Raw genomic sequence first — 230,686 nt, 5'->3', positions numbered from 1 at the left:
TAATCCATCAAATTCACCAGAATCAAATAATATCCCATCACAAATCATTGCTTGCGTTTGAATTATAACTCTTGGTTCAATTGCACTTAGATTTTTTATAACAGGTTTTATCGGTAAATTATATTTACGAGCAAATTCCCAATCTTGTTGATTATGAGCTGGAACCGATATAGCTGCTCCTACTCCATCATGTTCCACAGGTATTACAAAATTAGTAACCCAAATTGGCAATTTACTATTAGTAATAGGATGTATCGCGTAAACATTAGTAGGCACTCCTTTTTTTTCACAATAAAAAATATGTTTTGTGTTTAATTTAGCACAATCATTATTTTTTTGAATAAAATCCGCTACATTTAAATCAATTTTTGCAGCCTCTAATGTTATTGGATGATCTATAGATATAACCAAATAAGTAATGCCCATAAAAATATCTAATCGGGTCAAATATATTATCAATATATCTTTAGAATTTTCAATTTTAAAAGTGACATTTACACCCTCTGAACGTCCAATCCAATTTCGTTGCATAACTTTTACTTGTTCAGGCCAATGTATTAATTGATCTAATCCATGTAACAATTGCTCCGCATAACTAGTAATTCTTATAAACCATTGCGAAATTCTTTTATATTTTATACGAGTATGACAACGCCAACAGCAATTATTAATAACTTGCTCATTAGCCAAAACCGTTTTATGATATGAACACCAGTTTACTGATGCAGTTTTTTTATATGCTAGACCTTTTTTATATAATACAGTAAAAAACCACTGCTCCCATCGATAATATTCTGGATGACAAGTTATAAGTTCTCTACCCCAATCATACGCAAAACCTAATGATTGCAACTGACTTTTCATATAACTAATATTAGAATATGTCCAATTCGATGGATCTGTATTATTTATAATTGCAGCATGTTCTGCAGGCAATCCAAAAGCATCCCAACCTATAGGTTGTAATACATTTTTTCCAAGCATCCGTTGATATCGAGAGATTACATCGCCAATTGTGTAATTACGTACATGTCCCATATGTAAGTTTCCCGATGGATAAGGAATCATAGATAAGCAATAATATTTTTCTTTATTACTGTCTTCTATTACTGAAAAAGTCTTATTTTTATACCAATGTTTTTGCACAACACTTTCAATATCGCTTGGAGAATACGATTTACGCATAATAAATATCACAATCAATAAAAAAATTTGTTAATTTAATTAATAATTTCCAAACTAATTAGAAATATTAATACTTACTGAATGAAAATTGTTTTTATCCAATAAAAAAATAACGATCACATACAATATATACATCATTAATAATATTTAGTCCAATTTTATTGATATTTTATAAAAATATTCATTTCATACTTAATAAAAATACAACATATAATTATTTAAGATCTCTATGTAATTCGACATTAAGCATTTTGAATTTTTAATAATATTTTTTAAAAATTAAAAAAATATATATAACAATTCCCAAAAAAAACCAAGATCCAAATTTTGCATATGGTGTCCAACCTGTGGTGGGAATAACCTGATCGCTAAGCACACCGGAAATAAACTGAGGAAGTTGTGCTTGCAGAGAGCCATCTGCATTGACAATCGCAGTAATTCCATTATTTGTGCTACATAATAAAGGCCTTCCCAGCTCTAAAGCACGCATACGAGCCATTTGGAAATATTGCCATGGTCCAATAGAATTACCAAACCATGCGTTATTTGCAACAGTCAATAAAAAATCAGTATCAGATTTAAAATTATCACGTATTTGTTTACCAAAAATTATTTCATAACAAATAACAGTAGTCATCTTTATACACGACACACTCAATGGGGGTTGAAAATAACAACCTTTTTGCATGAAAGGTACAGGTATATTAAAAAAATTTAGCAGTGGTTTAAAAAACCTTTGAAATGGAAATCTCTCGGAACATAATACTAAATGATGTTTATCATACCGATTACAATTTGGGTATTTGTAGGATTCAGATTCTCCTAATACTATAACGCTATTATAATAATGATAATAGTTTTTGGAATAACGTATTCCAATAATCCCAGTAATTAAATTCGTTTGGGATTGTCTAAGTTTATGATCTAATAATGTCAAAACTATATTATGCTCAATTTCATTTCCTGGAATAGCTGATTCTGGCCAAATAATTATTTTCGTTTTTCCAAGTAAAGGTAAGGTATGGCCTATATATGTCTTCAGTATTTTTTCTACATAATTCGAATTCCATTTTATACGTTGATCAATATTGCCTTGTATCAAAGAAACATGAACAGCACGTTGTGGTTGTAAATGATACCATTGTATTCGTGTTAAGGGCCATGACAATAATAATATTGCCAAAGATACGATAGTCGATGATAATTGCGCTCTTTTGATAGAAACAGCTAATAATCCACTGATTAAAATAAGAATAAATGTAATACCTTCCACACCAAAAATAGGGGCAATACCTTTGAGAGGTCCATCAATTTGAGTATATCCAAATTGCAACCATGGAAATCCGGTAAACACATATCCCCTAATATATTCAACAATTGACCATATCACAGGAGCAGCACTTACCGTATGCCATATCGTTGCGTATGATTGCATCAACGACAATAAAACAGAAAATAATATAGGAAATAATATCAGATATAACACCAACAAAATAATTAATAAAATATTGATACAACTATACATATTACTAAACTGGTCTATACTGATATAGATCCATTTTAATCCGCTACCAAAGAATCCAACACCCCAAAAAAAAGTATACCATGCAGCTCGTCTCCACGTAGAATCTAAAATTATTTTTAATAAAACAGTTAAAGAAATGATACTAGCTGGCCAAAAATTATATGGAGAAAAACCCAAAATACCAAATGCTCCGAATAACAACACAATGAAAGACCAAAGATATTGTTTATATTTATAATATGTAGTAACAACAACAATCATGTCTACAAATTATCTTCTTTAGGTATATATGATGAGTTTTTGGGGATTTGTACAAGCAATTGCACAATACGATGACTATCTGTGAGAGTAACTTTAAACTTATAACCTAAAATATTAATAGATTCTCCATTTGAAGGTAAATGCCCAAAAGATTGCATGATAAACCCCCCAATAGTATCTATTTCTTCATTATGAAAACAGGTGTTAAACATCTTATTAAAATCTGTAACAGGGGTTAATGCGTTAATAATAAAAGTATGTTGATTTACTTGGCAAATATTAAAACTATCTTTGTTATCGTATTCATCTTCAATCTCACCAACAATTAATTCTAATATATCTTCGATAGTAATTAACCCAGACATTCCTCCAAATTCATCTATTACAATAGCCATATGACAACGTTGTAAACGAAATTCTTGTAACATCCTATCTACTCCTTTATGCTCTGGCACTACCATCGCTGGACGTACAATTTTATCAATACTACATGATTGTGATTTTTTTAATATAAATGGTAATAAATCTTTAGCAATCAACACACCTTTAATTTTATCCTGATTACCATATAAAACTGGGAATCTAGAGTGAGCAGATTCTATGATAATATTGAGTTGTTCATCCCAAGACTGAGTATTTTTTAAAAAAATAATTTGCGCCCTAGGCACCATAACATCTCTAACTTTTTGATCAACAATATCCATAACTCCTTCTAACATATCTCGAGTATCTGAATTTATCAAAGAATTTTGTTCAAAATCACGTATTAAGTTTAATAAATCATTGCGATTTTTAGGGCTACTATGAAAGAGATGATGTAATATAAAAGTGAAAAAACTTTTTTTACGAATAGAATTAACGTTCTCCTCTAAATTACTATTATTCATAATATTATTTGCTTATATCTTATAAAAAATTTAATTATCTATGCGCGACATAACAACACGTTCGATATCCACATTGTTGAAGTATACTTTTTTCTAATCGTTGCATTAATATAGCTTCTTCATCAACAATATGATCATACCCTAATAAATGTAATGATCCATGAATTATCATATGCGCCCAATGTGATCTATCATCAGGTATATTTCTTTTTTTAGATTCATATTCTATAACTTGGCGGCAAAGTACTATATCTCCAATTAGTGATGACTCAATTCCCAACGGCGGCGTAAAAGGAAAGGATAAAACATTAGTGGGATAATTTTTTTTTAAATAATACCAATTTAAATAACGCATCTCTTTTATATCCACTATACGTACAGTTAATTCTATTTTCTTTTTATGTACAGAAAATATAACAGATGCCCACGATTGCAACATTTTCCTATCAGGTAATCTATGTAAATTTTTACATGCCAACTGCAAATCGATAATCACTTTATTATTTTCCATCTATTATAATCCTTTATTATTATAATAATTCTTATCACTACTATTTATTTTATTTATAATTTAATTCATAATCATTCTTGTATGTATCTTATTATGTTGATATATATTCAAAATTCTTCTTGTTATCCCATGCTTCGTAGGCATCTATTATGCGACTTACTATTGCATGACGTACCGAATCGTCTTTAGTAAAAAAATTAAAACTAATATCTTTAATCATGGTCAAAACTTTAATGGCATGTGTTAGACCTGATGACTGATTAGGGGGTAAATCAATTTGGGTAATATCTCCTGTAATAATTACTGTAGAATGAAATCCAATACGGGTTAAAAACATCTTCATTTGAGTAATAGTCGTATTCTGACTTTCATCAAGAATAATGACAGAATCGTTTAATGTACGTCCACGCATATAAGCTAATGGAGCTACTTCTATTATATTTTTTTGTATCAATTGCTCTACTCTTTCATGTCCAAGTATATTAAATAAAGCATCATATAATGGGCGTACATAAGGATCAGATTTTTGATTAAGATCACCCGGCAAAAAACCTAATTTCTCTCCAGCTTCAATAGCAGGGCGAGTTAAAATAATATGTTTATTTATTTTACGTTCTAATAAATCTACTGCAGCAGCAATAGCCAAATATGTTTTCCCCGTTCCTGCAGGTCCTATTCCAAAAGTGATATCATGATTAAAAATATTATAAATATATTGTGTTTGGTTTTTTGTACGAGGCTTTATGATTCCATATTTTGTTGCGATGTGTATCCGATTATTACTAATTGATTTAGTGTATTTATATTGAGTTTGTAATACCTGGATTTGTTTAATAGTCAAATATACTTGCTTCGGATCTATGTCATGAATCATACCGCATTTGGTTTCTGTATCCGAATATAAAGACACCAAAACATTAGTAGCAGTATCAACTGATACTGATGTTCCTATTAATCTAAAAAAATTATCACGCCGATTGATAGTAATATTTAATTGATGTTCTAATTGCTTCAAATTATCATCAAAAGGCCCACATAGACTTATCAAACGTTTATTATTTGCTGGTTGTAACCTGATTTCTTTAGTTTTTAAATTCAAACATTACTCCTAAATTAATTGGAATAAAAACAATTGATAATAATATTTAGATTACATCAAGATGTTAAAGATAACATTGGGGAACATTATTTTTAGAAACAAAAAATCTACCATTTATAACGATAAAAACTTCTTAATATTTTCACTTTTAAATGCAACTTTTAAATTTCAAAAAATGGAAATAAACATGCCCCAAAACATTAAAAATCAATAACTTAATAAAATAACCAATATATTAATGTAATATATATAATACATATATATTTGAGGGTAAAACAATTACAATCATAAGTCAAGGACATATGATTGTAATTAAATCTGCAGATTTAAAAATATTTATTTAATTTAAAATGACTATATGTTATATATATCTGTTATCCTGAGTAGGTTGATATTTTATTACATAAAATTTAAATATCACATTAAAATACGCATATATACAGATGAACCTTTGTATTAGATCATAAAATATTATGAATAAACTATTCTGTGATGTCTTGATATTCGGAGCTGGTATCATAGGTGCATCATTAGCATTGCGTCTTTCTAAATACGGTATCAAAGTAATTATAGTAGATCATAAACATCCTGTTCCAATAAAAAAAAACCCGAATATTCGAGTTGCTGCCATTAATCACGCTTCAATAAAATTCTTGCAACAAATTAATATATGGAAAAAAATTCCTTCTAATTTTTGTACACCATACCACTGCCTAGAAGCGTGGGAATGCCCATCATCAAAAGTAATTTTTCATTCCATGTCTGTAGGAATATCTACAATGGGATGTATCGTTGAAAATAACCGTTTACAATCAGCACTTTGGAGAAGCTTCATGAACTTCAAAACAATAACATTGTATTGCCCATCCATATTATTATCTACACATTATGACGGGTTTTGTTGGAAATCTATTCTTGATAATGGTATTATAGTTGTGAGTCGTTTATTAATAGGAGCTGACGGAATTTATTCTCAAATTCGAAAAATATTAGGAATTGGAGTAATTGGTTGGAAATATCGTCAACTTTGTATGTTACTCAGCATTAAAACAGACAAACACAAAAAGGGAACAATTTGGCAAATATTTACTCCTTATGGTCCTATAGGGTTCTTACCTTTATATAATCATTGGGGATCATTAATGTGGTACAACACTCCCGAGCGTATTCATAAATTACAACAATTGCCTATATCAATATTAGAAAAAGAAATCGAAAATAATTTTCGAAAACAACTAGGTCGCATTAGGTTACACAACATGACTGTAGTTCCATTGATTCGTCAGTGTGCACACAACTACATAACTCCAGGAGGAGCATTAGTTGGAGATGCTGCGCATTCTTTACACCCTTTAGCAGGACAAGCAATAAATTTAGGACTTCGTGATGTCATGAGTTTATCACAATTATTAATTGATTCACGTGTGTTTGACGAATATTCAAGTATTGCAGAAGTATTAACATCCTATCAAAATAGTCGTAAATACGATTCTTTCCTCATGCAATCATTCATAGATTGGTTATATATTATTTTTCATAATAATTATTTACCACTAAAAATAGCCAGAAATCTTGCATTTATGACAATTGAACGTTCTTTATATCTAAAAAAACAAATATTGAAATATGCTGTAGGCATATAGTATATGCACTAATTTTACACTAGCATCATACTATAGTGAATCTTTATAGCTGTATACTACTATAAAGATTCTCATTGAATTATTAAAAATTTAATTATTTAAATTAAAATTTATATTTATATTTTTTCCATATACACATGTATGTGTACAATACTGTTTGCTTAAGTATATTTTGAATATTCATATTGAATAATCTATTCAAACAATAAATGATTTGAACTGTAAAAATACAACAAAACATTTCGAATGTATTATATTGTTTATTAAGAAGCATAACGATTAACATAATCCAACCCCACTGGGGCACCAGGATTCGAACCTGGGAATGACGGGATCAAAACCCGTTGCCTTACCGTTTGGCTATGCCCCAATCATCCATTTAACATATCTACCTTATGTTTTGCATACTGATATTTGATTTATATTATATATGCATATTTTTTATGCTTATTCAAATAAACAAATACGGGAGACGAGACTTGAACTCGCATACTTCTCAGTATCAGATCCTAATTCTGACGCGTCTACCTATTTCGCCACTCCCGCTTGTACTGATCTGATATATAAATAGCTACGACGGGACTTGAACCTGTGACCTCAGCATTATGAGTGCTGCGCTCTGACCCACTGAGCTACGTAGCCAATATCTCTGCATATTTTTTCATCGATAACCCAATTACCAACCAAAACACAAACTCATAATATCATTATTATGCAACAACTATAAAATATCCGTCAACTTTCTTTTTATATACATATATAGGTATATTTTTAATTATTATGTAAACTTATCATTTTATTATAAAAATTATAAAATTATGTGATTTACCTGACAATCACGCTCATATAAAAAATGACAATGTCATTGATTCAAAGCAAAAAAAATAAAAGTCATCGTTTAAATAAACACTTACTATGAAAATTATTTCACATAATAACTCAATGTTATTTGTGTATTATACAATAACGTATAACTTACAGTGATTACAATTTAAAAATTGCTAATCTAACACCAAAAATTTAATCAATACAACAAACATTCCATCATGAATAGCATTTATTAAAACATATATGTCCATATGTAAGTAAATTTATAACAATGATGTATTCACTATTTTCCCATTAACAATAGTTTTTTTTATTTGATAGTCTGTATTAAAAACAGTTAAATTAGCAATCTTATTTATTTCTAAGCTACCTAAACAATGATCCATTCCAATAACTTTAGCTGGATATAAAGTAGCCATACGCACAGCTTCATCTAATGGTATTCCAGCGTATTCAACGCTATTTTTAATTGCTTGAATCATTGTTAAAGTTGATCCACTGAGTACGCCTTTACTATCCACACATCTATTATTACTATGATATATAGTTTTGTTAGAAAAAAGAAAACAAGATTTCCCCTTATTCAATCCCGCAGGACTAGTAGCATCAGTTACTAAAATTAAATGATCTCCTTTAATTTTTTTAGCATATCTAATGTTAGCCCAATGAACATGCAAACCATCTGCTATAACACTGCAATATATTTCTGGTGCATCAAAAATAGCTCCGATAACACCAGGTTCACGAGCAGTTAACGGAGGCATAGCATTAAACAAATGAGTCCCAAAACTAACACCATATGAAAAACTAAATCGGGTTTGTGTATAGGTAGCATTAGAATGTCCAATTGCAATACAAATACCTGATTTTTGTAACTTTTTAATACATGTCATGTCCAATAATTGTTCAGGAGCAAGAGTTATCTTTCTGATAACATCACTATTCTCACACAAATAATTTATCATCTCTTCTGTTGGCACACGAATCAATGTTGAGTTATGTATCCCTTTTTTTGTAGAGTTCAAAAATGGACCTTCCAAATGTAATCCTAAAGCCTGGTTGTTGTTTTGAGATAAAAAAGTACGCATGACATTAACAGCTCGTTGCATCAAAACATCATTACTAGTAATTAACGTTGGAAGAAAACTAGTACAACCCGAAAATTGGTTAGTTATTTGCATTGTTTTGAGTGTACACATTGATATTGCATTGATATGATCATTGAATTGCACACCGCCACACCCATTAACTTGTAAATCTATAAATCCAGGTGTCAACAAAAACCCTGATAAATCATGTACCTCCATGTGTTTAGGTAACTCGCTCTTCAAACAAATAGCTTTAATAAAATTATCAGAAACAATAAGCGCATGATTGTCAAGAATTTTTTTACCAGTGTATATTGTACTATTAATTAAAGCATACATATTTTAATAAACTATATTATGATCGTCTGATTATTTATTTCTAATTCTTGAAAATACTTGACTGTTTTTATTTTTAATTCCTCGGTTGATGATTCATCGCATACTAATACCGATTTAGGATGCAATTGTAAACAACTGATAGTCCACATATGATTAACGCTACCTTCAATTGCCGCTTGTACTGCTATCGCTTTATCTGCTCCAGTTGCTATTATTATTATTTCTCGTGATTCCATTAATGTAGCAATTCCAATAGTTAATGCAAATTTAGGAACAGAATCAATATTATTTTTGAAAAACTTAGCATTTGATATACGAGTTTCTTTACTCAAGTTTTTAAGTCTAGTACGTGACGCTAAAGAAGAACCAGGCTCATTAAAAGCAAGATGCCCATCACTACCAACTCCTCCTATCAGCAAATGCATACCTCCATATAATTTTATTTTTTCTTCATATCGTTTGCATTCATCCTCAATATTGTTAGTATTTCCATTTAAAACGTATACATTTTTTTTAGGGATATCAATATAATTAATAAAATTTGTATGTATAAACGTATAATAACTGTTTGAATCTGTACAAGATAAACCAAGATATTCATCCATAGTAAATATCACTACATATTTAAAACTTACTTGATTAGATCGATACATTGTTATAATATTCTCGTAAGTCTTTATTGGAGTTCTTCCTGTTGGTAAACCTAATACAAACGGATTGTCGAAGGTAGGATGAAAAGCATTAATACGATTAACAACATAATGCGCAACCCATTGAGCAACGTGATCAGAGGTACCTAAAAATACAACTCTCATGTAAGAATCCTTATTTAATTGGGTTGATAATGAAATCATCCTATATTTTATTGTTAAAACTAATACAAATACTACAAATTCTACGCATCTGCATTAGTAGTAAATATGATGTGATATCTTGTAAGTATAAAGATCAGAATTTTATTGATGCAATACTGAAAATAATAAAAAACCATGAAAATTAACATATCTCACTGCGTAGCTGATTCAATATCAATATACCAATAATTATTGAGTAATAATATGACCAACACGCGATGATTCCTCGATTATTTTAATACTTCAATATATGTGTTTATTTCTATTTATACAAACGTTCCATTCATTTATTCTAATGAAATGAGCATTCCTACTTGCTATAATCATCTTTAAATCAATATCCACTCTCAATTCACTTCAACAACATCATTGCACTTATTCTAAAACTGTCATGAATATATTATATTGCATATAGATATAGAAAAATTACAACATCAAAATAACGTTTGAATTATTCTCAATTTATGTACAAACAAATATCTACAGCATTACAATTTTTCTTACTTTATAACAAAATAATCTTAAAGACCATAGTATCTCTATAAAAATATGTAAATACAAATTATGTTTATTTCCATATGTAAATCATACATTATTAATATAAAAAATAAAATCCATTATTACATAATTTATATCGCAATTATTTCACACAATATATCTACATTTAAATAACAATTACAACAACGAAATATTTTAAATTCTAATTTATGTGTTTATTAACACATTACACAAGCGCATGTTATAATTTTATAAAAAAATTATATTCTTTAATAATTTTTATATTTTCCATATAATAATCTTAATTCAATATCATCACCGATAATAATAAAGATATTTTTCCTACGGATTAACACAATAATTATATATTTACAAAAAGGATAAAAATGAAGACTCTCATGAATTATCGACCTAATTTTATCAACCATATTATTGATAAAGATTTAAAATTAAAAAAACATTTTAACGTACGCACACGATTTCCTCCAGATCCTAATGGACATTTACATATCGGACATGCTAAAGCTATTTGTCTTAATTTTGGTATTGCCCAATATTATCACGGTCAATGCAATTTACGGTTCGATGATACCAATCCAGAGACAGAACACGAAAAATATATTGAAGGTATAAAATATGACATTCAATGGCTTGGCTTTATGTGGCATGGAGATGTACATTATTCATCTGATTATATTGAAGAATTACATAATTATGCTATTAAATTAATTAAAAAAGGATTAGCATATGTAGATGAATTATCTACGGACGAAATTAGAAAATACCGAGGAACATTAACACGTTCTGGTAAAAATAGCCCATACCGATCTCGTAGTATTAAAGAAAATTTAATGTATTTTTCTAAAATGCGTCATGGAGATTTTCTAGAAGGCGGAGCGTGTTTGCGCGCTAAAATTAATATGGCCTCTTCTTCTATGGTGATGCGAGATCCAGTATTATATCGTATTAAATACACTCCACATCATCGTATTGGAAAAAAATGGTGTATTTATCCAACATACGATTTTAGTCATTGCATTTCAGATGCAATAGAAGGTATCACTCATTCTTTGTGTACTTTAGAATTCCAAGAGAATCGCATTTTATATAACTGGATATTAAATAATGTTGATATAGATATACACCCTGATCAACATGAATTTTCTCGTCTTAATTTAAAATATATAATCACATCTAAACGTAAACTTAATATATTAGTTACAAAAAACATAGTTAATGGATGGGATGATCCTCGAATGCCTACTATTTCTGGATTACGACGTAGAGGATATACAGCCAGATCAATTCGAGAATTTTGTCATCGCATCGGTATCAGTAAACAAGAAAGTCAAATAGAATTATCACTTTTAGAATCATGTATTCGTGCAGATTTAAACAAACATGCGCCACGACTAATGGCGGTGATCAACCCAATAAAAATTATCATCAACAATCTTCCTACAGGATATGAGGAAATAATAGAAATGCCGAATCATCCTAATAACTCTAATATGGGAGTTCGTCATGTCGTTTTTAGTCAAGAAATTTTTATTGATCATTTTGATTTTAGTGAAATATTAAATAATAATGATAAATGTTATAAATTAACTTTGGGACAAGAAATACGATTAAGATATGCTTATGTCATAAAAGCAGAGGACATCAAAAAAGACAAAAACGGGAATATTATTTGTATTTATTGCAGTTACGACCCACTTACTTTAAACAAAAATCCAACAGATGGTAGAAAAATTACTGGAGTAATACATTGGGTATCGGCGACCAGGAACATATCAGCTGAATTTCGTCTATACGACAAATTATTTACTCATCCCAATCCTTCTATCGCAACCAATTGGATTACCAATATCAATCCTAAATCTTTAATAATTTCTCGAGGAGTTGTTGAAGAAAATATAATTTACTCCTATAGTCCTGGTCCGTATCAAATTGAACGAGAAGGGTATTTCATTATAGACCGCCACTACTCTAAAGCATCTCATCTAGTATTAAATAGAACCGTAACCTTAAAAGAATCTAAACATTACTAAATAAATAAATTCAAAACTATTATACAATCATGTCTGGACAATCTTCTATGCACTAATAATACTGCCTTCAATCACAATTCCCAACTAGCTCCCAAAAACCCATTACATCCCAGGGTACATAAAACCCCAAAGAGAGTAACCTGTAATCATTCTAATTGTATACACAAAATTATCAATGCAATTATTTTTATTTGTTGTAAATATTCATTTCATTCCGAATTTGATTCACCCAATGTTGTACACGAATCTCTGTCATTTCAGGTTGACGATCTTCATCAATAGCTAATCCTACAAACTTATCTGTACCAATTAAACTTTTTGAAGTATCAAAATGATAACCAGATGAAGACCATAATCCTGTAACAATAGCTCCGTTTTTCAAAATAATATCATATAAAATACTCATTGCATCACAAAAATATTCCGAATAATCTTCTTGATCTCCGCATCCAAAAATTGCTACTTTTTTTCCAGAAAAATCAATATTTCTTAGCACAGGTAAAAAAGCATCCCAATCACATTGCGGTTCTCCGTAATACCAAGTGGGGATTCCAAATAATAAATTATCATAATTTTCTATGTCTTCTTTAGAACTCATAGCTATATCAAAAACATCTGCAATACTTTTTCCTAACTGTGTCCGAATCATTTTAGCAAGTTTTTCAGTATTACCCGTATCACTACTAAAAAAAATACCTACTAACGCTGATTTCATAATATTTCAACCTTATATATTGTATAGTATAAATCACATTTTTATCATCAATCAAAACGCATACAATTTCATTCAATATCGCATCAAAATATCAATACAATTCACATGTTTATATAATCATTTATGATGACACATAATCAATTGTAATAGATCGTTAACATCTTTTATTTTTGAATTACATAAATTTTTGAAAAATAATATATAAAATATACCATATATTTTAAAAATTAATGCATAATAAATTCACTAATCGCACTTAACACATCCACGGGATTATCCCAATGCACCCAATGCCCTGCATTAGGTATCATACAAATGCGCGCCTTCGGAAATTGATGGTAAATATCATTTAAAAAACGATTATCGAGGTACGCAGATAATGCACCTCTAATAAATAATGCTGGACCCCACCAAGTTTGGTATGTATTCCAACCACTAATATGAATATAATTATTTCTAATGGATGAAAAATTAAAAATCCAAGATCCCTGACGAAAAGATTTCAATAAAAAAAATATTAATGATTGATCGAGACAATACTGCCGCATAAGAAGCGCAGCTTCATTTCTATTTTTTACTCCAAAGATATTAACACGCTCAATTGCATGAAAAATATTATCGTGACTATGTATATCGTATTTTATTGGAGCTATATCAATAATCACGACTTTGGTTATGCGGTGAGGAGCCAACATACACAATTTCATTGCAACTTTACCGCCCATTGAATGGCCAATAATTATGCATTTATCTATTAACAACCGATCTAGCAAATCTAAAATATCTTGCGCCATTACCGAATAATTCATAAATCGTTCATGAGGAGAACGACCATGATTACGTAAATCAACTTGCACGACACAACAATACCGAGCTACTCCTTCTGCAATAATCCCAAGATTATTAAGATCACCAAAAAGCCCATGAAGCATTATGACTGGAGTTTTTGTTAATGCAGAGTTAAGCATTTGCAATCGATAATTAAGCTGCATATAGTATAATACTTATTATTAATAACACTGTAATATTTGTTTATCATTACCTAAACAATATTATATATTTAGTACGACGTATCAGGATACCTAATGAAATGATACAAGCTTACATTTTTTCATAAACTTTTATATCATTAATTCACAAGTATGAATGTAATATTTTTAAAATTAACCTAACATAGTTATCAAAACATGTTTTAATATTCCTGTACATTAAAGACTAGAAATACCAATGCATCTAATAAACCTAATGATAATATATCACAATATTTTTAAAATTTCAAAAACAATCAATATAGGAGATTTTCACATGAAAAACCATATCCGTTCTGGACAACTAGCGTCACATAATGAAATTATTAATACGTCTCAATTAATAACACAGTATTACACTTTATCTCCAGATCCAAATAATGACGCTCATAATGTTCTATTTGGTACTTCAGGTCATAGGGGTAGTTCTCAGCGATACAGTTTCAACGAAGCACACGTATTAGCAATTAGCCAATCAATCGCACAAGTACGTGCACAACAAGGTATAACAGGACCATGTTACATTGGAAAAGATACGCACGCTCTTTCTGAACCAGCGTTCATATCTGTAATTGAAGTATTAGCAGCTAATTTTGTTGATGTTATTATTCAAAAAAATAATGGTTACACTCCAACCCCTGTTATTTCACATGCTATCACTCAATATAATAAAAATCATCGCAATGATCATTCGAAAAAAGCTGATGGCATCATCATCACTGCTTCTCATAATCCACCTGAAGATGGGGGTATAAAATATAACTCAATATACGGGGGGCCAGCTTCTAGCGATATAACTCGCTCAATTGAACAAATCGCTAATAAATTTTTAATAAATAATTTACAACACGTGCATCGTATGACATTGCATAATGCTTGGAAAAGCGGTTATATACACACACAAGATTTCATTCAAAATTATGTAAAAAAACTATCTACAATAATTAACATGCAAGCTATAAAAGCATCCGGTTTAAAATTAAGAGTACATCCATTAGGTGGGTCAAGTATAGATTATTGGCAAAATATTGCCCAATATTATCAATTAGATTTAAATTTAATCAGTGAAAAAATTGATAAAACTTTTAGTTTTATGCATCTTGACTATGATGGCTGCATCCGAGTAGACTGTTCTTCTGAATTCGCCATGGCTGGAGTATTAATAAAACCACATGATAACTTTGATTTGATTTTAGTTAATGATCCAGACTGCGATAGACATGGAATTATTACTCCTCTTGGTTTGATAAAACCCAATCATTATCTTATTATTGCAGCACATTACCTTTTCAACAATCGCCCATTATGGCATAATCATCCACTGTTCATAGGAAAAACTTATGTATCTAGTATTATGATGAACCGCGTAGCATGTAATCTATCTCGTCCACTGATAGAAGTGCCAGTAGGTTTTAAGTGGTTTGTACAAGGATTATTTAATAGTTTCTTCGGTTTTGTAGGCGAAGAAAGCGCAGGAGCATCTTTCTTAGATTTTTATTGTTCTCCCTGGTCCACAGATAAAGATGGGTTAATTATGTGTCTATTAGCAGCTGAAATGATTGCTATCAACGATAAATCCTTCCACGAGTATTATGACCGATTAGTTCAAAATTTTGAAATATCTAATTATAATCGTATTCAATTACCTATTAATTACGCACAAAAATCCCTTATCTCCAAGACATTATTTAATCAAATTAATATGACAGAACTAGCAGATGATCCTATTATTCAGATCATCAATATAAGTTCATCAAAAAATCAAATATCCATGGATGGCGTAAAAATCATCACCCACAATGGTTGGGTGGCGTGTCGATTGTCAGGCACCGAACCAGTATACAAAATTTATTGTGAAAGTTTTTTAAGTGTTTCTCATAAAAAAAAGATTGAAAAAGAAATAATAAGCGTCATCAACAATATCATTAACTAACCCTAAAATAGAAGATACACGATACTATATTCGATACAGCAGTTACTACTATATAATTACAGATTATTAAACTTTTAATTGTTATTTAACAAAAACCTCATAATCAATAATACGAAATAGACATAAATAAAAAAATTATATATACATATATATACGTTATTGCTGTGAACACTTAGGATTTCACAGAGAAGTTTATGTGTTCGTTATTCTTGAACTAAAAAACATAGACACGCACGATCCTGATCAATGTTATTGATTACTATATTGTTTGTTTAAAATATTATAAAACATAATACTATACTCATAGACATAAAGCATTCATGTTTTTAAAACGATCCTTAAATAGGACATACGCTTTAAACTAAAACTGTATTCAAACAAAATATGAATCATGCAAAGAACATTGTTAATGTAACAGTTTTTTAATTAATTTACATGAAATATGTGACCTAATTATTACTTACAATATATTTGATACACTACCAACATAAAACATAATTGGAGTATGTGGTTATCCAGTTTATCCTTACATATGGTTATATATGTTTGTCCCTATTTTTTCCAGATCTATATATATATGCTATATCAACGATACTTTATATATATGAATCAGTTGGTAAACTTACATGAAAATGATCATATATATATCTAAACCATTATTCGAAGAATCGATTACATATTCTTCAAAATTAAAAATAATACACTCTTTCTCATTACGAGAAAACATATATGGATATCAACATACAAATTTATTGCTAACCTTAAAATTAAGAGCATAAACAATAATACATTGTATAAAAACCAAAAACTATACATACTATGCTCAATACAAAACAACTTATTTATATTTTAATGTTTTTATTTTGAAACACGGCTAGCACATTATTGAACAATTAAAAAATCAACATTATTAACTCAATTGGGATATTTGTTATTTTGACAACTATTTTTTTTTGCAATAAAAATAAATTTTATTAGACCGTCTAAACGGTCGCACACAACATCAATAATCACAAATAATATATCCACAATTTCTTAGTTCTTTATCTTTTATGAAATAAGACAAATCAATATTCAATAACACCAAAACAACACAATTTTTTTTTTGCAACAAGAATATTTTCAAAATACAACATCATTATCATGTGAACTCTATGTTTCTTCTGATCACATGTTATCATTAATGATATCTTCAGATATTATCATATATAATTCAACTCATAAATATTTGGTACATTCAATAATATATTGAATATCAAGATGCTACAAACATTTTAAATACTAAAACTCAATACTTTAGTAAATCAATTATCATATTTTAAATCTATTATTTTTTAGTTATTTTCTGAGTAAGGTAAAAACAAAATTCATGATCTATCTCACTTTCGTTATTACATACACGTACCCTTTTGAAAATTAAAAATCGAATTTTATTCCAAATTTTATAATATTATTAAATTGTTAATAATATACAAGATATGATATTATCCATAATCTAATCATTTGTTATGACAGCAAATCGATTAGTACAACATACAGATATCAAAATAAAAAATAATATATATATATTATATATTCAAAAAATAATTACACTGTATAAGATGTAATTGTAATAACATCTATCTTTGTACTATTAATTATCTATATTTTGTGACATTTTAACTATATAAAGTATGTCGCTGCAAAAAATATGCAATACTATTATATATTTGAGAGTATTTATATGATCAAAAAAAATCAAAGACCAATATATCTAAATATTAGAACTATACGATTTCCTATCACTGCTATTGCTTCTATTTTACACAGAATCTCGGGAATTCTATTATTCATAACAATTGGACCAATGCTTTGGATATTAAAATTGTCTTTATCTTCTAATAATGATTTTTGCAAAATTCATCAGTTTCTATTGATGAATCATTATATTTCTCAGTTTTTATTTTGGATAGTTATGATCCTACTAAGTTATCATGTATTTGCTGGTATTCGTCAGATATTAATGGATTTCGGATGTTTACACCAAACATTACTAATGGGTAAAATGAGTGCAAAAATTATATTTATTTTGACTATTTTGTTGTCTATTTTCATTGGAATCTTAATATGGTGTCCATTAAATCAATCTTGAAATGTCATGGAGTACACGAATGGTTGCTGGTACGAATGTCTGCCATATGGATATTGCTATACATTATATATATTTCTATTTTTATTATTTTTTCTAACAACTTATCTTACGATCAGTGGTATGATTTCTTCAGCAAGAAGACCACTAAAATATTTAGCATCATAACTTTATTGTCTGCCCTAAGTCATGCTTGGATTGGTATGCGCCACATATTAGAAGACTATATAACATTGCCAGTATTAAGACAATTAGGAATATGGGTAACCGGTTCTATATTGTGCGTATACTTATTTTTTGGAATTATTATCATTTGGAGTATATAGATGCATCAAATACCAGTTAAAGAATTTTTTTCTGTTGTTATAGGAGCTGGCGGAGCAGGTATGCGCGTTGCATTACAGGTTTCTAAAATGGGGTTTTCTTGCGCCTTAATATCCAAAGTTTTCCCTATACGTTCACATACAGTATCTGCTCAAGGAGGAATTACAGTTGCTCTTGGCAATAATCACGAAGATGATTGGCAATGGCATATGTACGATACTGTGAAAGGATCTGATTACATAGGAGACCAGAATGCTATTGAATATATGTGTAAAACAGGACCTAAAGCGGTATTAGAGTTAGAGCATATGGGGTTACCATTCTCTAGACTACAAAATGGTCGTATTTACCAACGTCCATTTGGAGGACAAACTTTATATTACGGAAAAAAACAAGCAGCACGTACTGCCGCAGCTGCTGATCGTACCGGACATGCACTATTACATACCTTATATCAACAAAATTTAAAAAACAAAACAACTATATTTTCAGAATGGTACGCGTTAGATTTAGTAAAAAATCAAGATGGAAGAATACTTGGTTGTATTGCTTTTTCTATTGAAACAGGAGAATTAGTATATTTTAAAGCACGTGCTACAGTGCTTGCAACTGGAGGGGGGGGACGCATTTATCAATCTACCACCAATGCTCATATCAATACAGGAGATGGAATGGGCATGGCGTTACGAGCAGGTATTCCTGCTCAAGATATGGAAATGTGGCAATTTCATCCCACTGGAATAGCTGGTGTCGGAATCTTAGTAAGCGAAGGATGCCGTGGTGAAGGAGGATATCTTTTAAATATTGAAGGAGAAAGATTTATGGAACGATATGCTCCCAACGTAAAAGATTTAGCTGGACGAGATGTGGTAGCTCGAGCAATCATGCTGGAAATTCAAGAAGGACGAGGTTATTCAGGTTCATGCGGCCCTCATGTTAAATTAAAGATAGACCATTTGGGAAAAGAATTATTAGAATTACGATTACCTGGTATTTTGGAATTAGTACGTACTTTTTCTTATATAGATCCCGTAAAAGAGTTAATTCCAGTATTTCCTACCTGCCATTATATGATGGGTGGCATTCCTACGACAGTACACGGAGAAGTAATTACTATAAATAATGCGGGTGAAGATACGATAGTTCCAGGTTTATTTGCGGTTGGAGAGACTGCTTGTGTATCAGTACACGGAGCTAATCGACTAGGTGGAAATTCTTTATTAGATTTAATCGTATTTGGACATGCTACAGGAAAATGTATACAAACATATTTATCAGAAGAAGAATGGCCTACTCGTGGTCCTACTAATTCTGATATAGAAAAATCGTTAGCTCGTTACACTCGTTGGAATAGCAACAAATCGAGCGTAACAGAAAATCCAGTAACAATACGTCAAAATTTGCAATCATGCATGCAAAGCAATTTCTCCGTCTTCAGAGAAGAACAAAACATGCTGAAAGGATTGGAAGAACTAAAAGAAATACGTACCCGATTAAATTGTGCAATTTTATCAGATAAATCTTATACATTCAACACACAACGTGTTGAATGTTTAGAATTAGACAATTTATTAGAAACTGCTTATGTAACTGCTATGGCTGCTATTTTTAGAACCGAGAGCAGAGGAGCTCATAGCCGTTATGATTTTCCCATGCGTGATGACAAAAATTGGTTGTGTCATACATTATATTTACCAAAAAAAGATATTATGACTCGTCGTAATGTGAATATGCAACCAAAATTTCGCCCTCCTTTTCCCCCGAAAACCCGTGTTTATTAAAAAAATGGAGTTTAAATATGCAAATTAAATTTTCCATTTATCGTTACAATCCTGAAATGAGTAAAAATGCCTACATGAAACATTATACACTTAATTTATTATACGTGAAAAATATGACGTTATTAGATGCCTTAATTAAATTGAAAGAACAAGATTCAACTCTAACATTTCGTCGTTCTTGTAGAGAAGGGGTATGCGGTTCAGATGGCATGAATATAAATGGTGTAAACAACCTAGCATGTATTACTTCATTAAAAAGATTATATGATAGTAATCATCAGAATGCAATTGTAATACGTCCATTATCTGGATTTCCAATAATTCGTGATTTAGTAGTAGACATGAGTCAATTCTTTCTTCAATATGAAAGAATACAACCGTTTTTAATTAATAACCACTCTGACCAACAATCTCAGTTACTTCATGAACATTTACAATCTCCAGAAGAACGCTCTAAATTAGATGGATCTTATGAATGTATATTATGTGCATGTTGCTCCAGTTCTTGCCCTTCCTTTTGGTGGAATCCAGATAAATTTATTGGTCCCGCTGGATTATTGACTTTATATCGTTTTTTAATGGATAGTCGTGATACTAATGATAAAGAACGATTACAACTCTTAAAAGATTCTTTTAGTATTTTTCGTTGTCATAATATTATGAATTGCGTTAATGTATGTCCTAAAAAACTAAATCCAGCTAAAGCTATAGGTCATATTAAACGAATATTAGCAAAAAACTTAATTGGTATACATAACATTTAAGAGAACGACAATCATTATTTGATCGTACTTTACAATAAATAATGCGCAATAACACTTCAAACGAAGTGCTATATATATCTATGTATGATTACAGTATCTGATAAAATCAAAAATCAATTACTTATAATATAGTAAAATACTTTATTAAACTAATTACTTAACATTAAGTATTAAAAAATAAATGTAATAAATAAAATACAAGGATTTTAATATGTATAATGACACACTGAAAAATTGGTTAAATTCTTCTTATTTATCAAAAAATAATCAATCTTACATAGAACAAATTTATAAGGATTTTTTAAAAAATCCTGATTCCATAGATTCTAGTTGGATTAAAGTTTTTAAACAATTATCTATTGAAAAAAATTATGAAGATCAATCTTCTGATAATCTAAAAAACAACACATATTCTCAATTAAAACACAACATTGCACCTCTTGATACAGACGTACATATCAAGATCTGCGATAATATTACTTATATACGAATATTGCAATTAATAAATTCTTTCAGAATATATGGGCACCAATGCGCTACATTAGATCCTTTACAATTACGAAAAAATGAATACAAAAACTATCTGTTAGACTTAGAGAGTTATAATGCTGTTTTACAAAATATTCATAAAAAATTCGATATGACCCATTTCGGAATAAATAAAGAATCAATGACCTTGTCAGAAATATATGAATTTCTTAAACAAACTTATTGCGGGCCCATAGGTATTGAATACATGCATATTCTTGATATAAATACAACGCGGTGGATTCAGAATTACTTTGAATCTACAGCGGGAGTATTTAACTTTCATTCCGAAGAGAAAAAACAATTCCTTGAAGAAATTATTGCGGCAGAAGGAATAGAACGTTATTTAGGAACAAAATTTCCAGGAGTTAAAAGATTTTCATTAGAAGGGGGCGATGTTTTAATCCCTATGCTAAAAGAAATTATACGTCATTCCGTTTGCCATCATAACATCAAAGAAATATTCTTAGGAATGGCTCACCGTGGCCGTTTAAACGTATTAATTAATATTTTAGGTAAAAATCCTCAAGATCTATTTAACGAATTTTCTAATAAACACCATACTATTCGCGGTAGTGGCGACGTCAAATATCATCAAGGGTTTTATTCAGATATTACAATTAATGGAGAAGTCGTACATTTATCTTTATCATGCAATCCTTCTCATCTGGAGATTGTGAGCCCAGTAGTCATGGGATGCGCTCGAGCTCGGATTGATCAATTGATTCTTGAAGCAACTGATCACGATAAAAAAGACCATAATATAGTACTTCCAGTCACAATACATGGAGACGCAGCAATTAGCGCTCAAGGTATTGTTCAAGAAACTTTTAACATGTCTAAAACTCATGCTTATGATGTAGGAGGTGCACTGCATATCATTATTAATAATCAAATAGGATTTACAACATCAAATATCCATGACATTCGTTCTACTCAACATTGCACAGATATCGCAAAAATGATACAAGCTCCTATATTCCATGTTAACGCAGATAATGTAGATGCAGTCGTTTATGTTACTCGCGCCGCATTAAGTTTTCGCAATACATTTAAACGCGATGTAATAATTGATTTAGTATGTTACCGTAGACACGGACACAATGAAGCTGACGAACCAAGTGTGACTCAACCTATTATGTATAAAAAAATTCGTAATCATCCAACGGTACTAAATATTTATTCTGATTTTTTAAACAAAAATGGAATTATTAGTGCAAATGAAAGTTCTAAAATGATTAATACATATCGTGAAAAATTAGAAAAAGAACATTGTGTTCTGCATCAATGGATGCCAGTGCATATTCGTACTTCTTTACATACAAATAGATTACATAATAACAAAAATATTCTGAATTCTAATAAAATAAACACCCAATACTTAAAAAATTTAGCCTATCGTATCAACGATATTCCATCAAGTATCGCTATGCATTCTAGAGTAAAAAAAATTTATGATGAAAGAATAGAGATGGCTTTAGGTAATAGATTGTTTGATTGGGGATCAGCAGAAGTTCTAGCATACGCTACTTTGCTAGATCAAGGAATTTCTATTCGTTTATCTGGAGAAGACGCCGCTCGAGGAACTTTTTTTCATAGACATTCTGTAATACATGATCAAAATGATGGTACAAAATACATCCCTTTAACACACTTGATTAATACAGACAATAAAAAAGGGTCTTTTTTTATATGGAATTCAGTATTATCCGAAGAAGCATCTTTAGCTTTTGAATACGGTTATTCCAGTTTAGCACATAATATGTTAGTCATTTGGGAAGCACAATTTGGAGATTTTTCTAACGGAGCGCAAATTGTTATCGATCAATTCATTAGTTCTGGTGAACAAAAATGGGGGCAATTATGCGGTTTAGTGATGCTTTTACCTCACGGATATGAAGGACAAGGCCCGGAACATTCTTCTGCTCGTATAGAACGATATTTACAATTGTGTGCTGAATATAATCTACACATCTGTATACCTTCCACCCCAGACCAAATGTACCATATATTACTTCAACACGCAACATGCGATATTAATTTAAAAAAACCACTGATTATTATATCCCCAAAATCTCTACTGAGACATCCCATGGTAACTACTTCATTAAAAAATTTAGTATATGGATCATTTAAAACGGTCTTTAACGAAATTGATAATAATATCATTTCAAATAAAATCAATCGTGTGATAATATGCTCTGGAAAAGTATATTATGACCTATTGAGTCAACGACGTAAAAATAAACAATATAATATAGCCATTATTCGCATTGAACAACTATATCCTTTTCCTTATACAAATATACAGGCTATTTTCGATTCTTATTTGAATGTACAAGATTTTGCTTGGTGTCAAGAAGAACCTAAAAATCAAGGGGCTTGGTATTACATACAAGATTGTCTACATAACATAATGCCTTCAAATATTACATTAAATTATATAGGACGTCCTGATTCCGCTGCACCTGCAGTAGGATATTTTTCAGTGCATCAACAACAACAAAAAAAATTAATTGATGATGCATTAAATCTAAATTAATTTTTTTTAAAAAGGATAAAAAATGAGTAATATTGACATTTTGGTTCCCAATTTACCCGAATCAGTTGCAGACGCTACTGTTGCTGTTTGGCATAAAAAACCAGGAGATACAGTTCAACAAGATGATATTTTGTTGGAAATTGAAACAGATAAAATTATGCTAGAAGTTCCTGCTCCAAATACAGGAGTATTAGAATCAATTTTAGAACAAGAAGGATCAACAGTAACATCCGGACAAATTTTAGGACGTTTAAATATCGATCATCTTTTTTTTCAAAAAGATACAAAAAAAATATTTCAAGATCAAAAATCTACTACTTCCGTTACATTTCAGGAAGATATTATAGCTCAAAACAACGAAAATCATAACATTTTAACTCCGTCGATTCGAAAACTAATAGCAGAACATAATTTACATCCAAAAAATATTCAAGGCACTGGAATCAAAGGACGTCTAACTCGTCAAGATATAGAAGCACATATTCGTTCCGAAAAAAAAATACATTATACTGACCAAAAAAATAATAAAAATATTACGCATGATTATGATTATGATGACATAAAAAATACGCACAACGATCGCAAAGAAACACGTATTTTAATGAATCGCTTACGAAAAAAAATATCAGAACGCTTACTATCTGTAACTAATACTACAGCTATGTTAACTACTTTTAATGAAGTGAACATGCAACCTATCATAAAATTGAGAAAGAAATATGGAGAATTATTTGAAAAACGTTATGGCATTAAATTAGGCATCATGTCTTTTTATGTAAAAGCAGTTTTAGAGGGATTGAAACATTTTCCCGAAATTAATGCATCCATTGATGGAGAAGAAATAGTATATTATCACTATTTTGATATAAGCATTGCAGTATCTACAGTACGTGGTTTAATTACCCCAGTACTACGAGATATTGATACATTAAGCATGTCCGATATAGAGAAAAATATCAAATATTTAGCTGAAAAAGGAAGGGACGGAAAACTAACAATTGAAGAATTAAGTGGAGGTAATTTTACCATTACTAATGGCGGAGTTTTTGGGTCATTAATGTCTACTCCTATTATCAACCCTCCCCAAAGTGCAATTCTTGGTATGCATGCAATAAAAGACCGACCCATAGCTCAAGATGGACAAGTAGCAATATTGCCTATGATGTATTTAGCCTTATCATACGATCATAGATTGATAGATGGAAAAGATTCGATAAAATTTCTAGTATACATCAAAGAGTTATTAGAAGATCCAACGCGCTTATTTTTAGAAATATAATAATATTATACATAAATACATTTTATATTCTTATATTTTGTAATCAATTAGCACCATTACTATTAACTAAATTATTATTTTAATTTAAACATCACAATACATACGATCACATACTATGAACTTATATGAATATCAAGCAAAAAAACTAATGGTAAAATACAATTTACCTATTTTAAAAGGTTTTGTATATGGTACCATAAATGATATAGAGCATGCTATTGTAGCAAATAGCATAGGTAGTGGCCCATGGGTAGTAAAATGTCAAATACAAGCAGGAGGACGCGGGAAATCAGGTGGAGTGTGTATCGTACACTCCTCAAAAAAATTATTATCATTTTCTAATAAATGGATTGGAAATAGATTGGTAACATATCAAACTGACGATATCGGAGAATTAGTGTGTTCTGTTTTAATAGAACCAGCTGTGAAGATTATTCATGAACTTTATTTAAGCGTATCAATTGATAGAGATGCATCCCAAATAATATGCATGGCTTCTACGCAAGGTGGAGTAAACGTTGAAATGACAGAAAAAACAACATCTAATCTCATTCACAAAATTATCATAAATCCTTCAGTTGGAATATATCCTTATCAAGGACGAATATTAGCATGTAAATTAGGATTATCTGGATCCAAAATAAATCAATTCTCCAGAATTATTGTCAGCACAACAAATATGCTTATTGAAAATGACCTAACGTTAATTGAAATTAATCCGTTAGCTATTACTGATGATGATCATTTTTGTTGTTTAGATGCTAAAGTAATTATAGATCAAAATGCTATATTCAGACAATCAAATTTATTAAACACATGCACGATCAATAAACCAGATAATACACTGAATTTTAATTATATTCCCTTAGAGGGAAATATTGGGTGTATGGTCAATGGTGCTGGATTAGCGATGGCTACTATGGATGTAATCAAATCAATGGGTGGGATTCCTGCCAACTTTTTAGATATTGGAGGAGGTGCTAATAAAGAATGCATAATATCAGCTTTTAATATGATTTTAAAAAATACTAAAGTATTAGCGATACTTGTAAATATTTTTGGAGGAATTGTATGTTGTGACCTAGTTGCTGAATGTATCTTAACTGCATTATCTAAACATACTTCAAAATACATCCCTATCATAGCTCGATTGGAAGGAAATAATTCTACATTAGGTTCTAATCGATTAATCAATAGCAAACTCAATATTTTTGTTACGAATAATTTAATTCATGCAATTCAAAAAATTGTAACCGCGGTGAACTTAAAAAATGTCCATTTTAATTAACAAAGATACAAAAATAATTTGTCAAGGATTTACTGGTAAGCACGCCAGTTTTCATTGTCAACAAGCATTAAACTATGGTACTAAAATAATAGGCGGAGTTACTCCAGGGAAAGGAGGCAACATCCATCTTGGATTACCCATATTTAACACTGTTGATCAGGCAATAAATAACACTAACGCAACAACCTCTATTATTTATGTACCCGCTCCTTTCTGTAAGGATGCAATTTTAGAATCAATTGATGCTGGTATTAAACTAATTGTTTGTATTACCGAAGGAATTCCAATATTGGACATGTTATTAATAAAACAACAATTAAAAAAATATAACACATGTACGATGATTGGACCAAATTGTCCAGGAATTATTACTCCAGGCCAATGTAAACTTGGCATCATGCCAAGTGACATCCATAACCCAGGATGCATAGGAATTGTATCTAGATCAGGTACTTTAACATATGAAGTAGTAAAACAAATCACTGATCTTGGATTAGGTCAGTCTACGTGTGTCGGTATTGGTGGCGATCCAATACTTGGATCTGATTTTATTGATATATTATCATTATTTGAACAAGACCCTCAAACATCATTAATGGTAATGATTGGTGAAATAGGAGGTAGATCTGAAGAAAAAGCAGCAACATATATTAATAAATATATTAAAAAACCAGTGGTTGCATATATTGCTGGTACCACGGCTCCTAAAGGGAAACGTATGGGGCATGCAGGAGCCATTATTTCTGGAATTGGCAGCACTGCTTATGAAAAATACGAAATACTGTCTAAATCAGGAGTACATATTGTAGATAACTTTATTAAAATTGGTCAATTCATTAAATCCATTAATAAACAACAATAAACATTACATATCAAAACACATATACACAGGTATACTATACTATAATATTGATAACTACAATAACCTACATCATAATAATAACAAGGTCCAACATGATTAATGTTGTTGTATTGTGTTCAAACTGATAATATGATCATTTTTATTTTTGTCTTATTTCATTTTTAGATAAAATTAAGTAACATTATTATTATAATATATTTTTTAAAACTACATATTATTTTAAATAAACTATTTTTGTAAGAATCACTGTACAACTATTATCTCTATACAATTAGATTAATCTTAAGAATTACATTGTTTTTGTAATATAAATATTATTTATCGTGACTACATTATACACTTTATATATAAAGTATAACTTAAACTAATTAATATGAATATTTTTGACTTACTTTCAGACACCAATATTTTAGTGCAAATTAGTATATTCGTATTAATTGGATTTTCCGTTTTATCTTGGAGTATTATCTTTCATCGTATCTTCGTATTAAATTCAGCACGGAGAAAATTAAAAGTATTTGAAAACGAATTTTGGTCTGGAATAGATTTATCTAGTTTATATCAAAAATCCGTAGCTCGTCGTAATAAATTAAATGGAATTGAACAAGTTTTTTACGTAGGTTTTAAAGAATTTTCTAAGTTATATCAAACAAAACATTGTGTACCTGAAACAATAATATCTAGAACACTGGATAACATGCATACTGCAACAAATATAGAACTAAAATCATTAGAAGATTATATTCCATTAATAGGTACAATCGGGTCTATCAGCCCATATCTTGGTTTATTTGGAACCGTATTAGGAATTATACACGTTTTTATAGAATTAGGTAAAACAACGACTAACAATGTTGCTACTCAGATGATTCATATACAAATGATTGCGCCAGGTATTGCTGAATCATTAATTTCTACAGCAATTGGCTTGTTCGTAGCTATTCCATCGGTTATGGCATTTAATTATTTAACCACACAAATAAACAATATGGATCAAGACTATAACAATTTTATAGAAGAATTTATTACGATTCTATATCATCAGATTTTTTTTAATATTGATTCTGTACTCAGCAAGGAAAATCAATATGAAGAGAAGACGTATAAGAAACACGATCAAATCTGATATTAATATCATACCATTTTTAGATATATTACTAGTCCTTTTAATGATCTTTATGTTAATACCGTCTAAATTGATACAAAGTTTTGAAGTAAATCTTCCAAATAGTGAAGTAATATCAAATATTATTAATGATGAAAAACTTATAATTACTATTGAAATTTTAGGTATGGGATTTTATAATCTTTCCATTAGCAACAAACATGTAGGAAAAATGAGTTTAGATCAGATTGCATCAAAAATAAGTCACCAAACACACACCATTCCTAATATAACATGTTTGATAGCTGCTTCTAAAACTGTAGAATACAATGAAATAATTAAAGTATTAAATTTATTAAATCACATCGGTATACATTCAATTGGAATGATAACAAATCCTTCTATTTAAATGCATACGACACTCTTACATAATTTGGATGATAATTATTAAATTTGTTTAATAGATATTACAAAAAATTTAGATTCGCAGTTATGATATCAATCATTGTACATGTGATCGTTTCTTTATTGCTATATAAACACATAATAAAAAAACAACAACAATACATTAATAAAATAACTGATAACAAACATTCGATTAATGCCTTTATTCAAAACTCTAATCCCAAAAAAGAAAATAACAATAATATACAAGATCAAACAGATCGATTCAAAATAACAGAAACACAGCGTCCATTAGCAGGGACGACATTGTCCAACCCCCCTGCTAAAAAGAAAAACCAAAATACTATAGAAAAAAAATTATTAATACATGACGAATTAAATTATCATCCATCTCATGAGTCTAATGAACTCGATAACCTACTAAATGCATTAATTAACCAAGAAAAATCTACAAAAAAAAATAACAAAACATCCACATTAAACATAACAACAAAAAAAAACAATAACGAAAATAACATTTCACATGAGATTATTAAAAATAATGAAATTAATACATATAAATGTATGATCAGCGAATCAATACAAAAAAAATTTTATAACTCCTCTCATTATACTGGTAAACAATGCAACCTACATATCCAATTAGCACCTGACGGCACGTTATTATCAGTCACCGCTATATCTGGAGATTACGAGTTATGCCAAGCTGCAATTATTGCTGCTAAATTAGCAAAAATTCCTAAACCCCCAAATCTAGGTATTTACGAAATATTTAAAAATACAATATTAAATTTTTCTCCTCAATAAACAAAATATTTACACATTTATAAAATAATAATAATATATATGGTCTTTTAAATAACCTATGTTTAATTATAAAATTTCCATGTATTTAATAACTAAGAAGACTCATAAACTATCAAATTGGCTACAAAAAATATCCTTATCAATAATGTTAATCACATTTGTATGGAAACCTTCACTTCTTGCAGATATGCATATTGAAATTACATGCGGAGTAAATACAGCGCACCCCATTGCTGTAATACCATTTACATATATTAATAATCAATATCATAAATCAATGTCAATTGAAAATATAGCATCGATAATAGCAGCTGATTTACGCAATAGTAGCAAATTCAATACCATTCCCGTAGAATATTTACCACATAAACCTACCAAAGTATCTGATGTGATCCCAACCTTTTGGGAAAAATTAGGAATCAATATAATTGTATTAGGAACAGTACATATAAACTATGATGAAAACTATATTATTTCATATCATTTAGTAGATACTTCTAGTAACCCTGCGTTAATAATATTAGAAAATCAATATTCAGTAGAAAAAAAATGGCTACGCTATGTAGCTCACGCTATCAGCAATGAAATTTTTGAAAAGTTAACCGGTATAAAAGGTGTGTTTTGTACACGTATTGCTTATATTTTACGTATTTATAATGATAAATATCCCTATGAGTTATATGTTTCTGATTACGATGGTCATAATCCAATTTCAATCTGTCGGTCCACAGAACCATTAATGTCTCCAGCTTGGTCTCCAGATGGAAAAAAAATTGCTTATGTTACTTTTTCATCCGGCCATTCAGAGCTTGTTGTTCAAGCATTAAACACCGGTTTAGTTAATAGTATTATTAGTTTTCCAAATCATAATGGCGCCCCTTCTTTTTCTCCCGATAGCAAAAAAATAGCTTTTTCTTTGTCTAAAACAGGCAGTTTAAATTTATACATTATGGATTTAGAATCCGGAGAAGTTAAACAATTAACCAAGAATAGAAATAATAATACTGAACCTAGTTGGTTTCCAGATAATCAAAATATAGCTTATACTTCGGATCAAGGAGGTAAACCACAAATATACAAAATTAATATTAAAACTACTGAAATTCAAAGATTATCTTGGCTACATACTAGTAATCAAAATCCAAGTGTTAGTTCAGATGGAACATTTTTAATAATGGTTAATAGACATCAAGGCAAACAAAATATTGCTAAATTGAATTTATTAACTGGACAAGAAGAAATACTAACAGATACACTGTTGGCTGACACTCCTAGTATTGCTCCCAACAATACCATGGTAGTATACAGTAATATTAATAAAGATCTAACAATAACAACATCTCATTTAGAATTAATCTCTGTTGATGGGCATTTTAAAGCTCATATACAAAAAAATCAAGGAGATATAAGATTTCCAACTTGGTCCCCATTACATTTAGAATAAGATACATAACTAATTTTCATTGCAGTCAACATTTAAAATAATAAATAAATGGATATATAAATGAAATCGAACATTTTTTTTAAACAACTAATATTTGGACTAAGCATGAGCATACTGATGATTGCATGTTCTTCATTATCATCTAAATACGACGATACTACTACTATTCATAATCAAGAAAAAATTGAATTGAATCGTTTTAAACATGCTAATGCGCAAAATAATAAAGCGATTGATGATCAAATACAGTTAAAAAACCAAGAATTAAAGTCCAACAATGTTATTTATTTTCCTTTAGATCAATATGATATTCCTTCTCAGTTTTTTTACTCGTTAAATATCCATGCTAATTTTTTATATAATAATCCATTACAGTATATGACAATTGAAGGTCATGCCGATGAACGTGGTACTCCAGAGTACAATATTGCATTAGGTGAACGTCGAGCTAACTCTGTCAAATCATACCTACAAAGTAAAGGTGTATTATCTGAGCAAATGTTAACTGTATCTTATGGTAAAGAAAAACCAGCTGTATTAGGACAAAACGAAGAAGCTTACTCTAAAAATAGACGTGCTGTATTAAAATATAAATAATATTCATATGTTTAAATTGATACTATTGCTACATAAATTATATATATTCATTATGATAATCATATATTGCAATATCGCAAATAATAATATCGTATACGCTAAAGATATAAATAATAAGATAGATACTAATCAACGCATTAATCAATTACACCAGATATACGATGCACACAGCCAATGCTTAATTCAGATGCAACAACAGTTATCTGAAAATCAACGAGATATTGATATTCTACGTGGGAATATTCAAGATATACAGCATCATATATTAGAAATTATAAATAATCAACCAAAAGCATCATCTCAACACACCAGTAATATTTCAAATAAACACAACAATACATCATACTATTCTAATACCAATACTTCTGGTAAATTATCCAGTAACTCAAACATTCAAAAAACCCAAAAAATAGATAATGCAATAATAATAGATATAGAAACTGCATATAAACAAGCAGTATCATTAGTATTGGAAAAAAAACAATACAATAAAGCAATAGAGGCTTTCCAAAATTTTATAAAAAGTCATCCAGATTCAATTTATCAATCAAATTCACATTATTGGTTAGGACAGCTTTATTATAATAAAGGTAACAAAAATGATGCTGCTCATCATTTTGCTTTAGTCGTAAAAAATTATCCTAAATCATTGAAAGCATCAGATGCATTATTAAAATGTGGTATTATCATGCAAGAAACAGAACAAAAAGAAAAAGCTAAGACAATATATAAACAAGTAGGAAAATTATATCCTAATAGCAACGCAGCAAAACAAGCTCAAAAACGTTTGATGCACTTATCATTATAGTAATAAGTAACAAATTATTGTTTAAAATCAATTTTTACCTTTCACGCATGAAAAAATATAAGATAATTTAAATCTACTTTAATGTTAATGCTGATCAACACACAATTTTGATCTCCAAAATAATAAAAGTAAAAAGCTTATAAACTACGATACCAATGATGTAAATCAAAATACCGCTATTTAATTAAATATCGTAATGATAATGATCGTTAATTTTATTTATTCTTAATGCATGTCTTACCTTATATTATTTTAGATAAAAGTTAAAAATATATAGCAACTAAAAATCTATCTTCAATAGAAGATATAATCTAAATGTAATTTTATCTACGTTTAGTATTCAAAAAATTTAACTAATCCATATTGCAGATAAAAACATATATTTATGGGGTACGAGTAAACTCATGTTTCCATAATAAAATGAAAAAATGAATTAAAATAAATAAATGCTCTTTTTTAAAAAAAATATCCGCACATTTAAGAAGATTCGTCAAAAATTGTAGATTTAATTACTCAAAATGAATATTTCCGATAATCATATAATTAAAAATAACCACAAGTAATTATAACGATTTTTATAAAAAAATCTATCTTACATTATTTGTCTTTATCACTATAAGACACTTTACTTGAAAAACAAATATATTATAAATTTTTTCAGATTATTAGCTAAACAACTGACAACATAAACATAAGAAAAACAAGAAGAAACAAATCTTATAATTATTACTACTATGAATAATAATACAGAAAAATCAAAAATTTATTATTTTAATTTTTATAATGATAATTTGTGCTGTCTTCTTAACACAAATGATATCAATACACAGATGCATTCATACAAATTACTACTTAATCTATGTACGTAAAAATTATATTTATAAAAATTGTCCTCATACAAACATCACTGTATAAAAAAGATACATAATATTATTATATATACTTATTCACAATGCAATGTCACAACATTAACCCACATAGGACCTTGTCCTGATGAATAACGAGATAACGTAGTTAATTTTCCATTGTATAAATCAATATTGTATAAAGAGATATAATTTGATTTTTGACCTGCAGCCACCAAAAACTTTCCTTGACAATCGATGGCGAAACCACGCGGCTGTTCCTCAGTTCGTTGGTAACCAACAAATTTTATTTTTTTTGTATTTTTAGATATCTTCAGACAACTAATAATATTAACAGCTCTATCAGAACAATACAACCAACGTCCATCAGGAGTAATATGTATATCAGATGCCCAACACCGATTAATGCTAATATTTTTAGGAATTATATTTAATGTTTGAATAATTGTTGGAGTGTTGTGAACATTATCATATTTGATAACATCAACAGTACTTGCTAATTCATTAATGACATATGCGTAACAATCAAAACTATAAAACGTCATATGACGCGGACCACAACCAATATTAGTTTTAATAGTACACGGATCATATGGCGTTAACATTCCACATGAATTTATGCTAAATAATCTAATAGCGTGCTCCTGTAAACAAGGTACCCAAAGTAATTTTTTGAATTTATCTATATTTGAAGAATGACAACCTAATAAACCTCCTACAATTTGTACAGGACAACTCAGCATTCCTGACATACTTATAGGGATCACGCTTACCGTATGATCCCTATAAGATGTGCAATACAAACATGTACCCGTGTTGTCTGTAACCAAATGAGTGGGGCTACTGAAGATCTCTATGGTTCCATATTCCGTTAACAACCCCATCTGATTTATACGATAAATAATAATTCCAAAATTAGGACGTATGCCAACATATAAAAATCGTTTATTAGGATGCACAGCCATAGGCTGCACGCGCCCAGGAGTATACATTACCTGCATTAATTCTAATACCCCACGAATATTATCTAATTTCCAAACATAAATTTGTTGACTTTCCGGGCTAGCCACATAAACGATTTGCATCGTACGCTTATTCATTTTATAATAGTGCTAAATACAAGTTAAAAAAAATCATACCGTATATGGCCCTCCAGTATGAGACTATAAATCTATATTAATTTTTAAATAATTCATAAAATTATCACTTTTAAATTACATTAGAACAAAAATATTATTTATAATATGCATATATTAACAAATTTCATTTTATTTCAATATTGTATATTACATAATTAAATAGCTAATCTAAAACAAGCAGTATATAATGTATTCTGTATGTTCGTAAATAAAATTAAGGAACAAATTATGAATATAACTAAACTAGTCTTAATAAGACATGGAGAAAGTCAATGGAATAAAGAAAATCGATTTACTGGCTGGGTTGATGTAGACTTATCAGATAAAGGACGTGCCGAAGCGCAATACGCTGGTAAAATTTTAGAAAAAAACAGATTTTTTTTTAATTACGGGTATACTTCAGTATTAAAACGAGCCATTCATACTTTATGGATTATACTAGATCAATTAAATCAAGCATGGCTACCAATAGAGAAATCTTGGCGACTAAATGAACGTCATTATGGGGCACTGCAGGGATTAAATAAAGATGAAGCTATAAAGAAACATGGTTACGAAACCATTCAAAAATGGCGACGCAGTTTTCATATCGTTCCTCCAAGGATTTGTGAAAATAGCCAATTCATTGCAACAAATGACCATCGTTATGCTAACCTCAGCGCTGATGAACTACCCAGCAGCGAAAGTTTAGAACTAACCCTACAGAGAGTAATCCCTTTTTGGGATCAATCTATAATACCTTATATTAAACAAAAAAAAAACATTATTATCGTTGCCCATGGCAATTCTATACGAGCTATAATAAAATTTCTTAATCACTTAAATGAATCGGAAATATTTCAAATTAATATACCAACAGGTGTTCCTTTAATATATGAATTCGACAAGGACGCATATCCCATTCAACATTATTATTTAAAATAATATTCAAATAATAAATAATATTGTTTAGTTAACACTTTGATAAATCAAATGCATGATTATGTTATGCTTATTTTGAATTTTACACTTATTCTAAAAATGATGTTATGAAACATTTTGTTGATCACATGATTTGCTTACGATATAATGCAAAAAAGTTTTCTTATTTCAACTATTTTTTAAGGTGATGAGTATGGATCGATTTCCCCGTTTTCAAAACGCAGTATCAGAACGAGTTAATAACGCAATACAACCATATATATTACAAGTGTTCGGGTGGATGTCTTGTGGATTATTGTTAACAGCCTTTGTTGCTTGGTATGCTTCTCGAACTCCAGCAATACTTCAATTGTTATTTTCTAATCAAATAATGTTTTTTAGCTTGATTATCGGTCAACTAGCGTTAGTATTTGTTTTATCTGGTATGGTAACGCGATTAAGCGGTTCTTTAGCGACTACCTTATTTATGTTGTATTCAATGTTAACAGGGTTAACCTTATCCAGTGTATTTATATTATATACTACATCCTCCATATCTAGCGCATTTGTTGTAACATCCGGTATGTTCGGCGCAATGACATTATATGGGTATACCACTAAACGAGATTTAAGCAGTTTTGGCAATTTATTATTTATGGCTCTAATTGGTATAGTACTAGCTTCAATAGTTAATGTATGGTTGAAAAATACAGCTTTAATGTGGCTTGTTACATATGTTGGTGTTATTATATTCGTTGGTTTAACTGCTTATGACACTCAAAAACTAAAATCTATAGGAGCATCTTTATCTATAGATAATCAAGATCAATTTCGCAAATACTCGATTATAGGAGCGCTAACTTTATATTTAGATTTCATCAATCTATTTTTAATGATAGTTCGCATTTTTGGAAATCGCCGTTAACAATAAACAGCTAACAGTTACAGAAGATAAATGGCTCGGCCTATTGTTTTCTGTAGAAAAAACAATAGGCCGAGCCATTTATCTTCTGTAACTGTTAGCTGTTTATTGTTAACACTGTCATTAAATATGACAACACAACAATACACAATGCACACTAAATTTTAAACAAAAATTCCAATATATCCCCATCCTCCACACAATAGTCTTTACCTGAATAATATATTTTACCAACTTTCTTGACACCTAATTCCCCATTATAAAAAATAAAATCATTGAACTTAATAATTTTAACACGAATAAAACCCTTTTTAAAATCACTATGTACTTTGTTAGCTGCTTCTAATGCAGTCATTCCAATCATATATATCCAAGCACATGTCATATGTAAATTAATAGTAAAAAAAGTACGTAAATTTAATACAGAAAAAATAGCACTAACTGTATCATACAATATGTCTGTTTGCTGTTTTCTAATTGTTGTAACACAATCATCTCTATTTTTTAATAAAGATAACATTGAACGACATGAAATTAATGGCATTGCATCATGAGATGTAAGTGCAATCAATTGATTTAAATAAATATTATTCGTAACAGATTTTTCATCAATATTAGCAAAATAAACAATTGGTTTAATAGTTAAAAAATTAAATTTTTCAACATTCGTTCTTTCTACCTTAGAAAAACATACTTTCCTCAAAAGAACCCCGTCATACAAATAATCCAAACATTTTTTCAATACAAACAACTGTTGTTCAACATCTGCATTAATAAATTTATATTTTTTTTGTAATGTACAAATACTTTTTTCGCATTGCATAATATCAAATAATATAAGCTCGGTATTAACAATACCCACATCTCTATGAGGATCTATATCATTAAAAACATGAACAATTTGATTGTCATCAAAACAACGTACCACATGACACAATACTTTTGCCGAGCGAACATAATTTAAAATTTTGCTACCCATCCCAATGCCTTGAGCAGCCCCTTTTATTAAACCAGCAATGTCTACAAATTTAATCTTACCATGTACTGTTTCATTTGATGAAACAATATCCATCAATTGATATATACGCGAATCAGGTATCTGCACCACAGATATATTGGGATGAATAGTACAAAAAGGGAAATTAGCTATTTTAGCTGGCGCATTAGTCAATATCCTGAATAAAGTAGACTTACCTACATTCGGTAATCCGATAATACCACAATCAATTTGCATAAAATTTTAAACAATCAAAATATGTATCAAAATTCAATTTTATAAGCATATTTTTATAATTAAATTTAATATTTTTAATTAATATTTCCTTAAGACATTAGACTTATAAGTATGTAGTTGATTCATAACTTTAACAAATTTTTTATTAACTATATCTTCGGTATGTAATATCGCTTCATTAATTACATAGTTAATCCTACGTTTCTCATAAACAGTTGGTTTATTTAACACAAAATCAATGACTTCACTTTTGTCACCAGGATGACCTATGCCAATGCGTAAACGATAAAAATCATATTTATTATGAAGTTTAACAATAACATCCTGTAAACCACGATGACTGTTATTAATATTTTTACCTAATTTAATACGCATTACACCAGGCGGTAGATTCAGATCATCATGTGCAACCAAAATTTCTTGTGGACATAACTGATAAAAATCAACACATTTAGATACTGAAAATCCATTATTATTCATATACGAATCTGGTATTAATAAATTTACAATGTTGGTTTCTAATTTTAACTGCCCAATATATCCACACAACGTAGTATTCTTACTTAATATTACTTTATATCTGTTCGCCAAAGATTGAACATATCTGGAACCAAAATTGTGCCTAGTATTAAAATAACTCGTTTCAAAATTTCCTAATCCAGCAATAAGCTTAATAGTCATTATTATACACACCATCATACAATTTTATGAATTTCAAATTTAATTAACACTAATTTTGATGTTACAAATATATTTTTATTGTTACCTAACACACACTAAAAACCATTTAGTATTTTCAACATACATACCTTAATACTATATACTAAACATTCTAATTATTAGAATGATCATAAACGATTGACATGAAGAAAAATATAATATTTTCATATATATTAACATTTTTAAATATACAAATATGATCCTATTAATGCTCAAACATAGCAGAAATTGATTCCTCATTGCTAATACGTCGAATCGTCTCAGCAAGCATACCAGATAAAGTTAACACACGTACATTAGGTAAAGATTTTATTTTTGGTTTTAATGGAATAGTATCACACACTATGATTTCATCAATCATAGAATGTTGAATATTCTCGTAAGCGTCTCCAGAAAAAATTGGATGAGTAATGTATGCAAACACTCGGTGAGCTCCTCTTTCTTTTAAAACATCTGCAGCTTTACATAAAGTTCCTCCAGTATCGATCATATCATCTACTAATATACAGTCTCTATTACATACATCTCCAATAATATGCATAACTTGAGAAATATTAGCACGAGATCTTCGTTTATCTATAATCGCCATATCAGTATCATTAAGTAATTTTGCAATAGCACGAGCACGTATTACCCCCCCAATATCCGGGGATACTACAATAGGATTATTAAAATTTTGCCGCATCATATCTTCCAACAAAATTGGACTCCCGAAAACATTATCTACTGGGACATCAAAAAAACCTTGTATTTGTTCAGCATGCAAATCTACCGTTAAAATACGATCTACTCCTACATTAGACAAAAAATTTGCTACAACTCTAGAAGTAATAGGTACTCTGGCAGATCGCACTCTTCGATCTTGACGAGCGTACCCAAAATAAGGAATTACAGCAGTAATTCTAGCGGCTGATGCTCGTTTTAATGCATCAACCATAACAATCAATTCCATTAAGTTATCATTTGTTGGAGCACAAGTTGATTGAATAATAAATACATCTCCTCCACGCACATTCTCATTAATTTGAACACTTACTTCACCATCACTAAAACGACCAACAGAGGCCTTACCGAGATTAATGTATAATCTATTAGCAATACGTTGAGCTAATTCTGGAATAGCATTTCCAGTAAAAAGTTTCATATTTTAAAAAATCTCATAATTTTATATTTGCTAATACTATTAAACATTTACATAGATAATAATGATGACGCTGATAAGAATTTATTAAAATAAAAAATTGTTAATACTATAATATAGTATGTTTCAATAATTCTTTATGTAATGGAGATAGATTTATTCCTCGTGTTACAATACTATTAATCCATGATGGCAAATAACTTTGAACTTGATAAGCAAGATATTCGGTCCTAAATTCAGAAAAAATACAAGAACCTGTTCCTGTAAGTTGTGCCGATGCAAATTGCGATAAATACTTAAAACACGTTTTTATTTCAGGAAATATTTTTTTTATAATTTCCTCAAAATCATTATGAAACGAAATAGATAATAATTCTCTCATTGATCGATATGGAGAATAACGATGATGCTCCAATTCATACATTTGAAAACCCCACGAAGTACTAATGCGAACCGACGGTACGATAATGAGGTACCATTTTCTAGGCACAAAAATTGGAGTTAATATATTACCAATACCTTCAGCAAATGCAGAATACCCACATAAAAAAACTGGCACATCAGCTCCTAGTATCAAACCTAAATGCATTAAATCATTTTTGTTCAAATAACAGTGCCATTGTTGATTAAGTACCAACAATACAGTTGCCGCATTAGAAGAAGCGCCTCCTAAACCAGAGCCAACAGGCAATACTTTATCAATAAAAATATCTGCTCCAAATACTGGTTTTTTATCTGGCCAACAATAATTTTGTAATAATTTTGCCGCTCGTATAATTAAATTATCACGAAATATTACATTATCCATAATTCCAAATAATCTAATTCTACCATCATTTGTCACAATTATTTTGATCGTATCACCATACTCAATGAATTGAAATAATGTCTGTAAGTAATGATAACCATCTATGCGACGTCCAGTTACATATAAAAACAAATTAAGTTTTCCTGGAGAAGACCATTGATAATTCATCGTATATTCCAGTGATTAATTACTAACTTAATATGATGTTGATCATAACATGCTTCCAAAACTTTAGGCAAAGTTGGTATATTATTAGAATAATAATTACGATAATATATAGATATATTTTTATCATCATGACAACAATTTATATAAGACAGACAACCGGTAGAATTCAACTTATATTCCACATTATTACCGGGCAATCCAAGAATCCATTGTTGCGATTGTTTCAAAAAATAACTGAAATCTACAATCCATTTATAGATTTCATTTTTAAAATCAGCGTTTTGATAAACTATACCATTTAAAATATAAACAACCCCATTTTCTATAGATATAGAAATTATAGTTAATCCAAAAATATTAAATAATTTCATGCAACAATTATTATTATTGTAAATCCAAGTAAACCTAACATGCACCTTCTTTTTGTGATTAACTGTATAAATAATAGTACCTTGTATTTGATAATGAAATATCCGGGATATTGATTTTTTATGATTGTTCCACATGCACACTAATTTATCTTCATACAAACCAAAATTATGATGATAAACACAAGAAACACAAATAAACATCATTATACCAAACAATCGAAAACACCTATATTGATACATTTAAATATTAAAATTAAAAATCATTATTCAAAATATAAATGTCACTTATTCTACTCACTTTACAATTTATATCTTAAATACAATTATCTATCTGATAGTTAAGATAAATAATATTTGACTCATCTAAATATTTATTAAATTTAATATTTAACATCTTTAGATAAAAAAATACAATTTTTTCTACTTAATTTTTTTAAATTTCAATATTTTCATTTTTACTATTTATTCGAAATATCTATATACATATTAATTTATTACACAAATAATCATTACAGTTAAGTATTTATTAAATTAGTAACAAAATTAAATTTTTTAAATAATTTTAGTTGTATGCACAACTATATCCTTTAATAACTATTAAAAATTTTATTCGATGATAAACATTCATCACTTATAAGTTTATATGTTAAAAAAATAAAAATTAAATTGTTGTATGAATACAAAATATATGATATCATAATCCAGGTGTTAGTGTTTCAATTATATTTATAAACAAACATATATGGTTCTTTTTACTTTTGCATGTAAAAATAGTTAAAATATAATTTATGTCGTACAAAAAAATCAACAATATCATGCAACAGAGTAATATATGTTTAAATTATACCGGTGAATTATTAACCTTATCAATTATTTTCTAAACAATAAAAATCTACTTTTCCTTAAGAAAAATATATATGAATCCTGTTATTGTCAATAAACTAATAGCCTTACAGGAACGTTTTAATATATTAGAAAAATTACTCAATAAACCTAATATTATTAATGACAAAAAACATTTTCGTACCTTATCTAAGGAACATGCTCGACTATCTGAAATAGTTATTCATTTTAAACGTTGGTTGAATATAAAACAAGAAATAACTAATACAAAAAAAATGCTTGACGATATAGATATGCATGATATTGCACAAGACGAACTCAAAACATTCTATTTGAATCAGTATAATCTTGAACAAAACTTAAAAATACTATTATTACCCATCGATCCTAATGATCAGCTAGGTTGTTTTATTGAACTAAGAGCTGGAACCGGTGGAAAAGAAGCAGCAATTTTTGCAGGAGAACTATTTCGAATGTATGCTCGTTATGCAGAAGTGCATCGATGGAAAATGGAAATTATTAATGTTGCTTATGGAGAATGCGGTGGTTACAAAGAAATCATTGCTAAAATTCCTTACAAAGGCGCATATAGTTTCTTAAAATTTGAATCTGGAGGACATCGCGTACAACGAGTACCACATACTGAATCTCAAGGTCGAATTCATACTTCTACCTGCACAATCGCTGTAATTCCAGAAATACCAGATATTGAATTACCGAGTATTGATCCTCATGATTTAAGAATTGATACCTTTCGATCATCAGGTGCAGGAGGACAACATGTAAACACTACAGATTCAGCAATCCGTATTACCCATATACCAAGTGGATTGGTTGTAGAATGCCAGGATGAACGTTCACAACATAAAAACAAAGCCAAAGCCTTATCGGTACTAGGTTCTCGATTACATGCTATTGAAATGAAACGTCGACAACAAGAAGTATCCTGCACCCGACGTAATCTACTAGGTACTGGAGATCGATCTGATCGTATTCGTACATATAATTTTCAACAAGGCCGAATTACTGATCATCGTATTTCTTTTACATCATATAAATTAAATGACATAATGAACGGAGAATTAAATATCTTAATACAACCTATTATCAATCAATATCAATCCGATCAACTTAATAAGTTATTAGAGCTCAAATAATGACATGGGATCAATGGTTACATTGGGCTCATTTAAAACTAAAAAAATCTATAAGCCCAAAAAGAGATGCAGAAATTATTTTAAGTCAAATCACCAAAAAATCTCGTACTCAATTATTAGCATTTGGAGAATCATTACTAAAATATGAGACTATTATTCAGTTAAGATCTTTAATCTATAGAAGAAGCAAAGGAGAACCTATAGCTTACCTTGTTGGTTCAAAAGAATTTTGGTCCTTAAATCTTAAAGTTGCCCCAGGTACATTTATTCCTAGGCCAGATACAGAATGCTTAGTAAGACATGTATTTGATTTATTAAAAGTATCTCACTTAAATGTTTTAGATTTAGGCACTGGAGTAGGCACAATAGCTTTAGCACTTGCATCAGAACGACCCAACTGGAAAATTACAGGAGTAGATTGTCAAAAACAAGCATTATTTCTTGCCCATAGCAATAAACTTTTACTCGATTTTAAAAATGTAAAATTTATATATGGAAATTGGTTTAAATATTTAATAGGGAAAAAATTTAACCTAATTGTTAGTAATCCACCATATATCGACAAAAATGATCCATGTTTACAATCTATCGATATGATTTTTGAACCTCAAAACACATTAGTATCGCAACAAAAAGGCTTAAAAGACTTAACAGTGATTTGCAAATATTCCACTCAACATTTACGCCAAAATGGATGGTTAGTCTTAGAACATGGATGGAATCAAGGAAATTATATACGTACTTTATTTTTAAAATATGGATTTACTCATATTCATACGATACGCGATTATCATCATTATGAGCGCGTCACATACGGAAAATGGAAATCCTATTAACAATATTATATTTTATATTTTAACAAATTGCATATTTAACTGATAAATAATACAAGCTAAATAAATAAATTCAAAAACCAATAAGGATACACCGCAACTTAAATAACCATACAACAGTATTTAAGTATACACAAACCCACAAACTATATTTATACTATAAAAATATTAAATTTATCCAATCTTTTATATTATAATATATTTATTTAACTAAATCATAGCTGAGCAATGTTCATTACGAGGCTGATGTACTATGGTTATCTTTTAATGAATATCAGCACTAATCAGTGATTAAAAAATTTTACAGTTTTATGTTCTTAAAACTCAAAATGTTGGAAAATACAATACATGCAACAATTAATAGTCGATATCTCCAATATAAAAGTATCCAATAATTTACCATTCGTGTTATTTGGCGGGATGAACGTTTTGGAGTCACGAGATATAGTCATAAAAGTTTGCGAGCATTATGTCAACATAACTCATAAGCTAAATATACCTCATGTATTTAAAGCATCTTTCGACAAAGCAAATCGTTCATCAATTGATTCATATCGTGGGCCAGGATTAGAAGAAGGTTTACGTTTACTACAAGAATTGCGGGAAATGTTTGGAGTCAAACTTATGACTGACGTACATGAAATTTACCAAGTAAAAACTGTATCAGAAGTAGTAGATGTACTACAAATTCCCGCGTTTTTAGCCCGACAAACTGATTTAATTGCATCTATTGCGCAGACTGGTATGCCAATTAATATAAAAAAACCACAATATATGAGCCCTACTCAAATCATACACATTGTTAAGAAGTGTCATTCATTTAGCAATAAAAAAATTATTTTATGTGAACGTGGCACTGTATTTGGCTATAATAACTTAATAGTAGATATGCTAGGATTGAACATAATGAATCACGTTTCTAAAGGCTGCCCGATAATAGTAGATGTCACGCATTCTTTACAAACACGTAATCCATTAAGTCCCATTTCTGGAGGAAGAAATACACAAATTTATGATATCGCTAGAGCGAGTATTGCAGTAGGGATAGCTGGATTATTTCTGGAAGCACATCCTAACCCTCGTTGCGCTAAATGTGATGGATTCTCTGCATTACCTCTAAATCAATTAGAAAATTTCTTAAAGCAGATGAAAGCTATTGATGAATTAGTTAAATCTTTTTAAAATTACACATCAAAATATTGAATTAATAATAAAAAACAAAATTTTCTAATTCAAATTATTTTTTAATAGCAATGTATCTAAAATTTAATATTGCATATAAATATTTTAAATTTATTTAATTTTTTTCATGTAATCAAAAATATTACAACTTTAAAACATTACTATGACCATAGTAACATCCATTCGAAATTTTTTCATCATAAAATAAATATACTTCTGTTAAAAATATAACATCATATACACTTTATAATAAAAATTGTCATACATTCAGAATAGGCCAAATCAACCAATTTAATATGTTTAACAGTTAAATTTTATTAATCCCAGTACCAATGATCAATCACAACATCACCTTAAACATAATTTATAATTTAAAATTAAATAAAAATCATAAAAAAAATAACATTTGCTGTTTTTTAAAAACAGTGTCGTATATCTATCATTTTATTATCGTTTATTAATTTTATTATTATATATAGATTTGAATTCTTATTAATATTCATTTAATATTATTATACCCGTGACGATTATTAATGAATTATATGTATTATATTACATATAATAACTTATTATGATCGGTTACGTTTACTTATACAAAAACTCATGCTAATAATTTCCAAATCTTACATTCATGGAATGCATCCAAAAAATTTGATGATAAGATATCACTATGTAAATAAAAAATAAATACAATAAAGTATATAAATATTATGCAGGTAGTACCTATACCTTTGTGTAATAAATTAAAATACATGCGTACCAGTTACCTATAATGATTCGTTTTTATTTATAAATTTTCGTGTATGTTTTGTTTAAAATACACTTGAATTATCTGATTTTTGTTATTATTTTAATGTATTTTCATTAAAAAAATTAATAAGTAATTAATCTCTGTCAGTAACAAAATTTATAAATAATTAATTAAAAAATATTTTTTATTTTAAAGAATTAATCTTGATACACTCAAGATAACAAAAATTATAAATTTATAAAAAATATTAATTAAACACTTAATATAATATAACTACTAATTACAAATTCTAATATTTGGTAGAACATCAAAAATATATCCTCTAAACAAACATAAAGATCTATATACTTCTTATGCAGAAATATATATGCATTAATAAAAAATTATATTATTATCAATCAATTTTCAATATCAATTGAATTTAAATACGATTTTTAGAATTTTATATTCTTCACACATAACAATATTATGATAGAATGACAAAAATGTTACTGGTGTGAGGAAAATATTTTATAAGCATCAATAAATTGAAAGTATCTACGAGTATTCTATTATTTCTTCATAATAAGTTAATATGTTTAACATATGCTGCAGGATGGTATTTCATCCAATGAAAATGGCAGAATAAACCTAAACAAATTAAACCTTATTACATAACAAATAACATATAAAAATATTAGAATATAAATACCATCGTTAATGCTTTTAATAACTTTAAAAAACAAAAATCAATAAAATTATACTCCATCTCCTCTATAAGTTTAGAGAGGAGATGGATCTAAATTTATATAAAAAATTATTTATCTGAACAGACACCTATTAAGGTTACTGATATTTTCAATTTAACACATTAAAATTTAAATATTACAGTTATCATACAAAATATAGAACGGAATTACATATAATCACTTTAACTGTGCATATTTACTAAAACAACATGCAATGAGAAAATCAGCCCATTATAACACAACCAAAATAGCATTATAATCCAATAATAAACATAGGATTTTATTATGACATAGATCTTTATATTATCTCAAAAAATAATCTAATAATTATGTCAAACTCAGGTAATACTTGATAAAATAAAAACGCATATTTATTACAACCAACATTATCTAAAAAAATTACAGAAGAGTTATCTATGCACATGGTGAAGAATATATACAATATCCATTGTATATAACAAATATTTTACCTTATTAAACAACCGAGTTGTATTATCATGAACATATATCAATATATATATATATTTTGGATCACATATACCCAACATAAATTTTTATCAAAATCTCAAATTATCTAAAATTTATGGACCTTACTAGAATAAAAACAGTAAAATAAAAAATTATTGTATTTTTCATCTTTTCTAAAAATAAAAAAATAATAATATATAACTTACAAAATATGTCACAAGCACTTAAAAAATATGATCATCGCAATCTTGCGAAACAATTACACCTATACCACACACAAAAAGATGCCCCTGGTATGATATTTTGGCATCAAAACGGATGGATCTTATTACAAGAACTAAAAAAAATTATACGAATACAACTCAAAATATATGAATATCAAGAAGTAAAAAGTCCTGTTATGATTAATCATGCATTATGGAAAAAAACAGGTCACTGGGATAATTATCATGAACATATATTTACTACCGCTTCAGAAAATAATGAGTATTGTATTAAACCAATGAATTGTCCAGGACACATTCAAATTTTTAATCAAGGTATTAAGTCTTATAAAGATTTACCTTATCGCATAGCTGAATTTGGAAATTGTTATAGAAATGAACCATCTGGATCTTTACATGGGCTCATGAGAACACGAGAATTTACCCAAGATGATGGTCATATTTTTTGTACAAAAACACAAATATTCGACGAATTAAATCACTGCATTAAAATGATGTACGATGTATATAATACGTTTGGTTTTAAAACAATCTTAGTAAAATTATCTACCCGCCCTGAAAAAAGAATTGGTACTGATTCAATATGGGATATGGCAGAACAGCATTTATCTATTGCACTTCAACATAATAATATTACATTTCAATATCAACCTAATGATGGCGCATTTTATGGCCCTAAAATAGAATTTACTTTACTCGATTCTCTAGGTAGAACCTGGCAATGTGGTACAATACAATTAGATTTTTCTTTACCAAATCTATTAAACACATATTATATCGATCATCATAATAATCGCGTTGTTCCCGTAATGATTCACAGAGCAATCCTTGGGTCCATGGAACGTTTTATTGGTTTAATAACAGAAGAATATGCAGGATTTTTCCCAACGTGGCTAGCCCCAACACAAGTTGTACTCATAAACGTCACTGATCAACAATCCGAATACATTTCTGCTATAGAAAAAAAGCTAACAAATAAAAAAATAAGAACAAAAGTAGACTTGAGAAATGAGAAAATAGGATTTAAAATTCGCTATTATACCTTACAACGCATACCTTATATGTTAATTTGCGGAAACAAAGAAATGAATCAAAATACAGTAGCTATACGTACATATCGAGGTCAAACATTAAAAAACTGTAATATTGATATATTTATAAAAAAATTACTACACGAAATTAAAAGTTACAGTGTTTATCAAATGGAGGAATAACATATTATTAAATTCGTAAAAAAAATACAATCAATACGATTAAATCGTATTAACAGAGAAATCAGCGCTAAAAACGTCCGTCTAACTGGAGTAGACGGAAAACAAATCGGTGTGGTTAGTTTACATGAAGCGCTTAAGCAATCTGAAGACATTGGTCTTGATTTAGTTGAAGTTAGTCCTAATTCCGATCCACCTGTATGTAGAATTATGAACTACGGTAAATTTCTATACGAAAAGAGCAAATCCACAAAAGAACAAAAGAAAAAACAAAAGGTGATTCACGTTAAAGAAATAAAATTCAGACCAAGTACTGATGAAGGAGACTACCAAGTTAAATTACGTAATTTAATTAAATTTCTCAACGAAGGAGATAAGGTCAAGATAACCTTACGTTTTAGAGGAGGAGAATTAGTACACCACCAACTTGGTACAAAAATGTTATACCGAATACGTAATGAGTTGCATGAATTAACGACAGTAGAATTTTTTTCTAATAAAATTGAAGGGCGCCAAATGACTATGATTTTGGCTCCAAAAAAGAAATAACAATATCTACTATTTAAATGTATATAAATAGCAATTTCATTATCTAGATCTTGGCGTTAAAACACATAATAAAAAATTATAGAGATCAGTATATGCCTAAAATTAAAACACTTCAATCGGCCAAAAAACGATTTAAAATAACAGCTTTAGGAAATTACAAACATAAACATGCTTATATGCGACATATTTTAACAAAAAAATCTACAAAACATAAACGCCATTTACGTCAGAAATCTATACTTCCTACAATTTATGTGACTACAATTATGAAATGTTTACCATACATATAAATCAATGGTATTTGAATTACTGAAGAAAATCTATATATACCATCGTTTAAATTATTAGGAGCGCAATACGTATGACACGCGTAAAAAACAGTGTAGTAGCACATGCTCGTCATAAAAAAATTTTAAAACAAGCAGCAGGTTACTATGGAGCAAGATCACGTACTTATCGTGTTGCTTATCAATCAGTTATAAAATCTGGACAATACTCTTATCGAGACCGTCGTCAGAAGAAACGCTTATTCCGTCGATTATGGATTTATCGTATCAATGCCGCATCACATAAATATGGAATGTCTTATAATAATTTAATAAATGGATTACATAAATCTAATATATATATCAACAGAAAAATGATTGCTGATATAGCCATTTTCGATAAAAAAACCTTCTCTAAATTAGTCGACAAAGCAAAAAAATTAATTGTAGACATACATAAATCTACTCAATAAGAAATACATATTCATGTAATATAAAATTCATAATAATAATGCAACTACAACTAGTATTAGTAATATTAAATAATTAGCACAGTTAATTAAATTAAAATATCATATAATTGTTCTTTACATATATATTATATCAAAAAAACAACCTTGTATTGCTATATTAGTTATAGCGGAGTGTTCATGTCATTAGATCGTATAAACGACTTAGTTATACTAGCGAAATCAAACATAATGCAATCTAACAATATAGATGAATTAGAAGTAGTACGCATTAAATTTTTAGGTAAAAAAGGACACCTGAACCAACAAATCAAAAATCTTAATGATAGTCCATCAGATGTTAAGCCTAAATTGGGAGCAGCTATTAATCAAGCCAAAAAAGATATATACACATTATTTATTAAACATAAAAACTTCTTACAATCAAAAAATATAAAAAATACCTTAATCACCGACACATTAGACGTTACTTTACCAGGACGTTTATCAGATACCGGTACACATCATCCAATAACGAGTACTATAAAACGTATGAAGGTTTTTTTTAATTCTTTAGGCTTCTCCATAATACATGGCCCAGAAATTGAAAATGATTACTTCAATTTCGATGCCTTAAACATTTCTAAGTATCATCCTTCCCGAGATGAACATGATACCTTTTGGTTTGATGAAAAACGTTTACTTCGTACACACACATCCGGCGTTCAAATACGTTTCATGAAAAATAACCCCCCCCCCATTCGTATCATTTCTTTTGGACGAGTATATCGCAAAGACTATGATCAAAACCATACACCTATGTTTCATCAAATGGAAGGATTAATGGTAGATTCTAACGTTAACTTCAGTCATCTAAAAACAATATTATATGATTTTTTATATAATTTTTTCGGAAAAAATACCACTTTACGTTTTAGACCATCTTATTTTCCATTTACAGAACCATCTGCAGAAATAGACGTAATGAAACAAGACACTAAAAATTGGTTAGAACTTTTAGGATGTGGTATGGTGCATCCCCAAATATTACATCATTTTGATATTGACACAGAAAAATTTTCGGGATATGCCTTTGGCATAGGAATAGAACGACTAACAATGTTACAATACAATATTGATGATATACGCGTTTTCTTTAAAAATGATTTACAATTTCTTGATCAATTTAAATAATACAAGGACATTTAAATGAAATTTAGTGAAATGTGGATACGCGAATGGATAAATCCACCAATTAGTAGCATTGAATTAGTTGATCAATTAACCATGGCTGGATTTAAAGTTAATGAATTAAAACCTGTTATCAATATTTTTTATGGAGTAATTATTGGTGAAATTGTAGAATGCAAAATGCATCCTAATGTTAATAACATGTGGATAATAAAAGTAAATAAAGGTAATAATGAATTATTAAATATTGTTTGCGCCGCCTCCAATTGTCGTAAAAATATTCGAGTAGTTGTTGCTAAAGTAGGAGCAGTATTACCAAATGGACGTAAAATTAAAACAAAAACAATACACGGTAAAGAATCAGAAGGCATATTATGTACTTTTTCAACATTCGGAATCATTAACCACACAGTAGATATAATAGAATTACCTACAAATGCACCTATCGGAGAAAACTTTTATAACTATTTACGTTTTAATGATAACATTATTGAAATCAACGTTACTCCTAATAGAGGAGATTGTCTGAGTATCATCGGAATCTCTAGAGAAATAGCAGCTATAAATCATTTAAAATTAAAAAAAATAAAAATAGAACCAACTATTCCAACAATCAACGATACCATCCCTATATCTGTCGAAATTCCAGATGCATGTCCACAATACTTGGGAAGAATTATAAAAAACATTCATATTACAGCTCCTACGCCTTTATGGATAACAGAGAAATTACGTCGCTGCGGCATCTGTTCAGTTAATATAGTTGTAGACATTATTAATTATGTATTGCTAGAGTTAGGACAACCGATTCATGTTTTTGATTATACAAAAATTGATGGCAACATAATACGTATACGTTTTTCTGAAATCGGAGAAATTCTAACATTATCCAATCACAATAATTTAAAATTATCGCAAAATACCATCATCATATCTGATCGTAAAAAACCATTATCAATTGCTGGAGCAATCATTCCAAATAAATATTCTGTTTGTTCTGAAACTCGTCATATAATGTTACAATCTGCTGTTTTTACTCCGTCTACTATCGCGAGTCAATCCATATTACATCCCATTCACGATCTGTATTCCTTCCGTTATGTGCGAGGCATCGACCCCAGCATATCTCAATTAGCTTTGGATCGTGTCACCTCATTATTACTAAAAAACTGCGGTGGTTGTCCTGGTCCAATAGTAAATATAACTAACAAAAATATACTGCCAAAACCAATCAATATCATATTAAATCGCACTAAATTAGACAAAATTATTGGATTTCATATCATAGATTCAGAAATTACACATATTTTAAGACGCTTTGGTTTTCAAATAAAATTTTCAGATAACATCTGGAAAGTACTTCCACCAACTTGGCGTTTTGATATCTCTATAGAAGAAAACTTGATATCAGAAATAACACGTATTTATGGATATAACAATATCCCTCGCGTTTCTATTTGTACAAACTTAATAACAGATCGTACCCATTCATCAACTATACCGTTATCAAGAATAAAAAATTTATTAGTAGATCGTGGTTATCAGGAAATAATAACATATAGTTTCGTAAGTTCTGGTATGCAAAAACTATTACACCCGAAAAAAATTCCATTAATTCTAAAAAATCCAATTACATTAGAAATGTCTACTATGAGGCTATCTTTATGGTCTGGATTAATCAAAACAGTAATATATAATCAAAATAGACAACAAAAACAAATTAAATTATTTGAAAGCGGTATATGTTTTATTCCTCAAAAAAATTTTGAAAATCAAGTGTATCAAGATTTTATGATAGCTGGGATACGATCTGGACTTAGATTTAATGAACACTGGGATTTAAAAAAAATACATCCAGTAGATTTTTACGATATAAAAGGAGATGTAGAAGCTTTATTAAACCTAACTAACAAGTTACATTGTATTAGATTTAAAAAATACACACATCCAGCATTACATTCTGGTCAAAGTGCAGCAATTTATTTGGAAAATATATGTATTGGATACATTGGTATGATTCATCCTTCTATACAAATGACACTAAATTTACGTTCACAAACACTAGTTTTTGAGTTATCGTGGAATATGATTTCTCAATTTATATTATCTAAAGTTACTTCCATTTCTAAATTTCCTAAAAATTTTCGTGATATTTCTATAATAGTACCAAACAAAGTATCCGCAGAATCTATCATTGCTGAATGCAAAAAAATTGATAACAAAGATCAATTAGTTGACATCAAGTTATCTGATGTTTATAAAAGTAAAAACATTGAAAAAGGTTTTAAAAGTTTTACTATTAAATTATATTTACAAAGCAAAACTCATACTTTAAAAGAAGAAGAAATTTCTGATATTGTTAACAAATGTTCGATGATTTTAAAAAAACGTTTCAATGGAACATTAAGATAATAATACTCGTATCGTTACTATTATCATATTTAAATGTTAATTTATATACTATTTAAAAAATAATTAAAAATGAATTTTTATATAATATATATATTATATATCCTTTTTTTAATCACTTAATCTTTCAAAACAAAAAAACACACCCGCACAATAAGTATACATTTTATATAATAAACACCGAATATAATTAGATAATATTAATTATGTAAACCAACAATCTTCATATCTTGTACTAAAATTTAGTAAACAAAATTTAAAACTTATTTCAATAAGAATATTTAACTGTTTTATATATAAAAAATATCTGTATCTCAATTAGAAATTAAAAAATATATTATAATAATATTTAAACAATGATGAAACTTATATTCACCTCCCAGTAATTTGATTTATTTGTATTAATTGTAATATAATTGTAAATTAAAAACACAGATCAAATTTATTTCCAATACTGATAATTTAATAAAAAATAATTTAAAGTTATTATTATTAATGATAGTATATTTCCATATGGCATATAAGATTCACGCTTTAATTAAATATCAAAAAAAGGGGAGCTATGCGTTCTTTTCGATTATTATTATCTAACTCTTATGATCCATGGTTTAATTTATCACTTGAAGAATATATATTTAAAAACATACCTAAAAAACAATCTATACTATTTTTATGGAGAAATCAAAATACAGTAGTGATAGGACGCGCTCAAAACGCATGGAAAGAATGCAACACTCGCCGAATGGAACGAGATGGCATTAAATTAGCTAGAAGAAGTAGTGGCGGTGGCGCTGTGTTTCATGATTTAGGTAATACTTGTTTTACCTTCATTTCTACTCAAGAAAATTATGACAAATATGTATCCTCTAATATAGTTTTGAATGGATTGCGTCACATTGGGATTAAAGCCATCATTTCTGGACGCAATGATATTGTCATACATACAGCAAATGGAGAACGTAAAATTAGCGGTTCTGCATATCGTGAAACATCTGGGCGTAAATTTCATCACGGCACACTACTTTTACACGTTGATATTAATAAACTCGCTTATTATCTTAATCCAGATTCTAAAAAACTAGAAACTAAAGGGATTACCTCTATTCGGTCAAGAGTTGCTAACTTAAATGAATTAAAACCTGGAATTAATCACCAAGAAGTATGTCAAGGATTAACAGAAGCGTTTTTCCAATATCATGGAGTGAGAGTACAGCCAGAAATATTATCTATAGATAATTTTTATAATATCCCAGAGTTTTTAAAGCAATTCAATAAACAACGTGATTGGAACTGGAATTTCGGAAGCGCTCCTGCATTCACACATCAATTAGATACCCGTTTTGATTGGGGCAGTGTGACGTTACATTTCGATATAGAACGTGGTATTATTCATCGTACCCATATTTTCACTGACAGTTTAGAACCAGATCCTTTAGAAACACTGGCAAAAAAATTAGTAGGCATTCCATATAATAATAAAAGCATTCTCTCTTGTTGTCAAGAATGGATGAAAATATGGCCTCAACACAAAAAAGAATTATCAGAAGTTTCTAGTTGGTTAATCAAAACAACATCTTAATTCATTGTTAATTTTTAATAAGCTTTAATTTCAATTAAATTTTAAAAATTTTCAACGTAACTACATATATGTAGTTATACATCTTAATTATAAGAAGATTCATATGAAATATTTTCTACTAATCAAAAAAAATAAACCAATTAGCATACACTTTTAATATATGTTATTCTGAAAGAAGTTGCCATATCAGTTACATTTCACATCGTTTGAAATAAAAAATTAATTTTAGAAGAATACTACAACAATCTATCTTTAATACACTATTTTTATTAAATAGATACTGTACTAAATTTCAACATTCGTTGAATTTAAATGAAAATTTATAAAAATTAACATATGATTAGAAACTATAATTTCTAATACAATTAGATATGTAGAACCATTTTCTATTTGCATATTTTTACTTTCATAAATATTTAATGCAATGAAAAATAATTGAGTGTTTAGTATGGTAAAATATTATGTAACAAATTTAAAGGAATTTATCATGAAAAATAATATCAAAAAAAATATACACTGCATATCCAAAAAACATGTTTCTTGGAATGGTCTAACACTGACTGAAGCGGCAGCACAACAAATTCTTCACTTAAAAAACAAAGATCCTAATATATTAGGATTGAAAGTAACCATAAAAAAATCAGGATGCGCAGGATTTTCATATCTTATGGATAAAGTTACATCACTAGATGATGATCACTTAATATACGAACGTAACGGAGCTAAATTATTCATACCATTGCACGTCATGCCATTTGTTGATGGAACCGAATTAGATTATGCACGAGAAGGATTAAATCATATGTTTAAATTTAATAATCCTCAAGCTCAACATTCTTGTGGATGCGGTGAAAGTTTTAGCATTTAAAAAAAGGTATTATTATTATGATACATAATAACTCTAACATATATGACATTAATAAAAATTTATATACACATGATAATTCATATTATAAGGAAGGTTTTTTTACCAAATTAAATAATGAAGAACTCAAACAGGGTATTAATGAAGATATAATACACACTATTTCAAAAAAAAGATCAGAACCAAAATGGATGCTAGAATTTAGACTTTCAGGTTATCACGCTTGGCGTAATATGGAAGAACCACATTGGTTAAAAGGAAATTATCAAAAAATCAATTATAATTCCTATAGCTATTTTTCTGCTCCAGCATCTGTAACTAAACAAAAAACCCACGAAACACAAAAAAATACAAACACTTTTTTAAATAAATCAAAATACTTAACCACAGAAGTAGAACAAACCTTTAATAAACTAGGTATCCCAGTATATGAAGAAGGAAACGTGGCAGTTGATGCTATATTTGATTCGGTTTCCGTGTCTACTACGTTCCGACATACCTTATTAAAAGAAGGTATCATTTTTTGTTCATTTCACGACGCTATTCGAGATTACCCAGATTTAGTACGTCAATATTTAGGAACTGTAGTGTCTTTTAAAGATAATTTTTTCGCTGCACTTAATGCTGCAGTTGTATCTGATGGTACGTTTGTATACATTCCTAAAAATGTACGCTGTCCTATGGAGCTCTCAACTTATTTCCGAATGAATTCTAAAAAAACCGGACAATTTGAACGGACCATTTTAATTGCAGATACAGGTAGTTATGTAAGTTATATTGAAGGATGTTCAGCTCCAACACATAATAACTATCAACTGCATGCAGCAGTTGTAGAAGTTATTGTTCTAAAAGATGCTCAAGTAAAATATTCAACAGTACAAAATTGGTTTTCTGGCAACCAAAATTCTCAAAGTGGGATTTTAAACTTCGTTACTAAACGAGCACTATGTTCTGGAGAAAATGCTAAGATGTCTTGGACTCAATCTGAGTCCGGATCCGCTATTACTTGGAAATATCCAAGTGTAATTTTAAAAGGAAAAAACTCTATTGGAGAATTTTTTTCAGTCGCCATTACTAATGGCATACAACAAGCAGATACTGGAACAAAAATGATTCATATAGGAGAAAATACACGCTCCACTATTATTTCAAAAGGTATTGCACTTGGAAGCAGTCAAAATACTTATCGAGGATTAGTTAAAATGATGAAATCTGCTTCAAATTCACGTAATTTTACACAATGTGACTCCATGCTGATAGGAAAACAATGTAGTTCTCATACCTTTCCTATCATTGAATCACATAGTAATAATTCACAATTAGAACATGAAGCTACAACTTCGCGTATTAGCGATAATCAACTGTTTTATTGTCGACAACGTGGAATTAATGAAGATGATGCTATTTCTATGATTGTAAATGGATTCTGCAAAGATATATTTTCTAAATTACCTTTAGAATTTTCTGCAGAAGCACAAAAATTACTAGAAATTACTTTAGAACACAGCGTTGGATAAAATCCCATAATATAAGTACTTTCATAAATCATAGTCATTTAAAAAGGAGAAGTGCTGATGTTATCAATAAAAAATTTAGATGTCAGCGTAAAAAATATATCTATTCTAAAAAAATTAAATTTAGAAATTAATCCTGGTGAAATACACATAATTATGGGGCCTAATGGATCAGGAAAAAGTACATTATCTGCTACATTATCTGGTCAAAAAGATTATGTTGTTACTGACGGAGAGATATTGTTTAAAAACAAAAATTTATTACTTCTGAAGCCAGAAGAACGCGCAGGGGAAGGAATCTTTGTAGCATTTCAGCATCCAATAGATATTCCAGGGATCAGTAACCAACTATTTTTACACAGCGCTGTTAACGCTATACGTAAATACAGGCACCAATCTCTTATGGAGAAGTTTGATTTTACCCAGCTGATTCAAAAAAAAATGACATTGTTAAAAATGCCTAATGACTTGTTGAGTCGATCAGTAAACGTTGGATTTTCTGGAGGAGAAAAAAAACGTAATGATATTCTTCAAATGATGATGTTAGAACCATTACTATGTATTCTTGATGAAACAGATTCTGGTTTAGATATTGATGCAGTAAAAATCGTTTATAATGGTATTAATATATTAAACAATAAAATACGTTCATTTGTCATTATCACTCATTACCAAAGAATTTTAGAATATATTAAACCTGATTATGTGCACGTATTACATCAGGGTCATATCGTAAAATCTGGTGATATCTCTTTAGTCAAAAAGATCGAGGAAAAAGGTTATGGTTGGTTATGCGGACAATAAAGATAGAGTATTGAACGAATGGTATGGATTGTTTAAACAAAAAAATAATATTAATTCGGATTTGGTGCATAAATATTGGGAACGTATTAAAATACTTGGATTACCTAATTTTAACAAGGATAATTGGAAACATACGGCATTTAAAGAATTTTTAACATATAATTTTGAATTCTCTAAAAATTTTAAATTAAATGCGCCGCAATATGAAAAATTAAGTTTTCCTATAGATGCTTATTGCTTAACATTTGTTAACGGTCTATTAGCACCTGAATTAAGTGATAAAAATATTGATCCATGGATAATGAAAATCAATCGAGATCCCAATCGCCATGAAATAACTCATCCCATTCAACCAGAGATGTTTTTATATTTAACTGAATACTTAAGTGATGCAACAATACATATAAGTTTACCTACAAAAAAAATAACAAAAAAACCATTATATTTACTATATATTAATGAAGGATCTAACGTAAAAAACAAATTAGTTACATCTCATTATCATCACCATCTTCACATTGGCAATGATTCCAACACATGCGTTATAGAACATTTTATTAGCATCAATAAAAACAACAGTCACTTCAGCGGCGCACGTATGTCTATTACAACAGGAAACCGATCCAAATTAGACCACTTTAAACTAATATTCGAGAATAATGCAAGTTATCATATAGCACACAACGATATTAATATAGGGCAATATTCAAATGTACACAGTAATATCTTTGTAATTCTCGGTCCTAAATTTACATCTCATCAAACCAGCGCCAAAATTAATCACTCGGGATCATCCTTATCATTAAATAGTTTAATTTTGTTATCCAAACAAGATATTGGAAATATATGCACTTATTTAGAACATAACAACCAAGAATATGCATCAAGTACGCAATTACATAAAATAATAGCATGTAATCACAGTACCGGTGTGTTTAATGGTCTGATAAAAGTAAATCCAAATTCTATAAAAACTGATGGAATAATGATAAACAATAATTTACTATTAAACCAAGATGCAACTATTTATAGTGTACCTAAACTTGAAATTTACTCAGACGATGTAAAATGCAGTCATGGAGCAACAATAGGGCACATTGATGCTGATCATCTATTTTATCTAAGTACACGCGGTATTCCCAAAAAAGATGCTTTAAAAATGCTTATTTATGCTTTTACTATTGAAATTACAGGATTAATTAAACATGCTATGTTACAAGATATTATATTGAAAAAAATCAATAAAGCTTTAATAAGGATCAAAATATGACAATTTATCCCATAGAAAAAATTAGATCAGATTTTCCTATATTAAACCGAATAATAAATCAACACCCTCTTACTTATCTTGATAATGCTGCATCTGCTCAAAAACCTAATATTGTCATAGACTCACAAACTCATTACTATCGTAATAAATACGCTGCTGTACATCGAGGTATTCACACATTGAGTACAGAATCAACTGATCACATGGAAACAGTACGCTTACATATAGCTAATTTTATTAACGCATCTAGAGAAGAAATTGTTTTTGTAAAAAGCACTACTGAAGCTATCAACCTCATCGCCAACAGTTGGGGACATAATTTTATAAATTATGGAGATAACATTATTATCAGTGAAATGGAACACCACGCCAATATTATTCCATGGCAAATATTGTCAAAAAATAAAAAAATTGCGTTACATTATATACCATTAACTCCTAATGGCACATTAAATATATCCAGCTTATCCAAAATTATAAATAATCGCACTCGACTCTTATCGGTATCACACATGTCTAATGTTTTAGGAACAATTAATCCGTTAACAGAAATAACGAATATAGCTCGAAAAAAAAGTAATGCTCTAATTTTAATAGATGGCGCTCAAGGCATCGTACATCAATCAGTAGACGTACAAAAACTAGATTGTGATTTTTATGTATTTTCCGGGCATAAACTATATGGGCCATCTGGTACTGGCATTATGTATGGAAAAAGAAAATTACTTCAAAAAATGCCCCCATGGATAGTAGGAGGTGGAATAGTTCAAGATGTAAGTTTAACTCACAATACAACATTTATAGACTCTCCCTGGAAATTTGAGTCAGGATCTCCCAATATCAGTGGTATTATAGGACTAGGAAGTGCTATTGAATATATCAATACCATAGGTATTGATAAAATTTATAATCATGAAGATCAATTAATACGGTATGCTGTAGACACATTACAAAACATTCCAAATCTAATATTATATGGACCAAGTACACGAGTTGGGATTATTGCTTTTAATTTAGGGATACATCACTCATATGATATTGGAATGTTATTGAACCAATACGGAATTGCTATACGAACAGGACACCATTGCGCAATACCTACTATGAATTATTTTAAAGTACCAGGTATGTGTCGTGCATCTTTAGCTATGTACACCAACAAAGAAGATATTGATCGATTAGCATATGGACTCATGCAGGCGCAACATTTACTAAACTAATAAACAATTATTATTTTAACAACAATGATGAAATTTCCTACAAAAAATCAATTATTACAAAATTTCTTAAGTTGCATTAATTGGGAAGAGAAATATATATATATAATTAGTCTCGGAAAATTACTACCTGAATTTCCAGAAAATATGCGTACACACAAATATTTAATTCCTGGATGCCAAAGTCAAACATGGATTGCTTTGACTACTTCTTCTATAACGCCCCATAACAGTTTGATTAAACTATACGGACATAGTGATTCTTCTATCGTTAAAGGAATTATATCTATAATATTTAGTTTATACCAAGGATTAAATTTAAAAGAAGCCGCTAATATTGATATTAAACCCTTTCTGATAAATCAATTACAATTGAAACAAAACTTAACTATATCTCGATCTCAAGGGATACATCTGATACTTGACTCTATACAGAGTCAAGTTAACCGTTCTCTATAAACTATAACTTTATTCCAAATTAAAATATTTATACAATAATTATTTATAATTATAATCAAATGTTTTATCATTTTTTATTTTTAAAGAATCCTTATGTACACATACTTTTCTCGACATCTTTTTTAAATTACTTATGAAAAGAAGTAATTTGATTATCAATACGTTGATTAGCTCGTGTCGCCTCATTTTTTGTTTTCTCTATCTCAGGACGCAAAACATCAATATCACTGCTTATTTGATCAATTCTTTCGCTTAAATCACGCATTTCAGAAGATAATTCTTTTATTTTAGTTGTACTCGCGCAATTAGCCAACACAAAAGAACTCAAAATGATTACAGAACAACACATGAATCTATTAGGTTTCATCTTTAAATACTCTCCTATATTAGAATTACTTTAGTAATTGGACTTATATAAAAATATAATTAGTAAAGAATCATTTATTAATTTTTTTAAAAACACTCTACTATCGTATCATTTTAATTATGTTAAAATAATTAATTACCCTATCATTTAAAAATGAAAATCAATTTTATTGATACAACATTTAGATAATAATCTAACCTTCTTTCTTATTTTTTGAGCTGTATACACAAAGAAAAATACCTTATTATCATCTTAAACCAAATAATTTATTACAATAATAACTAATGCGTTCTAATGGACTTGAACCATCGACCTCTACCATGTCAAGATAGCGCTCTAACCAACTGAGCTAAGAACGCACAACAATAAAACAATGCTTAATTACTCATTATCCCCACATAATGTGTTACTAACACATTATTGATTTCTTACCGTATTGAAAAGATTCATAGATAGTTTACTAAAAAAACAATACCTATGCACAACAAAATACATGTAATTATATCATACGTCAAATGTTTTAAGAATATCTTATATTAAGAAAATATGTTTCTATCAAAAACGAACTTAAATCATTTTAAAGTTATATTTAACACAAAAAAAGTATATGCTATAATAAATATAATTTATAATAATATTAAATAGTATTTGAAAAATATGTTTTCAGGTATTATACAGGCTGTCGTTCCAATTCATACGATCTATGAATCAACCAATTTTAAAACGTATACAATTATATTACCCACGCATCTACTATCAAATTTAAAAATTGGTTACTCTATATCAAATAATGGATGTTGTTTAACTGTTATTGCCATGCAACACAATCTAGTTAGTTTTAACTTAATACATGAAACATTAAAATTAACTAATATGGGTATGCTAAAATCAGGAGATTTAATTAATATAGAAAGATCACTAAGTTTTCATTCTGAAATTGGTGGGCATTTAATGAGTGGTCATGTTGATTGCACTGGGAAAATTATAAAAATAATTACTTCAGAAAACAACAAAATAATATGGTTCAATATAAAAAAAAAATATCTTAAAAAATATATTTTACACCAAGGATCCATTGGGGTAGATGGAGTAAGCCTTACGGTAAGTAGAATATTCAATGATTATATACGTATTTGTTTAACCCCATATACTGCAATACAAACAACGCTTGGAAGCAAAAAAATAGGTAATGTAGTAAATATTGAAGTTGACATTATTATAAAATCTGTTATAAACAGCTTTGAAAGAACGCTATCTATTGTTAATTTGAAAAAATAACAACAAGTATTCATTAATACATATATAAATTTGCATATAAATTTAATATACGAAAAATTTGAAAGATTTGCTTTAAATATCACATTCTTCATCTGTATTGAGATAAATACAAATATTTTAAAATGCTTGCTTATTTTATTTATTAAGAAATATAATTTTAATTTTTAACACAAATATAATATGGACAACACAATAAAAAAAATCAAAAATCAAATAGAAACAAATCCTATTGTTTTATACATGAAAGGTACCCCGAGTGCTCCTAAATGTGGCTTTTCATCAAAAGCTGCTCAAATATTATCCACTCATGTTCAATCTTTTTTTTACATTGATGTATTGATCCATATAGATATTAGAAATGCTTTACCAACATTTTCTAATTGGCCTACTTTTCCTCAATTATGGATAGAAGGGAAATTAATAGGTGGATCTGACATCATGATTAATATGAGTCGCAACGGAAAACTACACACTCTGATTAATCAGGTTAAATTACGATATAATTTAAATTAAAAATTTTTATTTTCCCTTTACAAGAGAACTAAATATATAAATAATTATTACGCGGATATATAAAATCTACATAAGTAGAATAAAATATATTTTATATTCAAATTTTAAAACCTCCCTAGTGTCATCAAAACACACACAACTATAATAATAATACCAATGTCTTAATGACGCACATTAAGAATCAGCACAATAAGGGGTTAATGGCCAACCACCAAGTCTTTTCCATTTGTTTACCAATTCACAAAACAACATTGCGGTTCGCTCAGTATCATATAACGCAGAATGTGCTTTTTTTTTATCAAAACAAATACCTGCTCGCGCACATGCCTTAGCTAATACAGTTTGACCAAATACTAATCCACTTAAAGTAGCTGTATCGAACATAACAAAAGGATGAAATGGATTATTTTCTGAAAAACTTACACGTTCTACTGCCGCCATTAAAAAACTATGATCAAAAAACGCATTGTGTGCTACGATAATAGCACGACTGCATTCTTGAGTTTCAATACCCTGATGTACCATTTCAAAAATTTTTTGTAATGCCTCTTGCTCTGTTACTGCAGCTCTTAAAGGACTATTTAAATCAATTCCATTAAACGCTAATGCTTCCGGTTGAATAATAGCTCCAGGAAATGATTTAATATGAAAATTAAGAGAATCATCTACACATAACCAACCATACCCATCCATTTTAAGTGTAACAACAGCAATTTCTAACAAAGCATCAGTATTCGCGTTAAGACCCGCTGTCTCTACATCAACTACAACCGGGTAAAACCCACGAAATCTGGTTCGAAGAGTATTGTGATCATCTTTATAAATCATTTTTATTTATAAAATATATTACATTACATAAACAATTAATGTTATCATAAATTTTAATACATTTTTATATTTATTGTGTAACAATGATTCTTCGGATATTCTATGAAAAATGGTAAATAACTATTTTTTTTAAAACATATATTTTTATTTAAAAATACAATTTATATCAATATACCTGAAATTAAATATTTTTTTAATTTTAAAAATGGTTACATATATTGATACCTATTATTAAATCACCAAAAATACTAAAATATATAATAACTACCACTTATTTATATAATAACAGATACTTTAATAAATATATTTATAACTCATTATAAAATCATGAATAACACCGATTTTTTTTATCCAACACACTTCTTTTGAATAAACTAATTTGTTTAAAATCAACTTCTGAGGATGATATTGTAACACAAATCACTAAACAAACCATTCTGAAACAGAATTCTAACTATAATTAGAATTTCACTCATTTTACATAAATACATTTCATTCAATGAATTATTTTCAACACAAGTCTTAAAAATAATTTACATACAATAATAAATGTATGTTACACTTTAATGAATTAAATTATACATAATAACGTATCTAATTGATAAACTGGGATAGCAATCACTTTACAATAATTTTATTAAATTATATTAAGCGTAATATCATAGACACGATTATGCCATAATTACATATTCATATATTGAATATCTACTTATTTAAAATAGACAAAATATCTAAAATAAAATAAATTCAATTATAAGGAAAGAAAAAATTGGAATCGCCATTAGGATCAGATTTGGCACGCCTTGTAAGAATATGGCGTGCTTTAATTGATCATCGTTTAAAACCTTTAAAACTCACACAAACACATTGGATTACATTGCATAATATTTGTCAATTACCTCCAGATCAATCTCAAATACAATTAGCAAAAGCTATAGGAATTGAACAACCATCTTTAGTACGAACACTTGATCAACTTGAAGAAAAATCATTAATTATAAGACATACTTGTGTTAATGATCGACGAGCTAAACGAATCAAATTAACTGATAATGCTAGACCTATTATTAATGAAGTAAATCGTGTTATTTCTATCACTAGAAACGAAATTTTTAGTGGCATTAGCCATGAAGAAACAATTTTTCTAAGCAAAATTATTTTTAAATTAGAAAAAAACATTATAAATTTACACAATAAAAATTAGAAAATTTCATATAACTAAGAACGTATGTACCTTTAAATAACACAAACACATTTATATTGTTTATTTTAAAGAAATTATACAAGTATATTGTACTAAAAATTCTAAATATATCATAATTCATAAAATATATAATATAACACGATTCTTTGTTGACTGTATATAATTACACACTTAAATATTTATCGATTACTTAACATTTTTTGTACATAACTTAAAATCAATGAAATTATTATTCTAGTATTGTGCCATATTTTATGTTAATAAATAAAAATAACATTTCCAACATCAGACGAGAATATACGTCCGGACAGCTACGACACAAAGATATAACTAATCAACCTATTCAGTTATTTTCAATATGGTTGCATCAAGCATATTATTCAAAAATACCTGATCCTACCGCAATGTGTTTAGCTACGGTAGATCACACCGGTCAACCTTATCAACGTATGGTGTTATTGAAGAATTTTACTAATAAAACAATGATATTCTATACCAATCTTAACAGTCGCAAGGCCATTCATTTAGCCAATAACCCCAAAGTTAGTTTATGTTTTCTTTGGAATGAAATAGATAAACAGGTAATAATAACAGGAAATGTCGATAAACTTTCAGAAAAAGAAGTATTAAAACATTTTTATACACGCCCAAAAAACAATCAAATTAGCACATGGGTGTCGAACCAATCTAAAATTATTTCTTCCAAAGATTTACTGGAAAACAAATTTTTAGAATTCAAAAACAATCATCTCCACAAAAAAGTACCATTTCCTGAATTTTGGGGTGGATATAAAATTAATATAAATAGCATGGAGTTCTGGCAAGGCGGAACATACCGATTACATGATCGATTTATATATCAACGATATAAGCATTCATGGAGTGTTTACCGTTTGTCTCCGTAATTACAATTACAATTTTAATGAATATAATATATAAAAATACAAATCAACTCAATAAAACAATATTGACTTAATACATTATAAATATACATTTGAACTCTTCATTCTTCATTACATACTGAAACGATATTTGTATGAATAATAAAAATATTGATATAATAAAGTTTTTATACGAACGTGATTTAATAGCACAAATTACAAACCAAAAAACATTAATTAAAATATTACAATCAAAATCCATTACTTTGTACTGCGGATTTGATCCAACATCCGATAGTTTACATATAGGACACTTAGTCCCATTGTTATGTTTAAGACAATTTCAAGCATTTGGGCATCGTCCTATAATTTTACTAGGAGGAGGCACTGGGCTCATCGGAGATCCAAGTTTCAAGGACTCGGAACGAAAACTCAATGTAACTGAAACAGTGCAAAAATGGACAGAAAAAATCAAACACCAAGTGTCTTTATTTGTAGACTTCTCTTACAGTCAACATTCACAAGCCTGTATAGTGAATAATTACGACTGGTTATCTTCTATATCGCTCTTAACATTTTTAAGAGATATCGGTAAATTTTTTTCTATAAATAAAATGATCAATAAAGATGCCATAAAAAAACGGTTACAAAAAAATAATTATGGCATATCTTATACTGAATTTTCCTATAATTTATTACAAAGTTATGATTTTACCTATTTATATAAAAATTATGATGCAATACTCCAAATTGGAGGTTCTGATCAATGGGGCAATATTGTATCAGGCATTGATTTGATACGGCGTACATATAAAAGAACTGTTTACGGACTCACTATGCCTTTACTTACCAAAGCTGATAATATTAAATTTGGAAAGACAGAACAACACACGATATGGCTAGATGCAAAAAAAACCAGTCCCTATACATTTTATCAATATTGGATCAATTCTTCTGATAAAGAAGTATATCGTTTTCTTAAAATTTTTACCAACATTGACGTAGATACAATCAACCTTTTAAAAAAAGAGGATAGCATAAAAAATACAAAACCACAAGCTCAAATTATATTAGCAGAAGAAATTACCCGATTAGTCCATGGAAAAGAAGGATTAAAAACAGCGCAAAAAATTACTAGCAATCTCTTTACAGGACAAATACATAAACTCACCTTAGATGATTTTAAACAACTATGTCAAGATGGCGTCCCAACCGTACCACTGAAAGCCGGTATTACATTACAACAGGCGTTAGTAGATTCTAAATTAGTAACATCTCGATCGAAAGCACGCGAATTAATTTCATCTAATAGCATTACTATAAACTCAAAAAAACAATTAAAAAAAGAATATATTTTTTCTTCCATCGACAGATTACATGGTCGTTTTACATTATTAAAACGTGGAAAAAAACACTATTGCTTAATCAAATGGGAATAATCTAAATGTAACTAAATGCATTATTGTAGATTTCAAATATATATACTTTTAAAATACAAACACAATCTCACAGTCTACCTTATTACACTATCTAAATATTTTAATTATATAACTTTCTACTATGATATAGACTATTTTTTTCTTTAAATTCACACAAATCTTGAATCACACAGACACGGCAACGGGGCTGTTTAGCCCGACAAATATTCTTACCATGTAGTACTAACCACTGATGACAGTTTCTCTTAAATTCTTTTGGTACTACCGATAATAATTTCTTTTCTACAGACCAAACATTATTTCCTAGCGCAAAACGACTACGATTGCAAAACCTAAATACATGTGTATCTACCGCAATTGTAGCCCAACCAAAAACTACATTTAAAATAATATTAGCAGTTTTACGTCCAACGCCGGGTAAAGATTCTAAACCAATACGATCTGACGGTAACATACCGTTATGATTTTCTATCAACAAACGACAAGTTTCAATAATATTTTTAGATTTATTATTTGATAAACCGATAGATTTAATATAATTTCTAACGCCATCTACTCCCAAACGTAACATATCTTTTGGTATATTAGCTACTTTAAATAAGTTCTTTGTTACTTTATTAACTTGTATATCACTTGTTTGAGCCGACAATAACACCGCAATCAACAACTCAAATTCTGACCGATAAGCCAATCCAATAACTGGATGAATATTGTTATCTCGTAATTTACATAAAATCTGATACCGTTTAACGCGATTCATCGATAGCACTGCATGAATTATCTTATAATGTTTATTGTTATTGAAAATACTTATAATATCTATCGTTGTTTAACATAATTGAATTATTAATTTCTGATATAATTAACATGATTCTCAAGAATTAATCATATTTTCAGGGCAAACCCACTCGTCAAATTGCTGGTCATTTACGTAACCCAATTGCAACGCAGCTTCCTTTAAAGTTAATCCTTCTAAATGTGCCTTTTTAGCAATTTCTGCCGACTTATCATACCCAAGATACGGACTCAACGCAGTTACCAACATCAATGAACTATTGAGTAATTCTTTAATTCTTTGATACTTAGGTTGAATTCCTATAATACAATATTTATGAAAACTTTCTATACCGTCTGCCAGCAACTGTACTGTTTGCAAGAAATTATATATAATCAATGGCCTATATACATTTAATTCAAAATGACCAGATGCACCCCCAATATTTATGCTCACATCATTTCCCATAATTTGAGCACACAACATAGTCATAGCTTCACACTGCGTTGGATTAACTTTTCCGGGCATCATTGAACTACCTGGTTCATTTTCAGGAATACTTAATTCACCTATACCACATCTAGGACCGGAAGATAATAAACGCACATCATTAGCAATTTTCATCATAGAAACCGCTAAACCCTTCAAAGATCCATGACTATGCACCAATGCATCACATGTCGATAACGACTCAAATTTATTTGATGCGCTAACAAAATTATGTTTAGTAAGAAACGATAATGCATCAGCAACACGGTCAGCATATTCCGGATGAGAATTTAAACCTGTACCCACTGCTGTTCCTCCTAACGCTAATTCACATAAATGAGGTATTGTAACTTCTATATGGTCTATATTATGCTGTAACATAGATACCCAAGCAGAAATCTCTTGCCCCAAAGTTAATGGAGTAGCATCCTGAAGATGAGTACGCCCAATTTTAATAATATTATTAAATTCAACAGATTTATCAAACAAAGCCTTTTGTAACATCTTAACTTTAGGTATTAATTGTTCATTTAAATTAACTACCGCTGCAATATGCATTGCGCTAGGGAAAACATCGTTGGAACTTTGACTTTTATTAACATGATCGTTTGGGTGCACAAATTTCCTATTTTCGCTTACTTCACTGCTTAACAATTCATTAGCTCTATTAGCTAAAACTTCATTCATATTCATATTGCTTTGAGTCCCAGATCCAGTTTGCCAAACTGATATTGGGAATTCATCTTTATGTATGCCAGATAATACTTCATCTGCCGCTTGAATAATTGCTTGAGCCCGTTTACAATCTATTAGTTTTAGATCGCAATTTACTTGCGCTACTACAAGTTTAATTTGAGCCAACGCTTTAATTAACGAAAAAGGAATTTTCTCATCAGAAATATTAAAATATTTTAATGCTCGTTGTGTCTGCGCTCCCCATAATCGATCATTCGGTACTAAGATTGTCCCCATAGTGTCTTTTTCGAAACGCATCGTCATAATAATTACCACCTCTAATTATAAAAAATGTTCATTGATTTTATTAATTATATAAATATAATCGTTATATATCATATACTCAAAATCAGTGATTTTATTTCCAAATTAAATTTCTATTTAAAATAAAAATTATTTGACTTATAATTTTGTATATATTAATTATTTGTCTATAATAACAAAACAATAACGTAAATATACTGCACACATACAATACAAAATATACTAATTAAAATTTCAACATGACGATATTAATTATATTGGGAATAGTATTGCAAATATTTGCATATAACGAAATTGCCTGGTGTAGTACGCTCAAAGAGCGCGCTACACCAAATATCAACAACAACACATTCCACCAAGATGGATTCTATCAACAAGAGATGAAGTTATACACTCACGACCATATACATCATACTCTTAATTTTCATCCTGATACAACGAATAAACTACGTGCCCATGCATATAATTATCTATCTCCATTTTCTTCTACTTACAAATCTAAAATACAACTACAAAACGATTCAATCAATATGTTTCATGCATTTCATACACAACACAACAAATATAAAAAAAACCTATCCTTTATGCAATTAGGGATACATAATCTTTTATCAGAACAAATTTTTAATTTTGGAGGAGGAAAAAGATATCTAACTAATAAGAAATACGCTATTGGATATAATGCTTTTTATCACTGTCCTATTTCTAACAAAATCCATCAACCATACTCAATGAATGTTGGTATAGAATATTGGTTTTATAATACTTTATTCATGTTAAATAATTATTATAATTTAGACAACATTTTTGATCCTGAAACATCATTACAAAAATTTAACACATATTATCCAAAAAGAGGACATCAACTATATATACAAACTAAATTTCCACACTTTTTTGAATTTACTGGAAAAATAAAATTGGAACAATTTATTTATAACAAAAAATACAAAAAAATTTTCAACAAAAAAAATAATGACTATTATTTATCGTTAGATTTGAATTATCAACCGATTCCCATACTAGGTTTTAGTATCAATAATATTTTTTTAAATAAGCAATACAATAGTACCATTTGTAAAATATTAATAGATTACCAATTCGGTATTCCTATTATGGAACAAATTAATTATATGCATAAAAAAAATACATCAATACAAAATAATATTGATACTATAATACAACCATTTATACCTACGATCATTCAATGTCAATACCACCACGATGATATTTCAATGAATGACCATCATCACATTCCACCCTTGCGCTACACTCACAAAATAATAGGGCATCCTGGAGAAATTAAAATAATTCAAATCGAGGACAATAATGATAAATTTGCGCGATGGGATTTTGAATCATTATCAAATCTAGGAGGTAATATTGTTGCAATAACAAATAACACTTATGCGCTCTATCTCCCTAAGTATCCTATTAAACAAGAAGATAATATTTTCATTTCATACATTAATGATAATGTAACACAAGTTCCTCATAAACAAACAAAACAAAATATACGTATTGTAGTAAAAGATTTTTCACAACAAACATTATTAAATATAAATACACAAAACAATGACGCTTCTGTTGTTAAAATTAATAATGATTCCGGAGTTAACGTCACAGAAAGTATAACTGAACATACATTCATTTGTCATGACGATAATCAGCGTAATGTAATGAACAATGCAAATGTGGCTGCGCCACAGAATAATATCGTATGTAATACTCCATCAGAAAATGATCAGAATACTATAAAAAAATCCGACGATTGCACTTTTTTAACTCCTCCTCCGCCTCCTCCGATGATTCCTTTTTCTTTTTTAGAAAAAGATTCATCGGCATGTATCGCAGCATCATCAACGCTGAATGATATACTTCCATTATCTAGACCCATGTCTCCTAATGAAGGTCAACAAACCTATTCTGGAAACAACACAAATTACAATAAAGAAACTCGTAATCCTTCTTATTATCCTGAGGATTCTAAAATTGTTGAATTAAATCAAAATGATGACTTATCGTATCGGTTATTCACACACAGGCAATCTAAGTTTGCGTCAATAGGTACTACTGAACATATGAATAAACTTGAAAATACTATAAGAGAACGAAGAAATACTAAACACTTAAGTGATATGGAACAAATGTTTGCCAAACTAAATCTTGCGCAATCTTCATCGTCCATCAGCGAAGATTGCGCAACAGACGATAGCAGTGATAGCTTTAAACTCTGATTCCACAAATACGGAAAATATATCACTAGTTTCAGATAGATATATCGAAAAAACTGTTAAACTATTGAGTTAAATTATTTCAAAAAATTACAAAAATCTAATCATTAGTGTATATATACAATATGTATTGATATAGGTAATCAAATGATTTTCAATTTAATTTTATAGTACTATCGTGAGTTCGATGCCGTATGCCTAACCAAGTAGAAGAAACATTATTAGTATCAATGCCAAATAGGTTGAGAGCTCTTGTCACAGTGTAACAAATAATGTCATCTATAGTTTTTGGGTGCGTGTAATACGCGGGAACAGGCGGCATAATTACTGCTCCAAATTCTGTTAATTTAACCATTGTGCGTAAATGTCCCAAATGCAATGGAGTTTCCCTAATCATTAACACCAGTTTACGTTTTTCCTTCAACATTACATCTGCAACACGACCAATCAATGACGATGTCATTCCTGAACTAATTTCCGACATAGTTCTAATAGAACATGGAGCAATTAACATACCTATAGTTGGATAAGATCCACTAGCAACTGATGCGCCGATATCTTGAGGAAGATGCACAACATCTGCTAACTCATATACAGATTGCTTGCTCATATTGAGTTCTTGTTGTAATGTAACCAAAGCATTTCTAGTAACAATAAGATGAGATTCTACATTCATAGAGCATTTTTTTAAAATAGTCAACGCTCGGATCCCGTAAATCCCTCCTGAAGCCCCTGATATTCCCACCACTAGACGTAATCGTTGCTGCATAATTTTATTTTTTTGTACCCCACGTTAGTTAACCAACATAAACAAAATATATGTATCATTGTTTAATGATAATCATACTATATGCAATGCTCACGTTTACTAAAAACATTTCTCAAAATGTCACTCATTAAAAAATTATAAATATATTTCAACCTTATAATCTTCATATTATAAGGAGATATAATAACACTACAATTAATATAATAATCAAAACAACCCTTCAATCCCACATCAATGATATGCGCTTAATTATAAACAATAAAAAATTAATCAAAATCCCCTATATAATTACTTTTGAAAAATTAATTAATTTACATTATTAATATAATAACAACTTTATTTCACATAACCATAATCAACTATATAATCAATATATTTATTTTTGAAATACAGAATTAACATGCATCAATGATTCTGGAGTATTCACACTAATACTCAATACATCATCAATCACAGAAACATGTATTGTTTCTCCGTGCCATAGCACTCGAAGCTGTTCAAGACGTTCAAGTTGTTCCAATGGACTTTTAGTCCATTCAATATACCGACTCAGAAATTTAGTTCGATATGAATAAATACCAATATGACGTAATAACATCTTAGATAATTCACTATCTAAATAATTTTTAAAATCTCCTGTATTCCATGGAATCATAGAGCGAGAAAAATAAAGAGCATTACTATTCGCATTTACAACAACTTTAACGATATTATCGTCACATGCTTCTTCGAAAGAACGCAATGGCGTCGCCAAAGTAACCATAGCAGTAGCACTACTCATTGAATACAAAATACTTGCTACTTGACGAATCATGATAGATGAAATCAAAGGTTCGTCTCCTTGAAGGTGTACGATAATTTGATCATCTGAAAATTTATAATTGACAGCTACCTCTGAAAGACGTTCAGTACCTGACTGATGATTAGATCGTGTTAAGCATACCTCACTTTCAGATCGCTCCGATTGAATAACTCTTGCTATACGAGAACTATCTGTAGCAACAATTACTTTATCGGCTCCAGAATCTAAAGCATTTTCCATAACACGAATAATCATAGGTTTTCCATTAATGTCTGCTAAAGCTTTTCCTGGAAAACGCGTCGAAAAAAATCGGACAGGTATAATTACTACAAAATTCATAGTTTACCTTTTTATAATATAAAATTACGAGCATCTTTTTTTAAAAGAACCGGGATTCCTTTTCTTATTGGAAAAGCTAAATTATCAACATCACAAATTAATTCTTTTTTTTCTAAATCAAAAGATAATTTCGAATAACATATAGGACACACAATAATCTTTAATAACCGATATCTCATCATAATACTACTAAACCGATAAATTTTAACTTATATATATTGTACACAAAAAACTATTCTATATGTATTCTATAATTCAAAAAATAATAATTTTTATCATTTAAGTAATGTACTTTACTATATCAACACTTTCATATGCATGAAATCACAGAACACTTTTAAATGTTATTTAATCTTTCTTTATATCATTATCTATCATCAAATGTTGTAAAAAATTTAATTATTACATATTACATTTTAAATCCTTATAATGCCTGATTTTATCCTCCACCGTGCACAATAGGTTATGCGTATCTATCTTATTGATCTTCACTTCTGTATACACATACCACCAATTATCATGAGCAAAATCTATACACTTAACTGCATCTTTTTCAGTCATTAATAATATCTCATCTTTTTTTGTAAGGGATGTTAACATTTTTTCAGAATACACATGATGATCAGAAAACGAAATTGAGCGAATAGGAATAATGCCGTAACTGCGTAAAGTATCAAAAAATTGTGTAGGATACCCGATCCCTGCTATAGCCACAACATTATTTAAAAAATAATAAAGAGGTCTACGTTCTCCTGTTAATATATTGATGACAGCGCTAGGACATAACTGCATTAATATTTCTCCAGATTGTATTTCTACCTCTAATCCATTTACAATAATTGCTTCTACCGTATGCAGTCTGCTAATACGTTCGCGCATAGGACCTGCTGGTAACCAACAACCATTTCCAAATCGGAGCGAACTATTAACTATTACCCATTCTATATCTCTAAAAAGCGCATAATGTTGTAATCCATCATCACTTATTATGATATCCAGTTCTTGCGTGCTCAATAACGCAGCAACTGCATCAGCACGTTTTGGAGCAACAGCAACTGATACTCCGGTTCGTTTCCAAATTAACATAGGCTCATCGCCACATTCCTCACTATGACTATTTGTATCAATAATTATTGGATAACTATTTGATTTACCTTTGTACCCTCTAGAAATTACTCCGACCTTCCAACCACGACGTTTTAACTGTTCTACCAACCACAATACCATTGGAGTTTTTCCATTTCCTCCGATCGTTAAATTACCAATAATTATTATTGGTACCGAAAATCGATATACTTTACGCCATCCACACTGATAACTAATACGATTAAGCGTACTGATTAAACCGTATAACCAAGAAAATGGCAATAAAAATAAATAAAAAAACGATGATTTAAACCAAATACGAACAAACATCAAGAAGAAAATTGTAATTTATATAATTGAGCATACATTCCTTGGCTACGTATTAAGACCTTATGCACACCACGTTCCATAATATAACCATTTTCAATTACCAATATTTCATCTGCATTTTCAACGGTGGATAAACGATGAGCGATAATCAATGATGTTTTATTTTTTTTTAATGTATCCAGAGATTTATGAATAATATACTCTGACTCAGAATCTAAAGAAGAAGTGGCTTCATCGAAAATTAAAATAGGACAATCCCGTAACAAAGCGCGTGCAATAGCAATACGTTGACGTTGACCACTAGATAATAGTATCCCATTTTCCCCTATAATAGTATCTAATCCATTTTTCATTTTAGAAATAAAATCCATAGCACATGCCATACGGGCTGCAGTTTCGATAGATTCTCTAGAATAGAAATTTCTGCGAGCATACGCGATATTATTTGCAACAGTATCATTAAACAAATGAACGTTTTGTGATACCACAGCTATTTGATTACGTAAAGAAGAAAGTTTATAATCATTTAAATTAAAACCATCAAGCAATATGCGTCCTTTATCTATATCATAAAAACGAGTTAATAAGTTTACAATAGTAGATTTTCCAGAACCAGACCGACCTACTAAAGCAACAGTTTTTCCTGATTCAATGGAAAAATTAATTTTAGAAAGCGATGGTGTGTTTTTTTCAGGATAAAAAAAAGTAACATTATCAAAAACAATATGTCCCTGTACTCTTGCAATATCAAGTATACCTTGATCTTTTTCTGTTTCTAAATCTAATATGGAAAACAAAGTTTGACAAGCTGCCATTCCACGTTGAAATTGAGCGCTGACATTAGTCAAAGACTTTAATGGTTTCATTAAAACTATCATAGATGAAAAAATAACAGTAATAGTTCCAGCAGTAAGCATCTCCATAACACTTGGAATGCTAGCTGCATATAGCACGAATGCTAATGCCAAAGATGCAACAAATTGAATCAACGGATCAAAAATAGACGAAGTTTGCACCATCTTCATACTTTGTTGCCTCATACGATTACTGACGCAATTAAACCTATCTTTTTCTGTGTGTTGCCCTCCAAATATTAATACTTCTTTATGTCCTTGCAGCATTTGCTCAGCACTACTAGTTAATTGACCCATAGCACTCTGCATCTTCTTACTAATTGCTCTAAATCTATAAGAGACAAGCTTAATAGTGATGGACACTATAGGTGCAATTAACACTAAAATCAATGACAATTGCCAACTATAATAAAACATCATGATACATAAACCAATAATAGACGCTCCTTCTCGAATCACAGTCACTAAGGCTCCAGAAGAAGAAGAAGCAACTTGATCAGAATCATAAGTAATTCTAGATACTAATGTACCAGTGGATTGTTTTACAAAAAAAGAAACCGGCATATTCATAATATGTTTAAATAATGCACGTCTCATTTGCATCACTACTTGTCCAGATACCCAAGATATACAATAAGTCGAAGCAAAACCACTAAAACCTCGAATACCCATTAATCCCACTAAAGCCAATGGCATCCACACAAATACATCTCTATTAGCTTTTCCAAAACCATCATCAAGTAACGGTTTTAATAAAGCTAACATTAAAGCATCACTTGTTGCATTCAAAATCAAAGTGATAGAAGCAATAACTAATCCTACTCTAAAAGGAAAAATTATTGGCCAAAGACGACGAAAAGTTTGCCAAGTAGAAGAATGGTTTTTATTGTACTGCAACATTTATGTTCCTGCAGTCATAACTTATTTCATACTAAATATTCGAATAAATTGTAATCAACACACCACATAATATGGAATACTTCAAATATATACACCAAGGTTCGTAAAAAATCTTATAAAATAAATATGTATAAAAATAAAAAATACTACACTTGTATACCAAAATTATTTTGGATATACATCAATATATTTCTGATCTTTAGTATATAATAGTCTGTGTAATTAAATGTGATTTTCACGATTCAAAAGAATTTAATGCTTATGCTTACTTATATTTTAACTATTGCTGACTGTAAAAACCGTACTATTTAACCATCAACTATATAAAACACTAATTTAATTTAATATAACTTAAATAAATAAATAGAATTTACTATGCTCATAATATTGTATTGTTAATATCAACCAATTTTTATCACCTTTAGTAATAAAAATCAAAGCAACTTACTAAAAATGAAACAAATACACGGCATACAACAATTATAATCCTTATTATCTATTAAGAAAACGAACCTCATCCTATCTAATATAATATCCTAAACCATCATCCAATTAATTTGATTACCATGTACATTCACATTAAAATTGAATATATGCATCGTGTATACATTAAAATATTTATCCACTTATTTTCTACTTCTTTTTTCTATAAAACGACTTATTTTAACATATTAATAAATTTAATACACAAAAAATTATTTAATAAAATAATTAATCATTTTTAGTCGCTGCTTTAAATGCTTCCGCCATAACACCAGAGAAATTTTTATCTTTCTCTTTGATTTGATTATCAACAATGTTGACTTCTGATTTTTGAATTGGATTGCATATATTACAAGAAGATAAATTGACGATTCTATTTTTACGATCTACCCCATCTAGTGTTGCAAATATATCATTTCCTACACGCAATGACATATACGTTGTTTTTTTATGAATAGATTTATTGTTCGATACAGAAGGAATAGATAAATAACCAATTACAGCATTATCACCCAACGTTACGGTAGCTCCTCCTTTTTCATCTATGGAAACAATCTTACCGGATACCATACTTCCTTTTTTATGAGCAGACAAATACACATTTAAAGGATCTTCCGTTAATTGTTTTATACCCAAAGAAATACGTTCACGTTCTGCATCGACTTGAAGAACTACAGCAATTATTTCGTCACCCTTTTTATACTTATTCACAGCTTCTTCATTAGATAAATACCAAGAAATATCAGAAAGATGCACCAAACCGTCAATCCCTCCTTCTAATCCTATAAAAATACCAAAATCAGTAATCGATTTTATTCTTCCTATAACCCGATCACCTCGATTATACATATCTTCAAACTTCTTCCATGGATTAATTTTACATTGTTTTAATCCTAAAGAAATTCTTCTACGCTCCTCGTCGATATCTAGCACCATTACTTCAACAGATTCTCCAACTGTCACTACTTTGGAAGGATGGATATTTTTATTAGTCCAATCCATCTCAGATACATGTACTAATCCTTCTACTCCATCCTCAATTTCAATAAAACATCCATAATCAGTTAAATTAGTTACTGTGCCTATTAATTTACTTCCTTCTTGATGGCGTTGAACAATAACCGCCCATGGATCTTCACCTAATTGCTTTAAACCTAAAGATACACGAGTACGATCTCGGTCAAATCTTAATACTTTCACAACAATTTCATCTCCAACATTTACTATATCACTAGGATGTTTGACACGTTTCCATGCCATATCAGTAATATGTAATAAACCATCTACACCTCCTAAGTCGATAAAAGCACCATAATCAGTTAAATTTTTGACCACCCCTTTAATTGAGATTCCTTCATGTAATTGATTTAATAATTGATCACGTTCAACACTATGTTCAGATTCAATCACGGCACGACGCGAAACTACAACATTATTACGTTTATGATCTAATTTGATCACTTTAAACTCAAATACCTGCCCTTCTAGAAATGAAGTATCACGTACTGGCTTAACATCCACTAAGGAACCAGGTAAAAAAGCACGTACCCCATTTAATTCAACAGTAAATCCTCCTTTTACTTTTCCATTGATAATACCTGTAACAGTAGTCATATCTTGATATGCCTGTTCTAATAATACCCAAGATTCATAACGTTTAGCTTTTTCACGTGATAACACAGTTTCTCCAAACCCATCTTCTATCGCATCCAATGTAACATCAACATAATCACCAATTGAAATCTCTAATTCTCCCTGAGAATTATAAAACTGCTCAATAGGAATAGAAGATTCTGATTTTAATCCTGCGTCGACCAACACAATATCCTTAAAAATAGACACAACAACTCCACGAACAATAGATCCAGGACAAGTTTCTATTTTTTTTAAAGATTCCTCAAATAGCTGAGCAAACGATTCTGTCATTTCTATAATCTTCAATTTTCAATTAACGTCCACCACATTCCATTTTTCGATGGAGTTATAAAAAAATATAATCATAATTATCCTTGATTATGCGTAGTATTATATAGTACTCTCGGAAAGAATACTAGACTCTCTCTAATATACACAAGTACCTTAGATTTTACTTCTTCTTCAGATAAATGAGTAGAATCTAATATTAATGAATCAATTGCAGGAGTCAATGGCGCTAATTTTCGATTATAATCACGCTCGTCTCGTTCTTTTATTTGTGATAATAAAAACTTTAAATTAACATTAAAATTTTTTTTCCGCAATTGATGTAATCTACGACGTTTTCTTTCATCAAAAGAAGCATAAACAAAAATTTTTAATTCCGCATTAGGAAACACTACTGTCCCCATATCCCGTCCATCAGCAATAAGTCCTGGACATTGACGAAATGTACGTTGATATGCCAATAAATTTTGACGCACCTGTGGAAAAGCGGCAATCTTAGATGCATAATTTCCTATAGTTTCTGTATAAATATCTTCTTTAATTTCTTTACCATTGCATAATACAAAAAAACTATTTTTTCTATTTGTAAAACTTATCTGTATCTTTTCAGCAAGTGCTGCTACTTTTTCTTCGCGATGAATATTAATTTTATTTTTTAAAGCTACTAACGCTAATACTCGGTAAATAACCCCCGAATCTAATAGATTCCACCCAAGAATTTTTGATAATGTCCTAGACAAAGTCCCTTTTCCTGCTCCACTTGGACCATCAATAGTAATAACTGGAAATATATTGCCCACAATTTTCCTCTTGTAGCACGCAATCTTCACTATATAATAATTATTTTAATATTTAAAAATTACTCATCATAACTCTCATATATACGACTCAAATTATATATGAACACCATGACACATCAAATCCTTAATCATATACACTAATACTAGATAATTGTGTAAAAAAATCTGGAAAAGTTTTATCAATACATTTAGGATTGTTAATTATCATAGAAACGTCCGACAATGCCGTCAAAGAAAAACACATCGCTATGCGATGATCGTCGTAAGTATCAATATAAGCCGATTTTATTTTAACTGGAGGAATAATTTGTAAATAATCATACCCTTCTACGACCTCCGCTCCTATTTTACGTAATTCGGTAGCCATTGCAGCTATTCGATCGCTTTCTTTAATTCTCCAATTATAAATATTGCGTAATACTGTAGGACCGTTAATAGAAAACAATGCAACGATAGCAAGAGTCATTGCTGCATCTGGAATATCATTAACATCTAAATCAACAGCACTCAGATCAGATCCACGACTACACTCTATATAATTATCACTCCATTTAATCTTTGCTCCCATCCTTTCTAATATATTCGCAAAATAAATATCTCCTTGCTTACTGTTCCGACCGACTCCTATAACTCGAACAGTGCCTCCTCGAATAGCTGATGCTGCTAAAAAATAAGAAGCACTTGAAGCATCTCCTTCCACTAAATAATGACCAGGCGATTGATATGCCGCATTTCCTTTACAATAAAAAACACGATAATTTTCATGTTGAATATCGATTCCAAAAATTTTCATAAGAGATAAAGTCATATCAATATATGGTCTAGACACTAATACTCCATCTACTTTAATAAGAGTATCTCGAGAAGCTAACGGCGCCATCATAAGCATAGATGACAAAAATTGACTAGAAATACTCCCTTTAATAAAAATTTCGCCTCCACAATATCCTCCATGCAATCGTATAGGAGGATAGCCATTACGCTCCATATACTCAATATGTGCTCCTCCTTGTCTTAAAGCATTTACTAAATGTTCAATCGGTCTATTTTTCATACGAGGATAGCCAGTAAGCACAATATTTTGATTCTTTACAGATAAAGCTGCAATAAGAGGTCGCATAACAGTCCCAGCATTTCTTAAATACAAAATTAATTTACCGTTATTTCTTGATTGAATCAGACCTCCAACGCCATTAATTTCACAAGTTGTTCTATCATTTGAAAGACAATACGATACTCCTAAATCTCGTAAGGCGTCTAGCATACAATGTACATCATCACTATTCAACAAATTAGTCAGCTGAGTAGTGCCTATAGATTGTGCTGCTAACAATAATGCTCGGTTTGATATACTTTTAGAGCCAGGAAGATGAATGGTGCCATGTACTTTTCTTATAGGATCTAATTTGATAAAATTATTCACTTTTCACCAACTTTTTATATAAAAATATCTAATCTTTAAAAATTAATAACCTATAATATACCACTTACTATAATAATATTGTGATTGTATTTAAAAATTTAACACATAGCTACAACATAGCAATTGAATCTAATTAACAATATTTTTCAGAAAATAGTTTCATAAATCCAACTAATTTTTGCACACCTTCTAATGTCATGGCATTATATAAAGATGCTCGCATACCCCCAACTACTTTATGTCCCTTTAAACCATATAACCCGAAACATATTGATTCTTTTAAAAAAAGATCATTTAATCTATCGTCTTTTAAAAAAAAAGGAACATTCATATACGAACGATTAAGTAAACTAACATTATTATAATAAAAATTACTAGAATCAATTGTATTATATAACAGAGTCGATTTTTCTTGATTACATTTGTCAATTTCCTCTAAGCCTCCTTGTGCTTTAAACCATTTAAACATTAAACTAGCAACGTACCAAGACATAGTCACAGGCGTATTAAACATTGAACAATTATCAGATAAAACCTTATAATTTAAAATGGACGGGATTGCTCGATGAGGTTCTTTCAATAGATCTTTTCTAATAATTATTACAGTCAAACCAGATATACCAATATTTTTTTGAGCTGTAGCATAAATTATACCAAAACGGTTTACATTAATCGGGCGCGAAAATAAAGTCGAAGAACAATCTGCCACTACTATTTTATCAGAAAAGTTTGGGGTTTCATATACAGCTATTCCATCAATGGTTTCATTAGGACAATAATGAACATAAAGACTATTTTCAGAAACATCCCATTTAGATATAGACTGAATATTATGTAATCCATTTTTTTTATCGACCACATTAATCATACGCGGATCACAATATTTTTTTGCTTCTATTGCTGCATTGTATGCCCAGTACCCAGTGATTACATAATCAACTCTTGATGAAAATGTTTTTAATAAATTCATAGGAATCGCAGAAAATTGTGCACGTGCTCCACCATGACAAAATAAAACTTCATAAGTTTCTGGAATATCAAGAAGATCACGCATATCTTGTTTCGCATCTTGCATTAATTGAAAAAATTCTTTACTACGATGACTGATTTCCATTACGGACATCCCCATATTATTCCAACTATATAATTCTTCTTTAATTTGACTTAACACTTGGTGTGGCAGCATTGCTGGACCCGCGCTAAAATTAAATACTTTATTCATATAATGATCGATCATTTAAATAATTAAATTAATTAAAATAATGTTCTTCAAAATGGATTACTTATCAAAACAATAGTTAAAAGCATAAAACAATGTTTAATAACATATTACTATAGTGAAAAAATTAAGATCCTAATCAATATGTGTTATACCATTCATATAAGGATACAACGCCGAAGGAATAGCCACTCGTCCGTCTTCTAATTGATAATTTTCAAGCACCGCTGCCAACGTCCGACCTATTGCTACTCCAGAAGCATTTAAAGTATGTAACAATCTTGTTTTTCTATTCATTTTTTCTTTATAACGCGCCTTTATGCGACGCGCTTGAAAATCCCCAACATTTGAACAAGAAGAAACCTCGCAATAAGTATTATACGCTGGAAGCCATACTTCTAAATCATATGTCTTGCACGAAGAAAATCCAATATTTCCTGTACACAATAATATTTTCCTATATGGTAATTTAAGTAATTGCAATACTTGTTCTGCATGAGTTGTTATTTCTTCTAATATCTGCATAGATTTATCTGGATGTACTACTTGAACCATTTCAACTTTATCAAATTGATGCGTCCTAATCAACCCACGAGTATAGTGACCATATGATCCAGCTTCATAACGAAAACATGGGGTATGAGCGACCATCTTAATAGGTAATTCTTCTTCTTCAAGAATTACATCACGAACTAAATTTATTAGTGGCACTTCAGCAGTCGGTATTAATGTGTATGGATTAGTTTCGGATTGTAAATGTTGAATATGAAATAAATCTTCATAAAATTTTGGTAATTGACCTGCACCATACAAAGATTCTTGATTCACTAAATATGGTAGATAATATTCTTCATATCCATGACATCTAACGTGTAAATCTATCATAAATTGAGACAAAGCACGATGCAAATGCGCTATTTGTCCTTTCATTACGATAAAACGTGATCCAGTTAATTTTGCCGCATGAGAAAAATTTAAACCATCAGTTAATGCACCCAATTCTACATGATCCCGTATTGGAAAATTATATTGAACTGGCTTACCCCAACGCATAATTTCTAAATTATCTTGATCTCTAAATCCATAAGGCACTTGATCATCTGGAATATTTGGTAAAGATAGCTCATATTCTTTAATTCTATTTTGTAAAGCCTTATTTTCAATTTTAAGAGAAGTTAATTTTTTTCCTAAAATATATGCTTCTTGACATAAAAATTCTACGTTTTCTCCACGAGACTTAGCTATTCCTATAATTTTAGCCTTAGCTTTACGCTCAGTCTGTAAACTTTCAGTTTTTTTTTGTAAAATTTTTCGCAAACTTTCTTGCTGACGAAACTTATTAACATTTAGTATAAACTTTCTGCGCGCGAGCTTTTTAGCGACTAAATCAAGATTACTGCGTAACAAATTAGGATCAATCATTTCTAACCTATACTCTCATGCATCATGCATCAATTTTCACAATAATATATTTTTAAAAACTACAACAAATTTACATTATTATAAATAATAATCTATTTATATTTGCATTAATTACAATCCACAATGTCATATAATTCAGTATGCAAATATAGAATACCGCTATTTATTATGTTAAATGATGTTTCAAGTACATATATATGCTTGCCTAATACATATTCAATTTGATTCTTTAAAAATATTTAAAAATCAATGAGTGTATTTAAGATGCATGTGTACAAATCACTACGCAGTAACACTATATAGCATTTTTAATTCTTTTAACAAACACAATACCTCTTTTCGTATATCAACATGCCTACATAATAAAATGAAATAACTTGAAAACAATTTAAATGACTTCACTCTTCTTTAATAAGAGCACGAAATATATAACATATATATCCACAATAGTACTCCCTGTTGCCCTTCAGTAACACAAAACGTACTCTTGTGTAATATTTTTATAACATAAAAACTGTTGTGCATGCGCACAACAGTTGGATAATCAAATACAGCGCATTACTAAAGAATGTCAAACTGTAATATTTTTTTAAATTTCTTTTATTATATAGATATCATGATATACGTCAAACTCCCAACAATATATCAACAAAAATTAACTCAACACGATTTATATAATTTTATGTGTATATGCATGCATATCAAATATAATAATTTCCTTGTGTATTTAACTCAATATCCAATTAATTATCTAATAAACATTATTTTCTTTGATCGTCTAATTGAATATCTTCTGAAGGAATGAAATCAAACTTACTTATATCAATACTATTATTACTCTTTTTATTTAATAAATAATAATCTACACGTTGTCCTTTTTCTTCGAAAATACTAAATCTCTCAATTGAGCCACAAGCAGTGATCTCAATTCTACATTCTTTTAAATCAAAATTATTACCCACTGGTATTAAAGAAAAAAAATCTCCTTGTTGAGATACAACATATTCATTCCATGAATATACATTATCACTAAAAAACAACATAAAAAAAATATTATCAGAAAAGTCGTGTAACCAATACGCAGTCGCTTGTTTGATAGAAGGAATATAAAACCAAAGTGTTTTCCCATCAGATATTAAAAAATTTTCTTCAGGAGATATCATATGCCAATTAAATAAATTAGGACGTTTTACCCATAATTCCCCGTGAGATTCTAATATCGTATTGTTATCAGAATTAACAACTTTTTGAACAAAATGTACATAAAAATTACTTATTTTTTTAAGGCGATTTTGTAATATAAAAACAGATGTATCATCAGCTACTGCTGTAATAATTATCATTATAACGCTTAAAAATCCAGCATATATTATCTGTTTCATCATTCTTAGTTAATTATCTCTATAATCGTTAAAATATTGTTAAAATAAATAATTAACTTTAAATATCCGGCTATGCACATCTTCATGTTCACCATAATAATTTTTAATGACTCATAAAGAATCATACGCTAATCATTTTATTTTTCCAAAAATTAGTTACTGCATGTATTTCTTGGTCTTCTATGAATGCTCCATGCACCCGAGTAGATATGGAAGAATTAGGTCCTAAATATAACATATCGCCCATACCTAATAAAGATTCCGCTCCAGATTGATCCAGAATAGTACGAGAATCTATCTTACTCGATACAGTAAAAGCTATACGCGATGGAATATTTGCTTTAATTACTCCAGTAATTACATTAACTGACGGTCTCTGAGTTGCTAATATTACATGAATCCCAGCAGCGCGGGCCTTTTGTGTTAAACGAATAACCAATTCTTCCACTTTTTTTGTTGTGGTCATCATCAAATCTGAAAATTCATCTACAATAATTACAATATAAGGTAATTTTTTTAATTTATCAGAATAAGATACAATCTTATCGTTCATGTATTTACCGATAATATTATTTGTTACACATTTGTTAGAATAAAATTGGGTGACATGGTTGTTATAATTTTCTAAATTTCGAACGCCAAGTATAGCCATCAGTTTATAACGACGCTCCATCTCCTTTATACACCATTGTAATACTTCATAAACTTCTTGTGTATTAGTAATAATTTTTTTTAAAAGATGAGGAATACCTGAATATACTGATAATTCTAAAATTTTAGGATCAATCATAATAAAACGTACTTCTTCGGGCGTAGCCTTATATAAAAGACCAATAATCATAGCATTAATCCCCACAGATTTACCTGAACCAGTAGTTCCCGCAATTAATAAATGGGGCATAGATTTAAGATCTACAACTAACGGTTTTCCAGATATATCTTTTCCTAAAACTAACGCCAATGGAGTACTGATATTTCTGAACTGTTCTGAACTGATTATGTCTCCCAAATATACTGTTTTTCGTTTTTTATTAGGAATTTCTAATCCAATATATGGAGTACCAGGAATTATATCCACTACTTTAACAGAATTTGTGTATAAAACACGAGCTAAATCACGCGATAAATTAGAAATTCTTGACGATTTTATACCTGGTGACAAACTCAATTCAAATCGAGTAATGACCGGTCCAGGAACAATATTAACCACCTTTGCTGTAATGTGATATTCTAGTAATTTCGATTCTAGTAATTGAGCATGTTCTTTTAACTCCAAGAAATCTATCATTGTTTTTTCTGAAGAAGATGTAGTCAATAAATTTATATCTGGAAAAGTAACACTAGTTTTGTCATAAAAAAAATCATAATGATGTCTTATAGGCATATTTTTATCTTTAAAAAAAGGCACATTTCGTTTTATGCTCTTGTTAATAACAATGGGAATTTTTTGATCAATATTATTTCTATCAGTACATATTACATTTAAATCTTGTGTCCATGACGCATTATGTTTTTGTTCTCTTTTATCAAAACGATACATATCGTTATTACTACAAATTTTTTCGTCATATTTATTAATGTTTACAGAACATTTTTCTTCTTTATAACTAACATTAGTCACATTTTTTTTTTGATAATCATCATAACCTGATTGTCTTATGAATAATTTGAAGTGGGATACTAAGTACTCAATACAATTGAGACCTTGACGAAATATCTTGATCTCTGAAATACATTTCATTTTCAGAGAATTATTTCTTAAGGTAGGGCTACATTGTTTAGTAGATTTGATAATATTTTTAGATATATCAGGGACGATGTGTATGTTTAATAAATCATTTCTTGAAATTTTTAAAAAATTAAGATCCTGTGGAAAAGAAACCAATGGATACATAAATCGCTGAGTGCATGATTTTCGATGAATAAATCGATATCTATATTTTTTGTAACAAAAAAATAATGTACTTAAATAGGATAAATAATTACATAATTGATTCTTGATAGTTTTCAACACCATCCAAAAAAAACTATTAAAAAACACTATAATATCAATAATCCCAATCAAAAAAAACAAAATTATACTGATATGATGAGTTATTTGTGTATACGATGAAATAAAATGGTACGATATACTTCCTAGCATACCACCAGAAGAAAAATAAAAAAAATCATCCATCATTATATGGGCTAATCCACAGCATGCGAATAATAGTATTAATATACCTATTAATTTAAATATAAAAATAAGAATAGTAATACGCATACCCTGTACACAAATCCTCCAAAGATAAAAAAATATAAACAACGGAATTATATAAACTGGAATACCAAAAGTAAAAAACAAGAAATCAGAAATTTTCGCTCCAAACATACCTCCCAAGTTATGAATAGATCCATGCCACATGGTCTGTAACCATCCAGGATCTGCAGGATTAAAACTAATTAATGCGACAATTAAATATAATAAAGTTATGCTTATACCAATGAATATAAAATTAATCACTAAAAATATCTCTTACTTCACTTAAGGATTAATAAAAATTTTATTAAATAGTTATTTTATTTATTTCAAGTATTGCGTTTAATTTTTAAATACTAATACTGTTAATTGATATGAATAATTATTCACAATACAATTGTGACATATATTCAATATACATAACATGTGAATGTGCATATACTAATTTACAAAACCATAATAATATGATATTTCAAATATATTATCTCAATACTATATATGTATCTTTAACAAAGATCGCATTCTAATACAGTTTAGAACACTTTTAATCTTCTACAAAGCGCGATTGATGCATATTGCAAATATATCTCGTAAATACATTCAATTTTTTATGTGAGTTAGTGTTAATTACAGTATTATATATTACAAGTGATAGACTTATAGTATTCACTATAATCCTTAAAAAAATATTCATGCTTACCTCAAATGATTGAGATAACATACAAGGAGATACAATCATCATGACAATAAAAAAACATTGCAAGCTACTCATATTAGGAACAGGCCCCGCTGGATATACTGCAGCTATTTATGCGGCACGAGCTAATTTAAATCCTGTATTAGTTACTGGGTTAGAAATAGGAGGACAACTGAACACCACTACAGATATAGAAAATTGGCCTGGAGATCCAAAAAATCTCACTGGACCTATGCTAATGAATCGTATGCATGCACACGCTACTTGTTTACATACAGAAATTGTTTCTGATCACATCTTGAAAGTAAATTTCAAACAATACCCGTTCCATTTATATGGTAATACATACGAATATATGTGTGACGCTTTAATCATAAGTACAGGAGGATATGCTCGCACTCTTGGCATACTTTCTGAAGAAAAATATAAAGGAAAGGGAGTATCTTCATGTGCTACTTGTGATGGATTTTTTTTTAATAAACAAATTGTTGCAGTTGTTGGGGGCGGCAATACAGCAGTAGAGGAAAGTTTATATTTATCTAATATTGCTTCGAAGGTTCATCTTATTCACCGTCGTTCCAAATTTAGCGCAGAAAAAATATTAATCAATAGACTCATGAATAAAGTAGAAAACGGAAATATTGTTTTACATACTCATCATATTGTTAAAGAAATTTTAGGTAATGGTACAGAAGTTACCGGTTTATGTGTAACAGACTTAACACAAGATAAGGAACACATAATCAATCTTCAAGGTATATTTATCGCTATTGGATATAATCCAAATACTTCTATATTCAATGATCAACTTGTATTAAACAATGGATATATTTGCGTACAATCCGGTATGAATGGCAACGTAACAGCTACTTCTGTTCCAGGCATATTTGCAGCAGGAGACGTTATAGATCACAGCTATCGTCAAGCAATTACTGCAGCTGGATCAGGCTGTATGGCTGCAATAGACGCTGAACATTACTTATCTGCTATCTATTTTAATACAACAAACAAATAAAAGCACATTCTAATAATTATTTATTAATTTATAAATAAAATTTGTAATTATCTATATTTATAAAATACAAAAATCCACATTAATATTTAACAAATATAACTAATACCTGCATGCTACTTAATATACACAGTAACAACGTTTAAATAAATATATAAATTTGACTATACAATATATATATAAGTATATTGTAACTTGAATATATGCAATACAACATAAAAATAAGATTCGTACTTTAAAACAAAAATACACACATCTAAAAATAAACACAATAAATAACTAACTTTTAACAATATAGACCCTATTATGCTCTATTATAGTTGTTTGTTATTTATAACTATATTTGAAAAATAAACTCCTGAATTTATTAAATTTAAATATTTAAATTATCGTATGCACGATAATCAACACTTGATTATATTTTAATCTTATGAGAGAATTTTAGACCAATTTTTAATTTTTTAGAGATCATAATGACAAAAGAAGATAATTTCGAAATGCACGGTATCATATTAGATACCTTACCTAATACGATGTTTCGTGTAAAATTAGAAAATGGACACGTCATTATAGCACATATTTCTGGTAAAATTAGAAAAAACTATATTCGAATATTAACAGGAGATAAAGTAACTGTTGAACTAACACCATACGATTTAAGTAAAGGAAGAATTATTTTTCGTAGTCGATAATAAAAAGCTCCACAATATAGTTTCAAACTTTTATATATATATGCACCTTACAAAGGAATTACGGATACTAATCTGTATATCTTGATTTATTACACTATTTTTTATCTTTCATTGTTTATAATTCCATCCCTAATTTAATCCACCAAGTGCGCCCTGGTTCATAAATCAAAGTACCATCAGAATATCCAAATCGTTTATGGACACACGAATTCAGATATTCTCTATAATTATGATTTAATAAATTATCTACACCGACACTAAATTTATAAAACTGAGAACCTTTCCATGTCAAATGCATGGATAATATTCCAAATCCTGAAGCAGGATGACAATCTACACCCGTATAAGACAACATATTTTTAGGAACAACAGACTTCGATTTCGACAGCATCAACGAATTATTAACAGATTGTGCTAATGCCAACCTCCATTTTGCAGCTATACTACAACTCCCTTGTATCCATTGACATATAATCCTACCTTCTAATGGAGGATTTCTAAATAAAATACAGCCATCATCAATATTCATACCCCAAGCCCACGATATATTTGTTTCAGTGCGCCAATGATCATTAAATTGATAATTCAATCCGGCTTCAGTACCACATATTTTAGCATAGATGTTTTCCGCGTAATTAATACTACTATCTCGCATAGTATCATCATTAGGATGATTACATAAAATAAAATCTTTAACATATCCAGCATAAGATGATATCCATCCATTCATTTGTAGATATTGAAAACACGTTCCTATGTCTATTTGAACAGCTTTTTCAGGTTTTAATTGAAAAATATCGTCTATATTAATGTCGTTACCGGATTTAGTATAAAACAATTCCCAAAAATCAGGAAAACGCAAACTCGTTCCTACACCAACATAATACGACAACAACGGACTAATCTCATCCTCATAACGTATAAACCCAGAAGGATATACCATACCGTTTCGCTTATATTTAGAACAATTATTAAAATTAATTACACTGTATTCTAGTCGCGTACCTCCAATCAATCTCCTGTTTGATAATGAATTCACAGTCAATTCAGTAAATATACCAGCATCTCTAGAGAGAATATCCGATTTCCAATCAGAATCATATTCCAAATATGCTCTATGTGTATTAATTTGAACATCTGCACCACTACAACATTTGATGTTGTCCCACTGAGATACAGCAATACCTCGTACACCCCATATTAAACGATCAACATTATTATTAACATTGCCATTAAACCCGCAACATTTTTTGGTAGTGGACAATCCTGTACTATGAGATACAGTATCAGCCATAATATGGCTAACATAATTACGCCAAGCTTGCAATTCAATTTTATCCAACACTTTACTGATATCTGTGGTTTCCATTTTCAGTCCATAACTTTCTCTAGCAAAACATAATCCATCCATGGGTCGAGCAGCATAATTTGCAGCGCCATTTCCTTGTCCCAAACTAACTTCTAGATATGTATCTGTACTTAGATTACATGATAAAATCGCATCAGCGTTCCATTTATACCACGCAGAATGTACCTGCCCTTTATTGCCATCATGATAATCGTCTGAACGAGAAATATTGCCTATTAATCTAATATAGCCATGTTTATTCCCCATAATACTATCTATATTTTTATCTATTTTATTATTTGCACCGATTGTTATATTACTTCGCAATTGAATTTTTGGCTTATCAAAACGAGGGTGATATCGTTCAAATTGTAATGTACCCGCAGATGTTGCAGGGCCCCATAGTACTGTCTGCGGACCTTTAATAATATTCAAAATATCAAAAGTCTCTGGAAAAATATAAGCACTAACAGGATCCATATGAGAAAAACACGCACCAAGTATTTCCCCACTATCCATTAAAATGCGTATTCGAGATCCAAACATTCCCCTAAACACTGGTTCATTATTTACTCCTCCATTACGAATCACAGAAAATCCCGCAATACTTTTCAAATAATCAGAAGCATCCACTACATACAACGATTGCAAAGATATTGAAGGAGAATCGCTAACAATCAGTGGAGAATTTTTTGGTAAAATAATAGTTATGACATCATCATTCATTTTTTCTTGAAATAATATGGGTAATTTTTGTATACCACTAGATATTGATATCGAAGTATCTTGAGGTTTATGCATAACGGATACATTATTTGAATAAGCTTGAGAACCATTAAAAATAAATATGATTACTACAAAACATACCAAAGATGACATCACATGGATTAACTGTTTAAAAGTATAAAAAAGTTTTCCATATACCATATATATTCTCGTAACTATTACATACTTCTTACAAAATTAAACAATCATCCACACAATATATATTAAAAACTCAATTTCTTCTAATATAAAATTAGATAAATCAACAATATCAACAATCTCAATTGAAAACCGATCATTGCTAATTACACGTGAAATATTTATACTCTTTACAAATATCATAATCCTTAAAAAAATTACAACCTACGCGATATTAAACTTTTTAAATATTATATTAACACTGATACAACTAAAATAGTTACTATACTGCATACTCAAACTACAGTTTCATCAACATAATTTATTTAATTTATTAAAAGAACTAACTAAACAAATCAATTATTAAAATAATATTCATTTTCCTAACACATATTTTAATAAACTAGATTTTTATAAAATATTGTTATACTATCAATAAATAAACTGTAAATACATCTGCAATCTAAGCAACATAAATTACAATCATGTTAATGCATTTTCATGATGAAATATTTTTTATAGTATTTATTATATATTTTAGTCAAAAAAAATTATATTATTTGAACCTTATTTAAACAATGGTGTAAATGTTGATTCACCCATGCACAGTTCATATAGAGTAATTAAATGAAATATGTCATTCAATCAACTATAATATTTGATACTACAGAATATACTCTGACATTATTAACTGATTCCAGAACATCAGTAAAAATGTCTAATTCTGCTGGAAGGGTATTAGAAGAACTGATTAAACACCGCAATATTGATATTTGCGCACCAGTCACTCGAGAACACTTATTTTCAACCGTTTGGAGATCTTATGGACTTGAACCATCTAACGGAAACTTAAATCAACAAATTAGTTTAATACGAAAAACTTTCACTTCTTTCGGATTAGATTCTTCATCCATCATAACTATTCCCAAACGAGGACTAAAGCTAAACAATCAATTGATCATAGAAAAAATACACGAAGATCGCCCATATGTGTCTCCTCTCCCATATAAAACCACAGATCAAAACAATAATTCATTATCATCTTCTATTTTGCTAAATATAAAAGCTCATATAAAATATATGATTACTCTGACGATAATGGTCGCAATATTAATTAGTATTGGTTTCGTATATTTATATACTAAAAAAGATCATATTAAATTATATTGTTGTAAAGAAATAAACTCATGCAATATTTGTACTTTTCATTCAGAATTGGGATTTGAATGTAACGACTGCACTACGCAGTGCACTGAAATTACATAGAATAGTCAAATAGCTTATTTAATTAAAACTCATATCGCATTACATCTTGATAGATACTCTAAACGTGTTAATTATCATTTAATAATTACCAGTAACATATTAACAATATGTATACATTTCTTTATATATTCCTTCAATCTATAACTTACTTCTTTAATTAAAGCAACTATTTATAAATTTAATCAAATAAATTAACCAAATTAAAAGCACCTTCTTTTTTTACTACAATTTAACGAACATTATGATATATCTATTAATCTATTTGTTTAACACACAATGTCATATTGTCAACAACGTTCACTATATTACTCATCATTGTTTAATCTTTACTAAAAAATTACATTATAAACAATAATAATCACAAAAATTAAAAAAATTATTGTTTTCTAATTCATTGTCTGATAAAATAATACAAATAAAAATCATATTATATCTAAATCATGCAGATAAACTGATATGCGTACTGTGCACAACAATAATTAAATGCATATCATCAGATATATATAAATATCTATATTATCCATCAAAATTTTATACATAGATTATGCGCTAAATAAAATGCTTGTTAATCGTTTAGTTTTAAAAAGTATTTTTTTTATATTTATAATATCGTTATAAACACCTTAACTTAATTAGAACAACAATTCATTATCGTCCAAAAGTCTATCGACATCTATATTCATTCATTTCGATACCGACTAAAACTAAATATATCCATTTACTTATTTAAATTATAAATATCCAACTTAATTGAATAAATTATTCCAATAATATGTTTCGTCAAAAATCACAATTATCATTGACATACATCTCACAAAACTTATCAAAAATAAAATTTTTAGTATAAATCACTTACTATTATCATTAATTTTTTGCAACATAAATAGAATTAACTTTAGACAAATAACGTTGTGCTTGTTTAGATGGATGATGAGACTGTATATATTGGTAAAATTGTTCCGGATCAAGTTTGTTTATTTTTTCAATAGCACAATTACGATCAATAGAAAATGTTTTCAACAACGCACCTAACCCATTCACATAAGCGACAATTATAGCGTAACGTCTAGTTTTTGCATCAATAATTCCTTCCAATTGTTTTTGCAATATAGATAAATAAGCAGTGCCGAGATCAATATTAATAGCAGCATTTTTCAATTCATGAACACTAGGCTCTCCTCTCCACCCTTTTAAACGATAAGCATCTCTTCCTGCAGTATCCGCTTTAAGTTGCATTAATCCAACAGCATTAGATTTACTGATCACGGTCGGATTATAATTAGATTCTACTTGAATAATAGCTTTCACTAAAGACGCATCTACTCCATAACTCATAGCACAATAATGAATATAATCATTATACATAGATGGTGTCATACGTTTAGGAAGATAAATTGCATTGTATTTTGAATTAGTATATAATGTCCATGTAGCATTTTTTTCAATATTTTTTTGAGCACAAGTTGTGAATAGAAAAATTACAACTAAATATATTATACATATCTTCATAATTTCATGATTTTATAATCAAAATATAAACTTTTTCATAAAATCATTATATAAAAGTGATGTTTTCATATTTTAAAAATTAGTTTTCCATAAAATTAACAATTAAAATATGTAGGAACATTTATTTATATATATACATTTATATATAAATACATCATGATTCATGTTACCTTTTTATCATGTAAATAATTATATTTAAAGTATATACTAAAAATATCAAAACATTGATGATTTTACATATAACAAAATATTTTGTTGAATAAATAACAATAACATAAGTTTCATACGTTTATTTTATTCAAACGAAATAATAACCTCTTAAATAAATTTAAACAAAAAATTATTAAAATAAAAACCCAAATAAAAACATCTATAACACCATTGTAGGTTACAAAATGATTTATAATACAGAATATTTAAACTTATTGCTTCTTATATATATCTATGTAAAGTAAATAGATAATCATCTATTGAAGCGCTCAGAAAATTGAAAAAACGCTAACAATGTTTCATTGCTGACATGATGTTCCATTCCTTCTGCATCTCTTTGCGCAATTTTCTTGTTAACACCTAAATCTATTAAAAAAGTTTTTACAATTTTATGTCGTATATGATTTTCATTAGCCAATTGTCTCCCTTGCTCTGTCAACGACACTCCACAATAACGTTTTTGCTTAATCAAAGAGGAAGCAAGTAACTTTTTTAACATTTTCGCTACTGTTGGTTGCCTTACTCCAAGTCTTAATGCTAAATCTACTTGACGAGCTTCCCCACGCTCTTGAATTAAATCTGCAATTAATTCAATATAATCATCAATACGCTCACGTCGATGTGCTGCTCGAACCTGGATAAATCCTTGTAAATTATCTGTTTTTTTTATAAAACATGCTAAATTATTGGACAATATTTCTATATTATTTTTAGTCATAAAAAAATCTCATTCTACATAATTACAAATCAACAATACTTTCTTATCGATTACACAAGGAGATATTGTGTTTTAATGAATAACATCGTTATATACTTGTTTGTATATATAAATATAACAATTAAGAATCTACATTCTATGCTCACATATCAGTAAATACTGATATATCAACTAATGTATATAAATAAAAAAAATAACAAATATTACATTTATACTAATAAAAAAATAGAAATAAATTAAATGTATTGCTCTAATACTGACTCATTAAATAAAAAACAACTATCTACAATATTTAGATTCACTTCTTTAATTATATCTTTCAAAGATTAATCACATAAAAAATATCTTGATCTATCATGATTTATCCATATATTGAATGTATTATGGCGATAATCACAACATGTTTGGATAAAATAATAATTGATTGATAGCATATTGACTAAAACACATATAATATATTTTATGTTACTTTAAATGACGATGATATCATTGGATATATTATATCATTTATATTTATAGCTTAAACAAATATCTTTTGATTACGGTATTCTATATGAATCAAAAGATATTTGTTTTTCCAAAATACATATTTTACAAATTTAAACATTATAAAACATACAAATGATTCGATATACTATTACTATCCGTATATATTTGCATAAATAAATATTATAAAACACAAAATCCTTATATTACATATTTCATAAATCATTTATACCTTTAATATTATTATAAATTATGTCATACAATCACGCAAAAAAAGTAATTGTTGGTATGTCGGGCGGTGTAGATTCTTCTGTATCTGCATGGTTGTTACAACAACAAGGATATAAAGTAGAAGGTTTATTTATGAAAAATTGGGAAGATGACGATACCTCAGAATATTGCTCATCAGCATCTGATTTATTAGATACTCATTCTGTGTGCGATAATTTAGGCATATACCTGCACACTATAAACTTCTCTAAAGAATATTGGGAAAATGTATTTCAGGTATTTTTAGAAGAATACAGAATGGGTCGCACTCCTAACCCGGATATACTCTGTAATAAAGAGATTAAATTTAAGAATTTTTTAGAATTTGCACTAAAAGATCTAGGAGCAGATCTCATTGCCACCGGACATTATGCCCGCCGTCTTGATGTAAATCAAGAAACTTATCTAATACGTGGTACAGATGAAAATAAAGATCAAAGTTATTTTTTATATACACTCAGCTACAAACAACTTAAACAATGTTTATTTCCTGTAGGAATATTAAATAAATCTCAAGTTAGAAATATCGCTAAAAAATTAAACTTAATCACAGCAAACAAAAAAGACTCAACTGGTATCTGTTTTATTGGAAAACGTAAATTCAAAGATTTTATTAGCAATTATATACCAATACGACCAGGGGTTATAATTGATATAAATGGAGATATAATTGGAACACACCAAGGAGTATCGTTTTATACCTTAGGACAAAGAAAAGGCCTAAAAATAGGTGGAATAAAACAAGGAAATGGACAACCATGGTATGTGGTAGATAAAGATATATCAAGCAATATATTAATTGCAGCACAAGGCCGCAATCATCCACGGCTGATGTCTATCGCGTTCATTACCGAACAAACCCAGTGGGTAAAACGACACACACTTACATCGCCTTTATATTGCACAGTTAAAACCAGATATAGACATCCCGATATACAATGTCAGGTATACCCTCTTTTAAACAATAATCTTAAAGTTATTTTAAAAATTCCGGTTTTGGCAATTACGCCAGGGCAATCAGCAGTATTTTACTTAAAAGAACGTTGTTTGGGCGGAGGAATTATTACAAAAACATACCCTTTCTAAATTCCAAAACACCAGAATAATTGGTCTAAAAAATATCAATAATATCAATATTAAAATCAAATATAACTAATCGTTATTACATTAATTTACACTTTCATCATAGATGAATAAATGTTACAATTCTATAAATCTAGTTACAACTAAATTCTATAAATAAATATGAATTTAATCAATCATTCAATATTCTTCAAAATAATTTCTGTCATTATGATACGTTGTTATTGATTATAATCATCCCGTATATTTTGATACAATAGTGCCAATGTTATTCGTAGTCACCTACATTTGCAAAATGAAAATTTCGTATAAAAATTAAAAGATTTTAAGATACACATATTATTATCTTAAATAAACTTTTAATATTTAAATATAATAAAAATATAAATATCCCATTACAATTATAAAGAGGAGAAAAAATGTGATAGCATTATCCCCCCTAACTGTTATATCTCCTATTGATGGCCGTTATTACAAACAAACTGATCCCTTACGTAATATTTTTAGTGAATTCAGTTTACTAAAATTCCGCGTTCAAATAGAGATTCATTGGTTCAAAAAAATAGCCAACACAATTTCTATTAAAGAAATACCACCTTTTACAGAAATTGAATGTGATTTCTTAAATAAACTAGTAATCAATTTTAATATTAAAGACGCAGAACATATTAAAGAAATAGAAAAAATTACTAATCATGATCTCAAGGCAATAGAATATTTTTTAAAATCAAAAATTAGCATATTACCTAATCTAAAAAAAGTCAGTGAATTTATTCATTTCGCTTGTACTTCAGACGATATTAACAATCTTGCATATGGATTAATGCTGACTAATACTAGAAAAACTGTTTTTTTGCCCATTTGGAAAAAAATCATTAATGAAATAAAAAAAATGAGTCTGCATTATAAAAATATTCCTATGTTATCTAGAACTCATGGACAACCCGCTACTCCTTCCACTATCGGGAAAGAAATGGCTAATTTTGCATACCGTTTGATGCGTCAATACTATCAATTAAGATCAATAAAAATTTTAGGAAAAATTAATGGTGCTGTAGGAAACTACAACGCTCATGTTATAGCATATCCAGAAATAAATTGGAGAAAATTCAGTGAAGAATTTGTTGTCTCTTTAGGTATGGAATGGAATCCTTATACAACACAAATAGAACCACATGATTATATTGCCGAACTATCCGACTGTATTGCAAGGTTCAATACCATCTTAATAAATTTTAATAGAGACATATGGGGTTATATTGCTCTCAACTATTTTAAACAAAATCATAACACTACTACAGTTGGATCCTCTACCATGCCATATAAAGTAAATCCTATAGACTTTGAAAATTCTGAAGGAAATTTAGGATTGGCAAACGCCATGTTGAATCATTTTTCTGCTAAATTACCAATATCACGTTGGCAGCGTGATTTAAGCGATTCTACTGTTCTAAGAAATCTAGGAATGGCAATGGGGTATTCCTTAATTGCCTATCATAGCGCATTAAAAGGAATAAAAACACTGAAAGTTAACAAACAATACGTGTTAACTGAACTAAATAAAAACTGGATAATATTAAGCGAAGCTATTCAAACAGTAATGCGACGACACAATATACACAAATCTTATGAATGTACAAAAAAATTCGTCAGTAACTCAGAAATTAATCCGGAAAAAATAAAAATTTTTATTGAATCATTGCCATTACCAACAACAGAAAAAAAAAGATTACAAAAAATTACCCCACTTGATTACACAGGTTTAGCAGAAGACATCACAAATGACATCACTGATATAATATAATAAAATAATTAATCAATTCATACGTAATTCAATCATCATTACGATACAACAATCGTAACATATAGCTAATGTTTGCTATTTAATTTAATGCATAAAAACCAAAATACTCGCATTATAATAATATAATGTATAATAAACCATATATACAGCATCATATTATTATATTTATTATTAAATTTAATTTTTTATTGATAATGCGATTATATAGCCTAATCATATTACTTACTTATTTAAAAAACTATCAATGATACTCTAACAAAAAATCATAATATATACCTATTATTTTAATATTTTAGACAAATTAACCCGTCTTGTTTTTGATGCTGCATACCAACTAGTTAATGAACCCAGTAATAATGTGATACTTAATATCAATAATATGTCCCACTCACTTAACTTAACAGGTAAAAAATTAACAAAATAAGCTCCTTCTGATAAAATTTTATTACCTAATAGCCCATTAAATGTTGTAATAAAATTCGTTAAATTAAAAGTTATAAAGACACCCACTCCAGTACCTACAATACCAGAAATCGTGTAAATAATTAACCCGTACAAAAAAAATACACGTTGAATTAAAATACTTTTAGCTCCTAACGCACGCATTATCGCAATATCATAATTTTTATCTTTTATTGACAAAATCAATGCAGCAATTACATTAAAACAAGAAATACCTATAATTAAAATCATTGATAAATATATAATTATGCGAACCATTTGAATATCTTTATAAATATATCCATAAGTTTCCATCCAACTACACACATAAACCTGATGGTTAAGCATACTTTTAATTTTATATAGTATTCTATTAACAGAAAAAATATTATTAATTTTAATAGCTATTCCTGAAACATCTGATGTTTTATCATAATAATATTGTATGTCTGATAAAGACATTATAGCAATATTATAATCTAATTGACTATTTGAACTTAATATCCCAGCTACTTGTAAACGAATTTTTTTAGATGACAATAGTTTATTATTCGAACGAAAATCATTAGTAGTTAAAACAGTAACCCAATCACCTGCTTTAATTCCTAAACTTTCTGATATGCCTTTCCCTACAATAATTTGTCCTATATTTTCACAAAAATATTTCCAAGAATCTTTTTCTATAAAATTAAGCAATGTACTGTCATATAAATTTTGCTTTAAATCTATACTTCTAATATAAACCACATTCCATTTATTGTTAAATTCAACAACTCCATAAAAATTAATATAAGGCGTTGCATGAATAATATCTGGTATCTGACGAATACATCTCAAAGCTGTTTTCCAATCAATGAATGGTGCTATTATTGGTTCGATTTCTCCATGAGGAATAACTGCCAAAATACGATTATTTAATTCATATTCAAAACCATTCATTGTGCTTAATGCAATTATAGATATTATTATTCCTATAGTAATACTAATAACGGAAATCAAAGACATTGAAGATAATAAAACATTACTACTCGAACCTCGATAAAATTTTAATGCAATTTGAAAAGATAACATCATCTATAAATAACTACCTAAACGAATCATGCTGCATCAGTTTTATTTTACCATTAGATATCATTAATATCTTATGACACTGCTTAGCCAAATTCAAATCATGAGTTGCTATTATAAATGTTGTGCCATAACATGTATTCAGATCTTTTAATAATTGAAAAATATTATCTGAATTTTTTTGATCTAAATTACCGGTTGGTTCATCAGCTAATATTAAAACTGGATTATTTACGATAGCTCGAGCTATACTAACTCGTTGACTTTCTCCTCCAGATAATTCATGAGGAAAAGAATGAATTCGATTTATTAATCCAACTGATTCTAATACGCATTGCGCTTTATTTTTTGATTGATTAAACTCAAGACCTCCAATCAACAAGGGCATTGCTACATTTTCTAAAACATTAAAATCTGACAATAAATGATGAAATTGATAAACAAACCCTATACGTTTATTACGTATCATAGCGCGTTCATTGTCAGTTAATTGATGTAACCCATGGCCCTCAAAAAATACCTTCCCCTCAGTTGGTTTATCTAATCCTCCAAGCAAATGTAACAATGTACTCTTACCAGAGCCAGATGTCCCTACTACAGCAACAATTTCATTAGTTTGAATAGTCAAAGTAATACAATTCAACACTTTAATTAAAAAATCAGCACGTTGATAATATTTTGTTAACCGAACACAATACAACAATGGGATATCAGTCATAACGTAAAATTTTTGCAGGATGAAAAGAAGCTGCACGCCACGAAGGATATAATGTAGCTAATAAGATTATACTAAACGTAATGAACATTATACTTAATATTTGAGAATATTTTATTTCTATAGGTAGAAATATAGTATTGGGAAGTATTTTAAAAAACAATAATATTTGATTTAATTTATGAGATAATAATACCCCTGATACTGTTCCTAACACAATTCCAAAAAAACCATTAGTAATTCCTTGAATCATAAAAATAAAGACAATCTGTCGGCGAGTAAAACCATATGTTTTAAGTATTGCAATGTCTGTTCTTTTTTCTAATATTAATAACACTAAAAAAGAAACAATATTAAAACCTGCTGCTATTATAATTAAACTTAACAATAAAGACATTACATTTTTTTCTATTTTCATCGCTTGAAATAAAGATCCCTGATATTCTCTCCAATCTTTCCAAACCCAGTCTTTATACAATCGCACTTTTTGAATGTAGTTAGCGAGTAAACAAGGTTCATGTAGCCATAAACGCCATCCAGTAACACATTCTGATGGATAATGCATTAACGCAGAAGCATCTGATTGATGAACTAATACTTGATAAGAATCAACTGCACTATTAGTAATATAAATATCTAACACTGTAAACAAACGTTGACTGGGAATATAGCCAATAGGAGTCTTCTGCATAACTGAAGGAATAATTAAACGAACTTGATCATTAATACGTACTTTAAGTTGTTTTGCTAATGTTGAACCAATAATTACGTAATATTTTCCTAAAATTAATTGATTTTCATGTTTATTTACTAAATAATTACATAATGGTTCAAAAAAGTTTGGATCAATCCCTAACATAACTCCAAACGATATTTTCTTAGCACTTTGTAGTATCACATTGGATACTACCAACGGTTGATTACGTATGATATTGTGTAACTGATCTAATACTGAGTTTGGTTCATCTTTAACATGTACGTATCCTTTGGGAGTCGTAAGTAATGCATGAGGTATGAAATTAAGAAGATTCTGTTTAAACTCACGCTCAAAACCATTCATGACCGATAATACAGTTATCATAGCCATCACACCTATCATAATTGCAACGCTAGAAACCCAATAAATATACCGACCAAATTGATCTATCGATTTTCCCAAAATATAACGTATCGCAATAAATAATATAGTTGATCGATGCATCAATATTTGTTTGGATCACCCCATAAATATAAAAACAATTATATATTTTATATTATATGAAATATATAATGAAATGCACATCTGCATATAGACGCAATATTTATAAAAAAATACATATAATTATGTAATCAAATTTTAATCACTGAATTATTTCTCAGTATTGCATTTTCAATACATCAAAAGAATCTTTACATTCCCAGTATATCCATACTCTTAAACAACTATTTATATCCTACAGAACTATTAACAATACGTAAAATCTCACCAGTTTTAACTGATATCAATTGCAATTCTAAATTTGGTTGTACTGAATCTCCAGAAGCAATGCTATACAAAATATAATTCGCTTTTAAGTAATTTGCTATTTTAATAGAAAAATTATAAGAATTTCTATTATCTTCTGGAAACACCCCCCATTCTCTATACACAGAATACAATACTTTCATATCGACAACATTATACTTTTGGGTATTATCTGCAATATAACGAATTAAAATATCCGTAATTTTACTAGCCTGCAAAATACCATTAGTTTTATTATTTACTATGTTTACTAATAACACGCTATCACGTTCAATATTATCAAAAAAAAATACACTTTGTAACATTTTTAATAACACCGGTTGCCAATTAATTAAATTAATTTTTGATGGTGTTAATAAAGTAGGTTTGGTCGTCAAAATAGGTACATTATTGTTACATACCCCAACATGGTCATCTAAAACAATCATACTAAGAAATAGATATATTATTTGTTTATTCACAATTATATATAAGATGTTGTTGATAACAATAAAATAAATATTATTACAAAAAATTTTTATTTAATAACATGAATTTCATTCAACAAGCGACGCACATTATTGTTCACATATCGTACATATATATAAACAAGTACACCTTCTTATTTAAGAAAATACACAAAACTGATGATGATGAACAATTTATTTTTAATTAAACTTGTTATTATCTTGTTGTAACAAAGGACCTAAAGGTTTCCCACCTAACAAATGCATATGGAGATGATAAATTTCTTGACCGGCATGATTATTACAATTCACTATTAAACGATAACCTGACACATGTATATTCTTTTGTTCAGCAATTTTTGCTGCCACTATAAATAACCTACCCAACATTATTTCATCATGAATTGTTGCCTGATTAACAGTAGGAATCAAAATATTAGGAACAATCAATACATGAACCGGCGCCTTAGGATGTAAATCATAAAAAGCAGTAACTAACTCATCTTGATATAAGATATCAGTTTTGACTTTTTTTTGAATAATATTTATAAAAATATTGTCTTTTTTCATAACTTATCCCATTTCTACAAATAATAGAAATCCTACAATGATTTTTTTAAACGCATTAACCAATATTACACTCCTAACATAACAACATATAGACTACAACTATATTTATTTTTATATACTATTTCTATATTTTTCCCCTATTATTACTATAGAGATGAATCTTACACTTACTGACACATAATACATTCAGTATAATTATCACATCCTAAAAATTAATAAAAATACGAAAAATAATCTATTCATACATACCATGTGTATCACATACATACTACCTATAATTTTATTTCAAATGAAACAAGGTACGAAAATTAGATGTAGTGATAACTGCTAATTCATCCATATCCATATTTTTTATAAATGCTACATATTTAGCAATTTCATATATGCGAGCAGGTTGATTCTCTTGTCCTCTATAAGGAACTGGAGTTAAATAAGGAGAATCAGTTTCTAATAAAATACGATCAAAAGGTACATATTTAATTACTTCTTTCATCATATAAGATTTAGTAAACGTTATCATTCCAGAAAAAGATATATAAAAATTGAGATCTAACAACAATCTTGCAGCATCTATACCTTCGCTAAAACAATGTAATATACCCCCGCACTCTTCTGCCGATTCTGAGCGTAAAAGAGTGATAGTATCTTTACAGGAATCACGGCTATGTACAATAATTGGCTTTTTTGCTGCTTTAGCAACCCGAATATGTTCTCGAAATGCATTTTGTTGTTTTTTTTTACTATCTGATTCTAATTTATGATAATAATCTAATCCAGTTTCACCGATAGCTACTACATTCCTTTTAGAAGACAAAATATACAATTTTTCACTATCAACATTCTTAACATTATATACATATGTAGGATGTACTCCGCAAGAAAACACAACATCACTTCTATATCCAATTAATTTCACCATATCATCATAATCCGACATAGTGAGGCTCACCGACAAAACCAACTGAACTCCCTTGGTTTTAGCTTTATTCAAAACATCTGATACATTTTTATGAATATTTGGATAACTTAATTGATTTAGATGACAATGAGAATCCACTAAAAACATAGCATTATATACCCCATTAATGCCAACAAGATTCAACAGTACCTTGTTGCCAATTTAATAATCGATAAGTTAATAATAATTCGCGATCAACATTATTAAATTCTTGAAAATAACGTGACAACACCAACCATTGTTGTAACTGACGACTTAAAGACACAATGTCCCAATGCACTGTAACAACAGTAATTAGTTCGAATTGATCTAAATTTATTATAAATCTTTTTTTTATCCCTTGCTTCCATTTTAATGCATCGACAAGTACAGTTATCAACCAATACAAATACATATCATTTTTACAAGTACTTAAAAATGGAACAAGTTTTAAAAAATCCCTGTTTGTAATTACATAATGTATACATTTGCATAAATCTAATCGTTGTTTCCATAAACCTAATTTAAACATTTCTTCAGCTTCTATAGGGGACCCATCACATAAACGTAATGCACATTGCGCCAACAAAATATTATTTATCCCTTCTCGATTTTTCATTAACCACTGCAATCCGATCGATTCCTTCGGAGATATAATAGACCATCGCATACATCTACTTAACAACGTCAGTGACATTCTCATACAATCTCGAGTTTTTAAAAAAAAATAAGTATTTGTTGGAGGATCATCAAGTGTTTTTAATAATACGTTAATAGCCTGATCAGTTAAATATTCCACATGTTTTTTTACATAGATTATTTTTACTTTATTTTGGTGTGCATGGTTGTATATAGAATTAATGCACACCCGAATAGTATCTACACCTATAGTTTGAGTATTATTCTCAGGACTGATTTCATAATAATCTGGATGATGCCCTACATTCATTAATCTACAATCATAACAAATATTGCAGTATTGATTCTCGTTAGGACGAGAACAAATCAACCAACGCGCAATAGCATAAATCAAAGTATTTTCACCATTGTTTCGTTTACTATTCAAAAGTAATGCATGATGTCCTCTATCTTTTCGATAAGCATTTAATATTTGATTATAAATAATATTTAACCAAGGATACCGTATCATTATAACTTATTCCCATGAGTGTAAGAACCACCAATCTAAATGTCTATAAATCGAAACAGAAACTTCTTCTAAATTTTGAGTAGCATCAATCGTGATAATATTTTTTTTTTCAGAAGCTAATTTTTTATAACAAGAGCGTACACGATTAAAAAAACTCAGTGGTTCTTGTTCAATACGATCCAATTTCTTTCTATGATTTACACGAGACATGCTTAATTCCGGAGAAATATCAAGATAAAATGTCAAATCTGGAGATAAGTTATTCGTAATCTTATTTGATAAAGTATGCAATAAAAATGTATCAATGCCTCTCCCACCTCCTTGATATGCCTGAGAAGATAAATCAAATCTATCCCCAATTACCCAATAACCTTTAGATAAAGCTGGCTTAATAACATTTTCTACTAATTGCAATCGTGCAGCGTATATCATCAATAATTCTGATATACTATCAATAGGCTCACTCATAGGACCACCGTATTTAATTAATACACGTAACAAATCCGAAACCGGAGTTCCTCCGGGTTCATGAGTGGTCAAAATATTAGTGATACCATATTGATTTAAGTATTTACTTATTCTATAAGCAATAGTAGTTTTTCCAGAACCATCTAACCCTTCAATTGTTATAAACCTATTTTCCATAACATCCTGATATAAGATTGTGTGATCATTGTTATTTAATTACTTATTAAAATCACATCAAATTTCACATATTTATAAAAATAAACAGCAATTAAAGTATAATTCTTATATACCCTCTAATCGTATCTTTTCAACTATATAACCACAAAATCAAAAACAATAAAATCTAATTAATTCTAAAAATACAACAATAATGATTTACACCACACGAATTCAAATATCATTGTTCACACTACATGATGATATCATCGTTAATAACAATTATTATTAAAATCATTAGTTACTCTCGAATACATTGACACAACATATAATGCTACCAACAAATATCAGAAATATTTTTTGCATGTTATTTAATGACATTAAAAATATTTAAATTTTATTATGTATAATGTGAGAACGTAGCAAACAAAATAATGTTCTATCTGAATATAAACAATCATCAATTGAATTAACTGACGCTAATGGTAACAAAGAATTTGTAATAAAAACCTCATTTGCACTTTTCAAATGTTCAGGTCCAACCGTTACTTCCCGTATACAGTATCCTAATTTTGGCAACAATTTTAATACCAATTGACGCATAGTTCCATTAACACCAGCATGATATAAAGATGGAGTAAATACTTGGTATTTATATCTCCAAAAAATATTAGCACTGCAACATTCTATAACATTTCCATCAGTGTCCAAAACTAAAGCTTCATCAGTTGCTTTATTTTTACTTAACCAAATGGAAATCATAACTTGTTCTAATCTATTGAGATGTTTAATCCCTGCTAAAAAAGAGTTACGTGCTAAACGCACAACACTCGTTCTCAAACGAATTCCATAATGAATCCAGCGCATATAATATTTTGGTAATCGACTAACATGAATGATACGTAATGGCTCAATATCATTGTTGCATTGATATCCATATAATCCGTAACTATTATTTCTACTTATTATTACTTTAATAACACTATACATATCGTTATATGCAGCTGCCTGCTGCATTTCTTTATGAAGAAGATTGAAATTAAAATTATTAAACATTAACCTTCTCGCTGAACAGACCAATCTATCCATATGCCAATCTAAAAAATCTATTTTTCCATTCTGTAATCTAGCAGTCGTGAAAAATCCATCTCCAAAATGTAAAGCACGATTATTTAACAATATTGTTTTTTTTGAAATTCCATTCACCCAATACATTTTAATCTCAATTAATCAACCTTTAATAATGATGAATAAATTTATTCGTATAACCAAATGCTACAATTTCTGAATGAGCATACATAAAAAAGACAAACATTATTTTTTATTTATATACACTGCACGTTGTCACATCAACACAAATACAAATATAAATATATATTAACACATACAATATCAACGCATATATAATAAATTCCCGCCACTTTATATCTCTACGCGTACAAATTTTTTATTTTAATCTCATTGTCATGCAACACTTATAATATCTTCCATTTTATAATCAAAAAACGTTGATATTCATATAAACAATGTGCACTATAAAAGTGCATTACTATATTTAAATATTCATATATTATTACTAGTATTGCATACTAGTATTCGATTTTATTTATTAAAATAATTCAGTGAATCACTAATCAATAATATATACTTAAAGTGAAGTGCTATACCAATATAATTTTACTAAATTATATAAAAAAAATTCTACATGCACATTAAATTAATTACATACGTCTCAAGAACTATCTCCAATAGAATTCAATTCCATATCAACGAATTAAAAATATAATTTACCAAACATCATTTATATCTTACTTAATACAACAAAATAAATATATCATTTTATAATTCATTGCTTTTATTTCGTTGATGATGACTGGTAATAAAATCTATTGCTGCCTGAACAGTTGTAATTTTTTCGGCTTCTTCATCTGGAATTTCAGTATCAAACTCTTCCTCTAACGCCATAACCAACTCAACAGTATCCAGAGAATCCGCACCAAGGTCATCAACAAATGAAGCATGATTTACCACTTCCTCTTGTTTCACCCCTAATTGTTCAGAAATAATTGTTTTTACTTTTTCTTCTATAGTGCTCATATTTTTATTTTCCTATCAAAATGTGCTTATACGAGAGTATTCAATAACATAAAACACACCGCATTGCATAACGAGGAATAAAAATTACATTTTATTTTCTTAGATTTGTATTTCCAACAAATCACACAAAATAAATTAACCCATATACATTCCTCCATTAATATGCATCGTCTGCCCAGTGATATAATTTGAATGATCAGAAGCAAAAAATATTACCGCATAGGCCACATCTTTTGGATCTCCAAAACGATTAACCGGTATCTGCAATAAAATATCATTTTTTTGTTTATCAGTTAATTTTTTAACCATATCTGTACAAATAAATCCTGGTGTTACCAAATTAACCGTAATGCCTCTAGAAGCAACTTCACGAGCTAAAGACTTAGTAAACCCAATCAATCCTGATTTAGCAGCCGAATAATTTGATTGCCCAGCATTACCCATAAGACCAACTACAGAGCCAATATTAATAATTCTACCATAATGTTTTTTAATCATCGATTTTATTACCGCTTTAGACATACGGTATACAGCAGTTAAATTGACATCAATAACAGATTGCCATGCATCATCTTTCATATATAACAAAATGTTATCTTGAACGATACCAGCGTTATTTACTAATATATCAACATTACCAAATTCTTGGCGTATTTTTTCAAAAAAAAGATCAATAGAACATTTATCTGTAACATTTAATTGCATTCCTTTTCCTTGATTTCTTAAATATCTATTAATATCTTTAACACCTAATTCACTAGTTGCAGTCCCTATGACAGTAGCCCCATACATTGCAAACGTTTCGACAATAGCACGACCAATACCGCGACGAGCACCAGTTACTAAAACAATTTTTTCATTAAAATTCATCCTACATGTACTCCTCTTATACAAATATATTAATTCTCATTAATTCTAATTGCGTCTAATAAAGAAATAGGATCATTTACTGACAAACTAAATGCATCACTAATAGTGCTATGTATCAATCTAGTTAATATTTTTCCAGGTCCCATTTCTACAAATCTCTTAATTTTTCGATGAACACAATATTGCACGATTGCATTCCAACGCACTGGAGTATATAATTGTCGTATTAATGCACTACGAATATCATTCGGTTCCCACTCAATGCACACATCAACATTATTTATTACTGGTATTCTAGGAGTAATGACCGTGACTTTTTCTAATTCTTCTCTGAATCTTTCAACCACCGGTTTCATTAGTGAGCAATGTGACGGAACACTAATCGGTAGCATAAATGCATGTTTTGCTCCTGCATTTTTGCAACACAAGTTGACACGATTTACTGCTTCTTTATGTCCGGAAATAACTACATGTCCAGGCGCATTAAAACTAGCGGGAGAAACAATTTGATCTTGTTGCGCTGCTTTACATAATTCACAAACAATGTCATCACTTAACCCAATAATTGCAGACATTGCTCCGATTCCATCCGGTATTACTTCTTGCATTAACATACCACGTATCATAACCAATTTAGCTGCAGAACATAAATCCATGCTTCCCGAGCATACTAAAGCAGAATATTCTCCTAAGCTATGACCAGCCATTATCTTTGGTATGCAACCTCCCTTCTGTTTCCATATTCTCCAAACAGCCACTGAAGCTGTTAGAATAGCCGGCTGTGCTCGATAAGTTTTATTTAATTCTGTAGCAGGTCCGCTCTGTACTAATTTCCATATATCATAACCTAATACCCCCGATACTTCAGAAAAAGTCTCTTCTACCAACGGGTAATGTTCTGCAAGAGTGCTTAACATTCCTACTTTTTGAGCTGCCTGTCCCGGAAATATCATAGCTAATGTACTCATAATCATTAATATTCCTATTGTAATTTTTTATTATTTTTAAAACCTCAATAACGCTGAACCCCATGTAAATCCAGCCCCAAACGCTTCTAGTAATACTAATTGACCTGACTTAATACGACCATCACGTACAGCTTCATCTAACGCTAAAGGAACAGAAGCTGCAGATGTATTCCCATGTCTATCAAGTGTAATTACTACTTTTCTCATATCCATATCTAAACGTTTAGCAGTAGCAGAAATAATTCTCAAATTAGCCTGATGAGGTACCAACCAATCCAACTCATCTTGACGTAAATTATTGACATTTAAAGTTTCATCAATAACGCGTGCTAAAACAGAAACAGCTATTTTAAATACTTTATTGCCAGACATAGTCAAATAATTAGATATAGCAGGACTCTTCCTATTGCAATTGGGAAGAGTCAATAAATCCCCGCGATCTCCATCTGCATGTAAATGAATAGAAATAATACCTGGTGTTTTTGATCTTCCCAGTACTACCGCTCCTGCTCCATCTCCAAATAAAATCAATGTTCCACGATCTCTAGGATTTAGAGCATGACTTAAAGTATCTGAACCTATAACTAAAGCATAATCTACACTGCCATTTTTAACATATTGATCTGCTACACCCAGTGCATAAACAAATCCAGAACAAGCTGCCGATAAGTCGAAAGCAATAGTGTCTCGTATATGTAAATCGCGTTGAATTTGACATGCTGAACTAGGAAACGCATGACTAGAAGATGTAGTCGCGACAATAATAATCCCTACTTTATCAGCATGCACACAAGACATATCTAAAGCTCGTTTAGCAGCAAAAAAACCCATTTTGGCAACAGTTTCATCAGGACTTGAAATACGACGTTCTTGAATACCAGTACGTGCGACAATCCACTCATGTGATGTATTTACCATTTTTTCTAAAACAATATTAGATCTAATATGTTGAGGTAAATAACTCCCTGTTCCAAGAATTCTAGTAAACATGTATATTTAATGATTATTTTTAGATAATACTACACTTAATTGATGAGAAATTTTTTCAGGAACCTCCCGTTCCACAGAGTGCATTGCCTGCGCGATAGCCGCAATAAATGCGCGTTGATTAGCTGCGCCATGACTTTTTATTACCGTGTTGCGTAGGCCTACTAAATGAGCGCCATTATAGCAATCAGGGTTAAATTGACTAAATTGATTAAATAAATACTTTTTGATCCAAAAATTAATAATTTTCATATACCAGTTTAGCTTATTTTTTTTTCCTGACGATTGTAATGTTGATAAAATCACTCTTATAACTCCTTCCATAGTCTTTAAAGTAATATTACCGATAAATCCATCACAAACCAAAACATCTGTTTTCCCCATTAATAAATCATTTGCCTCAATATAACCAACATAATGAATTGATGAAATAGTATGCAATACCTTTGAAGCGTGACGAATATTATCTAATCCTTTAGTTTCTTCTGATCCGATATTTAATAATGCTACTCTTGGATTACTTACTCCTAAAATTTGCTCTGATAATACTGCACCCATAATCGCAAACTGTACTAACATTGAGCCATCACATGAAATATTGGCTCCTAAATCCAAAATAACAGTTTTTCCTTGTTTTTGGTGTGGCAGCAACGTTGTTAAAGCAGGACGTTCAATACCATGTACAGATTTAAGCACCAATTTAGATAAACCCATGAGAGCCCCTGTATTTCCTGCGCTAACACAAGCTTGAGCGTGACCTGACTTGATAAGCTCTAAAGCTACACGCATCGAGGTATCTTTGCTTACCCTGATTGCCTGTGCAGGTCTTACATCTCCTCTTATTACCGATTTTGATGGAATAACAGTTAATCTATCAAGACCTATAGATTTTGATGCTTCCAATATAGGCACAATCGCATCAGGATTTCCGACAAGTAATAACCTGAGTTTTGGATATAAAGATAACGCTTGTAAAGAAGCAGGTACCGTCACAACAGGACCAAAATCGCCACCCATTGCATCTAATGCAACAACTAAATTTTGTAATTGTATATCGTTTTTCAAAAATTACTTCTCAATCATTTTTCGGCCTCGATAAAATCCATTAAAAGTAATACAATGACGTCGATGTATTTCTCCAGATATCCGATCTACTGATATAGTAACTGATCGCAACGCATTATGAGAGCGACGCATCCCTCTTTTAGAACGAGTAGATTTATTTTGTTGTACGGCCATGCTATACTCTCCTTTTGATATGTTTCAATATTATTGATTACTTAAAGACTGCATCTAATATTAATGAAATCAACTAAATGATTAAAATATACATTTATTTAATCACATAATTATAATTTTTTCAGATAGAAATATTGTTTATTTTCAATATATACACAATTACTCACCAGAGTAATATATTATTGATTAATTATCTATCGTTCCGCAAATATAATTTTTTATTCATTAAAACTACTTCTTTGCATTATCACAAAACATTCTTCTAAACTGTTCAAAAAATAATCACATATAATCACTAAATTCACACATATACTCATATATTTATACATTTAAAATATATAACAATGATCTAATACAAGAAGAAAACAATATATTATAGTACTGTATTTTACTGTCTTCATTTTACGAATTTACTAACTTTTAAAAAACAAGCACACATCATTTTAAGATATATTAAAAAATCCTTTAATATCAATCACTCAATACATGAATTCAATTAATAAAATTTCACGATATTTTTAATTAACAAAATTCCATGCACTAATATATATATATATAATTTTAATGAATTATATTAGATGACTCATTATAACTATAAGATCTTTATTCATCATTAATATATATACGCACTTTATAACTCATCACAACAATCAATTAACTTTTTATTTTTTAACATCAAATGATTTGAATATTTGAAAATAATATTAACTGCATAGAACAATTGAATTGTACGGTACTTCAAAAGATTCATTGTTTCCTAAAATGTTTTTTATTAAAAAAGCAATAACGTTAATGTTCATTTAATTATTTTTTTATTTAAAACAAATAGAATTTAATTATTTCAAAATAAAATTGCGCATATCATGCTTTTTAACAGAAATTAACAATAAAAAAATTTAATTATTTCATATTACCTATATTTCTATTAATATTTTCCAGTGGACAATCATAACTATTTACAACTAAATTTCTTAAAAAAAATAAGCAATTGTGAAATAATTGGTCATATGGCGCATATATATAGACTTTTTTTTTTGTATTTGGATGTATAAAACGCAATATAGAAGCATGTAGAAATAATCGATTAAATCCAAATCGTTTAAATCGAGCATTAGATTGACAATTACCATACCGTCTATCTCCCACAATAGGGTGACTAGTATATTGAGTATGCACTCTAATCTGATGTGTACGCCCAGTAATAGGTTTAATTATCATCAAAGTCGCTACGTTATTAAAATATTCTTTAATTTTAAAATGAGTCGTAGAAGATTTTCCATTTTCTGAATCTATGCAAACAACTTTGTTACTATTAAGTAAAGTATTTTTTTTTAACAATGGAACGGATACTATTTGTAGATTTACATCCCATCTTCCATGTACCAACGCTAAATATTCCTTTTTCATATTTTGTAAACGTAACTGTTCATGTAAATACACTAAAGCAGTGCGTTTTTTCGCCACTAATAATACACCAGAAGTTTCTCGATCTAAACGATGAACTAATTCTAAAAACTGTGCTTTAGGACGCAACGCTCGCAATCCCTCAATAACACCAAATTTAAGACCACTTCCTCCATGCGCAGCAATACCAGTAGGCTTGTTCAGTGCTAATAAATAATCATCTTCATAAATTATGATATTCTGTAAAAATGCCACTTCCTTCATATATTTCGTATTAAATCTATTTATTTTCATTCCTTGTAAAGGAGGAACTCTTAATAAATCTCCTACTTTTAATTTATACTGAAATTTAATTCTTTTCTTGTTAACGCGTATTGCACCAGTGCGTATAATTCTATAAATCATAGATTTAGGTGCTACTTTTAAATAAGTATACAAAAAATTATCAATTCTTTGACCAGAAACATTTGAAGAAATTCTAATAAAATGTACCTGAATATCATGTTCTTTCATAAGAAACCATGGTAATTACATAATTGTTTTAATATAATGATAATAAAAGATAATGGAAAAATTACAATTTTAGCAATCTAATTCAAACTGTATGACTAAATACTTTAAAACTGATATAATTATATATATGACTAATAATTTTCAATTAAAAAAATTTAATTCATACATATATATTTTTATAATGTTATTTTTAATCCAATATCAAGTACAATTATTAGTTCATTGATTACAGTAGAATTACTTATAACTGATATATTCTACAAAATAAATAATCATTCATAATGATGCTATATACAATACAATAAGTCTATCGATAACTCATATAATATGATTTACATAAATATGTGGTGATTAACAATTCCAGGAACCTTCTAGACAAAAATAATTATACATTTAAATATGTAAATATAAATCTATTAAACATCAAACTTAAAAATACTAAAAAATAATTAGATATTTAAATCAAAATATCTACATTTCAATATATCAACATTGAGCAAAAATTATAATGAAAAGAATGTTAATTAACGCTACTCAAAAAGAAGAATTACGAGTAGCATTAGTAGATGGACAACGATTATATGATCTAGATATTGAAACAATAGGTCATGAACAGAAAAAATCAAACATTTATAAAGGAAAAATTATCCGAATTGAACCTAGTTTAGAGGCAGTATTTGTAGATTATGGAGTCGAACGACACGGATTTCTTCCTATAAAAGAAATCTCGCACGAATATTTCCTTCCTTCCTCATCTTCCTATAATAAATCTAATATTAAAGAAATTTTATGTGAAGGACAAGAACTAATTGTACAAATAGATAAAGAAGAAAGAGGAAACAAAGGCGCTGCGTTAACTACTTTTATTAGTTTAGCAGGTAGCTACTTAGTACTTATGCCAAATAACCCCAAATCTAGTGGTATATCAAGAAGAATTGAGGGCAACGATCGTATTGAATTAAAAGAAATTCTATCTACTTTAGAATTACCTGAAGGAATGAGCTTAATTATCCGTACTGCTGGTTTGGGGAAATCTGTCGAATCATTAGAATGGGATTTAACTTCTCTCTTACAACATTGGAAAACTATTAAAAATACTGCAGAAAAACAATTAGCTCCTTTTTTAATTCATCAGGATAGTAATGTTATTGTACGTGCATTTCGAGATTATTTACGCCCAGATATAGGAGAAATTTTAGTTGATAATCCCAAAATTCTGAATGTAGCCAAAGAACATATAACTTCTTTAGGGCGTCCAGATTTTGCTAAAAAAATAAAATTTTATAACGGAGATATTCCGTTATTTAGTCACTACCAGATAGAATCCCAAATAGAATCAGCGTTCCAACGAGAAGTAAGATTGCCGTCTGGAGGGTCCATTGTCATAGACACTACTGAAGCTTTAACAGCAATCGATATCAATTCTGCTCGCTCTACTAAAGGAGCAGATATTGAAGATACAGCTTTTCATACCAATTTAGAAGCAACTGATGAAATAGCACGTCAGTTACGTCTTCGTGATGTAGGTGGATTAATTGTTATAGATTTCATAGACATGACTCCAATTCGACATCAACGAGAAATTGAGAACAGCTTTAAAATAGCGGTTCATCAGGATCGCGCTAGGATTCAAATGGGACATATTTCTAAATTTGGGCTATTAGAACTATCTAGACAACGGTTAAGCACATCGCTCGGAGAATTAAGTCATTACATTTGCCCGCGTTGCAGCGGCACAGGAAGCATTCGTGACAATGAATCCCTTTCTTTATCTATTTTACGTTTAATTGAAGAAGAAGCTCTGAAGGATAATACTTATGAAGTACATGCGATAGTTCCTGTAGCTATCGCCTCATATTTACTGAATGAAAAACGAAAAGCTATCAGTGATATAGAACAACGGCAAAAAGGAGTGCGCGCTATCATAGTACCTTATGAACAAATGAAAACTCCAAATTATGAAGTACGGCGCATACGTAAAGGAGAAACAAACAATAAACCAAGCTATTTATTAGCAACACATCAAGATTACGAAACAACCCAATCCTCAACAACACCAGGAGAAATAATTGCTTCAAATTATAATGATACTTTAAAAAACCCACAGTCAACGATAAATACCTCATTAAATTTAATACCTACCTACAATAAAAATTTTTATTATGCACATTGCAATTTGCAATCTAAATCAAACAAAGAAATATCATGGTTTGATAAAATCAAAAATCATTACCATAAAATACTCGGTGTTTTTATCACAAGCTATAATAATTTGAAACAAATATTATCACAAACAATCACTAAAAACAATAATCGGGTATACACTAAAAAAATATACCAACATAGACTATCTCGGGACGTAAATCATTATGTTCGGTCATATCAAAATTTTCATTATAAATATAGCAATATTAAGAAAAAAAATCATATCCATCACACAAAAAACAAAACTGAATTAAATAATCATAAAAAAATAATAAATTATTTTAATAACGATAATCACACTGATCTTCTATCGAAATATATTGATAATGTTGATAAATCTGCAGCTACCCCTTGTTACACCAATCCGACACAACTTATCAAAAAAATAACGCAAAAACCACCTATACAAGAATATAAAAAAAGACATAAACACAATATTACACATAAGTACTTAAACAAGATGCATCATACAAAACATTGGATATGGCTAAAACATCAGCAATCTGAACACCCTTTACGCATGAAGATACATAAAGAACCACTAGTACCCACAAATATTGATACTCATAGAATATATAATACAAAAGATCCCCATGTTTTTGAAAAAAAAACCACCGTTACCGAGGTACACTCTAATACTTTTGATAATTCTAAAAATATGCATGCCTCTTATTTAGAATTAAATACTCTACATATGCCAAAAAATATCAATAATACTAGTCGTATTAATTATAACACTGTTCAGTATAGCGACAACAACATATCCCAGAAAAATAACAATAACCGTATACAACTGACTCACCGTTTACGTCGATCTTCTCGTCATTTTCGTATAAATTTTAAATACCGATTACAACAACGTCGAGAAAAAATTACCTTAAAGAAAATACAATAAAATTATTAAATAAACATAACATAACTTCTGCAATAACCTGTAAAAATTCTATACGTACAAATATCTGTTGAATTTTTAAAATATAATCTTAAATGAAAAAATTATTTCTTTAATTTTTAACAAAATAAATTTTTAATGATACTAAAACTTTCATTTTTAAATCCTCTAGAGCATCATTAATTAACAGAAATATATTTTCTATATACATAAATGTATATCATCTAATTTTAAAAATTTTATTCATTAAAAAATTATATAAATAATTTCAAACATGTGTATGTGCATTTTGTAGCAATAGATTCTCTATTTAAGAATCATTGTAACAATTTAATATTATAAGTATGTAATGAATACATTTGTATGATATCATTGACTATATATGAAGAAACTTCCGGTCTTTAATTATTCTTTCTTGTGTCCACGATTTTGGTTAATCTGGTTAGGAATAGGAATATTATATATATTGGTACTACTCCCTTATCCTATCATACACTACCTTGGCACCAGAATTGGTCGTATTGCAAAATATTTTATGATCAATCGTATGCGTATCATTCGTAGAAACTTAGAACTCTGTTTTCCTAATCTACCAAGTCAAGAACAACAAGATTTGTTCAAAAAAAATTGTGAATCAATAGGTATGGGGATATTTGAAACCGGTATGGCTTGGTTTTGGTCAGAGCACAGAATTAAACGCTGGTTTAAAATTAATGGACTAGACAGTATAACCCAGGCACGAAAAAAAAATAAAGGCATATTGTTGATTGGAATGCATTTTTTCACTTTGGAATTAGGTGCTCGAATTTTAGGAATGCTACATCCAGGCATTGGTGTCTACCGCCCTAATAATAATCCATTACTAAACTGGTTGCAAACTAAGGGACGACTCAGATCAAATAAAACAATGTTGGATCGCACTAATATTAAAGGTATGATTAAAGCTTTACAACACGGAGAAATTGTTTGGTATGCGCCAGATCATGATTATGGATATAAAAACAGCGTATTCGTCCCTTTATTCGCAGTGTCAAATGCAGCAAGTACCATCGGTACTTATATATTAACAAAAATAGCTAAGCCTGCAATTGTTCCTTTTGTGGCGCGAAGATTACCTAATGTTCTTGGGTATGAACTACTAATTCTGCCAAACAAACAAGATGAAATACCTTTAGATACAAATATCGACATGATTAAACATATTAATAAAGTGATAGAACAAGTAATTTTGTTAGCCCCTGACCAATATATGTGGTTACATCGTCGATTTAAAACCCGTCCTCCGGGAGAATCTTCTTTATACTGATCAAAAAAATAAAATAACTTATTATAAACTAATAAAAATCAAATCATTTTACATACATTGTTACTAATACAATAAACATTCAGATACAAAAATATGCAAAGCTCATTTATATCGTTCCATAATTAAATGTTATTAATCACATTATATTCAAAATATTTCTACTTTAACCTATAAATCATTTTTTGAAATTAATTAACAGTTAAACTATTATATACTACTGTAGTTTCATTACAATTTTTGGTATAATTTAGAGTTATATCAATTAACTACAAATGAAAATTAACATTTCAAATTTTTTTTCAATCATTCTTACACACGATTAATCACATGCAAGAATAAAAATATAAATGTTTAAATAATGTAAATAAATATGAATACAAAAATATATTTTTATAATATAATATTTTTTATTGTCGGTTTATATCATCATTTTGCTTATGCTACTGTTTATACATTACCTGATAACAATAACAGACTAATAGGACAGAATATAGAAATTCTCACACCCAAGAATAATAAATACTCTCTGGAACATTTTTCTGCACAATTTCAAGTAGGCATAAGTAACATGTTAGAAGCCAATCCCAACGTTGATGTATATCTCCCCGATTCAGAAAAACGACTAATAATTCCACATCAATTAATTTTACCAAATACACCCCATTCAGGTATTGTTATTAACAACGCTGAAATGCGATTATATTATTATCCTGAAAAAAAAAATACTGTAATTGTGTTACCGATAGCTATCGGAACCATTGAACATGCAACACCATCACATTGGACAACTTCAATAACACATAAAAAAAAACCCAACTTGGGTTCCTACTAAAACCATGCGCGATGAATACATTAAACATGGAGAAATCCTACCTACCATAGTTCCAGCAGGAACTAATAACCCAATGGGGATGTATGCTTTATATCTAGAAAAAAATTATGCAATCCACGGCACCAATAGCAACTTTGGGATTGGCCTTAGAATAACTCGAGGTTGTATAAGATTACGTCCCGAAGACATCGAATACTTATTCAACATAGTTCCCATCGGTACTAAAGTACGATTTATAAATGAGCCTGTGAAGAGCACTGTTGAAGAAAATGGTATGCGGTATTTAGAAATTCATAATCCATTATCCTGTGGAAAAGAAAAAAACCAATCAGAATCATCGATTATAGCGCATTTAAAACAACAAATACAATCCATATTAATAGATGAGAATGATTCCAACGTAGACTATGAAATAATTAACAAAGAATTAAAAGCCCGTTCTGGAATACCGATCAACATTACGAACAAATTTGCCAACAATAAAAACAAATAATCATTAACAACCCATCTCTATCGAGATCAAACATATTGGTGCATGCTCACAGCGGCATACACCACATATGTTTGAATGAATTTATTTTTAAATAAAAATCATTTTTAATATTTAAAATAATTTTTGTCGTATCGTACATAATAATATTATAAACTACCCGGGACGAGATTTGAACTCGTACAGCTAAAGCTGAGGGATTTTAAGTCCCTTGTGTCTACCAATTCCACCACCCGGGCTGTACTACTGAAACAAAAGACGCGTCTCGGAATTGAACCGAGATATACGGATTTGCAATCCGCCGCATAAACCACTCTGCCAACGCGCCTCGTAAACAATATTAATCAGCTATACAAAATACAAACACAATCTCTACTATCCAATCAATATAACCATATATATATATATATTCTTTGGTAACAATTTTAAATTATTATTAATTAACTTAACAAAATAACAGATTGCTAATAATCACAATTTACCTTTTTATTTCAAAAGATAATCTATTATATGAGTTATATATCTGACTACTAATATAATATTAGTTGAACAAAATCAGTTATAAAATTTAAAAATTATATTTTGTCTTTAAATCAATACACTTATACTATATAAGTAGTCTCTCGCATTCATACCTATACATTCATACAACATTTATCAACTTTTTTTCAATAAATAAAATTAAATTTTACCTGAAATTTACAATCTATATAAATAAAAATCAATAATTAAACAAATCATAACGCACAATATATAAATAGATGCACATAGACCAAAATGTTAATAACACTGAAATATACAACGCAACAATACCTACAATTACTATCCATTCATCAGAGTTCCATAATAATGCAGTTAAAGCTAACATTTGTATAAATGTTTTAATTTTACTAATCCATAAAACCCCAATCCCATTGCGACCACCCATTACAGCTACCCATTCACGTAATGCTAACATGATCATTTCACGAATAATTATAATGGATGCTGGTAATGTGACCCACCACTCATGAAAATGATCAGCTACTAAAACAAGCACTGAGACTATCATAACTTTATCCGCTACTGGATCTAAAAACTTACCAAAACTAGTAGTTTGTTTCCAACGACGAGCTAAAAATCCGTCAAACCAATCTGTGATAGCCCCAACAAAAAACATAACGGTGCATATCATTGGCGCCCACTTTACAGGTAGATAAAAAATTATAGTAAAAAACGGCACCATGATAACACGAAATAAAGTAAGATATGTTGGTATATTGATACAATCCATAATCACAAAAACAATTATCTAAAAAAATTAGATATTATCTCTCAAAAAAACACCATATCTTTGAAAATACATGCATACCCTCTCTTATATTCATAAATAAACTTTCACATAATAGCATTATTAATTATTAACATAAGCACAATTCTTAATTAAATATTATACAAAATACTCATGTAACCTATAACCAATTTCTCTATTAAAGAAAATATTAAAACCACAACAATTCACTACTGTAGATACAGTATCTATGCATATAAACAATTAATAAACTCTTTTTTTTAATCATTCAAAAGCAGCTACACATAACATCATAATAATATATAAATAATAAATAATCAAAATTCAATTTAGTTGCTAATATGGTATTTTACCCTTACAATATTATAATTGGGTCGTTAGCTCAATACGGCAGAGCAGTTGACTCTTAATCAATTGGCTGTAGGTTCAAATCCTACACGACCCAATCAATTAGATACTGCAATACCTACTAAAATTTTCAGTAAACCAGATTAAAGAAGTCTTTAAAAAATTTTACATAAACACACATCTATATAAAAAATCATCAGAATATCGAAATAAAATTCCGACAATCACTTCTGAATACATACCCGTAAATAACAAGCGTGAAATCATGCATCTATTAGTATCAAAATAACTACCTGTAAGGACTACTTTGTTTTATAATTTTTAAAAAAATAATAAAAACATTTAGTTATATTGCATTTAGTTGATACTCAAAAATAATCACTAATTATATACAGTAAAATCCTCGGAGGAGTAGAGATTCGAACTCTAGAATGCTTGACATTACCGATTTTCAAGACCGGCGCCTTAAACCACTCGGCCACTCCTCCTTCAACAGATTGGAAACAATAAAATTATTTTACCATTTTCAATACATATAATAAATATACTATACTTCCGTACACAATAAAAAATTAACAATTGTTAAATTGTTTTAATTTATACTGAAAACCAATGCTTAATATAAAAAAACAAATCCTATAAATAAAACAAACCATATTTAGTTATATTATTGTTAAACTATATTAAATATATATTATATATCTATAATTATGCATTTAGTGATAAACTGATGTACATTGATTATTTATCAATCACATAACATACTCATAATTAATATCATTTTAATTGTATTTAGATTTATTAGACATTATTTTGATTCTCCACATTTTTATTAAAATAATAAATTTATTAAGTAATCAAGGATTATATTATGAAATGTAATCAAATAAATGATAATATTGATTCACAAGGATATCTGATTCATCTTGAGGATTGGAATGAAGAAATTGCAATTAAAATCGCTACATTGGAAGGCATTGCATTAAGCCCAATACATTGGGATATCATATATTTTGCACGAAAATTCTATATGGAATTTAACTCACTACCAAAAACTAGAATATTAATTAATGCTATAGCACTAAAATATGGTAAAGAAAAAGGAAATAGTCAATACCTTGCTAGGTTATTTCCAAAAGGATCCGCAGCTCAAAAAATTGCAAAAATTTCTGGCCTTCCTAAACCTATCAAATGTTTATAATATAACAAACACAATTTAAAAAATTGTGAGTAAATTGTTCAGTTATATCATATTTACTTAATCAAACAATTTACCCTTGATTTTATTATCTTATCCCATATCTACTTTATTATTTTCAGAAAATCGTGATTAACGAGGTATTTATGATAGCTAGCAAATTTGGAATAGGACAACAAGTACGGCACAAATTATTAGGATACTTAGGAGTAATAATAGATATAGATCCAGAATATTCCCTCGAAAAACCTATATTAGATGAAATTACAAAAAACGACACTCTACGAAAATCTCCGTGGTATCATGTTGTTATGGAGGACGAAGAAGGAAAACCTATGCATACTTATTTAGCAGAAGCACAATTAGGTTACGAAAACATTCGTACACACCCAGAACAAACAACTTTAGATGAACTTTCTGAATCCATTCGTTTACAACTTCAAACACCAAGACTAAGAAATTAATCTTCATTGCTACAAAACTTACATAGATATAAAAAAATCTATTGATTTTTTTTATATCCCATAACAATGGGATTATTCCAACTCCCTTGTCATGGTTATATTGTTAAAAAAATATAACTATTTAATTCAATAACATTTTAAATTCTATAAATATCTATTATTTAATATCAAATTTAAACAAAAATTTAATCGTAGTAATTACTTACCATACTTACGTAAAAATATAAATTTTTTATTTCATAGCCCATAAAATAGACTCGAACATATTTCTTGATACTTCAATCATTAAAACACTATACTATCCTATACTACAATCAATATTAATTGACATTATTTTTTGTCATAATTTACATTTTAATTCATTCATTCAAAACTAATTTTTTTTATAAAACATATATTTATGAAATTACATACTATCAAGTCACATATGACTGCACGAAGCAACCACATTATTGTACAGACAATACATATTCAATGTAATTACACATACTGGCATAAAGTTATATATATAACCAACATATAATATTAAGAATACAAAACACAACAAAATAATCCATTAAAATGAATATACAAATTCAAACCTTATTAAAACATAACAATTTAAACTTTTCATTAAAAAAAATTTAATCATTTGATTAAAACAATCAAATGTATATAACACAATCAATCATTTTCCATCATCGTATGTACATACGAAATACAATCGTATTTAATAGTTGTTATATTTTATATGGACACGAAATGAATAAATGTACTCATAAGATGAGATGTACTATGCTGAATAAACGTGAATACTATACCAAAGAAGATCTATTAGCTTCCAGTAGGGGTGAATTATTTGGAAAAAACGGACCAACATTACCCGCTCCTAACATGCTGATGATGGATCGAATAATAAAAATGACTAAAAATGGAGGCAATTATAATAAAGGATTTATAGAAGCAGAATTAGATATTCGATCAGATATGTGGTTTTTCAATTGTCATTTTATAAAAGACCCTGTTATGCCAGGATGTTTAGGATTGGATGCTATGTGGCAGTTAGTAGGGTTTTATCTTGGTTGGATCGGAGGAAAAGGTAAAGGACGTGCTTTAGGGGTAAAAGAGGTTAAATTTACTGGTCAAATTTTACCTACATCTAAAAAAGTCACTTATTTTATTCACTTTCGAAGAATCATCAACAGAAAGTTAATCATGGGCATGGCTGATGGTGAAGTATTGTGTGATGGGAAAATAATTTATACTGCAACTGATTTAAAAGTTGGATTATTTAAGAGTTCTACAGTATTTTAAAATATTTTGGCATAAAGCGAAATATTTTACGTATTAACTTAGGCTATATTGAGTAACTTCGTATAAATTTGGATGATTTCATACAAAATGATGCAAACATCATATATTATTGTAACTAATAACATATAGTTACAATAATAATCATATCCTTGACTAATCATGTATTAAGTTATCGCAGTCATCTATATCTGAATCATAAATACTTAAAGAAATAAAAACCATCAGCTACAATAATACAATTAAAAATAAATATAATTAGTTGAAAAAATTAGGAGACTATAGATGAATACAGTATCAATAGTGGATATACTACACGGTCATATATCAGAAAATACTGAAATTACCATACACGGTTGGATTCGTACCCGACGAGATTCTAAATCTAAAATTTCTTTTCTAGATCTATACGATGGTTCATGTATCACCCCATTACAAATAATCGCTTATGATAACTTACACAACTATAAAAACGAAATATTACGTTTAACTAGCGGTTGTTCAGTTATAATCATGGGAATAATAACTAAATCTATTGGCACGAAACAGCATGTTGAAGTAATCGCAAAAAACATTAAAATATTAGGGTGGATAGAAGATCCCAGTACTTACCCAATAACTGCTAAAAAACACACTATGAAATATTTACGTGAAGTTTCTCATCTTAGACCACGTACTAATATAATTGGTGCAGTTGCCCGTATCAGAGATACGTTATCGCAAGCTATTCATAACTTTATGCATAAACAAGGATTTATATGGATCCCGACTCCTATCATTACCGCATGTGACACTGAAGGAAGCAGTGAAATGTTTTGCGTGTCTACTTCAGAAACTCAACAAATGTTAAATAATCCGAACGAAAAATTGAATCGTACTCATGATACCTATGATTTTTTCGGTAAAAAAGCTTTTTTAACAGTATCAGGTCAATTAAACGCAGAAGCTTACGCTTGCGCATTATCGAAAGTATATACGTTTGGTCCAACTTTTAGAGCAGAATATTCCAATACTAATCGCCATTTAGCTGAATTTTGGATGATAGAACCAGAAGCTGCATTTATGACCTTAGATGATATTATTATTTTGGCAGAGTCTTTACTCAAAAACATTATCAGAACACTTCTGCAGCAACGTTCTGACGATATGAAATACTTGGTTGATAAAACAAATGAAAATATTATTGCTCTTCTGGAGAATTTCGTTGATGTTACATTCAATCACATAGAATATACTGAAGCAATCAAATTATTAAAAAGATGTAATAAAAAATTCAATAATTCAATACACTGGGGAACAGATTTATTCTCTGAACATGAAAAATATCTTTCAGAAGAATATTTTAAATCCCCAGTAATAATAAAAAACTACCCAAAAAACATCAAAGCCTTCTACATGCGTTTAAACGATGATAATAAAACTGTAGCATCTATGGACATTTTAGTACCCGGAATTGGTGAAATGATTGGCGGATCACAGAGAGAAGAAAGATTATCAAAATTAGATCAAAGATTACAAGAACACCATCTAACGCAAGAAAATTATTGGTGGTATCGTGATCTACGACGCTACGGAACAGTACCTCATTCAGGATTTGGATTAGGTTTTGAAAGATTAATGATATATGTAACAGGAATAAAAAATATTAGAGATGTCATTCCTTTTCCTAGATCCTCTAAAAACATTAATTTTTAATGAAAACTATGCGCATATAAATAAAATATTGAAAATAAATCTAATTGTAATTTTTCAAAAATGATCCATATACACATCATTATATACATGATTATATATTTAATATCCTTATATTATTAAAATTGAAAATTTCAATATAAATAATTGGAAAAACATAATAATTTTTGATATAAATAAGATATTCTGCACATTACAATACATACGGATACATATTATGTTTCAATCTATTCAAATGGCACCTGACGATCCAATTCTTGGTTTATCAGAAATTTATGATGCCGATGAACGAAAAAATAAAATTAATCTCGGAATAGGAGTATATATCGATAAAACAAAAAATACTCCTGTTTTAACTAGCGTCAAGCAAGCTGAAGAATGGTTGTTAAAACATGAAATTAGCAAAAATTACCTCAATATAGAAGGTCTACATTCTTTCAATACTGCGACTCAAAATTTACTATTTGGCAGCAATGCTAATTCTATTGTTTCGGAAAAACGCATGCGAACTGTTCAAACTCCAGGAGGTACTGGAGCGTTACGTATTGCAGCAGAATTTATAGTAAAAAATACTAAATCTAAACGCATATGGATTAGCTCTCCTACTTGGATCAATCATAGAAATATTTTCCTGGCTGCAGGATTATCAGTATATACTTATCCTTATTATAATAATATAAATCATTCACTAAATTTTGATGAATTATATTCAAGTTTGCAAGACGTTCAACCTAATGATGTCGTATTGTTTCATTGTTGCTGCCATAATCCTACAGGTATTGATCCTAATACCGAACAATGGAGTATTCTATCAGAATTATCAGAAAAACAACAATGGCTACCTTTATTTGATCTAGCTTACCAAGGATTCTCTCATGGTTTAAAGGAAGATCTCGAAGGTTTATATATTTTCTGTAAAAAAAACCCGGAATTAATAGTATGTAATTCTTATTCAAAAAACTTCGGATTATACAACGAACGAATAGGAGCGTGCACTGTAATTACTAATAATAATGATGATGCAGAACGAGCATTAAGTCAATTACGGGTTATTATTCGTGGTAATTATTCTAATCCACCAGCTCATGGAGCATCCATTGTGTCTTTGATATTAAATAACAAAATTTTACGGTCTACATGGGAATCAGAGCTAAAAAATATGAGAGAACACATCAAACACATGAGAAAATTACTTGCGAATACTTTACAAACTCACGACAAAAATAAAGATTTCAGTTTTATCAAACGACAATGTGGTATGTTCTCTTTTATAGGACTGAAAGAAAATCAAGTAATTAGACTAAGAGAACAATTTGGTATTTATCTGGTAGGCGCTGGTAGAATTAATTTATCCGGTTTATCAGAAGATAATATCGATTATGTAAGCAAAGCTATCATTAAAACTTATAAAAAAGCGATTAACTCACCATCCTAATTTTATTTTTTAGGATAATTAGAGAAGGTTTAATAATCTTCATACAAATATGAAGATGCAATTAAAAATTACACAACACCTCAACACAAACATGTATAATCTAGAGTCCTGTTTGTCATAATTGTAGACGCTTTCTCTAATCCTAATGAATGAGTTATAAATTTCGCACTATGATGATGCCACATAATTATTATTTTTACGCTCATAACCCAGAGTGGAAGTACTTCCATGTCCCGGTAAAAAAAGAATATCGTCTCCCAATGGGAACAATTTAGTCTTAATAGAATTAATTAACATTGTAATACTTCCTCCGGGCAAATCCGTGCGACCAACACTTTTTTTAAATAACACATCTCCCATCACCATAAATTTTCGTACTTTATTCCAATACACTACGTGCCCAGGGGAATGTCCTGGACAATGTAATATATCAAAAACTTCGTGTCCTACTCGCACTATATCACCATCTTCTAACCAAACGTCTGGAATAACCGAATTAGGAGTAGTATTTTTAAAGAAATCTATAATACTTAAATCCAACATTCTGTATTGAATAGATAAATCATCTAACAACGATTGATCAGCTTTATTTGGACCTATTATTGGGATTTTATAATATTGTTGTAATTCCATAGCACTACCGACATGGTCAAAGTGACCATGGGTTAATAAAATTTTATTTATTTTTACTCCTAATCTATCTATTTCTGATCGTAGTTTATCACTGTCTCCCCCAGGATCTACTAACGCTGCTTCATGTGTTGCTTCGCACCAAATTATTGAACAATTTTGATGAAAAGGAGTGACCGGTACAATACTATATCGCATATTTATCTCATAATTATGTGCATCTGGTTCTAAAAATTAATAATGTTTTAATATTTGTATTTACATACAAATCTACCATGTAGATTCATACTTTTAAAAATAATTACACTATAAAAATTACATATTAGATTATAAAATAAAACAATAATTATAAGAGAACACATATATTCGTTAATAACCCAATAACTAAAACGAATGATCTTAAATATATATTTAAGCACATATAATTATTGAATACAATTTCAACTTTAAAATATTCAAAAATAACAACTACACTCTACATATACTCACTAAGTATATGAATCATTCTGCATCATCTATGTTGGACGCGATATTAAATCCACCATCAACATAAATTATTTCACCGGTAATACCAGATGATAAATCAGAACATAGAAATACAGCAACGTTTCCAATTTCTTCAATAGAAATATTGCGACGAACAGGCGATTTTCTTTGATAACATAATAACATCTTTTTAAAATTTTTAATACCAGAAGACGCCAAAGTACGAACAGGCCCACAAGAAATCGCATTGACACGAATACCTTTTGGTCCCATGGCATTAGCCATATAACGAGTATTCGCTTCCAATGAAGCCTTAGCTAATCCCATTACATTATAATGAGGTGTAGCACGCATGGCACCTAAATAAGTCAATGTTACTAAGGATGCGGTATTATTAAGCATATTCCTACATGCTTTAGCTATACCTACAAAACTATAAGAACTAATAACATGAGACAATATAAAACCTTCACGAGTAACAGTATCTATGTAATCACCTTGTAATTGATCAGTAGGAGCAAATGCTATCGCATGTACAAATCCATCGAAAGTTAACCACTTTTTTCTTAACTCAACAAACAATTTATGTATGCAAGAATCTTCAGACACATCACATGGTAATACAATATCAGAATCAAAATTTTTAGATATATTTTGCATTCTCAATTTTAATTTATCAATATGATAAGTAAAAGCTAATTCCGCACCTTCTCTATGTAAAGCCTGAGCTATGCCATAAGCTATAGATCTATTATTAGTTATGCCGGTAACTAAAATTCGCTTATTACTAAGCAATGCCATACTTATATCCCCAAAATACACGTTTATGTAATAAAAAATAATAATACATTAAGCGTTCAACATTAATTATAACGAATACTATTATATATTTACAAACTTCTATTATTGCTGCAAGATTGTTACTTAATATTAATTGTATAAATTATCACCAATAAATTTGTAGTAAAATGGCTACTACTATCATAACAAACAATACCTACAAAATATAGTTACATTGTGAACCAACAATCTACAATTGCCATATCGTAAAAATGAATATAAACTTCAACTATAATAAATTATGATCAGCGTCATCACCTCATTCTACTTTACGATAACCAATCAATAAATATGGAGTATTAAAAAAATTTATTATTATTATAATATATATTATATTTTAATTAACAACACACTATTTACTTCTATTCAATAACTACAATTATTTAAAAAATAAATATTCATCAAACAATTTATCAAAATAATTACTACTGAATCTTCATGTCAAAAATTTTAAAATATTCTAATTTTTATAGCTCAATATATTTATCAAAATTTTATTAATTATATTGTTATAAATTCTCAATAAATTTAACCTATTTATTAACATATCTTAGAGATATCAATTCTGAAATGAACTAGGCTTGTATAATCCCTTTAAACAAGCTACATAATAAAATATCATACTACCACATGTACGTTTTTAAAATAATCATTTTATTACGTAATTACATACCCAGCAGCACTAAGCATTAATAGTGGTTATGTAATCATTATTGTATAACACTAAATTTGAAGAAATTATATCGATTAGATATATGTGCGACTGCTCCTTCATTACTGCGTAAAATGTAGAATAAATTACTTAAAAATAAATCTTAATTCCTTTAACTTATGATTCCATAAAAGATGATATTAAATTTTAATAAAATAATTTTATTTGTACTAAAAATATATTAGATCATACTGTAATTCCATCCTCTTTTAACAATAAATATTAAAATAATAATCAAAAAAAATATTAACTAATTTTATTAATTATTCACTAATTTTATATCAAAAAAATACAAAATATATGATGTTTTGTCTATGCACATGCACATTTATTTTTTTCATTGTAATAAATCATTAAATATCAAATGTTTATTTGTGCTCGTAATTACAAAACACATACAAAAAAATAAATACCATTTATGTATAAAATTATTATATTTTTAAAAATTTACATAAATATTCATAAATTTTATTAAATACATTATACTTGCTGTAGTTATAAAACTAAAACATATGGATATTGAAAATAGTAAATACAAGTTGTAATTATTTAAATTTAATACCACCTTTTTATATAGTTTTAATAAAACTCGCTAAAATAAAAAATATTAATAAATATTATTTGTAACATACATAACACATCTTATAGTTATAATAACAAGCTTAAACAATTATGCTTATAACAATACTGTTGAATACATATTCAATATTTAATTATTAATTAACGAAGTTATTTTGTACTATACAACATAATACGAATGTTTAAATATATAACATATTTTACACTTCAACACTATTATTAAAAAACTAGCAATTCTTTAATAAAAAATAAACATTCTTGATGACATCTTTAGAGAGGCAATAACATGCGACTTAGACGGGTGACAGAAGCAAGATTACCAACACTTTGGGGTAATTTTTTAGTCGTAGGATTTGAAGAAAATTTAACTGGAAATAATCACGTTGCATTAATATATGGAAATATTACTGGATCAGATTCCGTATTAACTCGAATACATTCTGAATGTTTAACAGGCGATGCTTTATTTAGTTCACGTTGCGATTGCGGATTTCAACTAAAAACTGCATTACATTGCATCACAGAAGAGAAATGCGGTATTTTAATCTATCACCGTCAAGAAGGACGCAACATTGGATTACTAAATAAAATTCGCGCTTATGCACTACAGGATAGTGGAGCTGATACAGTAGAAGCAAACCAATGTTTAGGTTTTGCTCCCGACGAAAGAGACTTCACTATTTGTGCAGATATTTTAAAGTTATTACATGTAAAAAAAATACGCATTTTAACCAACAACCCAAAAAAAGTAGAAATCCTAAATAAATCATGTATTGACATAACAGAAAGAGTTCCTCTAATAGTAGGAAGAAATCCAGAAAACTCCAGATATTTGGATACCAAAGCATCTAAATTAGGACATTTATTTTTATAACTATCATAAAAAAATATAAACATTATAACTACAAAATTTAAAAATGTTTTGTTATATGAAAACTTCATTAGCTACTTCTGTGTACAAAATAAACAATATGTATACTCTATCATACCGAACTAAATTTTTATCTTCTTCAAAGAATAAAAATAATGATTTTAAATATCGACATCTAATTTAAATCGTATAAATACAAAACTTCAGCAATTTAACCTATATAAAATCCATCAAAATTTTTCATAAGTTATATCTTTAAAAAATTATTCTTATTTGTGCTTTATAAAAGAACCACGCTTTAATCATCAAGTTATTTTAAATAAAAATAGTTCAAATAAATGATACATCACTAATCCACTATCCTTTAATTCAATTAATTTTAATATACACTAATTTATTACAAAAGCCCCATACTATAAAAATATAAAAAATATTTTTACACATCATATCTTTCTTTAATTTAAATAAAAACTATCACTCTTAAAATCCGTTACACAATCCATGAACACATAACTTTTTATTTTTATTATATTGAACGAATCCCTTCAACAACATTTTCATTTATTTACATCTAACTATTTCAAAACTCAAAAAATATAATATTTTCCATATATACACAAAATATGTCATCTTTCTATTAATAACCTTATTCAAATCATATCCTCAATATACATATATTATAACTATAACCCACCTACTATTTTACATAAATTACATATCCGCATATTTATCGATATTATTAAATTTACTTAAATTTTTTTTTAAAGACTCAAAAATATACTTAAAAAACAATTTCTGACCTAAATAATTAATCATTTATAAAACACAAGAAGGTTTAGTATTACTATAATACACATCAATTATAATATACTGCATTATATAAATATATTTAATAATATTACCATTACATAAAATTCTCTATTCTTCCCTGAAGAATACAAACAACATTTAACTACTAATTAATCATCACTAAAACCACTGCATACATCCTATTCTGATATACGCGATATAATCATAATTATTACATACAATAAAACTATATAGAATACATAATGCTGAAAGTTTCAAATAATTTACTTATTATTAATGATTTTATTCTAAAATAGATCAAGTCATAGTCACAAAACTCTACAAATATAAATCTATAAAAATTGTTTCAAAATAAAACATTTATTAACACTTATTCAATAAGCAATGCACAACGAAACATTATCAAAATTTGATTTAAAAATATTTAATTTCATATGATCACAATAATGCACACTTACATTAAAGTTTGGCGTACCAAACTATTTCTAAGTATCATCTATCACCAACTCAGTTTAAAACTCATCTATAAATAATATGTGCATTATAATACATTCTTAAACTTAATCATTTTGAGTTGTAATATCTAAATTTTTATTCACATCATTTTAATGTAATTGAGTCCTGATTACGGTACGTAAATCATTATGATCATTTTCAATGAAAATTTCATTCACACTAAAAATTAGAATAATTTATTTTTAAACAATATTAAATATACACAACTACTATCATCATTGCTAAATATAATTAAAAATCAATATGTTTACAGTATACTACTAGATTTAATCCCCACATGTAAATAACTCACCAAGCAATTAAAAATATTTTTATTAATGAGCTTTATTTTCAATAATTTCAGTAAACATCGTCACAACTTCCATTCATCACTGTTTTATAGATCCAATTCAAAATAATTCATACTATCAATCTAAATAAAAATAATAACATTTCAAGTATTGAGAAATGATCCTTTTATAAATACCATAATTATTATTCATGTTGATAATATAAGCAGCTTATCAATCAGAAAAATTTAGTTAATTATATTAACATAAATAAAATCATACAAAATCATCACTTTAATCTTCTTCATTACACATGAAGTCTCTCAAAAAGGAATTCATTATATTATACCCTCACACATTAATACATCCATAATACATCTAATCAATGTATTGAAATGCAATTTAAAGATTTACACATTATTCAAATAATAAAAAAATTTCATATATACCATCATGAAATAAATATCAAAAACGATTAAATTAAAATATTATATATAGAATGTTTATTCTAAACTTTGTACACTCATGTTAATTCGATAAATTACTCTATTAAATAGCATTCAATTACACAATATATTTATCTTAACGTTATTGAAATTAATTATTACATCAACACAATCAACCAAATACAACAATTTCTACCCAAATTTATCATGTTTGTAAAATGATACAATCATCCATATATATATATATATTTGCGTATATGTTTCCTCATATATAAATATACACTTAATAAATATCATTTCAGTACATTTATTTAAATTGTATTTATAGTTGATGACATAATTAACACCTTTACAAAAAAACCATTAAAATCTATAAAAACTAATAATATATATATGTTTTCATTATAATTCAGTGTAATTTTATATTTATCGTAATAATTATAATTTTAATAAAAAACTATACATTTGATACTCACAACAATAATAGACAATTTTTTATCTATTAAGTTGTCTATCTGTAATATTACCATATTCAATTAAAAATATTTTTACTATTAATAACAGTAACTGCTATTTGACATTTTAAAAAACAATAGTATTATCAATGTTATTGATATTTATATATCTATAAAAAACATAAAAATCACATCGAGATAAAATTGAATGTTCTCTTATTAATACCGTTTCTAGTAATTAAGCGATTATTTAAAAAAGTTACTATACTTAAATAAAAATGTTTCAATTAGACCATTAATATAAATGAGCTGTTTGATAAATAAATCACTGAAAAAATTTAAAAAATAATGAGATATCAAAAAAATCGAATGCAATGTCTAAATATTCAAGTACGCTACCACTCTAATTCTTCAGAAGTTTTTAATCAATTATGCAATAAACGCAATTCGACATTATTATTAGAATCATCAGAAATCAATAAAAAACACAACATAGAAAGTATGATGATTATTGATAGTGCATTACGTATTACCGCCTATGGTACAACCGTTACTGTACAAGCTTTGACTAAAAATGGAGCAAGCTTGCTCCCATTACTAGCACAAACATTACCTACAAAAGTACAAATTTATAAAACTTTTGACAGAATTAAATTTATATTTCCTATAATACAAACAATGATTGATGAAGATACACGTCTACGATCAATTTCAATATTTGACTGTTTACGCTCATTGTTGAAAATAATACAACCTCTTCCAAATACCCCCAAAGCTATATTTTTAGGGGGTTTGTTTTCTTATGATTTAATATCTTGTTTTGAATCGTTTCCTCAATTAATCAATACTTATACATGCCCAGACTACTGTTTCTATTTATCTGAAACATTATTGGTGTTTGATCATCAAAAATATACTGCTTCCTTACAAAGCACCTTATTTAGCTCAAATACCTTAGAAAAAAACCGATTGAAAACTAGAATGAACCAATTAAAAACTCAAATTAGTCAAACACCTCAGTCTATTCCTTACAAAAAACTACACAACATGAGATTACACTGTGATCCGAATGACGAAAAATATAAACGAGTTATACGTAAAATACAAAGATCTATCCGTCAAGGAGAAATATTACAAGCTGTTCCTTCACGGCGATTCTTCCTTCCATGTCCTTCACCATTAGCAGCATACCATGTATTGAAAACTAATAATCCTAGTCCCTATATGTTTTTTATGCAGGACATAACATTTACACTTTTCGGGGCTTCTCCAGAAAGTTCTCTAAAATACAACGCAGATACTCGACAAATTGAAATTTACCCCATCGCTGGCACGCGATCTAGAACTTATCATACTGACGGATCATTAGATATAGATTCAGATAACCGTATAGAATTAGAAATGCGTCTAAATCATAAAGAACTATCAGAACATCTCATGTTAGTAGATTTAGCCAGAAATGATTTGGCACGTGTTTGTAAAGCAGGTACCCGTTATGTAGCTGATTTATTAAAAGTAGACAGATACTCTTTTGTTATGCATTTAGTATCTAGAGTAGTAGGAGAATTGCGTAATGATCTTGATATACTACATGCCTATCGCGCATGTATGAATATGGGAACATTAACTGGAGCTCCTAAAATCAGAGCTATGCAGCTGATTTATGAAGTAGAAGGTACTCGACGCAATACTTACGGGGGCGCGATTGGATATTTAACTGGTTCTGGAAATTTAGATACATGCATCATCATCCGATCAGCTTATGTTACCAATCAAATAGCGACAGTACAAGCAGGTGCCGGTATAGTAATAGATTCTATACCTCAATTAGAAGTCGAAGAAAGCCGTAACAAAGCACGTGCTGTTTTACATGCCATCTCTACAGCACATGGCTCTGAGGAATTATTTTGACAATGGCTGACATAATATTATTGGATAACATTGATTCATTTACGTATAATTTAGTAGATCAGTTACGTAATAACGGACATCAAGTATTGATATATACCAATCAACTACCAGCATCAATAATAATTGATAAACTATCAGATATGATAGACCCAATTTTAATATTGTCCCCAGGCCCTGGATCTCCTAGTACAGCTGGATGCATGATACAATTAATAACACGATTACACAGAAAAATTCCAATAATCGGAATTTGTCTAGGACATCAAGCCATTGTAGAGTTTTATGGAGGACATATATCGCAATCAAAAAAAATTTTTCATGGAAAATCTTCTTTGATATACCATGACAATTTAGCTATGTTTTCTAATATACCAAACCCTTTTTTAGTAGGACGATACCATTCATTAATAGGTAATTGCATACCAAATAATTTAAAAATTAATGCTTATTACAACAAACACACGGTAATGGCAGTACGTAATGACTTTGATCGGATTTGTGGGTTTCAATTTCATCCCGAATCTATTCTAACTACTCACGGAACGCAACTTATTCAACAAACTATCGCATGGGCAATGTGTTTATATAATGAAAAAAAATAATATACAAGACATTTTACATACTTTATATCAAGGTAAAAATATTACCCAAGAACAAAGTGAAACATTATTATATTGCATAATAAAAGAAAAATTATCTTCAATACAGATTGCATCGGCGCTGATTAGTATGAAAATACGCGGAGAGACTTTTGAAGAAATTATAGGCGCTGTAAATGTATTATTAACTCATTCTAAACCTTTTCCTCGTATAAATAGCTTGTTTGCAGACATTACAGGTACCGGAGGAGACAATAGTAATACTATTAATATTTCTACAACTAGCGCTATTGTAGCCTCAACTTGTGGCGCCAAAATCATTAAACACGGCAATTCCAGTATATCTAGTCTAATAGGATCAATGGATTTACTAGGAAAATATTATTTACATATAGATAATACTCCAGAAAAATCATATCAAAAATTTAATGAATTAGGTATATGTTTTTTATATGCCCCACAATACTATGAAGTACTACACCGCATAATGCCCATACGCAAGCAATTAAAAATTCCTACGTTATTTAATATAGTAGGGCCATTGATCAATCCATCCAAACCTCCATTAACTCTCATTGGCGTATACAAAAAAGAATTATTATCGCCTATAATCCGAATATTGCAGTTGCTTAAATATAATCACGCGATAGTAGTACATTGCGGAGGGATTGATGAGGTAGGATTACACTCTTCTACTCATGTAGCAGAACTATACAACGATATCATCAGCAATTATGTTTTAACAGCGTCAGATTTTGGATTAAACTCTTATCCGATAGAAACATTACGTTGTTATTCAAAAAAACAAGCCCACGAATACATGATCAATACATTAAAAGGAAAAGGAGAACCTGCTCATTCTGCTGTAATAGCAGCCAATGTAGCATTATTATTAAAATTATTTGGGCATAACAATTTACATGCTAATACACAACTAGCTTTAGAAAAAATGCATCATGGTATACCTTACGCTCGCTTAACTTCTTTATCAGACAACTAAGATACAAAATCATGCAATACACAATACTTGATAAAATTCTGTCATATAAAAAAATATGGATAGCTAATCAAGAAAAGCAGCATTCGTTACATATTTTAAAAACCAAAACACAATTAAGCAATCGTGATTTTTATAGCGCTATGTCCAACAACAAACGTCAAACAATATTTATATTAGAATGTAAAAAAGCGTCTCCTTCTAAAGGTATTATTTGTAATAATTTTGATCCTGTTAAAATAGCGCAAACTTATAAAAATTACTCCTCAGTGATCTCGATATTAACTGATGATAAATACTTTCATGGAAATTTTGATATTTTACACCAAGTAAGCGATATCGTAGAACAACCAATATTATGTAAAGACTTCTTTATTTCAGAATGGCAAATTTATTTTGCACGTTTACATAAAGCTGATGCCATTTTACTAATACTATCAATTCTAGATGATACAACTTATCAAAAATTGGTCAAAATAGCTCACACACTATGTATGGGAGTTTTAACAGAAATCTCAAACGCAGATGAATTAAAACGTGCTAAATATTTAGGAGCGAAAGTAATCGGTATAAATAATCGCAATCTGCATGATTTTTCTGTTGATTTAAATCGTACTATTACTCTAAGCAAAGATATACCTAATACAATCACTGTAATCAGCGAGTCTGGTATTAACAATTATTGTCATATAAGAAAACTTAGACAATATGTCAACGGATTTTTAATAGGCACAATATTAATGTCTCAACCAAATCTTAATGTAGCCATTAAAAAATTAATTTTAGGAGAAAATAAAATATGTGGACTTACTCGAGTGAGAGACGCTTATATTACATATAAATCAGGAGCAATATACGGAGGTTTAATTTTTGTTCCCACTTCATCTCGCTGCATAAATATCATAACTGCAAAACGTATTGTTTCTCACGTACAACATTTAAGTTATGTTGGTGTATTTTGTAACGCTACAATTTCTTATGTTGTTAACATAGCTAACATATTGAAATTAGCAGCGGTTCAGCTCCACGGCATAGAAAACCAAGATTACATTAATATTTTACGGACACAGTTGCCCATGCAATGTCGTATATGGAAAAGTATTAACATGAGGCACCACAACAGGCCATTGTCAAGGTATAATATATTGAACGTAGACCGCTATTTAGCAGACAATGGAGGAGGTAGCGGCAAAACTTTCGATTGGTCACTACTATCTAATATGCGATTAGATAAAGTAATTTTAGCAGGAGGATTAACAATAAACAATTGCGATAAAGCGGCACGCATAGGCTGTATAGGTTTAGATTTTAATTCTGGTGTTGAAATTAAACCAGGCATTAAAAATCACCGGAAACTTATCAAAATCTTCCAAATAATCAAGTCTTATTAAGGAACATACATTTCGAATAATTAAAAATAAAATAATCAATATGATAAAACTAAAATCCTATTTTGGAGAATTTGGAGGTATGTATGTACCTCAAATTCTAATGCCAGCCCTAAATCAATTAGAAGAAGCGTTTATATCAGCTCAAGATGATGCTCTTTTCCAAAAAGAACTTAAATATCTTCTAAATCACTACGCCGGGCGACCCACTCCTCTAACATTATGCAGAAATTTAACAAAAGGAACTCGAACGAAACTATATTTAAAGCGAGAAGACTTATTACATGGAGGATCTCACAAAACCAACCAAGTATTAGGACAAGCTTTACTAGCAAAACGTATGTCTAAAACAGAAATAATCTCTGAAACTGGTGCTGGACAACATGGAGTGGCTGTTTCCATTGCAGCATCTCTGTTAGGGTTAAAATGTCGTATTTATATGGGATCCAAAGATATAAAACGTCAAAAACTCAATGTTTTACGCATGCAGTTAATGGGTACTCAAGTTATTCCAGTATATCATGGTTCTGAAACCTTAAAAGATGCTTGTAACGAGGCTATGCGTGAATGGTCGAAAACTTATGAATACACTCATTATATGCTTGGTACAGCTGCTGGCCCCCATCCTTTTCCTACAATCGTTAGAGAATTTCAACGTATCATCGGCAAAGAAACATACAAACAAATACAAAAATATGAACAATGCTTACCAGATGCAATTATTGCTTGCGTAGGAGGAGGATCTAATGCTATTGGTATATTTTCCGATTTTATTGACATACCATCAGTGCAGTTATTGGGAGTAGAAGCTGGAGGATTAGGTGTAGATACTAAATATCATGGGGCTGCTCTACAACATGGAAGTACAGGAATTTATTTTGGTATGAAAACTTCAATCTTACAATCTGCAGAAGGACAAATAAAAAACTCTTATTCTGTTTCCGCTGGTCTTGATTTCCCATCTGTTGGACCAGAACATGTTTACCTCAAAAATATTGGTCGAGTAAAGTACGTATCTGTTAATGATATAGAAGCCATAACAGCTTTTAAGAAACTATCTATTCATGAAGGAATTATACCGGCTCTAGAATCTGCGCATGCTTTAGCTCACGCATTAAAAATAATTCAAAAACAACCAAATAAATCACAAATTTTAATAGTCAACTTGTCAGGACGTGGAGATAAAGACATTTCTACAGTTTATGATGCATTGCAATTACAAAAAGAAAGAGATACATCAGAATGAATCGTTATCAAAAATTATTTACACACCTAAATCAAAAAAAATCAGGAGCATTTGTTCCTTTTATTACTATAGGATATCCCGATCCTATTTCTTTTACACACATCATAGATATATTAGTTTCATCAGGCTCCGATGCATTAGAATTAGGAATACCATTTTCTGATCCTATATCAGATGGCCCTATGATACAAAAGAGCATGGAACGTGCTTTTAAATCAGGGATGAATTTGGAACGTTGTATGACGATGCTATACAATATTCGTAATAAATATCCAAATTTACCCATCGGTATACTAATCTATGCAAATTTAATTTTTAAAAATGGAATAGATAAATTCTATTCATATTGTGCAAATATAGATATAGATTCCATATTAATTCCTGATCTTCCTGTAGAAGAAAGCCTACCGTTTTATAGTTCTGCTGTGCAACACAAAATAGCCCATATCTTCATTTGTCCACCTAATGCTACCGAAGAATTAATTCATAATATTACTACTTTCGGACATGGATATATCTATTTATTATCTCGCCCCGGAGTAACTGGAATAGATATTAATACAACAAAAATCAATAACGCTATATTATATAATATGATTCAGTGTATCCAAAAACAAAAAAAAAATTTACCTATACTACAAGGTTTTGGAATACACACACCACTTCAAGCTCAAGAATCGTTATTGTTAGGAACTTCTGGGATCATCACCGGTTCTAAAATTGCAAAAATTATCGAAGAAAATATATCTGATATAGTACTAGCGTTTAATAAAATAGAAAGATTAGTACGTCTTATGAAAAAATCCATGCATTTCAATATAAATTTAAATTAATAAATAAATGTATTACTTCCATTCTTATTTTGAAAAAACAACTAAATAATTATATATTACAATCCTCAAATTAACATGTAAATCCTTATAAAACTTCTAAAATAGATTATTTTAAACTTGATATCACATTAACATATGTGTAAAATGTTATTATAACGTGTTTAATTTCCCATTAAAACACATTAAACTTATAAACAGACACCTAGATACAATTTCACCACATTGATGCAGAAACATTCAGATTGTTATAAATTAACGATATCATTTATCAGAAAATTACCAATTACAAGTATTCCCGAATAATATGATGAACCATTAACTATTTGTAGAATCATATTATGTTCTGTTTAAAATTAAATAATTTGATTAAATTGCATACATTCGATTTTAAGGAAATATGGTTTTCATTTTCAAAAATATTTTTATAAAAATTATGATAATCAAATGGTCTTAAAATATATTCTGTGTGTATTCTCAATTATTATATATTAACATTACAATATTAATATTAGTTATGACATTCATTATTTAAACTAGCCTAAATTATTCTTTCTTACCAAAAAGAAGATCTCATATTTACTATCACTGTATTGATATGAACTTATAAGCTATAATCCAGGAAATATCATCAAATCAACGGTATATTTTATTAAAATTATCTGTCTCTAAAAGTATTTCTAAGCTGATAAGTGGTAACTTTTTATTAGGAAGTATATTAACTACGTTGTATGTTTTATCCACCACCAATAAAACAATCAATCTTATAATACAATAAATATCATTAATTCAACAATACCAGAATTTCCAAAATTATTACTATTCATTTCTTACACTACATTGTGCATACGGTTGAACTTAATAATAACACGATTCTGACTACACCGCTATCTATTATAATCAGTTATAACTCCGGTTATTATCATCACTCATAATATATCCATTATGGAACTGTCCGACTAAGCATAAAAATCAGCTACTGTAACATCCATTTAATCACGCCACCAATATTTATTATAATTGCTTAATAAAAACTACATTCATACTAATACTAATGCATTATTTCCATTCTTGAATCTTCATTGTTAAAATTGTAACAAGTAGCACGAACAAAAATATTAGCTACAATTATTTTAATTCATTAATACCGCTTACACATGATTATCAAAACAATATGAAGTTATTAATTTTTAAAAACATTTTATGTACACTGAAAATAATGAATACGACATCAACACCTATGTATATTATAACGTAAAATAACAACTATTCGATTAATCAAACACATTACTTACATAACATAACCATATATCATACTAATTCCCAAATATTTTTACAGCATTTAAACAAAATTTAAAAGTAATAATTAATTTTTTTTCTGGCCTATCACGCTCATATACCCAACGACGCATAGCTGATCTAATACTTTCTTCAAAAATACCAGGCGGTACAGCTGATAATATATGTATATTCTCAACTCTACCTTTAGTATTCACATCGTATTGTACAGTAATTTTTCCTGCTATATTTAATATTCTCGCTCTATTGGGATATTCAGGATACACACGATTAATTATGCAAGAAGATATATACGTCCGATCATAATTTTTTTGAGACAAATTCAAAGAATGCATTAGTGTAGAATCCTCAATATTAACATTGTTTTTTTTAATCAAATGAAAATTTGAATTAGTATTTGATTTATGTTGAGAACTATCTACAATTTTATTTTTTGAATACATCATAGCTCTTGGATTTTGCTGGTTACGATATGGTTCAAATTTTTTCGACACATGATTTTTTTCTAACGATTCATGAAAAAGCTGATTAGATTGCAGTAATGACAATGTAATTATTTGAGATCTTTGGGTGTAAGTTGAAGTATTAACAAAATGACAATAACGATTTAATAATACATATATTACCAATACGTGCATTACACATGACAAAAAACAACAAAAATAAAGCGATATATACAGTTTACACCAAATCTGTTGATACAGATCAATAATCAAATTTTTTATTTGTTTAAAAAACATCATGTTTCATTATGATGTGCATTTTACATTTTTATATTAAAAATTATTATTATTATTCAAATCAATCTTCTTAACACTTTAAGTGCGTAACAGAAATATACAACATATCAAGATATATGACATATAAGAAGTTTTATGCGATACGAAACACATTTATGTGTATCATATATGTTTTCTTTATTTATATTGCATATATTGAAAATATTAGTACACACAAACATTCAATTTAAATTTCATTCAAAATAACTAACATAATTCATTCACATAATCATTCTTATACTTTCTCATACATATTTCAAAAAACATTAAAAATACGTAATTACAGCATCAATCAAACAATTTAAAAACATTCTCTTCAACCAAATAGCAAATACGTGAATTACATTATAAAATATTAATGCATCAATTCTAATTGGGTAATATTACACAATTTAAATATACACATACATCATGTTTTTGATGATTTCTTTTATTATTTAGATATTAATAATCAATATATATATATGTATGCATGAAACAATAATTACTAATTATATAATAAAATGTATAAATTATTTATTTCCTAATAAACATAAGAAATGACCTCAATTATCGTATACTATTTATAATATAAAACATTATAATAATAATAATAAAATTTATATTATTAAATAATGATGAATATCAATGAATATATTTTACTAATCAATACTTGATCATTACATATCTACATCTTTTATGCGATTATAAAATTTTGTCATAAAATAAATATTCAATAATAATCTATAATCTTTGTTTAAAGTATCCCATAAACATCTCAAAGGATTTTATGTAAATCATGATTGCGATTCATGCTATATTTAATTGTATTTTCTTGTGCAGTTATTGGTTATTAATCGTACTAGTTACATTTCGAGTTTTAATAAAACGCCGAGCAGTACCATCGTCTATGGCATGGCTATTAGTAATTTATATTTTACCTTTAATAGGTATCATTACATATCTATTATTTGGAGAATCTAACCTTGGTAAACCACGCTCTACTAGAAGTAAAATAGCATGGTCATCTACTATGCGTCGCATACAAATACTAAAAACCTACAAACATATATTTTCCACTGAACACAGCTTAATTGCTTCTTCATTATTTAAGCTTTGCGAACATCGTCAAGGAATAGGCGCTCTAAGAGGTAATCAAATACAATTATTTAAAAAAACTGACGATACTATCGTATCTTTAATTAAAGATATTGAATTAGCTCAACACAGCATTGATATGATATTTTATATTTGGGAATCTGGGGGGTTAGTAGATCATGTTATAAAAAAATTAATTATAGCAGCTAAAAGAGGTATTCGATGTCGAATTATATTAGATTCAGCTGGATGTACTAATTTTTTCAGTAGCTCATATCCTAATATAATGCGCCAAGCTGGGGTTAATATTGTAGAAGCACTACATATCAATTTGTTACGTATATTTCTACGCCGTATGGATTTGCGACAACACCGAAAAATGATATTAATTGATGACCATATTGCTTATACTGGCAGTATGAATATGGTAGACCCACAGTTGTTTAAAAAAAATATAGGGATTGGACAATGGGTCGACATTATGGTACGTATAGATGGTCCTGCAGCTTCTGCCATGAGCATAATATTTTCTTCTGATTGGGAAATTGAAACAGGACAACATGTATTATTCCCATTATTATTTAACGCTCACATAGTAACAGCGCATAAACTAATACCAACAGGACACACTATTCAAATTATTCCCTCTGGCCCAGGATGTCCAGAAGGAATAATTCATCAAGTATTGTTAATATCATTATATGAAGCGCGTAAAAAACTTATCATTACCACTCCATACTTAGTACCTAGCGACGATTTATTACATGCCATTTGTACAGCAGCACAACGGGGAGTAGAAGTACATATCATTATTCCTCAAAATAACGATTCTGTATTAGTAAACTGGGCTAGTAGAGCATTTTTTAGTGAATTATTGAAAGCCGGGGTTTTAATACATCAGTTCCAAAATGGATTACTACACGTAAAAAGTGTATTAGTCGATCAACAATTAAGTCTCATAGGAACCGTTAACCTAGATACACGCAGTTTATGGTTAAACTTTGAAATAACTTTAGTTATTGATAGTAAAGATTTTAGTAACGAGTTAGAAAAAACACAGGAAACCTATATTGCACATTCCAAAATAATCGATCCTCAAAAATGGGCTAAACGTCCTTACTGGGAACGCATTGTTGAGCGTTTATTTTATTTCTTCAGTCCCTTATTATAAATAATTTTTTAGTTTTTAGTTTCAATAAATCACCCCCAAATAAACATAATACAACCATTCTATTCTCATGATGTAGAATACTCTAACTTCAATTAAAATATCCATAAATCCTTTTATCACAATCAAATATATACTCAAATATCAATTTGAGTTACATAAAAAAAATTCTTATACACGTTTAAAAACAAAAAATATATTCTGTATTGAATCAATTTAACTTCTGATTGAACGGTTCATAATTAAATTGAAAAATATTTTATCCGTGATTACAGTGACTTCATCAAGTGTGATTATTTGAAATATAAATTAATCCGTACTATTAATATTAATTATCCAAAGTGCAATAATATTTATATCATTTATAACTTTAATACCAAGCATGCTATATACATAAAATATATGTTATTCAAAAACAAATAAAATCGTGTATAATATCAAAAAGCTGTTATTTATTTTGGTACACATTTTGTTACAGATAACGGTGAATCTAGTTGTTCTACAAAATGTTTACGGCATACTGAAACATAATGGTTATTACCCCCAATCAGTATTTGATTTCCATCTCGCATTACTAAACCATTATTATCAATCCTGAGAACTCTATTAGCTTTTCGTCCACAATAACAAATAGTTTTTAATTCAATTAATTTATCTGCCCATGCCAATAACCATAAACTTCCTGAAAATAAATCGGCTCTAAAATCAGTACGTAATCCATAACATAACACTGGAATATTCAACACATCAACTATTTTACTTAAATCAATCACTTGATTACGATTGAGAAAATGACACTCATCCACTAACACACAATGTATTATATCCCTTTGATGTGTAGTTACTATTTGATCAAAAAAATTAGTTTTAATATTAAACGCTCTAGCGGAAGCATGCAATCCAATACGAGATTTGATTTGTTTATGTCCATTCTCTCGAGAACTCATTTCAGCAGTATATAATACAGTGTGCATTCCTCGTTCTTGATAATTATAAGAAGACTGTAATAATGCGGTAGTTTTCCCGGCATTCATTGCGGAATAATAAAAATACAATTGTGCCATACAATTAATACCCTATTCAAATCACAATATTTGAATACCAACAACATAAATATAATTTATATTTCATTATCATTTTAAACTTAAAAATTACTGAATCTATAAATTGACAAAATATTTATTTTTATATTCTAAATTAATTTTGATAAAATAAATCTTTTTATTTTATATAAGATCAACAATTTTACAATACTATATATATTTTTAATATTATTTAAATTTTATGCTCAAAATGATACTTCAGTTAAATACAACAATCTATACTTAACACAGTCTATGTATCTATGCATATAATTTAAAATTAATAAAAAGGATATTATTTATATTAAAAATATAAATAAATAAACAATTTCAATTTTAAACCGATAATACTTAAACATTAAATAATACATAAATAATTAAACTAAAATTAATTCAATATCTTTAATAAAACAATAAATTACACTTACTCAATATTTATTGACACTATATATATATAATTATCGATTAACACAAGATATAATAAGTTTATTTATAAATTAAATACCCGAGGCCTTGCAGAAAATAAATTAGCACTCTATCCTTATAATAGACTTGTTATTTATTACATTTTGAGATCAATGCGATGAACGACGCACTAAAAATTCTTAATAATATACGCACTTTACGAGCGCAAGCTAGAGCATGCACCCTTGATACCTTGGAGGAAATATTAGAAAAATTAGAAGTAGTTGTTAATGAACGCCGAGAAGAAAATAGTCAAGTTCAAGCTGAAATAGAAGAACATTCTCGAAAATTACAACAATATCGTGATATGCTCATAGCTGACGGAATAGACCCTAATGAACTATTACAACAAATGAGTTCTAATACTAAATCGTTTCATAAAAATAAACGTGCAGCTCGCCCGGCAAAGTATCAATACACTAACAAACATGGCGAAATTAAAACTTGGACCGGACAAGGACGTACTCCCTCAATTATCAAAAAAGCCATTGATGAAAAAAAGAAAAAATTAGAAGATTTTTTACTGTAATTAATAATAAATGATTAACACCTATCTACTTCATATCAAACAAAGAGTTTGAAAACATCACCAAAACTCTTTGTTTGCAATCGTCATATATAATTTATTATATATTATCGCTGTTAGCTATTATTCAAATTAATATTATAATATCCGCAATATCATTATATTTTACTTTTATAAAATATACATATATTTATATCAAACTAATAAATACATGTACATATATTTATATTATTTTATTATTTAAATACCAGATACCCATTAACTACATCATTTAATATAATCAAATTAATTTCCATTAATTTAATAATATTCATCTCTGATTTAAATATAATATTGCCTAACTAAATTATTAGTGTATTAAATTATTACATATTCCTCATGTATATAAATAAATTATATTTAATATATTTTAAAATATTTCTGTATATTTTATACATATATCCATAACATCAGATTATAACTGACAATCTATACTACTGGTTTATACTTATATTCCTTTAAAATATAAATCTTAAAAAATAATTATTATTAACATCAATTATAAAATTTAAAAATTTTAGTTAGCACAATATCATGATCACTAAACACCATTGCTTATATGAATGTTAATTATCATTTCCACATGCACTCAATGTAAAAATAATTGGATACAAACATAATACATAATTTATTTAAAATTTGATTTTTAATCAAAACGACGCAATACCCACAAACATTTACCAATAATCACATATACTCATCATGTGATACTGTTTCTTTAAAATTGTTAAAATAATTTAAAAAACAACTCTGACAGGGCATACATTTGTAATTACAGTGTGTTCACTGTATCATATTTTATTATACTAAACAATATATACCGTAAATTTTTAGTAAAATTAATTGATATTATAAGTTATCAAAATATCCCCTTGACAGGGATCATACATTGCGGATCAATCATTATGATTGATAACGTATACTAATAAAAATTAAAACTAAAATTATTATAACCATTAAAATTTCGATGATACCACTCAGTACATTCTTAAAATTTTTTTATGATTATAAATGTTACGAAATATCCTACCACTATACAAAAGAATACAAAAACACTCATTAAAACCATTAATAGCATCGACATAAAACATATTTAGAAACTATTTACAACCATAACCCTGTATATATTTATGCAATCTATAAATTTTTTTGGTCCTTCAAAATAATTCTATATGACTTCAGAAATATATTTATATATACACAAATCATTCGTATCACACATAATATCATTTAATATATCAAAATTATATAAAACACTATAAATCCCATTTGTTTACAATACTATTTCAAATACATATATAAATTATTTTTTTAACCATTTCTAAACAAATTTATAAAAAATTGATACAAATTAATTCTAAATCATCATGATATTTTCATTTCAATGATTGCTCATTGTATATAAATATTTTTTCATATAAAATCAGAATAACACCTCAAATTATTGATACATACTTTTTATAAACTAAACCAATCATCATTGTGGTCTTCAATGATTAATTCAATCAATTAAATACCCAATAATACAAATATAAAAAAACTAAAACTACAATCATTGATGTTCATAAATCAACAATCTTCTTATACTTTCCAACCATATCTAAACTTAAAGCAGCTATTCAAAAAAACAAGAAGTATTGTAACTTATTACCTCATGCCGTGTATAAAAATATCATACACAACAACCTCAAATTTTGAAGTACCAACTATTACCTTGACAGATAAATACACTGAACTAATCATTAATTATAACAAATAACATTTATTTTCATATACTATGCAATACTTATGAAGTATAATGATCAATTATTTTTGAAACTTTTCTTACACTAAACCAACAACACCTATATTTTATAATTGGAAATAAATACGGGTCTTCATCATATGAAATTTGTTTCTTTTAATATAAATGGATTACGTGCTCGTATGCATCAATTAAATACAATTATCCTGAAATTACAACCTGATGTCATTGGATTACAAGAAACTAAAGTACATGATGACTTTTTTCCTATAAAAGAAATACTAAAATATGATTATCATGTATATTATTATGGTCAAAAAAAACATTACGGTGTTGCATTATTTCTACGTCAACTTCCTTTAACTGTTATTCATGGGCTTACTAATGATAATGACTTATCCCAAAAACGAATAATCATGGCTAATATTAAAACATCAATAGGTATATTAACTATCATTAACGGTTACTTTCCTCAAGGAGAAAATAAAAATCATCCAGAAAAATTTGCGTACAAAAAAAATTTTTATAAAAGTTTTCAAAATTATATAGAACGTACCTATCAAGATCATTCATTGTTACTGATTATGGGTGATATGAATATTAGTCCTACAGATTTTGATGTTGGCATTGGCGAAAAAAATAAAAAACGTTGGCTTACGACAGGTCGATGTTCTTTCTTACCAGAAGAAAGAACATGGATCAATCGCTTAATGGATTGGGGTTTAATAGATATATATCGAAACATGCATCCTCAAAATGATGAACGTTATTCTTGGTTCAGCTATAGATCTCGTGGATTTTTCAAAAATAATGGTTTACGCATTGATTTGATATTAGCAACACGTCCTCTAGCGGTCCGTTGTAGAAATAGTGATATAAGCTATAGTATCCGTGGAATGCAACGACCATCCGATCATGCTCCAGTATGGGTAGATTTGGATATTTAATATATACTTTACGTCACACGGAAATCATTTTATATAAACCTTTAACTACTGATACGACATAATATCACTGAAAATTTTTAATTTTTACATCATATAAAATTAATAAAATCATAAAAATTATTAATTTTCATTTCATTTATACATATTATGTGATACTTAACTTGATTGAATTGTGAAGCTATAAAATTCATGTGGATTATTATATAATGTTTTTAATAATAAAATCGTTCATTCAGAATATATGGAAAACTACTTATAAAATAATTAGATATGGCATGAATACACTATATCTAATACGAACAATACTAATAAATCTATTCTTTGTAATTTTCATTATAATTAGCGTGGGAATATATTTAAATTTACGTGATCCTTCCACTGGATCATTATCACAGTACTCTGCATTAATTCTAGATATTTCTGGTACTATCGTAGATAAGCCAGTAACATACAATAAATTTCAAAAATTCAGTCAACATTTATTCAATACAAATAAATCAAATTCTAAAGAAAACTCACTATTTGATATTATCGGCATATTACGTCAAGCCAAAAATGATCCATATGTAACTGGATTAATATTGTCATTAAAAAACTTTTCTGGAAGTAACCAAGCATCATTAGAATATATTGGTAAAGCATTACATGAATTCAAAGAATCCGGTAAACTAATTTATGCAATTTCTGATTATTATAATCAATCACAGTATTTTCTCGCTAGTTATGCCAATAAAATTTATCTTACACCACATGGATTTGTAGATTTACGAGGAATTTCTACCAGCAAGTTATATTATAAATCTCTATTAGATAATTTAAAAATTAACACTCATATTTTTAGAGTAGGTACATATAAATCTGCCGTTGAACCATTTATTCAAGATCAAATGTCACATCATGTACGACATGAAGAAACAACATTGGTAAATCGTTTATGGGATCAATATTTAAAAACAATATCTACTAATCGTAACGTAACAACACAGTCAATTTTTCCAGGAATTGACAATATACTAAATGAATTACATCAAATGAAAGGAGATACTGCAGCTTATGCACTCAAAAATAAATGGATCGATGAAGTTGCATCTCATTTTGTTATAGAAAATACAATGAAAAAAATATTTGGATCTAATAAACAAGGCACTTCGTTTAATGCAATCAGCATGTATGATTACAATCTTATAGCTCCTACAAAACAAGACAACCAAATAGCAATAATATGTGTTAACGGTCCGATTGTGGATGGACCTAACATACCAGGTTCAATTGGTGGCGATACTATAGCCCATAAAATTCGCAGCGCTCGGTTTGATCCTAAAATAAAAGCAATAGTATTGCGTGTCAATAGCCCGGGAGGCAGTGTAAACGCTTCTGAATTAATTAGATTAGAACTGACAACTACTAGGGATTCTGGTAAACCAGTAATAGTTTCTATGGGTGGCGTAGCAGCATCTGGAGGGTATTGGATATCGACTCCGGCCAATGTTATTATTGCAAGTAACAGTACTATTACAGGTTCTATAGGTATATTTGGTATTATTAATACATTTGAAAAATCTCTCGACGCCATCGGCATTCATAGTGATGGAGCAAATACATCTCCTATAGCAAATATTTCAATCACTACCCCACTCCCTACTGAATATATAAACATGATGCAACTTTATGTAAATACCAGCTATCACTATTTTATTAGCACTGTAGCTGAATCTCGCCGGAAGACCACAGAAGATATTCATAAAATTGCTCAAGGCCACGTATGGCTGGGTTATGATGCAATAAAAAATGGATTAATTGACTATATAGGAGATATAGATGACGCAATAAATAAAGCGGTGGAACTAGCTCACTTACAAGAATATCAACTTAATTGGTACGAAGATAAAGTAAATTGGATAGATGTTTTAATGCAACAAACTAATAAAGTTATTCATAGTATCATTATCAAATTATTAAATCATTATATTTCATTAGATAATTTTAACAACGATAATGTAAACATAAATAACTCTAATATCCTTCAATTTGCATGGAATGATCCAAAAAATTGCTATGCTCTTGATTTAAATTATTTAGCACAATTGTAATATCATATATAATGTAAATTTTTATTTACATACTAACATAACTGTACAATGATGATTCGGTTGCAAAACGTCACATTAATAAATTTATTTGATTTCAATACCTATAAAAAAATGAACATAAAAAACATATTTATATTGTTAGATCATGATAAATTATGAAATACACGTAATTATCGAAAATTAAATATATTACGTATCAATGATGTGATAGTATTATCTATATTACTAATATTGTGTGGAATATCAAACACATCAAAAACACAAATTACTTTTAAGTTATTTAAAATAGTTATTATAAATACTTTGATATATACAAACAAAGTTTCCATACCTGCGTTTACAATTTACAATATAACACATAATTACGATTAAAACAGGAGCATGTAATATATGGCTATTAAAATAGGTATTAATGGATTCGGTAGAATTGGTCGCGTTATTTTTAGATCTGTACAAGAAAGAAAAGATGCAGATGTTGTCGCCATTAATGATTTACTCGATATTGAACATATCGCATATATGCTGAAGTATGATTCAACTCATGGACGATTTAAAGGAACAATTAATGTTCATGGTGATCATTTAATTATTAATAATAAAATTGTGCATTATACCTCAAAAAAAGATCCAAAAAACTTATATTGGAGAAATTTTAATGTTGATGTTGTTGCTGAATCTACAGGAATGTTTTTAACTGAAGAAAAAGCTAATGGACATATAGTTGCTGGAGCCCGTAAAGTAGTACTAACAGCCCCATCAAAAGATGATACCCCAATGTTTGTTATGGGAGTTAATAATCATCTCTATAACGGAGAAAAAATAATATCTAATGCATCCTGTACCACTAATTGTTTAGCTCCACTAGCTAAAGTTATCAATGACAATTTTGGAATCATTGAAGGTATAATGACTACTGTTCATGCTACCACCGCTACTCAAAAAACTGTTGATTCTCCAATGCACAATGATTGGAGAAGTGGGCGTGGTGCTTACCAAAATATTATTCCATCTTCTACCGGAGCAACACGAGCATTAGGTAAAGTTATTAAAGAATTAGATGGTAAATTAACTGGAATATCATTCCGAGTTCCCATTCCAAATGTTTCTGTTGTTGACTTTACTGTTCGTTTAGAAAAATCCGCCTCTTATAAAAATATTTGTGATGTTATTAAACACGCTGCTTATGGAAATTTGAAAGGAATTATAGGATATACTGATGAAAAAGTGGTATCCAGCGATTTTAATGGAGAAAAATTAATCTCCATTTTCGACGCGCAAGCAAGTATTGTATTAAATAATCATTTTGCTAAATTAATATCTTGGTACGATAATGAAACAGGATACTCTGACAAAGTAATTGATTTAAGTGTGTATATTACAAAATATAAATAATATTATCTAATAAATATTGCGACCGGTTGCATAATAACCTAATGGTAAAAATCAAATAAAAACAATTTAATGACTGCCTAATAAGAGGTGTTATTTTTTTCTGAATTCTCAAGCGACATCTCTTATAATATAAGTATAATAAATATCAATAAAATTGATACAATATAAGAGCTATAAAAAATTTTTTTATTATTATACATCTATGAAAATAAACCAACCAATTGTCCTTCATTAATAACACTATGGACATGAACGTTTCAAACACTATTGCCACAAATAAAATTTAAATTAAATTGTTATACTTCTATCATTGTTGATAATTGAATAATATTAGTGACATGTAAATGATGTATATCATTACCACATATATCGTTTACATAATTTTAACCATAGTAGACTATATGATATCAAATTTTACTTTGTTTTAAAAATGTTTAAATACATCAGGTTGAATTGTGTTAATTTTAGGTAATTATTTATGTTACGTTTTTTTAATATTTGTTCTAAAACTAGAAAATGTTGGATTTTATTAATATTTACCGTTGTTATTTTAGAGTTAGTAGCCTTATATTTACAACACATTGTTTTAATAAAACCTTGCGTGTTATGTATATATCAAAGATGCGCTCTATGGGGCATAGGAATTGCTGGTTTGGTTGCGACAATTGCTCCATTTACTCTTTTAAGATTTTTTGCTATCCCAATTTGGATATACAGCGCTTGGAAAGGATTAGTGTTAGCTAAAGAATATATTAACATTCAGTTGCATCCATCTCCATTCTCCATGTGTGATTTATTTGTACAATTTCCTAATTGGTTACCTTTGAATAAATGGTGGCCTTCTATGTTTGATGCTAATGGAGATTGTACTGAGTATAAATGGTACTTTTTGTCATTAGAAATATCTCAATGGATGCTTATAATTTTTGCTAGCTACTTGATAGTAGCGATACTCGTGTCTTTATCACAAATTATTGATATCCAAAAATACAACAACAAATAGAATACAAATAACATGATACCAATCTTCAAATATCAGCACATATTTTACTTTTACACATAAAACATAAAATATTATCATTAATCTTCATTGTGTAATCACTCATTAATTTTATTGCACATATACACTGAAAAATCGATATATAATCGTGCTAATCAAATTCACACATATAATATTTATCTTACATAATATTGTTTAATAAACACAAATCAAATATATGTTGTACTTAAAATAACACCTTATGAACTAATATTAGTTATCATTTATTCTTATTTTTTAAAAAATTTCGTTAATGGATATACTGTATTAACATCTAAAATTCTTAAAATCGAAAATTACATGATCAATACACCAACCTATAACATACTGATTGAGTATCCTGTCAATAGAATTGAATTAATTTATTTTAATAATTTATACAAATATACAATCACTAATATCGCACAACTTTAAATATACCATATTTACTACAACTCTAAAATATATTATACTACAGCGATTATTGGACTATTTATGATTATTAATTAATTTTTTTTATTGATTCATTATCATTTTTCCTGCTTTACTGTAGGCAGTAATAATATCTTTACACTTAAAAATAAATTATATATAAATCATAGTATGAATAATAATAAATAAACATACATTCACACAAATAATAATATCAAACATAAACATACGATACCTGTATTTAAATTATGAAAAAATTAATGTGTCCATTAGTATAAAAGGGAGTAATTTTACATTATTAGTGATGCATATCTATAGTACATGCATAGAACTGATTCGTCGATCATTGGAAGAAAAAATAGAAAAAGCTCCCTTTTTTTTATTAAAAAACACACCAATTGTTATAAACATTGGTAATCTTGATTATTGTAACAACTGGAGCGCTCTGTATCGAACAATATCCGATGCTGGATTGTTTATAATTGGGGTATGTTGTTGTCATAATAAAAAATTAAAAGAAACAATTATTCGTAGTGGAGTACCTATTCTCGCAGAAGGAAATGCTATAAAAAATAAATATTCTTCAGAATATTTATACAGCAACATTCCAATAATTGCTAAAACACAATTAATCAATACTCCAGTACGTTCTGGACAAAAAATATACGCTCGTAATCGAGATTTAATCATTATTGAAAATGTTAGCACTGGAGCTGAAATCATTGCCGACGGCAATATCCATATTTATGGTATAATGCGAGGTCGGGTATTAGCCGGAGCATCCGGTAATAAAGAATCCCAAATTTTTTGTACTCATTTATCTCCTGAACTAGTATCGATCGGAGGACGTTATTGGTTAAGCGATCAAATTCCAAAAGAATTTTTAGGTAAAGCGGTAAGACTAAGTTTAAAAAACGATATGCTTATCATTAAAAATTTATAATGTATCCTGCAATAAGGATTTTTTTATGACGCGAATAATAGTTGTTACTTCAGGAAAAGGAGGAGTAGGTAAGACAACATCAAGTGCATCTGTTGCTACTGGGCTAGCACGTAAAGGTAAAAAAACCGCTGTTATTGATTTTGATATTGGTTTGCGTAATCTTGATTTAGTTATGGGATGCGAACGCAGAGTAGTATATGATTTCATTAATGTCATTCAAGGTGAAGCCACCTTACACCAAGCGCTAATTAAAGACAAACACACTGATTATTTATATATTCTACCTGCGTCACAAACACGCGATAAAAATTATTTAACCCTAGGAGGAGTAGAAGAAATATTAAATAATCTTAATAAAATGAACTTTGAATTTATAATATGTGATTCTCCTGCAGGTATTGATAGTGGAGCCTTAACAGCTCTATATTTTGCAGACGAAGCAATTGTCACTACCAATCCAGAAGTGTCATCAGTACATGACTCAGATCGCATGTTGGGTATTTTAGCATCTAAATCTAAACGTTCTGAAAATGGTGCAACAACAATCAAAGAACATCTATTACTAACTCGATATAATCCTAGCCGTGTTCGACGAGGAGATATGCTTAGTTTAGACGACGTCATAGAAATATTAAGAATTCCTTTATTAGGTGTTATACCAGAAGACAAAGCAGTATTAAAAGCATCCAATCAAGGCGAACCAATTATTTTAGATTCAAAATCTCAAGCAGGACAAGCTTATTCAGATACAGTAGATCGTTTATTAGGAAATTCATGTCCTTTGAGATTTATTAAAGAGAAAAAAATCAACTTTTTCAAACGATTTTTCAAGAGATAATACTTATTATGGTATTAGTAAATTTCTTTTTTTTTAGAAAAAAAACACCAGCCAACATCGCCAAAAAAAGACTACAAGAAATTATTTCTGAACATAACACTAGAAATAATTCTTCCCCATATTATTTACCTCAATTAAAAAAAGATTTAATCCAAACAATAAGTAAATATACACATGATCCACACATACTTTCAATCCAATTAGAAAAAAAAGACAACAAAACATCCATCTTAAAATGCAAGATAATTTTTTTTAATGAAGAAACATAACATAATACAACATACACGCATCACATAAAATATTGAAATATGGACTTCTAACATTACTAGACAACCAATAACATTGCAAAACTAGATATCATCTGTTTTTACAACTAACTACTGCATTACGTAAATACACAGGTTGCACCTGATTTGGATTAACAAATATCTTATTTATCCAATTATACAGTCCTAAAGGCAACATATCCTGTGCTTCAGGCAACATAACGCTCCTATTCTTTAAAGCAATTACGCGAGGCATCTTTTCAGCACATGCTAATATTGGATAGTTATTCCAACCTGTTCCTACAAGCGCCCAATTACCCTTCATCTTCTGAAAATAAGAAGAACATATTAATCTTTTTTCGATTATTTCCGGATTTATAATAGACTCATTATCGCTACATATCCAACAACTATCGTCGCTCATCCGATGATAACAAGCCCAATATAACTCACCCATACGGGCATCAATAGTAGAGATAACTTGTTTAACAGAAAAAATACGCCAAGCCCCTTGCGCTAATACTTCTAAAGAAGACACCCCCACTAAAGGTAAATCCGCCCCTAACGCCAAACCCTGTGCGACACTGATCCCAATACGTACCCCTGCAAAACTACCCGGTCCTCTATTAAATACAATACAATCAAATGATTCCAAAGTAACACCTACTTCAATCAATAATTGATTAATCATAGGTAATATTTTTTCTGAATGACTCTTTGGAGCTATAATTTTATGATCATATATGCTATGATCAATCATGATCGCAACAGAACACAATTCAGTAGTAGTATCAAAAGCCAAAATTTGAGTAGACATATCAAACAAATAAAAAATAAAATTAATTAATAATAAAATTATTAACTGTATTTAAATAATATGTATTTTTGTACCTATAATAAAATATAAAGTTTTTATTCAACTAAATAAAATCTCTACAAAATAAAATTACATGAATATTAGAATTATATTAAAGATTAATAATAATTGATAATTTTATCACAACAACACACACATTATATATATGATTTTTCAAGTATTCTATAATGCAACATAGTAAAAATAATTAAATCCAATACGTATAACAACATAAATTTTAAATATTTTCATTTCATAAAAATAACAACAACCCAATACTATACATACAATCAGTACATATTTCAAAATCATAAGGGAATATTTGTTTTAATGAGCATACATCTTATAGAGCTACCCTATCATCCTTACGCTACACTGAATCTTTTTGAGACTTTATCCAATACATCATGGTCTATGTTGTTGTATTCTGGTCATAACAATAAACACCCAGATAGCCGTTTCGATATATTAGTTACTGATCCAACACTAACATTAATAACGCACAACAATACCACTACAGTTTCTTGTAATAAACAACATCAAGTTAATAATGCAGACCCATTTCTTCTATTAAACAAATATATTCATATCATGAATATGCAATCAGAAAATAATTTTCAATTACCATTTCAAGGTGGATTTGTAGGTGTGTTTGGATATGATCTCGCAAGATATATTGAATCACTTCCGAAATTAGCAAAACAAGATCTTTCATTTCCAGATATGGCAATAGGTTTATATCGATGGGCAATTATTTCGGATCATAAACTTTGTAAAAATTACCTTGTTACTCATGATAATCCCAAAAAAATATTAAATTGGGTATATAAACAACAACATATATATAACAATCATATTTCTAAAACATCATTTCGTCTTACGCAATCATGGAAAAGCAACATGAGTCGCTCAGAATATGCTCAAAAATTCCATATTATCAAAAAAAATATAATTGCAGGAAATTGTTATCAAGTGTGCCTTTCGCAACGTTTCTCTGCTTCATATATAGGAGATGAATGGACAGCATTTCGTTATCTATTACATTATAATCACGCACCTTTTTCAGCTTTTATGAGGCTACCAAACAAATTGAGTATACTCAGTTTATCTCCCGAACGTTTTTTGCAGTTACATGATACAAAAATTAAAACTCAACCTATCAAAGGTACATTATCTAGATTAAAAAACGTACAAGATGATTATCAACAAATTATTAAATTATCTGAATCTACAAAAGATCAATCAGAAAATTTAATGATCGTTGATTTATTAAGAAATGATATTGGAAAAGTAGCTGTTCCAGGTAGTATTCATGTATCTAAATTATTTGATGTTCAATCATTTCCAGGAGTGCACCATATGATTAGTACTATTACAGGAGAGCTATCTAACAATTTTTCAGCTTGTGATTTACTACGTGCATGCTTTCCAGGAGGATCTATAATTGGAGCCCCAAAAGTTCAAGTCATGAAATTAATTGAACAACTTGAACCACAACGTCGAAACATTTGGTCTGGTAATATTGGATACTTAAGTTGTTGCGGTAATATGGATACCAACATTGCTATCAGAACATTATTAGCTGAAAGACAATACCTGTTTTGCTCAGTAGGAAGTGGTATTATTTTCGATAGCGATGAAGAATCAGAATATCAAGAAATGCAAGACAAAGTCTCTACTATATTGCTGCCGTTACTAAAAAAATTTTATTTTAAATAACTACTTCAAATCAATTATTTATAATATATATCGTATACATGTATATGTCGCCAAATTTTATTTAATGATGTGTATCATTAGAAAACAACAGACATTCTATTTCTACTAACTCAATACGATACTCTATCATTTTTCGAATTATAAAACGCCATCTATTAATCGTCAACACGTCTCCTTCTTTTGGTATACGGTCGCAACGAGATAATAGCAAACCAGCTAAAGAAGCTACATGATCACAAACATGCACCAAATCATGGGCCTGTAATGCCTGTTGTAATGCATGCAAATCCGTACTACCTTTTACTAGCCAACCTGTCCCATTATTGATTATTTCAATCTCTGGTGTTTCATCTTCGTCAGGAAATTCACCAGCTATAGCTTCTAATACATCTAAAGGAGTTATTAATCCTTGAATAATACCAAATTCATTAGATACAACAACCATACTGCCTTTTGCACGCCGCAATTCCTTTAATAAATTTAAGACATCTAAAGTTTCTGGAACTACAATGGGCAAATTTTCTGAAGCATGTGTTTCTAACCGTTCTCCATTAGAAATAGCTGCCATTAAATCTTTAGCACGAACAATTCCTATTAATTGATCTAATTCACCGTTACATACTGGAAACATATTATGAGGAGTATTCATTAACGTAGCATATAATTCTTGCACTGGTTTTTGAGAATCTAACCATGAAATTTCATTTCGAGGGGTCATTATACTTCGTAGGGTACGTGAGGCTAATGATAATACTCCGGTGATCATATGGCGTTCCTCTTCAGCAAAATGTGTTTTTGATAAAAGAACTGAAGAATTTTTCTCTGTATCCACACTCCATTGTACCGTATTACCCATTAACCTCATAATCGCTTCTGCTGTACGTTCACGCATTGATTTAGTTGATTGGCCCTTCATGGAATTACAGTGAGCGACTTGATTAAATAATTCAATGAATACTGAAAATCCAATAGCAACATATAAATAACCTTTTGGTATATAAAATCCAATTCCCTCTGCAATTAGACTCAACCCAATAATTAATAAAAAACTCAAACATAAAACTACTACAGTCTGATGACTATTAATGAAATTAGTTAATAAACGAGATGATAGCGACATTATTACCACCGCTATAACAACTGCTATTATCATTATTGTTAAATTCTCTACTGTACCAACAGCCGTTATTACTGCATCAAGAGAAAAAATAGCATCAAAAACTACAATTTGTATCACAACTACCCAAAAACTAGCATATCCACGATTAGTGTGGTTATGTGTTTTATGCTCTAGTTGTTGATGTAATTCAGTAGTTGCTTTAAATAAGAGAAAAATACCTCCAAACAATAAAATTAAATCTCTCCCAGAAAATAAAAAAGTAGCAATCTTGCACAATGGTTTTGTGAGAGTTACGAACCATGAAATTAAAGATAATAAGGCTATACGCATTATCAACGCTAATGTTAACCCGATAATACATGCACGTTCACGTTGTTTTTTTGGAAGTTTATCTGCTAAAATACTAATAAAAACCAAATTATCAACACCAAGCACAATTTCTAAAATGACTAAAGTTAATAATCCTATCCACATTGATATGTCTGTTAAAAATTCCATGATAATCTCCATTGAACATTAAATAACAAATCATCTCATGGCATATTTATATTAAACATATTAAAATATTTGATTATATAATGAAGTTATCAGCAATAAATTAAACACGATCAAAATACAAATTTTTGTAGAGGGGGTGTTGATAAAATGAAATATATAACCACAAAATTATGTGGAGATTACTTAAACAACAAAACCATTGTTACGATATAGTATACAATATCTCTTTCATATTATTAAAAATAAACATATTAACATTAAAGATAATGTTTCATTATGAAAAAAAGACAGTATAATACAATTGTTTGTTTGAAGTATATTAAATTTAATTTAATTCTGTACTGTCTGAAAGCAAAAAATCATAAAACAATCTGTACAATCATATCGATATAATTTTTTAAATATCAAACAATGTTTGTCATACACGACGACATTAAAAACAATTTCTTATTATTTCTTTAAGATCAAAATAATAAGGAATTGTTAAAATACATCAAAGAGGAAACAATAGTGACTATTGCTATTATATTGGGAGCACACGGTTCTGTATCCAAAAAATTACTCGACACCACTGAAATGATCATAGGCAAACAAAAAAATGTTGCATGGGTTGATTTACTACCCGAAGAAAACACTAAAATACTAATTGAAAAGTATAATGCACATCTATCAAATCTTGATACAAGCACAGGGGTGTTATTTATGGTGGATACCTGGGGAGGTAGCCCTTTTAATGCCGCTCATAGTATTGTGTTAAACAAAGAAAAATACGATATTATTACAGGAATGAACATCCCTATGTTAATTGAAGTTTTCATGGCGCGCGATGATACCCATTCTTTACAAGAACTAATACAAATCGCATTAAACTCTGGTAATGAAAGCATAAAATCAGTAAAATATTCTTTAACTAATCACCATTTTCACTATGAAAACAATATCATTAAACATACTCCCGCACCTGAATTATCAAATAAAAACAAAAAAAACCATATGACCATTTGCTTGGCACGTATTGATGACAGATTAATTCATGGACAGGTAGTAACTCGTTGGACTAAAGAATATAATGTGCAACGTATCATAGTAGTAAACGACGAAGTATCTAAAGATATGATCCGAAAAACTTTACTTACCCAAGTAACCCCTCCTGGAATAACTGCTCATGTTTTAGATATCAACAAAACCATACGTGTGTACAATAACCCTAAATATGCCGGAGATAAAGTTATCATGTTATTCACTAATCCTACAGATGTTTTACGTCTTATTGAAGGTGGCATTCCTATCAATTCAGTAAATATTGGAGGAATGGCTTTTTATAAAGATAAAAAACAAATAACTAATGCTATATCAGTAAATAACACAGATATTGAAGCTTTTAAAAAACTTGATCAATATGGCATTGAGTTAGAAATACGTAAAGTTCCATCAGATCCATCACTAAAAATGATGCAATTAATAAAAAAAAATAAATAGTTGTTTAATTAATTAAAATATACAATTTTATTTAATACATTTATATAAACATTGTATTTTTATTTTTATATATTCAGGAAATGAAATGGAAATCAACACACTTCAGATTATTTTATTATTTATTACATCTTGTATTATCGGAATGGGTTCAATACTTGATGAATTTCAATGTCATAGACCATTAATAGCATGTACATTAATTGGATTAATTTTAGGAGATATAAAAACCGGGATTATTATTGGAGGAACATTAGAAATGATAGCACTAGGATGGATGAATATAGGAGCTGCTGTAGCACCTGACACCGCTTTAGCTTCAATCATTTCTACCATTTTAGTCATTATGGGGCAACAGTCTATCGGATCAGGAATTGCTTTAGCCATTCCATTAGCCGCCGCCGGTCAAGTATTAACCATTATTGTGCGCACTATTACTGTAGCCTTTCAACATGCCGCTGATAAAGCAGCTGAACACTGTAATATAACAATTTTAAATTGGATTCATATTACAGCACTCATGTTACAAGCTATGCGAGTTGCAATTCCAGCTACTATTGTTGGAATTTCCGTTGGAACCGAAACAGTGCACTGTATGCTTCATTCAATTCCAGAAGTGATAACTAATGGTTTAAACATTGCTGGAGGTATGATCGTAGTAGTTGGTTATGCTATGGTTATAAATATGATGCGCACCGGATATTTAATGCCATTTTTTTTTCTAGGATTCGTTATTACAGCTTTTACCAGTTTTAATTTAGTCGCATTAGGTATTATTGGTGTAGTTATGGCTATCCTATACATCCAATTGTCTCCACGTTATTATAATCAAGTTAAGCAAAAAAATATTTCTAACTCAACTGTTCAATCTACAAGTAAACTTGATGATGAACTAGATTAATAAGACCAGATTAATAGGTAATAATAATGATTAATAATCCTCAAAAAATCTACACTAAAACAAAATCAATAAAATTAAAGAAAAATGATATACGTGCAGTTTTTATTCGTTCTAATATTTTTCAAGGATCTTGGAATTTTGAACGTATGCAAGCATTGGGATTCTGTTTTTCTATGATTCCAGTAATCCGACGTTTATACCCAAAAAACAGTAAAGATCAAAAAGAAGCAATAAAACGCCATTTAGAATTTTTTAATACACACCCCTATGTCGCTGCTCCTATATTAGGCGTTACTATGGCTATGGAAGAACAAAAGGCTAATGGTGCTACTACTATAGATAATGCTTCTATTAATGGTTTAAAAGTAGGACTAATGGGACCTTTAGCTGGAGTTGGGGATCCAATATTCTGGGGAACTGCTAGGCCAGTATTTGCTGCATTAGGGGCAGGAGTTGCCATAGAGGGCAACTTATTAGGTCCGTGTTTATTTTTTATTTTATTCAACACAGTCAGACTAACCACTCGTTATTATGGTATTACGTACGGATATCAAAAAGGAATCCGCATTGTTCATGATATGGAAGGAGGAGTTTTACAAAAATTAACAGAAGGTTCTTCAATTTTAGGTCTATTTGTTATGGGAGCATTAGTTAACAAATGGACGCACGTAAATATACCATGTGTGTTGTCTAAAATTACTGATAATAATGGAAAGACAATAATCACAACTGTACAGAACATTTTAGATCAGCTTATGCCTGGATTTATTCCTTTATTATTAACATTTACTTGCATGTGGTTATTAAACAAAAAAATAAATGCATTATGGATTATTATAGGATTTTTTGGAATTGGAATTGTTGGATACTGGACAGGATTATTAGGTCTTTAAGAATAGAAAGTTAGACCTGAAAAAAATAAGAGGAACTAATACATTCATGAATGTATTAGTTCCTCTTATTTTTTTCAGGTCTAACTTTCTATTCCAGCATCAGCATTCACCATTATCCATTATTTTAAAATCTTTACTAAAATTACTAAAATTAACACATTAGTACTACATCTTACCTCATATACCTGTATATTATATATATCTGTAAACTTTAAAAAAGTACTATGTATTTCGCATCAACAGTAAATTTGTACTATGACATTCGCTGTTTATATTCTTTCAAAAAATATCCTTTTATATAAAGATAACTACAACACCGCCATCCACGTCCATTAATCATCATAAAGCTGTCACGTTCACAGCAGATGGACCTTTATGCCCATCTTGAATTTCAAATTCTACATTTTGACCCTCAGACAAAGTTTTAAATCCATTTCCTTGAATGGCAGAAAAATGTACAAACACATCTTTACTCCCATCTGACGGTGTAATAAAACCAAAACCTTTAGATTCATTAAACCACTTTACTTGACCTTTAATTTTTGCCATCTTACATACTTCCTTTAGAGTGTTTACATTTGCCGTAACAGCGATTAAAAAAACAAACCAGAGTTATTATTCTCGTGAAACATTCAAATAAGAGGAAATTATATTATTCATACATAACACTTCTTTACTGAAGTTATCAAAAATACTACTTATATACGGAAGCATATCTCGGTTTACCTGACACTGCTAGATCACTTAATTGCATGCAATTAAGTGATCTAGCTAATAATACATAAAATCTTTCATTTATATTTTACACTATCATCAATAACAAAAAATAATTCAATAATAATAATACTGAAGTAATGATCACAATTCAACACATTTTTTATATACACCATTTAATCAATTAATAATATTTAAAAATTATTATATATAAATCAATATTCTACACTACTACTTCTACCATATAACACCTAAAAACAAAACAAATTTTTTCGTTATTTTAGGGCATAATTAAATTAAAATAAATGTTTTTTATACAACTGTTACACTTACACTAAAATTCCACAGAAAAAATAATATTTATTTTTTGTTTTGTAAATCATACGATGTATAACTCTTTACATAAACTTATAAAATAATCATTTTATCTTTAATAAAAAATTACTTATTTAAAAAAATAAGACGACTTATTTAAATAAGTACCATGTTGTAATGCTTCTATCCGTTTATCTAATGAAGGATGAGATGCGAATAAATCGCTCAATATATTTTTTTTTACACTATTAATATATAAAGTAGTAATACTATTAGACATTTTGAGTTCATGACTATTTTTTAATTCTTGTAAAGCAAGAATAACATTTCTGCATCCTACTAATTTAGCAGCACCAGCATCCGCATAAAACTCACGATGTCGCGAAAACCAAAAAACAATAATACTAGCCAGTATACCAAACACAATCTCTAAAAACATTGATACAATCATATATATTACAGAATTATTCATATCACAATAATTATCATCATGAGTATCAAGTTGCTCATCATTTTGATCATGCACAAACGAAGTCCAATAAGAGACCAGTACAGCAAGACTACGCGACACAAAAATTACAAAAGTATTAATTACACCTTGAATCAGGGTCATAGTAATCATATCGCCTGAAGAAATATGATTCATTTCATGAGCAACAACAGCTTCAATTGATTCTTGATTCATATTTTTCAAAAGACCAGTGCTAATAGCTATTAATGCTGAATTTCTTCTAACTCCCGTAGCAAAAGCATTCATATCTACAGAATCATAAATAGCCAACTGCGGCGCAGCAATATCTAATTTTTTAGCTTGAACATTTATTGTTTTCAATAATAAACGTTCCACATCATTAGATGCTTTACTAATAATCACACCATTAACTGCAGATAAAGCGATAGATTTAGATAACAATAACGAAATAAACGCACCTCCAAAACCAAATATTCCAGCTATTCTCATTAATTCAAATGTAGTAGAAGACCAACATCCCAATAAACTCAATATACTACCAAATAATACCATTACTGATAAATTAGTAACTAAAAATAATATAATACGCATCATAAAAAACCATCTTCCTCTTTACTAGAAATACCTAAATATTTAAACAATGTTTAATACTATAAATAATTTTAATGTTTTAAAAAAAAATATTTTATATAAAACAGCAACACTTTTATATCAATTTTTAACAATTAGAAATATTTAATTCTAACAAATGTCTTTTAAAAAAAGATAAAAGCATAACATTTCTATTAATTAATAATATAAAAAAATCAACAATTACTATAATTTATAAAATCATTATGTATAAAATTGATAGTCATTCCAAAAACGACCATCTTTAGCAATCATAGTCATAGAATCTGTAGGTCCCCAAGTGCCAGCCTTATAAAGCTTTGGAGCATAATCTTCCAGTGCCCAAGCTTGTATAATAGAATCCACCCATTGCCAAGCACCTTCTATTTCATCACAGCGAACAAATAATGCTTGAATACCACGCATTGTCTCCAATAATAAACGCTCATACGCATCGACTACATGTTCTGAATAAAAATCTTCATAAAAACTTAAATTCAATTTAGTAGTATGCAACCGATGCTTATGACCTAATCCAGGTACTTTATTCAAAATTTGAACATCTATTCCCTCATCTGGTTGCAACCGAATAGTCAACTTATTGTTGGGCAAATCTTTATACGAATCAGGAAATAAATTAATCATTGGTTTTTTAAAAAAAATCACAATTTCAGAATATTTAATAGGTAACCTTTTCCCGGTACGCAAATAAAACGGCACTCCGATCCAACGCCAATCATCTATATTGACACAAATAGATACAAATGTTTCAGTATTACTACTTGTATTAGCTCCCTCTTCCTCTAAATAACCAGGTACTGGTTTTCCTTGAATAAATCCAGAGGTATATTGCCCACGCACAGTAACATCATGTATGTTATTACAATCAATTTTCCTCAATGAATGGAGCACTTTAACTTTTTCGTCTCGAATACAATCAGCGCTTAAATTAGTTGGAGGAGACATAGCTACAATAGTCAAAATCTGCAATAAATGACTCTGTATCATATCACGCATCTGCCCTACCGAATCAAAATATCCCCAACGACCTTCAATACCCACTTCCTCTGCTACAGTAATTTGCACATGATCAATGGTATTATTATCCCAATTTGAGGAGAATAAATAATTTGCAAAACGCAATGCCAATAAATTCAAAACTGTTTCTTTTCCTAAATAATGATCAATACGATAAATTTGATTTTCCTCAAAATATTCTGATATCTGCGCGTTAATAATACGAGCAGAATCTAAATTGGTACCCAATGGTTTTTCTATAACTACACGATTTGATTTTTTGTTTAATCCAATAGTACTTAATCCTTTACATATAACACCAAACGTATCAGGAGGCATAGCAAGATAATTTACTGTCACCATGTCTGCTGCACTCTTTTTTATCTTATCTAACAACAAAACAAATCGTTCAGTTTGATATACATCTAAATTACAAAAATCAAGCCGTGCTCTAAACACATACCATAACGATTCATCAATAGGCTCTTTCATAAATGTTTTTAAAGCAACATACACGACTTCAATATACATAACAAGACTCCATTCTGCACGACCTACTCCTATAATACGTGTATCAGGATGAATAGAACCTATTTTTTCTAATTGATATAATGACGGAAACAATTTTCTACGCGCCAAATCACCTTTAGCTCCAAAAATAATTAAATTACATGCTTGAGTGGTAAATGTTGATCTCATATTTATTCTCTGATATGTTAGATGAATACAAGTACTTAATATCCATCATATATAGGTAGGTTATATAGCAAATATAAACTTATTATATTTAATCAAAAATATAATAAGTAGCTTACTTAAGCAAATTTAATTTTATAAAAATAAACACTCTAAAATAATCAGGTATCATGTATACTATTAATAGTAATCATTTTTATATTTTCACGATATTGTAATACATTTTTATATTTACAGATACATAACCAAATTACATACCCAAAAATTAAGCATGTCTAAAATAATAAAAATATATAATAATACATATTTTATAATAACGAATTAAACATTCCCATAAGTTTATTTATAATTGAACAGTTTATTTTTCATTCAAAATAATATCTACCACAAACTGTAGTTATCTATGTGTTTATCCCAATCAGTAGACTACTGATATTTACAATTTCAGATTGTTACTACATTAATATTAATAATATTTCTATAAAATAATTAATTATTTTATAGATTATAAAGAATAAATATTTCATATATAATTATATTATATAGTATATTAAGATTTAATATAAAATAAACATAAAATTATATTATATATATAACATAATTAATAATCATCACTCTTTAATTTTAATTATTTACATTTAAGTTACATAAGGAATGATTATGCTAGAACAATTGAGAAGAACCAAAATTATCGCTACTTTAGGTCCTGCTACAGATAAAAGCAATAATCTTGAAAAAATAATTGTCTCAGGGGCAAATATCGTACGACTAAATTTTTCTCATGGAAAAAGAACAGAACATTTTATCCGAGCAAAAAAAGTACGCGAAATCGCCTCCAAATTAAACACATATGTTGCTATTCTCGGAGATTTACAGGGCCCTAAAATTCGTATATCAACTTTTCAAAGTGATAAAATATACTTAAAATCTGGAGATAACTTTTTAATTGATTCCATGATGACCAACAATAATAAAGATAGTCAAAAATGCGTAGGTGTTGATTACGAAGAACTTGCTCGAGACGTATATCCAGAAGATCTGCTTCTATTAGACGATGGAAGAATCCAGTTGAAAGTTATAAAAATCCATGATACTAAAATATATACCAAAGTAATTATCGGGGGTATGTTATACAACAATAAAGGCCTAAACAAATTAGGAGGAGGGCTTGCAGCAAAAGTATTAACAAAAAAAGATAAAATTGATATCATCACTGCAGCTCAAATTGGAGTTGATTATCTAGCAATATCATTTCCGCGTAGCAGTATAGATTTAAATTACGCACGAAAATTAATTGTTGATGCTGGAGGTCATGCAAAAATTATTTCTAAAATAGAAAGAGCAGAAGTAGTTGCATCCGACGAAACAATAGATGATATCATTTACGCATCGGACGCAGTCATGGTAGCTCGAGGGGATTTAGGAGTAGAAATTGGAGAACCAGAGCTAGTGGGTGTGCAAAAAAAAATAATACAAAGAGCACGTACCCTTAATCGAGCAGTCATCACCGCAACCCAAATGATGGAATCTATGGTTCATAATTCTATACCTACTCGCGCAGAAGTAATGGACGTAGCCAATGCAGTGTTAGATGGTACTGACGCAGTCATGTTATCCGCTGAAACTGCTACAGGTCAATATCCATCTGAAACCGTAGCAGCTATGGCTAATGTATGTTTAGGTGCTGAAAAAATTTCAAACATCAATTTTTTAGCAGATATCAGTCAAAAAAAAAAATTTAACAATATCGAAGAAGCTATCGCTATATCGGCCATGTATACTGCTAATCACCTAATAGGAGTCAGTGCTATTATTGCTTTAACTGAACTTGAAAGTACTACGTTGTTGATGTCTCGTATCAATTCAAAGTTACCTATTTTTGCTCTATCCCAACACAAACATACTTTAAATATAGTTACTCTTTACAAAGGAGTTATTCCTATTTATTTTAATAGAACAGGGAACAATGTAATAGATGCCAAATATGCTAGCAATTTATTACGCGAAAAAGGACTGCTACTATCTGGAGAATTAGTGGTTGTGATACAAAATGATATATACAATAAATGCGATGTAATTAATATTAGCTATATTTTACAAGTAGAATAATCATTCATTGACTGAAATGCTATTACAATGAAATGTAAACTCATAATATAATAACTGATAGATACAATTGAAATATTTCTCAAAAACAAACTCATACTACATTTTTACAGGCTTTATTAAAAACAAGAAATCAAATAAAACTGTATTTATTGAAATAATAATACATTACATACATCTAATCAAAACGTAATTGAGGAAGAATTTCTTTTACTTGATTTAAATATATCGTACGCTCATTTCCTAATAATTTTTCAATATCTAACAGTGTGGTAGTCAATGGGTTAACGGGACGATGATTGATCCATATTTCAAAATGTAAATGAGGACCTGTCGATCGACCTGTATTTCCAGATAGCGCTATACTATCGCCTAATTTAACTTTTTGACCAGGTTTAACTAATAACTTTTTTAAATGCATATATCGAGTTATACAATGACAATTGTGTCTAATTGTCACATAATTGCCAGCAATTTTACTATATGTGCTGACGATAACTTCTCCATCCCCTACAGATATAACAGGAGTACCTATTGGAACGGCAAAATCAACACCAGAATGAGGGGATACTTGACCAGTCACAGGATTTAATCTATTTAAATTAAAATTAGAAGACACACGAAATGGCTTTAATGTGGGAAATCGCATAAAATTACCTCCTAATCTTACAGCCTCACGATCATATAATTTACCGTTATTTGCACGAAATACATAATAATTTTTACCAGAAGTATACAATCTTGCTCCAAGTAATTTACTTCTAACACTATGATCATCATTCATCATGATTGACGTTAACACAGAAAATCTATCTCCTTGATGTAATCTTTGAAAATCCAATTGATACTGCAATGCAGTAGTTATATCTATGATGCAGTTCTCATCTATACCTAAAGAACGAGCACTATCAATAAATGTTTTACTTAATTCTCCTATAAATAGAACTGAAGAAGATAACCCATCATGTAATTGATTTGAAACTTTAATAATTCCTTCTGTAAAACTAGCATCCATACGATTGTAGACACGAATTTCCTGAGGAAAAATATCCCAAATTAAACATTGTAATTTTTTTTTTGTAATTATTATCCAAGAAAGTATTTGTCCTATTTTTATCTGTCTTAATATTGGATACTGTTGTAGTAAAAGAGTAATTTCAGAAGCATCAATACCATTTCTACTATATTCTATTAAAATTCTACTCAATACATCATCCTGAGATACTGTATAGTTATACATGTTGATGTCTCTCGATGATTTGTTACAATACCAGTGTTTCTTTAAAATATTAGAACGAATCACTACACTATTAAAAAAATTTCCATTTTTCATAATTTCAAATTGATGAGACTCTTGCTTCTTAATAAGAAGCATTTTGTTATAATTTTTTTTATTTAACGTACATGAAATAAAAACCTCACAAACTGTCACAATCGTGATTATTAATAGTAACATGAATAACATTACAAAATAATGCTTACATATATAACGATATAATAACTTAATAGAACAAACGATAATACTACGCACTAATTAATAGCCTATATTACGATCTCTAAAAAAAGAGAATCATTCTGAGCAAAATTAAAAGAAAATATTATAGAAAAGAATATAAATGACTTTAATCGTTCATGATATCTTTCAGCAAACAATCATATTACTTATGTGTCTTGTGATATATAATTATATATAATAGAGAATGTATTGATTACTTTTATGTTGTAGATACCTACAGTAACCTTTGAAATATTTTTTATAATACGAAAATAACCTGATTACATAGATACCACAATGCCTCAACACCTCTAGTTAATATCATAAATTAATCAGGCGCATTAGCCATTATATCCACTGATGCTGTAGTTTTAGGAAACGCAATCACTTCTCTAATATTCTTAGATCCAGTTAATAACATAGTTATCCGATCCAACCCAAATGCTAAACCAGCATGTGGAGGCGCTCCATATTTTAATGCATCCAGTAAATAACCAAATTTATTTTTTTGATCATTTTTAGTAATACCTAAAATGTCAAATACCACTTGTTGTATACCAAACGAATGAATACGCGCTGATCCACTGCCGATTTCACAACCATTAATTACCATATCATAAGCTTCTGAAATTACTGATAACGGATCTTTCTTCAATATTTGAACATCACAATTTTTTGGAGAAGTAAACATGTGATGCATAGCTATCAATTCTCCATGGTTGTTTTTTTTAAACATCGGAAAATCTATTATCCATAATGGAGCCCAAGAATCTTTTTTAATCAAACACAAATCATTACCCAATTTTAATCTTAAAGAACCTAAAATTTTTGTAACAGATTGATTTTTGTTGTCATTAAACCCAAAAAACAAAATATCATTACTTTTAACATTAGCTTTATTTAAAATAATATCTAAAGTTAAATTATCTACAAAATTAGTAACTGATCCTTGCATCTCTTTTTTAGTAACATCATTATCATTAAATTGAACCTTAGCCCACATTAATTCTTTTAAGCCACATTTTTTAGTATAATAAATATACTCATCGATCTGTTTTTGTGTCAGCTGCCTACCATTAGGCACTTTCATAGCTATTACCTGCATATCAATATCACTTGTTCTAACAAATGAGAACCTATTCTGTATGGATTGGAATAAACATGATACATCAATCATTTCTATTGGATTTCTCAAATCTGGAGCATCAGATCCAAAACGTTGCATTACTTCAGAATATGTAAACCGAGGAAATGTTCCCAACTCTACGTTTAAAATTTCACGCCAAATGATACGAATAAAAATTTCCATAAGTTCTCGTATTTTTTGTGTTGTCATGAAAGAAGTTTCAATATCTATCTGAGTAAACTCAGGCTGACGATCTGCGCGTAAATCTTCATCTCGAAAACACTTAGTAATTTGATAATACCTGTCAAAACCAGACACCATCAACAATTGTTTAAATATTTGAGGTGATTGGGGTAAAGCATAATTTTTGCCTATATGTAGCCTACTAGGAACAATATAATCACGAGAACCTTCTGGAGTAGCTTTTGTTAACATCGGAGTTTCAATATTCAAAAACCCCTCTAATTCCATAAACCTATGAACAATTGACATAATACGCGATCGAGTTTTTATTCGATACGACATAATAGGACGTCTTAAGTCAAGATAACGATACTTTAACCTATTTTCTTCAATATTATTTTTACTGATATCTAATGGTAATGGATCAGAAATATTAAGAATAGAAAAATTTTTAGCTACTACCTCGATAGCGCCAGTAGGCATATTACTATTAATTTGATTCTTAGGACGCGCACGAATCGTACCTATTAACTGTATACAAAATTCTTGTTTTAATTTAGTAGCAGATATACATATTTTTTTGTTTTGATTCACATCGAAACAAACCTGTATACATCCTTCTCTATCACGTAAATCAATAAAAATTAATCCACCAAAATTACGATATTTATTGATCCAACCACATAATGTAACTTCTAAACCCACATGAGCCAAATTCAATTGACCACAATATGCAGTGCGCATACACATACCTCTAATCATGGACGTCTAATTGCACAATATTTATTTTAAAAAAATTACATATCGATTAATTAAACATATACATTTTTTTAGAAAATTCATATAAATAAAATTATTTTCAATACTATATAAATTATCCAAAAAAATTATAGAACGTTTTTCCGAATTACACTAAAATTTATTTGCATTAACTATAACTTAAATTTACCTTATATTCACCCAAATAATATTATAAAATTTAATAATTTAAAATAAATAATACATAAATAAAAACCATATACAAGGATATATGTATGTCCTTGTATATGGTTTTTATTTATGATATTTTATTTATGATATTTTATTATTATAAATAGAATTAAATCTTCAATTTACTTTATAAAAAAATCACATAAGAACATCACATAATTATCAATTAATAATTCAATAATCTAAAACGTTCTAGATATAACGTAAATATGTCGAACAAATACAAAATAACTTTTAAAATATGTATATAATTACAAAATACAGTTTTGGTTTATATCAAAAAATCATTATATATTTAAATGTAAAAATAATATATTTTTAATATTTATATGAATCTTCAAAAATTTTTACTAAAAAAAATTCATCGAGCTTTGCTTTCCATTACAAATGAATCCTTTTTGGATCTGATACAAGTACAACAATCAACAAAAAGAAAATTTGGAAACTATCAAATTAATGGTTTAATAACTATTTCTAAAAAATTAAATCTACCTGTAGAAGAATTCTCCAAAAAACTCATAAAATTTATTAATTTAAATGATATCGCTCATACAATAAAAATTGAAAAACCAGGATTTATTAACATATTTTTAAATCCAACATGGATATCCAATCAAATTGATAATATTTTTTATCTATCTCATCTAGGTGTTACTCCTGCTACACCAAAAACTATTATTATTGATTATTCTGGACCAAATGTTGCAAAAGAAATGCATGTTGGTCATTTACGTTCAACTGTTATCGGAGATAGTATTGCACGTATTTTATCTTTTTTAGGGCATAATGTTGTACGAATAAATCACATAGGAGATTGGGGCACTCAATTTGGAATGCTTATCGCCTACATAGAGAACAACACACAACATGGATTTTTATTAAATGAAAATGTACAATTATCCACTTTAGAACATTTTTACCGAAAAGCTAAAAAAAAATATGATATTGATCCTAATTTTGCTGAATTATCCCGAAACTATGTTCTGAAATTACAAAAAGGCGATAAACATTATCTTCAAATATGGAAACGTCTAGTAGATATTTCTATATCAAATAATCAAAGCATATATACGCGATTGAATATTGCCTTAAAAGAAAGCAACATTATGGGAGAAAGTTTTTACAATGATATGCTTCCTAATATCGTATTAGATTTGAAAAATAAAGGCTTAGCAATCATAAGTAATGGAGCTACCGTGGTACTGCTCGAAAAGTATCGCAACAAACACGGTACCCCTTTTGGAGTGATTGTTCAAAAAAAAGACGGAGCTTATTTATATAGCACCACCGATATTGCTTGCATAAAATATCGATGTCAAGTACTACATGCCGACAGAATTATATATTATACTGATTCTCGACAAAAACAACATCTAATACAAGCATGGGAAATTGCTGATAAAGCAGGCTATATAGAAAAATCAGTGTTATTAGAACACCATATGTGTGGCATGCTACTCGGCAAAGACAACAGACCATTTCAAACACGATCGGGCAATGCATTAAAATTAAAAAAATTATTAGATGAAGCTTGGGAACGAGCTCGTTGTTTAATATTAAGTAAAAATCCCAATTTAAGATATACTGAAATCAATAAGCTAGCGCATGTTATGAGTATCGGTGCTATTAAATATTCTGAATTATCAAAAAATCGTACTACAGATTACATATTTGATTGGAATAGTATGTTGAACTTCGAAGGAAATACAGCACCTTATATACAATATGCATATACCAGGATTTTTTCTGTTTTTAAACGATTTACAAACCCCAATTTTCAATTAAAAAACAATAATATTCAATTAGAAACTGAGGAAGAAATATTGCTAGCAATTTGTTTGCTTCAATTTGAAGAAACAATTGTTGCGGTATCAAAACAAGGAGCTCCTCATATGCTATGTTCTTATTTGTATAAATTGTCTGTACTATTTTCCTCCTTTTATGAAAATTGTCCCATTATCACAGCACATAATACATCCACTAAATATAGTAGATTAAAATTAGCATTAATTACTGCCCGTATTTTAAAAACAGGATTAAATTTATTAGGAATCAAAACGATAAGATATATGTGATAAATAACGATATTTTCTATTATATCAATATAAACGTTTACTCAAAAAAATAAAATCTTTTAAACGAATACCTACACACCATAATGTGATACCATAACTACTACCCACTAATATTAAAGTCCCTACCATTCTCATGAATCTACACCAAATATTTCCTTGATCCCAACTAGGTACATATATTAATAATCCTATACATACTATGCACATTACAGAAAGAGCAACAATCAATTGACAAAAAAAACATGACCATCCACTTTGCAATTGGAATAAATATTTTTTTTTAAATTTCCAATATAACAACCCTGCATTTAACCAAGCACCTAAACTAACAGAAAAAGAAAAAACAACATGCTTTAATGTATTAAAGCATACTAAATTTATACATTGACTAAAAAGAAGCACAATAACAACTACATACACTGGAGTTCTAATATCACGAAGAGCATAAAAACCAGACGTTAATACTTTAGTAAAAATCAATCCAGGCAAACCTATTGCATACGCAATTACAGAATACTGTGTCATTAATACATCAAATTCTAAAAATTTACCATATTTAAATAACGTTATTACTAACGGTTCAGACAAAACTCCTAAAACAACAGCACTAGGTAAACTCAATATCAAACATAATCTCATTCCCCAATTCATCAAATAAAAATAATCTCCATAATTTTTCTTAGAAATAAAACGGGATAAATATGGGACTAAAATAGTAGTTAATGTTACACCAAACACACCAATGGGCAATTCCATTAACCTATCAGCATAATACATCCAAGAAACAGAACCATCTCTTAAAAAAGAAGCAAGGATAGTATTGATAATTAATGATACCTGACTACTTGAAACTGCAATCACAGCAGGCACCATAGATCGGCATACTCTATATATTCTATTATCATAAAATTGCATTTTTGGAATAACTAACATATTAATTTTTTTTAAAAATAGCAAACAATAAAAACACTGCAACACTCCCCCTATAATAACTGACCAAGCCAATCCCATAATAGGAGTATGAAAATATAAATATTCTGAAAATAACATAAAACTTATCATGCTAATATTTAAAAAAATAGGAGTAAATGCTGGAACTAAAAAAAAATTACAAGCATTCAAAATTGCTCCCATTAATGATGTCAACGACACTAATAAAATATAAGGAAGCATCACTCGAAACATCTCAATAGTTATAACAAATTTTTCTGAAGAACTATTAAAACCTGGAGCAATTACCATAATAATCCAAGGCGCTGTCAATAAACCAATAAGCACTATGAAAGTTACGGTAACTATTAATAAAGCAGATACTCTAGAAATAAACACTCGTATTTCTTTTTGACTTTCACGACATTGATATTCTGATAATATAGGAAGAAAAACTTGATAAAATGCTCCTTCAGCAAAAATACGTCTTAATAAATTAGGCAATTTAAAAGCAATAAAAAACGCATCTGTCATAATACTGACTCCAAACATGCGAGCTATGATAGTATCTCTAATAAAACCTAAAATACGAGATAAAATAGTTATAAAACTCATCGCGGTCAAAGATTTTAACAAATTCATTATATTTCAAAATATTTATCAAAAATATAAACATAATAACAAACAAAACTATTTTTATAATTTAAATAATTAATCCAGTTTTATTGCAATTTTAAGATTGTTTCTACAAATGAAAACATTTAAAAAATTTTTTTAAAATCATACATTTAAAACACTAATACAGTTCACATATAATTACAATTATTACATACATATGGTATAATATATGCATCTTAACAAATACAAAAAAACAACACTCACAATATAATAACCGATAACAAGAAATCATATTTCTTATTGCACATATTTTACAGATGATCACTTGAAATACTTCTTTAATGTTGACAAAAAATTTCGCTATACATAAATAATGTAGTATATACGCATAATTTTTTAAATCTTCAATAAATATAGTTACTCCTATTTTAAAAATATTATGCCTAAATAACATATACAAAATAAACTATAACAATGCCAAATATCATTATATTAAAGTATCTCATATAAAATACAAGACACATATTAATTTACACTATATTTAAAAATTAAGAATTATAATTATTTTGAAGTATTTTTTCGTGCACACAATAAAATACTAGTGTACACAAAATACATAAACGGTGAACCATGTATACAATATCTCAAGCTAGAAGACTGGGTAAATATTTTTTAATTATAGATAACATGTTTGTAGTTGTAGGGTTTTATGTTGTTTTTCCGCTAATTTCAATATATTTCGTAGAACAATTGGGATGGGGTGCTTTTTTAGTAGGATTTGCTTTAGGATTAAGACAATTTATTCAACAAGGACTAGGCATTCTTAGTGGTGCTTTTGCCGACAAATTAGGAGCCAAACCTATGATTGTATCTGGGTTATTCATCCGTACTTTGGGATTTATTATAATGAGTATTGCAAACACCCCTATGCTATTATGCTTATCATGTGTGTTATCAGCATTAGGCGGAACATTATTTGATCCGCCACGCACTGCATTAGTAATTAAATTAGTTCGTCCATGGGAATTAGGGAGATTTTATTCTGTATTAATGCTAGAAGACAGCATGTGCGCTATTATTGGAATAGTACTGGGTACATGGTTATTACAATATAATTTTCAATTAGTATGCTTTACTGGAGCAATATTATTTTTTATTGCCGGAATTTTTAACGCTTGGAGATTACCTGCATATAAAATTTCTAGTTCTCATGCTTCATTATTAGAAGGAATAAAAAAAGTACTCAATAATCAACGATTTGTAATTTATGTTTTTACTCTAACTGGTTACTATATTCTATCAGCTCAAGTTATGTTAATGTTACCTATTCGCATTCATGAAGTATCCGGTCAATTATCATACATCAAATGGATGTATATCATAGAAGCAATTTTATCTTTATTGTTAATCATGCCTATAACTTGGTGGAGCGAAAAATATTTTAAACTAGAAACACGCTTGATGGTAGGACTAATAACTATGATAATCAGTTTATTTCCTATTGGATCAGTCAAAAATTTAAATACTTTATTGGTTCTAATTAGTTTATTTTACATAGGATCTATTATCGCTGAACCTGCAAGAGAAACTTTAGGGGCGTTACTAACAGACTATAAGGCACGTAGCAGTTATATAGGTTTTAGCAAATTAAGTCTAGCTTTAGGAGGTACTGTAGGATATAGTGGCAGCGGATGGTTGTATGATATTGGAAAAGAACAAAACTTTATGCAATTACCTTGGATCGTTTTAAGCATAATAGGTTTGATTACTTTGTTAGGGCTATATTGTCAATTCAAATATTATTCTTTTCAATCTTTACTTAATAATAATCATGATAAAAAACATAAACTGTGATGAATAAAAACAACAATATAAATATTTCCACTACACTACCTATTCTATAGACTACTAAAACTTACAATAGATATAAACAATTTTAATTATATCTAAACAAAAAACATATACATAATGATTAACATTACTCATCAACCATGAAGCAATTTGATTAATCATACTTGAACTCAATCAAATACATTGTTTTATAATTATTTATTTTTAGTGTTCTTTGTTATTATTGCGCAACAATATGGTGAGGTGTCCGAGTGGCTTAAGGAGCATGCCTGGAAAGCATGTATACATACAAAACCTTATGTATCAAGGGTTCGAATCCCTTCCTCACCGCCACAATCATGTACACCAGTTTTTGTAAAATTCAGTATTTTTGCAAATGGCATTACTATAATCATATATTTCAAAAATTAAAAATTAACTATTAAACTGTGTTATCAATAACAGTTGATCATTATACTATCACTGGACATGATCTTTTCATATTATCTCAAAAAAACACATAATATGAGTAACTTTGCATTTACTGAAATATAGCGCAATAATTACATATATACATTAGAACACCAGTAATCATTTTAATGATTACGAAACATTATTATTAATTATTTAATAATTTTCAATTATATATAAATAATCATACGAGAGATACGAAACCTTCAACAAATACAATTTTATTATATTGTTGCTATATAATCAGTACATTAAAAATGTCATACAATACAGTATTATATATTCCAAATAACGGAGAGAAAGGGATTCGAACCCTTGAAAGATATCATTTCTTTAAAACGGTTTTCGAAACCGCTCCGTTCAACCACTCCGGCATCTCTCCCTTATTCAATAAATTTTCTCACTAAAATATCACATATTCTTTAACATAAGATAATATTTGTCGACATACCTCTTACATGTAAGATCATAATCATACAAGTTCATTATTTACCCCTTCTCAAAAAGAATCAATCCCCATATATAATCCTAAGTTATTAATATAACCATATGTAATGTACATAAAAACATTATCTTTCGTATATTATAAATACTTTATCAAACGAAATTGATTATCATTAAATACTTGTATTATTTCGCATATCCCTATAAAATGACATAATTATATATTATTGGTTCCTCTGTAGTTCAGTTGGTAGAACAGCGGACTGTTAATCCGTATGTCACTGGTTCGATCCCAGTCAGGGGAGCCAAATGATAGTATTAATTAGAGGAATCACTTTTAATTAAAATTCATGTAGTGCTCAGTTGATCGTATCTTATGCTACCGATACACTTACAATTATTTACTCTATTCCAGCTTGATGTAAATCATGCATATTAATTGATCCTACTAATCTTCCTAATTTATCTACTACTGGTGCTGCGGTAATTTTTCGATGATGCAAAGCTTTTAATGCTACACTTGCCCTCCATTCTCTTGGAATACGATATCCAGGTTTAGTCATGGCAATATCAACAGGGGCGTCGAGAGATTTGCCTTGTACCATCCAACGTCTTAAATCTCCATCGGTAAATACTCCTGTAACGCAATTATGATTGTCACATACAGCAGTTAATCCGAGTCCAGTACGACTCAATTCAAACATAGCATCCATTACCGTAACTTTCAAAAAAACTTTCGAAATTTGCTCTCCAGTACGCATCAAATGATGCACACAATTTAATAATTGAGCCCCTAATCTACCTCCTGGATGAGATCGAGCAAATTGTTCTAAACTAAAACCTCTGTGCCTCATAAGGGCCATTGTTAACGCATCACCCATCATTAAAGTATTCACTGCACTTGAAGTAGGAGAAAGCTCCATAGGGCAAGCTTCCCTTTGTATTTTTATATTAAGAACACATGTAGCTCCTTTCGCTAAAGGAGAACTTACATCTCCAGTAAATGCAATCACAGGGATACCGCTATCTGCTAACAATGGCATTAAAGTGATTATTTCACAAGAACGACCTGAATAAGAAATAAACATTACTACGTCTTGTGTTCCAATCATACCTAAATCACCATGTAAAGCTTCCGCAGGATGCACAAAAAAAGCTGGAGTACCTGTACTAGCTAAAGAAGCGGCAATTTTTTTCCCAATATGGCCTGATTTACCTATACCAGAAACTGCAACTTTTCCTGTACAATTCAATAATATACGACAAGCTAACACAATGCTCTCATCCAACCTATCTAACATTCTTTGAGCTTCGTTAATTTCGATCTCTAAAGTTTCTTTAGCATATCCCAAGAGCAACGCGTCATTAATGATTACCATAATTATCAAAATGATAAATATAAAAACTATAACACTACAAATAACTCATCTTCAATATAAGTTACATTCTTTTCACAACACTGGAATATGTATATCTGTGGAGGTCATAACAGCAATTACAAACATTATAAAATTATTATACTTTACCTTTTTGAACACAAACCCACCCAAAAACTATAGAATAACATTCTATATCAAAATAATGAAAATTTATAAATATTTTAATCAACATCCAATATATCACAAAAATGCAATTTAAAATTGATTTAATTTATTACCAAACGATATTTGTATGCTAATCACAACAATATAAATTCATATTTAATACATAACAACAAATGTAAAAATATCCTGAATAACAATCGTTTAATTTTTCATAAATTTTTAAAACTAATCATATTACACAAACGATATCTTTCACATCATGATCATAAATAATAGATAATAATGTTTTATTTCATATAATTCTATTATATCTAACACTTCTGTATAAAATGAATTATCTTTCTTATCTATATATTTAGATATTACAAAATATTTTCAATTTAATTATTAAAATTAACATTTTAAAACCCAATAATTATCCAATTTAATCACTTGAAGATTCTTTAAAATTTTTTAATTTTTTTGATAACTCGCGACGTTCTTTTGATAACTCTGCATTTTTTATAATATATTCATCTACTCGATCTTCATAATCATTACGCATATTTGCAATAATAACTTGTACCCCTTCTATAGAAGTTTCAGACTTAATATAATCCCTTAAATCACCCAGCAATAACACTCTTTTTTGATTATCACGAATTTTTTTTTCATTATCAATAATTTCTCGTTGCAGTTTGTTTTTACGGCGAAATATACGCACAAATTCTAATACATCATAAAATGATTGATCAACATTATCATTCATAATTACATCCTATTTATATTTATTTGAAAAATCCCTACATTACAAACTCCATATGTTTAATTAAAACAAAATAAAAAAATTAATATAATTAAATATTATTAATATCATGTAAGATTATTACATATCATAAATATTTAATAGATAGAGCATGAATAACAATAATAAATTAAAACACCCTATATACAATACATATATAATCAAATCTAATGAAATCGTTATAATATTAATAAATAATTTGATTTTTATTTAATAAAAACAACTCATATAATTATGATAATACAGATTAATATTACACAACCTAGTTTTTTTATTTATGATTATGAAACTTTTGGTATAAACCCAGCGTTAGATAGACCAGCCCAATTTGCCGGAATTCGTACTAATAGCACATTACAACCTATAGAAAAAGAAAAAGTTTTTTTCTGTCGTTTATCAAATGATTATCTTCCCAATCCACAATCTGTCCTTATCACAGGAATTACTCCTCAAGATACTTCATATCATGGATTAATTGAATCGGAATTTGCTAGTCGTATTCATCAATTATTCTGTATTCCTAATACTTGCATCCTTGGATATAATAATATTCATTTTGACGATGAATTTAGTAGAAACATTTTTTATAGAAATTTTTATGACCCTTACTCATGGGCCTATCAACGAGGTAATTCCCGATGGGACTTATTACATATACTACGTGCTTGTTATTCATTATGTCCCAATGGGATTACATGGCCATTGAATACTCAAAATAAACCTAGTTTTCGTCTAAAAGATTTAACGCAAGCAAATTCTATAAAACATATCAACGCACATAATGCCATGTCAGATGTATACGCTACTTTAGAGTTAGCAAAACTGATAAAAGAAGCTCAACCACAATTATTTCAATTTTTATTTAATCATCGGACTAAATATCAGTTAAAAAAAATAATCGATCTAAATAGCATGAATCCTTTGATATTTATAACAAATAAAATGAATAACAAATACAAAAATTTTATTACTTACGTAGCTCCAATTGCTCAACATCCCACAAACCCCAATATTTTAATAGCATGTGATTTAAATGGAAACATAGATGCCTTAATGAATTTCAATGTGAATACAATACATCAAAAATTATATTCTGATCACATAACAATACATGATATTTTCAAAAAAATACCACTACGATTAATTCGATTGAATGCGTGCCCTATATTAATACCAATAAAATTTGTTGAAAACAACAAGATTCAGAGCAATTATATCATGCAGTTCTCTGAAAATTATCGACACTGTTTTAAACATTTAAATTTTCTTAGAATGAATGAAAATGGAGTGCATTTACGCAATAAAATAAACACACTGTATACCATGATAGATTCTTACGTAAATCAACAAAATTTGTATAACAATCTTCATGTAGACAGTCAACTATATCACAAATTTTTTAGTAATTCTGATCGAAAAATAATTGAAAATATTCGTAAAACCCATTCAAAAGACTTAAAAAATTTATGCACTAACCACGTTGATACTCGTTTAAAACCACTCTTGTTCTACTATAGAGCCCGAAATTTTCCTAATACTTTAAATTACCAAGAACAACAAAAATGGTTAAACTATAAAAAAAACAAATTGTTTAATAAAGATCAATCACCATCTTATAATGATCAACTGAATACACTTCTTTCAATTTACAAATATAACGAACAAAACATTACACTTATACGTTTATTGCAAAAATATTATCAACATCTGTATAAAACGTGTTTTCATTTTTATTAAAAAAAAAATCAGTTTTCATTTTTTCACATACATGTAATACATGCATATTCTAATTTAAACTAGAATATATGAAAAAAATTTAAAAAATCACATAATTTTACCAAAATAAGTACTTATACATGTATATCTCATATGTACATATATAATATGTGATTACAATTTAAATTACACATAACTATTTGTAATAATACGCACTAATATTTTAAAGCATTTTTTAATTTAGTTATAATATTAATTATATACGTATAAAATAAAGTAACTTTATAAAATTTAACCCTATACAAATTTAATTATATTCGTTAAAATACTAAGGTAATGAAAATTTTCAATGGGAAAGCTGTACTGCATATGTTAATTTATCATCATGACCCTGATTAAATCCTTCAAATAAAATTTAACAATAGAAATCATTTTTAATCTTTTGTTTATTAAAAAAATCAAAGATATTTCTTTTTGAAAGAATTTTAAAAAATGTTTAATTATGGAAAATTGTTGACATAAGGTAAAATATCATGCTGGATAGATCACGATTACGAATAGCAATACAAAAATCAGGAAGATTGAGCAAAGAATCCCAACAACTTCTCGAACAATGTGGAATTAAAATTAATTTACAACAACAACGTCTACTAGCGTTTGCGGAAAACATGGCCATCGATATAATGAGAGTACGAGATGATGATATTCCTGGTTTAATTATGGATGGTATAGTGGATTTAGGCATTATCGGTGAAAATGTATTAGAAGAAGCGTTGTTAACAAGACGATCGCAAGGAGATAATCCTTGTTACATTACATTACTCCGATTAGATTTTGGAGATTGTCGGTTATCTATGGCCCTACCCATAGACGAACCATGGAATGGCCCAAAATCCTTGCAAGGAAAACGGATTGCCACGTCATACCCGCATCTTCTAAAAAAATATTTAGATGAGTTAGGTATTAATTTTAAATCTTGTTTACTAAATGGATCAGTAGAAGTAGCTCCACGCGCTGGATTGGCAGATGCAATTTGTGATTTAGTGTCTACTGGAGCTACATTAGAAGCTAATGGATTACATGAGGTGGAAGTAATCTATCGATCTAGAGCGTGTCTTATTCAACGATCTGGAAAATTGTCCACCATAAAACAGTCATTAATAAACAAATTAATAATTCGCATTCAAGGAATCATCCAAGCTAGAGGATCTAAGTACATCATGCTGCATGCTCCTGCTGCACAACTAGAGGAAATTATTAATTTACTACCTGGAGCAGAAAGTCCGACAGTATTACCACTAGCAGGCAATCAACATCGTGTGGCAATATACATGGTAAGCAATGAAACATTATTCTGGGAAACAATGGAAAATTTAAAAAACCTTGGAGCTAGTTCTATTTTAGTATTACCAATAGAAAAAATGATGGAATAATATTATGAATTCTCATGAACACCCTAGATCTATTTATTGGAATGATTGTTCCACATCTGAACAAAAAACACTTCTTATCCGTCCAATAAATAATAAATTAAATGATATTTATACAAATGTTAAAAATATACTCACACAAGTTTATAACGAAGGCGATCATGCTTTATTTAAATTTAATTTTGATTTCGATAACGCACAAACTAAACAATTGCAAATCCCATACGAAATTATCATGCATTCAGGACGTAACTTATCTAATGGAATAAAACAAGCAATACATACTGCCATGGCCAATATAACACAGTTTCATCAAGCACACTGTTATTCAGATGTACACCTGGAAACTTTTCCAGGTGTACATTGCCAACAAATTATTCGTCCATTAAATATTGTTGGATTGTATATACCAGGAGGCACTGCTCCCTTGTTGTCAACAGTAATGATGTTAGGTATTCCAGCTCATATCGCAAAATGTAGACGTGTGATATTATGTTCACCACCACCGATTCCAGATATAATAATATACACCGCACAACTTTGCGGTATCGACGAAATTTATCAAGTAGGAGGTAGTCAAGCTATAGCCGCTATGGGATTTGGTACTGAATCTATTCCAAAAGTAAATAAAATATTTGGACCCGGTAATATTTGGGTTACAGAAGCAAAACGACAAATTAACCTTTCACCAAATGGAACAGCGATTGATATGTTAGCTGGACCTTCCGAAATATTAATTATTGCAGATCATACAGCTAATCCTATTTTTATTGCTGCAGATCTTTTATCACAAGCAGAACACGGACCTGATTCACACGTAATACTTATCACACCCCACGCATACATTGTAGAACAAACAAAACATGAGCTACACAAGCAATTGAAAATACTACCACGTAGTAATATCATTAATAATGTATTATTAAATAGCCGCATGATTATTACTTCTAATTTAATGGAATGTTTTTCTATAAGTAATAGCTATGCTCCAGAACATTTGAGCATTCAAATTGAAAATGCATCAGATTATTTACATCATATTACCAACGCTGGGTCAATATTCCTTGGACATTGGTCTCCGGGAACGGCTGGAGATTATGCTAGTGGACCCAATCATGTCTTACCTACATATGGGCATGCAATCACCACATCTGGACTAGGAGTTATAGATTTTCAAAAAAGAATGTCGGTGCAACAATTAACTCAACATGGATTATTACAATTATCATCAACCATCACAACATTAACAAAAATCGAGCAATTAAAAGCTCATGAATATGCTGTAACACATCGTATAAATTATATCAAGGAACAAAATGAACGTTCGTTACTTGGCTAGAAATAATATATTAACTCTCAAACCTTATCAATCTGCTAGAAAATTCACGTACTCAGGAAAGATATGGCTGAACGCTAATGAATTTCCAATCAATCCCGACTATCAGTTTCGTTATAAAAACATTCATAGATACCCTACTTGTCAACCACAAGAAGTGATCAATAATTACGCTGATTACGCCGGAATTCGATCAGATCAAATTTTAGTATCGAGAGGAGCTGATGAAAGTATTGAATTATTAATGAAAGTTTTTTGTAATCCTGGAAAAGACGTTATTATATTTTGTCCACCGACATACGGTATGTATAAAACTACTGCAGAAATTTTAGGCATTAATTATCGAGTTATACCTAAAAATAAAAACTGGCAACTTGATTTACTATCCATTCAATCACAACTTAACAACGTTAAGTTAGTTTATATTTGCAACCCAAATAACCCCACTGGTAATATCATTCATTTAAATAGTTTAAAAAAATTATTAGATATTATTCAAAATAGAGCGTTATTAGTAGCCGATGAAGCATATATTGATTTTTGCCCGGACGCAAGCTTAGCCCGGTGGCTATCAGCGTATCCTCATCTGGTTATTTTAAGAACTTTATCTAAAGCTTTCGCATTAGCAGGATTACGCTGCGGCTTCACTTTAGCTAATCCAGAAATTATTACATTACTAGAAAAAGTGATCGCACCATACCCATTATCTACTCCAGTCATTGATATTGCAGAACAAGCTCTAACCCCTACAAATATACAACGTACTCAGAATAGAATAGCTACAGTCAATATAAACCGAACTATATTAATTACAGGATTAAAGCAATGTTCTTGTGTCCAAAAAGTATTCAATAGTAACGCTAATTATGTATTGGTTAGATTCTATCCAAAATATCAGGTTTTCAAGACATTGTTGCATCAAGGTATAGTATTAAGGGATCAAAGCAATCAACCAGGGTTAGTGAATTGCTTGCGTATCACTGTTGGCACATATAATGAATGCAAACATGTAGTTTCTGTTTTAAAAAAATTACATGTTACATCATTATCCATATCAGCAAATAGGAGCGCTCATGAATCATAAAATTTTATTTATAGATCGTGATGGAACCTTAATTAACGAACCAAAAGTCAATTTTCAAATTGATTCTTTAGATAAATTCTCATTAGAACCATATGTTATTCCCGCTCTTATAGAGTTAAAAAATATAGGTTTTGAGTTTGTTATAGTCACTAATCAAAATGGATTAGGAAGCGCTTCATTTCCTATAGAAAAATTCAATAAACCACATCATCTAATGATACAAATCTTTCAATCTCAAGGTATTAAATTTAATCAAATATTAATCTGCCCTCATCTCCCTGAGGAACAATGTAGTTGTCGTAAACCAAAAACTGCATTAGTAAATTCTTGGCTAATCGATAAAAAATTAAATAAATTTAATAGTTATGTTATCGGAGATCGAGATACTGATATGATGTTAGCAACTAACATGGGTCTTCAAGGAATACAATATGATCGTATTAATTTTGGTTGGAAAAAAATTAAAAATTATTTAACACAAAATCACAGGGCAGCATATATTCATCGAGTCACTGAAGAAACTAACATAGATATAGCGATATGGGTAGATCAAAATAATAAAAGTTACATTAATACCGGAATCAATTTTTTTAATCATATGTTACAGCAAATAGCTGTTCATGCTGGATTATGTATGAATATTACGGCAAAAGGAGATGTACATGTAGATGATCATCATACTGTAGAAGATACAGCCTTAGTATTAGGAGAAGCTTTAAACACTGCATTAGGCAACAAATGTGGTATTGGAAGGTTCGGTTTTATCCTACCTATGGATGAGAGTATTGCGCGATGTGTATTAGATCTTTCTGGAAGAACATATTTTTACTATGAAGCTAAATATACTTTCCAAAAAATTGGAGATCTCAGTACTGAAATGATAGAACATTTTTTTCGTTCATTATCTTCAAAAATGGGTTGCGCTTTACATTTACACGCAACTGGAAAAAATGATCACCATAAAGCAGAAAGTTTATTTAAATCTTTCGGGCGATCATTACGTCAAGCTATTTATATCAATAATAATAATATACCAAGTTCTAAGGGAACATTGCTATGAATATAGTGATTATAAACACCAACTGTTCTAATTTATTATCTGTCAAAACCATGCTACATAGGTTAGGACATAACCCAATAATAAGTGACAGAGCTGAGATTATATCTCAGGCGGACAAACTGTTTTTACCAGGAGTAGGTGCAGCTGCGTCTGTAATGCAGCAGTTAAAAAAAAAAATCTAGTTACGTTGATACAAAATTATACTAAACCAATATTAGGTATTTGTTTAGGAATGCAGTTGTTTGGATCTATAAGTTCTGAAAATGATGGCGTAAACACGTTGAATATTATTCATACACCTGTTACACGTATGCAATACCGAGGATTTCCTCTTCCGCATATGGGATGGAATACCATTACTATCCCTAAAAAACATTTTTTCTTTCATGGTATAAAGAAGAGTGATTATTTTTATTTTGCACATAATTATTGCATAGAAATATGTTCTGCAACAATTTCTAAAACAAATTACGGACAATTATTTAGTTCAGTTATAAAATATAAAAATTTCTTTGGCGTACAATTTCATCCAGAAAAATCTGGGATACCTGGACAACAATTAATAAAAAATTTTTTGGAGATATAATTTGTGATTATTCCCGCTCTAGATATTATTAACGGAAATATAGTTAGGTTGTATCAAGGATCTTATCGCATGCAAACTAATTACGGTGAACCTATTTCATTATTGAAAAAATACATACAGCAAGGATCAAAAATGATACATCTGGTTGATCTAGATGGAGCAAAAAATCCATTAAACAGACAAAGTTTATTAATTAGTCAATTAATAAAAGAAACTACTCCTCTATCAAAAATACAAATAGGAGGAGGTATACGTAACGCTACAGATGTAGAAATTCTGTTAGAATCAGGAGCAACACGTATAGTATTAGGTTCTGTAGCAGTTACACAACCAAAGACAGTAAAAAAATGGTTTGAATATTTTGATCCAAATGCCTTAGTTTTAGCGATAGATATCCATGTTTATTCTAAAAAAAATCGAAAAGTAGCTATTTATGGTTGGCAAAAAGAAAGTAATTTACAATTAGAACAAATAATAGAAGAATATTGTACTGTAGGTTTAAAACATATTATTTGCACGGATATATCTAAAGATGGAACGTTGTTAGGTAGTAATATATCTTTGTATCAATCAATATGTCATTGTTGGCCACAAATATCATTTCAAGCATCTGGAGGTGTCAATAAATTAATAGAGATATCTAAATTACGTTCTGCTGGAGTAGCAGGAATTATTATTGGTCGTGCTTTTTTAGACAATATATTTACTATCGATGAGGCTACATCATGTTGGCAAAACGAATAATTCCTTGTCTCGATGTAGCTAATAATAAAGTCATTAAAGGGATACAATTCAAAGATCATAAAATTGTAGGCGATATCTTAGATTTAGCAAAAAGATATGCAAAATCAGGAGCCGATGAATTAGTATTCTATGATATTACAGCATCACCGAATGATCAAGTAGTAAATAAAAAATGGATTTCTCAGGTTGCCGAGATAATAAATATCCCATTTTGTGTTGCTGGAGGCATAAGTACATTAAAACAAGCTAAACAAATTCTTGCATCTGGAGCAGACAAAATTTCAATTAACTCTCCCGCTCTAATTAACCCAATACTAATCCAAGAACTAGCTAACCATTTAGGTACACAATGTATTGTAGTGAGCATCGATACTTGGCATAATCCTAAAAAAAAAATTTATCAAGTAAAATGCTATACTGGAGACAGCACTCGTATGCACATCACAACATGGCAAACATTGGATTGGGTTAAAAAAGTACAAGAATATGGAGCTGGAGAGATAGTATTAAATATGATGAATCAAGATGGAATGAAAAATGGTTACGATTTAGATCAATTACGAAATATCAGAAAACATTGTAAAGTACCACTTATAGCTTCGGGAGGAGCTGGTACCTATCAACATTTCTTAGAAGCATTTCGCGATGCTGATGTGGACGGTGCTTTAGCGGCTTCAGTGTTTCATAAAAAAATTATTGATATTCATAAATTGAAGCAATTTTTATACAAAGAAGGAATAAATATTAGATTATGCTAATTAAAAATCATCATGATCAATTAGATTGGACTAAAAATCACGGTCTAATACCCGCTATTATACAACATGCGAAGTCAGGAGAAGTATTAATGTTAGGGTATATGAATAAAGAATCAATGATAAAAACAGAAAAAACTAAGCATGTTACTTTTTTCTCACGCAAAAAAAATAGATTATGGACTAAAGGAGAAAAATCCGGAAATATATTAAACTTAATCAATTGGTATTCAGATTGCGATCAAGATGCGTTATTAATCTTTGTTTTACCAGATGGACCTGCTTGCCATAATAACACTAGCAGCTGCTTCCATCCTGGGATAGCAGAATTAAGTTTTCTTCATCAATTAGAAAACGTTATATCTTCAAAAAAAAATATACCATCCCATCTCATTAATACATCTTATACATCTCGTTTATATGCTAGTGGCATCAAACGCATTGCTCAAAAAGTGGGAGAAGAAGGTCTAGAAACAGCTCTTGCAGCAATTTCCTGCTATAATACAAAAGAACTCATTAATGAAGCATCAGATTTAATTTATCATTTATTAGTCCTATTACAACATAAATCATTAAACTTTAATGCAATCATCCAAGAATTGAAAATTAGAAATAATAAGAACCACTTAATCGACAAAAGATAATACATAATATACATAAAATAATACAATAAAACCAAACAATTACTCGTTTTAGTATTGTCGATATGTAATTAACATTAATAGATTTTTAGAACATTAAGGTAATTCACTATAAAAATAACAACAAACTATTCTTTTAAAGAATAGGAATAACAAACTTAATATCTCCAAAATCCTCATTATTATATATACGGGAATTTTGTTTGTTACTTTAAATTACTTAATCAATATTAACAATGTTTTCCTCACATTTATCTTAACCAATCAGTGTGAAACGTACCTTGTTTATCAAAACACATGTAAGTATGCGCTCCAAAATAATCTCGTTGTGCTTGAATAAGATTTGCAGGTAATATATTACTGCGATAACTATCATAGTACGCTATAGCAGTGGATAATGCAGGCATTGGAATACCGTATTTAATAGCACACATTACTATATCTCTCAACATTTGTTGATAATCATTCGCGATAGTACTGCAATACGGAGACAATAATAAATTATTGATATCTGGAGTTTGGGAATAAATATCAATAATTTTTTTTAAAAATTTTGATCTAATTATGCATCCTGCACGAAAAATTTGAGCAATTTGTTTGTAATTTAAATCCCAATGATACTTATCAGACGCAATTCTTAATTGATAAAAACCTTGAGCATATAAAATAATCTTACCAAGATACAATGCTTTTCGAGCTTTTTCTAAGTATAAACACCTACTCTCACAACAATTTTTTATATTAGGCCCTGATAATATTTTTGAAGCTTTAAGACGTTGTTTTTTAAGAACAGACATATAACGAGCAAACACTGATTCAGTAATCATACCTAACGGTATTCCTAAATCTATCGCATCTTGACTAGTCCATGCTCCAGTGCTTTTATTTCCAGCCACATCTAATATAGAATTAAGAATATGATCATTATTGGCATTTTTTTTAACACAAATATAGCTTGTTATTTCAATAAGATAACTATTTAATTCTCCTTGATTCCATTGATTAAAAATTTCTCCCAATTCTTCATAAGTTAAATGAAATATTTTTTGTAAAAAAAAATATATTTCAGCAATTATTTGCATATCTCCGTACTCTATACCGTTATGTATCATCTTGAGATAATGCCCAGATCCATTCGGCCCTATATATGCAACGCAAGTTTCATCATCAACACGAGCGGCAATTTTTTTAAAAACCGACTCCACCATTTTATATGCATTTATATGTCCTCCAGGCATGATGGATGGTCCTTTCAAAGCTCCTTCTTCTCCCCCGGAAATACCAGTACCAATAAAATGTATCCCTTTTTTTGATAACTCAAGATTACGACGCATAGTATCTTTATAAAATGAATTACCTCCATCAATTAAAACATCTCCTGGATTCATATAGGGGGATAATATTTTTATAATACTATCGATATATGTTCCTGACGTAATCATTAAAAATATAAAACGAGGTTTATTTAAAGATAGTACAAACTCTTCTATTGAATAACATGGAATAATATTTTTTTTGGAATTATTAGCAACAATTGCATCAGTTTTATTTTTAGAACGATTGTAAACAACAACACAATAACCTTTACTTTCGATGTTCAAAGCTAAATTTCGACCCATAACACCCATACCGATAATACCAATTTTTTCTTGTTTGAACATATCTGCTCCTCTATGGTATAAGTATGTTGTATATTTTAATAATAGTTAAATAACGACTAATTTATATTTAGTTTACAATATAAACATATTATTACATAAATATTTCAATATAAAATAAAACATTTTAAACAATATTAATATACATAAACATAAAACATCACGACAAATATAAGTTTCAAATGTTATTAACTCGTGATCTTAAAGGCCAATCATGATAAAATATTAATTTTCAAAAAATATCCTACAACATATCACTACATGTGCATACATATTTTATGTATCATAATAAAATTATGATATACTCGTACGAAATTAAATTTAAAATAAGTAATCAATTATAATAATAATAAATAATTTTTTATTGAATATAAAACCATTATTATAATGATACTAAAATATTAACAAAACCATTAAAATAACCAAATATAATTTTAATTATTGTAATGTATAAACAGCATATATACTATACGTTCATAATGTAAATTACAAAAAACAAAATATATTTTAATAATCTACAATATGTGTTGTTATGCAACATATATAAATTTTTAAATCAAAAAACTATATGACTGCAAAAAAAATGTTAGTTACTTGCGCGCTTCCTTACGCTAATGGTTCTCTTCATATCGGACATATGTTAGAGCATATACAAGCAGATATCTGGGTTCGTTATCAACGCATGCAAGGCAATTGCGTATATTTTATTTGCGCAGATGATGCACATGGCACCGCTATTATGTTAAAATCACAACAACTTAATATAACACCAGAACAAATGATTACCCGAATGCAACAAGAACATCAACGAGATTGCTACGAATTTGGGATTAATTATGATAATTATTATTCTACGCACAGTAAAGAAACTCGTGAATTACTACATGATATTTACTTTCGATTAAAGAAACGTGGACTCATTAAGTCTAAATTTATTTCTCAATTATATGATCCTAAAAAAAATATGTTTTTACCAGATCGATTTGTTAAGGGTACATGCCCAAAATGCAAAAAAGATGATCAATATGGAGATAATTGTGAAAAATGCGGTACTATTTATACCTCTTTAGAACTTATAAATCCCAAATCAGTTATTTCTGGAACATCTCCGATAATACGAAAATCGAAACATCTCTTTTTTGATTTACCAGTTTTTACTGATATATTACGTACATGGATCCAATCAGGAAACATACAAAAAGAAGTAACCAATAAAATAGAAGAATGGTTCAAATCAGGTTTAAAACAGTGGGATATTTCTAGAGACGCTCCTTATTTTGGATTTAAGATTCCTAATGCTTCAGAAAAATATTTTTATGTATGGATGGATGCCCCTATAGGATATATGGGCACCTTTAAAAACTTATGTAAAAAAAACAAAAACATATCTTTTAATGATTTTTGGAACTTAAATTCCAAAACAGACTTATATCATTTCATAGGTAAAGATATTATCTACTTTCATTGTCTTTTCTGGCCAGCTATTTTATCAGGCAGTCAATTTCGTAAACCAACTAATATATTTGTTCACGGCCATGTTACTATAAACGGATCTAAAATATCGAAATCTAAAGGTACTTGTATCAACGTACGTACTTACTTATCATGTCTAAACCCAGATTATTTGAGATATTATTACGCTACAAAACTCTCATCGCATACTAGCGACATAGATTTAAATCTATCAGATTTTATTACTAGAGTAAATTCAGATATTATTAATAAAATATTGAATTTAGCATCTAGAAATTCCGGATTTATACATCAATATTATAATGGTCATTTATCAAATACATTGACCCATCCATTTATATATAATATGTTTATTGAATCCAGACACTCTATAGGAGAATTTTTTCAAAAAAGAGAGTTTAATTGCGCAATGCGTGAAATTATGAAATTAGCAGATGAAGCTAATCGTTACATAGACAGACATGCTCCATGGCATGTCGCAAAAAAAATAGGCCGTAGACATGAAGCATTATCTATTTATTCTATGGGTATTCAATTGTTTCGTATTCTTATGGTATATTTAAAACCCGTATTACCTAAATTAGCTGATTACAGTGAATATTTTCTCAACACTCGTCTCACATGGGAGAGCCTTTCTATGCCTTTATCAAACCATCGAATTAATAAATTTAAAATAATTTTTTCTCGAATTCATCCTGATCAAATTAAATCTATAACAAATAAATCTCAACTAAATGAAAACATATCCTAATCCTTATTATAGGATATCCTATAAAGATACACAAAAATAAATTATGATATCACACAATAATATTAAAACTCCCTCCCAAATAATGACATATGTCTTACAAAATGTAAAAATTACTACATAAATTCATTATAATCAAAATTTCAAATATCTATCCAAAAGGTAATCTCTTGTTCCAAACAAACAGCTGCTCCCTAAAATTAGATATACGCATATGTATATAAATATAACGTAATACTACTCAACATTTTAATTTATATAAATAAAACAAATGTATATTCTTAATATCATTAAGATATAGCAGTAAACAATGCTATTAATCTTGTTGAAACAGTTTAAAAAAACACTATATTAATAGATGCCATTCAAAACAAAACAATTGTAATCAAATCAATGATAATAAATACAGTTAAAGTATAATAAAATTTAGTTACAATTATTTCTTTTATTCAAACAACCATTACCCAATTTAAATTTATTTTTATTAATTTAAAACATTTAAATCGATTTTCCTATATAATTTTAAAAACTTCAATTTTTCATAAAACTTATTCACTTTTCTATAAAAATAGAATTTTCCAAGACAACAATTAGTTACATCATAACAGTTTCACCAATCCAGTTATAATATATCATAATCAAATTCATATTGATTAATACAAAACAAATACAATTACACTGAAAAATTTCATATTTTAATGATCTCTTTTAACACATTTAATCCATAAAAAAATAAATTCATAGATTTATTACTCAATAAACAGATATAAAAATTAATTTTCTAATTATATTTATATTTTAATATACAGTTACAGATTTTATTATTAATAAAAGATAAATTTTAAAAATACTCTGATATTTATTCACATCATCATGCATATCTTATACCGAAATATATCCAATAATATTACGACAATTATCCATTTGGTTATTAAATATTTAAATACATATCACGATCGACATGCTATTTCCTTAGCATGCATATTTATAAAATACAATAATAACCTAATTAATTTTTAAATAAAACATATCAAATCAACGCTTACAATACATAATTGCGTGCAGAAATTCTTTTCTAATATTTGTATCAGATTCAAATACACCCCCAAGCACAGTGGTAGTTGTAGTACTGCTAACATCATTAATACCCCTAGCTTTTACACAATAATGTACTGCATCAATAAATATTGCCACATTATTTGTATTAAGTAACGTTTGTAATGCTAAAAAAATTTGTTTTGTCAATCGTTCCTGTAACTGCGGTCTTTTAGAGAAAAATTGAACTATTCTGTTTATTTTGGATAAACCAATCATATTATTTTCTGGAATATAAGAAATAGTCACTGTACCATTAAAAACAATAAAATGATGTTCACAAGTACTAGTAATATTAATGCCTCGTACTGTAATCATTTCATTTATTTGCATTGTATTCGGAATAATTGCAATTTTAGGAAAATTTGAATAATCTAACCCAGAGAAAATTTCTTCTATATACATCTTAGCTATACGTTTAGGAGTATTTGACAAACTATCGTGTTCTAAATCAAGATTAAGAAGATGCACAACAGCTCTCATATGATTTTCAATGCGACGTTTACGTATTTGATGATTAATATTCAATTCAATTAATGGATTTTCTAATCCTCGAACTGATAAAGCGTCACGTACTAATAGAGCTTCTTGTGATAACATAGACATATAACTTTCTCTAAAAAATACATTCACACCAACCTTTTTATGTTACATATTCTAATTAGGTATAAACTTTTAAATAATTTAACTAAATCAAGTAGACATTGATTAATATTAAAGATATGTATTTTATTATCATACATCTACAACCAAGTATATTAATTCTTACATTACTATAAGCGTATACTTATACAATCATTTTTAATAAAACACTTGAATATTCACCAATACTTTATGTATTGTATTACACAAATACAATAATTTATTCAATAATATACAAAACAACATATTAAAATATGAAAAATAAAACTATACTTATTATTTTTTATTTAAACATATTTTGTATACTGCTTCTATGTTTCATTTAAAAATCATAAACATTTTGAGAAATAACATATTGAATCATATCTATCACGAGTATAGGGATCAAAAACCATAAAAAAATTTTTATGATTTTCGCATATCAATATACTTAAAATAAAATAAAATATGACAGACCGATACACAGTAAATAAACCTAATAAGATACGGATATTAAATTTTAAATTACTTATATTATTGCACAGATTAACTTGTTGAAATAGTCCACTCGAAAATTTTATTGCAACAATAAATACCAAATAATATTCATTCAATATCAATATAAACATTTAACTATATAAACAATTATTTATCTTGTATCATGTGGTAATAGAAATGACCCTTGCAATCTATAAATAATTATAAATTTTATTATCAATACAAATATTTAATTAGGTGTAATAATAATGTTAACAATCAAAGCTAGTGTACGTATTTATCACAAAAAAAGCGCAACAAGACGACTACGTAAACAAAACAAATGCCCAGCTATTATCTATAATAAGAATAATATACCAAGTGTATCCATTACATTGGATCAAAAGGATATGTTACATCCTACAGCTGCAACACAATTACACAAAAATAATGTTATTCTATTACTTATTGACGATCAACAACCTATTGCAGTTAAAATACAAGAACTACAATATCATCCTTTCAAGCCTAAGTTAATACATATTGATTTTACTTATGTTTAATGAGATAATTTATTTTATAGATCACACTGAATTTTGATTATAAAGATAAATTTTAATCTTTTAACGTATAATCACAATCTATCTTTCTCTATGTCATGAGAAAGACATGCAGTTTATATGAAACATGTTATATATAAGCATATATACATTGAGTCTTCAATAAAACTGAAGTTAATAACTAAATGACTTTTCAATTAGTAGTAATATATACTAATTGTAAAAATCAATAAAATACTAACACATGTAATTTTATATATGTAAATATATACATATATAAAATTTGTAGGATTGTAAACAAAAAATAACAATCATATTTGCACATTCATGGCATGCTTCTAAAGTTTTATATTTATAAAAATTAATATTTCTTCTACTATAATAACTAACTTTTGCATCATAAATCAAAAACGGCATGTAGCGTAGCTTGGTAGCGCACCGTCATGGGGTGTCGGGGGTCAGAGGTTCAAATCCTCTCATGCCGAAGTACCATCATCTACATGATAAGAATAATGATTCTTATCATGTAGATCTAATGCTAATTCTAACAATTTCGTAATTAACGCTTGAAAATTTAATCCACTTGCTTCCCACAATTTAGGATACATACTATCGCAAGTAAATCCAGGTAATGTATTAACTTCATTGATAAAAACTTTGTTATTCAAATTTAAAAAAACATCCACCCGCGCCATTCCGGAGCAATTTAATACTTGAAATGCACGTAAAGCAACATGACGAATGTCATCACTTATGGTATCCTTAATTAAAGCAGGTATCATGGTTTGTACTGTATGTTTCATATATTTATTATCATAAGTATAAAAATCATCACCTGACAATATAACTTCACCACATACACTAATTTCTGGATTCTCATTACCCAATACCGCACACTCCAATTCTCTCCCAATAATAGCTGGTTCTATTAATATTTTAGAACTAAAAGAAAAAGCCTTCATTAGGGCTAAATTAAAATCTTTGCGTTGAGTAACTTTTGATACTCCTATCGATGATCCTTGATTTGATGGTTTCACAAACAAAGGTAAACCAAAGATAGAGACTAAATCATCAAAATCTATATTATGCTGATCCTGATCCAAAACAGTTTTAAATGGTACTACGGATAAACCCGCATCACGCAATAAACATTTAGATACCTCTTTATCCATCCCTATAGATGAACTCAAAACGTTAGACCCAACAAATGGCAAGTTCATCATACATAATAAACCTTGCAAAGCACCATCTTCTCCTAGTGATCCATGAATCACAGGAAAAATAACATCAAATTTCAATAAAAAATTTATATTTTTAGTACGCAATTCAAATTGATGAGGGCAGTTTTGTAATAGAATAGAAATTCTATCATTTTTATGATATGACAAATTATTAAAATTAACGTCTTTTAAATGCCAATATCCTTTTTTATCTATCCATAAAATCATCACTTCAAAACGAAATTTGTCAATAAATTGAGCAATACACATAGCTGATTTCAATGAAATATCGTGTTCTAAAGAACAGCCTCCACAAATAATACCAATACATAATTTAGACATATTACATCCTTTTATGTGATGTATTTAATACCAAAAAAGGCGAATTAAAATTATTTTAATTCGCCTTTTTTGGTATTAAATACTAACTTCTTATTTATACTGACCTGTTTTTAAAATGCATAAGCTACGCCCAATGCAATGATATTATCGGTACAAATCTGAGATGCACTGGAAAACCCATCCTTATTTAACAAATTGATTCTATAATCCATAGTAGTACAAATATTTTTATTAAAAACATAACTTGTTCCAACCGTGACGCATTTTTTTAAGAAATTGCTATAACCATCATTTTCCACATCACTAGCTTTTGAATGCAAATAAGATATAGAAGGACGTAATCCAAAATCAAATTGATATTGGGCTACTAATTCAACATTCTTGGCTTTATTAGCAAATCCATAAATATAATTTGAATTAACATTATCACAAAAACTACCAAATGGAGTCATATTATAAGTCTCCCCATAAGTAGCTGCTACATATATACCTTTCCCATCATATTTTATTCCCAAGGAATATGCTTCGACATTGTCATTACAACAAAGATTAGTATCTAAACCAGTTTGTTCAGCGATACGTTTGTTATTGGCATAAGCCACAGACGCAGAAAATCCATTATCCAAGGAATAAGACGCAGATACTCCGTATCCTTCTCCATTAGCTGTTTGAAAAGTACGACCTGTCGCTTTATTCGCATCGTTTTTTCCTTGATATTGTACAGCAAAATCCAATCCATTCACAAAACCAAAAAGATTTTTATTACGATATGTGAGCACGTTTGAACTACGACTAGATAAAAAATTATCTACAAGCGATATATCTCCTCCAAATCCTGGTATTACATCTGTCCAAGCTCCCACATCATATAATATTCCATAATTTCTTCCATAATCGATACTTCCAAAATCTCCAAATTTTATTCCTGCGTAGCCAAGCAACACCTTATCATTATTATTTACTCTGATTCCTTCAACATTCTTTAAAGAAATTTCATGTTCCCACATACCAAAACCAATAATTTGGTCATTAATATAGGTTGTACCAGAAAAACCATATCTTACAAACGAATTATCTCCATTTTTAGTATTATCTCTTGAGAAATAATGCCCCCCAACAAGGCTACCAAACATACTTAATATATTTCCGTCTTTATTGTAAATTTCAGAAGCCCCGGCAGTGCTCGCCATAACCATAGTCGCAACCAGGCTAGTAAAACACCGTAATTTCATATCAGTACCTCACCATATAGTAAGTAAAAACACTATTAACCAACTCATAAAACCTAATATTAAATGATATACATCACCTACTTCGCAATATTATATCAACTATTATCAACATGTTACATAAAACAAAATTCTCTAATTATTTAACTCATATCAAGAGTGATACACAAAGAGCATATTCTACACACAAAATAAAAAAGCTCCATTTTTTCTCTCTATCTATAACTATTTACTACTTAATTAATAACAACCTCTTATTTGATATAATCAAAATTTACCCAACAATTTCTATAAACAAATATCATATTACTTACGATCATAATATTCAACATGAATAACAAAATGCTAACGTTATAATATAACGCATATTTGTCAGATTGTTTTTACCGAAATCATTGATTCCTCAATTAACTATTGCATAAATCATAATAATCATTTTCACCATTATATTAGAAATAATTACTATACACCATATATACTAACATAATAAATATAAAAAAATACACAACTAAATAACACATAATGCAATATTAATTTAACGAACTTAAAACATCATATCTTTAATAATATTTTAATTATCAACACCAATTTTTAATAACACAAAATTCTCTTCAATACTAAATTAAATAAAACAATTTTAATTCTCTACTGATTCCACAACACACTGCAACCCAACTACATATTCATCACATGCGGTACGAATTAACATAACTCCTTGAGTATTACGCCTAATAATATTAACTTCAGAAACACGAGTTCGAACTAATCGACCTAAGTCAGTAATCATTACTATTTGATCAGATTGATTTACTTGAACGGCCCCAACGACATTGCCGTTTCGTTCGGTAACCTTAATAGAAATCACACCCTGAGTCGCACGAGATTTAATTGGATATTCTGATTGATTAGTACGTTTTCCAAAACCATTGCGAGTAACAGTAAGAATAGAACTCTTATCTTTTGGTATAATTAAAGATACTACACGATCACCTTGTAATAAATGAATACCTTTTACTCCAATCGCCGAGCGACCTACACTTCGCACCTGTGTTTCTTTAAATCGTACAACTTTTCCATAAGCAGTAAACAACATTACCTCATTGCTACCATCAGTTATATCAGCTCCAATCAACTCATCCCCATCATTAAGATTCAATGCAATAATACCAACATTACGGGGGCGACTAAATTCAACAAGTGGTGTTTTTTTTACAACTCCACTACTAGTCGCCATAAATACTTGATGTCCCGTTGTATAATTTTGAATTGGCAAAATAGCAGTAATTCGTTCATTCACATCCAATGGCAATAGATTAATAATTGGTTTACCTCGTGATCCACGACTAGCTTCAGGTAATCGATAGACTTTCATCCAATATATACGCCCATAATTAGAAAACAACAACACCGTATCGTGAGTATTAGCAATCAACAATCGTGTAATAAAATCTTCTTCCTTAATTCGCGTTGCTAACTTTCCTTTTCCTCCCCGTTTTTGAGCTTCATAATCTGTTAATGGTTGATATTTAACATAACCTTGATATGATAAAGTTACTACTACATCTTTTTGATTAATTAAATTTTCTACATTAATATTTTCAACATTATTACTAATTTCAGTACGACGAGGATCATTATACTCCTTTTGTATCTCCAATAATTCTTGACGGATTACCTGCATCAAGCATTTAGGATCTTTCAAAACAGAGATTAAATTTTCTATTTTTTCTAACAAACTGCTATATTCTTTTAATAATTTTTCATGCTCTAAAGTAGTAAGTTTATGTAATTTTAAGTCTAAAATAGCTTGAACTTGATTCTTGGTAAGATAATATTGGTTATCGTGAATAACATTCTTTACTTTCGACCCTTCAGATTGTATCAAGTTAACAGAATCTGTTCGTGTCATGTCAATCATATTTCCTATCTTCCATGAGGAAGATGTTAAACAAGAACTAGCTTCTACGGAACTATTAGAGTGACGAATAAGTTCAATAATTGCATCAATATTAAACAATGCAATTGCTAACCCCTCCAAAATATGAATACGACCCCGAGCTTTCTTTAATTCAAAATTAACACGACGTACAACTATTGCGCGACGATGAGACACAAAAGCAGATAAAATGTCTTTTAACGACATAATTTTAGGCTGCCCTTGATGCAAAGCTACCATATTAATACCGAATGAAGTTTGCAATGAAGTTAAAGAATATAAATTATTTAAAATTATTTCGCTAATAGCATCACGCTTAATTTCAATAACTATTCGCATACCATCTTTATCGGATTCATCACGCAGATTATATATTCCTTCGATGCGTTTTAACTTGACTAATTCCGTGATCTTTTCTAACAGTCGAGCCTTATTAACTTGATAAGGAATTTCATATATTACGATAGATTCACGGCCACTTTTAATATCAGTTTCAATTTCCGCACGAGCACGAATATAAATTTTACCTCGGCCGGTACTATATGCTTCTTGTAGACCACTGCTATCATTAATGATGGCAGCAGTAGGAAAATCTGGACCCGGAATATATTTCATTAATCCTGCAATAGTAATATCCTCATTATCTATAAACGCCAAACATCCATTAATTACTTCAGAAAGATTATGTGGAGGAATATTAGTAGCCATTCCTACGGCAATACCAGAAGAACCATTAACCAAAAGATTTGGAATTCTAGCAGGCAATATTCCTGGAATATTTTCAGTGCCATCATAATTAAGTTCATAATCAACAGTTTCCTTATCTAAATCTAACAATAATTCATTTGCTATTTTAGACATACGTACCTCAGTATAACGCATAGCCGCCGCTGAATCACCATCGACTGAACCAAAATTACCTTGTCCATCTACTAAAGCATAGCGCATTAAAAAAGGTTGTGCCATTCGCACTATAGTTTCATATACTGCAGTATCCCCATGAGGATGATATTTTCCAATGACGTCACCTACTACCCTAGCTGATTTTTTATAACTTCTGTTCCAACAATTACCAAGCACTTGCATGGCAAATAATATACGACGATGCACAGGTTTTAATCCATCTCGAACATCTGGCAATGCACGCCCAACAATTACTGACATAGCATAATCTAAATAAGAATGCGTTAATTCTTCTTCTATGTTAATTTGTGTGATTTCTTTAGCAAAATCATTCATGCACTTATGTCCTCTATTTATTTTTTTTAATGCGTATGTATATTAACAATTATTTAAATAATTTATGAAACTGTAATATAAACTGTTTTAGTGGTATTTAAATGATTCTATAAAGATAGACACATAAATCTATCATACTATAGATAAATCATGTTTATAACCATATTCTAATAAATTAATAGTTATAAATAACTTTATATACTAATATTCAAATTAATAACACTCTCATTCCCTTATTTTAAAGAGATCTTAACATATGAAAGACATAATTCTTGATGAACTTACAGATAATGAAAAGAACATGAATAAAAAAGAAATGGATAAATTTAAAACATCTAGATCGCAATGGTGGGGCCCTTTTAATTCATTTAAACCGTTGCATCATATTAATTTAACACGTTTTAATTATATTATCGATCAAAGTAATGGATTATTCGGTAAAAAAATATTAGATGTTGGATGCGGTGGAGGTATTTTGTCAGAAAGTATGGCTCAATCAGGCGCAGAAGTCGTTGGATTAGATATCAATGCTTCTGTTTTAGAAATTGCAAAATCACATGCCTTACATCAAGGTTTAAATATTCATTACATACACGAAACAATAGAAAACCACGCTGTAAACCATGCTAATCATTACGATATAGTAACCTGTATGGAAGTTTTAGAACATGTACCGTGTCCTTCATCAATCGTTCATGCTTGCTCTACTATGATTAAGATAAATGGATCAGTATTTTTTTCCACATTAAATCGCACATTTAAATCATGGCTGTTCGTTGTAATAGGAGGCGAATATATTTTTCGCATTATTCCAAAAGGTACGCATAATTTTAATAAATTTATTACCCCATCTGAACTACTAGAATGGATTGACTCTACCATTTTAGAAGAACAAAACATCACTGGATTATGCTATAATCCCTTCACGAATAAGTGCGCATTAATACGCAACGTTAATACAAACTATATCTTACATGCTAAACTAAAAAGTAATCGCTCTATATAATGGAAAAGCGATTTTTAAAAATTAATAAACAATAAATATTGTACTGTTGTAGGATAATTTTTAATGTGATCAATATAATACTAAAAAATAATCAAATTGTTCAATTATATTACAGTAATAATACATATCATTATTTTACGTAATTAAAATAAAAATAATCAGTACAACATGATCATATGTATTTCTAAACACAATCAGTTATAATTAATCTTCAAAATATTTATACTAAATAGGAGCAATGGAATATTCTCCACCTATACTACTATTTAATTAATTATTATTTTTAAAACATGAAAATTATGACGTCATTTATTAATTCATCTATTTATCACAAATCTAAGCCATAATTTGTTCACAATGAATTGCTGTGGCCTAATATTATTAGTATTTCATAACAGGTATACACTTATATGAACCAAACTCTACTAGTTACTAAACGAAACGGTCATCACGAACCTATTAATCTTGAAAAAATTCACCGAGTTATTAATTGGGCCGCCACAGGCTTAAGGCACGTCTCTGTTTCACAAGTAGAATTACGTTCTCACATACAATTTTATAACGGCATAAAAACTTCTGACATTCAAGAGACAATCATAAAATCAGCAGCAGACTTGATCTCTGAAGAAGAACCAGACTATCAATATTTAGCGGCACGTTTAGCAGTATTTCATTTGCGTAAAAAAGCTTACGGTCAATTTGAACCGCCAAAACTATATAATCATGTGTTACGATTAATAAAAATTGGTAAATACGATCAACATTTGCTAGATGATTACAATGAGGCAGAGTTTAACCAAATGGATACATTTATTGATCATTGGAGAGATATGAATTTTTCGTATGCTGCTGTAAAACAATTAGAAGGTAAATACTTAGTACAAAACAGAATAACCGGAGAAATTTATGAAAGCGCTCAGTTTTTATATATATTAACTGCAGCCTGTTTATTTTCTAAATATCCAAAAAAAACTCGAATGCATTACATTCAACAATTTTACAATGCAATATCGACTTTTAAAATTTCCTTAGCGACACCTATTATGTCTGGAGTTCGTACACCAACACGTCAATTTAGTTCCTGTGTGTTAATAGAATGTGATGATAGTCTTGATTCTATCAATGCAACATCTAGTGCTATTGTCAAATATGTTGCACAACGTGCTGGAATAGGTATTAACGGTGGACGCATTAGAGCATTAGGCAGTCCAATACGTAACGGAGAAGCATTCCACACCGGGTGTATCCCATTTTATAAACATTTCCAAACAGCAGTCAAATCATGCTCTCAGGGCGGTGTGCGTGGAGGAGCTGCTACATTATTTTATCCTATTTGGCATTTAGAAATAGAAAACTTACTTGTTTTAAAAAATAATCGCGGCATAGATTCCAACCGAATACGTCATTTAGACTATGGTGTACAAATCAATAAACTAATGTATCAACGTCTTATTGAAGGAAAATGTATTACATTATTTAGCCCATCTGATGTTCCAGGGTTGTATGAATCTTTTTTTGATAATCAAAATAAATTCGAACAGTTATATTACGCATATGAAAATATGCAGAATATTAGACATCGAAAAGTTAAAGCAATAGATTTATTTTCTTTAATGATGCAAGAACGAGCTTCTACTGGAAGAATCTATATTCAACATACCGATCACTGTAATACTCATAGTGCTTTTGATAGTATTGTTGCTCCAGTTCGTCAATCCAATTTATGCTTGGAGATAACGTTACCAACAAAACCTTTAAATAATATTAATGACCATAACGGTGAAATTGCTTTATGTACACTATCTGCTTTCAATCTTGGTAATATTGAAAATCTTGACGACTTATCTGAACTTTCTAATTTAATAGTACGTGCTCTTGACGCTCTATTAGACTATCAACATTATCCCATTCCTGCTGCACAACGCAGTGCTGTAAAAAGACGTTCTTTAGGAATTGGAGTCATTAATTATGCCTATTATCTTGCTAAAAATGGAGTCCGCTATTCAGATGGTAGTGCTAATAAATTAACACATCGTACTTTCGAAGCTATTCAATATTATTTATTAAGAGCTTCTAACAATTTAGCTAAAGAAAAAGGATCTTGCGAATGGTTCACTGATACTTCATATTCAAAAGGCATCTTACCTATTGATACGTATAAAACAAATCTTAATTCACTTATTAATGAACCATTACATTATAACTGGGAAGATTTACGCTCTAATATTAAAAAATATGGATTACGAAATTCTACATTATCCGCATTAATGCCATCAGAAACTTCATCACAAATTTCTAATGCCACTAATGGCATAGAACCTCCCAGAGGTTATATTAGCATCAAAGCTTCAAAAGACGGAATTTTGCGTCAAGTAGTACCTGAACTTATTAAACTAAAATCTTCTTATGAGTTATTATGGAAAATACCAGATAATCGAGGATATCTTCAATTAGTAGGAATTATGCAAAAATTCGTTGATCAATCCATTTCAACTAACACTAATTATGATCCCTCCCGATTTCCAGAATGCAAAGTACCTATGAAACAGCTACTTTCAGATTTATTGTATGCTTATAGACTTGGTATTAAAACGTTATACTATCATAATACCCGTGATGGAGCTCAAGATGTACAAAAAATACTACCAAATAATCAATCAAACATCTGTACAAGTGATGCTTGTACGATTTAACAATATAACTAACTACTATTACATTTATAACACAACATCCATATATTCATGTTTACTTTTAATAAAGGGATAAAAATGATTTACACAACCTTTTCTCAAAACAAAAACAATCAACTGCTTGAACCAATGTTTTTAGGACAACCAGTAAATATCGCTCGATTTGATCAGCAAAAACATTCCATTTTTGAAAAATTAATTGAAAAACAACTTTCATTTTTTTGGCGCCCAGAAGAAATAGATATTTCTAAAGACCGTATAGATTTTCAATCATTACCAGACCATGAAAAACACATTTTTATTAGCAATTTAAAATACCAAACCTTGTTAGATTCTATTCAGGGACGCAGTCCCAATATAGCATTACTACCATTAATTTCTATACCAGAACTGGAAACTTGGGTAGAGACTTGGTCATTTTTTGAAACCATCCATTCCCGTTCCTATACCCATATTATTCGTAATATTGTCAGTCATCCATCTGTAATATTTGATGATATTATTAGCAACAAAGAAATTGTAAAACGTGCTAAAGATATTTCAATGTACTATGATAATTTGATTGAATTAACTAGTTATTATCATATCTTAGGCCCCGGTATTCATAAAATCAATAATAACACTGTCACAGTAAACTTACATGAACTGAAAAAGAAATTATATTTATGTTTAATTAGTGTTAACGTACTAGAAGCTATTCGTTTCTATGTAAGCTTTGCCTGTTCTTTTGCATTTGCTGAACGAAAAATAATGGAAGGTAATGCAAAAATTATCCGACTTATAGCACGTGACGAAGCTTTACACTTAAACGCTACTCAACATATGCTTAACTTGATGCGCTCGGGATCAGATGATCCAGAAATGGCTGATATCAGTACAGCATGCCAAAAAGAAAGTTATGCATTGTTTTTAATGGCGGCAGAACAAGAAAAAAATTGGGCTAACTATTTATTTAAAGATGGTTCTATGATAGGTTTAAACAAAGATATACTTTGCCAATACATTGAATATATTACCAACATACGTATGCAAGCAATCGGGTTAGGAACACCCTTCAACTCTAGATCTAACGTGATACCTTGGATCAATTCTTGGTTATCATCAGATAATGTCCAAGTGGCACCACAAGAAGTAGAATCTAGTTCTTATTTGGTAGGTCAAATAGATCCAAATATTGACGAAAATGAATTTAATGACTTTCAATTGTAAAATATTTCTTTTTCAAAAAGAACATTTTAATGTACAATTTTCTCATAACAGCAAAGTATATCGTTCTTTATTAGAAGCATTGGAAATACATCATATACCATCACTAAATTACCAATGTCGATCAGGTTACTGTGGCAGCTGCCGTGCCTTATTAATAAAAGGAAAAGTACAATATCATACAGAACCTTTAGGTTATATTCGTCCCGATGAAATTCTAATTTGCTGCTGTGTACCTACAGAACATATTATATTAAAATTACTGTAACACACTGAAAATTATAAAACATTCAAATTAATGAACACACAAACTGGATTTGTTATTAGATACTGTACAACATAAAATCTTTCTAGTTACTACGCATTTTCATTATCAATATAATTCAAGAATATTGCCGTTTAGGCGCATGAAATCCATCAAATAAATCACAGGATTTGGATATAATCCTAAAAATAATATAAAAAAAGATACTATAATCACTATTATCCCATCAGGAGTAACACTCCAACTAAATAAAGAACAAGAGTTAATATTCAAACGATTTATAGGATTACGATATAAATTTATTATAATTCTTAAATAATAAAATATACTAATAACATTACTCATTGCTATACAAATAGTAAACCACCATAATTTACTATTTATTCCTAAAACAAACAAATAAAATTTCCCAATGAAACCTAATGTCATAGGTATACCCGCTAAAGATAATATAATAATCGTAAATAATACCGATAACACTGGATTTTTCCAAAAAAGACCACGATATACAAATAAAGAATCTATATTTGCGTTCTCTTTAGAATAAAAAAACGACATTATACTGATAACACCAAATGCACCAATACTAGTCAATACATAACTGATGAGATAAATACCGATCATTTCTAAAGCAATGGGATTCGCCTGTGATACTGCAATTACACCAATGAAAATATAACCTGTATGCGCAATTGAAGAATAGGCTAAAACCCGCTTAATATTATCTTGTTTAATAGCCATTAAATTACCAAACAATGTTGAGCAACATGCAATACTTGATAAAAATATACAAAATATCTGATTATATTGATCAGGAAATACCATAATCAATCGTGTCAATACAGCTATCATAGCTATTTTACTGCTAGTAGTTAGATACAATGATATTGAAGACGGCGCTCCTTGATATACATCAGGAGTCCACAAATGAAAAGGCACTAATGATAATTTAAACCCAAATCCAACCATCATCATACCTAATCCTATACTTGATATAAGTACAGGTTGATTCGATGTAATAATATGCAAACGCAACAATTGACTAATACTAGTAAAAGATAAAAAACCAGTTGCAGCATATATCAATGCTATACCAAATAATATAAATGATGAAGATACCCCAGATAATATAATATATTTAATACTTGCTTCTAAAGAAAATTTTTTAAAAAAAGAATAACCTATTAAACCAAATAACGGCAATGAGATCAGTTCTATTCCTAAAAATAATATTATCAAATGATTCGTAATTGTGAGTAGAATACCGCCAATACTAGAAATAAGTAATAATAAATAAAACTCATCACGATGATTACTTGGATAATTTAATAACCATTTATACGCCAATACGGCACTGGACAAACTAGAAACTAATACCAATATTGTATATAGTATAGAATAATTATCAACACATATCAATTGTAAAACATTTCGCACTCTTTGATCCCATACTAATCCAATCGATATCATCGATATACTAAATCCTAAAATTGTCAACACAGTATGTAAAAATAAATTGCGACGATATGCAATAGAAAGCATAATAATAACTGTTGTCGTTCCAATAATCAAAACAGGTAGCAATAAAATTATTTGTGTCCAATTTATTAACATAATAAATTAAGTCCCTATTATTGTTATAGTGTGTAATCACATTGAACAATTGTGTTCTTGTAACCAAACATAAAGATTATGCATTGTCATATATGAAGTATTCAAAATATATTGCGGGAAAAAACCAATTAAAAATATACATAATAATATTATTATAATAATGTTCTTTTCCCGTAGTGTCATATTTTGTAACAATCCCCCCTTATTGACAACACTACTAATCGATATTGGACCATAATATATACGCTGCATTAAAATAAGAGAATAAATTGACGACAATATTATTCCAAAAGAAGCTATTATTGTAGTTATAGGTGCTGCTCTAAAATTACCAAACAAAATGGTAATTTCTCCTATAAAATTTCCAGTACCAGGTAAACCAAGTGTTGCTGCTGCTAAACATAAAGAAAAAGCAGGCATTAAATGCATGCGACTCCATAACCCTCCCATCAAACGCATATCTCGGGTATGTGTTCGTTCATATAATTGACCACAAAGTATAAACATTCCAGAAACAGATAGACTATGAGAAATCATTTGTATAACAGCGCCCTGATATGATAATTGAGCACCACTATAAATTGCAATCAATACAAATCCCATATGAGATATACTGGTATATGCAATTAAACGTTTACAGTCAGTTTGTGCAAACGCCATAAAAGCTCCATAAAAAATATTCAGTAACCCCAAACACATAGCAATTGGAGCAAAAGATTTTGAAGCACAAGGAAATAACGGTAAAACAAATCGGAAAAATCCATAAGCTGCTGTTTTTATTAAAATTCCTGCTAAATCGACTGAACCAGCAGTAGGAGCTTGACCATGAACATCAGGCAACCAAACATGAAACGGAACAATTGGCATTTTTACTGCAAAAGCAAAAAAAAACCCTAACATAATCAAATATTCCATATGTACTGGAATCAATATATTCAATAGATCTTGATAATTAAATGACCACACGCCATGTATATCATGGTTTATGGAAACAAGAGTAATAATAGAAAGTAACATAAATAATCCGCTAAATTGAGTATAAACAACAAATTTAATAGCAGTATTAATACGATCACTTTTGTTAACCTCTTGATGCCCCCATAAAGATATCAAAAAATACATTGGAATCAGCATTATTTCCCAGAAAAAAAAGAATAAAAACATATCAATCGACAAAAAAACACCAATAACCCCACCTAAAATCCACAATAAATTAAGATAAAAAAGACCTTGATAACGCTGAATCTCACACCAAGAACATAACACCGCCATACACCCTAACAATCCAGTTAATGTCACCATTAACAAAGAAAATCCATCCAATGCTAAGTGGACGCTAATTCCAAATCTTGGAACCCAAGGATATATATATTCTAATTGCCATCGAGCAAGCATATGTTCTGTTGGTGGATACACATTTAATAAATCATGGCACTTATACTTCCACAAAAAAACAATAGTAATAAGTGTTATGCTCATTCCAGATAAAGCAACCCAACGCGGCACCCAATCTCCAATACGCTCTGACTGCCAACATAACAACCCAAAAATAAGAGGAATAAGTATTAAAATAACTAATAACATACTACTTTTTATTTTTCCCACTTAACATATATACATTAAATATTTATATTTTCTCATGTTATAAATCAATAATGTCACATTGATTTATATACGATCATTAGTTAGTATCATAATTAATATTATAGCTGCCCCTATATTGATCGATACTATGTACCAATTAAGTTTACCATTTTCACTACATATCAAACCATTCCTAAGCCAACAGAATAATGATACGATAACATTCACGATTACATCAACTGGATCAGAATGAGATAATTTTTTTGTTATAAATAAATATGGTTTTACAAATATCAATTTATAAAACCAGTCAAATCCCCAACCATAGTAACATAGTAATACTATATATCGTTCTATTACTTCTGTTAAACGAGGTTTAATAATCTGTTTTGTGGCCCTACACACAGAATCCATCCAAAAAAATAATGCCATCCAAATACCAAAAATCACCAAAAATCCTAATATTATTTCAAAGTATATTTTACTATGATTGCACACCTCGCCAACGTTAACAACTATAGTATTTGTTAACAACGGTAATTTTATCCACCCACCAATAAACGTTGATAACAATAATAATAAAATTAAGGATAAATTTTGAATGATATTATTACATACACTCGGATCTATTTTTTTTTCACCATGAAACACAATAAAAATCATTCTGAACGTATAAATAGGCGTTAAAAACACTCCTATTAGTCCAGAGAATAGAAAAAAATAATCATGATTAGCCAATGTTTTTAACATAATCATTTCTTTTGAATAGACTCCAGCAGTAACTATAGGTACTCCAGATAAGGATGCCCCGCCTATTAAAAAACAAACGTAAATCAAAGGTACAAATTTATATAATCCTCCCATTTTAAAAATATTTTGTTCATTTCTGCAAGCATAAGTTAATGATCCCGCAGATAAAAACAATAATGCTTTAAAAAAAGAATGTGTTACTAAATGAAATATAGCTGCATCCCAATGTCGCCCTCCAAGCGCTAAAAACATATATCCTATTTGGCTTATAGTAGAATACGCTAAAATTTTTTTAATATTACTTTGAAATAATGCTGAACAACTAAATAAAACTACAGTTAATGAACCGATAACACCAGTCAAGTACAAAATATTTGGAGTCATCAAAAAAAATTTATTCATACGAATTATTAAATACACACCAGAAGTAACCATGGTAGCCGCATGAATCAGAGCTGAAACTGGAGATGGACCAACCATAGCGCTAATTAACCAATTTTGTAAAGGTAACTGAGCTGATTTACCTATTGCTCCAATAAGTAACATAAAAGATATCAATGTAACATTATTATTATTAAAAAAATAAGACGATGAATATTTTAGTTCTAATGTTAGTAATTTATTAAAACTCAAAGTATGATATTGATCATAAATCATGAATAATGCACATATTAAACATATGTCTCCAAAACGAGTCATAATCAATGATTTTAATGCTGCTATTCCATTTCTAGCATCAGAATAATAAAATCCAATTAATAAATAACTACACAAACCTACGCCTTCCCATCCAACATACATCAATAATAAATTATCTGAAAGGACCAACAACACCATATTTGCCATAAATAAATTAGTATAAGCAAAAAAACGAGAATATCCTTCACATCCACTCATATACCAAGCGGCATATAAATGGATGATAAATCCAACTCCAATAACTACTGATAACATAATCAGAGACAACCCATCCAATCTCAGTGCTACAGTAATAGATAAAGCATTAATAGTAAACCAATTCCAAAGTTCCTGCACAAAAACGAAAGTGACATCATGATCAAAATTACAATAAAAATCAAATATGATACATATAGCAACAAGCACTGATATACCTACCGTGCCTACTCCTATTAAAGAAGAAGTATGTTCTGACCATTTTCCTTGAGAAATAGCTAAAGTAATAAATCCTAATAATGGAAAGAGTATAGTTAAAAAAAGCAAATTCATCCACGCATCTCACTAATATTATCAATATGCAATGTATGATAACGACGATATAACTGAAGTAATAATGCTAAAGAAACTGCAGATTCAGAAGCAGATAAAGTAATGACTAAAATATACATAACTTGACCATCTGATTGCCCCAAACAAGATCCTACCATTACAAACGCCGAAGCAGCAGCATTAATCATAATTTCTAGCCCTAATAATATAAACAATAAATCACGTCTTATTATTATACCTATTAAGCCTAATATAAATAAAATTACAGATAAACCAAAAGCATTCGATAAAGGAATCATATTGTATATTCTTGTGATTAAATAGAATCAATGCAATCATCAGATAATTGATGTTTTTGAGATAAATGAAACACAGAAATCAACGAACTTAATAATAAAAATGATGCTAATTCCACCATTAATATATATGGACCAAATAATGCGACACCGACCTGTTTTGAGTCTACTACTGATTTGTTTATATTTATCAAATCATCTTGTAGACCAAAGGATATATACAATAAAATTAAAAACAAAATACCTATCAACAAAACAGAACCACAACATAATATGGGGTTGAAAAATCTACTTTTTTTCTGCATACCAAATATAGTAGTTTTCATATTTAACATCATTATCGCAAATACGAATAAAATCATAATAGCTCCGGCATAAACAATAACTTCCACGAAAGCAGCAAACGATGCTCCTAAAGAAAAAAAATTGCACGATATAGATAAAAACGAAACTATTAAATATAATAAAGCATGCATTGGATGGTAATGTAATATTACACATACCGTAGATAATATCGCCGTAATTCCGGACATATAAAATAAAGTCGTCATACCACACCTCCATCGACTGTCACTTTAAAATCAAGGTAATATGTTTTTAACATTTATGGGCTTTGATTCTTTTACGGCATCCCCCTTTTTTTTATCTAATATTTCTTTACCAGAAAATTGATAAAAATCATACTCTAAATATTTACCAGGACCCGATATTAACAAATCAGACTTTTCATACACCAAATCATGTCTTTTAAAATCACTCATTTCAAAATCTGGCGTCAATTGAATGGCTGCTGTGGGACATGCCTCTTCACACATACCACAAAAAATACATCTTGAAAAATTTATTCTAAAAAATTCTGGATACCACCGACCACTTTCAGATTCACTTTTTTTTAAAGAAATACACCCTACTGGACAAGCTACAGCACATAAATTACAAGCTACACAACGTTCTTGACCTGAAGAATCCCGAGTTAATACAATTCGGCCACGATACCTAGGTGAAGGGATATACGGAACATCAGGATACATTTGAGTTTCTCGTTTACTAAATGCTCGTATTCCTATCATCCAAATACTGCGTAATATCGAACCAATGTCTATAAAAATCTTTTTTAAATTCATCATAATATATTTAATTAACCTATCTTAAAAATTATAATAAAATAACAACAGCAGTACTTAATAAATTAAACAACGTCAACGGTAAAAAAATCTTCCAACCTATCAACATAACTTGATCGTAACGTGGACGAGGTAACGCTGCTCGTATCAATATAAATAAAATCAACAATAAAAAAGTTTTAGTAATAAACCAAATAATAGGAGGCAACCAAGGCCCTTGCCATCCACCAAAAAACAATGTTACGATAAACGAAGAAACGACGATCATGCTAATATATTCAGAAATAAAAAATAAACTAAATTTAATACCAGAATATTCAATATGATAACCATCTGCCAATTCTTGTTCTGATTCTGGTTGATCAAATGGATGTCTATGACACAAAGCCATTCCCGCTAAAAAAAAGGTAATAAATCCCACAAATTGAGGAATTACATTCCATAAATATAGTTGATCTTCTACTATATTTTTTAGATTAAACGATCCAGATTTAGCAACGACACCCATTGTAGATAATCCCAAAAACACTTCATAACTAAGAGTTTGAGCTGCAGCACGAACAGCTCCAATCAAAGCATATTTGTTGTTGCTTGCCCACCCTGCAAGCAACACCGAATAAACCATTAACCCTGCTATCATAAGAAAAAATAATACACCAATATTACAATCCCATATTACCCATGTGGGAGTAAAAGGAATAATCAATACACTCATTAATGATGAAACAAAAGCTATCACTGGAGCTAAAACAAATACGATACGATCAGAAAATGGAGGGATCCAGTCCTCTTTAAACATGACTTTAATTAAATCAGCCCATAATTGTAATAAACCATTCCAACCTACTCTATTAGGACCATAACGACTTTGAAATAACGCTAATAATCTACGTTCTAAAAAGCTCATGTATGCACCACAAGCAACTACGATTAACAAAATAATTACCGCATGAAAAATAGAAGAAAAACAATGTTTTATAACAACTTCTGACGAACTAAACATCACAATAATACTCCTTGAACATCTTGCGCATACATACCAGATAAAAATAAAGGAATATTTGGAAAACCCAAAGGTAATCCAATATGGCCTATAGGTAAATGAATACTAAATTTAATCGGTAAACATAAAATTCGATCAGCACAGGTAAATTTAAGCAACATATTCTTCTTTATTTTTAATTCTAACGCATCTGATTGATTGAGCATTACATAAGGATGTGGCATGCAAGCTTGAATATGCTTAGATCGCTGAGAAGTTTCTTCGCTACCCAACAGATGCCAATAAGGCGCTATCAACCACCGATCAACATTTTTCATAATTTTAAAATACTGAGGAATCATATCAAACCAATTCCATGTAGCATCCTGTTCAGTGCTCAATACACGTGTCCCAGGATTACCAGAATGTAAATGCCCCCCTACTTTATCTTGAAATTTATTCCATGCTTGCGGAGAATTCCATCCCGGAGCCCATGCAAACGCTACTTGTTTATGAGAAGATTGAACGTTATGATTACCTTCCATAGAAAAAGAAAACATCGTATCAGCATCTTGCGATATATAAGGTTCATGTACGTCAACGTTCGCATATATCGCTGTACGTCCACTATAACGATGCGGTGCACGAGCTAATTTTTGACCATATATACGAAATGATGCATCCGGAGATGCCTGTTTAATTCTAACTAACTTTGGAAAATAATAAATAATAGCATCTATAACATGATCAATGTTCAAAGTGTTTTTTCTAAAATAATTTATATAATAATCATGTATTAAATATAACCATCTCCAACTTTCTAAAATAACTGTATTTTTTTCATAATTTTGCGGCTTATATAAACGAAAAAATCTCTGTGCGCGCCCTTCATAATTAATCACAGTACCATCGCTTTCAACAAAATTAGCAGCGGGTAAAACTAAATTTGCTTTCTCTTGAACCAAATTATATTGATGATCTAACACAATTAAATAATTAACCTTATTTAAAGCAACATCAACTTGATTTGCCTGTGCATGACGATACAAATCGCTTTCTAATACGATCAAACCAACGGATGAAGTCTTAGGAGTATTACAAATATCCGCAATAGCAGCCTCTAAACTTTTTTTTCCTAACATTACTAAACCTATACTATTTACTTCACCTACAATAAAAGTAATTCCAACTTCACTCCCACGATTTTTTAAAGCACGAGCAATATTTGCTGCTGAAGCAATCAATTCCTTACTACCTGCATTACTGCCTGAAATAATTAGCGGCTTATGCGCTTCCATTAATTTTTTTACAACTATATCTAATTTATCATTTAGTTTAGAATCAAAATCTTTCACCTCAGGAGCTGTATGATCCAATGCATGCGCAATAGCAAAACCAAAACGTGCTTGATTTTGTACTGAATCATAATATGTTAATGTAGCAACATCGTCTAATTTAGTTTTATCGATCCCAGTTATTAATATATTATTTGTAATACCTTGAGAACTATTTATAACAGCCGCAGATTGCCAATCAAAAATTCCTTGAGCTTCTGCATTTTCACGGAATTTCCCTTTAGCAGCCTGCCGTATCGACAACGCCACTCGTGCTCCAGTTTGCGTTAGATCCTCTCCTAATATCAATATTGTATCATAACTTTCTACTTCACGTAATGACGGAACATAAATGCCACTATTACATAGTATTTCAATTATTAATAACAATCGCTCTTGTTCAAAATTATTTATCCCATTATAAAAATTATCTGGCCCTACTAATTTTAGTAAAGCAAAATTACTTTCCATACTGGCGCGAGAAGATCCAATTCCAATTATCCGATTACAATTATATCTTAATCTATCAGCAGCCTCTTGTATCGCTTGTCTTTCATTCAACATCACCCAACCATCTCCATCTCCTTGCTTATTCGAGGGGATTTTAGGTCTACCATTAATATTGACATAATCACATCCAAATCGACCACGATCACACAAAAAATAACTATTAATATTACCATTATAACGATTTTCAACGCGACACAACTTCCCGTAACGCTCACCTACAATAATATTACATCCAATACTACATTGTTGACAAATACTCGGCGCAAAAATCATATCCCATTTACGGGTATAATTCTTTGATTGTGTCTTATCAGTAAACACTCCAGTAGGACATATCTCTATTAAATTTCCAGAAAACTCACTTTGTAACATACCATCTTGCACTCGTCCAAAATAAATGTTATCATGTACTCCGAATACCCCTAAATCATCGCCACCAGCATAATCATTATAATATCGCACGCAACGATAACAAGTAATACATCTATTCATTTCATGTCCAATAAACGGACCTAAATATTGATTATAATGTGTACGCTTATTGAACCTATAACGACGATAATTGTGTCCAACCATTGCTGTCATATCTTGAAGATGACAACTACCTCCTTCTTCACATATCGGACAATCATGAGGATGATTTATCATTAACAATTCTAATATATCTTTTCTAAATTCTTCTACCTCATGATCAAAAATAGTAATAAAACTACCATCTGATACCGGTGTCATGCAAGACATCACTAAATGACCTTTCGTATCTTTTATTTGTCCTTCAAAATGTTGTTTCACTGCACATTGCCTACAAGCTCCGACACTACCTAAAGCAGGATGCCAACAAAAATAAGGAATGTCGAACCCAAGAGACAGACACGTTTCTAGTATATTTTTTGAGTCTTCCACTGTATACTGTTTTCCTTCTATATAAATAGAAATCATCATTTTTATATACCAATTTTATTATATGCCTGCATAAAATATAAAAATTATCAATGTACATAACATGTACATGTTGATGTATCAACAATTACAACTATTTATACAAATTTAATCAATTTGCACACAATTAATACGATTCCTTTCCTGTTGATAAAATTTATAAATACCTAATTCAAATTCATTTCTAAAATATTTTAAAGCACTTTTCAAAGGTTCCATAGCTCCTGGAGCATGAGCACAAAAAGTTCTCCCTGGCCCGAGTATACAGCACAATTTCTCTAATAGTTCTATGTCTCCAGGCTTGGCATCTTTATTTTCTAAAGAAATCAATAATTTCACTATCCACGGTAAACCCTCTCTACAAGGAGTACACCAACCACAAGATTCTCGAGAAAAAAACTCTTCTAAATTACGCACTAAAGACACCATATTTATAGTACTATCTATTGCTATTGCCATACCGGTTCCAAATCTACTACCAGCAATAGCTATATTCTCAAAATCCATAGGTATGTCTAAATGATCTTGAGTTAAAAAATCTGTACTTACACCCCCAGGTTGCCATGCTTTTAAAGAAAAACCAGGACACATCCCCTGGGAATAATCTTCTAAAATTTCTCTAGCAGTCGTACCAAAAGGCAGCTCCCAAACCCCTGGATTTTTTACTCTACCAGAAAATCCCATTAGTTTTGTACCTGAATCATTGCTTTTTTTAGAAGAAATGTTTCTATACCACGCGATCCCATTTTCAATAATACCTGGAACATTACATAATGTTTCAACATTATTAACACATGTAGGTTTCCCCCACAATCCTACATGACTTGGAAAAGGTGGTTTAGCACGTGGTACTGCTCGACGACCTTCTAAAGCATTAATCAACGCCGTTTCTTCTCCACAAATATACCTTCCAGCTCCTGTATGTAAGAATAACTCAAAATTAAACTCACTGTTCAAAACATTTTTACCAATCAATCCAATCGATTTCATCTCAGCAATAGCACGAGTTAAATATTCAGCTACGATTGTATATTCATATCTCAAAAAAATATACGCTCGCGATGCTCTTACAGCATAACTTGCAATTAATATACCTTCTAATAATAAATGAGGCAAACGTTCCATCAAAAATCGATCTTTATAAGTTCCTGGTTCCATTTCATCCGCATTACAAACTAAATAACGAGAACAACTTGACTTATTTTGAGACATCATGGACCATTTTATTCCGGTAACAAACCCCCCTCCACCACGACCTCTTAATCCTGAATTCTTCACTAACTCAATAATCTCTTCTGGAGACATGCAAGTAATAGCTTTATACGCAGCTTGATACCCATTTTTAGATTTATATTCATGCACCCATACTGGTTGTTTATCGTCACGTATTCTCCAAGTAAGTGGATTATTTTCTGATCTAGTATCGTAAATCTTTTTCATCGATACTTTCCTAACAACTTTTTAATTGTTTCTGGAGCTATACAAGAATAAATATCTTTGTTTATCATGATGACTGGAGCTCTATCACAAACACCTAAACAACAAGTAGGTAATAAGGTAAAGCGATTATCTACAGTTGTACTACCCACTGTAACATTTAATAAATATATTAAAGTATTTCTAATTTTTTCACACCCAATCAAATAACATACTACACTATCACAATACCTAATGATATGACGACCCACCGGCTGACGAAAAATTTGACTATAAAATGTAGCGACACCTTCTAAATCGGCAGCAGAAATACGTAATATTTTAGCAATTAATATAATTGCTTCATCTGGTACCCATCCATGATTTTTTTGAATAATTTTTAAAGCTTCAACAGAAGCGGCACGTGTATCTTCATAATGTGTACATTCTTCTTGAATAGCATCACATTCTTCTTGACTTAATTGAAACACATCATGATTGTCCAAATCAGTAAACGACATATTATTAATTTCAATATTGCTCATATTTCTCCGTTTCTTAACGATCTACATCAGACATAACAAAGTCAATACTACCCAAATAAACAATCAAATCGGATATTAAACTACCGCGAATAACATGTGGAATCTGTTGTAAATGAGGAAAACTAGGAGTACGAATACGAGTACGATAACTCATAGTATTCCCATCACTAATTAAATAATAACTATTAATACCTTTTGTGGCTTCAATCATCTGAAAGGATTCATTAGCTGGGATAACAGGACCCCATGATACTTGAAGAAAATGCGTAATAAGAGTCTCTATATGTTGTAGAGCATATTCTTTCATAGGAGGAGTAGATAAAGGGTGATCTGATTTAAACGGACCCACTGGCATGTTTTTCAAACATTGTTCCAAAATACGTATACTTTGATATATTTCTTCTACTTTCAACATTACTCGACTGTAAGAGTCACTAATACCATTTCCTATTGGCACATCGAAATCAAAATTCTCATATCCAGAATAAGGACGTGACTTACGTATGTCAAACTCAACACCAGTAGCACGTAATCCGGCTCCAGTTACCCCCCAATCTAATGCGTCCTTAGCATTATATGCGCCAATACCGCACGCTCGTTTTTTTAATATACCGTTTTCTAACGCTGACTTAACATAAAAAGAAACACGACTTGGAATCCAATCCAGACATTTTCTTAATAAACACTCCCAACCTCTAGGTAAATCGTGAGCGACCCCTCCAATACGAAACCATGCCGGATGCATACGTGATCCGGTAATTGCTTCAATAACATCATAAATCTTTTGTCTATCAGTAAACGCTAAAAAAACTGGAGACATAGCACCTACATCTTGTAAATAAGTACTGATATATAACAAATGGCTATTAATTCTAAATAATTCAGACAGCATAACACGGATCACTTTTACCCTATCCGGCACTGTGATTCCAGCAAGTTTTTCGACAGCTAATATATAAGGCATTTCGTTGACGCAACCCCCTAAATACTCAATGCGATCAGTATAAGGAATGTAACTGTGCCAAGTTTGTCGTTCCCCCATTTTTTCGGCACCGCGATGATGGTAACCAATATCTGGAACACAATCTATAATTTCTTCCCCATTTAATTGCAAAATAATACGAAATACTCCATGCACTGAAGGATGATTAGGTCCTAAATTAAGAAACATAAAATTTTCACGCTTACTATGTTTATGCATGCCCCATTCTTCGGGATTAAATAATAATCCTTCCATTGCTAAATCCTCTTTTTGTTTTGTAAGAGTAAAAGGATTAAACTCTGTAGCACGAGCTGGATATTCTTTTCGTAACGGATATCCATCCCAGTTTTTTGGCATAATTATACGCGTTAAATTAGGATGCTGATCAAAATGAATTCCGAACATTTCCCACGTTTCCCGTTCATACCAATTCGCATTTGTAAATAAAGACACTATTGTGTGTACGTGCAACGACTCCTCCATCAAAGGAACTTTTATTATTATATCATCATTACGTGATATAGAAATTAAATGATAAAATACTGTAAAATCTGATTCTGGCAATCCTTCGCGATGTATACGCAACCTTTCATCTATTCCATGTAAGTCATATAACATAATATACGGTTTTGATATTGTTTTTAAAAACGTCAATATCGGAATCACCATTTCACGTTTTATCCAAATTATTAAAATTCCAGTATGAGTAGGTTGTAGCGCAAAATCTATAGAACTAAATACAGAGAATAAATCATCTAATATTGGGTAAATATTTCTAATTGAAGACGCATCTGTCAAATCATTATGCATAATATCTACCAATTTATAATTATTACCAAACTCTTAATCTTGATTAAGTCTCATTGTTTTGTTTTGAATATACATCAAGTTCATCATCTGGAGAAGAAAAAATAGTTTCTGCAACACGAGTATTATGTTTACGTTGACGTTCTGATTGCATGTTTCTCCTATATATTCCCCCGTCTCCTAACACCCAAGAAAGTGGACGTCGTTCTTCATTGATAGATTTTTTTAACAATAACAACGCTTGAATATACGCTTCAGGTCTAGGAGGACATCCAGGGATATAAATGTCCACGGGAAGAAATTTATCTACTCCTTGCACTACAGAATAAATATCATACATACCTCCGGAATTCGCACAAGCCCCCATAGAAATTACCCACTTAGGCTCCAACATTTGATCATATAATCGTTGTATTACTGGCACCATTTTAATAAACGGAGTACCCGCTATAACCATAAAATCCGCTTGACGAGGAGATGCGCGCAGCACTTCTGAACCAAACCGTGCAACATCATGTATTGCAGTGAACGCAGTAGTCATTTCAACATAACAACAAGATAATCCAAAATTATAAGGCCATAAAGAATTACTTCGTCCCCAATTAACAATTTTATGTAAAAAAGCACTTAATTTTCCAAAAATGACATTTCGTTGAATATTCTTTTCTAAAGGATCTTCCGTGACCTTCTTATCTTGAAGAGGATATTGCTCAACTTCACTATTATTTGTTCGAGCTATCGTTAAAGTATATTTCATATCTGCTGCCTTTTATTACTTTTTTTAAACATCTTGAGGTATCAACATTAAAATAATCTACATTATGAACATATCGTGAAGATTCTTCTACCCAATCAAACATACCAATTCTTGTTAAATATAGCAAACTCACTAATAAAATAAAAATAAAAACAAACATCTCAATAAATCCTATCCAACCCACATCTCGTATAGATATAGCCCAAGCATATACATATATTCCTTCTACATCAAAAATCACAAACAACATCGCAACTAAATAAAATTTAATAGAGAATGGTATTCTAGCATTCCCTATGGATTTAATTCCCGATTCAAACGGCACGTTTTTAAAACGTGAACTTGAACGTCCTCCCATAAGATATCCACAGGACAACATAAAAATACATAAAAATAAGATACCAACTACATATCCTATTAAACCCCAATGACAAGTATCACACAAATTTATATACCTTCTTTTTTGTTATCGAATACTAAATTGATACCAAATTATAAGTTTAACTGATAAAAAAATAAATATTCAAATTTTTACTTGAATATTTATTAATCAAGATCCATATATGGCGATTTATTTCATAATTTACTTAATTTATCTAATCTATAACACTATTTACTATATGCATTTGGATTTAATATAAATTTCAACTAACAAATCACATAAAAGATATATACATATTATACAGTACCATTGTAATGGTATCCTACATTACATATAGTAATCAGTGTTCATTCTATCTTATGAGCAAAATATAGATAATAAATATTTTAATTATGTGTACATATATAGAGCATCACAATTAAATAATCTACTTAAATTAATTAAAATTTAAAAACTCGATATACTACTATTACTATTATTCTTTCAAAAAATGCATTTGTAATAAACAGCCACATAATATAGGAAAATAATTTTCATGAACTTATTTAATTAATTTATTACAAATCTGATGACACACATAATTTGGAATACAACTAAAATATCTTATAGACCTAAAATTATTAGTTTTTTAATTTTCTATTTTCTACATATATTATTATTAAATGATGAATTTAAATTATTGAATAATCAGCATCAAAACTATCGTTTCAAATAATTATCCCTATACACCAAAAATATAAAACTTTTCATCGTAACTTTTTTATTATATTTCTCATAATTGGACTTACAGCATGAAAAGATCCAAATACTAAAACACAATCATCAAATGATGCATCTAGCACAGCTTGATTCCAGGCATCTAATATATTACTAAATCTCTGAACATGATAATTCCTTAAACAATCAGACAGTTCTACAGCACTCGCAGAAAATGGGACATTTAAATCAGAACAATACCAGCAAGTATTAACTAAATGAGTTAAACAAGATATAGTGCCCTGAATATCTTTATTTCTTAACATTCCTATGACTATTCTCATATTACCTGTTCTTTTTAAAAGAATAACAGCTAATCGTTTTGCTAAATAATGAGCAGCATTAGGATTATGGCCTACATCTAATATCACAAGTGGTCTACGCATAACTATTTGAAAACGTCCTGGCAACGTAGCTGCTTGTAACCCATAAGATATAGCTATTTTATCAACCAAAAAAGGTAACCAATACAATACACTTAATGCAGTAGCAGCATTTTCTAACGGGATTATAGGTAATGGTAAATCATATAATAATCTATGATAATGAAAACATTCCCACCAAATCCACTTATTCCCATAAACACGAAAATTCCAATCTCTCCCACGCGCAAACAATATCGCTCCAGAATATTGTGCCATTTTGAACACGATCGGTGGCAAGCAACGTTCACCAATTACTGCTGGTTTACTAAATCGAAAAATACCTGATTTTTCTTGTGCAATCACATCGCGGTTGATACCTAAAAAATCAGTATGATCTATTCCGATATTAGTAATTACAGAAATATCAGGATTAACAATATTTGTCGCATCTAATCTACCACCCAATCCAACTTCCAGGATAACTACATCCAACTTAGCCCGCTTAAATATATACAAAGCAGATAAAGTAATAAATTCAAAATAAGTCAGTGCAATATGATGACGTGCAGACTCTATAACAGACATGGCTTCAATATGCGTACTATCTGGAAGCTCTTTCCCGCACACTCGAATTCGTTCATGATAAGAAAGTAGATGAGGAGAAGTATATAAACCAACTGTATTTTTATTATTTAATAAAACAGTTTCTAATAAACAACACGTAGTACCCTTACCATTTGTACCTCCTACCAAGATAACGTACTCTGCAGGATGTATTAAATCAAGATCAATCGCTATTTTTCGCATTCTATCAAGAGTTAAATCAATTGATACGTGACTTAAAGATTCAATATAATACAGCCATTTCTCCAGAGATGATCGAATAGTAGGGACATGAAAAATATTATTCATATTTTACAACAATTTCAATGACTCAATATTTTTAATGGACATAAACTAATAAAAAATATAAATATCTATTTAATATAATTTCTATAATCAACTATTGGGTATTGGTTTTTGAGTTAGCTTAGCCAACAACCCTGCTACTTTAAATCGTAAATCTGGTCTACGCACAATTAGATCAATTGATCCTTTTTCCAATAAAAACTCACTACGTTGAAATCCTAACGGTAATTTTTCTCGCACTGTCTGCTCAATAATCCTAGGCCCAGCAAACCCTATAAGCGCTTTTGGCTCAGCAATATTTAGATCACCCAACATAGCTAAACTAGCGGATACCCCCCCCATAGTAGGATTCGTTAAAACAGAAATATATGGTAAACATTGTTCATGTAAATTAGCTAACGCAGCGCTAGTCCTCGCCATCTGCATCAAAGACATCAGTGCTTCCTGCATACGAGCTCCACCACTTGCAGTAAAGCAAACTAACGGACACTTAATTTTTAAGGATTGGTTTACTGCATTCACAAAACGTGCTCCAACTACAGAAGACATAGATCCACCAATAAAAGCAAATTCAAAAGAAGCAGCAACAATCTTCATGCCGCATAAAGTACCTTGCATAACTATTAATGCATCTTTTTCTTTTGTTATTTTTTGAGCTGAAATCAAACGATCTTTATATTTTTTAGAATCTCTAAACTTTAACACATCTTTAGGTTCTAATTCACTTCCTAATTCAAACGTACTCCCTTTATCCAAAAAAGAAAACAAACGCACTCTCGCTGCGATCCTCATATGATGATCGCATTTAGGACATACTTCTAAATTACGTTCTAACTCTTTTTTATATAACAACTGGCCACAATGATCGCATTTAGTCCACATTCCCTCTGGAATATTTATTTTTCGATTTGGTATAATGGTTCTTTTATTAAGAATTCGTTCAATCCAACTCATTTTTTGACCTTTAAATTTTTAATATAATCAAACATACTTTGTATATATTCATATACTGTAAATATTTAACAATTCTATATTCACAAATTATTTATACAAAATAAATTCATTATTAAAATATAATAACGTAATAAAATTAACGACTCATTGATCGTAATATACCATATCAAACATATGATTTATATAATCATTCTTGTAGATATATTTTGTAAAATCTAATACATTAATCCAATCGTATTAAGATTGCCTTAATAAAATAGTTATAACAATGTATTTATTTCATTTTTATTAAAAAGTAGATTTATAAAAATATATTCAACATGATGTCAATATAAAATTTCATGCGCACCACAATTCTTTGATGAAAGAAGAAGGAATAGAAAAATACGAAGGATACTTAACTTCCACTAAATATAAACCGCTAGATGGAGCTGTTACACCGGCTAGTGATCTATTGCAATTTTTTA

General features: G+C 29.3%; 175 protein-coding genes, 12 tRNA genes and 6 pseudogenes (2 of these 193 only partly in view). 98 read left to right on the top strand and 95 right to left on the bottom strand.

Features of this window, described 5'->3' with window-relative positions; translation table 11 throughout:
• From leuS to M9409_RS01180, 5 genes are all read right to left on the bottom strand, one after another.
• On the bottom strand, positions 1-1,185 hold the 5' end (the start) of the coding sequence (gene leuS / locus M9409_RS01200; RefSeq protein WP_250227124.1) for a leucine--tRNA ligase. 1,440 nt of this gene lie to the left of the window's left edge; only the first 1,185 of its 2,625 coding nucleotides appear in the window; the start codon lies at positions 1,183-1,185; its stop codon lies beyond the left edge, outside the window.
• 259 nt (positions 1,186-1,444) lie between these two features.
• Complete coding sequence (gene lnt / locus M9409_RS01195) at positions 1,445-2,971, bottom strand: apolipoprotein N-acyltransferase (RefSeq protein ID WP_250227123.1); 1,527 nt, start codon at positions 2,969-2,971, stop codon at positions 1,445-1,447.
• A gap of 2 nt (positions 2,972-2,973) precedes the next feature.
• The gene (corC, locus tag M9409_RS01190) at positions 2,974-3,858 is read right to left on the bottom strand and encodes a CNNM family magnesium/cobalt transport protein CorC (RefSeq protein WP_250227122.1); all 885 of its coding nucleotides are present in this window, start codon (positions 3,856-3,858) and stop codon (positions 2,974-2,976) included.
• Between the two features lie 34 nt (positions 3,859-3,892).
• Entirely contained in the window at positions 3,893-4,369 is a 477-nt protein-coding gene (gene ybeY, locus M9409_RS01185) for an rRNA maturation RNase YbeY (RefSeq protein ID WP_250227121.1), read from the bottom strand.
• Positions 4,370-4,460: 91 nt separating this feature from the next.
• The gene (locus M9409_RS01180) at positions 4,461-5,468 is read right to left on the bottom strand and encodes a PhoH family protein (protein WP_250227120.1); all 1,008 of its coding nucleotides are present in this window, start codon (positions 5,466-5,468) and stop codon (positions 4,461-4,463) included.
• A gap of 473 nt (positions 5,469-5,941) precedes the next feature.
• Between M9409_RS01180 and M9409_RS01175 the strand changes: the two genes are divergently transcribed.
• On the top strand, positions 5,942-7,111 hold the full coding sequence (locus tag M9409_RS01175) for an FAD-dependent monooxygenase (protein ID WP_250227119.1): 1,170 nt from the start codon (positions 5,942-5,944) through the stop codon (positions 7,109-7,111).
• A 298-nt stretch (positions 7,112-7,409) separates the two neighbouring features.
• On the opposite strand, the gene M9409_RS01170 is transcribed toward M9409_RS01175, so the two are convergent.
• The 5 genes from M9409_RS01170 to nagB all read right to left on the bottom strand — a co-directional run bounded on the left by M9409_RS01170 (position 7,410) and on the right by nagB (position 10,181).
• Positions 7,410-7,481 (bottom strand) — tRNA-Gln (locus M9409_RS01170).
• A gap of 94 nt (positions 7,482-7,575) precedes the next feature.
• Positions 7,576-7,657, bottom strand: a tRNA-Leu gene (locus tag M9409_RS01165).
• A 22-nt stretch (positions 7,658-7,679) separates the two neighbouring features.
• A tRNA-Met gene (locus tag M9409_RS01160) sits at positions 7,680-7,753 on the bottom strand.
• Positions 7,754-8,202: 449 nt separating this feature from the next.
• Positions 8,203-9,366: an N-acetylglucosamine-6-phosphate deacetylase gene (gene nagA / locus M9409_RS01155; RefSeq protein WP_250227118.1), complete on the bottom strand. Its 1,164-nt coding sequence runs from the start codon at positions 9,364-9,366 to the stop codon at positions 8,203-8,205.
• Between the two features lie 11 nt (positions 9,367-9,377).
• Complete coding sequence (nagB, locus tag M9409_RS01150) at positions 9,378-10,181, bottom strand: glucosamine-6-phosphate deaminase (RefSeq protein ID WP_250227117.1); 804 nt, start codon at positions 10,179-10,181, stop codon at positions 9,378-9,380.
• Between the two features lie 923 nt (positions 10,182-11,104).
• On the opposite strand from nagB, the gene glnS reads away from it, so the two are divergent.
• Positions 11,105-12,769, top strand: a complete 1,665-nt coding sequence (gene glnS / locus M9409_RS01145; RefSeq protein WP_250227116.1) for a glutamine--tRNA ligase — start codon at positions 11,105-11,107, stop codon at positions 12,767-12,769.
• A 187-nt stretch (positions 12,770-12,956) separates the two neighbouring features.
• On the opposite strand, the gene fldA is transcribed toward glnS, so the two are convergent.
• Together fldA and M9409_RS01135 are read right to left on the bottom strand one after the other, a co-directional pair.
• The gene (gene fldA / locus M9409_RS01140) at positions 12,957-13,484 is read right to left on the bottom strand and encodes a flavodoxin FldA (protein ID WP_250227115.1); all 528 of its coding nucleotides are present in this window, start codon (positions 13,482-13,484) and stop codon (positions 12,957-12,959) included.
• Positions 13,485-13,711: 227 nt separating this feature from the next.
• Entirely contained in the window at positions 13,712-14,476 is a 765-nt protein-coding gene (locus M9409_RS01135) for an alpha/beta fold hydrolase (RefSeq protein ID WP_250227114.1), read from the bottom strand.
• Between the two features lie 313 nt (positions 14,477-14,789).
• Between M9409_RS01135 and M9409_RS01130 the strand changes: the two genes are divergently transcribed.
• The 16 genes from M9409_RS01130 (at position 14,790) to ybgF (ending at position 33,107) form a co-directional block, all read left to right on the top strand.
• On the top strand, positions 14,790-16,445 hold the full coding sequence (locus tag M9409_RS01130) for a phosphoglucomutase (RefSeq protein ID WP_250227236.1): 1,656 nt from the start codon (positions 14,790-14,792) through the stop codon (positions 16,443-16,445).
• A 626-nt stretch (positions 16,446-17,071) separates the two neighbouring features.
• Positions 17,072-17,224, top strand: a complete 153-nt coding sequence (locus M9409_RS01125) for a hypothetical protein (RefSeq protein WP_250227113.1) — start codon at positions 17,072-17,074, stop codon at positions 17,222-17,224.
• 944 nt (positions 17,225-18,168) lie between these two features.
• The gene (gene sdhC, locus M9409_RS01120; protein ID WP_250227112.1) at positions 18,169-18,576 is read left to right on the top strand and encodes a succinate dehydrogenase, cytochrome b556 subunit; all 408 of its coding nucleotides are present in this window, start codon (positions 18,169-18,171) and stop codon (positions 18,574-18,576) included.
• On the top strand, positions 18,552-18,899 hold the full coding sequence (gene sdhD / locus M9409_RS01115; RefSeq protein ID WP_250227111.1) for a succinate dehydrogenase, hydrophobic membrane anchor protein: 348 nt from the start codon (positions 18,552-18,554) through the stop codon (positions 18,897-18,899). The genes sdhC and sdhD overlap by 25 nt, the downstream gene beginning before the upstream one ends.
• Positions 18,900-20,678, top strand: a complete 1,779-nt coding sequence (gene sdhA, locus M9409_RS01110) for a succinate dehydrogenase flavoprotein subunit (RefSeq protein WP_250227110.1) — start codon at positions 18,900-18,902, stop codon at positions 20,676-20,678. It begins immediately after the preceding gene.
• Positions 20,679-20,695: 17 nt separating this feature from the next.
• Positions 20,696-21,442, top strand: a complete 747-nt coding sequence (locus M9409_RS01105) for a succinate dehydrogenase iron-sulfur subunit (protein WP_250227109.1) — start codon at positions 20,696-20,698, stop codon at positions 21,440-21,442.
• 211 nt (positions 21,443-21,653) lie between these two features.
• Positions 21,654-24,512: a 2-oxoglutarate dehydrogenase E1 component gene (locus M9409_RS01100; protein WP_250227108.1), complete on the top strand. Its 2,859-nt coding sequence runs from the start codon at positions 21,654-21,656 to the stop codon at positions 24,510-24,512.
• A gap of 22 nt (positions 24,513-24,534) precedes the next feature.
• A complete protein-coding gene (odhB, locus tag M9409_RS01095; protein WP_250227107.1) occupies positions 24,535-25,791 on the top strand; it encodes a 2-oxoglutarate dehydrogenase complex dihydrolipoyllysine-residue succinyltransferase in 1,257 nt (418 codons plus the stop codon).
• 115 nt (positions 25,792-25,906) lie between these two features.
• A complete protein-coding gene (gene sucC / locus M9409_RS01090; RefSeq protein WP_250227106.1) occupies positions 25,907-27,079 on the top strand; it encodes an ADP-forming succinate--CoA ligase subunit beta in 1,173 nt (390 codons plus the stop codon).
• Positions 27,063-27,941 carry a succinate--CoA ligase subunit alpha gene (gene sucD, locus M9409_RS01085; RefSeq protein ID WP_250227105.1) on the top strand — a complete coding sequence of 293 codons (879 nt, stop codon included), beginning with the start codon at positions 27,063-27,065 and terminating at the stop codon, positions 27,939-27,941. The genes sucC and sucD overlap by 17 nt, the downstream gene beginning before the upstream one ends.
• A gap of 373 nt (positions 27,942-28,314) precedes the next feature.
• Positions 28,315-29,067, top strand: coding sequence for a protein TolQ (gene tolQ / locus M9409_RS01080; RefSeq protein WP_250227104.1), 753 nt, complete (start codon positions 28,315-28,317; stop codon positions 29,065-29,067).
• Between the two features lie 52 nt (positions 29,068-29,119).
• On the top strand, positions 29,120-29,455 hold the full coding sequence (locus M9409_RS01075) for a biopolymer transporter ExbD (protein ID WP_250227103.1): 336 nt from the start codon (positions 29,120-29,122) through the stop codon (positions 29,453-29,455).
• 83 nt (positions 29,456-29,538) lie between these two features.
• The gene (tolA, locus tag M9409_RS01070) at positions 29,539-30,258 is read left to right on the top strand and encodes a cell envelope integrity protein TolA (RefSeq protein ID WP_250227102.1); all 720 of its coding nucleotides are present in this window, start codon (positions 29,539-29,541) and stop codon (positions 30,256-30,258) included.
• 145 nt (positions 30,259-30,403) lie between these two features.
• The gene (tolB, locus tag M9409_RS01065) at positions 30,404-31,702 is read left to right on the top strand and encodes a Tol-Pal system beta propeller repeat protein TolB (RefSeq protein WP_250227235.1); all 1,299 of its coding nucleotides are present in this window, start codon (positions 30,404-30,406) and stop codon (positions 31,700-31,702) included.
• A gap of 60 nt (positions 31,703-31,762) precedes the next feature.
• A complete protein-coding gene (gene pal, locus M9409_RS01060; RefSeq protein WP_250227101.1) occupies positions 31,763-32,299 on the top strand; it encodes a peptidoglycan-associated lipoprotein Pal in 537 nt (178 codons plus the stop codon).
• Between the two features lie 7 nt (positions 32,300-32,306).
• Entirely contained in the window at positions 32,307-33,107 is an 801-nt protein-coding gene (gene ybgF, locus M9409_RS01055) for a tol-pal system protein YbgF (RefSeq protein ID WP_420022204.1), read from the top strand.
• Positions 33,108-34,050: 943 nt separating this feature from the next.
• Here ybgF and pgl read toward each other — a convergent pair.
• Entirely contained in the window at positions 34,051-35,073 is a 1,023-nt protein-coding gene (gene pgl, locus M9409_RS01050) for a 6-phosphogluconolactonase (RefSeq protein WP_250227099.1), read from the bottom strand.
• A gap of 267 nt (positions 35,074-35,340) precedes the next feature.
• On the opposite strand from pgl, the gene gpmA reads away from it, so the two are divergent.
• Positions 35,341-36,036 carry a 2,3-diphosphoglycerate-dependent phosphoglycerate mutase gene (gene gpmA, locus M9409_RS01045; RefSeq protein WP_250227098.1) on the top strand — a complete coding sequence of 232 codons (696 nt, stop codon included), beginning with the start codon at positions 35,341-35,343 and terminating at the stop codon, positions 36,034-36,036.
• Between the two features lie 190 nt (positions 36,037-36,226).
• The gene (locus M9409_RS01040) at positions 36,227-36,937 is read left to right on the top strand and encodes a Bax inhibitor-1/YccA family protein (protein ID WP_250227097.1); all 711 of its coding nucleotides are present in this window, start codon (positions 36,227-36,229) and stop codon (positions 36,935-36,937) included.
• Between the two features lie 154 nt (positions 36,938-37,091).
• On the opposite strand, the gene ychF is transcribed toward M9409_RS01040, so the two are convergent.
• From ychF to lolB, 5 genes are all read right to left on the bottom strand, one after another.
• Positions 37,092-38,168 (bottom strand): redox-regulated ATPase YchF, encoded by a 1,077-nt coding sequence (gene ychF, locus M9409_RS01035; protein ID WP_250227096.1) that lies wholly within the window; start codon positions 38,166-38,168, stop codon positions 37,092-37,094.
• A gap of 78 nt (positions 38,169-38,246) precedes the next feature.
• Positions 38,247-38,849: an aminoacyl-tRNA hydrolase gene (pth, locus tag M9409_RS01030; RefSeq protein ID WP_250227095.1), complete on the bottom strand. Its 603-nt coding sequence runs from the start codon at positions 38,847-38,849 to the stop codon at positions 38,247-38,249.
• Positions 38,850-39,093: 244 nt separating this feature from the next.
• Positions 39,094-40,032, bottom strand: a complete 939-nt coding sequence (locus M9409_RS01025; RefSeq protein WP_250227094.1) for a ribose-phosphate pyrophosphokinase — start codon at positions 40,030-40,032, stop codon at positions 39,094-39,096.
• 106 nt (positions 40,033-40,138) lie between these two features.
• Positions 40,139-41,005 carry a 4-(cytidine 5'-diphospho)-2-C-methyl-D-erythritol kinase gene (gene ispE / locus M9409_RS01020; RefSeq protein WP_250227093.1) on the bottom strand — a complete coding sequence of 289 codons (867 nt, stop codon included), beginning with the start codon at positions 41,003-41,005 and terminating at the stop codon, positions 40,139-40,141.
• Positions 41,002-41,511, bottom strand: coding sequence for a lipoprotein insertase outer membrane protein LolB (gene lolB / locus M9409_RS01015; RefSeq protein WP_250227234.1), 510 nt, complete (start codon positions 41,509-41,511; stop codon positions 41,002-41,004). The genes ispE and lolB overlap by 4 nt, the downstream gene beginning before the upstream one ends.
• Positions 41,512-42,293: 782 nt before the next feature.
• Here lolB and prfA point away from each other — a divergent pair.
• The 16 genes and pseudogenes from prfA (at position 42,294) to M9409_RS00935 (ending at position 61,345) form a co-directional block, all read left to right on the top strand.
• The gene (gene prfA / locus M9409_RS01010; RefSeq protein WP_250227092.1) at positions 42,294-43,376 is read left to right on the top strand and encodes a peptide chain release factor 1; all 1,083 of its coding nucleotides are present in this window, start codon (positions 42,294-42,296) and stop codon (positions 43,374-43,376) included.
• Positions 43,376-44,212, top strand: coding sequence for a peptide chain release factor N(5)-glutamine methyltransferase (gene prmC, locus M9409_RS01005; protein ID WP_250227091.1), 837 nt, complete (start codon positions 43,376-43,378; stop codon positions 44,210-44,212). The genes prfA and prmC overlap by 1 nt, the downstream gene beginning before the upstream one ends.
• Positions 44,213-44,557: 345 nt before the next feature.
• Positions 44,558-45,391: a 3-deoxy-8-phosphooctulonate synthase gene (kdsA, locus tag M9409_RS01000; protein ID WP_250227090.1), complete on the top strand. Its 834-nt coding sequence runs from the start codon at positions 44,558-44,560 to the stop codon at positions 45,389-45,391.
• A 2,007-nt stretch (positions 45,392-47,398) separates the two neighbouring features.
• A pseudogene (gene thrS / locus M9409_RS00995) lies at positions 47,399-48,776 on the top strand (threonine--tRNA ligase); the annotation flags it as partial.
• 6 nt (positions 48,777-48,782) lie between these two features.
• On the top strand, positions 48,783-49,322 hold the full coding sequence (gene infC / locus M9409_RS00990) for a translation initiation factor IF-3 (RefSeq protein ID WP_250227233.1): 540 nt from the start codon (positions 48,783-48,785) through the stop codon (positions 49,320-49,322).
• Positions 49,323-49,414: 92 nt separating this feature from the next.
• Positions 49,415-49,612: a 50S ribosomal protein L35 gene (gene rpmI / locus M9409_RS00985; protein ID WP_250227089.1), complete on the top strand. Its 198-nt coding sequence runs from the start codon at positions 49,415-49,417 to the stop codon at positions 49,610-49,612.
• A gap of 71 nt (positions 49,613-49,683) precedes the next feature.
• On the top strand, positions 49,684-50,061 hold the full coding sequence (gene rplT, locus M9409_RS00980; protein ID WP_250227088.1) for a 50S ribosomal protein L20: 378 nt from the start codon (positions 49,684-49,686) through the stop codon (positions 50,059-50,061).
• Positions 50,062-50,238: 177 nt separating this feature from the next.
• Complete coding sequence (gene pheS / locus M9409_RS00975; protein ID WP_250227087.1) at positions 50,239-51,231, top strand: phenylalanine--tRNA ligase subunit alpha; 993 nt, start codon at positions 50,239-50,241, stop codon at positions 51,229-51,231.
• Positions 51,232-51,246: 15 nt separating this feature from the next.
• Positions 51,247-53,640: a phenylalanine--tRNA ligase subunit beta gene (gene pheT, locus M9409_RS00970; protein ID WP_250227086.1), complete on the top strand. Its 2,394-nt coding sequence runs from the start codon at positions 51,247-51,249 to the stop codon at positions 53,638-53,640.
• A gap of 559 nt (positions 53,641-54,199) precedes the next feature.
• Positions 54,200-55,216, top strand: a complete 1,017-nt coding sequence (locus M9409_RS00965) for a lipoate--protein ligase (protein WP_250227085.1) — start codon at positions 54,200-54,202, stop codon at positions 55,214-55,216.
• Between the two features lie 487 nt (positions 55,217-55,703).
• The gene (gene sufA, locus M9409_RS00960) at positions 55,704-56,084 is read left to right on the top strand and encodes a Fe-S cluster assembly scaffold SufA (RefSeq protein WP_250227084.1); all 381 of its coding nucleotides are present in this window, start codon (positions 55,704-55,706) and stop codon (positions 56,082-56,084) included.
• 17 nt (positions 56,085-56,101) lie between these two features.
• Entirely contained in the window at positions 56,102-57,598 is a 1,497-nt protein-coding gene (sufB, locus tag M9409_RS00955; RefSeq protein WP_250227083.1) for a Fe-S cluster assembly protein SufB, read from the top strand.
• 57 nt (positions 57,599-57,655) lie between these two features.
• Positions 57,656-58,399 carry a Fe-S cluster assembly ATPase SufC gene (gene sufC / locus M9409_RS00950; protein WP_250227082.1) on the top strand — a complete coding sequence of 248 codons (744 nt, stop codon included), beginning with the start codon at positions 57,656-57,658 and terminating at the stop codon, positions 58,397-58,399.
• Positions 58,377-59,669, top strand: coding sequence for a Fe-S cluster assembly protein SufD (gene sufD, locus M9409_RS00945; protein WP_250227081.1), 1,293 nt, complete (start codon positions 58,377-58,379; stop codon positions 59,667-59,669). The genes sufC and sufD overlap by 23 nt, the downstream gene beginning before the upstream one ends.
• The gene (locus M9409_RS00940) at positions 59,666-60,889 is read left to right on the top strand and encodes a SufS family cysteine desulfurase (RefSeq protein ID WP_250227080.1); all 1,224 of its coding nucleotides are present in this window, start codon (positions 59,666-59,668) and stop codon (positions 60,887-60,889) included. The genes sufD and M9409_RS00940 overlap by 4 nt, the downstream gene beginning before the upstream one ends.
• A 24-nt stretch (positions 60,890-60,913) precedes the next feature.
• On the top strand, positions 60,914-61,345 hold the full coding sequence (locus M9409_RS00935) for a SufE family protein (RefSeq protein ID WP_250227079.1): 432 nt from the start codon (positions 60,914-60,916) through the stop codon (positions 61,343-61,345).
• Positions 61,346-61,472: 127 nt separating this feature from the next.
• On the opposite strand, the gene M9409_RS00930 is transcribed toward M9409_RS00935, so the two are convergent.
• On the bottom strand, positions 61,473-61,712 hold the full coding sequence (locus tag M9409_RS00930) for an LPP leucine zipper domain-containing protein (RefSeq protein ID WP_250227078.1): 240 nt from the start codon (positions 61,710-61,712) through the stop codon (positions 61,473-61,475).
• A gap of 285 nt (positions 61,713-61,997) precedes the next feature.
• Positions 61,998-62,071 (bottom strand) — tRNA-Val (locus M9409_RS00925).
• 298 nt (positions 62,072-62,369) lie between these two features.
• Here M9409_RS00925 and M9409_RS00920 point away from each other — a divergent pair.
• Both M9409_RS00920 and grxD read left to right on the top strand, forming a co-directional pair.
• Complete coding sequence (locus tag M9409_RS00920) at positions 62,370-62,990, top strand: riboflavin synthase subunit alpha (RefSeq protein ID WP_250227077.1); 621 nt, start codon at positions 62,370-62,372, stop codon at positions 62,988-62,990.
• 180 nt (positions 62,991-63,170) lie between these two features.
• A complete protein-coding gene (gene grxD / locus M9409_RS00915; RefSeq protein WP_250227076.1) occupies positions 63,171-63,503 on the top strand; it encodes a Grx4 family monothiol glutaredoxin in 333 nt (110 codons plus the stop codon).
• A gap of 174 nt (positions 63,504-63,677) precedes the next feature.
• On the opposite strand, the gene rnt is transcribed toward grxD, so the two are convergent.
• Positions 63,678-64,331 (bottom strand): ribonuclease T, encoded by a 654-nt coding sequence (gene rnt / locus M9409_RS00910; RefSeq protein ID WP_250227075.1) that lies wholly within the window; start codon positions 64,329-64,331, stop codon positions 63,678-63,680.
• Between the two features lie 769 nt (positions 64,332-65,100).
• Between rnt and slyA the strand changes: the two genes are divergently transcribed.
• The 3 genes from slyA to tyrS all read left to right on the top strand — a co-directional run bounded on the left by slyA (position 65,101) and on the right by tyrS (position 67,855).
• Positions 65,101-65,535: a transcriptional regulator SlyA gene (slyA, locus tag M9409_RS00905; RefSeq protein ID WP_250227074.1), complete on the top strand. Its 435-nt coding sequence runs from the start codon at positions 65,101-65,103 to the stop codon at positions 65,533-65,535.
• Positions 65,536-65,789: 254 nt separating this feature from the next.
• A complete protein-coding gene (pdxH, locus tag M9409_RS00900) occupies positions 65,790-66,440 on the top strand; it encodes a pyridoxamine 5'-phosphate oxidase (RefSeq protein WP_250227073.1) in 651 nt (216 codons plus the stop codon).
• A gap of 131 nt (positions 66,441-66,571) precedes the next feature.
• Complete coding sequence (gene tyrS / locus M9409_RS00895) at positions 66,572-67,855, top strand: tyrosine--tRNA ligase (protein WP_250227072.1); 1,284 nt, start codon at positions 66,572-66,574, stop codon at positions 67,853-67,855.
• 100 nt (positions 67,856-67,955) lie between these two features.
• On the opposite strand, the gene nth is transcribed toward tyrS, so the two are convergent.
• Both nth and fumC read right to left on the bottom strand, forming a co-directional pair.
• Positions 67,956-68,615: an endonuclease III gene (nth, locus tag M9409_RS00890; RefSeq protein ID WP_250227071.1), complete on the bottom strand. Its 660-nt coding sequence runs from the start codon at positions 68,613-68,615 to the stop codon at positions 67,956-67,958.
• A gap of 114 nt (positions 68,616-68,729) precedes the next feature.
• Positions 68,730-70,121 (bottom strand): class II fumarate hydratase, encoded by a 1,392-nt coding sequence (gene fumC, locus M9409_RS00885; protein ID WP_250227232.1) that lies wholly within the window; start codon positions 70,119-70,121, stop codon positions 68,730-68,732.
• Between the two features lie 236 nt (positions 70,122-70,357).
• On the opposite strand from fumC, the gene M9409_RS00880 reads away from it, so the two are divergent.
• Entirely contained in the window at positions 70,358-72,355 is a 1,998-nt protein-coding gene (locus M9409_RS00880; protein WP_250227070.1) for an inverse autotransporter beta domain-containing protein, read from the top strand.
• A gap of 151 nt (positions 72,356-72,506) precedes the next feature.
• Here M9409_RS00880 and M9409_RS00875 read toward each other — a convergent pair whose 3' ends face one another.
• From M9409_RS00875 to M9409_RS03325, 13 genes and pseudogenes are all read right to left on the bottom strand, one after another.
• Positions 72,507-73,121 (bottom strand): UbiX family flavin prenyltransferase, encoded by a 615-nt coding sequence (locus M9409_RS00875; protein WP_250227069.1) that lies wholly within the window; start codon positions 73,119-73,121, stop codon positions 72,507-72,509.
• Between the two features lie 376 nt (positions 73,122-73,497).
• On the bottom strand, positions 73,498-74,262 hold the full coding sequence (gene kdsB, locus M9409_RS00870; RefSeq protein ID WP_250227068.1) for a 3-deoxy-manno-octulosonate cytidylyltransferase: 765 nt from the start codon (positions 74,260-74,262) through the stop codon (positions 73,498-73,500).
• A gap of 11 nt (positions 74,263-74,273) precedes the next feature.
• Positions 74,274-74,441 (bottom strand): Trm112 family protein, encoded by a 168-nt coding sequence (locus tag M9409_RS00865; RefSeq protein ID WP_250227231.1) that lies wholly within the window; start codon positions 74,439-74,441, stop codon positions 74,274-74,276.
• 223 nt (positions 74,442-74,664) lie between these two features.
• Positions 74,665-75,678 (bottom strand): tetraacyldisaccharide 4'-kinase, encoded by a 1,014-nt coding sequence (gene lpxK / locus M9409_RS00860; protein WP_250227067.1) that lies wholly within the window; start codon positions 75,676-75,678, stop codon positions 74,665-74,667.
• The gene (msbA, locus tag M9409_RS00855) at positions 75,678-77,432 is read right to left on the bottom strand and encodes a lipid A ABC transporter ATP-binding protein/permease MsbA (protein ID WP_250227066.1); all 1,755 of its coding nucleotides are present in this window, start codon (positions 77,430-77,432) and stop codon (positions 75,678-75,680) included. The genes lpxK and msbA overlap by 1 nt, the downstream gene beginning before the upstream one ends.
• 711 nt (positions 77,433-78,143) lie before the next feature.
• A complete protein-coding gene (rpsA, locus tag M9409_RS00850) occupies positions 78,144-79,841 on the bottom strand; it encodes a 30S ribosomal protein S1 (RefSeq protein ID WP_250227065.1) in 1,698 nt (565 codons plus the stop codon).
• 77 nt (positions 79,842-79,918) lie between these two features.
• A complete protein-coding gene (gene cmk / locus M9409_RS00845) occupies positions 79,919-80,641 on the bottom strand; it encodes a (d)CMP kinase (RefSeq protein ID WP_250227230.1) in 723 nt (240 codons plus the stop codon).
• A 121-nt stretch (positions 80,642-80,762) separates the two neighbouring features.
• Positions 80,763-82,061, bottom strand: a complete 1,299-nt coding sequence (aroA, locus tag M9409_RS00840) for a 3-phosphoshikimate 1-carboxyvinyltransferase (RefSeq protein WP_250227064.1) — start codon at positions 82,059-82,061, stop codon at positions 80,763-80,765.
• Between the two features lie 133 nt (positions 82,062-82,194).
• Positions 82,195-83,283: a 3-phosphoserine/phosphohydroxythreonine transaminase gene (serC, locus tag M9409_RS00835; protein ID WP_250227063.1), complete on the bottom strand. Its 1,089-nt coding sequence runs from the start codon at positions 83,281-83,283 to the stop codon at positions 82,195-82,197.
• 132 nt (positions 83,284-83,415) lie between these two features.
• Complete coding sequence (serS, locus tag M9409_RS00830; RefSeq protein ID WP_250227062.1) at positions 83,416-84,702, bottom strand: serine--tRNA ligase; 1,287 nt, start codon at positions 84,700-84,702, stop codon at positions 83,416-83,418.
• Positions 84,703-85,463: 761 nt separating this feature from the next.
• Complete coding sequence (lolA, locus tag M9409_RS00825; RefSeq protein ID WP_250227061.1) at positions 85,464-86,087, bottom strand: outer membrane lipoprotein periplasmic chaperone LolA; 624 nt, start codon at positions 86,085-86,087, stop codon at positions 85,464-85,466.
• A gap of 139 nt (positions 86,088-86,226) precedes the next feature.
• Positions 86,227-87,432: pseudogene (locus M9409_RS03330) on the bottom strand (DNA translocase FtsK); the annotation flags it as partial.
• Positions 87,433-88,194: 762 nt separating this feature from the next.
• A pseudogene (locus M9409_RS03325) lies at positions 88,195-88,587 on the bottom strand (DNA translocase FtsK 4TM domain-containing protein); the annotation flags it as partial.
• Positions 88,588-89,063: 476 nt separating this feature from the next.
• Between M9409_RS03325 and trxB the strand changes: the two are divergent.
• Positions 89,064-90,035 carry a thioredoxin-disulfide reductase gene (gene trxB / locus M9409_RS00815; protein ID WP_250227059.1) on the top strand — a complete coding sequence of 324 codons (972 nt, stop codon included), beginning with the start codon at positions 89,064-89,066 and terminating at the stop codon, positions 90,033-90,035.
• Positions 90,036-90,505: 470 nt separating this feature from the next.
• The gene (gene infA / locus M9409_RS00810; protein WP_250227058.1) at positions 90,506-90,724 is read left to right on the top strand and encodes a translation initiation factor IF-1; all 219 of its coding nucleotides are present in this window, start codon (positions 90,506-90,508) and stop codon (positions 90,722-90,724) included.
• A gap of 115 nt (positions 90,725-90,839) precedes the next feature.
• Here the strand turns inward: infA and M9409_RS00805 are convergent, their stop codons facing one another.
• Positions 90,840-92,951, bottom strand: a complete 2,112-nt coding sequence (locus M9409_RS00805; protein ID WP_250227057.1) for a TonB-dependent copper receptor — start codon at positions 92,949-92,951, stop codon at positions 90,840-90,842.
• 651 nt (positions 92,952-93,602) lie between these two features.
• Here M9409_RS00805 and M9409_RS00800 point away from each other — a divergent pair.
• A complete protein-coding gene (locus tag M9409_RS00800; RefSeq protein WP_250227056.1) occupies positions 93,603-94,241 on the top strand; it encodes a winged helix-turn-helix domain-containing protein in 639 nt (212 codons plus the stop codon).
• Positions 94,242-95,105: 864 nt separating this feature from the next.
• On the opposite strand, the gene M9409_RS00795 is transcribed toward M9409_RS00800, so the two are convergent.
• Together M9409_RS00795 and mntR are read right to left on the bottom strand one after the other, a co-directional pair.
• A complete protein-coding gene (locus M9409_RS00795) occupies positions 95,106-95,750 on the bottom strand; it encodes a transglycosylase SLT domain-containing protein (RefSeq protein ID WP_250227055.1) in 645 nt (214 codons plus the stop codon).
• Positions 95,751-96,213: 463 nt separating this feature from the next.
• Positions 96,214-96,678: a manganese-binding transcriptional regulator MntR gene (gene mntR / locus M9409_RS00790; protein ID WP_250227054.1), complete on the bottom strand. Its 465-nt coding sequence runs from the start codon at positions 96,676-96,678 to the stop codon at positions 96,214-96,216.
• A gap of 738 nt (positions 96,679-97,416) precedes the next feature.
• Between mntR and mnmA the strand changes: the two genes are divergently transcribed.
• Both mnmA and purB read left to right on the top strand, forming a co-directional pair.
• A complete protein-coding gene (gene mnmA / locus M9409_RS00785; RefSeq protein WP_250227053.1) occupies positions 97,417-98,520 on the top strand; it encodes a tRNA 2-thiouridine(34) synthase MnmA in 1,104 nt (367 codons plus the stop codon).
• Between the two features lie 421 nt (positions 98,521-98,941).
• Positions 98,942-100,321: an adenylosuccinate lyase gene (purB, locus tag M9409_RS00780; protein WP_250227229.1), complete on the top strand. Its 1,380-nt coding sequence runs from the start codon at positions 98,942-98,944 to the stop codon at positions 100,319-100,321.
• Positions 100,322-100,600: 279 nt separating this feature from the next.
• On the opposite strand, the gene M9409_RS00775 is transcribed toward purB, so the two are convergent.
• The 16 genes from M9409_RS00775 to rluC form a co-directional block, all read right to left on the bottom strand.
• Positions 100,601-101,836: an FtsX-like permease family protein gene (locus M9409_RS00775; RefSeq protein ID WP_250227052.1), complete on the bottom strand. Its 1,236-nt coding sequence runs from the start codon at positions 101,834-101,836 to the stop codon at positions 100,601-100,603.
• A 10-nt stretch (positions 101,837-101,846) separates the two neighbouring features.
• Positions 101,847-102,548 (bottom strand): ABC transporter ATP-binding protein, encoded by a 702-nt coding sequence (locus M9409_RS00770; protein ID WP_250227051.1) that lies wholly within the window; start codon positions 102,546-102,548, stop codon positions 101,847-101,849.
• Positions 102,541-103,746 (bottom strand): lipoprotein-releasing ABC transporter permease subunit LolC, encoded by a 1,206-nt coding sequence (lolC, locus tag M9409_RS00765; protein WP_250227050.1) that lies wholly within the window; start codon positions 103,744-103,746, stop codon positions 102,541-102,543. Before lolC ends, M9409_RS00770 begins: the two co-directional genes overlap by 8 nt.
• Before the next feature lie 221 nt (positions 103,747-103,967).
• Positions 103,968-104,477, bottom strand: coding sequence for a penicillin-binding protein activator LpoB (locus M9409_RS00760; protein WP_250227049.1), 510 nt, complete (start codon positions 104,475-104,477; stop codon positions 103,968-103,970).
• A 219-nt stretch (positions 104,478-104,696) separates the two neighbouring features.
• Positions 104,697-105,065 (bottom strand): HIT domain-containing protein, encoded by a 369-nt coding sequence (locus M9409_RS00755; protein ID WP_250227048.1) that lies wholly within the window; start codon positions 105,063-105,065, stop codon positions 104,697-104,699.
• 280 nt (positions 105,066-105,345) lie between these two features.
• Positions 105,346-106,131, bottom strand: a complete 786-nt coding sequence (locus M9409_RS00750) for a YchF/TatD family DNA exonuclease (RefSeq protein ID WP_250227228.1) — start codon at positions 106,129-106,131, stop codon at positions 105,346-105,348.
• 16 nt (positions 106,132-106,147) lie between these two features.
• On the bottom strand, positions 106,148-107,152 hold the full coding sequence (locus M9409_RS00745) for a DNA polymerase III subunit delta' C-terminal domain-containing protein (RefSeq protein ID WP_250227047.1): 1,005 nt from the start codon (positions 107,150-107,152) through the stop codon (positions 106,148-106,150).
• Between the two features lie 6 nt (positions 107,153-107,158).
• Positions 107,159-107,797 carry a dTMP kinase gene (gene tmk, locus M9409_RS00740; protein ID WP_250227046.1) on the bottom strand — a complete coding sequence of 213 codons (639 nt, stop codon included), beginning with the start codon at positions 107,795-107,797 and terminating at the stop codon, positions 107,159-107,161.
• A 369-nt stretch (positions 107,798-108,166) separates the two neighbouring features.
• Complete coding sequence (gene pabC / locus M9409_RS00735) at positions 108,167-108,991, bottom strand: aminodeoxychorismate lyase (RefSeq protein ID WP_250227045.1); 825 nt, start codon at positions 108,989-108,991, stop codon at positions 108,167-108,169.
• A gap of 624 nt (positions 108,992-109,615) precedes the next feature.
• Positions 109,616-109,873, bottom strand: coding sequence for an acyl carrier protein (gene acpP / locus M9409_RS00730; protein WP_250227044.1), 258 nt, complete (start codon positions 109,871-109,873; stop codon positions 109,616-109,618).
• Positions 109,874-110,008: 135 nt separating this feature from the next.
• On the bottom strand, positions 110,009-110,743 hold the full coding sequence (gene fabG / locus M9409_RS00725) for a 3-oxoacyl-ACP reductase FabG (RefSeq protein WP_250227043.1): 735 nt from the start codon (positions 110,741-110,743) through the stop codon (positions 110,009-110,011).
• Positions 110,744-110,772: 29 nt separating this feature from the next.
• Positions 110,773-111,711 (bottom strand): ACP S-malonyltransferase, encoded by a 939-nt coding sequence (gene fabD / locus M9409_RS00720; RefSeq protein WP_250227227.1) that lies wholly within the window; start codon positions 111,709-111,711, stop codon positions 110,773-110,775.
• Positions 111,712-111,747: 36 nt separating this feature from the next.
• Entirely contained in the window at positions 111,748-112,701 is a 954-nt protein-coding gene (locus tag M9409_RS00715; RefSeq protein ID WP_250227042.1) for a beta-ketoacyl-ACP synthase III, read from the bottom strand.
• A gap of 6 nt (positions 112,702-112,707) precedes the next feature.
• Entirely contained in the window at positions 112,708-113,715 is a 1,008-nt protein-coding gene (gene plsX / locus M9409_RS00710) for a phosphate acyltransferase PlsX (RefSeq protein ID WP_250227226.1), read from the bottom strand.
• A 51-nt stretch (positions 113,716-113,766) separates the two neighbouring features.
• On the bottom strand, positions 113,767-113,937 hold the full coding sequence (rpmF, locus tag M9409_RS00705) for a 50S ribosomal protein L32 (RefSeq protein WP_250227041.1): 171 nt from the start codon (positions 113,935-113,937) through the stop codon (positions 113,767-113,769).
• A gap of 900 nt (positions 113,938-114,837) precedes the next feature.
• Positions 114,838-115,854: a 23S rRNA pseudouridine(955/2504/2580) synthase RluC gene (rluC, locus tag M9409_RS00700; RefSeq protein WP_250227040.1), complete on the bottom strand. Its 1,017-nt coding sequence runs from the start codon at positions 115,852-115,854 to the stop codon at positions 114,838-114,840.
• Positions 115,855-116,362: 508 nt separating this feature from the next.
• Between rluC and rne the strand changes: the two genes are divergently transcribed.
• From rne to M9409_RS03320, 3 genes and pseudogenes are all read left to right on the top strand, one after another.
• The gene (gene rne, locus M9409_RS00695; protein WP_250227039.1) at positions 116,363-118,954 is read left to right on the top strand and encodes a ribonuclease E; all 2,592 of its coding nucleotides are present in this window, start codon (positions 116,363-116,365) and stop codon (positions 118,952-118,954) included.
• 379 nt (positions 118,955-119,333) lie between these two features.
• A complete protein-coding gene (gene lpxL / locus M9409_RS00690) occupies positions 119,334-120,257 on the top strand; it encodes an LpxL/LpxP family Kdo(2)-lipid IV(A) lauroyl/palmitoleoyl acyltransferase (protein ID WP_250227038.1) in 924 nt (307 codons plus the stop codon).
• 370 nt (positions 120,258-120,627) lie between these two features.
• Positions 120,628-121,582 (top strand): annotated as a pseudogene (locus M9409_RS03320) (L,D-transpeptidase family protein).
• Between the two features lie 154 nt (positions 121,583-121,736).
• Here the strand turns inward: M9409_RS03320 and M9409_RS00675 are convergent.
• The 3 genes from M9409_RS00675 to pgsA form a co-directional block, all read right to left on the bottom strand.
• A tRNA-Leu gene (locus M9409_RS00675) sits at positions 121,737-121,818 on the bottom strand.
• Positions 121,819-121,835: 17 nt separating this feature from the next.
• A tRNA-Cys gene (locus tag M9409_RS00670) sits at positions 121,836-121,907 on the bottom strand.
• A gap of 393 nt (positions 121,908-122,300) precedes the next feature.
• Positions 122,301-122,852, bottom strand: coding sequence for a CDP-diacylglycerol--glycerol-3-phosphate 3-phosphatidyltransferase (gene pgsA, locus M9409_RS00665; protein WP_250227035.1), 552 nt, complete (start codon positions 122,850-122,852; stop codon positions 122,301-122,303).
• A gap of 389 nt (positions 122,853-123,241) precedes the next feature.
• Between pgsA and M9409_RS00660 the strand changes: the two genes are divergently transcribed.
• A tRNA-Lys gene (locus M9409_RS00660) sits at positions 123,242-123,315 on the top strand.
• 307 nt (positions 123,316-123,622) lie between these two features.
• Here the strand turns inward: M9409_RS00660 and M9409_RS00655 are convergent.
• Positions 123,623-123,706: transfer RNA gene (locus M9409_RS00655), tRNA-Ser, on the bottom strand.
• A gap of 383 nt (positions 123,707-124,089) precedes the next feature.
• Between M9409_RS00655 and M9409_RS00650 the strand changes: the two genes are divergently transcribed.
• The 5 genes from M9409_RS00650 to M9409_RS00630 all read left to right on the top strand — a co-directional run bounded on the left by M9409_RS00650 (position 124,090) and on the right by M9409_RS00630 (position 129,297).
• Complete coding sequence (locus M9409_RS00650; RefSeq protein WP_250227034.1) at positions 124,090-124,419, top strand: TusE/DsrC/DsvC family sulfur relay protein; 330 nt, start codon at positions 124,090-124,092, stop codon at positions 124,417-124,419.
• 143 nt (positions 124,420-124,562) lie between these two features.
• Positions 124,563-124,880, top strand: coding sequence for a heat shock protein HspQ (gene hspQ / locus M9409_RS00645; RefSeq protein ID WP_250227033.1), 318 nt, complete (start codon positions 124,563-124,565; stop codon positions 124,878-124,880).
• Positions 124,881-125,654: 774 nt separating this feature from the next.
• Positions 125,655-126,173, top strand: coding sequence for a bifunctional 3-hydroxydecanoyl-ACP dehydratase/trans-2-decenoyl-ACP isomerase (fabA, locus tag M9409_RS00640; RefSeq protein ID WP_250227032.1), 519 nt, complete (start codon positions 125,655-125,657; stop codon positions 126,171-126,173).
• Positions 126,174-126,455: 282 nt separating this feature from the next.
• Positions 126,456-127,865 carry an asparagine--tRNA ligase gene (gene asnS / locus M9409_RS00635; RefSeq protein ID WP_250227031.1) on the top strand — a complete coding sequence of 470 codons (1,410 nt, stop codon included), beginning with the start codon at positions 126,456-126,458 and terminating at the stop codon, positions 127,863-127,865.
• Positions 127,866-128,079: 214 nt separating this feature from the next.
• On the top strand, positions 128,080-129,297 hold the full coding sequence (locus M9409_RS00630) for an amino acid aminotransferase (RefSeq protein ID WP_250227030.1): 1,218 nt from the start codon (positions 128,080-128,082) through the stop codon (positions 129,295-129,297).
• A 168-nt stretch (positions 129,298-129,465) separates the two neighbouring features.
• Here the strand turns inward: M9409_RS00630 and M9409_RS00625 are convergent, their stop codons facing one another.
• Together M9409_RS00625 and M9409_RS00620 are read right to left on the bottom strand one after the other, a co-directional pair.
• On the bottom strand, positions 129,466-130,125 hold the full coding sequence (locus M9409_RS00625) for an MBL fold metallo-hydrolase (RefSeq protein WP_250227029.1): 660 nt from the start codon (positions 130,123-130,125) through the stop codon (positions 129,466-129,468).
• 303 nt (positions 130,126-130,428) lie between these two features.
• Positions 130,429-131,214, bottom strand: coding sequence for an enoyl-ACP reductase FabI (locus tag M9409_RS00620; RefSeq protein ID WP_250227028.1), 786 nt, complete (start codon positions 131,212-131,214; stop codon positions 130,429-130,431).
• Between the two features lie 1,616 nt (positions 131,215-132,830).
• On the opposite strand from M9409_RS00620, the gene ribA reads away from it, so the two are divergent.
• The 8 genes from ribA to M9409_RS00580 all read left to right on the top strand — a co-directional run bounded on the left by ribA (position 132,831) and on the right by M9409_RS00580 (position 143,660).
• On the top strand, positions 132,831-133,418 hold the full coding sequence (gene ribA / locus M9409_RS00615; protein WP_250227027.1) for a GTP cyclohydrolase II: 588 nt from the start codon (positions 132,831-132,833) through the stop codon (positions 133,416-133,418).
• A 2,841-nt stretch (positions 133,419-136,259) separates the two neighbouring features.
• Entirely contained in the window at positions 136,260-137,822 is a 1,563-nt protein-coding gene (locus tag M9409_RS00610) for an anthranilate synthase component 1 (RefSeq protein WP_250227026.1), read from the top strand.
• 2 nt (positions 137,823-137,824) lie between these two features.
• Positions 137,825-138,424 carry a glutamine amidotransferase-related protein gene (locus tag M9409_RS00605; RefSeq protein ID WP_250227025.1) on the top strand — a complete coding sequence of 200 codons (600 nt, stop codon included), beginning with the start codon at positions 137,825-137,827 and terminating at the stop codon, positions 138,422-138,424.
• A 1-nt stretch (position 138,425) separates the two neighbouring features.
• Entirely contained in the window at positions 138,426-139,421 is a 996-nt protein-coding gene (trpD, locus tag M9409_RS00600) for an anthranilate phosphoribosyltransferase (protein WP_250227225.1), read from the top strand.
• Between the two features lie 11 nt (positions 139,422-139,432).
• The gene (gene trpCF / locus M9409_RS00595) at positions 139,433-140,809 is read left to right on the top strand and encodes a bifunctional indole-3-glycerol-phosphate synthase TrpC/phosphoribosylanthranilate isomerase TrpF (protein ID WP_250227024.1); all 1,377 of its coding nucleotides are present in this window, start codon (positions 139,433-139,435) and stop codon (positions 140,807-140,809) included.
• 40 nt (positions 140,810-140,849) lie between these two features.
• Complete coding sequence (trpB, locus tag M9409_RS00590) at positions 140,850-142,052, top strand: tryptophan synthase subunit beta (RefSeq protein WP_250227023.1); 1,203 nt, start codon at positions 140,850-140,852, stop codon at positions 142,050-142,052.
• Positions 142,049-142,885 carry a tryptophan synthase subunit alpha gene (gene trpA, locus M9409_RS00585; RefSeq protein ID WP_250227022.1) on the top strand — a complete coding sequence of 279 codons (837 nt, stop codon included), beginning with the start codon at positions 142,049-142,051 and terminating at the stop codon, positions 142,883-142,885. Before trpB ends, trpA begins: the two co-directional genes overlap by 4 nt.
• A gap of 610 nt (positions 142,886-143,495) precedes the next feature.
• Positions 143,496-143,660, top strand: coding sequence for a YciC family protein (locus tag M9409_RS00580; protein WP_320411835.1), 165 nt, complete (start codon positions 143,496-143,498; stop codon positions 143,658-143,660).
• Positions 143,661-144,198: 538 nt separating this feature from the next.
• Here the strand turns inward: M9409_RS00580 and M9409_RS00575 are convergent.
• The gene (locus M9409_RS00575) at positions 144,199-144,819 is read right to left on the bottom strand and encodes a TonB family protein (protein ID WP_250227021.1); all 621 of its coding nucleotides are present in this window, start codon (positions 144,817-144,819) and stop codon (positions 144,199-144,201) included.
• 919 nt (positions 144,820-145,738) lie between these two features.
• Here M9409_RS00575 and cls point away from each other — a divergent pair.
• Positions 145,739-147,208, top strand: a complete 1,470-nt coding sequence (cls, locus tag M9409_RS00570) for a cardiolipin synthase (protein WP_250227020.1) — start codon at positions 145,739-145,741, stop codon at positions 147,206-147,208.
• Positions 147,209-147,657: 449 nt separating this feature from the next.
• On the opposite strand, the gene M9409_RS00565 is transcribed toward cls, so the two are convergent.
• Complete coding sequence (locus M9409_RS00565; protein ID WP_250227019.1) at positions 147,658-148,269, bottom strand: thymidine kinase; 612 nt, start codon at positions 148,267-148,269, stop codon at positions 147,658-147,660.
• Positions 148,270-148,870: 601 nt separating this feature from the next.
• Here M9409_RS00565 and hns point away from each other — a divergent pair.
• The 8 genes from hns to minE all read left to right on the top strand — a co-directional run bounded on the left by hns (position 148,871) and on the right by minE (position 158,990).
• Positions 148,871-149,281 (top strand): histone-like nucleoid-structuring protein H-NS, encoded by a 411-nt coding sequence (gene hns, locus M9409_RS00560; RefSeq protein WP_250227018.1) that lies wholly within the window; start codon positions 148,871-148,873, stop codon positions 149,279-149,281.
• Between the two features lie 1,920 nt (positions 149,282-151,201).
• Positions 151,202-152,008 carry an exodeoxyribonuclease III gene (gene xthA / locus M9409_RS00555; protein ID WP_250227017.1) on the top strand — a complete coding sequence of 269 codons (807 nt, stop codon included), beginning with the start codon at positions 151,202-151,204 and terminating at the stop codon, positions 152,006-152,008.
• A gap of 230 nt (positions 152,009-152,238) precedes the next feature.
• Positions 152,239-154,098 carry a signal peptide peptidase SppA gene (gene sppA, locus M9409_RS00550; RefSeq protein WP_420022265.1) on the top strand — a complete coding sequence of 620 codons (1,860 nt, stop codon included), beginning with the start codon at positions 152,239-152,241 and terminating at the stop codon, positions 154,096-154,098.
• Between the two features lie 390 nt (positions 154,099-154,488).
• Positions 154,489-155,490, top strand: coding sequence for a type I glyceraldehyde-3-phosphate dehydrogenase (gap, locus tag M9409_RS00545; protein WP_250227015.1), 1,002 nt, complete (start codon positions 154,489-154,491; stop codon positions 155,488-155,490).
• A gap of 478 nt (positions 155,491-155,968) precedes the next feature.
• Positions 155,969-156,493, top strand: a complete 525-nt coding sequence (gene dsbB / locus M9409_RS00540; protein ID WP_250227014.1) for a disulfide bond formation protein DsbB — start codon at positions 155,969-155,971, stop codon at positions 156,491-156,493.
• A gap of 751 nt (positions 156,494-157,244) precedes the next feature.
• Entirely contained in the window at positions 157,245-157,883 is a 639-nt protein-coding gene (minC, locus tag M9409_RS00535) for a septum site-determining protein MinC (RefSeq protein ID WP_250227223.1), read from the top strand.
• 25 nt (positions 157,884-157,908) lie between these two features.
• A complete protein-coding gene (gene minD, locus M9409_RS00530) occupies positions 157,909-158,721 on the top strand; it encodes a septum site-determining protein MinD (protein WP_250227013.1) in 813 nt (270 codons plus the stop codon).
• Between the two features lie 8 nt (positions 158,722-158,729).
• The gene (gene minE, locus M9409_RS00525) at positions 158,730-158,990 is read left to right on the top strand and encodes a cell division topological specificity factor MinE (protein WP_250227012.1); all 261 of its coding nucleotides are present in this window, start codon (positions 158,730-158,732) and stop codon (positions 158,988-158,990) included.
• An 88-nt stretch (positions 158,991-159,078) separates the two neighbouring features.
• Here minE and tsaB read toward each other — a convergent pair whose 3' ends face one another.
• Positions 159,079-159,804 (bottom strand): tRNA (adenosine(37)-N6)-threonylcarbamoyltransferase complex dimerization subunit type 1 TsaB, encoded by a 726-nt coding sequence (tsaB, locus tag M9409_RS00520; protein ID WP_250227011.1) that lies wholly within the window; start codon positions 159,802-159,804, stop codon positions 159,079-159,081.
• A 369-nt stretch (positions 159,805-160,173) separates the two neighbouring features.
• Between tsaB and pabB the strand changes: the two genes are divergently transcribed.
• The gene (gene pabB / locus M9409_RS00515) at positions 160,174-161,562 is read left to right on the top strand and encodes an aminodeoxychorismate synthase component I (RefSeq protein ID WP_250227010.1); all 1,389 of its coding nucleotides are present in this window, start codon (positions 160,174-160,176) and stop codon (positions 161,560-161,562) included.
• Positions 161,563-161,623: 61 nt separating this feature from the next.
• Here the strand turns inward: pabB and M9409_RS00510 are convergent, their stop codons facing one another.
• Entirely contained in the window at positions 161,624-163,180 is a 1,557-nt protein-coding gene (locus tag M9409_RS00510; RefSeq protein WP_250227009.1) for a TerC family protein, read from the bottom strand.
• A 510-nt stretch (positions 163,181-163,690) separates the two neighbouring features.
• Here M9409_RS00510 and manX point away from each other — a divergent pair.
• The 3 genes from manX to M9409_RS00495 all read left to right on the top strand — a co-directional run bounded on the left by manX (position 163,691) and on the right by M9409_RS00495 (position 166,450).
• Positions 163,691-164,659: a PTS mannose transporter subunit IIAB gene (manX, locus tag M9409_RS00505; RefSeq protein ID WP_250227008.1), complete on the top strand. Its 969-nt coding sequence runs from the start codon at positions 163,691-163,693 to the stop codon at positions 164,657-164,659.
• Between the two features lie 85 nt (positions 164,660-164,744).
• Positions 164,745-165,557, top strand: coding sequence for a PTS mannose/fructose/sorbose transporter subunit IIC (locus M9409_RS00500; RefSeq protein ID WP_250227007.1), 813 nt, complete (start codon positions 164,745-164,747; stop codon positions 165,555-165,557).
• A gap of 26 nt (positions 165,558-165,583) precedes the next feature.
• Positions 165,584-166,450: a PTS mannose transporter subunit IID gene (locus M9409_RS00495; protein WP_250227006.1), complete on the top strand. Its 867-nt coding sequence runs from the start codon at positions 165,584-165,586 to the stop codon at positions 166,448-166,450.
• Between the two features lie 339 nt (positions 166,451-166,789).
• Here the strand turns inward: M9409_RS00495 and cspE are convergent, their stop codons facing one another.
• The 3 genes from cspE to zwf all read right to left on the bottom strand — a co-directional run bounded on the left by cspE (position 166,790) and on the right by zwf (position 170,276).
• Entirely contained in the window at positions 166,790-166,999 is a 210-nt protein-coding gene (cspE, locus tag M9409_RS00490; protein ID WP_250227005.1) for a transcription antiterminator/RNA stability regulator CspE, read from the bottom strand.
• Between the two features lie 610 nt (positions 167,000-167,609).
• Positions 167,610-168,545 (bottom strand): protease HtpX, encoded by a 936-nt coding sequence (gene htpX / locus M9409_RS00485; RefSeq protein WP_250227004.1) that lies wholly within the window; start codon positions 168,543-168,545, stop codon positions 167,610-167,612.
• Between the two features lie 240 nt (positions 168,546-168,785).
• Positions 168,786-170,276 (bottom strand): glucose-6-phosphate dehydrogenase, encoded by a 1,491-nt coding sequence (zwf, locus tag M9409_RS00480; protein WP_250227003.1) that lies wholly within the window; start codon positions 170,274-170,276, stop codon positions 168,786-168,788.
• 657 nt (positions 170,277-170,933) lie between these two features.
• Between zwf and pyk the strand changes: the two genes are divergently transcribed.
• Positions 170,934-172,382, top strand: a complete 1,449-nt coding sequence (gene pyk, locus M9409_RS00475) for a pyruvate kinase (RefSeq protein WP_250227222.1) — start codon at positions 170,934-170,936, stop codon at positions 172,380-172,382.
• A 175-nt stretch (positions 172,383-172,557) separates the two neighbouring features.
• Here the strand turns inward: pyk and mepM are convergent, their stop codons facing one another.
• Positions 172,558-173,910, bottom strand: a complete 1,353-nt coding sequence (mepM, locus tag M9409_RS00470; protein ID WP_250227002.1) for a murein DD-endopeptidase MepM — start codon at positions 173,908-173,910, stop codon at positions 172,558-172,560.
• 292 nt (positions 173,911-174,202) lie between these two features.
• A complete protein-coding gene (gene aspS / locus M9409_RS00465) occupies positions 174,203-175,945 on the bottom strand; it encodes an aspartate--tRNA ligase (protein WP_474198196.1) in 1,743 nt (580 codons plus the stop codon).
• 557 nt (positions 175,946-176,502) lie between these two features.
• Here aspS and argS point away from each other — a divergent pair.
• Positions 176,503-178,248, top strand: coding sequence for an arginine--tRNA ligase (gene argS, locus M9409_RS00460; protein WP_250227001.1), 1,746 nt, complete (start codon positions 176,503-176,505; stop codon positions 178,246-178,248).
• A gap of 24 nt (positions 178,249-178,272) precedes the next feature.
• Here the strand turns inward: argS and murJ are convergent, their stop codons facing one another.
• Entirely contained in the window at positions 178,273-179,820 is a 1,548-nt protein-coding gene (murJ, locus tag M9409_RS00455; protein ID WP_250226999.1) for a murein biosynthesis integral membrane protein MurJ, read from the bottom strand.
• Positions 179,821-180,426: 606 nt separating this feature from the next.
• Here murJ and mdtH point away from each other — a divergent pair.
• Both mdtH and M9409_RS00445 read left to right on the top strand, forming a co-directional pair.
• On the top strand, positions 180,427-181,650 hold the full coding sequence (gene mdtH / locus M9409_RS00450; RefSeq protein ID WP_250226998.1) for a multidrug efflux MFS transporter MdtH: 1,224 nt from the start codon (positions 180,427-180,429) through the stop codon (positions 181,648-181,650).
• 234 nt (positions 181,651-181,884) lie between these two features.
• Positions 181,885-181,980: transfer RNA gene (locus M9409_RS00445), tRNA-Ser, on the top strand.
• A 409-nt stretch (positions 181,981-182,389) separates the two neighbouring features.
• On the opposite strand, the gene M9409_RS00440 is transcribed toward M9409_RS00445, so the two are convergent.
• Positions 182,390-182,479, bottom strand: a tRNA-Ser gene (locus M9409_RS00440).
• A gap of 294 nt (positions 182,480-182,773) precedes the next feature.
• Between M9409_RS00440 and M9409_RS00435 the strand changes: the two genes are divergently transcribed.
• A tRNA-Asn gene (locus M9409_RS00435) sits at positions 182,774-182,849 on the top strand.
• A gap of 93 nt (positions 182,850-182,942) precedes the next feature.
• Here the strand turns inward: M9409_RS00435 and gutQ are convergent.
• Both gutQ and tmaR read right to left on the bottom strand, forming a co-directional pair.
• Positions 182,943-183,920 (bottom strand): arabinose-5-phosphate isomerase GutQ, encoded by a 978-nt coding sequence (gene gutQ, locus M9409_RS00430; protein ID WP_250226997.1) that lies wholly within the window; start codon positions 183,918-183,920, stop codon positions 182,943-182,945.
• 589 nt (positions 183,921-184,509) lie between these two features.
• Positions 184,510-184,833 (bottom strand): PTS system regulator TmaR, encoded by a 324-nt coding sequence (gene tmaR, locus M9409_RS00425; protein ID WP_250226996.1) that lies wholly within the window; start codon positions 184,831-184,833, stop codon positions 184,510-184,512.
• A gap of 270 nt (positions 184,834-185,103) precedes the next feature.
• Here tmaR and sbcB point away from each other — a divergent pair, with 270 nt between their 5' ends.
• The 9 genes and pseudogenes from sbcB to hisIE all read left to right on the top strand — a co-directional run bounded on the left by sbcB (position 185,104) and on the right by hisIE (position 194,224).
• A complete protein-coding gene (gene sbcB, locus M9409_RS00420) occupies positions 185,104-186,606 on the top strand; it encodes an exodeoxyribonuclease I (RefSeq protein WP_250226995.1) in 1,503 nt (500 codons plus the stop codon).
• 512 nt (positions 186,607-187,118) lie between these two features.
• Positions 187,119-188,018, top strand: coding sequence for an ATP phosphoribosyltransferase (gene hisG, locus M9409_RS00415; protein WP_250226994.1), 900 nt, complete (start codon positions 187,119-187,121; stop codon positions 188,016-188,018).
• 4 nt (positions 188,019-188,022) lie between these two features.
• Positions 188,023-189,354, top strand: coding sequence for a histidinol dehydrogenase (gene hisD / locus M9409_RS00410; protein WP_250226993.1), 1,332 nt, complete (start codon positions 188,023-188,025; stop codon positions 189,352-189,354).
• The gene (hisC, locus tag M9409_RS00405; protein ID WP_250226992.1) at positions 189,332-190,435 is read left to right on the top strand and encodes a histidinol-phosphate transaminase; all 1,104 of its coding nucleotides are present in this window, start codon (positions 189,332-189,334) and stop codon (positions 190,433-190,435) included. Before hisD ends, hisC begins: the two co-directional genes overlap by 23 nt.
• Positions 190,425-191,495: a bifunctional histidinol-phosphatase/imidazoleglycerol-phosphate dehydratase HisB gene (gene hisB / locus M9409_RS00400; protein WP_250226991.1), complete on the top strand. Its 1,071-nt coding sequence runs from the start codon at positions 190,425-190,427 to the stop codon at positions 191,493-191,495. The genes hisC and hisB overlap by 11 nt, the downstream gene beginning before the upstream one ends.
• A pseudogene (hisH, locus tag M9409_RS00395) lies at positions 191,492-192,081 on the top strand (imidazole glycerol phosphate synthase subunit HisH). Before hisB ends, hisH begins: the two are co-directional and overlap by 4 nt.
• 3 nt (positions 192,082-192,084) lie before the next feature.
• The gene (locus M9409_RS00390) at positions 192,085-192,825 is read left to right on the top strand and encodes a 1-(5-phosphoribosyl)-5-[(5-phosphoribosylamino)methylideneamino] imidazole-4-carboxamide isomerase (protein ID WP_250226990.1); all 741 of its coding nucleotides are present in this window, start codon (positions 192,085-192,087) and stop codon (positions 192,823-192,825) included.
• Positions 192,807-193,583: an imidazole glycerol phosphate synthase subunit HisF gene (gene hisF, locus M9409_RS00385; protein WP_250226989.1), complete on the top strand. Its 777-nt coding sequence runs from the start codon at positions 192,807-192,809 to the stop codon at positions 193,581-193,583. The genes M9409_RS00390 and hisF overlap by 19 nt, the downstream gene beginning before the upstream one ends.
• Complete coding sequence (gene hisIE / locus M9409_RS00380) at positions 193,577-194,224, top strand: bifunctional phosphoribosyl-AMP cyclohydrolase/phosphoribosyl-ATP diphosphatase HisIE (protein ID WP_250226988.1); 648 nt, start codon at positions 193,577-193,579, stop codon at positions 194,222-194,224. Before hisF ends, hisIE begins: the two co-directional genes overlap by 7 nt.
• Positions 194,225-194,472: 248 nt before the next feature.
• Here the strand turns inward: hisIE and gnd are convergent, their stop codons facing one another.
• Positions 194,473-195,882 carry a decarboxylating NADP(+)-dependent phosphogluconate dehydrogenase gene (gene gnd, locus M9409_RS00375; RefSeq protein ID WP_250226987.1) on the bottom strand — a complete coding sequence of 470 codons (1,410 nt, stop codon included), beginning with the start codon at positions 195,880-195,882 and terminating at the stop codon, positions 194,473-194,475.
• Positions 195,883-196,447: 565 nt separating this feature from the next.
• On the opposite strand from gnd, the pseudogene metG reads away from it, so the two are divergent.
• Positions 196,448-198,082 (top strand): annotated as a pseudogene (gene metG / locus M9409_RS00370) (methionine--tRNA ligase); the annotation flags it as partial.
• Positions 198,083-199,135: 1,053 nt separating this feature from the next.
• Here metG and folE read toward each other — a convergent pair.
• Positions 199,136-199,801, bottom strand: a complete 666-nt coding sequence (folE, locus tag M9409_RS00365) for a GTP cyclohydrolase I FolE (protein WP_250226985.1) — start codon at positions 199,799-199,801, stop codon at positions 199,136-199,138.
• A gap of 761 nt (positions 199,802-200,562) precedes the next feature.
• Here folE and rplY point away from each other — a divergent pair.
• Positions 200,563-200,856, top strand: a complete 294-nt coding sequence (gene rplY / locus M9409_RS00360; RefSeq protein ID WP_250226984.1) for a 50S ribosomal protein L25 — start codon at positions 200,563-200,565, stop codon at positions 200,854-200,856.
• A gap of 408 nt (positions 200,857-201,264) precedes the next feature.
• Positions 201,265-201,338: transfer RNA gene (locus M9409_RS00355), tRNA-Pro, on the top strand.
• On the opposite strand, the gene M9409_RS00350 is transcribed toward M9409_RS00355, so the two are convergent.
• The 3 genes from M9409_RS00350 to gyrA all read right to left on the bottom strand — a co-directional run bounded on the left by M9409_RS00350 (position 201,330) and on the right by gyrA (position 206,819).
• Positions 201,330-202,415, bottom strand: coding sequence for a D-alanine--D-alanine ligase family protein (locus M9409_RS00350; protein WP_250226983.1), 1,086 nt, complete (start codon positions 202,413-202,415; stop codon positions 201,330-201,332). The two genes, M9409_RS00355 and M9409_RS00350, sit on opposite strands and share 9 nt — an antisense overlap.
• A gap of 110 nt (positions 202,416-202,525) precedes the next feature.
• The gene (locus M9409_RS00345) at positions 202,526-203,647 is read right to left on the bottom strand and encodes a porin (RefSeq protein WP_250226982.1); all 1,122 of its coding nucleotides are present in this window, start codon (positions 203,645-203,647) and stop codon (positions 202,526-202,528) included.
• Positions 203,648-204,281: 634 nt separating this feature from the next.
• Complete coding sequence (gyrA, locus tag M9409_RS00340) at positions 204,282-206,819, bottom strand: DNA gyrase subunit A (protein ID WP_250226981.1); 2,538 nt, start codon at positions 206,817-206,819, stop codon at positions 204,282-204,284.
• A gap of 256 nt (positions 206,820-207,075) precedes the next feature.
• On the opposite strand from gyrA, the gene ubiG reads away from it, so the two are divergent.
• The 4 genes from ubiG (at position 207,076) to yfaE (ending at position 211,989) form a co-directional block, all read left to right on the top strand.
• Positions 207,076-207,825 (top strand): bifunctional 2-polyprenyl-6-hydroxyphenol methylase/3-demethylubiquinol 3-O-methyltransferase UbiG, encoded by a 750-nt coding sequence (gene ubiG, locus M9409_RS00335; protein WP_250226980.1) that lies wholly within the window; start codon positions 207,076-207,078, stop codon positions 207,823-207,825.
• Between the two features lie 410 nt (positions 207,826-208,235).
• Complete coding sequence (nrdA, locus tag M9409_RS00330) at positions 208,236-210,518, top strand: class 1a ribonucleoside-diphosphate reductase subunit alpha (RefSeq protein WP_250226979.1); 2,283 nt, start codon at positions 208,236-208,238, stop codon at positions 210,516-210,518.
• Between the two features lie 75 nt (positions 210,519-210,593).
• Positions 210,594-211,724, top strand: coding sequence for a class Ia ribonucleoside-diphosphate reductase subunit beta (gene nrdB, locus M9409_RS00325; RefSeq protein WP_250226978.1), 1,131 nt, complete (start codon positions 210,594-210,596; stop codon positions 211,722-211,724).
• Positions 211,699-211,989 (top strand): class I ribonucleotide reductase maintenance protein YfaE, encoded by a 291-nt coding sequence (yfaE, locus tag M9409_RS00320; protein WP_250226977.1) that lies wholly within the window; start codon positions 211,699-211,701, stop codon positions 211,987-211,989. The genes nrdB and yfaE overlap by 26 nt, the downstream gene beginning before the upstream one ends.
• A gap of 105 nt (positions 211,990-212,094) precedes the next feature.
• Here yfaE and nuoN read toward each other — a convergent pair whose 3' ends face one another.
• The 16 genes from nuoN to truA form a co-directional block, all read right to left on the bottom strand.
• Positions 212,095-213,600, bottom strand: coding sequence for an NADH-quinone oxidoreductase subunit NuoN (gene nuoN / locus M9409_RS00315; RefSeq protein WP_250226976.1), 1,506 nt, complete (start codon positions 213,598-213,600; stop codon positions 212,095-212,097).
• Positions 213,601-213,636: 36 nt separating this feature from the next.
• On the bottom strand, positions 213,637-215,184 hold the full coding sequence (gene nuoM / locus M9409_RS00310; protein ID WP_250226975.1) for an NADH-quinone oxidoreductase subunit M: 1,548 nt from the start codon (positions 215,182-215,184) through the stop codon (positions 213,637-213,639).
• An 84-nt stretch (positions 215,185-215,268) separates the two neighbouring features.
• Positions 215,269-217,161: an NADH-quinone oxidoreductase subunit L gene (gene nuoL / locus M9409_RS00305; RefSeq protein WP_250226974.1), complete on the bottom strand. Its 1,893-nt coding sequence runs from the start codon at positions 217,159-217,161 to the stop codon at positions 215,269-215,271.
• Complete coding sequence (nuoK, locus tag M9409_RS00300) at positions 217,158-217,460, bottom strand: NADH-quinone oxidoreductase subunit NuoK (RefSeq protein ID WP_250226973.1); 303 nt, start codon at positions 217,458-217,460, stop codon at positions 217,158-217,160. Before nuoK ends, nuoL begins: the two co-directional genes overlap by 4 nt.
• A 17-nt stretch (positions 217,461-217,477) precedes the next feature.
• Positions 217,478-218,008: an NADH-quinone oxidoreductase subunit J gene (gene nuoJ / locus M9409_RS00295; RefSeq protein ID WP_250226972.1), complete on the bottom strand. Its 531-nt coding sequence runs from the start codon at positions 218,006-218,008 to the stop codon at positions 217,478-217,480.
• Between the two features lie 30 nt (positions 218,009-218,038).
• Entirely contained in the window at positions 218,039-218,581 is a 543-nt protein-coding gene (nuoI, locus tag M9409_RS00290; protein ID WP_250227220.1) for an NADH-quinone oxidoreductase subunit NuoI, read from the bottom strand.
• Positions 218,582-218,612: 31 nt separating this feature from the next.
• Positions 218,613-219,584, bottom strand: a complete 972-nt coding sequence (gene nuoH, locus M9409_RS00285; RefSeq protein ID WP_250226971.1) for an NADH-quinone oxidoreductase subunit NuoH — start codon at positions 219,582-219,584, stop codon at positions 218,613-218,615.
• The gene (nuoG, locus tag M9409_RS00280) at positions 219,584-222,346 is read right to left on the bottom strand and encodes an NADH-quinone oxidoreductase subunit NuoG (RefSeq protein WP_250227219.1); all 2,763 of its coding nucleotides are present in this window, start codon (positions 222,344-222,346) and stop codon (positions 219,584-219,586) included. The genes nuoH and nuoG overlap by 1 nt, the downstream gene beginning before the upstream one ends.
• A 108-nt stretch (positions 222,347-222,454) precedes the next feature.
• Positions 222,455-223,786, bottom strand: a complete 1,332-nt coding sequence (gene nuoF, locus M9409_RS00275) for an NADH-quinone oxidoreductase subunit NuoF (RefSeq protein WP_250226970.1) — start codon at positions 223,784-223,786, stop codon at positions 222,455-222,457.
• The gene (gene nuoE / locus M9409_RS00270; RefSeq protein WP_250226969.1) at positions 223,783-224,307 is read right to left on the bottom strand and encodes an NADH-quinone oxidoreductase subunit NuoE; all 525 of its coding nucleotides are present in this window, start codon (positions 224,305-224,307) and stop codon (positions 223,783-223,785) included. Before nuoE ends, nuoF begins: the two co-directional genes overlap by 4 nt.
• 13 nt (positions 224,308-224,320) lie before the next feature.
• Positions 224,321-226,099, bottom strand: coding sequence for an NADH-quinone oxidoreductase subunit C/D (nuoC, locus tag M9409_RS00265; protein ID WP_250226968.1), 1,779 nt, complete (start codon positions 226,097-226,099; stop codon positions 224,321-224,323).
• A 43-nt stretch (positions 226,100-226,142) separates the two neighbouring features.
• A complete protein-coding gene (locus M9409_RS00260; protein ID WP_250226967.1) occupies positions 226,143-226,853 on the bottom strand; it encodes a NuoB/complex I 20 kDa subunit family protein in 711 nt (236 codons plus the stop codon).
• Positions 226,819-227,232, bottom strand: coding sequence for an NADH-quinone oxidoreductase subunit A (gene ndhC, locus M9409_RS00255; RefSeq protein ID WP_420022208.1), 414 nt, complete (start codon positions 227,230-227,232; stop codon positions 226,819-226,821). Before ndhC ends, M9409_RS00260 begins: the two co-directional genes overlap by 35 nt.
• 749 nt (positions 227,233-227,981) lie before the next feature.
• Positions 227,982-229,268 carry a bifunctional tetrahydrofolate synthase/dihydrofolate synthase gene (gene folC / locus M9409_RS00250; protein WP_250226965.1) on the bottom strand — a complete coding sequence of 429 codons (1,287 nt, stop codon included), beginning with the start codon at positions 229,266-229,268 and terminating at the stop codon, positions 227,982-227,984.
• A gap of 87 nt (positions 229,269-229,355) precedes the next feature.
• On the bottom strand, positions 229,356-230,219 hold the full coding sequence (accD, locus tag M9409_RS00245; protein WP_250226964.1) for an acetyl-CoA carboxylase, carboxyltransferase subunit beta: 864 nt from the start codon (positions 230,217-230,219) through the stop codon (positions 229,356-229,358).
• A gap of 339 nt (positions 230,220-230,558) precedes the next feature.
• Positions 230,559-230,686, bottom strand: the final stretch of a protein-coding gene (gene truA, locus M9409_RS00240; protein ID WP_250226963.1) for a tRNA pseudouridine(38-40) synthase TruA. The gene runs 661 nt beyond the window's last position; the window shows 128 of its 789 coding nt (coding positions 662-789); the start codon falls outside the window, past its right edge; its stop codon occupies positions 230,559-230,561.

It is taken from the genome of Blochmannia endosymbiont of Camponotus sp. C-046 (genome assembly GCF_023585865.1).
GTDB lineage: Bacteria > Pseudomonadota > Gammaproteobacteria > Enterobacterales > Enterobacteriaceae > Blochmanniella.
Note: the sequence above shows the minus strand (reverse complement) of the source record. Positions and strands in the feature narration are given on the sequence as shown.

Bases quoted from the DNA above. Each gene is read 5' to 3' on its own strand.
- nagA (WP_250227118.1), bottom strand. From the start codon at position 9,366: ATGTATGCTTTAATTAATAGTACAATATACACTGGTAAAAAAATTCTT.
- nagB (WP_250227117.1), bottom strand. From the start codon at position 10,181: ATGAGAGTTGTATTTTTAGGTACCTCTGATCACGTTGCTCAATGGGTT.
- pabB (WP_250227010.1), top strand. From the start codon at position 160,174: ATGAGCATACATCTTATAGAGCTACCCTATCATCCTTACGCTACACTG.
- ybeY (WP_250227121.1), bottom strand. From the start codon at position 4,369: ATGGAAAATAATAAAGTGATTATCGATTTGCAGTTGGCATGTAAAAAT.
- rpmI (WP_250227089.1), top strand. From the start codon at position 49,415: ATGCCTAAAATTAAAACACTTCAATCGGCCAAAAAACGATTTAAAATA.
- M9409_RS00625 (WP_250227029.1), bottom strand. From the start codon at position 130,125: ATGCGATATAGTATTGTACCGGTCACTCCTTTTCATCAAAATTGTTCA.
- sbcB (WP_250226995.1), top strand. From the start codon at position 185,104: ATGATAATACAGATTAATATTACACAACCTAGTTTTTTTATTTATGAT.
- hisC (WP_250226992.1), top strand. From the start codon at position 189,332: ATGAACGTTCGTTACTTGGCTAGAAATAATATATTAACTCTCAAACCT.
- odhB (WP_250227107.1), top strand. From the start codon at position 24,535: ATGAGTAATATTGACATTTTGGTTCCCAATTTACCCGAATCAGTTGCA.
- zwf (WP_250227003.1), bottom strand. From the start codon at position 170,276: ATGAGATCAACATTTACCACTCAAGCATGTAATTTAATTATTTTTGGA.
- M9409_RS00715 (WP_250227042.1), bottom strand. From the start codon at position 112,701: ATGTTTACTAGAATTCTTGGAACAGGGAGTTATTTACCTCAACATATT.
- nrdB (WP_250226978.1), top strand. From the start codon at position 210,594: ATGATTTACACAACCTTTTCTCAAAACAAAAACAATCAACTGCTTGAA.
- hisB (WP_250226991.1), top strand. From the start codon at position 190,425: ATGAATCATAAAATTTTATTTATAGATCGTGATGGAACCTTAATTAAC.
- M9409_RS00795 (WP_250227055.1), bottom strand. From the start codon at position 95,750: ATGAAGATATGTATAATATATTTAGTTGTAATTTTTCTATTCACAACT.
- folC (WP_250226965.1), bottom strand. From the start codon at position 229,268: ATGAATAATATTTTTCATGTCCCTACTATTCGATCATCTCTGGAGAAA.
- trpA (WP_250227022.1), top strand. From the start codon at position 142,049: ATGAATCGTTATCAAAAATTATTTACACACCTAAATCAAAAAAAATCA.
- ndhC (WP_420022208.1), bottom strand. From the start codon at position 227,232: ATGTTGTCCTGTGGATATCTTATGGGAGGACGTTCAAGTTCACGTTTT.
- ybgF (WP_420022204.1), top strand. From the start codon at position 32,307: ATGTTTAAATTGATACTATTGCTACATAAATTATATATATTCATTATG.
- M9409_RS00610 (WP_250227026.1), top strand. From the start codon at position 136,260: ATGAGATATCAAAAAAATCGAATGCAATGTCTAAATATTCAAGTACGC.
- corC (WP_250227122.1), bottom strand. From the start codon at position 3,858: ATGAATAATAGTAATTTAGAGGAGAACGTTAATTCTATTCGTAAAAAA.
- gnd (WP_250226987.1), bottom strand. From the start codon at position 195,882: ATGTTCAAACAAGAAAAAATTGGTATTATCGGTATGGGTGTTATGGGT.
- M9409_RS01075 (WP_250227103.1), top strand. From the start codon at position 29,120: ATGTTAATACCGTCTAAATTGATACAAAGTTTTGAAGTAAATCTTCCA.
- sucC (WP_250227106.1), top strand. From the start codon at position 25,907: ATGAACTTATATGAATATCAAGCAAAAAAACTAATGGTAAAATACAAT.
- nuoJ (WP_250226972.1), bottom strand. From the start codon at position 218,008: ATGACGACTTTATTTTATATGTCCGGAATTACGGCGATATTATCTACG.
- lolA (WP_250227061.1), bottom strand. From the start codon at position 86,087: ATGATGAAACAGATAATATATGCTGGATTTTTAAGCGTTATAATGATA.
- M9409_RS00575 (WP_250227021.1), bottom strand. From the start codon at position 144,819: ATGCACGTATTGGTAATATATGTATTATTAAATCGTTATTGTCATTTT.
- rplY (WP_250226984.1), top strand. From the start codon at position 200,563: ATGTTAACAATCAAAGCTAGTGTACGTATTTATCACAAAAAAAGCGCA.
- nuoN (WP_250226976.1), bottom strand. From the start codon at position 213,600: ATGTTAATAAATTGGACACAAATAATTTTATTGCTACCTGTTTTGATT.
- M9409_RS00940 (WP_250227080.1), top strand. From the start codon at position 59,666: ATGACAATTTATCCCATAGAAAAAATTAGATCAGATTTTCCTATATTA.
- pheT (WP_250227086.1), top strand. From the start codon at position 51,247: ATGAAATTTAGTGAAATGTGGATACGCGAATGGATAAATCCACCAATT.
- nrdA (WP_250226979.1), top strand. From the start codon at position 208,236: ATGAACCAAACTCTACTAGTTACTAAACGAAACGGTCATCACGAACCT.
- ychF (WP_250227096.1), bottom strand. From the start codon at position 38,168: ATGCAAATTGATTGTGGTATTATCGGATTACCGAATGTAGGTAAGTCT.
- M9409_RS00630 (WP_250227030.1), top strand. From the start codon at position 128,080: ATGTTTCAATCTATTCAAATGGCACCTGACGATCCAATTCTTGGTTTA.
- sufA (WP_250227084.1), top strand. From the start codon at position 55,704: ATGAAAAATAATATCAAAAAAAATATACACTGCATATCCAAAAAACAT.
- M9409_RS01040 (WP_250227097.1), top strand. From the start codon at position 36,227: ATGGATCGATTTCCCCGTTTTCAAAACGCAGTATCAGAACGAGTTAAT.
- rpmF (WP_250227041.1), bottom strand. From the start codon at position 113,937: ATGGCCGTACAACAAAATAAATCTACTCGTTCTAAAAGAGGGATGCGT.
- tsaB (WP_250227011.1), bottom strand. From the start codon at position 159,804: ATGTCTACTCAAATTTTGGCTTTTGATACTACTACTGAATTGTGTTCT.
- M9409_RS00775 (WP_250227052.1), bottom strand. From the start codon at position 101,836: ATGATGTTATCTTTTCAAATTGCATTAAAATTTTATCGAGGTTCGAGT.
- ubiG (WP_250226980.1), top strand. From the start codon at position 207,076: ATGAAAGACATAATTCTTGATGAACTTACAGATAATGAAAAGAACATG.
- kdsB (WP_250227068.1), bottom strand. From the start codon at position 74,262: ATGAATTTTGTAGTAATTATACCTGTCCGATTTTTTTCGACGCGTTTT.
- cls (WP_250227020.1), top strand. From the start codon at position 145,739: ATGATTGCGATTCATGCTATATTTAATTGTATTTTCTTGTGCAGTTAT.
- hisF (WP_250226989.1), top strand. From the start codon at position 192,807: ATGTTGGCAAAACGAATAATTCCTTGTCTCGATGTAGCTAATAATAAA.
- lnt (WP_250227123.1), bottom strand. From the start codon at position 2,971: ATGATTGTTGTTGTTACTACATATTATAAATATAAACAATATCTTTGG.
- M9409_RS00965 (WP_250227085.1), top strand. From the start codon at position 54,200: ATGCGTTCTTTTCGATTATTATTATCTAACTCTTATGATCCATGGTTT.
- pdxH (WP_250227073.1), top strand. From the start codon at position 65,790: ATGTTAATAAATAAAAATAACATTTCCAACATCAGACGAGAATATACG.
- M9409_RS00350 (WP_250226983.1), bottom strand. From the start codon at position 202,415: ATGTCTAAATTATGTATTGGTATTATTTGTGGAGGCTGTTCTTTAGAA.
- lolB (WP_250227234.1), bottom strand. From the start codon at position 41,511: ATGTGGAACAATCATAAAAAATCAATATCCCGGATATTTCATTATCAA.
- minD (WP_250227013.1), top strand. From the start codon at position 157,909: ATGACGCGAATAATAGTTGTTACTTCAGGAAAAGGAGGAGTAGGTAAG.
- mntR (WP_250227054.1), bottom strand. From the start codon at position 96,678: ATGACTAAAAATAATATAGAAATATTGTCCAATAATTTAGCATGTTTT.
- dsbB (WP_250227014.1), top strand. From the start codon at position 155,969: ATGTTACGTTTTTTTAATATTTGTTCTAAAACTAGAAAATGTTGGATT.
- tmk (WP_250227046.1), bottom strand. From the start codon at position 107,797: ATGGAAAATAGGTTTATAACAATTGAAGGGTTAGATGGTTCTGGAAAA.
- fabD (WP_250227227.1), bottom strand. From the start codon at position 111,711: ATGAGTACATTAGCTATGATATTTCCGGGACAGGCAGCTCAAAAAGTA.
- pgl (WP_250227099.1), bottom strand. From the start codon at position 35,073: ATGAATAAGCGTACGATGCAAATCGTTTATGTGGCTAGCCCGGAAAGT.
- sufB (WP_250227083.1), top strand. From the start codon at position 56,102: ATGATACATAATAACTCTAACATATATGACATTAATAAAAATTTATAT.
- cspE (WP_250227005.1), bottom strand. From the start codon at position 166,999: ATGGCAAAAATTAAAGGTCAAGTAAAGTGGTTTAATGAATCTAAAGGT.
- asnS (WP_250227031.1), top strand. From the start codon at position 126,456: ATGAATACAGTATCAATAGTGGATATACTACACGGTCATATATCAGAA.
- M9409_RS00930 (WP_250227078.1), bottom strand. From the start codon at position 61,712: ATGAAACCTAATAGATTCATGTGTTGTTCTGTAATCATTTTGAGTTCT.
- serS (WP_250227062.1), bottom strand. From the start codon at position 84,702: ATGATTGATCCTAATTTGTTACGCAGTAATCTTGATTTAGTCGCTAAA.
- M9409_RS00345 (WP_250226982.1), bottom strand. From the start codon at position 203,647: ATGAAATTACGGTGTTTTACTAGCCTGGTTGCGACTATGGTTATGGCG.
- M9409_RS01025 (WP_250227094.1), bottom strand. From the start codon at position 40,032: ATGAAACTTTTTACTGGAAATGCTATTCCAGAATTAGCTCAACGTATT.
- M9409_RS00800 (WP_250227056.1), top strand. From the start codon at position 93,603: ATGAAATATGTCATTCAATCAACTATAATATTTGATACTACAGAATAT.
- acpP (WP_250227044.1), bottom strand. From the start codon at position 109,873: ATGAGCACTATAGAAGAAAAAGTAAAAACAATTATTTCTGAACAATTA.
- tolQ (WP_250227104.1), top strand. From the start codon at position 28,315: ATGAATATTTTTGACTTACTTTCAGACACCAATATTTTAGTGCAAATT.
- M9409_RS00260 (WP_250226967.1), bottom strand. From the start codon at position 226,853: ATGAAATATACTTTAACGATAGCTCGAACAAATAATAGTGAAGTTGAG.
- nuoG (WP_250227219.1), bottom strand. From the start codon at position 222,346: ATGATTTCTATTTATATAGAAGGAAAACAGTATACAGTGGAAGACTCA.
- pabC (WP_250227045.1), bottom strand. From the start codon at position 108,991: ATGTATTGGGTGAATGGAATTTCAAAAAAAACAATATTGTTAAATAAT.
- M9409_RS00500 (WP_250227007.1), top strand. From the start codon at position 164,745: ATGGAAATCAACACACTTCAGATTATTTTATTATTTATTACATCTTGT.
- argS (WP_250227001.1), top strand. From the start codon at position 176,503: ATGAATCTTCAAAAATTTTTACTAAAAAAAATTCATCGAGCTTTGCTT.
- nuoF (WP_250226970.1), bottom strand. From the start codon at position 223,786: ATGAAAAAGATTTACGATACTAGATCAGAAAATAATCCACTTACTTGG.
- sufD (WP_250227081.1), top strand. From the start codon at position 58,377: ATGGTTGGTTATGCGGACAATAAAGATAGAGTATTGAACGAATGGTAT.
- minC (WP_250227223.1), top strand. From the start codon at position 157,245: ATGCATATCTATAGTACATGCATAGAACTGATTCGTCGATCATTGGAA.
- sucD (WP_250227105.1), top strand. From the start codon at position 27,063: ATGTCCATTTTAATTAACAAAGATACAAAAATAATTTGTCAAGGATTT.
- rnt (WP_250227075.1), bottom strand. From the start codon at position 64,331: ATGATTTATAAAGATGATCACAATACTCTTCGAACCAGATTTCGTGGG.
- sdhC (WP_250227112.1), top strand. From the start codon at position 18,169: ATGATCAAAAAAAATCAAAGACCAATATATCTAAATATTAGAACTATA.
- pth (WP_250227095.1), bottom strand. From the start codon at position 38,849: ATGACTATTAAGCTTATTGCTGGATTAGGAAATTTTGAAACGAGTTAT.
- nuoH (WP_250226971.1), bottom strand. From the start codon at position 219,584: ATGTTTAGTTCGTCAGAAGTTGTTATAAAACATTGTTTTTCTTCTATT.
- M9409_RS00605 (WP_250227025.1), top strand. From the start codon at position 137,825: ATGGCTGACATAATATTATTGGATAACATTGATTCATTTACGTATAAT.
- M9409_RS00880 (WP_250227070.1), top strand. From the start codon at position 70,358: ATGACGATATTAATTATATTGGGAATAGTATTGCAAATATTTGCATAT.
- sdhA (WP_250227110.1), top strand. From the start codon at position 18,900: ATGCATCAAATACCAGTTAAAGAATTTTTTTCTGTTGTTATAGGAGCT.
- msbA (WP_250227066.1), bottom strand. From the start codon at position 77,432: ATGTTGCAGTACAATAAAAACCATTCTTCTACTTGGCAAACTTTTCGT.
- fabA (WP_250227032.1), top strand. From the start codon at position 125,655: ATGCTGAATAAACGTGAATACTATACCAAAGAAGATCTATTAGCTTCC.
- murJ (WP_250226999.1), bottom strand. From the start codon at position 179,820: ATGAATTTGTTAAAATCTTTGACCGCGATGAGTTTTATAACTATTTTA.
- trpCF (WP_250227024.1), top strand. From the start codon at position 139,433: ATGCAATACACAATACTTGATAAAATTCTGTCATATAAAAAAATATGG.
- M9409_RS00865 (WP_250227231.1), bottom strand. From the start codon at position 74,441: ATGAGATATCGGTTATTAAAGATTATTGTGTGTCCTATATGTTATTCG.
- mnmA (WP_250227053.1), top strand. From the start codon at position 97,417: ATGTCATACAATCACGCAAAAAAAGTAATTGTTGGTATGTCGGGCGGT.
- M9409_RS01100 (WP_250227108.1), top strand. From the start codon at position 21,654: ATGTATAATGACACACTGAAAAATTGGTTAAATTCTTCTTATTTATCA.
- hisIE (WP_250226988.1), top strand. From the start codon at position 193,577: ATGCTAATTAAAAATCATCATGATCAATTAGATTGGACTAAAAATCAC.
- rne (WP_250227039.1), top strand. From the start codon at position 116,363: ATGAAAAGAATGTTAATTAACGCTACTCAAAAAGAAGAATTACGAGTA.
- glnS (WP_250227116.1), top strand. From the start codon at position 11,105: ATGAAGACTCTCATGAATTATCGACCTAATTTTATCAACCATATTATT.
- rluC (WP_250227040.1), bottom strand. From the start codon at position 115,854: ATGAAAGAACATGATATTCAGGTACATTTTATTAGAATTTCTTCAAAT.
- grxD (WP_250227076.1), top strand. From the start codon at position 63,171: ATGGACAACACAATAAAAAAAATCAAAAATCAAATAGAAACAAATCCT.
- M9409_RS00935 (WP_250227079.1), top strand. From the start codon at position 60,914: ATGATGAAATTTCCTACAAAAAATCAATTATTACAAAATTTCTTAAGT.
- tmaR (WP_250226996.1), bottom strand. From the start codon at position 184,833: ATGAATGATAATGTTGATCAATCATTTTATGATGTATTAGAATTTGTG.
- prmC (WP_250227091.1), top strand. From the start codon at position 43,376: ATGACATGGGATCAATGGTTACATTGGGCTCATTTAAAACTAAAAAAA.
- trpB (WP_250227023.1), top strand. From the start codon at position 140,850: ATGATAAAACTAAAATCCTATTTTGGAGAATTTGGAGGTATGTATGTA.
- fabG (WP_250227043.1), bottom strand. From the start codon at position 110,743: ATGAATTTTAATGAAAAAATTGTTTTAGTAACTGGTGCTCGTCGCGGT.
- M9409_RS00760 (WP_250227049.1), bottom strand. From the start codon at position 104,477: ATGATTGTTTTAGATGACCATGTTGGGGTATGTAACAATAATGTACCT.
- pal (WP_250227101.1), top strand. From the start codon at position 31,763: ATGAAATCGAACATTTTTTTTAAACAACTAATATTTGGACTAAGCATG.
- M9409_RS01105 (WP_250227109.1), top strand. From the start codon at position 20,696: ATGCAAATTAAATTTTCCATTTATCGTTACAATCCTGAAATGAGTAAA.
- hspQ (WP_250227033.1), top strand. From the start codon at position 124,563: ATGATAGCTAGCAAATTTGGAATAGGACAACAAGTACGGCACAAATTA.
- rplT (WP_250227088.1), top strand. From the start codon at position 49,684: ATGACACGCGTAAAAAACAGTGTAGTAGCACATGCTCGTCATAAAAAA.
- xthA (WP_250227017.1), top strand. From the start codon at position 151,202: ATGAAATTTGTTTCTTTTAATATAAATGGATTACGTGCTCGTATGCAT.
- tolA (WP_250227102.1), top strand. From the start codon at position 29,539: ATGATATCAATCATTGTACATGTGATCGTTTCTTTATTGCTATATAAA.
- gutQ (WP_250226997.1), bottom strand. From the start codon at position 183,920: ATGGTAATCATTAATGACGCGTTGCTCTTGGGATATGCTAAAGAAACT.
- nuoI (WP_250227220.1), bottom strand. From the start codon at position 218,581: ATGAATTTAAAAAAGATTTTTATAGACATTGGTTCGATATTACGCAGT.
- nuoK (WP_250226973.1), bottom strand. From the start codon at position 217,460: ATGATTCCTTTATCGAATGCTTTTGGTTTATCTGTAATTTTATTTATA.
- sufC (WP_250227082.1), top strand. From the start codon at position 57,656: ATGTTATCAATAAAAAATTTAGATGTCAGCGTAAAAAATATATCTATT.
- nuoM (WP_250226975.1), bottom strand. From the start codon at position 215,184: ATGTTATTAGTTATTTTAATACTTATTCCTCTTATTTTTGGGTTGTTA.
- tolB (WP_250227235.1), top strand. From the start codon at position 30,404: ATGTTAATCACATTTGTATGGAAACCTTCACTTCTTGCAGATATGCAT.
- minE (WP_250227012.1), top strand. From the start codon at position 158,730: ATGGTATTAGTAAATTTCTTTTTTTTTAGAAAAAAAACACCAGCCAAC.
- mdtH (WP_250226998.1), top strand. From the start codon at position 180,427: ATGTATACAATATCTCAAGCTAGAAGACTGGGTAAATATTTTTTAATT.
- lpxL (WP_250227038.1), top strand. From the start codon at position 119,334: ATGAAGAAACTTCCGGTCTTTAATTATTCTTTCTTGTGTCCACGATTT.
- rpsA (WP_250227065.1), bottom strand. From the start codon at position 79,841: ATGACAGAATCGTTTGCTCAGCTATTTGAGGAATCTTTAAAAAAAATA.
- hisG (WP_250226994.1), top strand. From the start codon at position 187,119: ATGCTGGATAGATCACGATTACGAATAGCAATACAAAAATCAGGAAGA.
- serC (WP_250227063.1), bottom strand. From the start codon at position 83,283: ATGAATAAAGTATTTAATTTTAGCGCGGGTCCAGCAATGCTGCCACAC.
- hns (WP_250227018.1), top strand. From the start codon at position 148,871: ATGAACGACGCACTAAAAATTCTTAATAATATACGCACTTTACGAGCG.
- hisD (WP_250226993.1), top strand. From the start codon at position 188,023: ATGAATTCTCATGAACACCCTAGATCTATTTATTGGAATGATTGTTCC.
- fldA (WP_250227115.1), bottom strand. From the start codon at position 13,484: ATGAAATCAGCGTTAGTAGGTATTTTTTTTAGTAGTGATACGGGTAAT.
- M9409_RS00565 (WP_250227019.1), bottom strand. From the start codon at position 148,269: ATGGCACAATTGTATTTTTATTATTCCGCAATGAATGCCGGGAAAACT.
- M9409_RS00620 (WP_250227028.1), bottom strand. From the start codon at position 131,214: ATGGCATTGCTTAGTAATAAGCGAATTTTAGTTACCGGCATAACTAAT.
- nth (WP_250227071.1), bottom strand. From the start codon at position 68,615: ATGAATCGCGTTAAACGGTATCAGATTTTATGTAAATTACGAGATAAC.
- M9409_RS01175 (WP_250227119.1), top strand. From the start codon at position 5,942: ATGAATAAACTATTCTGTGATGTCTTGATATTCGGAGCTGGTATCATA.
- ribA (WP_250227027.1), top strand. From the start codon at position 132,831: ATGCGACTTAGACGGGTGACAGAAGCAAGATTACCAACACTTTGGGGT.
- gyrA (WP_250226981.1), bottom strand. From the start codon at position 206,819: ATGAATGATTTTGCTAAAGAAATCACACAAATTAACATAGAAGAAGAA.
- M9409_RS01135 (WP_250227114.1), bottom strand. From the start codon at position 14,476: ATGCAGCTTAATTATCGATTGCAAATGCTTAACTCTGCATTAACAAAA.
- M9409_RS00875 (WP_250227069.1), bottom strand. From the start codon at position 73,121: ATGCAGCAACGATTACGTCTAGTGGTGGGAATATCAGGGGCTTCAGGA.
- gpmA (WP_250227098.1), top strand. From the start codon at position 35,341: ATGAATATAACTAAACTAGTCTTAATAAGACATGGAGAAAGTCAATGG.
- tyrS (WP_250227072.1), top strand. From the start codon at position 66,572: ATGAATAATAAAAATATTGATATAATAAAGTTTTTATACGAACGTGAT.
- kdsA (WP_250227090.1), top strand. From the start codon at position 44,558: ATGCAACAATTAATAGTCGATATCTCCAATATAAAAGTATCCAATAAT.
- lolC (WP_250227050.1), bottom strand. From the start codon at position 103,746: ATGCATCGATCAACTATATTATTTATTGCGATACGTTATATTTTGGGA.
- nuoC (WP_250226968.1), bottom strand. From the start codon at position 226,099: ATGCATAATGATTTGACAGATGCGTCTTCAATTAGAAATATTTACCCA.
- M9409_RS00750 (WP_250227228.1), bottom strand. From the start codon at position 106,131: ATGTTTTTAGTGGATTCTCATTGTCATCTAAATCAATTAAGTTATCCA.
- M9409_RS00920 (WP_250227077.1), top strand. From the start codon at position 62,370: ATGTTTTCAGGTATTATACAGGCTGTCGTTCCAATTCATACGATCTAT.
- nuoL (WP_250226974.1), bottom strand. From the start codon at position 217,161: ATGAATTTGCTTTTTTTAACTATACTCTTTCCATTATTAGGATTTATT.
- pyk (WP_250227222.1), top strand. From the start codon at position 170,934: ATGCTAGAACAATTGAGAAGAACCAAAATTATCGCTACTTTAGGTCCT.
- nuoE (WP_250226969.1), bottom strand. From the start codon at position 224,307: ATGAGCAATATTGAAATTAATAATATGTCGTTTACTGATTTGGACAAT.
- lpxK (WP_250227067.1), bottom strand. From the start codon at position 75,678: ATGTTTGTTCGTATTTGGTTTAAATCATCGTTTTTTTATTTATTTTTA.
- trxB (WP_250227059.1), top strand. From the start codon at position 89,064: ATGACAATAAAAAAACATTGCAAGCTACTCATATTAGGAACAGGCCCC.
- gap (WP_250227015.1), top strand. From the start codon at position 154,489: ATGGCTATTAAAATAGGTATTAATGGATTCGGTAGAATTGGTCGCGTT.
- M9409_RS01125 (WP_250227113.1), top strand. From the start codon at position 17,072: ATGAAAATGATCATATATATATCTAAACCATTATTCGAAGAATCGATT.
- M9409_RS00650 (WP_250227034.1), top strand. From the start codon at position 124,090: ATGAAATGTAATCAAATAAATGATAATATTGATTCACAAGGATATCTG.
- M9409_RS01130 (WP_250227236.1), top strand. From the start codon at position 14,790: ATGAAAAACCATATCCGTTCTGGACAACTAGCGTCACATAATGAAATT.
- M9409_RS00745 (WP_250227047.1), bottom strand. From the start codon at position 107,152: ATGATACGGTATCCTTGGTTAAATATTATTTATAATCAAATATTAAAT.
- ispE (WP_250227093.1), bottom strand. From the start codon at position 41,005: ATGAATTATCAATGGTCTTCTCCAGGAAAACTTAATTTGTTTTTATAT.
- plsX (WP_250227226.1), bottom strand. From the start codon at position 113,715: ATGGGTGGCGATTTTGGTCCTGTTGTGACGGTACCTGCTTCTTTACAA.
- M9409_RS00510 (WP_250227009.1), bottom strand. From the start codon at position 163,180: ATGGAATTTTTAACAGACATATCAATGTGGATAGGATTATTAACTTTA.
- pheS (WP_250227087.1), top strand. From the start codon at position 50,239: ATGTCATTAGATCGTATAAACGACTTAGTTATACTAGCGAAATCAAAC.
- M9409_RS00805 (WP_250227057.1), bottom strand. From the start codon at position 92,951: ATGTCATCTTTGGTATGTTTTGTAGTAATCATATTTATTTTTAATGGT.
- folE (WP_250226985.1), bottom strand. From the start codon at position 199,801: ATGTCTATGTTATCACAAGAAGCTCTATTAGTACGTGACGCTTTATCA.
- yfaE (WP_250226977.1), top strand. From the start codon at position 211,699: ATGAATTTAATGACTTTCAATTGTAAAATATTTCTTTTTCAAAAAGAA.
- aspS (WP_474198196.1), bottom strand. From the start codon at position 175,945: ATGATTAGAGGTATGTGTATGCGCACTGCATATTGTGGTCAATTGAAT.
- infA (WP_250227058.1), top strand. From the start codon at position 90,506: ATGACAAAAGAAGATAATTTCGAAATGCACGGTATCATATTAGATACC.
- prfA (WP_250227092.1), top strand. From the start codon at position 42,294: ATGAATCCTGTTATTGTCAATAAACTAATAGCCTTACAGGAACGTTTT.
- accD (WP_250226964.1), bottom strand. From the start codon at position 230,219: ATGAGTTGGATTGAACGAATTCTTAATAAAAGAACCATTATACCAAAT.
- sdhD (WP_250227111.1), top strand. From the start codon at position 18,552: ATGGTGTCCATTAAATCAATCTTGAAATGTCATGGAGTACACGAATGG.
- M9409_RS00770 (WP_250227051.1), bottom strand. From the start codon at position 102,548: ATGACTGATATCCCATTGTTGTATTGTGTTCGGTTAACAAAATATTAT.
- pgsA (WP_250227035.1), bottom strand. From the start codon at position 122,852: ATGGATTGTATCAATATACCAACATATCTTACTTTATTTCGTGTTATC.
- M9409_RS00495 (WP_250227006.1), top strand. From the start codon at position 165,584: ATGATTAATAATCCTCAAAAAATCTACACTAAAACAAAATCAATAAAA.
- M9409_RS00755 (WP_250227048.1), bottom strand. From the start codon at position 105,065: ATGAAAAAAGACAATATTTTTATAAATATTATTCAAAAAAAAGTCAAA.
- htpX (WP_250227004.1), bottom strand. From the start codon at position 168,545: ATGATGCGTATTATATTATTTTTAGTTACTAATTTATCAGTAATGGTA.